Genomic DNA, 189,338 nt, shown 5'->3' with positions numbered 1-189,338 from the left:
TTCAGTTTTCAAGGAACGCCGTTGATTGCCTCTCGCAATCTCGCTTTCGTTCTCCCGCGCTCTCGCGCGGCGACAAGATTTATCTTATCACTTTTGATTCATCTTGTCAACACTTTTTTCGAGATTTTTTTGTTCGCCTCTCTCAAAACCATCATCGCGAAGCGAACGAGATTTAGTATAAAGGGTGATCAAATGATTGTCAACACCTTTTTTATCGATATTTTTCTACCTTATCCTTCCAATAAATAAACACAAACAGACGGCATGGCGAGGGCGTGTATGGTGATCGGATCCGTCACGTCGGACACGCCCTCCACAACTAATAACAAATCGTTTGGCTGATCATTTACTCGTATGTTTCCCCATTGATTTCAAAAGACGTCGTGATCCGGGCATTCAATGACTGAGCGACAGAACAATATTTGTCACGGGATAGCTCTACCGCACGACGCACCTTGTCCACAGGCAAATCCCCGGTCAACCGATAATGAACATGCACATGGGTAAACCGTCTCGGATGGTCTTCCGCCCGTTCTCCTGACACCTCCATATCGAATGTTTTCACATCCAGGCGCATTTTGCGCAAAATCTCCACGATATCGATACCCGAGCACGCTCCCACACCCGCAAGCAATAATTCGGTCGGACGAGGCCCTTTGTTTTCACCACCCACTTCCGGTGCTGCGTCGATGGAAAAAGTATGACCGGACGGAGTATGGGATTCAAAATGCATGTTTTCCTTCCATTCCACATTCACCTTCATCAATAGTCACCTCATTTCGCCACGATGGTAATCAGCGTACTTTCAACAGCTGCCGCCGCCAACAAAAAGAGTAAAATCCCCACAACCACGATCGGTATCCGTTCCAACAACTGTCGCCAACGTTGGGCCACTTCCTTCTGACCACCGATTACCAAGCCCCAGATACCCCATGCGACCATCATTCCCAAACGCATGCCGTAAGCGGCACCGACAATCGCGGCGGGCAGTTCCAGAGTACCGTGCGGTAAAATCGTTGTTATCAACAACCACAATGGATTGGCACCCGTTTTTTGGGCAGTTTTGGCCAATACCACTCCCAGCATCGCCCCGTTGGAAACCAACGCCATCAAGGGAAACACACCGAGAAAAATGCCCAATCCCATCATGGACAGCACCGCTTTAAGGTTGTTCCAATAAATCAACGTCAAAGCCTTCAGAAAGGTAGGATCCGCACGAATCACCGCAACAGCGCGCTCCAATCGATCCCATACCCCGGCTGTTCGCAAAGCTTCATCAAGGGACCGTGCATTGACATATCCCAATATTGCACTGATCAGAAACAACAACCCTGCAGCCGTAATCCACCGTCGTTCCTCTCGCAGCGCATGCATCAATCGTACCATGTCCACTTTCCCCTTTCCCGCCGGGATGAATCTGTCCCATTTTTGATCATATCGCGGCTCGTCCTTCCATACATTTAAGTATGGGACAAAGGACAGGTTTCCCAATCCTTATTGCAAGGAGGTGGAGGGATGGATTTCTTCTGGGTCTTGTCCGGGAAACGGCTGAAACGATATTTCATCGCCGTTGTTGCACTTCTTTTTGCCCTGGGCATTTATTATGCCGACCATCAGAACATCCAAGTGTTCCTGCCGTTCGATACCGGGCCGTCAGCTGTTTACAGTGTGGATACACAGAAGAAGGAAATTGCCTTGACGTTTGACATCAGCTGGGGGGAGGAACGAGCCGGTCCCATTTTGGATGTATTGGAACAAAAAGGGGTGAAAAAGGCGACTTTCTTCCTGTCGTCCCCTTGGGCGGAAAGTCATCCCGATATTGTCAAACGCATCGTGGATGCCGGATATGAAATCGGCTCGCACGGCCATCGTCACGACAACTACAGCCAGTACAGCGAAGCACAGATCCGCACGCAAATCACGAAAGCGCACCAGATTCTCTCCAAAGTGACGGGCAAAGAGCCAAACCTGATTCGGTTTCCCAATGGCGACTTCGATAAACGCGTCCTGCGTATCGCCAACAGCTTGGGATATACGACGATCCAGTGGGATACGGATTCTCTGGACTGGATGAACCCCGGAACGCAAAAAATCGTCAGCCGTGTTTTAAGTAAGGCCCATCCCGGCGATATCATCCTCATGCATGCGAGCGATTCCTGCAAACAAACCCATGAAGCTCTGCCGCAGATCATCGATAAGTTGAGATCCAAAGGGTACAAATTCGTCACGGTCTCTGAATTGATCGCCGGTGCTAAGACGGACACCAAAGCGGTGGAATGAACAACCATGAACGCCTGTCAAACTGCTCCATTTTGCAAAAAGCCGTCTCCCGCCACGCTCCATATCTTTCCCTTCTTCAAGCCGTCAGCGGAGAGATGGCTTTTACTTTTTAAAGGCTTCGAAAGTTGATCCCATTTAGAGCACCATTCTGGGGCCTGACCGTCCTTATCCCTTTTCTCCTGGCCTGCCGCTCGGTGCTACCAACCGGTGCAACTGCAAAATCTGCCAAGCATTGCAAACCATCAACGTGAGAACCATGAAAAACACCATCACAAGGGGCGCTTGTTTCAACGAGGGCCCCGCTTCCATGATAGTGGCAACCACCATGAAAAATAACGTCGGTACGAAGGCAGTCCGATTGGTCATGCGGACTTTGACAAGGGCTACAACCCATGCGAGAACCAGCACAATGATCGGCAGTCCCAACTGTGGCCAAATTCCGCCGACTTCACCGAATTTCACTATGCGCAGATAAGCCAGATCAACCAATACCAAAACGGTCAGCAACACCTGAATCAATCGAAACCAAAACGGATTGCGGAAAAATCCATGCCCCAGCCAGTTGAACATCAGGTAAGCGAAAAACCCCAGTTCTGCCACTGCTGCAAACATCAGACCGGCAAACAGTTGTTTTTTGATGTCCAAACCGAGCGGTCCGGCCACCCCATTGAGCACTCCGCCCACTACGACGGCACCAACCGCCCCCCACACCATCGTCGTCCAAAACAGATAAAACCATTTTCGTAGTGTCATTGTTTCTTCGCACCCCGTTTCGCTCACTGCAACTGGATTGTACCAAATGGAGAACGCCTTTGGCCAGTCAGCATAATTGAGGCTGATTTCATCCATATTAACGGTATGAGCTAACGGAAACGGGGGCGAACCATGCGGTACCTAGCCTTTCTGACCGGTCTGGTGATCTTGGTGACGGCGGGCTGCAGCCCCGCTCAAAAACCCGAAGAATCTCAAGGACCGGACTATCAGCAGATGAAACAAGTGGTGGTCGACGTCCTTCACACCAAAGAAGGAAAGAAAGCACTACAGGAAGTGATGAAGGACCCCGAATTCAAAAAGGATATGGTCTTTACGCAAAAGGATCTGGAAATAGCGGTGGCCAAGTCCTTCACGGATCCCAAAGCGAAGAAGGAAATGGAGTCACTGTTGAAAAAACCGGAAGTGGCCAAAAACCTGTTCAAAACGGTGGAAAATGAGCAGAAGAACCTGATGAAGCAACTGATGAAAGATCCGCAATACCAACAATTGATGATCGATATCATGAAAGATCCGCAGTTTGAGAAAAATGTCCTGCAATTGATGAAAAGCCAGCAATACCGCAAAGAAACCATGAAGGTAATGGAAGATGCCCTGCAAACCCCTAGCTTCAAAGAGAAATTCATGAAACTCCTGCAAGAGGCGGTGAAACAAACCCAGAACAAAAAAGGCGGACAAGGCCAAGGGGGCGGGGGTGGTCAAGGCGGACAACAAGGGAGCAATCAGGGACAAGGTGGTCAGTAGGCAACAAAAACGAACACCCCGACAGGATGATTGTCGGGGTGTGAAACGGTCACCTTACGGAATATACCCGTACAATTGTTTGGCTACTTGATCGGAGACCGAGGCCGGTCCCCCGAAAATATATATTGCGTCGGTATTGCCCTCGTTGACATCCAGATACCGTTGCACCTTTGGATCCAATTTGGTCGACGGTGTCAACAGAATCGGCGCACCCATATAAGCGGCCAGCGGTGCTCCGGAAAGCGCATCGGTAAACAGGTCGCCGCGGGCAAAAGTCAATGTGGACGGTGGCAAGCCGAAGTAATGGATAACATTGACTCCCACTTCATAGCGATCCGCACCGCCGATCCGTTCCACCGACGCACCGGGACGAGCTTGCAGCAATTGAGCTTTCACCTGATCGGAAACGGTGCCCGGTCCGCCGACGATGATGAAGTTTTTGATCTGCGGGTTATTGGCGATAAAGGTTTTGATGGAGGCAGGCAGTTGATCTTTGAGCGTCAGCAGGATGGGTATGCCGCCCCAGCCCGCCACACTGGAACTGCTCATGGCATCGGAAAAAACGGTTCCACTTACAACGATCGTGGTATCTGATCCGATCTCAGCCACTTTGGTCCCTATGGCAGCCGAAACGGCAAACCGATCCGGACCCGAAATTCGCTCCACATCCTGAATTCCCAGTTGTCTCAACTGCTTTTCCACAGAAGTGGAGATGGAACCGGTACCGCCCAGAATCACCGCTCGTTCAGGGGCCAATCGCTTGATCTCCTCTTTGATGGCGGTGGGCAGTCCATTGGTATTGGTCAACAGCATCGGAGCTCCTTCCAATGGCACGGCCAAAGGCACTCCTGACAACGCATCTGTAAACACGTCCCCACGTGCCAGCACAACGGTGGACGCATGGAAGAAACGGGAGCTGATCTCCTTGCTGACGTTGGCCGACACTTCAAACCGGTCTTTTCCACCCAAGCGTTTCAAACCCGGTTTGATCACATGGAAACCCTTCCATAATGCACTGCCGTCATGGTTCAGTGCCATCAATGACATGGTGTTGAATCCCAGTTGCAATTCCACATCCTGTTGAACGTTTTGCGGGTTGATCAGCTCCAAAGGCTCATCGTCATTGACGAACAGCACGGCCATCGGCGCGTCAGTACTTGCTTTCACCGTCAATTTCTGATCCGTTTTGTTCATCCGATAGAAGCTTTTTTCCGGGGTGATTACATTCCATTGGGGCAGCTTTTGGGAGATGTACGTGAAGGGGATGCCGGTCAGCTTCACCGAATAATCGACAGGCGTTTCCTCACCACCGCCGAAGACGACCAAACCGTACGCTCCGGCGGGCAGATTGTCACCGTCGAGGTAGACGTTGTTATCATCGGGATCCATCGGGACTATCATGTACCCCACTGAGTCGTCGGACGGTGACATCTCCACATGTACCGTCCCGCCGTCCGTTTGAAACGCGTGCTGGTGAACTGTGAAGATATCGATTTGCCCTTGGAACAGCGCCTCGTTTTCAACCGTTTGCGATTGGGCGAGATGCTTGTCTACCCTGTTCATCATGGTGCGGAAACGCTGATCCCGCTTGGCTTCCTTCCATTGATGGAGCAACTGTTGCTTTTTGATCATTACCTTACCTTTCTGTGCCTCTCGCTGTTTTCCGACGACCTGCTTCGCCGCATCCGCAGAAGGAGCCGAAAATCCCGTACCGACAAGCGTAACCACCAACACCACCACGATCAAAACCGAAAATCGACGCGCGTTCAACAACGCCACTGAACCCCTCTCCAATTTTCCAGATTTCAACTTCAACTCCATTTTATTGGGTTCAAGGGCATTTGTAATGAGTCAAAAGACCTAAAATAAGACTTTCGGCATAAAACAATCACCGGCCAGTATGGCCGGTGATGAGAGAGTAGTTCGCTCAATTGAGATAGTTGGACAATTGTTGTTCCGTCGTGGACGACACCGATCCGTAACCGCCCAAAATATACATTTGGTCGGTTTCCCCGCGGTGTTCGGAAAGGAACGCATCCACGTTGGACTCCAGCTTGGTCGAGGTGGTCAACATGATGGGCGCACCGGTGAATACCGCCAACGGACCACCGGACAGCGCATCGGCAAAGACATCCCCGCGGGCGAACACCATCGTGGACAGATCCATGCCGTAATGATCCATACCGTATTTGGCGACGTTGATGGCCACCTGATAGCGATTGGCGCCGCTGATGCGTTCCACGGTGCCGTATTTGCTCAATTCGTTTTTGACGTTGTCGGAAACCGTCGCCGGTCCGCCGACGATGATGAAGTGTTTGATGCTCGGGTGGTTTTGAATGAACGAAGCGATGGAAGCCGGCACTTTATCCTGGCCCACTAGCAAAATCGGCATTCCCATCTGACCCGCCAAACTGGACGACGACAGCGCATCCGGGAAGTTCAACCCGCTCGCCACAATGGCGGTGTCTTGGGACGGGCTCACCACTTTAGCTGCCACGGCGGCCGACACGGCGAAACGGTCGCTTCCGGCAATACGCTCAATCTCGCTCACGCCCAGCGACTTCAACTGGCTTTCCACGTTGGTGGAAACGGACCCCGTTCCGCCAAGGATGATGGCTCTGCGCGGATGAAGCCGTTGGACTTCCGATTTGATGGAGCTGGGAAGCGAACTGGTCGCCGTCAGCAAAATCGGAGCTGCTTCCTGAGCCGCCAGCGGACCGCCTGACAACGCGTCCGTGAACAGATCGCCGCGGGCGATCACGATCGTGTCCGGATACAGGCCGATTTGTTCCAGTTCTTTGCTGATGTTGGCCGATACCTCATAACGATCCGCTCCCGCCAAACGCTTCAGGCTGGGCACAATCAAATCGTAATGAGACAGCACTGCGTTGCCGGTGTTGGTGTCCATCGCATAGAAATCGGCGGAATTCCAGCCTCCCCGCAGACTCATGTTGTACGAGAAGGCACCAGGTGCTGTCAGGCTGACCGGATTTTCGTCGTTCGGATATACGTCCAAACTGTCGGCGTCTGTGCTTCCTTTGAACGTATAGCTGGTCGTCCCCTTGGCCAGCCGAGTTTCATGACCGCTCGGATTGGTGATGGAGAGAGAAGGCAATTGGGTCGGGGCGTTGCTGAACGTCACACCGCTCAATTGGTAATGATAGCTGACCGGTGTGTCAGACATGCTGTACACAGCAAACACATAATCCCCCGCAGCCAACTGGTTGCCTTCCACGGGTTCTCCCGTATACGCATCATAAATCTCATAATCCAGCCATTCGCTGGGGGCGAGATCCTTCACTTCCAGTGTACCGCCGTTGCTCACACTGAAAAAGTATTCATGCGACGCGTACACATCCAGCTGGTTTTGGTAGTCCACCGTGGCCACATCCATCGCCCGGACGGTGCCCGAGTCGTTCGACGAAGTGCTCGCAGCCTGCTTCATCTCGGAAGCGTGGTCACGGATGGCCTCCTGCAAACGTTGCTCCCAGACTTGTTTTTTCAACTCCGCTTGAGCGGAAGCCGCGCCGGACCGTCCTTCCGCATGAACCGCAGGCGAAAAGACCATAGTGGATACCAGCGCCAACGACAATACGGAAGAAACCAACTTGATCGATTTGTTCGGCAAACAGACCTCTCCTTTCAACCCCTTAAAAAGTAACAAAAAACAGGACCCGAGCGATACTCATTATAAACCGCTGTTCTTTTGATGTAATGGGTCCAAAGTCCCAGAAAATGAATTTATTTTTGGTGGAAATAATGGGTTTCCAGGATGATATTCACAGGGGCGAGAGAGAACCAAGCTCATCCGCCAAAGGGATGGATCAAACAAATCCAGACCGGACACACCCTATGTCGTGTCCGGTTCACGCCACCCGATCCATTGGTGAGCCGGTGTGAACAATGTCGGATAGACGAGAAATCCCAACAAAATGCTGGTCAACGCAGAAGAGGCCGTGAAGGAAAACATGATCAGCAACTGGTACCGTACAGCTTCGATCGGATTGGTCCCCGCAATGATCAATCCGGTCATCATCCCGGGCAACTGCACCAGACCGACAGTTTTTAATGAGTCGATGATCGGAATCATACCAGAACGAATCGAGCGCTTCAACAAACGCGCACTGGCCTGGCGGCTTGTGGCACCGAGCGACAATGAGACCAAAATTTCCTCGCGCATCGATTCGGACAGTTCTTTCATTCGGTTGAGCAACAGGGACGAAACCACCATACTGTTGCCGATGACCATCCCGCTAACAGGAATCAAAACCTGTGCCTTGACCGGTATCAGTTTCATCCAGACCATCATCAGCAAGGTGAACCCGGTAACCACGGACAATGTAAAGAAAATGCGCAAGAAAATCCAGGGAATGCCCTTCCCGCGGGTCGCCGAATTGCGTGCGGCGACCACGATCATCACTGTCCACATCAACACCATCCAATAGGCACTCTGCCGACTGAAAACGAAATGCAGCACATACCCGACAGCGATCAACTGAATGGCAGCGCGTATCGTACCGATGGCAAGATCGCGTTCCAGCCCCAGCCGCAACCAAAGCGAGAACCCCATCGCCACCAATACAAACGCCAGTGTCCACACGGTTGCGGTCGCAGTCACGTTTTTACCCCCTCCTTCCGCTGCAGTTGGCCGTTTTCCAGAACCCAGATTTCCTCGGCTATTCGCTCGGCCTGTTGCGGATCATGCGTGATCCAGACGATGGTTTTTCCCGCCTTGTGCAACCGACAAATCTCCTGTTCCACCATTGATGCTCCTTCCGGATCGAGTGCGGAAGTGGGCTCATCCAGCAACAGTACCGGTGAGTCCAATGCCAAAGACCGGGCCAAGTTGACCCGCTGTTTTTCTCCACCCGACATCTGTTCCACCCGCCGAGTCAGATACGATGCGGGCAATCCCACCCGCTCCAACAAACGTGCCAATCCCTTCCTGTCAGCTCTCTCTCCCACCAATTTGTAGGGATAGGACAGGTTGTCCTCAACCGTTCCGGGAAACAACACTTGCGTCTGAAACACATAGTGAACCTCTCGTCGAAGCCGAATGGGGTGCCACTCGGTCAAGGGTTTTCCCCGGTAGGTGATGCTTCCCCGATCCGGTTCCTCCAAGCGGTTGAGCAAGCGGAACAATGTGCTTTTCCCCGTACCGGAAGGCCCCATGACGGCGATCATCTGCCCCGCATCAATCGAGGCAGTCACCCCGTCGAGGGGTCGCCACTCCCCATCTGCTGTCCGATATATCTTGACCACATCATATAATTGGATGAGCGGTGCTTGTCCCATCGTCATCCTCCCTTCACAAAAAAAGCACCGGTAAACCCGGTGAAGAGATTGTTCGCCTCAAGCCCTTGAATGCTTGCACGGCTCTTTTCCCTCTTGCTCTAAACCATTCAAAGGATCGCTCGCTGATCATGATTATTTTGTACCCGGATCGTTCATTTATTTCCCCATAGGTTTTCCGTCAGGCAGTGGTGACTTGTGTCAAGCGAATCACCTTTTGCGCCAATTGACGGTACAGTTTCCCTGTTTCCGTTTCCGGTCGGTAAACGGAAGGTGCAAAATCAGGATCGTTTATGTCATTGTCCGGGGCTCCCAGCGGGATCTGAACCAACAATTCCGTGCGCAGTTCCTGCGCCAATTTTTCCCCGCCGCCTTTCCCAAACACGTAATCGCGGTGACCACACTCGGAACACGCATACCACGACATGTTCTCCACCACACCCAGGATTTCGTGTTTGGTGTGCAACGCCATCGCCCCTGCACGGGCGGCGACGAATGCGGCGGTCGCATGCGGCGTCGTGACAATGATTTCCGAGCTTTGCGGGATCAATTGATGCACATCCAAAGCCACATCCCCGGTTCCGGGCGGCAAGTCCAACAGCATGTAGTCCAGTTCTCCCCAGTGCACCTCAGTGAAGAAGTTGCGCAACATCTTGCCCAGCATGGGACCGCGCCAGATGACGGGTGAATTGTCCTGTACGAAAAAGCCCATCGACATCACTTTGACGCCGAAGCGCTCCACCGGCAAAATCGTTTTGTCGATGACGGTGGGTCGCTGTTCGATCCCCATCATATCCGGAACACTGAACCCATAAATATCAGCGTCGATGATCCCTACTTTTTTTCCTTCACGGGCCAAAGCGACGGCGAGGTTAACAGTGACTGTCGATTTGCCGACGCCCCCTTTCCCGCTGGCAACAGCAATAAACCGGGTCGGAGAGTCTTCCGCCAAGAGCGGAGAAATCGGTTGTCCCGGTGCCGGACCGCCCGCGGCCGATGGCCCCTTCCGTTCCGCTTGCAGACGGGCAGACAGGGCAGCACGCTCTTCGTCGGTCATAGAACCGAAACGCACATCTACTTCCTCTGCGCCCAACGCCTCGATAGACCGTACCACATCTTCACGGATTCTTTCTTTGAGCGGACATCCTTGGATGGTCAAAATCACGTCCAGTGACACTTTTTTTCCTTGGATGCGAATATTGCGAATCATATTGAGCTCGACCAAGCTCTTGTTGATCTCGGGGTCTTTCACATCGCGTAAGGCATCCAATACTCTCTCTTCAGTCAACATCGATGACAACACCCCAATGTTCATTCAGATTCTTTCAGGTTGATGAATTGGACTCGCTCAAAATCGCGTATGGCTCAACCACTTTGTCCGTCTCCATTTTCAATGCCATTATATCACACTATCGTTCCTCAGCCGGTAAGCGTTCACCTGAATAGAACCGGAGAATCCCGTAATAGATAGCCGCCGCCAGCTTTTTTTGATATCCTTCGTCTCTCAGCATCGCCGCTTCCTGGGGATTGGACAAAAAACCGACCTCAACCAAAGCGGCCGGCACCGGTGAAGTTTTCAACAGGAAGACCTCACCGTTTTGTTTGGGTAACCGTGTGGTGTTGCCCAGCTTGTGAACCAATTCTTTCTGAATCCAGGTGGCCAATCGTTTGTTAGCCTCCCTGCTGGGATGATAAAACGTCTGTGCCCCCGACCAACGGGGAGAAGGAATCGCATTGAGATGGATACTGATCAACGCGTCCGCCTGACTGTTTCTGATCAACCGCGCACGTGCGAATAAATCCTGCGTTTTACGACGGCTCAATCCTTTGGTGCCTTCCTCGGCCAAATCGCGGTCGGATTCTCGAGTCAACACGACAAGGGCACCTGCTTCCTGTAAATAGTCCCGCAAATAAAAGGTGATCGGCAAGGTCACATCTTTTTCTACCAACCCGTCTGCACTGACGGCTCCGCCATCGGGTCCACCGTGACCCGGGTCGAGCACGATCACCTTTCCTGCCAGCGGCATATTCCATGCTGTCCGGAAACCCGAGTCCGTCCATTGATACAACCCGATCGCCACAACGAAAGACAACACGACAAGTGCCAACCACCTACCTGAGCGCCTGCCGATGATCTGCCGCCTCAGCAGTACCCACCACCAAGATTCCCGCATAAGATCCCGCCCTTTTCGCGATTGATCCTGTCCCATGTATATGGGACGAGCGGGTGGGATATGTTATCGTTTTTCCAGGTGTTGAGACAAGCCGTAATGGACACCGAGCGAAAACCACTCCGGCACCATTGCTTCCATAGCGATCCAGACCGATTCAACTGCCCAGTCGGCCAAGACGACGGACAAGCTGAACTCGTCGGCGATCGACTGCATCAGGGCTTTTCCCTGATGTTCATATGCTTCATCGTAGATCCCCACCCACGACATGGGGCGGTTTGCAAAACGAGGGGGACGACGATCGTGAAAAATGGACCGACTCGCTGTAAGCCCCAGCAAAAACGCTTCATACGCAAGCCGATACAACGCTTCGCAAACCTGAATCTGACGTTCTTCCGGTAAATACACCAACGTGGGAATCATCACTTTATCCATAAAACGGTCCATTTGGTCCCACGGGAAACCTTCCAACGCTTCCTGTCGTAAGCGTTCCTCCCGTGCAGCCTGCAACCGTTCGAATGGAATGACATGTGCCATATTGCCATCTCCGTTTCCAATCTCCAACCAGCCAGTCCCAGCAAACCATCCAGAGTGTATCTCCCTATTGTCTGGTTGTTTCACATCAGCTCATCGGTCGTTCGTGGGAAATAGGCGATTCTTCCTTCAAACCACGCTTAGGGCGTGTCTGGTCGATCCGTGAGGTTCACCAGAAACGCTCTAGCAGCACATGGGCTTAGGTTCCCTCGGTTCACAGCCCTTCATGCGCAAAACAACTGATCATCCCGTGTAGGCAACAAAAAACCCCCGCCTGCATAGGCGAGGGTGTGTGGTCCTGCCGATTACCGTTTGGAGAATTGCGGAGCACGGCGGGCTTTTTTCAAGCCGTATTTCTTCCTTTCTTTCATCCGCGGGTCACGCGTCAGGAAGCCGGCCTTTTTCAGGGTCGGGCGAAGATCCGGATCCACTTTCAACAGCGCACGGGCGATGCCGTGACGGATCGCACCCGCTTGACCGGTGAAGCCGCCCCCATGCACGTTCACCAACACGTCGTAACGGTTCAAGGTATCGGTCAACACCAACGGTTGACGTACGATGGCTTTCAACGTTTCCAAGCCGAAATATTGGTCCAAGTCGCGGCCGTTGACCACGATGCGGCCGTCACCGGGAACCAGCCGAACGCGGGCGACCGATTCCTTGCGGCGACCGGTTCCGTAAAATTGGACTTGTGCCACGATCGGTTCCCTCCTTTAGATTATCCGCGAAGCTCCCACACTTCAGGATTTTGCGCCTGATGGGGATGTTCCGGTCCTGCATAGACTTTCAGTTTTTTGAACTGCTTCCGTCCCAAGCTGTTTTTGGGCAGCATGCCTTTGACAGCCAGTTCGATCATACGTTCCGGACGGTTGTTCCGCATGTCGCCGGCAGTGGTCGCTTTCAATCCACCAGGGTAACCGGAGTGGCGGTAGTAGATTTTCTTGGTCGCTTTTTTACCGGTCAATTCCACTTCGCTCGCGTTGATCACGATGACGAAATCGCCGGTGTCAACGTGAGGGGTGAATTGCGGTTTGTGCTTCCCGCGCAAAATCGCCGCGACTTGGGAAGCAACCCGGCCAAGGGGTTTCCCCTTCGCGTCGACCACATACCATTTCCGCTCCACCTCATTCGGTTTGGCCATATATGTGGTTCGCATCGATGATCCTCCTCGATTGCAGACGATTGATCGTCCGTCACAGTTTGCAGGTGATATATCAAAACGTTCGCGCCGAATTGTTTCCACCGGGGCTATTCAGTGGAAAATACCAACGATCATAATATATCAAATGGAGAGCGATGTCAAGGCAAAGCCCTTGATCATTCTCACGTGTTAGTCCATTTCCTCCCACGGTTCATAGCCCACCTCTACCATCGTCAACCCTTCTGGCGGCATGGTTTTGCCCGCAGCGGAGCGATCCTTGGCGGCCAAGGTACTGGAAATCGATTCCTCGGTTCGTTTCCCCATACCCACTTCCACCAGTGTCCCGGCGATGATGCGGACCATGTTATACAAAAATCCGTTGCCGGTCACTTCGATCAGCAGTTTGTCGCCTTGTTCGCGAACCTCACAACGGTAGATGGTACGCACCCGATCTTCCACTGGTGATTTGGCCGAGGAGAACGAAGTGAAGTCGTGCGTCCCCACCAAACGCTCAGCGGCGAGCTGCATCTGCTGTACATCCAATGATACGGGAAGATGGGTGGCATACCGGCGTGTGAACACGTCCGGCACTGGAGAGCGGTCGATCACGTACCGATAGGTTTTCCAGCAGGCGTCTTTGCGCGCATGGAAGGACAGCGCCACCTCCTCGGCCAAACGGATCACCAAATCCCGAGGAAGAGACTGGTTGAGCACGGTGACCCATCGTTTGACGGGCATAGGATTTCTCGTTTCAAAGTGACACACCTGGCCCCACGCATGAACACCGGCGTCGGTGCGCCCCGCCCCCGTCACATGGGTTTCGGTACCATTCAACCGCGAGATGGCGGCTTCCAAGGTGCCCTGCACCGTCCGCTTGCCGGGTTGGCGCTGGAACCCGTGAAAATCAGTACCGTCGTAAGCGACCGTCAATTTAATCTTGCGCACGTCCACACCCCTTTCAGCGGACTCTAGAGTGTGTCTGTTCTATATGGCCCACATGGTTTTCCCGAAACGCTTCACCTGCTCCCGCAAGGAAGCAGACCATGACCGTTCCGTCCCGGTGAGCGCAGGCCACGGGCTAAGTGCGCTTCGATTAGAGGGCATTGCCCACAATTCCATTCCTGCGATTTTCGGGTCTTCGCTCATCCGGGAAAACATTGCCCCTTTATGGTTTCATCAGACACGCCCTAACACCCATATGCCGATGATCAGTCCACCCATCACCGCCCACAACGCCCAGTCCAGCCGCGAAAAGCGCAATTCCCGCAACCGAGTGCGTCCTTCCCCTCCCCGGTATGCGCGTGCTTCCATCGCCAACGCCAGATCTTCCGCCCGCTTGAGAGCGGAGACAAAGAGGGGAATCAGGACAGGGATGAAACTTTTGGTCCGCTTGAGCATGCCACCCGATTCGAAATCGGCACCCCGGGCCATCTGTGCCCGCATGATTTTCTCCGCCTCTTCCCACAATGTCGGGATAAACCGGAGGGCGATCGACATCATCAGCGCCAGTTCATGAACGGGTACACCGATCCATTTGAGTGGTTTCATCAGCCGTTCCATCCCTTCGGTCAAATCCATGGGCGTCGTGGTCAACGTGAGCAGGGTGGCCATTGTGATCAGCAACAGGAACCGCACAGACATCCAACCCGCCTGTTTGACGCCTTGTTCATGGATGCTGATGGGTCCCCATTGCCACCACAGGTTACCGCCTTTGGTCAGGAAGATGTGCAACAGCGCTGTGACGGCAATCAGCCACAATATCGGCTTCATCCCACGAAGCAGCAGCCGCCAGGACACACCAGACAACCGTACACCTACGAGGTTGACGAGGATGAACAACAAATATGCTGACGGCACTCGCACCCAGAAAACCGCGGTGAGGTAAACGAATACAAACACCAGCTTGGCCCGGGGGTCCATCCGGTGAACAGGGGAATCTCCGGGCACGTACTGCCCGATGATCGGTTTACCGAACGGGTTCATGGGACGTCCCCTCCCCGCGCCGATCCGCCAGTAACCGTGACAACGCCTCTACCGTGAAACAATCCAGGGGAAGCGGCGGGTCCAGTTTGCGGTTCAATCGGTGAATCAATGCGGTGATCTCAGGAATGTCCAACCCCCACTCTTTCAATCGGCCTTCGTCAGCAAAAACGTCAGCGGGCGGCCCCTGCAACACGCATCTGCCCTGGTGCAATACAAAAATCCGTTCGGCATAACGGGCCACCTCTTCCATGCTGTGGGAGACCAGCAGAACGGTCATTCGCCGCTCTCGGCGCAAACAATCAATCTGTTGCAATAAAGCCTCTCTCCCAGCCGGATCGAGACCCGCTGTCGGCTCGTCCAAAATCAAAACTTGCGGGAGCATGGCCAACACACCGGCAATGGCGACCCGTCGCATCTGTCCACCGCTCAACTGAAACGGAGAACGATCAGACAATGATTCGGGCAGTCCCACCCAATGCATCGCCTGTCTCACCCGGTCGCGAATTTCTCCTTCCGGCACGCCCCGGTTGCGGGGGCCGTAGGCGATGTCATGTTCCACGGTATCCGCAAACAACTGATGCTCAGGATATTGAAAGACAATGCCCACATGACGGCGTAATGGGGAGAGAGAGGGACTCCGTTCGTTCACTTCCGTCTCACCGACACGGATGGTGCCCTCCCTCGGTCGGAGCAAACCGCCAATCAGCTGTACCAATGTGGACTTTCCTGATCCCGTCGGCCCGATTACCGCGGCCAGCGTTCCGGCCGGCACATGAAGGTCCAGTTGCTTCAAGGCTTGTTTTTCCTGCTGTGTTCCTTCTCCATAAGTGAAACTGACTCCCCTGAGATCGATCTGCATACCGCTTCCACCCATTTCTCCGTCTCCGTCCACGATACGGGCAATACAAACCCAGACTGGGTCAGCCGATGGTGTAATGCCGCCATTAGCGGGACTTCAAGCCTCCACGCTGACAACCGGTCGACATCCTGGAACACTTCCTCGGGTGTTCCGTCCATCTTCACTTCTCCGTCTGCCATGATCAGCAGGCGTTCGGCGTGTGCCGCCTCTTTGGCCGAGTGCGTAATGTGGATGATGGTCATTCCTTCTCGATGCATCCGGTGCAAGATATTCAATACGCTCTGCCGTCCTGCGGGATCGAGCATCGACGTCGCTTCGTCCAACACAATCGCCTCTGGTCGCATCGCCAGTACGGCGGCGATGGCGAGACGTTGCTTTTGTCCTCCGGACAAAAGATGCGGGGGCCACTCCTCCATGCCGTCCAAGCCCACTTGCGCCAACACTTCGGGTATGCGGCGCACCATCTCCTCTCGCGGCACACCGAGGTTTTCCATCCCGAAGGCGATATCATCCCGCACCGTGGTGGCCACCAGCTGGTTGTCTGGGTTTTGAAACACCATACCGACTCTTTGCCGTACCCGCCAAAGGTGGGTTTCGTCATTGGTGTTGTACCCATCAACCCGCACTTTGCCTTCCTTGGGCAGAAGCAAGCCGTTCATCAAACGGGCCAGGGTTGATTTACCCGACCCGTTGGGGCCCATGATGGCCACGTATTCCCCTCTGGCGATGGTGAGCCGCAACTCTTTCAATACCCACTGGTTTTTCGGCGGCGGGTCCGGTTCATAGTAGAAACCCGCTTCTTCCATCTCGATAAAGGGCCGCATGCCGTCCAAGCCTCCATAAAGAAAAAAGGGCAGATTTCAGGACCAAAGCGATCCTGCCCTCTCCCTTTCATCCAAAAACAACGAGCTGGTTCCACATTACTTGACGAGTTCCAGATAGACCATCGGAGCAGCGTCGCCACGGCGCGGTCCGATCTTGATGATACGGGTGTATCCGCCTTGTCGTTCCGCGTAGCGGGGTGCGATTTCGTCAAACAACTTTTTCACCGCGTCCACTTTTTCGTGCGTCACTTCCGCCCCGTCTTTCACCGTGTGGGAACGATGCTTGCGAACGAAAGCCGCCGCTTGACGACGGGCGTGCAAATCGCCGCGTTTGGCCAGGGTGATCATTTTTTCGACGATGGAGCGCACTTCTTTGGCTTTCGCTTCACTGGTTTCAATCCGTTCATTGATGATCAGGTCGGTGACGAGGTCGCGGAACAACGCTTTGCGTGCCGCGGAATTACGACCCAGTTTCGCGTATGCCATGGGTTATCCCTCCCCCTTGATCCAAGTTGTCAGTTACTCTTCTTTGCGCAAGGAGAGACCCAGTTCGGCCAGTTTCTCCTGCACTTCCTCCAGGGACTTGCGCCCCAGGTTCCGCACTTTCATCATGTCTTCTTCCGTTTTTTGCGTCAGCTCTTGCACGGTGTTGATGCCGGCCCGCTTCAGGCAATTGTAAGACCGGACGGACAGATCCAGCTCTTCGATGGTCATTTCCATGACTTTTTCTTTTTTGTCTTCTTCTTTCTCAACCATGATCTCGGCTTCTTTAGCCTCATCCGTCAGGCCGACAAACAGCATCAGGTGTTCGGTCAGAATCTTGGCGCCCAAGCTGACCGCTTCATCCGGACGCAAGCTGCCGTTGGTCCACACTTCCAGTGTCAGCTTGTCGTAGTTGGTCACTTGACCAACGCGAGTATTCTCTACTTTGTAGTTCACCCGTTCGATCGGGGTGTAAATCGAATCGATCGGAATCACACCGATCGGTTGATCTTCTTTTTTGTTCCGTTCGGCCGGAACATATCCACGTCCGCGGTTGGCAGTCATCCGGATTCGCAAATGGCCGTCATCGGCCAGAGTGGCGATGTGCAAATCCGGGTTTAACACCTCGACATCGCTGTCAGCTCGAATGTCGCCCGCTTTGACTTCTCCGCCGCCTTCCACATCGATCTCCAGCACTTTTTCTTCGTCCGAATGGATCTTCAATGCCAGCTTTTTCAGGTTCAGAATGATCTCCGTAGTATCTTCGACAACACCCGGAATGGTGGAGAACTCATGCAAGACTCCGTCGATCTGGATGGAGGTGACTGCCGCACCCGGAAGGGAGGACAGCAAAATGCGGCGGAGGGAGTTACCCAGCGTGGTACCGTACCCCCGTTCGAGGGGCTCCACCACAAACTTGCCGTACCGGTTATCTTCACTCATTTCCACGGCTTCGATTTTCGGTTTTTCGATTTCAATCATACGGTTAGAAACCCTCCTTCAGAACGTCGCGTTCCGGGTGAGATCGCACCAATAGGCAGATTCTCTCACCCTCTTTCATTCGCCGGAGGGCAAGAGACTACCTCCCGTCCTATCCAGTATACACACATTTTTGGCAAGGTAAACCAAATCAGAGACTGGAAGGTTTCTATCCGCTCAGACACGACGACGTTTCGGCGGACGACATCCGTTGTGCGGAATCGGCGTCACGTCTTTGATCAGACTGACTTCCAATCCGGCCGCCTGCAAGGAACGGATCGCCGCTTCCCGACCCGCACCCGGGCCTTTCACCAACACTTCCACTGTACGCATTCCTTGTTCCATCGCTTGTTTCGCGGCAGATTCGGCAGCCATCTGCGCAGCAAACGGGGTGCTTTTGCGCGAGCCCTTGAAGCCCATCGTGCCGGCGCTCGCCCAAGCCACTGCGTTGCCGCGCGGATCGGTGATGGTGATGATCGTGTTGTTGAACGTCGAACGGATGTGCGCCACACCGGATTCAATGTTTTTACGCACACGACGCTTCACGCGCTGAGTGGTGGTTTTCCGCTTGGCCATGGTATTCCCTCCTTACATTATTTCTTCTTGTTCGCAACCGTCCGGCGCGGACCTTTCCGAGTCCGGGCGTTGGTTTTTGTCCGTTGACCGCGCACCGGCAATCCGCGGCGGTGACGGATTCCACGATAACAACCAATCTCGATCAAGCGTTTGATGTTGAGCGCGACTTCGCGGCGGAGGTCCCCCTCAACGATCAGGTTTTTGTCGATGTAGCTCCGCAGTTTGGACACTTCGTCTTCGGTGAGATCACGCGTGCGGGTGTCCGGGTTGATGCCGGTTTCCGCCAGAATTTTTTTCGCCGTAGAGCGGCCAATGCCGTAGATATAGGTCAGGGCGATTTCGATCCGTTTCTCGCGCGGCAGGTCTACCCCTGCAATCCGTGCCATGTGTCACACCTCCAGTCTTATCCTTGTTTTTGCTTGTGCTTCGGGTTTTCGCAAATGACCATCACAGTACCTTTGCGACGAATCACTTTGCATTTTTCGCAAATCGGTTTTACCGAAGGTCTCACTTTCATTCGGTTTCCCTCCTGTCTTCCCACGTGGTGCCCAGCTAATGTCGATTCCTCACGTGAATCGTCCGATCCAACCTGAAACCGAACCCGCTTGTGCCAGGCACCGCCATCACGCTTACTTGTACCGGTACGTGATGCGGCCGCGGGTTAAGTCGTACGGGGAGAGCTGGACCGTCACCTTGTCGCCGGGCAAGATTCGGATGAAGTGCATGCGAATTTTGCCGGAAACATGCGCGAGCACTTTGTGTCCGTTCTCCAGTTCCACTCGGAACATCGCATTGGGCAACGGCTCGATAACGGTTCCTTCCACCTCGATCACATCTTCTTTGGCCATTGACCTCACTCTCCTTTCTGCTCCTCACCGTGATGAAGCAGGTATTGGTTCAGGGCGTACCGTAACTTCGCGTTCGTGACGCGACCGGTCTCAGCCAACGCATCCGCCACTTCCTGGGCGATATGATTCGTTGGCTGGATATGCCTGATATTCTTTTTCTTCGGGCGGTCGAATTTCCTTTTGTCTCCGTCTGCCAATAAGACAAAACGCGGTTCTTCCACACCGACGATGATCGCATACGACCCCGCCTCCCGACCGCGCAACACGCGGACGATTTGGCCAAGACGTGGTCGACTTTCGGCATCAGTCACGTCCACATCACCCTTCACCCGTTTTCCGCTATGGTCAATATTTCATGGCCGTCTTCCGTGATCGCGATGGTGTGTTCAAAATGGGCACATAAGGAACCATCCTGTGTCACAACCGTCCAATTGTCTGCCAGGGTACGTACAAAACGGCTCCCGGCGTTGACCATCGGTTCAACGGCCAAGGTCATACCCGGTTTTAACCGAGGGCCACGCCCCGGCGTCCCGAAATTGGGAACACTCGGTTCCTCATGCAGGTTTTGACCGATGCCATGCCCCACGTATTCCCGGACGATCGAAAACCCCGCTTGCTCAACATACGACTGGATCGCGTGCGCGATGTCGCCGATCCGTGCCCCGGGCTTGGCCTGCTCCAATCCCTTGTACAGGGATTCCTCCGTCACTTTCAGAAGACGGGCTGCCGTATCAGAAACCTTGCCAACCGGGTATGTCCAAGCCGAATCGCCATGGTATCCTTGGTAACAAGCGCCGATGTCGACACTGATGATGTCTCCCTCCTGGAGCACGCGGTCTCCCGGAATCCCGTGCACGAGCTCGTCGTTGACCGAGGTGCAGACACTCCCGGGAAATCCGTTATACCCCTTAAACGAAGGAGTGGCGCCGTGCTTGCGAATCACCTGTTCGGCTATCCGATCCAGTTCCCGAGTGGTGATTCCAGGACGAATCGCTTCCCTGATCGCCTGATGGGTGAGGTACACAATCCGCCCGGCTTCCCGCATGCGTTCCAGTTCCTTCGCCGACTTCAGGATAATCATGCGTTCGACCCTCTAATCGTCGTCATAATGGAAGCCGTTACTTGTTCGATCGGTTGCTCGCCGTCAATCGTACGCAGAATCCCCGTGGACTCGTAGTACTTCAGCAGGTGATTCGTTTGTTCCAAGTTGACTTGGAGCCTTTTGGCCACGGTTTCCTCGCGATCATCATCTCTTTGATACAATTCCCCGCCACAGCGGTCACACACACCCTCCTGGCGCGGCGGTGCAAACACCACATGATAGGTGGCACCGCAGTCGCGGCAGATGCGACGGCCGGTGAGCCGTTTGACCAATTCCTCTTCGCCGACGCGAATATAGATCACATGATCCAATCCACGTCCCATATCCTTCAACAATTCATCCAACGCTTCCGCTTGCGGGACCGTTCGAGGAAATCCGTCCAACAAAAAGCCTTCCGCACAATCATCTTTGCCCAAGCGGTCCCGAACGATACCGATCGTCACTCGGTCCGGCACCAGTTGCCCTTGATCCATATAGGACTTGGCTTCCAAACCGAGCGACGTACCCTCTTTGACCGCTTGCCGAAACATATCACCTGTCGAGATGTGCGGGACGGAGAATGCTGCGACGATCCGTTCAGCCTGCGTGCCTTTACCTGCTCCGGGCAGTCCCATCAGGACCATATTCAAGGTGCATCCCTCCCGGTTTCCACTCACAATACCTGCGTTCCACATGGACACAATCCATCACACTTGTTCGGCCTTTCACTAGGTGCACTACGGTCCCCGGTTCCGATCAGTCCCGGGGTACCTGTGCTATTTGATGAATCCTTTGTAATGCCGTTTGATCAGCTGACTCTCGATCGTTTTCATCGTTTCCAGTGCGACACCGATCACGATCAGCAGCGATGTCCCACCAATTTGCACCGACGTAGGCAATTTCGCCACGGATGTGAAGAAGACAGGCAGAATCGAAACCGCAGCCAGGAACAGCGCCCCGGCCAAGGTGAGGCGATTCATGACCCTGGTCAGATAGACGGATGTGTTTTTGCCTGGTCGGATCCCTGGGATGTAGCCGCCGTTCTTTTTCATCTGGTCCGCCAACTGTACCGGATTGATCTGCACGAACGTGTAGAAGTAGGTGAACCCGATGATCAACAACACATACAGGGTCATGCCCAACGGTGCGGTATAAGTCAGATTGGTGATGATCCACGCCGCCACCGGGTTGGTCGGCCAGAATTGGGCGATGGTGGTCGGAAACATCAACAACGACAGGGCGAAGATCACCGGAATCACGCCTGCCGCGTTAACCCGCATCGGGATGTGTGTGGATTGGCCTCCAAACATTTTCCGGCCCACCACACGCTTGGCGTATTGTACCGGTATCTTACGAACACCCTGTTGGATGTAAATCACACCGGCCACGATCAACACCAACACGGCCAAGATGATGACCAGCTTCACGATCACGAGGAAGACCTGATCACCGGCATTGGCGAATTGGGACTCGTAAATCCGCGCAATCGCGCTGGGAATCCCCGCCACAATCCCGGCAAAGATCAGGATGGAAATACCGTTCCCGATTCCCTTGTCCGTGATCTGCTCGCCCAGCCACATCAAAAAGGCCGTCCCCGCAGTCAGCGTCAGTGAGATCAGCGCATATGAGGCAAAGCTCTTGTCAGTGATGAACTCCACTCCCGGCATGGCCGTACCCGCCGCACGGTCAAAACCGATCGCCAAGCCGACGGACTGGATCAAGGCCAGCACGATGGTGAGATACCGGGTGACCTGTGCCAATTTGCGCCGACCCACTTCCCCTTCCTTGGCCCATTGCGCAAACTTCGGAATCACATCCATGGTCAACAGCTGGACGATGATTGACGCCGTGATATACGGCATGATCCCCATCGCAAAGATGGAGAACTGACGCAACGCCCCACCGGAAAAGGTGTTCAACAGGCTGAATGCACCGGCTTGTTCCAGCGCCTTCAATGCGTCCACATTGGTGTTGGGGACCGGGATGAAGCTGCCGATCCGGAAGACGACCAGCATCAACAAGGTGAATAAGATACGACGGCGCAGGTCTTCCACTCTGAAAATGTTGCCCAGGGTCTGAAACATCAGAGCACCTCCGTCGCTCCACCGGCGGCTTCGATTTTCTCCACGGCAGTGCGGGAGAATTTGTGGGCTTTCACCGTCAGCTTCACTTTCAGCTCACCGTCGCCCAGTACCTTCAAGCCGTCTTGCAGTTTCTTCACAATACCGGTTTCCATCAACAACTCCGGTGTGACAACCGTACCTTCCTCAAAGCGGTTCAACGTGCTGAGGTTGACCACCGCATACTCCTTCCGGTTCGGGTTGGTGAAACCGCGTTTCGGCAAACGACGGTAAATGGGGTTTTGTCCCCCCTCAAATCCCGGACGAACGCCACCGCCCGAACGCGCTTTTTGACCTTTGGTGCCCCGGCCCGCCGTTTTACCTTGTCCGGCGGCAATTCCGCGGCCCACCCGCTTTTTCGGTTTCCGGGAACCCGGAGCAGGTTGCAGCTCATGGAGCTTCATCACTCGCACCTCCTCTTCGTCGTGTGCTCGTCGATTACTCGTCGATCTCCTTTACTTCCACCAGGTGCTTGACTTGATTGACCATCCCGCGAATAGCCGGATTGTCACTGTGTACCACGGTTTGTTCCCGTTTGCGAAGACCCAACGTGCGAAGGGTGACCCGGTGCTTTTCCGGACGGCCGATCATACTCCGTTTGAGGGTGATAGCCAGTTTCTTTGCCACGGTCATCCCTCCTTATCCTAACAGTTCCTCGACGGTTTTTCCGCGCAGGCGCGCCACTTCCTCCGGCCGTTTCAATCCTTTCAGGCCTTCCAACGTAGCCCGCACCATGTTGATCGGGTTGTTGGAACCGATCGATTTCGTCAGGATGTCGCCTACGCCGGCCACGGTCAACACGTCACGTACCGGACCGCCGGCGATCACACCCGTACCTTCGGAAGCCGGCATCAACAGGACGCGGCCGGCACCGAATTTACCGGTGATTTCATGCGGAATCGTAGTACCCATCAACGGGACACGAATCATATTCTTCTTCGCGTCTTCGATCCCCTTCCGGATCGCTTCCGGTACTTCAGCGGCCTTACCGATCCCGGCACCGACCATGCCTTTGCCGTCACCGACGACGACCAGCGCGCTGAAGCTGAACCGGCGACCCCCCTTCACCACTTTGGCCACCCGGTTGATGCTGACCACTTTTTCAATCAGTTCGGTCGCAGCCGGTTCGTTTTTCATCGGTTTCCCTCCTTTGCTCAAAACTCGAGCCCTCCTTCCCGGGCACCTTCGGCCAGGGCTTTCACCCGTCCGTGATAGAGGTAACCCGCGCGGTCGAAGACCACTTTTTTGTATCCTTTTTCAATCGCCCGTTTCGCGATCAGTTCGCCGACTTTGCGCGCGGCTTCGACATTGCCGCCGTAGATCCCGAGTTCCTTGAATTCCGGATCCAAGGTGGAAGCGGAAGCCACCGTGTGACCGGCAACGTCATCGATCAGTTGCGCGTAGATGTTCTTGGCCGAGCGGAACACGTTCAAACGCGGACGCTCAGCCGTGCCGAACACTTTTTTCCGCACACGCAGATGACGCTTTTTCCGCTTTTGATTGCGGTCCACTTTGGTGATCACGCCGCATTCACTCCCTTCACGTTCCTAAGATTACTTACCGGTTTTACCCTCTTTACGCCGAATCCGTTCGTCAATATATTTGATCCCTTTGCCTTTATACGGCTCGGGTTCGCGAATGGCGCGAATGTTGGCCGCCACGGCACCCACGAGCTGTTTGTCGATCCCTTTGACCACGATTTGGTTTTGTGCCGGGACTTCCAGCTCGATGCCTTCCCGTTGTTCCACCTCAACCGGGTGGGAGTAACCGACATTAATAACGACCGTGTTGCCTTTTTTCTGGGCGCGGTAACCGACACCGACCAGCTCCAGAGTCTTGCTGAATCCGTTCGTTACCCCTTCGACCATGTTGGCCAAAAGGCTGCGGGTGGTTCCGTGCAACGCGCGATGATGGCGCTCATCGCTCGGCCGCTCCACCACCAGTTGGTTGTCTTCCAATTTGATCGTCATATCGGGGTGGAATGTCCGTTCCAACGTGCCTTTCGGTCCTTTGATGACCACGTGGCTTCCATTGATTGTCACTTCCACCCCGTTGGGGATGTCAATCGGTTTCTTGCCGATCCGCGACATACGTGTTCACCTCCATTCATTTCCGCCTATATTACCACACGTAGCAGATAACTTCGCCGCCCACCTTGGCTTGACGCGCTTCTTTGTCCGTCATGACCCCTTTCGAGGTGGACAAGATCGCAATGCCGAGACCGCGCAGTACACGCGGGATTTCGTTGTGCTTCGCGTAGACGCGCAAGCCCGGTTTGCTGATCCGCTTCAGCCCGGTGATGACGCGTTCATTGTTCTTGCCGTACTTCAAGAAGATCCGGATGATCCCTTGTTTTCCGTCCTCGATGTATTCCGCGTCGCGGATAAACCCTTCGCGCTTCAAAATTTCGCAGATCTCGCGCTTGATTTTGGAAGCAGGCACTTCCAAGCTCTCATGGCGAACCAAGTTCGCGTTGCGGATCCGTGTCAGCATGTCAGCAATCGGGTCTGTCATCACCATGCTCTTTCCCTCCTTCCACTTCCATTACCAGCTGGCTTTTTTCACGCCGGGAATCTGCCCTTTGTACGCCAATTCACGGAAGCAAATCCGGCAGAGGCGGAACTTGCGCATGACGGCGTGCGGCCGTCCGCACCGCTCACACCGGGTGTAGGCGCGCACTTTGAATTTCGGTTTGCGCTTCGCCTTGGCGATCATTGATTTCTTGGCCAACGGATCCCCCTCCTTTGCCGTTTAGTCACGTTCCGGTTTATTGTTTGCGAAAGGGCATACCCAATTGCGCGAGCAATTCACGGGCTTCTTCGTCCGTCTCGGCGGTGGTGACGATAATGACGTCCATCCCGCGCACTTTGTCCACTTTATCATAGTCGATTTCCGGGAAGATCAGCTGCTCTTTCAAACCGAGCGTGTAGTTGCCGCGACCGTCGAAGGATTTCGGAGACACGCCGCGGAAGTCACGCACGCGCGGTAGCGCCACGTTGAACAATTTGTCCAGGAAGTAATACATCCGATCGCCACGCAACGTCACTTTGCAACCGATCGGCATGCCTTCCCGCAATTTGAATCCTGCGATCGATTTTTTTGCCCGGGTAATCACCGGTTTCTGACCGGAAATCAAGGTGAGGTCTTCCACGGCGCCATCCAGCACTTTCGGATTTTGCACCGCTTCACCCACACCCATGTTGATCACCACTTTTTCCACTTTCGGCACCTGCATCGGCGAAGCATAGTTGAACTTCTTCATCAGGGCCGGGGTGATCTCTTCACGGTATTTCTGTTTGAGCCTGGGTGTTGCCAACAGAGGTCCCTCCCTTCCTCAATCCGTCCGTCATTTGTCGATAATTTCGCCGGATTTTTTGGCATAGCGTACTTTTCTCGGTTTGCCGTCTTTGCCTTCCACGAATTTGTATCCGATCCGGGTCGGCTCTTTTGTTTTCGGGTCTTCCAACATCAAGTTGGAAATGTGAATCGGCGCTTCTTTTTCAATGATACCGCCTTGCGGGTTATTCGGGGTCGGACGGCTGTGCTTCTTCACCATGTTGACCCCTTCCACCAACGCGCGTTGCTCTTTCGGAAACACTTTCAATACCCGACCTTTGGTGTACACTTTGTTTCCGTTTTTGTCGCGCGTCGGCGCTTCTTTCCCGCGCATCACGATCACGGTGTCTCCCGCTTTGATGTGCAATTTGTTCGGGCGCTTGGCGCTCATCTCGGCACCTCCTCACGTTGCGTTGGTTGGGTTACGCCACGCCGTCAGAGTACTTCCGGCGCCAGCGAGATGATTTTCATGAAGTCTTTTTCGCGCAATTCCCGGGCCACCGGTCCGAAAATCCGGGTACCGCGCGGGCTTTTGTCTTCCCTGATCACCACAGCGGCGTTTTCGTCAAAACGGATATAGGAACCATCGCTACGGCGAGTCGGACGAACCGTACGCACCACAACAGCTTTCACGACGTCCCCTTTCTTGACAACGCCACCGGGTGTTGCCTGTTTCACGGAAGCTACGATGATGTCACCGATCCCAGCGGATTTCCGTTTCGATCCGCCCAGCACTTTGATGCACATCAATTCTTTGGCTCCGGAGTTGTCAGCTACGCGCAGGCGGCTTTGCGGTTGAATCATCGGTTTCCCTCCTTCCCTTCGCTTCCCGAGCGTCAGATGATCACGGCTTCTTCGACGATCTCAACCAAACGCCAACGCTTCTCCTTTGAGAGCGGCCGCGTTTCCATGATTTTCACAATGTCGCCCACTTTGGCTTGGTTTTGCTCATCATGGGCTTTGAACTTTTTGGTGTATTTCACGCGCTTGCCGTACAGAGGATCCCGTTTGTAGGTCTCCACCGCCACGACAATCGTCTTATCCATCTTATCGCTGACCACTTTGCCGACGCGTACTTTCCGACGATTGCGCTCGGTCATGCCTGTTTCCTCCTTTCGATCCCCAGTTCGCGCTCCCGCAAAACGGTTTTCGCGCGGGCGATGTCTTTGCGAACCTGACGGATCCGGGCCGGGTTTTCCAATTGCCCAGTCGCTTTCTGGAACCGGAGGTTAAACAGTTCTTCCTTTAACTCACGCAGTTTTTGTTCGATTTCCGCGGTGGTCATGTCCATCAGCTCTTTCGCTTTCATTCGCTACCACCCGCTTCGTTCCGTTTTACGAATTTCGTTTTGATCGGCAGTTTGTGGGCCGCCAGCCGCATCGCTTCACGTGCGACTTCTTCCGGCACCCCTGCCAATTCAAACAAGATTTTACCCGGTTTGACGACGGCCACCCATTTTTCGGGCGAACCTTTACCGCTACCCATCCGCACCTCAAGCGGTTTTTGGGTTACCGGTTTGTCCGGGAAGATTTTGATCCAGACTTTCCCGCCCCGTTTGATGTAACGGGTCATGGCGACACGAGCTGCTTCGATTTGCCGGTTGGTGATCCATGCCGGCTCCAACGCCTGCAGACCGTATTCACCGAATGCCACTTCGGTACCGCCTTTGGCCCGGCCTTTCATCCGGCCGCGATGCTCTTTGCGGTACTTGGTGCGTTTCGGCATCAGCATCGTTTATTCGCCCCCTTCCGCGTCTCCTTTTTTCTTCTTGGGAAGCACTTCACCGCGATAAATCCACACTTTCACACCAATACGTCCGTAGGTCGTGTGCGCTTCAGCAAAACCGTAGTCGATATCCGCACGCAAGGTGTGAAGCGGCACCGTACCTTCGCTGTACCCTTCCGTACGCGCGATGTCCGCACCGCCCAGACGACCGCTCACTTGGGTGCGAATCCCTTTCGCGCCGGCGCGCAAGGTACGTTGGATCGCTTGTTTCATCGCACGGCGGAACGAAATACGGCGCTCCAGTTGTTGCGCGATATTTTCCGCCACCAGATAAGCGTCCAGTTCCGGATTTTTGATTTCGCTGATGTTGATGTGCACTTTTTTTCCGGTCAATTTGTTCAGCGCTTGACGCAATGCTTCGACTTCCGAACCGCCCTTACCAATCACCATCCCCGGTTTCGCGGTGTGAATGGTGATGTTGACGCGGTTGGCTGCCCGCTCAATCTCGATGCTCGAGACCGCGGCGTCTTTCATCCGTTTGCGAATGAACTCCCGAATCTTGATGTCCTCGTGCAACAGGTCGGCATAATCTTTCCCGGCAAACCATTTGGATTCCCAGTCACGGATGATGCCAACCCGCAAACCTACCGGGCTTACCTTTTGACCCACCGATTCATCCCTCCTTATTTCTCAGATACGACGACCGTGATGTGGCTGGTCCGTTTATTGATCCGGCTGGCACGTCCCTGTGCGCGCGGACGGTACCGTTTCATCGTGGGCCCTTCGTCCACGTACGCTTTTTCCACGACCAACCGCCGTACGTCCATGTTGTGATTGTGCTCAGCGTTCGCGACGGCGGACTTGAGCACTTTCTCGATGATCGGAGAAGCGGCGCGCGGGGTGAAACGCAGGATCGCCAACGCTTCCTCCACCGATTTGCCGCGGATCAAGTCAATTACCAAACGCGCTTTGCGAGGTGCAATCCGTACGTAACGAGCGACGGCTTTCGCTTGCATGTGACGACCTCCTCTCTCGCTAACCTAGCGCCTTCCTTACCGCTTCTTCGTTTTCTTGTCATCTCCCGCATGACCGCGGAAGGTGCGGGTCGGCACGAACTCACCCAGTTTGTGCCCCACCATGTCTTCCGTGATGTACACCGGTACGTGTTTGCGTCCGTCGTGCACGGCAATCGTGTGTCCGACGAATTCCGGGAAAATGGTGGAACGACGGGACCAGGTTTTGATCACGCGCTTCTCGTTCTTTTCGTTCAGCTCCCGCACTTTTTTCAACAGATGCTCATCCGCAAAGGGCCCTTTTTTCAGGCTGCGACCCATGCATCCAACCTCCCTTCCGGTAGGTGCTTATGACACAAAAAGCCGTTACTTCTTGCGACGACGGATGATGTATTTGTCCGAAGGCTTGTTTTTCTTCCGTGTTTTGTAGCCCAACGTCGGTTTACCCCACGGAGTGACCGGAGATTTCCGACCGATCGGAGCCTTACCTTCACCACCGCCGTGCGGGTGGTCACTCGGGTTCATCACGGAACCGCGCACCGTCGGGCGTTTGCCGAGCCAACGAGCACGTCCGGCTTTCCCGATCGTGATCAGCTCGTGATCCAGGTTACCCACTTGGCCGATCGTCGCGCGGCAGTTGATGTGAATCATCCGCATTTCGCCGGAGGTCAAACGCACGATGGCGTATTTGCCTTCTTTCCCCATCAATTGCGCTTGCGCACCAGCAGCACGGACCAATTGTCCGCCGCGTCCCGGCTTCAGCTCGATGTTGTGGATCACCGTACCGACCGGAATGTTGGCCAACGGCAGGGCGTTCCCCACTTTGATGTCCGCATCTGGACCGGACATGATTTCCTGACCCACTTTCAGGCCGTGCGGCGCCAAGATGTACCGTTTTTCACCGTCCGCATAATGAATGAGGGCGATGTTAGCTGAACGGTTCGGATCGTATTCGATCGTGGCAACGCGGCCGGGAATACCGTCTTTGTCGCGTTTGAAGTCGATGATCCGGTATTTCCGCTTGTGACCGCCGCCTTGGTGCCGGACCGTGATTTTCCCTTGGTTGTTACGGCCGGACTTTTTGGGCAAAGTAACAACAAGCGATTTTTCCGGTTTATCCGTCGTAATCTCCTCAAAAGTGGACACCGTCATTTGACGACGACCCGGAGAAGTCGGTTTAAAACGTTTGATGCCCATACCTCATTCCCTCCTTTTCCCTGGGCTTACACTTCGAACAGTTCGATGGGCTTGCTGTCAGCCGTCAGTTTCACGATCGCTTTTTTACGTTCAGGCGTGCGGCCGGTAAAACGACCATAGCGTTTTTTCTTGCCGCGAACACGCATCGTGTTCACTTTTTCCACTTTCACGCCGAAGATTTTTTCGACGGCTTGTTTGATCTCCGTTTTGTTGGCACGCAGATCCACTTCAAAGGCGTATTTCCGCTCTTCGTTCATCTCGGTCGATTTTTCCGTGATGATCGGACGACGGATGATGTCGCGCGGGTCTTTCACCGGCTGAACACCTCCTCCACCCGGGCAATGGCGTCCCGAGTCATGATGAGCTTGTCGTGGCTCAGTACATCCAGCACGTTGATACCATCTGCTTGGATGAACTTCACGCCGGGAATGTTGCGCGCGGACAAGGCCACGTTCTCATCAAATGCACCGCTGACAACCAGCGCTTTGCGGTCAGCGTTCAGGTTGTTGAGCACGCGAACCATTTCACGCGTTTTCGGTTGTTCCATTTTCAGATCGTCCAGCACGATGAGTTCGTTGTCCTTCACTTTCGCGGACAATGCGGATTTGATGGCCAGACGACGTACTTTTTTCGGCAATTTGTAAGCGTAGCTGCGCGGAGTCGGTCCGAACACCACGCCACCGCCCACCCACAGAGGCGAACGAATGCTTCCGTGACGCGCGCGCCCGGTACCTTTTTGCCGCCAGGGTTTCCGTCCACCGCCGCGTACGGCTGCACGGTTTTTCACCGCGTGGGTTCCCCGGCGCAGAGATGCCTGTTGCATCACAACGGCATCATGCAGAACGGCCTTGTTGGGCTCGATGCCGAAGATCGCTTCGGACAGTTCGATTTCCCCCACTTGGCTGCCGTTCATGTCGTATACTGCTACCTTGGGCATGTCGTCTCCCTCCTTCTCTGACATTCATTACCGGCTTTTTACCGCGGATTTCACGATCACATAGCTGTTACGCGGACCCGGAATCGACCCTTTGACCAACAGCAGGTTGTTTTCCGTGTCCACTTTCACGATTTCCAGGTTTTGAATCGTCACACGCTCGCCACCCATGCGTCCCGGGAGCGTTTGCCCCTTGAACACGCGGTTCGGCGCGATCGGACCCAAGGAACCGGGGCCCCGATGATAACGGGAACCGTGGCTCATCGGACCGCGAGCTTGGTTGTGCCGCTTAATGGCACCGGCAAATCCTTTCCCTTTCGACGTGCCGGTGACGTCCACGATTTCCCCTTCCTGAAACAAATCCACTTTGATTTCTTGGCCCAATTCGTATTCAGCCGGATTCATGCCGCGGATTTCGCGCACAAATTTTTTCGGCGTCGTGTTCGCTTTTTTCGCATGGCCGATTTCCGGCTTGTTGGCCCGATGCTCTTTTTTGTCTTCAAAACCCAATTGAACGGCTTCGTATCCGTCGGTGGCCACTTCTTTCTTTTGCAGAACCACGCACGGACCGGCCGCGATCACCGTAACGGGCACCACGGTACCATCGGCAGTGAACACCTGAGTCATCCCCAGTTTTTTGCCGAGAATCCCTTTCACGTCGCACACCTCCTACCACCGTGTTTCCTCTCTGATGCTGTATCACAATTTGATTTCGATATCCACGCCGGACGGCAGATCCAAACGCATCAAGGCATCCACCGTTTGCGGGGTGGGGTTGACGATGTCGATCAACCGTTTATGCGTGCGCATCTCGAATTGCTCGCGCGAGTCTTTGTACTTGTGCACCGCCCGCAGGATCGTGTAGACGGAACGTTCCGTCGGCAGCGGAATCGGACCGGATACGCCGGCACCCGTCCGTTTCGCCGTATCGACGATTTTCTCCGCCGATTGATCCAGAATGCGGTGGTCGTACGCTTTGAGCCGGATGCGAATCTTTTGTTTTGCCATGGATACCCCTCCTTTTCGCCCATTTTGCAAATGGACTTCTCCGCGAAAATTTCCCGCCCCGGCCATGGCAAAGGGGCCGGGTGTGTCGGCAACCTTCCGCATCATCGCTGTCCACGACCAACATTCCCTATTATAATGAATTCATCAGGCCGATGCAAGGAAAACCGTGATTTTTTCTAGGTTCTCCTCTTTCGTGTGATCAGCGACTGGGATATGGCTGTTTTCACGGGAAATCATTGCTGGAAAAGATCTGTGAATGACCGGACACGCCATCGGCAGACCATACTTGGCTGCATCTGATCCATACCGTTTCTTTGTTCCCAACTCGTGTCATCATTGGTGAAACCTTTGCGACCGCATTGAACAAAAAACGCTAAGACACCTACAAATGTGTTTGCTAGAATAATGTCCTTGAATGATTCAAGTTGATGTCAAAGATCATGGGCTCTGATTTCCCGACCAGCATATCAATTCATGAATCACACTTCGTTTCAAGTTTCGCACGTTTCTGCTCACCAGAAATAAAAACCCTCCGGGAATTTCCCCGGAGGGTTTGTCCCATCCCCGCGCTTATTAGCCGAGGATTTTGGACACGGCACCGGCACCCACGGTGCGTCCACCTTCGCGGATCGCGAAACGGGTACCTTCTTCGATCGCGATCGGAGCGATCAGTTCCACTTCCATTTTGATGTTGTCACCAGGCATCACCATTTCGGTGCCTTCCGGCAGTTTGATGACGCCGGTCACGTCCGTGGTCCGGAAGTAGAACTGCGGACGATAACCGTTGAAGAACGGGGTGTGACGGCCGCCCTCTTCTTTGGTCAGAATGTATACTTGGGCTTCGAATTTGGTGTGCGGGTTCACGCTGCCAGGTTTGGCCAACACTTGACCGCGCTCAACTTCTGTCCGGTCAACACCGCGCAGCAGGGCACCGATGTTGTCCCCGGCTTCAGCCACATCCAGCAGCTTGCGGAACATTTCCACGCCGGTAACAACCGTTTTCTTGGTTTCGTCAGCCAGACCCACGATTTCCACTTCGTCGCCAACTTTAATGGTACCGCGTTCCACACGACCGGTGGCCACCGTACCACGACCGGTGATGGAGAACACGTCCTCGACCGGCATCAGGAACGGTTTGTCTTTGTCACGTTCCGGGGTCGGGATGTACTCGTCAACGGCTTTCATCAGTTCGAGAATGGCATCGGCCCACTCGCTGTCCGGGTTTTCCAGCGCTTTCAGAGCGGAACCTTTCACAACCGGGATTTCGTCGCCCGGGAATTCGTACTCGGACAACAGGTCGCGCACTTCCATTTCCACCAGTTCAAGCAGCTCTTCGTCGTCTACCATGTCCACTTTGTTCAAGAACACGACGATGTACGGAACGCCGACCTGACGGGACAGCAGGATGTGCTCCCGGGTTTGCGGCATCGGACCATCCGCAGCGGACACTACGAGGATCGCACCGTCCATTTGGGCCGCACCGGTGATCATGTTTTTCACGTAGTCAGCGTGACCCGGGCAGTCCACGTGCGCATAGTGACGGTTTTCGGTTTCATATTCCACGTGAGCCGTGGAGATCGTGATGCCCCGTTCTTTTTCTTCCGGAGCTTTGTCGATTTGGTCGTAAGCAGTTGCCACAGCGCCACCGGTTTTTGCCAAAACGGTGGTGATAGCGGCGGTCAACGTGGTTTTACCGTGGTCAACGTGACCGATCGTACCAATGTTGACGTGCGGTTTCGTACGCTCGAATTTGGCTTTGGCCATTTTCGTGATCCTCCTTCAAATTTGCCATAAGTTTTTTAGATGTATGTGAGAAAGTCGGAGGCGAAATCATTCACATAAGTTCCGCCACTGACTTTCATGATGATACATCGCAGGCATGTGTGATTGCCGATAACGTTCCGCGGATCGCCGCCCCCCGTCTGTAGCTCCGTCGGCCAAGCCAGCGGATGAATCGCTCATCAGGGGGACGGCTTCCGCCCTATGATGAACGGTTGTCAACAACCGAGTGATTATTTACCTGCGTTTTTCGCGATAATCTCCTCCGCGATGTTTTTCGGCACTTCTTCATAGTGGTCGAATTGCATCGTGAAGGTACCGCGTCCTTGCGTCTTGGACCGCAGGGTGGTCGCATAACCGAACATTTCAGCCAGCGGCACCATACCACGAATCACTTGCGCGTTACCGCGCGCTTCCATGCCCTCGACGCGACCGCGGCGGGAGTTGATGTCACCCATGATGTCACCCATATATTCTTCCGGAACGACCACTTCCACTTTCATGATCGGCTCCAGAAGCACCGGGTCACATTTGTCCTTAGCCGCTTTTAAGGCAAGAGAGCCGGCGATCTTGAAGGCCATTTCCGAGGAGTCGACATCGTGGTACGAACCATCGAAGATGGTCGCTTTGATGTCCACCATCGGATATCCTGCCAACACGCCATTTTGCATGGCTTCTTCGATACCCGCCTGCACGGCCGGGATGTATTCTTTCGGCACCACACCGCCGACGATTTTGTTTTCGAATACGAAACCGGAGCCTTCCGGCAGCGGTTCGAATTCGATCCAGACGTGACCGTATTGACCGCGTCCACCCGTTTGCCGGATGAATTTCCCTTCCACTTTGGCCGATTTGCGGAAGGTTTCTTTGTAAGCCACTTGCGGTTTACCCACTTTGGCTTCCACTTTAAACTCGCGGCGCAGACGGTCCACGATGATGTCGAGGTGCAGCTCGCCCATACCGGAGATGATGGTTTGTCCCGTCTCTTCGTCAGTATGGGTGCGGAACGTCGGATCTTCCTCAGCCAGTTTGGCCAGCGCCATCGCCATCTTGTCTTGGTCCGCTTTGGATTGCGGCTCGATGGCGATCGAGATCACCGGTTCCGGGAAGACCATGGATTCCAGGATAATCGGGTGTTTCTCATCGCACAAGGTGTCCCCGGTCGTCGTGTCTTTCAGGCCGACCGCGGCCGCAATGTCACCGGCATATACGGTGCTGATCTCTTCACGGTGGTTAGCGTGCATTTGCAGAATCCGACCGATCCGCTCACGCTTGCCTTTGGTGGAGTTCAGTACGTAGGAACCGGAGTTAAGTGTACCCGAATACACCCGGAAGAAGGTGAGTTTTCCGACGTAGGGGTCGGACATGATCTTGAACGCCAGTGCAGCGAACGGTTCGTTATCGCCCGATTTCCGGGTCGCTTCCGTTCCGTCCGGCAGTTCGCCGCGAATATCCGGCACGTCCACCGGAGACGGCAGATATGCGACGACTGCATCCAGGAGCATTTGAACCCCTTTGTTTTTGTACGAGGAACCGCACAGTACCGGAGTGATTTTCACTTCACAGGTACCTTTCCGCAAAGCGGCCACGATTTCCTCTTCGGTAATTTCTTCCCCTTCGAGGTATTTCATCATCAGTTCCTCGTCAATCTCCGCGACGGCTTCCAAGAGAGCGGTACGGTATTCTTCCGCTTTCTCCTTGTACTCGTCGGGGATTTCGCGCGCTTCCGTCTGTGTACCCAGATCGTCCAGGTAGTAGTACGCGCAGTTTTTGACGAGGTCGATGATACCTTCGAAGGTATCTTCGGCACCGATCGGCAACTGAATCGGCACGGCGTTGGCTTGCAGGCGTTCCCGCATTTGTTCCACCGCACCGTAGAAGTCAGCGCCAACGATGTCCATTTTGTTCACGTAGGCGATCCGCGGTACGCCATATTTGTCAGCTTGCCGCCACACAGTTTCCGATTGCGGCTCTACGCCACCCTTGGCGCAGAACACCCCAACCGCTCCATCCAATACGCGCAGGGATCGTTCCACTTCGACCGTAAAATCCACGTGACCCGGAGTGTCGATGATGTTGATCCGGTGTCCTTTCCACTGGCAGGTCGTCGCCGCGGAAGTGATAGTGATCCCGCGTTCTTGTTCTTGCTCCATCCAGTCCATGGTGGCCGCGCCTTCGTGTACTTCCCCGATTTTGTGCACGCGGCCGGTGTAGAACAAGATCCGCTCAGTGGTCGTGGTTTTACCGGCGTCGATGTGAGCCATGATCCCGATATTCCGCGTTTTCTCCAAGGAGAACTCACGTGCCATCGGAAATGTCTCCTTTCGTGTTCAAGCAGTCCGCTTACCAGCGGTAGTGAGCAAATGCACGGTTGGCTTCCGCCATCCGGTGCGTGTCTTCTTTCTTCTTCACAGCCGCGCCGGTGTTGTTCGCCGCGTCCATGATTTCGTTGGCCAGACGCTCCTGCATCGTTTTTTCACCACGCAAGCGTGCGTAGCTGACCAACCAACGCAGCCCCAAACTCGTGCGCCGTTCCGGTTTCACTTCCACCGGCACTTGGTAGTTGGCGCCCCCAACCCGGCGGGCTTTCACTTCCAAGACCGGCATCACGTTTTTCAGGGCTTGTTCAAACACTTCCATCGGATCTTTGCCCGTACGCTCGCGAATGATGTCAAACGCTTCGTACAGGATTTTTTGTGCCTTCCCCTTTTTCCCGTCGTACATCAGCCGGTTGATCAAGCGCGTCACCAGTTTGCTGTTGTAAATCGGATCCGGGAGGGCATCACGGCGAGGCACTGGTCCCTTACGAGGCATGCTGATCCCTCCTTTGCATCATGTATCTGCAACCGTTACTTCTTCGGCCGTTTGGCTCCATACTTGGAGCGGCCCTGCATCCGGTTCTGCACGCCAGCCGTATCCAACGCGCCGCGCACGATGTGGTAGCGCACACCCGGCAGGTCTTTCACCCGTCCGCCGCGCACCAACACGACGGAGTGTTCTTGCAGGTTGTGACCGATCCCCGGAATGTAGGCGGTCACTTCAATGCCGTTGGTCAAGCGCACACGGGCGTACTTCCGCAGTGCCGAGTTCGGCTTTTTCGGGGTCATGGTTCCCACACGGGTGCAAACACCCCGTTTTTGCGGAGAGCTTTGCTTGATCAACTCTTTGCGGAAGCTATTGTAGCCGTATTGCAGCGCCGGAGATTTGGATTTGGTCTTTTTCTGCTTCCGACCTTTCCGTACCAGTTGGTTAATCGTGGGCATCCTGGTCCACCTCCTCTTGATTCGGTGTTTCGCAAGACCACAGAGCCGGGCGGCTCATTAAAAAGCAAGGAACACGAACGACTTTCACATGCATGATTGAACCGCGTTCCGTTTCATTGCCGGTACGCGGTCATCTATCTTGTCGTTCCTTATTTACTTCAGGATCGCAACCGCGGCCGCGCCGACTTCGATTCCGCATGCTTTTCCGAGTTCGCGCATGGAATCGACATAATTAACGGCGATACCCCGATCGCGGCACATCGAGATGATGGGTGTTGTCACCTTGGCGTCGGCATCCTTCGCCACGATCACCTCTTGTGCCTTTCCTTGCTCAATCGCTTTTTTGGTCTGCTTGGTACCGATCACCATGTTGGTCGCTTGTTTCACTTTTTCATAAAGCACTATAAAGCCCTCCAAAGTGAAATTTACCAAGCACACGGAGATATATTACCACCTGGATCAGAGGATGTCAATAAGGGATGGGGCGGGCGATTTTCCCACATGTGCCCGCCCGAACCCACCAAGGCGAATCTGGAAAACGTTTGAGTAAGGTCCAGAACAGCCGCCTTCTATCTCCGCTTTGAACCTGAAGCGCACGGAAGGAAAAGTACGCTCCGCATAGAGACGTTGCCCGCAAATGAAATCGGCTCAGGTGAGAGAGGACTTTCGCCCCCCCCTCACTGTTTGCGGGCAACCTGCCCTCTTGCTCCCATTTTCGCAAGGATTAGGTTCGCTCGCAGGATTTCTACCAACGCATAATCGGACATCTCTCAGTCGACCGTGACGGCTTCCTTTGTCCCCGCGTCTTCTTCGGCACCCTGACCTTTTACATTCAATTTCAAGGAACGGTAACGGGCCATACCGGTACCCGCCGGGATCAGCTTCCCGATGATCACGTTCTCCTTCAACCCGAGCAAACGGTCCACTTTGCCCTTGATGGCCGCATCCGTCAACACGCGGGTCGTCTCTTGGAACGAAGCTGCCGACAGGAACGATTCGGTTTCCAGCGACGCTTTCGTGATCCCCAGGAGAACCGGCCGTGCAACAGCAGGTTCACCGCCGTTCAACAGCACTTTTTTGTTCGCTTCTTCGTATTCGTGCAAATCCACGTACGAACCGGGCAATAGGTCGGTGTCGCCGGCATCGGTGATGCGCACCTTGCGCAACATCTGCCTTATCATCACTTCCACGTGCTTATCGTTGATCTCCACACCTTGCATCCGGTATACCTTCTGTACCTCGGCCAGCAGGTATTCCTGCACGCCCCGCACACCACGAATCCGGAGCAGGTCTTTCGGATCAACGGATCCCTCCGTCAGCACATCGCCCGCTTGCACGGTATCGCCGACAGCCACGGAGATGCGGGAACCAAACGGCACTTGATACACTTTGGTCTCCACGTCGCCTTTGATCTCGATTTCGCGGCGATCCTTCACTTCGCGGATGTCCACGACTTCCCCGTCGATCTCGGTAATAACGGCTTGCCCTTTCGGATTGCGCGCTTCAAACAGCTCTTGAATCCGCGGCAAACCTTGGGTGATGTCGTCTCCAGCCACGCCGCCGGTGTGGAAAGTCCGCATGGTCAACTGGGTACCCGGTTCCCCGATCGACTGCGCGGCGATGATTCCGACCGCTTCGCCGATCTCCACCTGCGTGCCCAGTGCCAGGTTGCGTCCGTAACAACGTTTGCAGACGCCATGGTTGGTACGGCAGGTGAGCACCGAACGAATTTCCACTTCCTTGATACCGGCCTCAACAATCTTGTTGGCGATCACTTCGTCGATCATCTGGTTGGGTTCGACGATCACTTCGCCCGTTTCCGGATGGCGGATCGTTTTGAACGCCACCCGGCCGACGATCCGGTCGTACAGTTCCTCGATCACTTCGTTGCCTTCCTGAATCGTGCGCACGGTCAAACCTTTGTCCGTACCGCAATCCTCTTCGCGAACGATGACATCTTGCGCCACGTCGACCAAGCGGCGGGTGAGGTATCCCGAGTCTGCAGTCCGAAGCGCCGTATCCGCCAATCCTTTCCGCGCTCCGTGAGTGGAGATGAAGTACTCCAACACGGTCAATCCTTCACGGAAGTTGGATTTGATGGGCAACTCGATGATCCGACCCGACGGGTTGGCCATCAGACCCCGCATCCCGGCGAGCTGAGTAATCTGAGAGACGTTCCCCCGCGCACCCGAGTTGGCCATCATATAGATCGGGTTAAATTTGCCAAGCTTCTTCATCAAGATATTCGTGATGTCATCCTTGGCTTGGCTCCAGATCGAGATCACCCGGTTATACCGCTCTTCGTCCGTAATCAGACCGCGGCGGTACTGCTTCAACACGGCCTGTACCTTTTCTTCCGCTTCATTCAGGATATCCTGTTTCTCTTCCGGCACCACCACGTCAGACACCGCCATCGTGATCCCGGCTTTGGTCGAATATTTGAAGCCGAGCTCCTTGATATTGTCGAGGATGATCGCGGTTTGCGTGGTACCGAACCGGCGGAAGCACTCGGCGATGAGCGTGCCGAGATACCCTTTTTTCACGGCACCGGGATCCGGCAGTTGCCGGATGAACTCCGGAATGTTGACGCCTTTTTCGAAGATGAAGTACCGATCCGGCGTGCCTTTCAAGTTCGCTTTGGTCGGTTCGTTGATATACGGGAATTCTTTCGGGAAAATCTCGTTGAAAATAATCTTCCCGACCGTCGTCACCAACAAGGCGTTTTGTTGTTTTTCCGTAAAGGATGTTTTGTTCAAGCTCCGTGCCGGAATGACAATCCGCGAGTGCAGGGTGACATACCCTTGTTGATAGGCGTTGATCGCTTCACCCGGCGTGGCGAAGACGCGACCTTCGCCCTTTTCGCCCTCTTTTTCGAGAGTGAGGTAATACGACCCCAACACCATGTCCTGCGACGGCGTGACGACCGGTTTTCCGTCTTTGGGGTTCAGGATGTTCTGCGCCGCCAGCATCAGGATGCGTGCCTCCGCTTGCGCTTCCGCGGACAACGGCACGTGGACGGCCATCTGGTCCCCATCGAAGTCAGCGTTGTACGCCGTACAGACGAGCGGATGCAGTTTGATGGCGCGTCCTTCTACCAAGACCGGCTCAAACGCCTGAATTCCCAACCGGTGCAATGTCGGCGCCCGGTTCAGCAGGACGGGATGTTCTTTGATCACTTCCTCCAGAACATCCCACACTTCCGGATGCACGCGCTCCACTTTTCGTTTCGCGCTTTTGATGTTGTGAGCCAGTCCTTTGGCCACCAACTCTTTCATCACGAACGGTTTGAACAGCTCCAGTGCCATTTCCTTCGGCAGGCCGCACTGATACATTTTCAGGTTAGGCCCCACCACGATCACGGAACGGCCGGAGTAGTCCACCCGTTTACCAAGCAGGTTTTGACGGAACCGCCCTTGTTTCCCTTTCAACATGTGCGAAAGAGATTTGAGCGGCCGGTTACCGGGGCCTGTCACCGGACGACCGCGGCGTCCGTTATCGATCAGCGCATCCACAGCCTCTTGCAACATCCGCTTCTCGTTTTGCACGATGATGTCCGGAGCACCCAGGTCCAACAGCCGTTTCAGCCGGTTGTTCCGGTTGATCACGCGACGGTACAGGTCGTTCAGGTCGGACGTGGCGAAACGTCCGCCGTCCAGCTGGACCATCGGCCGCAATTCCGGCGGAATGACCGGCAACACGTCCAAGATCATCCACTCAGGCCGGTTCCCGGAGTTGCGGAACGCCTCCAGCACTTCCAACCGCTTGATCGCCCGGTTGCGGCGTTGTCCTTGCGCTGTCTGGATTTCTTCCTTCAGTGCTTCGACCTCTTTGTCCAGATCGATCTCCTGCAGGAGGCGCTTGATCGCTTCCGCCCCCATCATCGCCGTGAAGGCGTTGCCGTACTTCTCACGATATGCACGGTACTCTTTTTCGGAAAGCAATTGCTTTTTCTCCAGCGGCGTCGGTCCTGGATCCACCACCACGTAGGAGGCGAAATAGATCACTTCCTCCAGTGCGCGGGGCGACATGTCCAGCACCAACCCCATACGGCTGGGGATCCCCTTAAAGTACCAAATGTGGGAGACGGGTGCGGCGAGCTCAATGTGACCCATCCGCTCACGCCGCACTTTGGACCGCGTCACTTCCACACCGCATCGATCGCAGACGACGCCTTTATACCGGACGCGTTTGTATTTGCCGCAATGACACTCCCAGTCCTTGGTCGGACCGAAGATTTTCTCGCAGAACAACCCTTCCTTCTCGGGTTTCAGCGTCCGGTAGTTGATCGTTTCCGGCTTTTTCACCTCACCACGAGACCAGGAGCGAATTTTATCCGGAGAGGCCAGGCCGATTTTCATGAATTCAAAGTTGTTGACATCGAGCACAGGGCATTCCTCCCTCAGGATCATCCCATATCACGCCGGATTTTCTCCGCTCAAACCCACGGGATTCGGCGCGCTCACGACGACGAAGACTTCTTCTCGTCTTCCCCGCTGTCCAGATCGAATCCCAGCCTGTCGTTCGCTGGCTCGTCTTCCTCATCGATCTCCCGAATCTCGATTTCCTGCTCGTCTCCTGACAGGATCTTCACATCCATGCCGAGACTTTGCAGTTCCTTGATCAACACCTTGAACGATTCAGGCACACCGGGCTCCGGTACGTTCTCTCCCTTGACGATCGATTCGTAGGTTTTGACGCGACCAACCACGTCGTCCGATTTGACCGTCAGTATCTCTTGCAACGTGTAGGCGGCACCGTAAGCTTCGAGCGCCCACACCTCCATCTCTCCAAACCGCTGACCGCCGAACTGCGCTTTCCCGCCCAGCGGTTGTTGCGTGACCAACGAGTACGGACCGGTCGAACGCGCGTGAATCTTGTCGTCCACCATGTGGGCCAGCTTGATCATGTACATCACGCCCACGGTGACACGGTTTTCGAACGGCTCACCCGTGCGCCCGTCGTAAAGGACGGTTTTTCCGTCTTCGGGCAATCCCGCTTCTTTCAGCGTTTCGAACACATCCTGCTCCGTCGCACCGTCGAACACCGGTGTTGCCATGTGCAGGCCCATCGCTTTGGCCGCCATACCCAAGTGCACTTCCAGCACCTGACCGATGTTCATCCGGGACGGCACACCGAGCGGATTCAAAACAACTTCCACCGGGGTTCCGTCCGGCAAGAACGGCATGTCTTCCTCCGGCAGAACGCGAGCGATAACACCCTTGTTTCCGTGACGTCCCGCCATTTTGTCCCCTTCGGAAATCTTCCGCTTCTGCGCAATGTAGACGCGCACCAATTGGTTGACTCCCGGGGGCAGCTCATCGCCGTTTTCGCGAGTGAAGACCTTGACGTCAACGACGATTCCGTCCGTACCGTGCGGCACGCGCAAGGACGTATCCCGCACCTCGCGGGCCTTTTCCCCGAAGATGGCGTGAAGCAGCCGCTCTTCGGCCGTCAGTTCAGTCACACCTTTGGGTGTTACTTTACCGACAAGGATATCCCCCGCTTTGATTTCTGCTCCGATGCGGATGATGCCACGCTCATCCAAATTCTTGAGCGCATCTTCCCCGACGTTGGGGATGTCGCGGGTGATTTCCTCCGGCCCCAATTTGGTATCGCGGGCTTCACACTCGTATTCCTCAATGTGAATGGAGGTATAGACGTCCTCCTTCACTAACTTTTCGCTGAGCAAAATCGCGTCTTCGTAGTTGTACCCTTCCCATGTCATAAAGGCGACCAACACGTTGCGTCCCAACGCCAATTCCCCTTGTTCAGTGGAAGGACCATCAGCCAGCGTATCGCCTTTTTTCACGCGATCGCCCACCTTGACGATCGGGCGCTGGTTGATGCAGGTCCCTTGGTTGGAACGCTGGAACTTGATCAGTTTGTATTTGTCCAGGTCGCCTTTCACTAGCTTGCCGTCTACTTCTTCTTCGTGGCGGACCCAGATTTCGTCCGCGGTGACCCGCTCAACGACACCCGGACGCTTCGCCAGTACCATCACACCCGAGTCACGGGCAGCTTTGTATTCCATCCCCGTACCGATGAACGGCGCTTCCGGCTTCAACAGCGGCACGGCTTGACGCTGCATGTTGGATCCCATCAGCGCCCGGTTGGAGTCATCGTTCTCCAGGAACGGAATGCACGCCGTCGCGACGGAGACCACCTGTTTGGGCGATACGTCCATGAAGTCAACCCGCTCACGGGGAACGATCAAATGCTCGTCCTTGTAACGGACGATGATCTGCTCGTTGACGAAGCGCCCTTCTTCATCCAATTCCTCGTTGGCCTGTGCGATATAGTAGTTGTCCTCTTCGTCAGCCGTCAGATACACGATCTCGTCAGTCACCACGTGCGTATCGGGGTCCACTTTGCGGTAAGGCGTTTCGATAAACCCGTATTCGTTCACCCGTGCATAGGTAGACAACGAGTTGATCAGCCCGATGTTGGGACCCTCCGGCGTTTCAATCGGACACATCCGGCCGTAGTGCGAGTGGTGAACGTCCCGCACCTCGAAACCGGCACGTTCCCGGGTCAGCCCACCCGGTCCCAGCGCGGACAGACGCCGTTTGTGCGTCAGTTCGGCCAACGGGTTGGTCTGGTCCATGAATTGCGACAACTGGCTGCTGCCGAAGAATTCCTTGATCGATGCGATCACCGGACGGATGTTGATCAACGCCTGCGGTGTAATGGCATTGGCATCCTGAATCGACATCCGCTCGCGCACGACCCGTTCCATCCGGGACAAACCGATACGGAATTGGTTTTGCAACAGCTCGCCGACAGAACGCAAACGTCGGTTCCCCAAGTGGTCGATATCGTCCGTACTGCCCACACTGTGGAGCAGGTTGATAAAGTAGTTGATCGAGGCGACGATATCGGCCGGGGTAATGTGTTTCACCGACGAATCGACGTTGCCGTTGGAGATGACCTTGATCACCTTACCGTCTTCTACAGGAGAGAAGATCTTGACCGATTGCAGTCGTACAGTACCATCCTCCGGCACCCCACCGCGAACGGTATGCTCCTCCCAACCGAGACCATCTTCTTTCTCCAAAAGCGGCAGAATTTTGTTGAGCACCCGACGATCGATCACCTGCCCGGCTTCCGCGATGATCTCACCGGTTTCGGGATCGACTATCGGCTCGGCCAACCGTTGGTTGAGGAGGCGATTTTTGATATGCAGTTTCTTGTTCATCTTATAGCGACCCACACTCGCCAAATCATAGCGTTTGGGGTCGAAGAAGCGCGAATACAAGAGGCTCTTTGCGTTGTCCGCTGTCGGCGGTTCACCCGGACGCAAACGTTCGTAGATTTCGATCAGCGCTTTTTCCGTTGAACCCGTGTTGTCTTTGTCCAACGTGTTGCGCACATATTCGTCATCGCCCAAGAGATCCAAAATCTCGGCGTCGGTGCTGAAACCGAGGGCACGCAAAAGCACCGTCACAGGGATCTTCCGGGTACGGTCGATCCGAACATAGAGGATGTCTTTGGCGTCGGTTTCGTACTCGAGCCAAGCACCACGATTTGGAATAACTGTGGCGGTGTATGCAGGTTTTCCGTTTTTATCCACTTTGGTGCTATAGTAGACACTCGGCGAACGGACCAGCTGGCTAACGATGACCCGTTCGGCCCCGTTGATGATGAACGTTCCCGTTTCCGTCATCAGCGGGAAATCACCCATGAACACTTCCTGCTCCTTCACTTCGCCCGTCTCCTTGTTGATGAGACGCACTTTCACACGAAGCGGAGCGGCATAAGTAACATCCCGTTCCTTGCACTCTTCGACCGAATACTTGGGCTCACCCAGACTGTAGTCAATAAACTCCAAGACCAAGTTTCCGGTGAAATCTTCGATCGGCGAGATGTCCTGGAACATTTCGCGCAGTCCCTCTTCCAAGAACCACTGGTACGACCGTTGCTGAATCTCAATCAGGTTGGGCAGTTCCAGAACCTCGTTGATCCTCGCATAACTTCTGCGCTGTCGCCGACCATATTGGACAAGTTTGCCTGCCAAGCAAGTTCCCCCCTCGTACCCAGTCGATTGACGCGCGAATCAAACTGCAAAAAAAGAAAATGGGCGAGGACACCTCATTTTTCCAGCCACCAAGCGTCTATTTACCTATGTTAACCAATTGCTAGCGCCCTTAAACTGCTTGAAGGAAAATTTCCCTCGTACGCCTAAAAAAAGGTATACTACGCCCGACTAGTTTATTAGCATTTTATAACGATATCATAGACGGGATATTGTGTCAACACTCTCTTCCCTGTTCAGCTCGGAGAATCCAATACCCCTTTTTTTGTTTCGCCACATCCACCGATGCGAACAACCGGTTCAACTCGTCGCGCGCGGAAGCCGCCCCCTGTTTCTTGCGGATGACGACCCACAGCGTTCCGCTCGGTTTCAGATGGTCCCTCGCTTCCGCAAACAGCCGGTATACCACCTGTTTGCCAGCACGAATCGGCGGATTGATCAGCACGACATCAAAACGACGTTCCCCCGCCGCCTCGAATCCGTCACTGACGAGCGCCGTAACGCGGTCCGCCACACCGTTGATCTCCGCATTTTTTCGTGCCAGTGTCACAGCGCGGGCGTTGACATCCAACAAAACAGCCTGACTGTTCGGTACGGTCGCGACCACCGCGATGCCTATCGGTCCGTAGCCGCATCCGACGTCAGCAAACACGCTCGCTTCCGGCAACGCTGCCGTCTCAATCAACAAGCGGCTGCCGAAATCAACTCCCTTTTTGGAAAAAACACCAGCATCCGTCAGAAAACGAAATGACTGTCCCCGCAGTTCGGCGTGTATCTCCCGCACATCGTGAGCGGTATCCGGTTGTGAACTATAGTAATGTTCGGCCATGTGACGTTCCTCCTGATGAAAAAACAACCCGCCGGCCCACTTGCCGGCGGGTCAACCGGCGGGTGGTTACTTGAGTTCCACCTTCGCACCGGCTTCTTCCAGTTGGGATTTGATGTTTTCGGCTTCTTCTTTGGAGACGCCTTCTTTGACCGGGCTCGGCGCACCATCGACCAACGCTTTGGCTTCTTTCAGGCCGAGGCCGGTAATGCTGCGTACCACTTTGATAACGTTGATTTTGGAAGCACCCGCATCCGCCAGGATGACATCGAATTCGGTTTTTTCGGCAGCAGCATCCGCAGCAGCACCCGGAGCAGCAACAGCCACGGGAGCGGCAGCGGTCACGCCGAATTCTTCCTCGATCGCTTTCACCAATTCATTCAGTTCGAGCACGCTCATGCCTTTAATCGCTTCAATGATTTGCTCTTTGGTCATGCGAAACAACCTCCTTGTATCAGATCAAATGGAATTTGCAAGTGAAAATGGTTCCGGCTCATTGTGCCGGCAAACAGATTCGGTGCATCAGGCTTCCGCCGCTTCGCCCGCTTCTCCGTTTTTGTCGGCCACCGCTTTGACAGCCAGGGCAAAGTTCCGCATCGGCGCCTGCAATACGCTGAGCAACATGGACAAGAGCCCTTCGCGAGACGGCAGTTCCGCCAGCGCCTTCACTTCATCCAGGCTGACGATGCTGCCTTCTACCACGCCGCCTTTGATTTCCAGCGCTTCGTGGTCTTTGGCGAATTTGTGCAGGATCTTCGCCGGCGCTACCACATCATCGTAGCTGAATGCAATGGCGGTCGGCCCGGTCAGGGATTCGTTCAGCTCAGACAGGCCCACTTCTTCGGTCGCACGGCGGGTCAACGTGTTTTTCAACACCTTAAACTCGACGCCGGCTTCGCGCAACTGCTTCCGCAGCTCGGTCATTTCAGCGACGGTGAGACCGCGGTAATCCGTCAAAATCGTGCTTTTGCTGGTTTTCAGCTTTTCCACGATCTCCGCCACGACTTGTTTCTTCTTTTCGATCGCTTTGGACATCGTCACACCTCCTCGCAGGGATTGCAAACAAAAAAGCCTTCGCAGACACACGAAGGCCGGGAAAATCCTCTATCAATACGAATCGGAATCCCTACCTCGGCAGGATATTAAGCCGGCGGCACCTGCTGTCTACGGTAGAAGCGGGTGTTCAATTGTCAAGCAACCAAACAAACGCTTATAGCATAACCAATGGGTCCGACATTGTCAAGAACAGAACAAGTTTTTATCGGCCCATGAACCGTCCCGGGTTGATCGAGATGCCCGGTCCCATGGTGGAAGAAACGGTCACACTCTTCATGTATTGCCCTTTTGCCGCAGCCGGTTTGGCTTTGATCAGTGCTTCAGCCAGGGTTTGCAGGTTTTCCACCAGTTTCTCGACGTCAAAGGAAACCTTGCCGATCGGTGCATGAACGTTACCGGCTTTGTCGGCGCGGTATTCGATTTTACCGGCTTTGATCTCCTGAACCGCTTTGGCTACATCAAAGGTGACAGTTCCCGTTTTCGGGTTGGGCATCAAGCCTTTGGGACCCAGGATGCGGCCCAGTTTCCCGACTTGACCCATCATATCCGGGGTGGCCACCACCACGTCGAAATCGAACCAGCCTTGGCTCACTTTGTTGATCAGGTCTTCATCGCCCACATAGTCGGCACCGGCTTGTTCCGCCTCTTTGGCTTTCTCCCCTTTGGCGAAAACCAGCACCCGTTTGGTTTTTCCGGTACCATGCGGCAGAACCACGGCTCCGCGCACTTGTTGGTCCGCGCGTTTGGTGTCGATCCCCAGACGGAACGCCGCTTCCACCGTCTCATCGAATTTGGCCGAAGCCAGCTCTTTTACCAGTTGGAGCGCTTCGGTCGGATCGTATTGCTTTTCCCGGTCTACTTTTTTAATTGCTTCGAGATACTTTTTCCCATGCTTAGCCACGGTTGCTTCCTCCTTTCGTGGTCATAACGGATAATCCTCCCACTTGCAGCCATCACCCGTGGCGGCGACAACTGCGACAGATCCTCTATCCGATCAGTCTACGATTTCAATTCCCATGCTGCGGGCGGTACCTTCTACCATGCGCATCGCCGCTTCCACCGAAGCCGCGTTCAGATCAGGCATTTTCAGCTCGGCGATTTCGCGCACTTTGTCCCGCGTCACTTTGGCCACTTTCTTTTTATTCGGCTCACCGGAACCGGACTCTATGCCGGCCGCTTTTTTGAGCAACACGGCCGCCGGCGGGGTTTTGGTGATGAAGGTGAACGAACGGTCTTCATACACCGTGATCTCAACCGGAATGATCAGCCCCGCTTGGTCTGCGGTACGCGCGTTGAACTCTTTGCAGAATCCCATGATGTTGACCCCGGCTTGACCCAGCGCAGGACCGACCGGCGGCGCCGGGTTGGCTTTACCAGCGGGGATTTGCAGCTTGACCACTTTGATGACTTTTTTGGCCACGCCAACCAACCTCCTTACAAAAATGTGGTTCTTTCGGGTCGCACCCTCCCACGGAAAAAAGGTTCGCCCATCAACGGACGACCCCCGAACCCCCGAAGGGGATCCCAAAACATATACACTTTAACACAAACAGGTACCCGAGGGGAAGATGTGATCGCTTCAAATTTTCTCCACTTGGGCAAAGTCCAGCTCCACCGGAGTTTCGCGCCCAAACATGTTGACAAGCACTTTCAGCTTGCCCCGGCTCGCATCCACCTCTTCGATGGTTCCGACAAAATTCGCGAAAGGTCCTTCCTTGACTTTGACGTTATCATGGACGGCAAAGTCCACTTTGGGACGCGCCTCTTCCATCCCCATTTGACGCAGAATCGCATGCACTTCTTCCGGCATAAGGGGAGTGGGCTTGGAACCGGCTCCGGATGATCCGACGAACCCCGTGACTCCCGGCGTGTTGCGCACGACATACCAAGAGTCGTCCGTCATGATCATCTCCACAAGGACATATCCCGGAAAAACCTTGCGCTGGACGGTTTTCTTCTTGCCGTCCTTGTGCTCGATCTCTTCTTCAGTCGGAACGAGAACGCGGAAAATCTTGTCCTCCATATCCATCGAGCGCACGCGCTTTTCCAGGTTGGTTTTCACTTTGTTTTCGTAGCCGGAATAAGTGTGAACAACATACCAATTCTTCTCCATGATTCAGGGCCGAATCGCACCCTGTCCCCCCCTTATGGCGTAATTTCGACGACGCCGTCTCACCTTGTGAGCAATTCCAGCAAATGACCAATCACAAAGTCTACAGCCGCAAAGAAGAGGGTGAGAATCGTCACTGTCACGATGACGACCGTCGTATAGCTGATCAACTCTTGCCGGTTGGGCCAGCGCACCTTTTTCAGCTCGGCGATCCCGCTCCGGAAAAACTGGGCGGTGCCGGATATGCTTTTGGAAATACCGGAGCCGAGGCGACCTAGCAAACCCATGAGCGTCCCCCCAAATGTTTAAGCGATCAATCATTATTTGGTCTCGCGATGCACCTTGTGAGCGTTGCAGCGGGGGCAGTGTTTCCGGAACTCAAGACGATCCGGGTGTTTCCGCTTATTTTTGCTAGTGGTGTAGTTACGCTCCCCACACTCGGTGCAAGCCAACGTGATCGTGACCCGCATGTGACACACCTCCTTGCTTATGCCGACGGCCAAAACGGCCATAATGTACCGGAATATAACATACCCTATCCACTTTAGCACAAGGCCTGACGGGTGTCAAACAGGTCCCACTTGTTTCTCTCATTATAGACAAAATAAGTAAAAGCCAAAACTGGCGCTGTCTATAACCCATCTTCTAGGTTTCGTCTGATATGATCTGTCTCGATTCCCCGCTTGTTGCCTAAAAAAAGACCCCGCGTCTGTCGACGGGGTTTTACAATTTTTTTACACAGTCAAGAGGATTTTGGGGGTTTCTGTCGAATAACTACCACATGACATCGCACTTCCCGCAAGGGGGGCGGGAAGCGGCGGTTCAGCGTTACAGGGTGACTTCGCGTACTTCCAGGTATCGTTCCAGTTTGCGTTTGACGCGTTGCAAGGCATTGTCGATTGACTTGACGTGTCGATTCAAGTCAACCGCGATTTCCTGATACGAGCGGCCGTCCAGGTAGAGCATCAATACCTGCCGTTCCAATTCACTCAGGATTTGTGACATTTTATCCTCTATGTCATCGTATTCTTCCTGGTTGATGTACAACTCCTCCGGATCGGACACCCGGCCGCCGGTCAGGATATCCATGAGCGTTCTGTCCGAGTCTTCGTCATAGATGGGCTTGTCCAACGACACATAAGAGTTCAGCGGAATGTGTTTCTGACGCGTCGCCGTCTTGATGGCCGTGATTATCTGCCGCGTGATGCACAGTTCCGCAAACGCCTTGAACGAGGCAAGCTTGTCCCCGCGAAAGTCGCGAATCGCTTTGTAAAGGCCAATCATCCCTTCCTGCACGATGTCCTCATGATCGGCGCCGATCAAAAAGTATGAGCGCGCCTTGGCACGGACGAAATTTTTATACTTGTGGATCAAATACTCCAACGCCCCACTGTCCCCCATCCGCACACCGTCCACCAGCTGTTCATCGGTCATCGTTTCATAGTTCACCGTGTCCCGTACACTGGTTTGAAGGTTTGCGCTCACTCTCATCCCTCCGACCACGTTTGCTGGAAAGCCCAGGGTAAACTTATTATATCTGACTTGCAACAAAAACGTCAAATTTTCCCCTATTTTTTCCTTCTCCAACCTTCTAATTTGCGCCATATTTCCGCCTTTAGCCCCTGTCCCAGCGTGGGCCTTTTGAGAGGGTGCCGTTCCTGCATTTCCCGGGTCGCCTCCTGCTTGGCACTTCTCATCTCGCGCAACAGTTCACGTGCACTGATTCGATACGCCCCTTGTCCGAAGATCAGGCGTTGTTCCAGGTAGTCGGACGTGGCCACATAGATTCGTCGATGTTCTCCACTCAATTTGCGCACCAGTTTTTCGATACATTCATCCGCCGTCTCATGCTGTTTGGTGTAATGAATGGTGATTTTCTGCTCCAACAGCTTGGCACCCGCTCCCGGAACCCGATGCGCATCAAAAACCAGGACAACTTTTCTCCCCGACAGCGACTGATATTCGGACAACGCACGTACAAGCCTGTCTCGCGCCTCTTCCAGGGAATCGCCCAACCATTCCACGTCGGGCTGGGCGCCAATCACATTGTAACCGTCGACTATCAGCCACTCTTCCATGCTGTTCCCCCGCTATCGGCGCCGTGTGCGAAATACCTCGTACATCATCAAACCGGCAGCGACTGACGCATTGAGAGAAGCCACCCGCCCGGCCATCGGCAACTGCACCAGGTAATCGCATTTCTCTTTCATCAATCGGCTAATCCCTTGTCCCTCATTCCCTATAACGAGCGCGACGGGAACAGTGTAGTCAATCTCGTCGAAAGAATGCGCTGCCGAGGCGTCCGCACCCACAATCCACAATCCTGCTTCCTTCAGCTCTTCCACCATCCGGTTCAGATTGGTGACGCGGGCCACTGGTACATACTCGATCGCGCCGGCAGACGTTTTGGCCACCACCTTCGTAAGCCCGACCGCTCGCCGTTTGGGTATGATCACGCCATGGACGCCGGCCGCATCCGCCGTGCGCAAAATAGAGCCCAGGTTGTGGGGATCTTCGATGCCGTCCAACAACACAAAAAACGGGGGTTCATTACGGGATTGCGCACGCTCGAACAGCTCATCCACCGATGCGTAACGATAAGCGGTTACCAGAGCGAGTACCCCCTGATGATGACCACCGTCCGCCAATTGGTCCAATCGGTTCCGAGGCGCATGCTGAACGGGAATCCCCCGTTCCTTTGCCACGCGGATCAGGGACTGGACACCCTTGCCTGCGCCTTCGGCGATTAGCACTTTTTCTATCTCCCTGCCCGCTTTCAGTGCTTCATGCACGGATTGCCTCCCCATAATCCATTCTGTCTTCATCGTTCTCGCCTTCTTCCGTGTTTTGAAAGAATTGACCAAGGTGAACCATTTTCCCTCGCTCAAGAGAAAACGGTCACCCGGTTCTTGGTTCGTCGAATGACTAAGTGAATGGCCAATGAGTTTTGTCAGTCAGGTTTTCGCTGGCATGATTAACGTTGCAGCTTGATGGATTCACCAGACACGACTAGTCGGATGAACCATCCACATCCGATTGGGACATTTGGAACATCCGCTCCATCATCTCGGTCAACCGACCGATCTGTCCGGTGAGATACCAATAACCGACCAATGCTTCCAGTCCGGTACTCATACGGTATTGGGATACCGATGCCCGTTTGGGCACCCGTCCACTTTTCACATTGCGACCCCTGCGCCATACGGCCAACTCCTCTTCGGTCAGCATCGGTTCCCAATCGTGAAATGCCGCTGCTTGTGCCCCGGCCGATACATATCGTATCGCCGCTTGCTGCAGTTCCTGAGGCTTGACGATACCTTCAGTCAACAAATGATAACGGACATACAACTCATAAACGGCATCGCCCACATAGGCGAGCACCAACGGATTGAGCTGTTCGGGGGAACGGGGGAGCGGACGCCGGGTCATTCCAACCGAAAGTCCGCTCATTTTCTCCGCCACCGGACACCCTGCGGCGTATCTTCCAACAGGATCCCCATCGCAGCCAGCTGGTCGCGAATTGCGTCAGCCCGCGCAAAATCGCGGCGTTTTCTCGCCTTTTGGCGTTCTTCGATCAGGGCTTCGATTTCCCGATCCAATGTGTCTTCCCCCTCCAGCTCGATCAAGCCCAAAATCTCTCCCCCGAACGTGGTCATCCACTCCTTCAATGCTTCCAGTGTTCCCAGCGTCACAACCGGTTGGGCCACCGTCTCGTTCACCAGTTTGACTGCTTCAAACAACACACTTAGCGCATTGGCGGTGTTCATGTCGTCGTCCATAGCCGCCTCAAATTGCGCTGTCAACGTATTCAGCTGTTCCTTCACCGCAGGATCGGCGGACCCTTCCGTCGCCGCGGTCATTCGGTGTCGCAAGTTGAACCAGGCGTTGTCAATCCGTTCCAATCCGTTTTTCAGCTGATCTATCACTTCTTCACTGAACTGGATTGGGTTGCGGTAATGAGCCGAGATCAGGAAATAGCGGATCACCCGTGCCGGATATCGTTTCCGCAAATCATAAACCGTGACGATGTTTCCGAGCGACTTGGACATTTTTTCGCCGCCCATGTTGATAAACTCATTGTGCATCCAATAGCGGGCAAACGGTTTTCCCGTCAGCGCCTCGCTCTGCGCGATTTCGTTTTCGTGGTGCGGAAAACACAAGTCCTTGCCGCCGGCGTGGATATCGAGCGTTTCACCCAAATATTTGCGAGACATGACCGAGCACTCGATATGCCACCCGGGCCGTCCTTCTCCCCATGGACTATCCCATTTGATCTCACCTGGTTTGGCTTTTTTCCACAGGGCAAAATCAAGCGGGTGTTCCTTGCGCTCGTTCACCTCGATCCGCGCGCCCGCTTTCAGGTCGGCGATCGCCTGGTGAGACAATTTGCCGTAATCATCCTTCTTCAGCGCACGATAGTACACATCCCCGTCCCGTTCATAGGCCCAGCCCTTGTCGATCAATTCGCGAATCGCCTCAATCATATCCGGGATGTGTTCTGTCGCACGCGGATGCACATCCGCTCGGCGAACACCCAACGCATCCATATCTTCGAAATAGGCGCGGATGTAGCGCTCAGCAACCTCCGGAACGGTCGTTCCCTCTTCATTGGCCGTTCGAATCAGCTTGTCGTCCACATCGGTGAAGTTTTGCACGTACTTTACGTCATAGCCTTTGTATTGCAGGTAACGCCGTACCACATCGAAAAAAACGAACACCCGGGCGTTGCCGATGTGAATATAGTTGTAAACGGTCGGCCCGCACACGTACATGTTCACTTTGCCGGGCTGGACCGTCTCCAACGGTTCTTTTTTTCTAGTCAGCGTGTTGTATATTTGCACCGACATCGTGTTTATCTCCTCCTTCAGCTTCCCGCCCCTTTTTCAAGGCGTCCAATTCTTGACGCAGACGACGTATTTCCTCCTGCATCGAGCGAATCATATCCGCGACCGGATCAGGCAAATTGACGTGATCCAAATCGTTTGGAACCCGCTTGCCATTTTGGACGACGACGCGTCCGGGGACGCCCACGACGGTGGAATGGGGAGGCACTTCTCGCAACACGACCGAACCCGCTCCGATTTTGGAGCAGCGTCCAATCCGCATGGAACCCAATACTTTGGCTCCGGATGCGATCAACACGTGATCCTCGATCGTGGGATGGCGTTTTCCCTTTTCCTTGCCGGTCCCCCCCAATGTCACCCCTTGATAAATGGTGACGTAATCGCCGATTTCACACGTTTCACCGATCACGACACCCATGCCGTGATCAATGAACAACCCTTTACCGATTTTGGCGCCGGGATGGATTTCGATGCCTGTCAGAAAGCGGTTGAACTGCGAAATGATTCTCGCCAACAAAAACCATTTTCGCTTATAGAGTGCATGCGCGATCCGATGCATCCAAATCGCATGCAAACCGGAGTAAGTCAACACAACCTCCAGTGTGCTGCGCGCAGCCGGATCCCTGTCAAACACGGCTTGGATATCCGCCCGGATGACTTCCCGCATATCTTTCCAACGTTGAATCCAAGACATCTTGTTCCACCCCCTAAATAAAAAAGTCTCCGCAGCATGCGCTGCAGAGACGGTGTTTTTCCGCGGTTCCACTCTGCTTGGACGAATCCCGACCGGGATTCATCCCCCTCTGGTCCGTTAACGGCGGAAAGCCGGTCGCGCCTACTCCTCTCAGATCGAGTTTCAGGCAACAGCTCACGGGTGCATTTCCCGCGCGCTGTTCGCAGGACGCTTCCAGCCTCGGCGTCCCTCTCTGGAGCGAACCAGACATCGCGGTACTCTCCCGTTCATCGCTTTTATTATCATCATTTTCCTGGATGGAACCCTTTTCATATCCTTAAGAAGCTGATGATGGCCTATTCGTGTTTAGTTTAACACAGAGTGGTCCCACTGACGAGTGAAAGAAAACCTGTCCTGCGATCAGAAAAAGCAACCTGCTTTTCATTATCATATCCGATTTTCCATGAAGTGTTGCAGACGGGTGCGAACCGTTTCCGGACCGAGCAGCGACAAGGTTTCTCGCAGATCCGGGCCGTGCACTTCTCCTGTCACCGCGGCACGGATCGGCATGAACAGCTGCTTCCCTTTATAACCCGTCTCTTTTTGCACTTGTTTCAGCATCGCCTTGATGTCGTCCGGCGTCATCGCGTCTACATCCCCCAACTGTTTCAGGAACGCTTCGACCACTTCCGGAACGTGTTCTTGGGCGAGCACTTCTTTGGCCTCATCGGAATACGTTACCTCGGAGCGGAAGAACATCTCCGACAATTCCACGATTTGCGCCACGTAGTCCAACTGTTCCTGATACAATCCGACCAACCGCGTTACCCACGCCCGTTTTTCCTCGTCGAGCGGCAAGGTGATGCGCCCGGCTTTTTCCAGGTGCGGCAGGGCCAGCTCCGTGATTCGTTCAACCGGCGCCTGTTTGATGTAATGATTGTTCATCCATTTTAGTTTGCCGGTATCAAACACAGCTGGCGCTTTGGAGACACGATCCAGGGAAAAGCGCTCAATCAGCTCTTCCTTGCTGAAAATCTCTTCTTCCCCTTCCGGAGCCCAACCGAGCAAAACGATGAAGTTAATCAGGGCTTCGGGCAAATAGCCCAGTTCGCGGTATTGGTCGATAAACTGAATGATCGACTCGTCCCGTTTGCTCATCTTCTTGCCTTCCGGATTGAGGATCAGCGACACGTGAGCGAATTTCGGAGGTGTGAAGCCCATCGCCTCATACAACAAAATCTGCCGTGGCGTGTTGGACAAGTGCTCCTCTCCCCGTACCACATGGGTAATCTCCATCAGCGCGTCATCCACAGTCACGGCGAAGTTGTAGGTTGGCCGCCCGTCAGGACGCACCAGGATAAAATCTCCGATCCCGTCAGATTCAAATTGCACCCTGCCGCGCACTTCATCCTCCACGGTGATCGTGCGCCCTTCGGGTACGCGGAAACGAATACTGGGCTTACGCCCTTCCGCTTCCAGTTTGGCTCGTTCTTCCGGCGTGAGATGACGGCAACGGCCGGAGTATTTGGGTGCGACGCCGCGGGCCAGCTGAGCTTCCCGATCCCGCTCAAGCTCCTCCGGTGTGCAGTAGCAGGGATAGGCGTGCCCTTCCTCCAACAGCTTATCCAGATACCGCTTGTAGATGTCCAACCGTTCCATCGAGCGGTATGGGCCGTAAGGTCCCCCCACGTCGACACTCTCATCCCAGTCAATACCGAGCCATTTCAATCCCGCCAACTGTTTTTCCTCGGCGTCGGCCACGTTCCGTTCCACATCGGTGTCCTCAATGCGAACGATAAAGGAACCACCGTGTTTTTTCGCATATAAATAACTGAACAGAGCCGTTCGCGCCCCACCGATGTGCAAATGGCCCGTCGGGCTGGGCGCGTAACGCGTGCGTACCGTTTTTGCCATCTCGATCCACTCCCTCCTGCTCTCCTATCCCGTTCATCCTTGGCGCGCGATCAGACAGACAACAGCCATTGCCGCGATCCCTTCCCCCCGACCGGTGAAACCGAGCCGTTCGGTGGTGGTCGCTTTGATGTTCACCTGATTCGCGTCCGCCTCCAACAGGGTCGCCACCCGTTCGCGCATGGCCGGGATGTGCGGTGCCATTTTCGGCGCTTGAGCGATGATCGTGGCATCCACGTTTCCCAGCACATACCCTTTTTCCTTGGCCAGTTTCCACACGTCGCGTAGCAACACCGAACTGTCCGCATCCTTGTAAGTCGGGTCTGTGTCCGGGAAATGCTTACCGATATCCCCCTCGCCGAGCGCACCCAACACCGCATCGGTGATGGCGTGCAACAGCACGTCGGCGTCGGAATGGCCCAACAATCCCAGCGGATGTGGAATCCGCACACCCCCGATGATCAACGGACGTCCTTCAACCAATTGATGCACATCAAAACCTTGTCCGATGCGAATCATCTTTCTGTACCCCTCATTTTCCTGATCGCTTCCGCAATCGCCAGATCTTCGGGCGTGGTCAACTTGATGTTCTGATAATCCCCCATCACTACCCGGACGTCGATCCCCAACTCTTCCACCAGCATCGCATCGTCCGTTCCTGTCATCCCCTGTTCCAACGCCCGCTGATGGGCCTGTACCAACAGAGAACGGCGAAAAGCTTGGGGGGTCTGCACCGCCCACAACGATTGGCGATCCGGTGTGCGTTCCACGATGCCGGCGGGGTCCACCTGTTTGATCGTATCCTTGACCGGCACGGCCAAAATGGCCGCTCCGTGCAGGCGAACCACTTTTAGCAGCTCCGTGATGTGCCCGTGCGTGACAAACGGACGAGCGGCATCGTGTACCAGCACCCATTCGGTTTGCAAATGCTCCAGTCCTGATCGTACGCTATCCTGCCGTTCTTGTCCACCGATCGCAACCGCACTGATTTTTTCCAAGCCGTACTGCGCAACCATCTCCTCGACGCGCTGCACTTCTTCGGCACCGACCACCACGACGATCTCATCCACTTCCGGATGGGTTTCAAAGACCATCAACGTATGAATAAGTACGGGCTTGTCCCCCAACGGGAGAAATTGTTTGCTCTCTTTGGTTCCCATCCGCTTTCCCCGTCCGGCAGCCGGGATGATGACGCCTACGCTCAAACCAAAAATCCCCCTTCAGACACAGCATCGCCCGGCGGTTGTTTCACCGCGGGCGATGCGGTCACCCTCCATTGATCCGCTTTTATTATAGCGCACGTTCCAGCAGTTTCGGCTTGGCAAAAATCATCCGACCGGCGGACGTTTGCAAGACACTGGTCACCAGGACGTCAATCCGTTCACCGATGTACTCGCGGCCGCCTTCGATGACGATCATCGTGCCGTCATCCAGATAGGCGACACCTTGTCCATGCTCTTTTCCGTCCTTGATCACCTGAACGTTGATCTCTTCTCCCGGCAAGACAACCGGTTTGACCGCATTGGCCAGATCGTTGATGTTCAACACCTTTACGCCCTGCAATTCGCACACTTTATTCAGATTGAAGTCGTTGGTAACCACTTTCCCCGACAACACCTTGGCCAGCTTGACCAGTTTGCTGTCCACTTCGGACACTTCGTCAAAATCGCCCTCGTAGATCAGCACTTCCATACGAAGTTCCTTTTGGATCTTGTTCAATATGTCCAGACCGCGACGACCGCGGTTCCGCTTCAGCACGTCCGAAGAATCCGCTATATGTTGCAACTCCTCCAGCACGAAGCTGGGGATTACCAATGTTCCTTCCAGAAAACCGGTGCGGCAAATGTCAAAGATGCGACCATCGATGATCACACTGGTATCCAAGATTTTATGTTCAATATCCCGCGATTCTTTTTTCTTTTGATCCTTGCCTTGGCGACCCATCGTAAAAATGGATAAGAGTTCATCGCGCTTCTTGTAACCGACTCGGAACCCCAGATAACCCAACAACCCGGATACTAAAAACGGAAGGATCGACGAAATCCCAGGAATGGGCAGTTTGGACAATGGTGGTTCGATCAAAAATGCGACGATCAGTCCGAAGATGAGACCCAAGGCACCGAACAGGATGTCTGCGGCCGGTATTTTCACCAACCGTTCCTCGCTCCATTTGATCCATTGCACGACATTGGTTGAAAGCCATATCGCCGACAGATACAGGAGGAGCGCCCCCAAAACGGCTCCGATGTAATGTGGTGCGGGTACGTCGCCGAAATTCAGGGGGGATTGGCGAAGCATCGCAAACAGCGCGGGACCCAACGTGTACCCCAACGTTGCGCCGGTCAATGCAAAGGCGAGATGCACAAATCGCTTCAACATGGGGCTTCACCTCCTTCTTATTACCCATTATAGACAATCCTTCGAAATGAAAACCCGGTTCCTGGGATTTTATTGTGAACCTTTCAGCCGGAGGCATTTTCGGTTGAACAAACCAATTCATCAAGCAAAGAGAAAGCTTGTTCTTCACTCATTCCTTTGGCCAAAACCAATTCGCTGATCAATATCTGGCGGGCATTGTCCAACATCTTGCGTTCACCGGTGGATAATCCTTTTTCGTGATCTCTGAGCATCAAGCTTCTGACGACGTCTGCCACTTCGTAGATGTCCCCGCTTTTCATCTTGTCCATATTGGCGCGATATCGGCGATTCCAATTGGCCGTCAAACCCTTGTCCCGATTGCGCAACCGAGCGATGACACGCTCAACGGTCTCCTCATCCACCACTTCGCGCAATCCAATACTTTGCACATTGTTCATCGGGATCATCACTTTCATTTCCCCGATCGGCATACGCATGACATAGTACTTCTTGCGTTCACCGAGAATCTCTTTCTCTTCGATTGATTCGATGACGCCTGCGCCATGCATCGGATATACCACCTTGTCGCCGATGTTGAACAATCAACCCACCTCCAAAGGGCAATATCTATTTCCAAGATATCACATGCCTGGAGATATGTCAACAAATTTAAAATCATTATATTATCATACCTGACAAATTAGCGTCAATAGATTTTTTGACGTAAATGCCTTGTTTGAACAAATTGACACCTCGTTTCCCTGACGGCTATAATGGGCATAGACATTTTCCAAACGTTGCCTGATCCATCCGACATATCCAAGCTCAACGAAAGAGGTGAAAACGATGGGCGACAGCCGCCTGACCTCGTTTCAAATGCAGGTGTCGGACCTATTGTTGCGCCACCGCAGTTTTCTCGATGTGACCTCCAAATTCCAGGATTCCACCTCACGCGTCAACCGCGCGCTGATGAAGGCCGTAACGGAATGCGGATGCATCGAAGTCCACGCCGCTCGACAGCCATTGGACTATGAGGCTTCGATTTCTGAATTGAAGGACAGATTCAAGACACATTTATCCGGCTACTTGTGCGACCATTGTCAAGATGTGGTCAAAGCGGAGATGGGAAAACACCTATTCTATTTCACCGCCCTGTGCAATCTGCTGGAATTGCCCTTGGATGAGATCGTGGACCAGGAGGCGGACAAGCTGTCCACACTGGGGGTGTTCAACCTGCGATAATGTGGCTGGCCCAAAGGGATCCAACTTTTTTCTATTATTCAAAAATATCATAGAGCTGTGTGTATTATAATCAACGCGTTTTCCTCAAAAAAGGTTGCAAAACCATCACAACCGATAAAAAAAAGCCGCCAAGTAATCACTTGGCGGCCAGACAGCTGACGACGTTTCGTGAAGAGAATTCCTTGCAATTTTGGGTCGATCGTTTTCCTGCTAGTTCGCAGGAAAATGGTCACCCTCATTCTGATTCCCTTTGAACTTTTCCCTTTTGTTATTCCTCAACCGGCTCTTCCAAATCCTCTCTTCTCCGCTTCAGGATGGATTTTTTCATCAGTCCGTAAAAAGCATACAGAGCAAGCGGTACAAATACTACTTTGGGAAATTGCTCTGGGTATCGAACGGCGATAATTGCGACTAAAACCAACATCAGCGGAGCCATCCAAACAGAACTCCGCGGGATCCCGATTTTTTTAAAGTTGGGGTACTTGATTTGACTGATCATCAAATACGACAACAGCAACATGCCCAATACCAACATCGGACGCTGAACGAGGTCGCTGTACAGGGCCATCGTCGCCAATACGCCGCCCGCGGCCGTAATCGGCAAACCAATAAAATAGCCGGGAATCCCCGGTTGCACGTTGAATCGGGCTAAACGCAACGCACCGCAAATGGGGAACACCGCGGTGATGATCCATCCCCAGATATCGTATTCCTTCAATACCGCTACATACATGATTAAAGCGGGGGCTACTCCGAAGGAGATGACATCAGACAGCGAATCCAGCTCTTTGCCGAACTCGCTTTGCGTGTTGAGCATGCGGGCCACTCGGCCGTCCAAACCATCCAACAACATACCGATAATGACCATGATCGCAGCATATTGCCACTCGCTCTGAACCGCGAGGATGATCGATATAATTCCTAAAAATAAGTTCCCGATGGTAAAAAAGCTGGGCAATGCTCTGGCAAACATAGAAGGGAACCCCCCAAATCCTTTAAAATGCCGTTTCCGCCAACGATAAAAACGTCATCTCCCTTCATATTGGCAGGTTTTGTTGTGGTTTCATTCTAGGTTATTTAGATATGTCTGTCAATAAAGACCTGCTCCTGAATGCGCTTCAGCCCCTCCTTGATGGCCCGAGCTCGTACGTCCCCGATTCCCTCCACTTCGTCCAGCTCTTCGATCGTCGCCATCATCACGCGCGGCAACGAACCGAATTTGTCGATCAGCTTTTGGATAATGGGGGCGGGAAGACGTGGGATCTTGTTCAGGATTCTGTACCCTCGCGGGGAGACGGCCTCTTCCTGAATATTGATATTCGATGGATATCCCAAAATGCGTACAATGTTGCCGTGTTCCAACAATTCATCCGCAGACAGTTCCTTCAGTTCCTTCAACACGTCTTCCGGCGAGATTTTACGCGGGTCATAACAATAATCCTTGATCAGCCGATACGCTTCGTCTTCAACATTGGCCACCAGCTCTTCCATCTGCATGCTGATCAGACGGCCTTCCGTCCCCAGCTCATTGATGTAGGTCTGGATTTCGCTCTTGATCCGCAAAACCATCTCGATCCGCTGGATTACCATGGCTACTTCGTTTAACGTAACCAACTCTTCAAATTCCAATGCACTTAGGTTGGTCGTCGATTGGTCCAATACGGATTTGTACTTCTCCAGCGTCTGGATGGCTTGATTGGCTTTGGTAAGAATGACGCCGATATCCTTGAGCGCATAACGGAAGTTGCCCTGGTACAGCGTGATCACGTTTCGCCGCTGTGAAATGGCGATGACCAGTTTATTCGTCTGCCGTGCCGTTCGTTGGGCCGTTCGGTGACGGATCCCCGTTTCCGTCGAAGGGATGGACGAGCTGGGCACGAGTTGGGTGTTGGCGTACAAAATGCGTTTCCCATCGTCACTTAAAATGATGGCGCCATCCATTTTGGCCAGCTCATACAGGTAGGCGGCCGAAAACGGGCTGTCGATGTGAAATCCGCCATCCACGATCTCCCGTACGCTGTCGTCGTAACCCACCACGATCAGCGCCCCGGTCTTGGCCCCCAACACATTGTCCAATCCTTCACGAAATTGAGTTCCCGGAGCGACCATACGCAATACACGGCTGACAAATTGATCCCGTTCACTTTTTTCTCTCACTAATCCGACCCTCCCAACGCGACTTCCAATGCCTCTTCAACCGTCGAAACTCCGATCACTTCCAACCCCGCCGGCGGCGTCCAGCCTTTCCGGCTTTTCTCCGGGATAATGACTCGTTGAAAGCCCATCTGATGGGCTTCCGCCACCCGTTGTTCAATTCGGGAAACGCCCCGAACCTCACCGGTCAAACCCACTTCTCCGATGACGACGTCACGCGCTCTCGTCGGACGGTCGCGAAAACTGGAAGCGATGCTGACGGCTACGGCCAGATCGGCGGCCGGTTCATCCAAGCGCACGCCTCCCACCACATTCACATATGCATCTTGATTTTGCAGAAACATGCCCAGCCTTTTTTCCAACACGGCCAAAATCATAGCCACACGATGGTGGTCCACACCGGTCGCCATCCGTTTGGGGGTCGCAAAACTGGTAGGTGCCACCAACGCTTGCAATTCGACCAAAATCGGCCGTGTTCCTTCGACGCTCGCCGTTACGGCCGAACCGGCCACACCGGAAGGACGCTGGGACAAAAACATTTCCGAAGGATTGGATACTTCGGCCAATCCTTCCGACTTCATTTCAAACACGCCGATCTCATTGGTAGAGCCGAACCGGTTTTTCACGGCCCGTAGCACGCGATAAGTGTGATGCCGCTCGCCTTCGAAGTACAGCACCGCGTCCACCATATGCTCCAACAATCGGGGACCTGCGATCGCCCCCGCTTTAGTGACGTGACCAACTATGATGACCGTTACTCCCCGTTCTTTGGCGAGTCGCATCAACTGTCCGGTGCATTCCCGCACTTGCGCGACACTACCGGGGGCCGATCCGACGTCGGGATGGTATATCGTCTGGATGGAGTCGATCACCAGCACTTTCGGTTCTACTTGCTCCACCAGCGACTCCACGGCGGTCAGGTCCGTTTCCGCTGCCACCAGCAAACGCTCATCCAACGCCCCGAGGCGATCAGCACGCATCCGGGTCTGCTCCGCGGATTCTTCCCCTGAGACATAGAGTACCAACACGCCGCGAACAGCCAACTGAAACGATGCCTGCAACAACAACGTAGATTTGCCGATGCCAGGATCGCCTCCAACCAGGATGAGCGATCCCGGCACCACACCGCCGCCCAGTACCCGGTTTAGTTCGCGAATGCCTGTGTCTGCACGGGTTTGTTGCACCTGTTCCACCCGTGTGATTGGAACAGCTTTCTGCCGTTTTTTACTGGATACACCACCCCAGCTTCCTGCTCGGGATCCGGTTGTTTCCCTTTCTTCCACCATGGTGTTCCATTCACCGCATCCGGGGCAGCGTCCCATCCATTTGGCCGATATGTACCCGCATTCCTGACAGGCGAATTTACTTTTTGTCTTTGCCACTGGCGACCCCATCCATTATCGATATTCATTCTCATTATAGCATGATCGTTCGGGTTCGGCACGTTGGTCTAAAAACCGGAAGGCCCCTCTTGCGAGGGGCCTTGGCAACCGTCACTGCGAATGGGACGGACTCAGTGCCGTTTTTTCCACCGTCAACTGACCGTCCTTCACATCGATTTTCACGGTATCACCCCGTTGAATCGTGCCCCGCAACAGCTCTTCGGAAAGCCGATCTTCGATGTGTTTCTGAATGGCGCGGCGCAGCGGACGGGCACCGTATTGTGGGTCGAACCCAATTTTGGCCAAGTGTTTTTTGGCCTCGTCGGTCAGCACGAAGTCGATGTCCTGCTCTTTCAGGCGTTTACGCAGTTCTTCGGACATCAAAGAGACGATTTGTTGCAAATGCTCTTCTTTCAGGGAGTGGAACACGATGACATCGTCGATCCGGTTGAGGAACTCGGGACGGAAACTGCGTTTGAGTTCCTGCATCACATTTTCCTTCATGTCCTCGTAGCCGTCGGCGTCACCCGTTGTGAAACCGAGCCGACTGCTTTTGCGGATCGTGTCCGCTCCAACGTTGGAGGTCATGATAATCACGGTGTTGCGGAAGTCGACCAGACGTCCTTTTCCGTCAGTCAAACGGCCGTCCTCCAACACTTGCAACAGTATATTGAACACTTCGGGATGCGCTTTTTCGATTTCGTCGAACAACACCACCGAATACGGTTTGCGCCGCACTTTTTCCGTCAGTTGACCGCCCTCTTCGTAGCCTACGTATCCCGGAGGCGCTCCGACCAACCGGCTGGTGGAGTGTTTCTCCATATATTCGGACATGTCGATGCGAATCATCGCATTTTCATCACCGAACAGCGCTTCGGCCAGCGCCCGCGCCAATTCGGTTTTCCCCACCCCGGTCGGACCGAGGAATATGAAGGAACCGATCGGACGTTTCGGATCTTTCAATCCCGCGCGTGCCCGGCGGATTGCTCGAGAAACGGCTTTGACCGCTTCTTCCTGCCCGATAACACGCTGGTGCAGGATTTCTTCCATTTTCAACAGGCGCTCCGATTCTTCCTCGGCCAATTTGCGCACCGGAATACCCGTCCAATGCGAGACGATATCCGCGATGTCTTCGGCCGTCACCTCGGAATCGGTTTTGCCTTGATCAGCTTTCCAACGATTGCGTGTTTCTTCCAATTCCTCACGCAGTTTTTGTTCCCGATCGCGGAGGGATGCGGCTTTTTCAAACTCCTGACTTTGCACGGCCGCATCTTTTTCCTTGCGTACTTCCTCCAGTTTTTGCTCCAACTCTTTTAATTCAGGCGGCACCGTGTAGGAACGCAGACGTACACGGGAGGCCGCTTCGTCGATCAGGTCGATCGCTTTGTCCGGCAAGAACCGATCAGTGATGTAACGATCAGACAGTTTCACCGCAGCTTCGATCGCTTCATCGGTGATCTTCACACGGTGATGCGCTTCATAACGGTCGCGCAGACCCTGCAGAATCAGAACGGCTTCTTCCGGCGTCGGCTCATCGACCTGGATCGGTTGGAAACGCCGTTCCAAAGCAGCATCTTTCTCGATGTATTTACGGTACTCATCCAGTGTGGTGGCACCAATGCACTGCAGATCACCGCGTGCCAGTGCCGGTTTCAGGATGTTGGAGGCGTCGATCGCCCCTTCCGCACCACCAGCACCAATCAAGGTGTGCAGCTCGTCGATGAACAGGATGATGTTGCCCGCCTGCCGGATCTCGTCCATGATTTTTTTCAGACGATCCTCAAATTCTCCGCGGTATTTGGTACCGGCAACCACGGTACCCATATCAAGCGTCATTACCCGTTTGCCCCGGAGGGTTTCCGGAATTTCACCGTCGACGATCCGTTGCGCAAGTCCCTCAGCGATTGCCGTTTTCCCGACACCGGGCTCCCCGATCAAGACCGGGTTGTTTTTGGTTCGCCGGGACAACACTTGGATCACCCGTTCAATCTCCTTGCTCCGCCCGATCACCGGGTCCAGGTTCCCTTCCCGGGCCGCTGCGGTCAAATCGCGGGCGAGGCTGTCCAACGTCGGTGTATTGGCACCGGTTCCCCCGCTCTGGTTGGAGGAAACGGCTTCGTTGCTTCCCAACAGCTGCAGCACTTGCTGCCGCGCTTTATTCAGGCTGACGCCCAAATTGTTCAGCACACGGGCAGCCACGCCTTCACCCTCACGGATAAGGCCGAGCAGGATATGCTCCGTACCCACATAGGTATGACCCAGTTTGCGTGCTTCATCCATCGACAGTTCAATCACCTTTTTCGCCCGGGGTGTATAGGCGATGTTGGTCGGTTGGCCCTGTCCCCTGCCAATGAGGGATTCCACTTCGTTTTGGATTTTTTCCAATCCCAAACCCAGTCCGATCAGCGCCTTGGCAGCGATGCCTTCCCCTTCACGCACCAAACCGAGCAAAATATGTTCCGTACCGATATTGCTGTGACCCAAACGAACGGCTTCCTCCTGTGCCAACGCCAACACTTTTTGTGCGCGTTCCGTGAATCGGCCAAACATCATCGTTCATCCACCTCACTTTAGTTTTCGTCGTCGTGTTCAATTGCCAAACGCTCGCGGATCAACACCGCCCGGCGGATGTCCCGTTCGCCAGGGTCCAAACGCTGACCGGCATATTGCTGCAAAAATCCGGGTTGGGTCATTACCATCAATTCATTCAGCACCGTGGCCGAAACACCTTTGATCAACCCCAGGTCGATGCCCAACCGAACATCAGACAGCCGTTGCATTGCCTCCTTGGAATCCATCACCCTGGCATGTGCGAGAATGCCGTAGGACCGGTGCACCCGATCTTCCAGCTGAATCGGGGAAGATTCCAACAACCGCCGGCGAGCCGTCTGCTCCTGGTCGATGATCTGACCAACCACGCTGACCAGATTATCGATGATCTCCTCTTCTTCCTGTCCCAATGTAACCTGGTTGGACACCTGGTACAGGTTACCCAGCGCTTCGCTCCCCTCACCATAGATCCCACGCACAGCCAACCCGACTTGGGCAATCGCCGGGAACAAACGGTTCAGCTGCTGGGTCATAGCCAAGGCGGGCAGATGCAACATCACCGATGCCCGGATGGCCGTCCCCACATTGGTCGGACAGCTGGTCAAAAACCCGCATTGTTCGTCAAATGCGTAAGACAAATGGCGTTCCAGCGTATCATCGATATGATCTGCCAACCGCCAGGCTTGCTTCAGCTGAAATCCGGGGAACAGGCACTGAATCCGCAGATGATCCTCTTCATTGACCATGATGCTTACCGCTTCATTTCCGCTTAAAATTACTGCACCATGGCGGGACTCTTCCGCCAGATGAGGGCTGATCAAATGCTTTTCCACCAACACGCGCTTTTGCAAGTCATCCAACGTGTCCATCCGGATCAATTCCGCGTCGCGAAAATACGGCTGTTCCTTCTCTTCCTGAAATGCTTCTTCAACCCGCCGTACCACTTCTTCTGACTGGGATGCGGTCGCCAGCATCGGGAAGGGAAGACCGGCCAAATTTCGTGCGATGCGGACGCGGGAGCTGATCACGATGTCGGATTGGGGCCCTCCGCCTCGCATCCACTCGCTCATCGCGCTTTGGATAAAGCGTTGAAGCGACAACATTCTCCCTCCCTTTCAGCCTTCCAGTTTCCTCTGCAGGGCGCGGATCCGGTCGCGCAGTCGGGCTGCTTCTTCGAATGCTTCCCGGGCAACGCACTGCTTGAGCTGTTCCTTGAGCTGTTCGATCTCTCGCCGGATCTTTAACCGCCCCCCCGTTCGTTCCGGCACTTTGCCGCGATGGCCTGTACTGCCATGAACCCTGCGAAACAGTGGAATCAGTCGCTCCCCGAATGCTTTGTAACAATCACTGCATCCCAACCGTCCGATCTTGGTGAATTGCGTGTAGGTCAATCCACACGTGGGACAGCGGAGCGCACTGGACTGCACCGTCTGCTTCGCCTGCTCACCTTCTGTATAAGGAGCATCGAAGTTGAGCAGTCCGGACAACAGTTGATGAATGGAAAATCCGTTTTCCATCATGGGGATCTGTTCCCCTTTTTCTTGGGCACAAACTTCGCATAGATGTAATTCCGTTTTCTCGCCGTTGACGATTTTGGTGTAATGAAGTGTCGCCGGCCGTTTTCCGCACTCTTGACAGAGCATCGGCGTCACTCTCCTTTGTCCGCCAGTAGAATCGCGACCCACGCCCGCATCAAACCCGCCCGCACCTGGTCCCGAACGTTGACGGGTAAAGTTAACACTTCGCGGGACACAGATTTCCGCATTAATTTGGCTTCCCGCTCCGTGATAATACCATCATCCCGCAGACGGTCGATCACGTCTTCGGCAGCCGCCTGATGGATCGAACGACCGATCTGCTTGAGCAACACATCGAAATAGGTACGTTTGGAAGCGTGTTTCACTTTGCGAATGCGGATAAACCCCCCACCGCCCCGTTTGCTCTCCACCACGTACCCCTTTTCCAGGGTAAAGCGGGTACTGATCACATAGTTGATCTGTGATGGCACACATTGAAACAGATGAGCCAGTTCGCTCCTTTTTATCTCAATCATCCCCGTCGGGCTTTCATTGAGAATTTTCTTCAGATGATGTTCGATGATGTCCGTGATACATCTCATCGGACAACCTCCTGCTGACTTTGACTAACTTTGACCTTCTGACTTTATTATAATTCATTCCCATTTGTTCGCCAAGAGGGAAACAGCCGTCCTTCTCATTTTTTCTTGATCGCCAGCTTTTCATACAACCCCTCATATACTGGATTACCCGGAGATTACAGCCGTCACACCTTCCACTTGCCTCATTCTTTCAATCAAGTCGCTTTCCGAGAATTTTTCCGGCATCCGAATCGTAAACACGATATCGATCATCTCTTCATCCGGGTCCTCCTCTTCAATGGAGACCTTGCGGATGTTGGCGCCGAACTGCGCCAAGACCGTCGCCAAGTCCCCCAATGTCCCCGGCCTGTCCTTCACTCGGATGCGCAACGTTTTTTGACGTCGGGAGACGAACAACAGATGTTCCACCCGATTCAACAGTTCCAAACTGATCAGCGCCAGTGCGGTGGTCAATATGGCAGGATAATAAAATCCCGCACCCGCCGACAGCCCGATGCCAGAGACCACCCACAAAGAGGCGGCTGTGGTGAGTCCCGTCACCGAAAATCCGTGACGCAAAATCGTACCTGCTCCCAGAAACCCGATCCCGCTGACGACCTGGGCCGCCAACCGCGCCGGATCGGTCCTGACGTTGGGCTCATTTACAAACTCCGAAAAACCGTAGATGGATAACAGCATGATCAACGCCGATCCCAAACTCACCAAAATATGTGTACGAAAACCGGCGGGATGGTTGTTGTGTTCCCGCTCCCACCCGATCAAACCACCCAAAACAACCGCCAAAAATAACCGCAATGTAGCTTCCCCAATGGAAATCGACCATACATTCTCCATCTGCTTCCCTCCACATCCTCCTTAATTCCGTCATCGTTTTAGGGCGTGTGTTTTCAACCTTTGTCAGACACGCCCTTTACCACGTTCAACAAAGATGGGAACGAATCAATGACCACATGCGCCCCATCCAGCTCCCTTTCTCCGCTGAAACTGGGAAAACCGGCGTACCGGCATCCGATGACCGTAAGACCATTGGCCAGACCCGCTTCCACGTCTGAGCTGCGATCACCCACCATGTAACCGCCCGTCACCCCATGTTCGTCCATCAGGATGCGAACCAAGTCCTTTTTTTCACGGGTCTGGTATTCACCCGCAGTATAGATTTCGGAAAACAGCGGATGCAGCTCGAATGCCGTCAATACGCCTTTCACATAGGGTAAAATCCCATTACTGGCGATAAACAAACGCCATCCTTCCTGTGCAAGTCGGTGCAGCGTCTCGTTCACACCGGGATACAACGCTCCCATTCCATTCTGCAAACAGTGCAACTCTTCCTCCAACATCCAGCGATCAGCCGTCTGTTTGGTTTGTTCATCGGCGTCGGGGAGCAATCGGTTCCAGATCTCCACGTGTGTGAGACCAAATACAGACTGGATCTCTTCATCGGTCGGTAAAGGGCCATAATACTGACCCGTACGGCGCAATCGCTCAAATGCACGGCGAAAAGCCGGTACCGCCACTTTCTCCGTTTGAAACAATGTTCCGTCCAAATCAAAAATCATAGTAGTATGTGACATCATTCCCACGACTCCTTCTTTATTTATTTATGTATATTTTGATCAACTTGACGATACCATACCGGACAAACGGAAGATAGACAAGCCCATCATACCGAGGAAAAAAGAACATGGGATGGTTGACTTTTCCTGAAGCGATCGATAGAATGAAAATTGTTGGTCGTCATTTTTCACTGATGGAGGAAAGGGGGTCGCCGACATGAATTTGATCCGGATCACTGCTCCCACCCTCTTTGAATTCAACGGCAAGCGGGACAAATATATTAATTTTCCTCACCGGCGACCTCGGCGGAATATCTGACATTTCCTCCTCGGATCCACGATAAATTGCACCCCCGCCACAGGGCGAGCGGCCTGTGGCTTTTTTTACGTTTGCTTGCACGTACGCCACAGGCCTGCCGGCTTGTGGCATTTTCTATGGAAAGGAGTGAACGCGCTCATGACACAAGCCATTTCAACCCCGGAACATCCTCCCCACCATCAAGCCGTGGATGATTTCGCCATCCATTGTCAGCACGTCAACAAAGTGTTTGTAGAAACAGTGGAAGGCAGCCGACGCTGGTCCAACTGGTTTCGCGGTGAACGACGAGTGGTGAAAGCGGTAAACGACGTATCGTTCACGGTAAAGCGGGGGGAAATCTTCGGTTTATTGGGCCCCAACGGATCGGGTAAATCGACACTGATCCGATTACTGTCGACGCTCCTGCTTCCTGACAGTGGTACGTTGTCCATTTTCGGCAAGGATGTTGTGCGCCATCAGCACGAAATTCGCCGATGGATCAACCGCGTTTCGGTGGAGGCATCCTTTTTCAAAAAGCTGTCGGCGATGGAAAACCTGCGGTATGCCGCCCGCTTGTACGGATTACCCGTCGAGGAGGGAGAAAACCGTGCGATGGAGATTCTTCGGCGGCTGGGAATTCGGAAAAACAAGGTACACACACCGTTGGAGAATCTCTCCCGGGGGATGCAGCAAAAAGTGGCAATCGCCCGGGCACTGATGACTTCCCCGGTGCTGATCTTGCTGGATGAGCCCACGACGGGGCTGGATCCAAAATCAAAACGGGATGTGCAGAAATACGTCAAGGAAGTGATGCAAACTCATGATGCGACCATCTTTTTAACCACACATGATATGGAAGAAGCGGAATCATTGTGCGACCGGATCGCCATCATCGATCAAGGGCGCATCGTCGCCTTGGACACGCCCGACGGTTTGAAACGACTCGTCGGAGCCGACTCAATGGAAACTGTCTTTTTTGAACTGACGGGGAAAGATTGGGAGGAGGCGTTAGCCGATGAAGACATGGACGCGTGAGTGGAATGCCGCTTATGCATTCGTCGAGCGCAGCTTCCGTCTGATCCGGCGCTATTTGGCTTGGGAAGTGGTGTTTCTCTTCTATAATATCGTCAATACCTTGACGATCGGATTGATTGGATTGACGATGCAGGGTGCACCCAACCAGGGGCAAATGGTGCTGTATCTGGTGATCGGCGCGCTTTTCTGGGGATTCATGTCCGTACTGTTTGAAGAGGTGGCCAACTCCATCACGTGGGAACGATGGGAAGGAACGATTGAATACACGTTTATGGCACCGATCCGCCGCATCACGCACTTGGCGGGGATGTGTCTGTTTGCACTGCTGTACGGAACGATTCGTTCCATTATCGTCTTGGCCGTCGTGGCTTTCTTTTTCGATCTACCTTTGGCACAGGCTAATTTCCCTGCCGCATTGGTTGTCCTGACGGTTGCCAGCCCCGCTTTTATGGGTCTGGGCCTGATTGCTGCAGTTCTTCCCCTGTTGTCCCCCGAACGCGGCACCCAGGCGACGCATATCATCCAGGGCATCATCCTGCTCGTCTCCGGTGTGTACTATCCAATCGACGTGTTGCCCAAATGGCTTCATCCCCTGTCCGTTCTCTCTCCCGCGACGTATGCGCTGGATGCGGCACGGGACGCCATCCTGCACGGCACCGGTGTCATCGCACTATTGCCGAAGTTGGGTATCCTGTTGTTGATCGGCGTCGTACTGGTTCCGCTGGGCTTGTGGATTTTCCTGCAGGCGGAACGTTATGCGATGCGTACGGGTAAGCTGAAACGCAGCGGATGATCGCATGGAAACCATCATCTATCGCGCGAATTCGGATATGCCGTTTTTCCTCCCGCTCCTGATTGCCAGCACTAAATTAACTTGAGGGAAGACGGCCACCCTCTTTTCAGGGAGCGGGGCCGAATTCCCCGTCACGTCCCCAACTACTTTTGTCTGCAGACTATCCGCCTTGGGAGATAAAATTGGGAAATTTCTCTCAACAAAGATCGGATGTTTTGGTAGAATACCATCAGGAACATGTGAAAGTCATCACAAAAGAGGTGACTGTATGAGTCCAACCGTAGTCATCCCCGGAGGGTCCGGCTTTTTGGGACAAGCATTGGCGAAGGAACTGGTTTCCGATGGTTATCAAGTCACGATCCTGACGCGAGGCCGGCAGAAAACCGACAGAGGAGTTCGTTTTGTAACGTGGGATGGCCGAAATATGGGCGATTGGGTCCGCGAAATCGATGGGGCACACGCCATCGTGAACTTCACCGGACGGAGTGTCAACTGTCTGTATACGCCCAAAAACCGGGAAGAGATCCTGGGTTCGCGCTTGGATTCCGTCAGGGTACTCCACCAAGCCGTACGCAATTGCCAAACACCTCCCAAGGTGTTCATTCAGGCGGGCTCCTTGGCGTATTTCGGAAACACCCGGGCGGAATGCGACGAAGACGCTCCTCCGGGAACGGGCTTTTCCGCCGAAGTCTGCCAGCGATGGGAAGAAGCCTTTTTCTCCGAATCTCTCCCACAAACACGCCAAGTGCTGCTTCGAATCGGCTTCGTCCTGGGACGGGGAGGCGGTGCATTGGAGCCGTTGAAAAAACTGGCAAAATACGGCTTGGGGGGCACGATCGGATCGGGGAAACAGTACATCAGTTGGATTCATGTGGACGATTTCAACGCGATGATCCGCCATGTGATGGATCGTGAAGTGGAGGGGATCTACAACGCTACCGGTCCCCAACCGGTAACCAACCGCACCTTCATGGCCACGCTGCGAAAAGCTATGGGAAAAGGTTGGGCGCCGCCCGCCCCCACTCCCTTGGTCTGGTTGGGAGCGATCTTCGTGATGCGTTCCGATCCCGGTCTCGCCCTGACTGGTCGCAATTGCATACCGAAACGATTGTTGGAAGAAGGCTTCCGTTTCCGTCATACGGAACTGGAAGAAACGCTGCGGGAATTGACCCGTCTGGTGTGACTCCATGCATTGAGAACGAATCATCAGCATTCCCCAAGACCGTTTCGTATCCATGATGCCCTTCGTTGTTTTGTAGCGGGAGACAGCTTTTCGTTTTTCACGCCCTTTTACCCGAGTCTCTAGAGATTATTTCAAAAATCGTCAACCCTTAGATTCGTGTGTTTTGCGTTTGTTTTTCGGCTCGGTTCGCCAGTCACCCTGCAAGGAAGAAAAAGTGTCCGCTTTGAAACGGACCACGAGCGCGGGCCAAACTCGCTATCGCTCAAACATCTAGCCCTCGTTTCTCCTCGTGGTCCGTTCCTCCGCTTTGCCGGGCTCTTGAAGTTCCTCACACGGAAAAACATCGCTCCCAGCATATCCTCGCAATGAGATTCCATTCTTTTTGAAATGGCTTCTACGTACCAAAACCGGATATTATCACATGCGTCACGCCCATCAACAATACCAACACCAGAATCAGACCGAAATACATCGTTCCGTATATGAAACGCGTACGGCCCGGGACTTGATAGTATTCCGCGCTCTTTTTCAGAGTGGGGTCTTCCTCTGGGGACGGTATATATTGGGCTTCCAGTCGCAGACGGACAAGGGATTGACCGGTATCATCATCCGTGACGCGGTCGGCCCCGGTCATCCGCACTTCCTCAAACCGCCCCTTCATCCCCTCGAATTGAAAAATTTTCCCAACACCCGGGTAAATGACAGAACACACATGCTCCCGGTCATCCACCCGACAATACTGCACATGGGGTAAGACCCGTTGATGGGACTCAGCAGGTATCCAGACATGCGCCTCCTCCCAGCGGCTTTCCGGCACAAACGCCTCCACATAGATATTTCTAGGCTTATTACGCCTGTCGGAGAAAAACGCCGACCACAATTCCCATGCAAACAGCAACCAGATCACCAACAGCAACGGGCTGAACGTGACGATCACCAGGACGAGGCCTACAACGAGCCCTACCACCCACAACCAACGGGAGATGGCGGTGACGATCCGCCCACCGTCCAGGGGGTGAATCGGCAACAGGTTAAACAGATTGAGTAAAAACCCCACCTGCGCAATCGAGTAGAGCGGTTCGTATCCGGTCACCACACCAATCGCCAAGCACAATGCCGCGCCGATGGTACCCACGAATGGACCGCCGTAGGCAATATAAGCCTCCGTCACGGCATCAGCGGGCATTTTCCGCATCATGATCAACGCTCCCAGAAATGGGATGAATGACGGCGCTGACACAGGCAATCCTCTCCTGCGTGCCGCCCACACATGCCCCATCTCGTGGATGAGCATCATCACCACCAACCCAATAGCAAAGGTCCACGGATAAAACAGCGCATACGCGCCGATGGACAAAAGCATGGTCCAGATAGTTCCGCCCGCTTTGCCCAGTTTGAGAATCGGGAGCAAGAACTTGAGTTTCCCGCCAAATCCGATCAAAAGCGCAATCAATCCGCCCCACCATGTTTTTTTCATGCCGCCGTTCCTGGTCTCATGGTTTGCCAAACGCTTACTCCTCCTTATCCGTCACACAATCGCCTCTCTTTTTCATGTTATCACAAGTTTCGACTTTTCACGCAGACAATCCGTAAAACGTTAATAGTTTGAAAGATGGAGATCTTATTCGCTCTTAATTGGGAGGAGGTAGATTTGCGGACATTGTTCAACAAAGTGGAGAAACTGCTTCGTCTGTCCTTCCCAATCGCTACCAAAGGTGTGTTTCTAAAAAAAGATCTGGCAACAGCGCCAGATCTCATACACACAACTATAGAAACTGCGGACAAGCGATCGATCCGCACATGTCAATTTCCCGTTGCCGATTTCCTTCCTTTCTCAGCAAATTCGTCAACTCCTCTATTGTTTCATAACGAGAACACCCGTCATACCCCATCCTGCCTCACGCCGCAATGTTGCCGACCGATTCACGTGCCCACTCACGGCGCCAACGCCGGCTGACCACCCACATTGAGATGAACGCCAATGCCACCACAGCCGCAATCGCCCACAAACCAGCTGCATAGGTCCCAGTCATGTCCTTAAGCGCACCCAAACCAAATGGTAGATAAAATCCACCGATGCCACCAGCTGCCCCAACCATCCCGGTGATCACGCCGATCTCCTTGGCAAACCGCTGGGGCACCAACTGGAATACGGCACCGTTGCCCATACCCAGCCCCATCATCATCATGATCAACAGCCCCATCATCCAGCTAAACGGTGGCAATTGAGCAGCATAGGCCACCAGGCAGGTAATGACGGAAAAGAGAATCAGCAACATGCGAATTCCGCCGACGCGATCAGCCAGCCAACCGCCGATCGGACGGACAAAGCTACCCGCAAACACGCAAGCCGTCACAAAACTGGACGCCTCTATCTGATTCAGCCCATACTGATCATGAATCAGAATCGGCAAAAAGCTGGAAAACCCGACAAATCCACCAAACGTGACACTGTAAAAAAAGCAAAATAGCCACGCATCTTTTTCTTTCCATACAGCAAAATACGAATGAAGCGGTTGTGCCGGAAGTTGATCAGGCGAGTCCTTGGCAAAAAGAGCAAAAATGACCATAACCAGTCCGATCGGAATCATCGCCAATCCAAACACGGCATGCCAACTGCCGAACACCTCCGCCAGCCGGGGAGCAAACCACACAGCAAATACGGTACCGCTATTACCAGCTCCGGCAATCCCCATCGCCAACCCCCGGTACTTCGGCGGGTACCAACGACTGGCTAACGGAATGGCTGAGGCGAAACTGGCACCGGCAATCCCCAGCAGAAAACCGGCGGCAATCACCTGTGGTAAATTGGTGCCCGTCAACCACAGCAAACAAAGTGGCACCATTGTGGCAGTCATTCCGATCAGACCGGTGCGCTTGGCACCGATCCGGTCGGTCAAAAGTCCCATGATGATGCGGAAAATGGAACCGCCCAGGATCGGCACCGCCACCATCAGTCCTTTTTGTGTGGCATTCAAATTGAGGTCTTGGGCCACCATCACACCCAAAGCACCTAACAACACCCACACCATGAAACTGACATCAAAATACAAAAATGCTGACAACAAACTAGGCAAATGTCCAGCTCTCAAAAACGAGCGCACTATTTTTTCCCCCACTCCGTTGTAAGGTTTAATTCCATTTGCCCGAACCAGCTCGTATGGTACGGGTCGTGGAACCTGCAAAAATGGGTTGTCGTTTCGCTGACAACACTTCATAGGCGACTTGCTGCATCGTCTTCCTCTCGTTCATCGCCGTTTGCCGCAAATAATGGTAGGCTCGCTCCTCCGTCCATCTCCGCTCGTCCATCAGCTTCCCCTTGGCCCGATCAATCACGGCACGTTGGGCCAAACGGCGTTCCAACTGTTGGATGCGCTTTTGCCAAGCGGCTCGTTCCTTCGCTTGGTACACGCCTTGCTGGATTGCCCAAACGGCATGACGAATGTCCATCGTCGTCGCAATAACAGCGGACGGATGGCGGATTTCCTCCCATTCATCCGCTTGTGGCAGACCTCCTCGATCCAACATCAACACCCATGGGCATTTTTCCGAAACCGCTGTGGCCCGACGTTTCCATCCTTCCGATGGATAGACCAACATGACCGCATCGGGAACACCTGTTTCCAACATCTTTTCATCCACGGCGGTGATGGAAAGCCCCGCCCGGCGCAGACTGTCCACATAAGCACCTGCCGACATCGTAAACGGCTGCTCATGCAACACCCAGATATTCAACGGGAGGGCACACTCCTTTATGTCAGTTTCATTTACACGAAAATTCGGTATGGCCTTATTGTAACGAATCCCCTCCCTATTCCGCAAGATCTTTATGTAAGGTTTTTTTACATAATTAATTCAAAACAGACGAATCCTTTTATTCCCCGGTTTATTATGTAATGTTCTCTGACGTAAATCTACACATAAAACAAAAAAACACCTCGTTGAATCATCAACGAGGTGTTCGTGCCTGGTGGAGCTGAGCGGGATCGAACCGCTGACCTCCTGCGTGCAAGGCAGGCGCTCTCCCAGCTGAGCTACAGCCCCACGTAGTAGATCAATCGGCGACAGGAATTATTGTACACGGGTCCACGGAGAAAGTCAAGCACCTTTTTCAGGTGATGTAGCTTCAACTCAATGGTCGCCCGCGGGGAATCTTCCCCTAAAAGAAGGTGACTGTTTTGGCTACGAGCGACACCTTTGAGCGCAGGCGTTACAGGAGCGAGAGGTGCTCTTGGTCACGGTCGAACTGCTCGGCCGCTTTTTTAGCCAGTTCCTTTATTTCTTTTTGTTGACCTCCGCCGCCATCGTTTTGATCCCGCGCGACCCGCCCCCGTTTTTGTTTTTGCATCACAAGGTAATGTCACACGAATTCCGGCTTTCCGGCTTGGTCACGGTGACCTGCTTCACACATCTGAAGTCACTCTAGAGGCACCCCGTTGGTCGCCGTGGGCTTCTCGCTTCATCTGGCGTGGTAACCTACATCCATCCGCGATGGCTTCGTCCAAGCCTGGGCGATCTCGTTTCACAAGTTTTCGCTCGCTTTCACCGAAAGGCTGGGTTTTCCCGCTCACTCTTTATAACAGCATGCGTTCCCATCCGAATAAACCTTCTGATCCTCCTTCGATCTTGGCCGTCACTCTATGAAAAAAACGGGCCATCTCCTCGATCGTGGGACGTTGCTCCGGATTGAAGGACAGGGTTCGCATGATCCAATCTTCCAGCTCTTCCGGCACGTCCTCCCGAAACTGGCGGATGGGAGCAGGGTTGAGCGAAAATGCTGTCGGACTGTTGCCAGTAAACATCGTGTATGCCAAAGCACCGACCGTAAACGCATCATACGGATCTTCCCGTCGCTGGCCATCCGCAGACGGTTGCGGATGAAGTCCCCCTTTGGGCAACAACCCGGCAGGCCCCCCGTAGATGAAACGCACCGCCCCGCCTGGGGCCAAAAGTACGTTTTGCGGATGGACCATGGTAAATTGATCTTGGTCATACAAGCGCAACAGATGACCGGTGATCCGCCGCAAAATCCACATCGCCCGATCCAGCGGCAACGGTAATGTATGGTACAAATAGTGCGCGAGCAGCGTCCCCTCCAACTTTCTGTAAACTTGGTACAAAACACCGTCTTCAATGAACACTTCCTGCACGGGGAAAAACGCATCTTCATCCCGCATGAGCAGTTTTTCAAAATCACGTCCGCTTTCCCCGTGAAAAGCCCGGGCATCCAGTGCATGAACAAAACGTGTACGAACCGGTTCTCCTTCAGATCCTGCCTCATTCCGGTTCCGATATGCCGTGTAATAAAGAACCCCCTGCACAAAGGGGAATGCATGGATCACTTCATACGACTCCCGTATCCACTCACCTTTCTCTTTCATCCGCATGTTGTTTCAATCACCTTTCTTGCCGGGGTCGTGTGAATGAAAAGGAAAACATCTCAAAATATGTAAGCTCAATCAACAACTGCACTTAACCGATGCAGACTTTCGCTTTTCTTATTTTATCATGAACGGGTATTTCTGGACAGACGAAACCCTTTCTTTTCATCTCCTCTTCCTTCACGCATTATGATTTTTTCTTTGCGTTTTCCATGATTTTCTTTCTCATCCATCTCTGTGATATACTGGGGTGGAAAGAGTATTTTCTGAATAGGCAGAATTGGATGCATTGCAAAGGAGGCTTGTACTATGGATGATCGCACCGTCCGTGCGTGGGTGATGTATGACTGGGCCAATTCCGCGTTTGCCACCACCGTCATGGCAACCGTGATGCCCATCTTTTTTTTCGACGTCGCCGCCCGCAATCTCGGCGCCACCAAAGCGACGGCATATTGGGGATATACTCAATCCCTCGCTTTGGTCCTGATCGTCCTGCTCTCTCCGGTTTTGGGTGCGATCGCTGACGCTGGTCGGTTCAAACGGAGATTTCTCCTTTGGTTCACGTGGATCGGGATTGCTTCGTCCCTGCTGATGGCCACGATTGAATCGGGTGAGTGGTTGTGGGCGTCGATCTTGGTCATCTTCGGCACATTGGGCTTTTCCGGCGGCAACGTGTTCTATGACGCATTTCTCAGCGATGTGGTGCCCGAAAACGAACGTGACCGTATCTCCGCGCGCGGTTACGCCTTTGGTTACATCGGCGGCGGCATACTACTCGCCCTCAACCTGGCCATTATCACATTCCACGATATGCTGGGCATCACCACTCTCGCTGCCACACAAGCATCCTTATTCAGCGTCGGAATCTGGTGGTGGCTGTTTTCCCTTCCCCTGTTCCACCATGTGCATGATCGACCGCTGTCCGGGCGCCCCCCAACGCCGGCAAAACGGCTCGCGATGGAAGGATTCCGTACTGTCTGGCAGACCCTGCGCTCCCTGCACCGATATCCGGAAATGCTCAAGTTTCTCATCGCCTTCTGGTTTTTCAGCGACGGGATCAATACGATCATCAAAATGGCCACCATCTATGGTCGGGAAATCGGGATCGGCCAGACGGATCTGATCGCCGCTCTGCTGATCACCCAGTTCGTGGGCATCCCCTTCACTCTGCTGTTCGGCCGTTTGGCCGACCGATTCGGCCCGATGCCATCGCTGATCGGATCACTGGTCATCTATTTGATCATCGTGATGCTGGGTTATTTCATGTCCACCGCACTTCATTTCTATATACTCGCCATCCTTGTCGGGTGCGTGCAGGGTGGCAGTCAGGCGCTGTCCCGTTCCATCTTCAGCCGTCTCGTCCCCATTCACAGGAACGCGGAATTCTTTGGCTTCTTCGGTTTATCCGGGAAGTTTGCCGCTGTTTTCGGTCCAGCTGTTTTCGGCTTGGTGGGGCAGTGGTTCGGCTCCAGCCGGATGGGCATCTTATCCATCGCGATGTTTTTCTTGGTGGGCATCTTGTTGCTGTTTGCGGTGGACCTGGAAAAAGGAAAAACCGAAGCGCAAACCGCCGAACGGGAAGCACCCGCTATTCCCACGACCGAAAGCCCTTCAGCTCCCATTTAAAACAACGAAAGCCACCCCCTTTTATCTGGGGGTGGCCCTGGTTATTGAAACAAAAGTGCGGGCACTGATTTCCATTCCCATATCGGCATCGCAATTCGACGGGAAAATCAACCCTGCTCCCGAAATCATGCCCCTGATGGAATTACCAGCCCTACTCCATGCCCGGCACAACGTCATCCCATTATCGACCGCCGCTTGGCTCCGTTTCCTCCATTTTTCAAGAAGAAGGCCAATACGATGGTGGCGATGGTGATCCACATCGTCACCCAAAACACGTCATCCATTGCCTGTACCATGGCGTGGGCATGAATCTGTCCCATTAACAAGCCCAAAGCGGATGCCTTGGCCTGGAACAGCGGCTGGCCCATCGCGCTAAACATATTTTGGAGTTGCTGCAACGTCTCATTCGCCTGCGGCGAAAACAGCGAAAACTGCTCAGCCCCAACTGCCGCATGATACGCCTGGCGATGGGACAACAGCAACGTCGCCCACGCAATCCCGAACGAGGCGCTCACTTGACGGAACGTATTGTTGATAGCGGTGGCCTGCCCCACTTTTTCGCTGGGCACCGCGTTCATCCCGGACGTGGTCACCGGCATCATCAACAAGGAGACGCCGATGCCCCGAAGTACCATCCACCAGACAAGCGTCGAATGAGACGTGTTCACATCGAGAAAATGGGTCAAATAGAGCGAGTACGCCGTCAGGCACAAACCGATCACTGCTGGCCAGCGCGCCCCGATCCGGTCGAACAGAAAGCCGGCGATCGGCATCATCAGACCGGTCACCAACGCTTGAGGCAGCAGCAGCAATCCGGTGTCAATCGGGGACAATCCCGAGATATTCTGCAAAAACAACGGGATCATGAACAGCGGCACAAACAGGGCGATGCTGGTGATGCTGACAATCGCGAGCGATACGAAGAAAGCACCGTTGCGGATCAATTTCAAGTCCAGCATCGGCTGATCGATGTTCCACTCAATCAGGACGAACACGACCAGCGAAACGATGGCCACCGACAAAAATCCGATCACTTCCGGGTCGGTCCATCCTTTGTCCGGCACGATCCCCAATCCGTACAGCAACGTGGAAAATCCCAGCGTCGAGGTGAGAAATCCCCACAGATCAAACCGTTGCCGGCTGCCGTGGGCCAACTCCTTCAACAGAAACATCGCCAGGAAAAGGTCCAAGATGCCGATCGGTACGTTGATGTAGAAGATCAGCCGCCAATTAAGGTATTCTGTCAGATATCCGCTCAGCGTCGGCCCCACCGCGGGTGCGAACATGATGGCGATCCCGAAAAAGCCCATTGCCGTCCCGCGCCGTTCCGGCGGGAACATCCGGAAAATCATCGCCATCGAAACCGGCATCAACGCCCCGCCGCCAAGCCCTTGAATAATGCGAAACAGGATCATTGAGGCGTTATTCCAAGCCAATCCGCAAAGAAACGATCCGACGGTAAACAGGACCAACGCCAGCATAAAGACCCGCTTGTATCCGAACCGATCGCTGACAAATCCGGTGATGGGCACGAGCGTCCCCACCACCAGCGTATAGGCGGTAATTACCCACTGAATATCGGACGTATCCACGCCAAACTCCGTCATCATACTGGGCAACGCCACGTTGACGATACTCATGTCCAATACAGCCATGAAAACGGCGATGATCAGCACAACGGTTGCCGCTAATCGGTTTTCCACACCACCGTTTTCACGTTGCTCTGTCGGCGGGGTCGGGATGTGGTCAGCCATGGCAAACCCTCCTTTCCATCAAAGATGAAGCCCAGATCATTTCTCGATTTTGACGTCCGCGTTTAACCCCGGGACCAATCGGGCACCAGCGTATCCGTCCAACGAGATTTTGACCGGAATACGTTGCACTACTTCCGTATAATTGCCCCCGGTGTTGATGTTGGGTACCATCGAGAAAGTGGACTCGGTTCCCAGACCGATCTGCTCCACTTTGCCCGTAAAGGTTTGATCCGGGAAGGCATCGATCGAGATTTTCACCGCATTCCCCTGTTTCACGTCCTGAATTTTGGTCTCATCCACCTCAGCGACCACATACAGTTGATTCAGATCCGTGGTCATCGCGAGCGGCGTGCCCGGTGACACCAAATCACCCGTTTCGGATTTGGACTGGATCACCGTACCAGACTGGGGTGCAGTGACATTCACGGTTTGCGGCGCTTCGCCCGGTTGCGTCGGCGATGTCTGAATCCGGGCCACCACATCCCCCTTGTCCACATACTGACCCTCTTTCACTTTCCACTCCGTGATCTTCCCGGCAACGGGCGCGGTGATCATGGTCAAGTTTCCTTGTACTTTGGCGTCATCCACCAGAACGTAATTTTGCACTTCATTCATGTAGTACAATGCAGCGGCGCCGCCGCCGAGGACGACGATAACAAACACAATCATAATAGCGATCATCTTTTTCACCCAAAATCCCTCCTTGCTCATAATTGGTTGACCATTTTTTCCAGGAGGCGAAAGAACTCCTGTTCTTCCTCTGGGGTCAATGCGCTCAACATCTTCTCCCATACCCGATGCCGCTTCTCCACCAGCCTGAGGATAAGCGACCGCCCCTCCTCGCTCAACTCCACCCACACGATGCGCCGATCTTCCTCATCCCGCGAACGCAGGATGAGCCCCTCTTTCTCCAAACGGTTCAACGCGAGGGTGGTCGCACCCGAGGAGAGTTTCACTTCCTGGGCCAAATCATTCACCTTGCACTTCTTCATCCGCAACAAATTGTTTAACAGCAAAAATTTCTGCGGCGTGATCTCATCCTCCAATGCGGCATCGAAGGAACGGGCCATACGCAGCAACATTTTGCTCAACCGCTCCATACTCGGTCTTTCTGTTGAACCCATTCGCCCGCATCACCCCGTAAATCTCTTTCCACAAAAACATCTTTATTATAAAGAGATTAATCAGATAAAACAATACCTTTTTTTGCTTCTACATTTTTCCCAACCAGCTGCATCCCGATGAATGGGATTGATCGAAATGGAGATGAAAAAATGGTAACCACGCGTCGCAGCATGATGACGCATGGTTACCAATCCGTCCCCTTTTTTATCGGCGTTTCTTGATAATGTCCCAGATTTTCTTCAGTTCTTCCCGACATTCCTGTGGAGCTCGGAGCAGCTCCTCAAACCAACGACATATTTTCGGATCCCCCACCCCAACCGCCGTCGCGGCAATTGTTCTATCCGGGGCATCCGTCCGACCGAGCAGATAATCGACCGATACTTCCAGAACGTCGGCAATTTTGGTGATCGTTTCCAAGTCTGGGTTTCGTCGCCCGCTCTCATATAGAGAAATGGACACCTTCGTTACGCCCACTTGTTGTCCCAACTGTTCCTGAGTCAGATTTTTTTGCCGCCGCAATTGTTTCAGACGCGAAGGGAAGTCCATTCATCTCCCTCCTACTCTTTCCATTCCGCTTTTTTCTATTATAGGTTAACCCAATGTTAACGACAATGATTCAGGGATGATCTGTTGCCCCTGATGGCATGACAAGACACACCCGAACGGACCTCCCTTTCCTCAAAGATCAGGGTTAACCTGACGCGAAACTGGGCAGGTTGACAATTAACTATAGGTTAACTTATGATGGGACCGTACAACCTGCACGAAAGAGGTGATCCCATGAGCCAATACCCTGCCTCCCCGCGCGTCCTGATCACAGGTGCTTCTGGCGGAATCGGTTATGAGCTGGCCAAACGCTTCGCCCGAGACGGCCACGATTTGATCTTGGTTGCACGAAGTGAGGACAAGTTGCGGCAGTTGGCGGAAGATTTGTCCCGAACACATGGGGTAAAAGCCGACGTGATTCCCCAAGATCTGGCCAATCCGTCCGGACCGGATGCAGTTTTACGGTCAGTGAGGGAACAAGGCTGGAACGTGGAAATTCTGGCCAACAACGCCGGCTTTGGTTTGTACGGGTTTTTCGCGGAAACCGATTGGCAAAAAGAAATGGACATGATTCAGGTCAACATCATGGCACTGACCCATTTGACCAAACATTTCCTTCCGGATATGATCCAACGAGGGCGGGGTAAAATCCTGAATGTCGCCTCCACCGCCTCCTTCCAACCGGGTCCGTTGATGGCCGTCTATTACGCGACCAAAGCGTATGTACTCTCCTTCTCCGAAGCGATCGCCAACGAGTTGAAAGGGACCGGCGTCACCGTCACTACACTTTGTCCGGGACCGACCGAGACCGGATTCGTTGCCCGCGCCAATCTGGAGCAGTCCAAGCTGTTCCGCATTAACAAAGTGATGGATGCCGCCACCGTTGCCGAGATCGGCTACCGCGGATTAATGCGGGGTGATCGAGTCGTCATTCCCGGTCTGCATAACTGGTTGCTGGCCCAATCCGTTCGCTTCCTGCCGCGAAAAGCCGTCACAGCCGTTGTGCGCAAAATCTCCGAACGTGCAGAGTAGAATGAACGCCATATGAAGCAAAAAGACGCTGATTATTCCACTTTTGCCCGCTGGCTAAAGTCAGCTTTACTATAGTAGGAATGATCAGCGTCCGCTTAACTGGTAAAACCGTTTTGATCGGGTGTACTTTTTCCCTATTTCCCGAAAAAGAAATCCACTACTTCCGCCAGGGTAGAGGAAGTTTTCCGGTAAAACTCGGAGTACCCACACCCTACACAGGAAACGACCAAAAACTCGCGGTTCTGCACATCAAAAAACCGACTCAATCCAGAACCCGTCACGGCAATTCGGTCCGTCTTTACTTCCCGGCACCCGCATTTGGGACAACCGTTGGGGCGTGTTTGTTTCTCTTCTTCCATTGGCGCTTCCCCCACTTCGTTACTGGGACTGTTTTTGCAATACCCTGTCTTGCTCTTTATTTTGCTTCTCCAAAATGGCATCCTGCATCTCATCTTGATGTTTCAGGACCTGGTCCTGCAATTGGTCACTCGTATCCAAAATATATTTACCCAACGTCAAATCACGCTGTATAATCATATCCCCCACATCCGGATTGAATCCCCGTTTGCTATCCAAATAATTCTTTGCGTCCCACAATCGATTGATCTCTTGATCCTTCAAATCATAAAATTCATTCGCGATCTTGCACAGCTCGTCATATTTCCGGTTTCCTTCCTTAGAAACCTTGTCGTAGTTTTCGTTTCCCCACCGGCTCCACTCATCATACAACCGGTTATACTCCGCATCAAACGCCTCTTCCAACTCCGTTTGGTTGTCCACCGTGGCAAACGTACCGCCGCCTGCGTCCGATACCGCCTTCAACGCGCGTTGCCCCGCATCATCCACATCAAACCCGATGATATTGACCACCGCCTGGATGTTGGATGCGTGCAACGCCTGTGCCGCCGCCACAGGATCCCCACCGCAGGTTTCCACACCGTCGCTCACCACATAGACGATGTTGGTCGCCCCTTTACCGCCGCGGCTCGCCAAATCCCGCTGGGCATCCTGAATCGCCTTGGCAAGCGGGGTCCAACCACCCGGTTTCAACCTGTTTAGCGCCTGTTGCATACGACCCCCCTCATACCGGCTGGAAGAATAAATCACCTCGCTTCTTTGGCAGGAAAGCGCCTTGTCCTTGGGCTGATTGGTCCCTTTATGTCCGTAGACGCGAAGTGAGACGTTCGCCCCTTCCGGGAATTTGGCGGCAAACTCCTTGACCGCCTTTTTGGCCAAATCCAATTTGACGCCACCCGGCACCTTCCCCGCCATGCTACTGCTGTCGTCCAACAGGATGACCACATTCATCCTTTTTCCCTCAGGCAGGGCCGCCAGCTTTGCCTCTTTGGGCATGGGCGTCGTTTTTGTCTCGATATAGGCTTTGAAGTTGTCGTATTTCTTCACATAAGGACGGTAATCATTGGCCAAGAGGGCGATGAGTTTGTCATAGATCTCCTCCGGCGACGCGTTGGAAGGGATTTTGTTCAGCTCTTTTTCCACCTTGACCCGGTCATAACGGTCGTCACCGTATTTCCCCGGGCCCACCAGCGCCATGGCGTGGGCATCCCCTCTTTTTAACAGCTCCGACGGTTTCACCGACAGATCCATCATCGGCTGCGCTTTCGGCTTCGGCGTTTGTGCCTGTTTGAGCGCCGGTTTGTCCGCCCCCAGTGGGAGCGCACATCCACCCACTAGTAGTAGCACCACGATCCAGGACCACCATTTACCGAACCGCACAGTTTCCTCACTCCCTTGGTCAAGCTCCCCTATCACAACAAAAACTTCCATAGTTCGACAACCATGATTGTATACTTTTACTACTTTATAAGAAAACCCTCGTTTCTGGTTGAAAAACTACATTTATCGACAGGATAGCCCAAAAGAAGTAGAAAACTTGGACAAAAATAGTTCCCGAACCTTGTCGAAAAGGGTTGACGGATGGCGGAAAATATTGATAAAAATAGAACGATTGATACAGTTACCGAGGTGATGGCATTCAGTGAAACGTTTGTGGCTCGTCCTTATTATTTCTGTCATGGCGATCTTCTCCACCGGTTGCTCCATCGTTATCTCTATGGCACAACAGGCGATTCAGACCCAACAACAAACCAAGCAACAGCCGGTAGCCAAAAAAGAGCAGGACAAGCCCAAAAAAGAGCAGGAACAACAGCAAAATGACGACGACTTGTCCGACATCGCCCAGGCGCCCAACAACCAAGACGACGATTCCTCTCTTAACTCGGATGATTCTTCTGATCAAGAGAACCCGGAAGATAAAAACATCCATGTTGATGGGCGTACTTGGACACCGGTCGATGTTCACGCACAAAATGACGGCAACGTGCGGGTCCTGTACGTGCCGGAAGGGCAATCGGCGGACGACTGGACGGAAGCGATCACCATCGACGTTCACAAAGGTCTCCAAAACCAAGCGACCGTCAACGACTACGCAAAGGAAATGCGCAAGTCCATCAACGAACAAGTCCGCAACGGCGGAAAGGTCACTTGGCGTACACTGTCCAAACAACAAGATGATCTGATGTACGAATTTATCATTGAAAACGACGGCTACCAGGACAACCAGCATGAAATCAGCCGTGTAGTGGCCACGGATGAAGGGATCGTGGCTCTCCACTATACCAACAAACTGAGTGTGCCGATGTCGGAGGACGAACGGCAAAAATGGATCCAGATCCTGCAGGCAGAAGATCCGAGCGATAATTCGTCCGACGGCTCGTCCGGCGACTTCTCGGACGGTTCGACCACAGATGATTCGTCCGATTCTAATAGTAGCGATACGTTGTAAGTCATATGAAAAAACCCGTTGCCCATGGGTAACGGGTTTTTTGCCAGTGACGCTAGTCCCCTTAAATTTATATAGTTTTTTATCTTGGGTTTCTTCAATGATCAATCCTGTCCGGATAACCAGGGAAAACTTTAATATTCCGATACTGATTAGATGTTACTGATTAAGGTTATTGCCATGTTAAATCAGGATTAAGCTTACCATGATGATAAAAAAATTCAAATGCAGCTACTACATCTGAAAATAACACACAAAAATCTTCTGGGGGATCTATATCCGCGCCCTGAACGGAAAGGAATATATACTCCTCAGGATCACCCATTGGATTTTTCACCGCTACTGAAGTGCCGTCAAATGGTTCTTCAAAAAACTCTACTAAATAATAGCGTATATTGCCCTTTTCTTCTTGTATATCTCCACCACCTGCGATCATTTTCCCCACTCCTGATATTTGCAATGCAACATACGTTACTGTTTCACCATCGAGTTTTCGTAAGAATTCAAAGACCTGATCCCAGGTAGGATTATAGATCACATTATCAGAACTTTCAATTATCAACTTTCTCTCCATTTGTTGTCACCTACCAAGAGGTTCTTTTCTCTTCTGGTCTTGGTTTAATAATCTCCTTACCACTTGGTGTTATCACTTCAAGTTCATCTAGACCAACCTCCTCTACCAATGACCTTACACCGCCATCAGGACCACACGCATCAAAAAAGGACGGTCGACAACAAGTCGAGCTTTTCCGCCAATTATTTTATGCTGTTTTCTATAAAGATAAAGGTGGAAAAATACATCTCCTTCTGCATGGTACCTAGTTTGATTGTTAACAGCGTCTTTTCCTCTGATTCCTCCATTTCTTCCTAAAGTTCCTTTCATCCACTCATTACGTAACTGTGTATAGCCACCAACATCGGCTCCCCACCCGTTTCTCCCCCAAATTTGAACGCCATCTGATTCCAAAACTGCTACGGTTTGCTCATTCTTTAATACACCGTATTGTTTGAGTTTTAAATCGTCACCAAGAGCCGGTATTCCCAATTGTTTCCTTACCTTTGCGACATATTCTAAATCTATATTTCCAGTGGCAGGACGATATTTAGGTACACTATTGACTTTTACAATCCTTCCCCCTTTAATAATCGCCCCATCCTTGGTTTCATACACTTTCCCTCTGGCTGGAACTCTTTTAACAAGACCCTCTATTTCGGGTTCTGCTAAGTTAGCATCCCCTTTCCCTTCAAATTTTTGTAACCATTGGCCAAATGCCGTATCACCAATTGTTTTTGGGGTAGATGATACAGATCCGTCCACAAAAACCTGATAGACTGGTGAAGGGAGAGGAATTTTGTTGAATGCTGAAACTAACTGAGGCGTTGAGTGAACACCGAATAATACCGCAAAGCCAAGAAGAGCACTCTTACCCGCTTTTCCCCAGTCGATCTTCCGGTTTTTCAACCAATCATACAATGCACTATCCGTAAAAGCAGATACACTACCACTCAATAAATTAGGAATAGCTTTACCAAACCATGAACCAAATGTGTCTACAGCCCAAACACCGAATCTGGAACGAGCTAGCATACCCGCGACCAATCTAAAAATCCCCGCTGATGCAGCCCCTGATATACCTCCTGTAAAAACATCTCCGGTGAAAAGCGTTCCCAGCAGTCCTCCAATTCCCAATTCCCCAGCTCCGGCACCAATCCCGCCTGCAGCCAATCCTACTTCGCCCACACCGGTCATAAATGCCGCTATAACCCCGATGGCAATCAGGATTGAAAGAATGGGATGCTCTTTTATCGATTCCCAAAGCTTGGTTCCATATTCTTCAACTTTTCCCCATATGTTACTTGCTACCTGAGAGACACCATCCCAAAGCTCCCCTAACCCGTGTTTTAATTTTTCTAATCCGCCTATTAACCGATCCGACAGCTCTCCCCCTTTTTTCTCATCTACCTTAGTCTCTTTAGGATTGATAGTTGGCGGTTGAATGGAAGGAGCTTTGGGGGGAGAAGGTGGTGTAAAACTTGGCGGCTTAATTTCCGGTGGATGAATATCAGGAGGATTGATATTTGCATAGGCTACACTATGTAACGAGAAAACACCTAGTAGAACGAATAAAAGAGCAATTATGTAAATTTTAATCCCTTTTTTCATTGCCATCCTTCATTATTGTATTGCATTATAATTTTATTAGACTATTTCAATAAATGGTCATCACAAATACTTTCATCATAAAGATGGGTTAACTATTGATCAATATACTAGGGGAATGTTTAATCGGCTTCTTGGGTGACCCTTTTCATCTTGAAAAGGGTCACCCTTTTACAGACCAGACTTACTGAAATTACTTGTTATGAAACCTCATTCACATAAAAATACGTTATCGTGAATGCCATAAAGGGAATGAACAATATATTAATTATATTTTGTATCATCGAAACTGCGGGTAAACTAAATGACAAATAAATTGACCCGTACAAGGCACCGATACTGATTACCCACTCAGCCAATCCAAATAAGAAAATAATTCCTAACAGTCCCCAAAAATGCTGTTTCCCAAAATGGTACGCTTCCCTAAAAGCATCTATCCATTTTCTATTTTCAATCACTACAGCATATGGGAAGCAGAAGAACAATATGGCTAAAATCACACCAGGGATTACAAGCAAAAGCATCCCAAATATAATGAGCAATCCGTAGAGAATACCCTTCACATAAACAGGAAATGCATTTTCAAGTGTATGACCATATATTTCTCCAAATTTAGCATCATAATGGTTCGCTTCTTGGTAAGCCATATAGATAAAGGGTATTTGAGAGAGTGGGATCAATATTAAAGTAAAAAAAGTGTTAAACAAATTAGCCATCGGGTAAAATCGATCTCCTGCTATACTAAAATAGATATAAAAATAATTTGCTACTACATTATGAAAAACTTGAAGCGGTAGAATGAACGTAATACCCAATAATAGAATCACAAAAAAACGCCTTCTATATAGATAGAATGCATCCTTATATACCCCTATCATCTAAAGCACCTCTTATCTCGGGTTTCTTGCTACCTTCTCAATTTCTTTTTCATAATCCTCAAAGTCAAGTAATGTATTATTTCTTTCCATCATTTCAGTAAGGATCCTCATGCTTTCCCTATCCTCAGAATCCATCTTGTCCTCATTCAACATGCGTTTGTGGTGGTAATATAGTAACATTAATTTTACCCAAGCATAGAGGTTGAAAGGATGAATATTGCTTGCTAGAAATCTAAGCAACTTTACCCTGCAAGGGTAGCTTTGGATTTGGGATTGATTTTGAAAATAACTTGCCTTTAACATAATATCTGTATACATGGTTGTTTTATGGTACATCTGCTCATCTACTATCTCTGACTCAAGTAATTCTTTCCTGATTTTTTTTCCAACCAAATAAGCTTCCTTTATTTGATATTGCTTTTCAATGTTCAATTTAGCTACTTCTAAAAACTGATTGAAGCAATCCTCAATTTCACGATCCATTTTTTCACCTAATTTTGTTTTGAAGTATTCCAATATCTTGATAACACTCTTAAAACCCCAAATCGTTAAGCCTTTGGACCATTTCCATCCAACATTTACTAGAGTTTGGACTTGGTTATTTACCCTATTCCCCAATATAAAAGCATATTCAACTTCTTGAAACCTAGGTACCTTACCATCCTTCGTTATTATAATTTGTCCAGATGGCAAATATTCTACCAAATAATACTTTTGGCCATTTAAGACTATCATAGCAGGAAATACTTCGATTGACTCATTTCCTTTTTTATATTTGTGTATGGCATCTAGCACATTTTGAGGCAAATCTTTCACTTCAATCATATAACATCCATCCTTTGAACCAGGGCTGTAACAGCCCTGGTTTTTTATCCGAATAGACCTTTAAGAAAACTTTTCCCTCTATTCCACAATTCTTTCCCTTTATTCAACAATTTTTTCGCTCCTTTTTTGAAGTTGGTAGCATTCGCTTTATACGTACCAACAGCCCATAACACTGTCCCTCCGATGGCCAACGCTGCACCTGCTGGAGGACAAGCTACAGCTACCCAAGGGGCTGCAGGGGTTAAAACATCCCCAAAATTGGCCATCGCCGACCATCCTTTACTTGCATCCCCCGTATGCCCCCATTGATATAAGTTTTTAACCATATCAACAGTTGCAACCCCGCCATTTATTATACTTAAAGCAGGCGTGAACTTTGCCAGGGGCTTAGGTACTTTAGTGATTGTATTAAGAAACTTCATCATTCCCCCATTTTTAAGATTGCCAAAACCACCTACACTTTTAAGATTTTTGATGGCCTGAAGTATTTCTTTTGGTGATTTAAAATACGAACTGATATTCCAAATCTTTTTTCCGGCCTCAGTTAAGTTTGAGAGCAAAAATTCATACGAGTCTTTTGGGGGAGGTACTACAGTGCTTGTACCACTATACAGACTATACCCATACGTAAGGGTCCCCCATATTACATCCTTGGGTTGGGGGTTTCCTCCATTTTTTTCAAAAATACTATCCATAGTTTCAAGAAAACCACCCAAAGCTATTTTGAGGGTATACTTCATAGCATCCCATGGATGCACATTTGGTGGTTGTCCCTCTGTACCCGAAGTCGGATTCGATCCATTTCCATGGTTCGGATCTTGTGAATTAACTTCTGGATTCGTTACTTCCGGTGGTGTAAACGTTGGGGCCTTAATGTCCGGTGGCGTAATTTCAGGTGGATGAATTTCGGGTCCTGCTGCTAATGCCGTTAACGGAAATAAATTCATCAATAATATAATAGACAACATTAATACTGCCAAGTTTCTCCGATAATATCGTCCCATAAGTTCACCAACCCGTCAATTATTGTGGGCTCAATCGATCACCGGAGCCTATATTAAGTTTATATAGCTGCCAGTCTATTTAACTGGCAGCTATAGCATTTGGATCAGGGATCAGACAGAAGAGCTGAATAAAATGACTTCGTATAGAATCCATACGGAAACCGCTGCACCGAATAACCACGCAATCATCTTGCTCCTGGAAATCATTACTTCAAATGAATGTGTAACACGATCCTTCAACAAATACAGCAGAAGCAAACCCACTATCAATATATAAAACAGACTGATATCCACACTGGTGGAGGGCCGGAATAAAGCGTCAATCACATTCCCTACCTCGGATAATAATAGATAGGATAGGTATCCTGTACTCATCCACCAACCCCAAGTTTTTTTTAACAACATACCGAAACCACCTATTACCGGAATCAAGCCGATTACAATAACCACAAACAAAAGATATTGATAAGTAACCGTTATTCCACCACAGCCTCTAATCGGTGTACAAATGGATTCCTGCAAACCGATGTTTCCGTTCAATCCTTGTACCAGTGCTACAACTGATCCGTAAATGATCTGTATAACAGCTAAAATACGTACACCCAACGGAGTCTTCATATATCTCCCCTCGTGTTCTACCTACCGTCCTCTATTTTTTTCATTTGCCAAGTCTCATCCATCACTTTCTCATAATCTTTTCGTTTCGCCAAGATTGCCTTCCTGATTTCCTCTGGTGTAATCTCTCCTGGATTATCTTTATGTTTATCATACAAGTCGTAACCGATCTGAACGGATATATCATCTCCCGGGTCTTTTCTTCCCACCCCTGGAAGATGCGCATTTGCCGCTTTTGTTAACAGCCACTCCGGCATACCTATAGCTCTTCCGATATATGCATAGTGGATATTAGAATACAAATCATATGCGTATTCATGTTCGTTATCTCCTCGAATCGGGTAATGATAATTACCCCCCTGTTCTTTTAAGCCCAACAATTTTTGCAACTGCGGTTTGTGATCCCAAGGTCCGTTGGTTTTGACCATTTGGTAAAATCGGTACAGTGCAATGGGACGTGTATACCAGTGACTCCAATCTTCTTTCATTTTCTTAAATTCTTCACTTTTTAGATTGCGGATTATTTCTTGGTGGATGAAGTTAATCGATCGGTCGCCATTTGTAAAATCCAGCTGTACTCGATTATTATGAGTTATATTTTCCTGGAATCCTGAAGGCTCGCTAAAGTTTCCGTTCTTTCCTTTCAATTGGGGAGGATTGACCTCCGGTGAATTTATTTCAGGCGGATGAATCTCCGGTGGGTGAATTTCCGGAGGGGCCGCAAAAACAAATTCCACGCGATGAATAACAATGAACAATAAAGGAAGTAAAATAGCAATAAGAATGAAACGAAATCGTTTTGAGGTCATAACCTTTCCCCCGGATATTCAGTTTTCAAGAGAAAGAAACCTCCCCGAAATCCTCTGCGAGGTCATTAACAGGGTTATCTCCAATCCAGTCAAGGTATTGAAAAGTAATCCCAAAAACAAAAACAGGTAGTGTCAAAATGGTTCCAAGCGTTAACGACAGGTTAACAACTAAAAATGAATTCGCTGCATAAATCGCAATGAAAGAAAGAATAAAGCTCAGAACAAAGTCAAAAAGGACAAACAATAATAGCCATCCCATCAGCTGAATAAAGTGTGTTTTTGCAAAGGCAAACGATTGTTTAACCCCTCGCCACCCTGTCATATCATCAACGACTGCAACAAAGGGTATCCCCATAAAGAAAATCATCAACACAAGACCGGGAATTAACAGCAGTAAAGAACCGATTGTAATCAGTACACTGGATAAAATACTGATCACATATATGGAAAAGCCATATTTGAGAATATCTCCATAAACCCTGGAAACCTTCACATCCCCGATTCGGGCATACTGTAGAGCCATACTAACAAATGGAATCTGTATAAAGGGGAACACGATCATGGTGAAAAACAACTTGACCATGTCTGGCCAGATAGGGATAAAGAAAACTCTTAAAGGAAATGTTGTATAGTTGACAACAAACGTATAAAGAAAGAGAGTCGGGATAATGATTGTCAAACCAATCAAGAGAATCGTTAAAAACTTACTTTTGTACAGATCCATGGATTCTCTAATAACTGACACAGAGATCACCTTCTTCAAGGGTTACGTAGTAATCGGATAACTTATCTTGGATTGCGGAATTTACTTAACATCTCCTCCGCATTAGGTTGCTCTTCCAAAGGGACATCTTCATTAAATATCATGTTTTTCAACTCGTTCATGGTTTGAACTTTCTCAGTTTCTTTAGCGGATAACATCCTAATATCATGAAACTTGGCGTACAAATATATAGGCCAATATTTAGGTTTCTTAGCTAAAAACTGCAAGACAATTCTGCGATCCCTTTCTGTGTTTAGCTGTATTTCATTTTGTAAATAAGCATTTCTAACCATATCTAAGTTATATTTCCTCATTTTTTTGTAATCTTCTTCTGTTACTACCTCTTGATTATTTGTCTTGATACCTTGTTGAAAACCTTTATGAACCGATTCCTCAATTAGCACCTGGTATTCTATCATTTTTTTTATAGTATCAATAAATGAATCGAAGGAATTTAGAATTTCATCCGATAAACTTTTTTCGATATATTTTTTTATACTCATGAGTCTTTTACATAATTTATCCAACCCTTTTTTATCATATTGTTTTACCCATTTTACCCCTATATCTGAAAAGTGGATCATAGATGTATTATATGCCGTCATTATTAATGCTACTTTCTTTATCTTCTCAAGAGGTAAAACTGCCCCATCATCTCTGACTATTAATTTTTCGTTAGATGGACGGAAATTAAAGGCATAATAATTATCTCCATCTATTAAAAATTTAGATGGAAATACCTCGAAATCAAAATCTTCATCCGATTTAAAGTCATTTACCGCTTTTTTGATATGCTTTGGTAACTGATCCTCCGTAAGCATAGCAACCCTCCTATTCCTATTCCCATCGGACCACAAAGTGGTCCGATGGTGGTATAAATTACATTAACTAAACAATCCCTTAACTGTATCAATTGTTTTGGCCGCTACATTTTTGATCCCCTCTGATACGGCAGTTTTCACTGCATTGGTGACTTGACCTATCGGTGTCATGTTATAAACAGCTTTCGCTATCTTTCCTATGAATTCCCGATGTTGATAGATTTTTGCTCCTGCCCACAAAACACCACCTACAATTGCTACTCCAGCTGCAACAGGAGCACCAACACCTGTAGCACTTAAAACAGCCGATCCGGCCATCAGAGCTTCCCCTACATTGGCTATACCCTCACTATAATTTCCATTGGAAAAGTTGCTGAATGCATCAAGACTGCTGGAGACGGTATCCCAAGCCGCAAAGAAAGGAGTAGCTTTACCTAAAAACTTTGCAGCATATTTAGCCGGTTTACCAAATGCTCCTGTTGTATACGCATCAAGCAAATCAACTTCTTTAGTGATTCCTTTCCAGAATTCCTTTCCTTTTCCAAGTAAATTCTTGTATTTTTCTTCAAAATTCTTCGCACTTCCAAAACCACCATTCATCATCGCCTGCCAAGCTTTTTTTATCTCTGCTGGATCCTTGAAGTGTAGCTTTAAGTACTTATAATACCTGATTGCATCTTTTGCATCTCCATAAAATTCAATGCCTTGAATTGTGGTTATTGCTGCACCTATATAGCCATTAATATCTTCAATTTTTCCCCAAGTGTCTTTAAGGGCTTCACCTGATATATCCTGGATCTTGGGATTGTTGGGATCAATCCCTGTTCCTTCTTTTATCATATCATTGAAAGTATCTTTTGCTAAATCTAAAGCAGGGGAATCAACATTGGGTGAATCCCCATTTTGTGGCTCCTTGGGAGAATCAGGAACTGCAACTTCTGGTTTATGAATTACAGGGGGTTTTACTGGTTCCGGCGGATGAATCTCCGGTGGATGAATCTCCGGTGGATGAATCTCCGGGCCTGCTGCTAAAGCCGTTAGCGGGAATAAATACATTATGAATATCAAGGACAATATCAATACTGCCAAGTTTCTCCGAGAAGATCTTCTCATAAGCTCACCAACCCACCAATTGTTGTAAGCTCAATCGATCACCGGAGCCCGAGCTGAATCCGTATAGGAGATCGACTGTGATTTCAAAAACAACAGATGGATTTCCGTAGTAGCGGTCGCCACAGCTTGATCATCATTGATACTCACATTAACTTTACTGAGGTTATAGTTTGCCGAACTACCAAAGGATGAATAGGCTTGCTGTCTTGCTTTATTCACATCCCCGGTAACCGCCGCCACCCTGACAGCATCCCTTAATGCAGATTCAGTCTGAATGACTGCCAAACCTGCCAATGCCACCTGCCAAAGGAATAGTGCCATAAAGATAAAGAGAGGGATCAAAAAGACAAACTCTATGGTTACCGATCCTTTTCTTGCTTTGAGAGCTTTGAAAAGCACATTCGCTTTCACTTAACTTCCCTCCGTTAGAAGTTAATCACGCGTTTGGGAAGCAGTTTTAAAAACTCACGTTTTGGCCCCATCCCTGATCCTTGAATATAGGTGTCTTGAAAAAAGTCCTGGAAAATTAATGGTCTGTACCTGACCCTGGCTTGGACTTCGATTCTCCCTCCTTCCACAGGATAGATGATCTTCCCATGAACATCCCCGCCATTTTTTTGAACATAGTAGCGAACAGCTTCTACCATCTCTTGCTCCTTTTGTTTCAATATCTGATCCGCTATATTTGCCAACAGCTGTTGATCCACCTTGGACAGCATTTCTTGAATCTTCTCGTTTCCCAATCTATCTGTTGAGCCAGGTATGGTGACAGGTCCTTGTGTCGGCAAGGGGAGTTTGGGAAGTATCCATTCATCCAGTTTCTTGGTAGCAGCAATGCTTCCCGCATCCGCTGCTACTTCGGCTGATGAATGCGATATTTTCACCATAAACATACTGCCAAAAAACAACCCAATCATTAGGAAGGCAGGCAACAACATCAACCACATCGTTGTTGCCCCACCTTTTTGATTTCCAAGTACCTTAAACATGGTACTCCCCCACTTAAATCATTTTAATTTATTTCTCTCCTCTTGTTCTTTTTTATTTATATCCTCTATCGTCTTTGCTTCATTGCTGTTTATAGCAGTTTCGATGTTCTTGTTCCTATCTACAATGTATTTTTTGATCAATTCAAACCGCTGAACAATCATGGTTTTTAATGCATCTTCATTTTCTATTTTTCCATTTTCCACTAGAATATCTTTTAGTGAGTGCAAATGATCATTTTCCCGAGAGTTCATATCATGAAAACTAAATACAATGTTTTTAAGATTATTCCATTTAGAGATTGATTTGTCCGTAACATCTTTCCAACTATTAAGTGACCACTCGCGCCATTCTTCATCCAATCGAGCTTTTTCCCTCTCAAAATAGGATTTCAGATCCTCTTGATTATTCACCGTTTGATAGGAACCCCCACCCGCTTCGGCGACTGCTTTTAATGCTTTCTGTCCTGCATCATCCACATCAAAACCAATAATATTGACCACTGCCTTGATGTTGGAATTATGCAGGTTTTTGGCCTCCTGAACAGGGTTTCCCCCACACGTTTCCACCCCGTCACTTACAACATAGATAATGTTTTGGATTCCTTCTCCATGTTGTTTGGCCAAATCATTTTGTGCGGATTTGATCGAAGCTGCCAACGGCGTCCAACCGGCCGGTTTCAGACTGGCGATTGCAGATTGAAATCGACTGGAATCATATGTTTGAAGTGGGTAAAGGATTTCGCTGCTGCTACAGGAAATGGCCTTATCTTTCTCGCTGCTTGTCCCTTTATTGCCATAGACACGAATGGAAACATTGGCCCCTTTGGGCAAATTGGCAGCAAATTGTTGGACCGCTTGTTTGGCCAGATCCATTTTGGTTTGCCCCTGAATCTTGCCAGCCATGCTCCCGCTGCTATCGATGAGGATCTCTACATTCATCTTGGTGAGCGGTTGTCCGTTGGGCGCTTTGAGGCTGCCCGGTTGTTTGATGTTGGATTGCACCGTCGGGTCCAGATTATCCAGCTTTTTTACCAGTGAGCCGTAATCTTCCGCCACCAAAGGAACGATGCGGTTATATGCCTCTTGAGCCGACATATTGTTCGGCCATGATTGGATGATCTTTTTCAGTTGGTTTTCATCAAAGTGGTCCCCGGAAAATTTTCCTGGTTTTTGCTTGAGAATATCCTGGATATCTGTCGCAACAGCAGGGGGGTTATTGGATTCTTTGGATTGGGTGTTTTCTTTATGTACATTATTCGTTTGGGAGCAGCCACTAAACAGGAGCGAAGTAAAAATCACCCCAATAAAAAGTTTCTTCCATGTGCACTTCATGATTTGTTTCCTCCTAAAAGAACTGTTTTGGGATTGTTGTTCAACAATCCCAAAACAGTTGTTAAGTGGGGTCTTATATAATTAAGAGTTTTTAACAAACTCCTCGATCTTTTTTCGGAGTGCTTCCGCCAAATCATTAGTTGCAACTTGTTTCAACAAAGCCGCAATGGCAATAACACCAGCTACCAGGAACACATACTCTACTGTTTGGGAACCTTTGCGATTCGAAAAGGCTTTTTTGTACGCGAGATAGCCTTTGATGACTCCCCTGTTGATGGCTTCCACCATCTTGTTCATCCACAATACCTCCCTTAATGAATGAATAAATGACGAATATGACAAGTTGCTAAGATATAAAACCTATCCTTCCAGTCATCACCTCCTTATCATCACATCTTCAGCGGGCTGTTGGGGCTGATCACATACTGGAGGATGATCACACCAAGGATCAGGATCATTACGGAAGGAGCAATAAGAGCACCACCGACGATCGTGATTTTGGGTCCTGCTTTCCCTGCTGCTTCTTTCGCCCTTTCCGCCCGCATACGACGCATTTCATCAGCCTGTTCCATAAAGGTGCTGGCGATGGGTGTCCCCAGGTTATGAGCTTGAATCAATGATTGAATCAGCCCTTCCAACTCCGGAGAAGCCGTTCGGCGTAAAAGGGAACGGTAAGCCACTTCCCTTTGCACACCAAACTTGATCTCATGATTGAGTCGGGCAAACTCCTCACTCAAAGGACCTTTGGTAGTCTCCACGTAGTAGGCTAAAGCGGAGTCCAAGCTCATCCCTGCTTGGAGCGTAATACTCATCATATCCAAGAAATCGGGTAGGTCCATCCGAGTTTGCTCTTGACGACGTTTTGCCAGTTGTCTAATCCCCAAAACGGGGATCAAATACCCGACCAAAGGCAGTGCAGCAATCAATACAACGGCTAAAGGTAAACCCAACAAATAATATGGCAATGCAATGAGTAATCCTGCCAACAGTCCTACAATCTTTGCGCCCTGCAACCGTTCCACTGTTAAATCAAAGGGATATCCCGCTTTGATGAGGGCATCTTCCAACACAAGCGGATCACTCAAAAATTGAATTTTTTCCCCCATCGCAGAAAACCGATCAAACCATTGATTCAAACTGTCTATCCACGATTTTTTTTTCGTAAAAACCGTGTTGGGCAAGTGATAAGATTCTAAGTGGTCCAATACTTCTTGTTGCTTCTTTCGATATGAATAGTAATGATAGCTTGCCGCTACCCAACATACCCATGATGTAAAGACTAGCAACACCAACGTGCTATCCATGTCAGCACCTTCTTATACTCGTATATCCGCAATCTTCCTTACCACCAAAACCCCGATGACTTGAAGAAGCACAAAAATCACCAATACGACGATTCCAAAGGGGTGTGTAAACAGCTGATCAAATCCTTCCATCATCTTGCTCAGTACAAACACAACCAATAGAGAGACAACGGGCAACATATAAGCGGAGTAACGCGATTGTGCAGTCGCCGCTTGAATAGTTTGGTGAATAATTTTTCTTTCTTCCATCGTTCTCGCCATTTCACTTAAAACCCGAGCCAAATCTCCGCCAGCTCTCCTTTGAATAATGAGAGCATTGACAAAAACTTGCATATCCTTGCTGTTAACCCGATTCAATAGATCTTTTAAAGCCCCTTCGAGATCTCTCCCCAATTGAACTTCTTTCACCACAGTGTAAAGTTCGTTTTTAATCGGCGGCGGTAACTCCCTTACTACCAATTCCAAACCTTGAGGGATGGAAAGTCCAGCTCTGGCAGCACTGCTCAGCAATCGACAAGCCTCTGACAATTGTCCATCGATTCTCTGGACGTAAATTTTTCTTCTGGATCGGAGAAAAAGTTTTGATCCAAAAGGCGCCGCGGCCATTGCTAAGGAGATACTGATGAAGGTGGGTGCACCCAATACCATGTTCAATGCAATTGCAACAATCCCCGCACCCAAAAGTACGACTAAACCGTATTCCGCGGGACGCAAGGGAATACTGGCCTTCTCCAGTTCAGGTTCCAATTTCTTCATCATCTCAAGCCGGTCCAGTTTATCCACCAATTCATCGGACCAACTTTTCGTTACCGTTTGTTGGGACAGCCATTTAGAAATCCGGTTCGATATTTCTCCCCGTTCGCCGCGGAGTGTGATAAACGAATACAATGCTAATAGAGCAAAAAATACGGAACCCCCTCCGAGCAAAGCGACTATCATCGAATGTCACCCCTGACAGGGCGGAAAATCTTCGGATCAACTGGTACGCCATATGCTTTCAGACGGGGTAAACACTTGGGAAGAATCCCTGTTGGTGAGAAATATCCTACCACAGTTCCATCTTCCTTCACCCCGGTTTGGTTAAATCGGAAGATTTCCTTCATCTCAAAGTGACCCTGATCGTCTTTTTGAATTTCAGCAATGGACAACATTTTCCGTTGTCCGTCAGGCAGACGTCCGATTTGAATAATAAAATCAACTGCACCCACGATATATTCACGAATGATAGCGGCAGGTAGATCAATGCTGGACATCATCACCATACCTTCCAACCGCCTCATGGCATCATCGGGTGAGTTGGCATGGATTGTAGTAAGCGAACCTTCATGCCCTGTGTTCATGGCTTGAAGCATATCAAATGCCTCCGCCCCCCGTACCTCACCGACGATGATCCGGTCGGGACGCATCCGGAGAGCATTTCGAACCAATTGACGAATGGTGATTTCCCCTTTTCCCTCCACGTTGGCAGGGCGGGCTTCCATCCCGGCCACATGTCCATGGGGGATGCGGAGCTCAGCCATATCCTCAATGGTAATGATCCGCTCATTCTCAGGGATGAAACAGGCCAACGCGTTCAACAAAGTCGTTTTCCCGCTACCTGTTCCCCCCGAAATAATCAAATTCAGTTTTGCCCGTACCAGACTCGTCAGAAATTGGGCCATATCCGGTGTTAAACTTCCAAACCGAATGAGGTCGTCAATCCTGATCGGGTCTTTTCGGAATTTCCGGATCGATAATAGTGAACCCTTCAGTGCGATAGGTGGAATAACAGCATTCACACGTGAACCGTCAGGTAAACGGGCATCCACCATGGGTGAGCTCACGTCTATACGGCGCCCAATCGGTGCCACAATCCGGTCAATCACATGTCGAAGTGCTTCTTCATCCCGGAATTTGATGTCCGTTTTGTGCAGCTTCCCGTTTTTCTCGTAGTAAACTTCCTCCGGTCCATTCACCACGATTTCCGTGATCTCTTCGTCCATCAATAATGGTTCCAGCGGACCATAACCCACTGATTCATCAATGATTTTGCTGATTAAACGGTCACGTTCTTGCCGGGTGATCACCACTTGTTCATCCGCAAGGTAGCGACCAACAATTCTGTCTAAAGTGATCCTCAGCTCATTGGAGGGTAATTGCGTTAATTTTTCAAGATCTGTCTCCCTTAACAAACGGGCTTTAAAATGCTGGGCCAATTTATCAATCCGGTTTTGATTGATTGAAGACACTGAATGTGATTGATTGGAGCGGCGACGTGATTTTTGAGGGCGGCTTTGAATCCGATCGAACAACGCCAACCGTTACACCCCCTTTTTTAGGCTGTTTTTCCGGCTTGTTGAGAAAGTAATTTCTTGGCTATCTTCTGAATGTCTCTGGCGAAAACCGAAAGCCCCCGCTCTCTTCTGGAAGTGCGCAACGGTGTTCCGCGGTTAATCATTTGTTGCAGCTTTTTCGTATCTTCATGAATTTCACCAATAACTGGATAGGGGAAATGTTGTTGGACAGTTTTTATATCAAGCTCATAATCCCTGCTTACCCGGTTGAGAATCACTTCCAGTCGATCGCTTGTATCCACCCCAATTTTCCCAAATAGATCAAGCACCCTCCCAAAAATTCTCATAGAAACCGAGTCAGGATTCATTACATAAAACAATTTATCCGACTCTTCCAATGCGGTGAAGGTGAGGGTACTCATTTCCGTAGGTAAATCCACCAGAATATAGTCGTAGTAAAGGCGAGCGGCACGCAACAACCGCTCAACATGATCTTCCGTCACTTGATCAGCTATCTCAGCATCAGCGGGACTGGCTAAAACCTCTACTTGTGAATACGGCTCTACCACTGTAACGTTCCGGATATGGTTATCATTCAGCTCTTCCAATACCGGTGTTAGATCATAGATTGACCGATCGCTCTCGATGTTGAGATAACTCTCCAATCCTCCGTACTGCAAATTCAAATCGACCAACAACACACCTGAGGTGGAATCGAGTTGCAATGTTTGGGCCAATGTGGAGGATATCAAACTCCGTCCACATCCCCCTTTACCACTGTAAAAAGAAATGATTTGCCCACGTCCCCAGGTGAAACTCGCACTGGCCTCCGATCGATACTCCTTCGCCTGATGGGCTTTTACCGCTCTGCTTAAAACATCCTCCAAGGCGGTAATTTCATCCGGTAAAAACAGTACATCAAATGCCCCTGCTCTACCCACATCACGGGTCCGAACCGGGTCACGACGTTCCGTTAAATAAATGATAAATACATCCGATACTTCCCTGGAAATATAGGGAATCAACTGTATTCCTGAACCATCCTTCATCTCATGCAGTAAAACGATATCCGGTTGTAAACGGGCAATCTCACGTCTTACTTCATTGGGATGAATATGTAAAAACTGCGGGAACTGATTTCCGACTCGTGATTGGATATCTTCTGCTTGTGCCGGTTCTTCCGTCACGACCAACAGCTTAATTTCCGCACTCATTGTAAACTTTGCCTCCAAAGGGATAGTCTATTATTGCGTCTCTTTCTTAGAGGGCTTTTTATTATTCCGAACATCATTAGAGGGTGCACCCTTTTTATTGGATGCTAAATTTTGACCCTTCGATTTGTCCTTTTCATTATCATCGTAAGTTTGCTTGTTGTCCGACCCTGAGCCTCCTACCTGGGGAGCCTTCAATACACGTATGGACTGAGCAAAATTCTCGTATTTAATCAGATTGACAGCATCGTTGAATTCCAGTTCCAACCATATTGCCTTACCATCGGAGGATACCATGACAACCGGCTTGTCAAGTAGCAAAGGTTTTGTATCCACCTCATCTTGTCCATTTTTCTGAGTCGTAACTATCACATCTACACGATCATTTACCGAGAGTGGTTGATCAAAGAAAACTCGCTCCGAGGTTGTTAATGCTACTAAACGCTTATCTCCCGATGACGTATCATTTATTGGTTTCAAGATGTTGGTTGTAAGTGGTTCACCCTTTTTCATCGGTACAACGGCGACCAGATGATCGATTGGATATTGGTAGCCACCATTGATTGGAATGGCGTTCAAGTTATTGACTATTGATCCCATAGCATACTTTCTTGGAACTGGAACTTGCGTGAAATCACTCGGTTTCAAAGGTTGACGGGCTGTGATCGGTTTAGCGGCCACATACATCGGTATCGTCTGACCGTAATCAGCCTCCAATTCATTTTGTTTTTCCAAAAACATAAAACCTGCAATGGCAGCCAAAACCACGGAAATAACGGTAAAAATGATGGCTCTGCGTTTTGCATCTTGCATGTTGGGTCAACACCTGCTTATTGTGGAATAGGAAAATTGTTGGTGGTTCAGGATAGAATTATTACAATATGCTATTGCTAGACAATATAATAGCAACCCTTTCCACCTATGACAATACACATTTTTTCATAACTCTCTTTTTTTCGACATCGTTTGCCTTTTCCATCGGGAGAAAACGACATCTAACCATCTTTTCACAGGGTAGTTATGGTAGAGATTGTACAATGTCGCCGCCAACATCACCCACGGCATGAAGTAGATACCAAGGATGATGAATACGATGACCGATCCGGTACGACGGATCCGTTTGCTCAGCCATTCATCCGCTAAAGCCAAATCAGAATGCGGGGTACCGCGACGAATCAGGCGCTGGTACACCTTGTATTTGGGTGTCAACGCTGAGGCGATTTACAAAGCCGGTAGAAGAAAGAGAAACACGCGTGCGCCGACGGTGGCGTCGACAAACAAGCTGTAGACCGCAATGCCCAGACAATGCCGATGGACAGCTTGCTGCCGGTGAAAAGGCGCGCCCCCTCTTTCTCCACCTTTTTCAGCGTCTCGCGCAGGGTCTGCCGCAGCTGGGGGTTGTCGAACCGCAAAGCCAAAGCTTTGCTCAGGTAGCGCACGGCAGTGCGATACTGCTGATAGGTGGTGGGGTATCGTCCTTCTGCCATCATCGGATGTCCGGCGGGCACTTTGGTCGAGCTGTAGTAGGCTTTGGCTTGGTAACCAATCGCCAGGCTCTCCTGGTAAACCGGGTTGTCCGGTTCGGCTTGCGCACACTGTTCCAGCAGAGCCACCCCGTCATCGAATCGCTCTGCCCGGATCAGCGCCATGCCGAGAGCGACCCGGTACTGATGGTTGTCCGGGTCCGTTTTGCAGGTACGCCGGTACTGGGTAACTGCTTCCTCCCAGCGGTTCAGCTGTTCGTAAGTTTGGCCGAGACCGTAGTAGTACCGCCCGTCATTGGGTTTCAGCTCGATCGCCCGCCGGAATGCTTCCACTGCCTGTTCCGGTTCGCCCCACTCCAATTTGGCGTGGGCCAGCAGTGCCCATGCGTCGGGGTTGGCCTGGCGCGCGAGGACAATCGTGTCCGCCACCCGGTTTTGCTCCAACAGTTCTGTTCCCCGGGAAATGATGGTTTCCACCGGAGTGACCGTACCAGTTCCCGTACGGGTGACATCGAATGCCGCGGCCTGCTCCCGGCGCACAGATGTCTGGAGCCGGGAAGCGGCGGTCAACTGCCGGTCATAGGCCGCCCGCTTGTCAGGGTCGAGCAGGATTTCCTCCGCTTCCTCCAGCAGCTGCACCATTCGCTCCGCCTCCTGGCGGCGCTCCATCTGCGGGGCATTGGTCCGGTTGCTCCATTTGCGCAGTTCCTGGTGGATCCGTTTGCGGATCCCCCCCTTATCTGCTTCGCGGGGAATCCCGAAGAGTTCATAGTAGTTTTCCATCGCCAACAACCCTTTTCCGTTTCAAAATGCGAAGGATACGCCTCAGCCGATGGCCAGTTTGCCGAGGCGTTGTTGTTTTTCCGCCACTTCTTCTTCAGTCAGGTTGGAGACGCGCTCGATCTTCAGCTCACCCAACCGCTGGCCGGAGGTCAAATCGACGACGGAGACGTGGATGATCCCATCGCGGTCGTACTCGAAGATCACTTCCAGCGGTGATCCTTTCGGACGCGGCGGCAGATCCATCACGCCTTCGCCCACGATCTTCACGTAGTTGAGGTCGGTGTCCTCTCCTTCCGTCACCTGCACGTGAAGCTGGTCTGGTTGTCCACGCTGGTAACGTAGCGACCGCTCGCCTTACACGGGATGGGGGTATCCTTTTTCAACACGATGGAGTTAACTTCCCGATCGTGTTCGTCTAGGGCGACGACACCCAAACTGTGGGAGTTGACATCCTGCACCTCCACGATCGGGAAATCCGCCGCTTCGTGCAGTTGGGCCGTGCCCCGTTGCACTTGGATCAGCGTACCCTGAATGGCCGCCCCCATCGCCACTACTTCGTCCGGGTTGACATCCATCGACGGTTTGATACCCGTCACGCGCTCGATCATGGCCGGGACAGCCTTCATACGGGTGGACCCGCCGACGAGCAGGATCTTGTCAATATCCTTCCACTGTATGCCTGCGTCTTCCAGCACAAACTCCATGATGCTCTGCGTCTGGCGCAACAGATGGCGCGTGATCGTCTCGAACGTTCCCCGTGTCAACGTGATGGAAGCGTTCACCCCGCCGGCGGAGAGAAAGGCGCTGGTCTTTTCGCGTGAGTAAAGGGTGCGCTTGGCCATTTCCGCTTTGTCGCGTAGATCCTGTTCCATCACCGGGTCGTCGAACAGATTGGGGCCGCCTTGTTTTTGAAACTCTTCATTCAGGTATTTCATGATTTCGTTGTCCCAGTCGAAGCCGCCCAGGTTTTTTGCCCCGCCAGTGGCGACCACCTCGATGCGCTCTCCGTTTAGACGCATGATGGTAACGTCGAACGTGCCGCCACCCAGGTCATAGACGAGGATGGTCTGCTCCTCCCCCACCTTGTTCAGCCCGTAGGCGAGAGCGGCCGCGGTCGGCTCGTTAATGATGCGCAACACATTGAGCCCCGCAATCCGTCCGGCGTCCAGCGTCGCTTTTCGCTGTGCGTCATCGAAATAGGCGGGAACGGTGATGACAGCATCCCGGATCTCCTCGCCCAGGAGCATTTCCGCATCTTCCTTGAGCCGTTTCAAAATGATGGCGGAGATGTCCACCGCATTGTAAATCTCGCCGGTCTCCGTGCGGAACTTCCATGATTTTACGCCTATCTGCCGTTTGGCAAACTGCACGACGTTGAGCGGTGACATCACCGCCGACCGCTTGGCGATGCTGCCGACGATCGGCTCGTTCCCCTCAAACAACACAACGGAGGGGGTGATGCGTTCCCCCTCGCAGTTGACCAGAATCTCCGGCTTCCCGTAAGGGTTGACGACAGCGATCGCCGAGTTGGTCGTACCGAGATCGATGCCCACAACCTTGCTCATCGCTTGTCCACTCCTTCATCCGGTTCCATCCAATCAGGTTCTCTCTGTTTACAACCTGACTGAATCCAGCAGTTGTTTCCGCTCTTCCAATACGTCTTCGGACAAGATGTTCGTTTTCTGCATGACGACTTCGCGGGTCTTCTACCCGCTCTTCAGCTCTTTGGCCACCACTTCGATCACGCCGTCTGCATCATTGCGGAGCGTTATCTCGATTACCAATTCCCCGGCCTTATGCGGCGGCAGGTTACGCAAGCCCGCTTTGCCGATCAGCTGTACGTTGGGGGAGTTGGGATCTTCGTCCTCTCCCTGCAGCACCTCGATCTCCACCCGCGGTTGGTTATCCTCGCCGGTGACGTAGGTACGGGTCCGTTCGCAGGGGATCGGCGTTGCTCGGGAATGATGATGCTGTTGACATAACGCGTTTTGTCCGAGGACAGCGCCTTGACACCCAAACTGTGAGACGCCACGTCCTGGACGACGATGTCAGCGGCCCCTTCCAGCGGCGGTGCGGATTCCTGCTCCCCTTTTTCCATCATGGAGACGACCGCTTGAATCGCTGCTCCCATCGCCACACATTCGTCCGGGTTCATATTACGTGCCGCATCCTTGCCGGTGACGCGCTTGATCATCTCCTTCACAGCGGGAATCCGGCTGGAACCGCCGGCGAGCAGCACCGTGTCAATCTGGTCCCACGTCAAACCTGCCGACTGATCACCCGTTGTATACAGGCTTCCGTCCGAGCGATCAGATCGTGGGTGAGCTCGTCAAACAACTCTCGGTCGATGTCTACCCGCAGCGCCTTGTCCCCGGTGGCCAGTGTAACGGCCAATTGGTTGCGGAAGGAGAGATCCTTTTTGGCGATCTCCGCCTTGTCCCACAAATCCTGCAATGTGTGCGGTTCCTGGCGGAGATCCATCCAGTAGGCACGCATGAATTCCTCGGCGAAATAATCGACCAGCCGCTCGTCGATGTCCTTGCCGCCCAAGTGGGAATCCCCGTCGGTGGCTAGGATGGTGAATCGTTGCCCCTCCACGCGCATCACCGTCACGTCAAACGTCCCACCGCCGAAGTCGTACACCAAAATGGTCTGATTGCCCTCGGCCTTGTCCAATCCGTAGGCGAGCGCGGCCGCGGTCGGCTCGTTGATGATGCGGATCACGTCGAGGCCGGCGATTTTGCCCGCTTGGCGGGTGCATTCCCGTTGGGCGTCCTTGAAGTAGGCCGGTACGCTGATGACGGCTTTGTTCACCGGCTTGCCAAGGTAGGCTTCCGCGTCCGCCTTCAATTTTTTCAGGATCAATACGGACAGATCCTCAGAGAAATAGTCCTGCCCGTTCACATTGAAACGATACGAGGGATTCCCCATCTCACGCTTGATGAAACGAACCGCCCGGCGCGGGTCCACCAACGCCTGATGGCGCGCTTCCTTGCCTACGATCGGGGTACCATCCGGCTCAAAAAAGATGACGGACGGGGTGGTCCGATCCCCTTCGCGGTTGGGAATCACCTCTGGCTTCCCGTATGCGTTGACATAGGCAATCGCGGAAAACGTCGTCCCCAGATCGATCCCGACAATCACTTCTTCACTCAAGATGAGTACGCTCCTTTCTCATATCTTGAAACTGGCATTATCCTCTTTCCACCAACGACGTGGACGACGCCGACCGATACCGCTTCACGATCACTTCTTCCGGTCGCAGCACCGTATCCCGATAGAGAATCCCGTGCCGGACCACCCTGGCCACTCGGTTGTTATCCGCAGGATCATCGGTGTGCTCCACTCCGATCGCATGCTGTACGCGCGGGTCGAAGGCGTCGGAGCCCGTTCGCATCAGCTGTATCTCCCGGCGGTAAAGAATCTCCAGCACCTCGTCCTTGAGCGTCTCCAACAGAAGGGCAAACGTGCGTCCGATCTCCGAGTCGGTATCGATCTCCCGACTCATGTTATCCACCCGGTCAAACAATAAGATCAGATCTATGTATAATGGCTTGTTTTGGCGAAATGCTGATCCTGTTTTAGTTCTTCCAGCTCGGCATACAGTCGGTCAAACGCTTCTTCTTTGGTTTTGTCGTAGCGGATCCGGTTTTCGATGATATGATTGAGTGAGGAGAATTCCTTGTTCAAATGGGTCAGAGAAGCGAGGAGTTGTTGAAGCGTGTGTTGGTCGGATTCGGTCTTGCCCGTGGCACGGATCTCCTGCCAAAACCAATGTTTCCCGGTTCGTTGTTTGTCCTTCACGCGCGGCTTCCTCCCGGCTCAAAATAGATACAACCCGTAAGTGACGAGAGTCCCAGTAAAAATGAAGGGCGCCATCGGCAGCGTCGATTTCCAGTCTGCCTTTTGGCTGAACAGTTTCATCGGAATCGCCACCAAAGCCGCCAACACGTGGGAGATGAGGAATATGGCGAAAAATTTCTCCCAGCCGACACATAAACCAATCATTGCAAACAGTTTGATATCTCCCCCGCCAATGGCGGTCGCCCCGGTCAACGCCCCGATCGTCGCCAGCACGAACAATACGCCGAAACCGGTGAGCAGGTAGTCCCACCACGGCTCCACCCGATACCAGAGACGAAACACGATGGCAAACGCCGCTCCGGCCAATACGACGCGGTCATAGATGAGCCGCTCTCGCAGGTCGGTGACGCTCGCAATCCCGGTCAAGATCAACAGTACGATAAAGACAAAATGTTCCCCCACGTTTTGATTTCACCCTATTCTTCAAGCATCAGTAACCGATCCTTCCCATTTGGAATGCTCACTGTTCAAGAAATTCTACGGATTGAGCCATGGCGAATCTCAAATCACATTATACTCGTAAACTTCCAAACCGGACAACGAGAAAAATACGAATCTGGTAGACTTTCGTCCCTTTTTGATAGAATCAGATACACTGGAGTGACTGATGGAGTGAGGTGGATTTCGTAATCGGTCTCGGCTTACGAAAATAGAACTATATACAATGGAAGAAACACTACGATAAAGGTTATAGACAGCTGGATGATATTGAGTTAATACTGCACGGTTGATGTATCAAAGACTCTCCAAAGAAGGCGAAACGCCGCATATAAACGACCACGACCATTCCCAGATCGCTTCAAATGATTCCCACATTCCCTCTTACAAACCAAACCGCCTCTCCATACCGTCGAGCGGTACGAAGAGGCGGTGGTTGACACTGGTTGAAAGAGCTTAATCGTGCCTATCCATTCTACCAAACGACTCCTAGTTCAAGCCAACCGCCCAACCTTCACGGGACGAGTCAGCCGCGCCGGTATAGGCGCCCGTGACGGGGTCAATCACGATGCTCTGCACGTTACCGATACTTTGCGGACTGCTTTCAAACTGATGCCCCATCTGCGTCATTCGTTCGCGGGCGGCATCCGGTACACCGGCCTCCCAAAGGATCATGGGGTATTTGTTGCTGTAGATACGTGGCTCTTCGATCGCCGATTTGATGTCCAGTCCATCCACCAGTTTGTACATCAGTACTTGGAACACCGACGCGATGATCGTCGGACCACCTGGTGAACCGACGGTCATCACCGGTTTGCCGTCTTTGAACACGATCGTCGGACTCATGCTGGACATCGGGCGTTTGTTGGGCTCCGCTTGGTTGGGTCCGCCCGGTACGGCGTCAAAGTCAGTCATTTCGTTGTTCAACATGAAGCCATAACCCGGTACCATGATCCCCGTACCGAACTCCTGTTCAATGGTAGTAGTGTAAGAGACAAGGTTGCCCCAACGATCGGCCACGGTGAAATGCGTCGTTTGTCCGATGTGATTGTCGTCCGGCTGCCTCACCGTCTGGTGCGGGGCACCCGATTGCTGGTATTTCCATGGATCACCGGGTCGGACGTCAGAGTTGGCCTTGTTGGGATCGATCAACGCAGCACGTTCCTTGATGTAGCGCGGGTCCAACATTCCCTGAACCGGTACGTCCACGAATTCCGGGTCACCGATGTACGCCCCGCGGTCTGCATAGGCGAGATGCATCGCTTCCGTCATCAGGTGATATCTCTCCGGCGAACGGATCGCGGTTTGCCAAGCGTTTTTCTCTTCCAGCAGTTTCAGGATGTACATGATGGTCACTCCGCCAGAGCTGGGCGGTGGCATCGTCGCCAGGTGATACCCATGAAAATCCGCTTCCAACGGCTTGTCCACCGTCACATTGTACCGCTTCAGATCATTCATCGATATATGGCCACCGTACGCATTCACCGTTTGGACGAGGGCTTGGCCGATTTTCCCGTGGTAAAACACGTCGGGTCCGAAAGCTTGGATCAGGCGGAATGTCTTGGCCAGATCCTTTTGTACCAGGAGGTCACCTTCTTTCAGCGGCTCGCCGTTCGGGAGGAACACGTCTTTGGCCGCGGATCGGGAAAGCCTCTCCTTGCACGCCGCGATATCTCTGGCCAATACCCAGTTTACCTTCACCCCGCGTTCCGCCAGGAGAATCGCCGGCTGGATCAACTCGGCCATCGGTTTGGTGCCCCATTTGTCCAGAGCCGTCTGTAATCCTTTCAGCGTTCCGGGAATACCGACGGCGTAACCTTGCGTGGAGCGTACCGGAAACGGGATCTCCTGACCGTTTTTATCGAGGAACATGTCCGGCCGTGCCGATTGCGGCGCCCGTTCGCGACTGTCGATGATGGAGACTTTTTTCGTTTTGGCATCGTACACCATCATAAATCCGCCGCCGCCGATCCCGGACATCTGCGGCTCGACGACGTTTAAGACAAATTGAATGGCAACAGCCGCGTCCACCGCATTGCCTCCGTGTTTGAGCACTTCGGCCCCCACCTTGGAAGCCAAGGGATGCGCAGTCGCCACCATGCCGTATTTCCCATGAGCCACCTGTCCTTCGTCCGTTGACCAACCAGGATGAACCGATGTCGGTACTTTGGCGGCCGTTTGCGCCCACACTCCCGTAGGCAGGGACAACATCAACACCAACAGCAAACTGAGTAGAATTCCTCGCCACACTCGCCGCTTTCTCATCTCCCGATTTCCCCTCCTTATTTGGCTGAAATATATCGAATTATCTACACAATAACGGTAGCACAATTGTACACAAGTTTAAAAATATTTGACAAGCCCGTTGACAGGGGTTTACGACAGATTTACATGGGGTTCACATCATTCCGTTACGATATTCAGTGGAGACGAGAGAGCGGATCCGGTGATTCTGTACCAGGGCGTGTCTGATCATCCCGTAAGGGGGCAATCTACCCCATGTGAGTGACATAACCAAGCCCAGTTGAGCGAAACGGCCATGATCTGCTGTAGAGCAGGTGGAGCGATCCGGAAAAATATGCGAACGATACGGATCAGATACACCCTAAAGACAATCCCAGTATAGAGGAGTGAGACACATGAAACATTGGATGCATCGACTGCTGGCCGTCGTCGGCGTATGGACGATGGTGGCGGCATTGGCGATTCCGACCGTATTGGCCGCCGACCTCACGCAAGTGAAACAAACGGGGTTGCTCTCCCCCGACCGCATCCTGAATGTCGGTCACCGGGGCGCATCCGGTCATGCACCGGAGCACACAATCCCGTCCTATGAACTGGCGCAAAAGATGAAAGCCGATTACATTGAACTGGATTTGCAAATGACCAAAGATGGTCACCTGATCTGCATGCACGATGAAACGCTGGACCGGACCACGAACGGCACCGGGTACGTCAAAGACCACACGCTGTCCGAGATCAAACAACTGGATGCCGGTTCCTGGTTCAACGAAGCCTATCCACAGTACGCTAAGCCAGAGTACAAAGGTTTGAAGGTGCCCACCCTGGAAGAGGTGTTGGATCATTTCGGACACAGCGCTAACTATTATATCGAGACCAAATCGCCGGAAACGTATCCGGGTATGGAAGAGAAGCTGCTGGAAGCACTGAATCGGCACCATCTGATCGGACCGAACGCCAAACCAGGACAAGTCATCATCCAATCCTTCAGCCCCGAAAGCCTGAAATTGAACCCCAGCATCCCGTTGGTGCAACTGTTGTGGCACGAGCAACCGGCGCGAATCACCGATCAGGAGCTGAACCACATTCACACCTACGCCATCGGTGTGGGCCCCAACTTCGACAAAATCGACCGTGCGTACATACAAAAAGTTCGTCAACACGGCCTGCTGATCCATCCGTACACAGTCAACGAGCAAACGGATATGAACCGCCTGATCGACTGGGGTGTAACGGGCATGTTCACCAACTTTCCGGACCGGTTGCATGAAGTGTTGAAGGATCGGGAAGGAAAATGACTTACCACCACACGGCTGCAGCACCAGAGGCACTCCCTTCGGTCACAGTGGACTTATCGTTTCATCTGCCGTGTCAACCCACATCCATCCACGATGGCTACGTACAATCCTGGATAATCAGTTTGTGAGCGATACCCGTTTTCTCAAAAACGAGGCCAGTGCCTCTTGGACACTGGCCTTTCACTATTTACCTAGCTTGAGAGGGAGGATTGGCAAAGGAGGAAGATGTTGAATCTTGACCCCATTTCAGCTTCAATCAAAGAAAACGATCAATGGTGATACACATGATGGTATACATGATGGTGGTATACATGGTAATGGGGAACATGACGCGTAACATAATAGGGACCGTAATGGGCGTGATAATAACGCCCGCATCCCGTTAGCGCCAAAAAGGAGCCGATCAGGAGATACCATATCCACGCTCTTCGTTTCATGGTTTTCTCCCCCTTTTCCAGTGGCAGTGGGACCAAGGACACCATATCGGATGAGGATTAGAGTTAACTTAATATTGTATTGGAATTTCCTTATAGGATTGCAACAAATTTATAACATCCGAAGGGTGAGCAGTAACTGGAATGAAGAGACCCATATTTTGGTCTGGAAATCTCCCTGTTCGCTTGTTACCCTCTAAGTGTAGAGCGGATCTGAAAAAGAGGTGTTCACCTTGTTGATCGTTCATATCCTGTTGGGTATCCTCTTCGCTTTCGTCATTTGGAAATTGTTGAAGATTACCTTGAAAACTGCTTTCTGGCTGTTTCTCATCGGCCTGGTGGTGGCCGTCGTATCCCCTGCCCATTTGCATATGGTCAAAGGCGTGGGATTTATCATCCTCTCCTTTTTGGGCGGATTGCTGTTGATGAGCATCGCCGGTTTTTTCTTCTTCGAGGATCATTGACATCTGTGTTGTTGAACAGCCACCACCAGATCTGCTTCTTCTTATCCGTCATCTGCCGGGGGCTCGTCTTCTCCTCAGGCACCGGCTTCACGGGGTCCGCCACATCGATTTTCGCCGAGCCAATCTGCATTCCCCAATCAAAAAACGTTTGTGGGTGTTCGACCAGATGGCGGAGATCTGAAGGCGTACTCCTTAAGGGTCTTGGGACTTATCCTCTTTTGCCCCCATATTGGTAACAAAACGATCGATCCACCCCTGTGCCTGTTTTCTGATGTATCCTGGGAGGACAATTATTTTCTCTGTATTCTTACAAAGTATGTACAGAACAGATTTAATAATAGATGTAGATTAGAGCTACACCAAAAAGAACCACTACTCCATAAATAACACTTAACAACAAGACAGTTTTCCCTCTATTTTGATTATACTTCTCATTCTGTGCTGGGTTTTGTGCCACTCCTAATTTAAATGTAAGTACGAAAGAAATAGCTATACATAATATACAAAAGATAAAGATTACGTAATTAAGCATGTAATCCCCTTCTTCCTATTACATTGTTTTTAGTGTATCAGCGTATCGTGATCACGAATAGCTCTTAATCCATGTATGTGTAGATTCATTGGATTTGTAGCCACGGCCCCCTGGTCCGACCTCTTCTTCCATAACATCTTGGACACATCCTGCACATGGCAAAATTAAACGATCCGCCCGGTTGCACCGAGCGGATTGAGTGACCGAATACCTCTCTCACATCTCATCCCTGGACGGACCGTACACGCCGGGCAAGCGGAGTCCGGCCTGACGCATCAGAACGGTCATCTGACCGCGATGGTGAATCTCATGTCGGATAAGGATGGACAATGTGAAGGCATTGGTCCACTGCATGCCGTACATATCATTCGTTTCTTGCAACGTCTCATCGGTCCATTGCTGTCGGATCGCCTCTGCCATCGCTTCACTCGCTTGCCGATAACGTTCGGCGATGGTTTGGGCAGACGACGGCACGGGCGCATCCTCTTTCGGCGCATCAAACACCAGCCCGGTTCGGGACATCATTTCATGAAGGGTGGTCACGATGTGCCAGGCAATCTCGCCCAGTGTCCGGTCTTGCGGAGAAACGGCTTGTCCCAACGATTCGTCGTTCAATGCCCGCAACACCTTATACGTGGAATCACTTTCCATTTCCCAATCGGTCAAGAACTCGTCAATCGTGCGGTACATCAAAATAACCTCCTTTTGGATCATCCAAAAAGGCAAACATATGTTTGTTCTTCTATGTTCTATACCCATCATTCCTGTTCCTGCCGATGACTACATTTTTTATGTATGTTCATAAGAAAATAGGACGCCCCCCATCCATAAACAGGGGAAACGTCCTGTCCTGCCTCAACGATCGCGCATCAACGGGAACAACAGAACATCCCGGATCGAGGCGCTGTCTGTGAGCAGCATGACCAGTCGGTCGATCCCGATGCCGAGACCCCCGGTCGGCGGCATGCCGTATTCCAGCGCTTCGAGGAAATCTTCGTCCATCGGGTGGGCCTCGTCGTTACCCGCGGCCCGTTCAGCCAATTGCGCTTCGAAACGCTGACGCTGATCGATCGGGTCGTTCAGCTCGGAGAAGGCGTTGGCGTGTTCGCGCCCGACGATGAACAACTCAAACCGATCGGTGAAGCGCGGATCTTCCTCGTTTTTCTTGGCCAGAGGTGAAATGGCCACCGGATGGCCGTAGACGAAGGTGGGCTGAATCAGCTTGTCCTCCACTTTTTGCTCAAAGAATTCGTTGACGATGTGCCCAAAGGTCATGTTAGGCTCGATTTCAACACCATGTTCCTTGGCCAAACGACGGGCTTCCTCGTCGCTCATCTCCTGTTTGAAGTCGATGCCGACGTGTTCCTTGATCAACTCGACCATCGATTTGCGGTCCCACGGCGGGGTCAAGTCGATCTCATGCCCTTGGTACGTGATTTTGGTTGTACCCAACACTTCCTGCGCCACATGGGCGATCAGGTTTTCCGTCAGGTCCATGATATCGTGGAAGTCGGCATAAGCCTGGTAGAGCTCCATCATCGTGAATTCCGGATTGTGCTTGGTGGAGATCCCTTCATTCCGGTAGACGCGGCCGATCTCGTACACTTTTTCCAATCCGCCGACGATCAGCCGTTTCAAGTGCAGCTCGATGGCGATCCGCATGTACAAATCCATGTCCAACGCATTGTGATGCGTGATGAACGGACGTGCTGCTGCGCCGCCGGCGATGGTGTGCATGGTCGGCGTCTCCACTTCAAGGAATCCGCGTTCGTCCAAGTACCGACGAATCGCTGCGATGATCCGGCTCCGCAGGATGAATGTCTCCTTCACTTCCGGATTCATGATGAGATCCAGGTACCGTTTGCGGTAACGCAATTCCACGTCTTTGAGACCATGGAATTTTTCCGGCAGGGGGCGCAGCGATTTGGTCAGGAACGTGACGGTATCGGATTTGACACTGGTTTCGCCGCGGTTGGTTTTGAACACGATCCCCGAGATGCCCAGCCAGTCACCGATATCGGCCGTGCTGAAAATCTCGTACTGTTCTTCCCCTACCCGATCCAGCCGCACATAGATCTGAATCCGACCGGTCACATCCTGCAAATGGGCGAACGACGCTTTTCCCTGTTTCCGCTTGGACATAAGGCGACCGGCGATGGTGACGGTAACCGCCTTCTCCTCCAGTTCCTCTTTGCTCAAATCGCCATAGGTGTCCAGGATTTCCTGCGCAGTGTGTGTCCGTTCGAACTTGCCGCCGAACGGGTCCACTCCTTTTTCCCTGAGCGCTTCCATTTTGTCACGGCGCACCTGTAACAGTTCGTTCCGCTCCAGTTCATTGCGTTCTTCTTCTGCCATGCCTCGTTTCACTCCTCCGGTACCCAGCCGCCTTCCGCCGCGAGATGGGGCGGCTGCTCGGGTGTCAGTCTCCAACTCTTTTGTTCAGTTGGTCCAGAGATGTCCGGCAAATCGGTTTTCATCTGGGTGAGCCGAGCGGGCAATTCCCTTTAAACAATGTGTCTTTGCTCGTGATTTGCGCTTCGAATCACTGCCCTCATCAAGTCGCTCGATTCAGCGTGTTACCGGACACATCTGATTGATCAAGCGGTTTGTACCATCTGTTCAGCTTCCAGTTGCTCCACGAATTGGAGCAGGACACGTTCCATCCCTTCCCGTGTCTCCTGCTCATTTATTTGATCTTTCACCTTGGCTGCGCCGCGCATTCCCTTCAAGTACCAGGATGCGTGTTTGCGCATTTCGCGGACAGCCACTTTTTCACCCTTCAGCTTGATCAGCCGGTCCATGTGCAACAACGCAATCTCTACCTTTTCACGCGGCGTCGGTTCGGGAAGCAATTCTCCCGTGGTCAGGTAGTGTACTGTCCGGTAGAGCATCCACGGATTCCCCAAAGCGGCGCGACCGATCATGACCGCGTCGCAACCCGTTTCATCCAGCATGCGACGAGCATCTTCGGGCGTGAAAACGTCCCCGTTGCCGATGACGGGAATCTTCACGGTTTCCTTCACCTGCCGGATGTACTCCCAACGCGCGCGGCCAGTGTACATTTGTGCTCGCGTCCGTCCGTGAACGGCCACTGCCTGCGCGCCGCCACGTTCTGCTGCCAGCGCGTTGTCCACGACGTAGATGTGCTCTTCGTCCCAACCGATCCGCATCTTCACGGTGACCGGCTTTTTCACTACCGCCACCACCGCGGACACCATTTCCTCGATTTTGTTTGGATCGAGCAACCATTTGGCCCCGGCGTCACATTTGATGATTTTAGGAGCCGGACATCCCATGTTGATGTCGATAATATCGGCGTTGGTGTATTGATCCACGTATTTGGCGGCTTCCACCAGTGTTTCCTTGCTGCCGCCGAAAATCTGCAGACTGAGCGGTTTTTCCCGTTCATCCACGTACAGCATCTGTTTCGTCCGCTCGTTTCCGTGCAGAATCGCCTTGTCGCTCACCATCTCCGCGCAGACCAGCCCGGCACCGAACTCTTTGGCGATCAGGCGGAACGCCGGGTTGCACACGCCAGCCATCGGCGCCAGTACGACTTGGTTTGCCAATTCCACCGGTCCAATCCGAAACTTCGTCATGATGCCATTCCTCCTTTCTTCATACGGTATCCGGTTCTATTTTCAGTTCGGGAAGTGAAATCCGTCCATCATACAGCCGAATGCCTTCTTCTGCCGGCAACCGGGCGATCCATTCGCCCACCGTCGCGTCCGTTCCGGGAATCCGGTGATTCCCCGCCAGTTCCCCGAGCGGAACTAACACAAAAGCACGTTCCGTCATCCGGGGATGAGGAACGGTCAACGAAGGGAGGTTGATCGTTTCTTCCCCGTACAGGAGCAAATCCAGGTCAATCGTGCGCGGCCCCCACCGCACCAGGCGGACCCGGTGGAGTGAGCGCTCCACTGAGAGAAGCACATCCAGTATAGCTTCCGGTGACAGTGTGGTCCGTAGTTCGGCGACCAGATTGAGAAAGTCCGGTTGTTCCGTCACCCCAACCGGTGCCGTCTCATAGACGCGGGATACCCGTGTAACGTGAATCCCAGCCGTTTCGTGCAATCGGTCAACCGCCGACTGCAGGTAACCGAGCCGGTCGCCCAGATTGGAGCCCAGTCCGATGTATGCCGTTACTTCTCGTTTCATCGGCGTTTCCGGCGGATTTCCACACCCACCGCATCATAATGTCCCGGAATTGGGGGATCAGGCTTGGTGACACGCACCCACACTTCTTCGATCGGGAAGGCGGCGAGCAACGCTTGTGCGATCGATTCGGCCAATGTCTCAATCAAGCGGTACGTGCGCCCCTCCACCAGCTCCCGGACCGTTTCATACACTTTCGCATAATCCACCGTCCGGTTTAGATCATCCGTCTCCGCCGGTGCGGACAAGTCCAGCATCAACTCCAGATCAACGTAAAAGCGTTGACCCAGTTTGTTTTCTTCGGAATACACACCATGATAGCCGTAAAATTGCATCCGGCGGAAAAAGATCTTGTCCACGCCTTCACCCCCTCAGCGCGTCGGGCCCATACAACATCACGTCCATCATCCGGGCGACGCGGACCATCGGCTGAACGTCGTGGACGCGAATGATGCTGCATCCTTTGGCAATGCCCAGCGCCACGGTCGCCGCCGTGCCTTCCACCCGCTCGTTCACCGGCAGATCCAGCGTTTTCCCGATCATGGATTTGCGCGACGTGCCGAGCAAAACGGGGTATCCCAATGACGTGATCGTTTCCAGATGCCGCATAACCATGAGGTTTTCCTCATAGGTTTTGGCAAACCCTATGCCGGGATCCAAAATGATCTGCTCCTCCCGAACTCCCTGGGCACGTCCGATCTGGATACTCTCCTGCAAATCGGCGACAATGTCGTCCAGAAGCGAATCGTACGTCGCTTGTTCGCGGTTGTGCATGAGGATCGCCGGCACGCTGAATTCAGCCACCACCCGTGCCATGTCAGGGTCCCGTTTGAACCCCCACACATCGTTGACAATGTGGGCACCTGCTTTCAGTGCTTGCCGAGCAGTCTCCGCTTTATACGTGTCGATGGAAATCGGTACATTTACTTCTCGGGACACCCGCTCGATCACCGGGATCACGCGCTTCAATTCTTCCTCAACAGGGACCGGTTTGTGACCGGGGCGGGTCGATTCTCCGCCAATGTCGATGATGTCCGCTCCGTCGGCCACCATTTGCCGCGCGTGTGCAACGGCGCGATCCAGGTCGATATATCGTCCGCCGTCAGAAAACGAATCCGGCGTGACGTTGAGGATGCCCATCACCACCGTGCGCCGATGGACCGGTATTTCATGACCACCGACGATGATCGGGCGTTCCGGCCGTTTCAAAGCCACAACCGAAACCGGTGTCGCCGTCATCGATGACATGTTCGCTTGCCTCCTCTATCGTGATCACCCTCACAAATACGGGTCCGATGCCACTTCCAACTCACGGACGCTCCACAACCGACCGGTCCATTGCCGGTAGGCATCCAACAATCCGGCGGCTACTGGTCCGGCACCTTTGTCGAACCAACCCGGTATCGCTCGGACCGGTACGATTTCCTGCAAGGAGTTGGTGAGAAATATCTCATCTGCTTCTTTCAATACCGATAAGGGATACCGGCCTTCTTCCAACGGTAAATCCAACTGCCGGGCGAGTGCCAGTACGAATTGTCTTGTTACGCCGGGTAAAATCCCGAGATCCGTCGACGGAGTGCAAATCGTGCCATCCCGCACAAAAAACAGGTTGGTGACGATTCCTTCGGCAATCCAACCTTCGGGACTGAGTTGCAATCCCTCATGCGCGGGAAACCGCCCCCCCATCTCCAGGCGGGCCAACACGGAATTGAGATAGTTATGCGATTTGAGTGATGCCGTCCCACCCGGCACTTGACGGGAGATGTCCAACACTTCCACCGTTTTGCCTTCCGTATACATCTGTTCGGGCCATTTCGGCAACGGACGGGCAAAGATCACCGTCGTCGGCTCATCGTATTGCCGGGCGGACAATCCCGGCCCGACCGCACCTCCGGTAACGCTGATCCGAACATACGCGTCACGCAATCCGTTGGCATCCAACAGTTGTCGGATCGCCTCCGCCCACTCATGCGAAGAAAGCAGCGGACGAATGCGCAACAATTGCAACCCTCTGGACAAACGATCCACATGATCCTTCAACAGAAACGGATGACCCGCATACACCCGGAGGGTTTCAAAGACGCCCACCCCGTATAAAAAGCCGTGATCCATCACAGAAACAACGGCTTTGTTTTCCGGCACCAGTTTCCCGTTCAACCAAACGCAGTTCATAGCCGTATCCCCCGTTTCTGCGGCGCCGGTCGCTGGAGATACGTATCCAGAAACTGCAACAGCAGGGATAAACCATGTTCCGTCAAGATTGATTCTGGATGAAACTGCACACCTTCGACAGGGTACTGCCGATGGCGGATGGCCATCACTTCTCCCTCCGCCGTCCACGCGCTGATCCCAAATTGTGGCGGCAAACTATCCCGTTCCACCACCAGCGAATGATAGCGCATGGCTGGAAACGGCGAAGGCAACCCGCGAAACAGGGTTTGACCGTCGTGGTAAACGGGTGATGTCTTGCCGTGCATCAACCGACGGGCATGTACCACACGACCGCCAAAAGCTTGGGCGATGGTCTGATGCCCCAGGCAGACGCCCAAAATCGGGATGCGGCCGGCAAACCGTCGGACCACATCCAGGCAAATACCCGCCGAATCGGGTGTTCCCGGTCCCGGAGAGAGGATCAACGCGGACGGTTGCGCTGTTTCGATGTCCGAAAGAGTAATCTCATCATTGCGGTACACTTCCAGCGCCTTGCCCGATGAAAGCAGATATTGCACCAAATTATAGGTAAACGAGTCGTAATTGTCGATCAACCAAATCATGCCCGGGAACTCCTTGGATTTTCACCCATGATCTCTTCATCAGTTTACAACAAAACCCCGTCGGATAAAAGCGATGAAAAACAGGAAAAAAGCTACCTTGCCTTAGAACTGCCGCTACTACCATGGTGTGTCTGATAAATCCGTGAAGGAGATAATGCTTTTTCGAGTGAGCGACTGACCAAGCCCGGTAGATCGAAGACCCGGAAAGCGCAGGAATGCAATCTCGGGCAACTACTTTAGCGAAGCGTACTTTGCTCGCGTCTTGCGCTCCGGGTGGAGCGGCCATGACCTGCTTCCTTGCAGGGGCAGGTGAAATGAGTAGGGAAAGGAATTGGCAGTATTAACCAGACATACTTTACTAACTATAAGCGAATACGGCGGTCCATCCACAAACAAAAGCCCGCCTCCCCATACGCGGGAAGACGGACTTCGCTTTTGAACGAGACCAACCATTTGATCTTTACTCTTCAAATTGGAACAGCGGGGTGGTCAGATAACGTTCGCCGTTGCTCGGCACGACGGCCACCACTTTTTTGCCTTGACCCAAACGACGGGCCACTTTGATCGCTGCCGCAACGGCCGCACCGGAAGAGATTCCTCCCAGGATACCCTCTTCCCGTGCCATCCGACGAGCCCACTCGAATGCTTCTTCATTTTCCACGGTGATCACTTCATCATAAATCTCCGTATCCAGAATATCCGGAACGAAACCGGCACCGATTCCCTGAATTTTGTGCGGTCCCGGTTTACCACCGGAAAGCACCGGAGATGCCGCCGGTTCAACAGCAGCGATGTGAACACCGGGGATTTTCTCCTTGATCACCTTACCAACACCCGTGATCGTACCGCCCGTACCGATCCCGGCCACGAATGCATCGAAGTGGCCGTCCATTTGCTCCAACAACTCCTGTGCCGTCGTTTCCATGTGGATTTTGACGTTGGCCGGGTTTTTGAATTGTTGCGGAACAAAATATTCCGGATGTTCTTTGGCGATCTCTTCCGCTTTGGCGATCGCTCCTTTCATGCCTTGCGCACCCGGCGTGAGTACCAGTTCTGCACCAAACGCACGCAACAAGTTGCGCCGCTCCAAGCTCATCGTATCCGGCATGACCAACAGTGCGCGGTATCCTTTGGCCGCCGCCACCATCGCCAGACCGATCCCGGTGTTGCCGCTGGTCGGCTCCAGAATCGTGTCACCAGGTTTCAAAATACCCCGCTTTTCCGCGTCTTCAATCATGGAAAGGGCTATCCGGTCTTTCACACTGCCGCCCGGGTTGAAGAATTCGAGCTTCAGATACACGTCCGCGTCCGTTTTCCCGACAATCCGATTCAATTTCACAACCGGAGTTTGACCGATGAGTTCCAAAATATTGTTGCCAACTCGCATTGCTGTGAAGGCCTCCTAATCCCATTAATTTGGTCGGTTTTTCCGCTTTTATTTATCTTAACAATCGGACCAATCAGATGTCAATGCAAAATCAAACCTATGAAGAAAAACCCGGAGAACTGATTCCCCGGGCCTTGACTCACAAACTTTGGATCATCGTGGTCAATTCATCACGATCAAACACGTACCGTTCATTGCAAAAATGACAGTGTACTTCCGCTTGTCCCTGTTCCTCCAATAATTTTTGCAGATCCTCCTTGCCCAAACTGCGCAGCACATTGGCAATCCGCTCACGGGAGCAACGGCAGGCAAACGAGAGCGGCTGACGTTGGTGGACCTGCATATCAGTTTCACCCAGCACGGCTTGAAGCAAATCCTCGGGACTGGCTCCCTGTTGGATCAGGTCGGTGACCGATGTAACTTTGGAAAGCTGTTGTTCAACAGCGGAGATAACCGCATCGTCGGCACCGGGCATGACTTGGACGATAAAACCGCCGGAGGCGAGAATGGAAGCATCTCGGTCTACCAGCACGCCCACGCCGACCGCGGATGGGATCTGCTCCGAACTGGTGAAATAATAGGTGAAGTCGTCGCCCAGCTCACCGGAGACGATCGGAGATGCCCCCCGATACGGCTCCTTGAGCCCCAGATCCTTGATCACGTAAAGCATTCCTTTCCCAACTGCACCCGCCACATCCAGCTTCCCGGCGGCATTGGGCGGCAAATCAACGACGGGATTATCCACATACCCCCGGACATGTCCTTGAGCATCGGCTTCCACGACGATCTGCCCCAACGGGCCATCCCCTTTGATCTGGATCGTCAACCGGTCCTGTTCGCTTTTCAGCATCAGTCCCATCATAGCCCCAACCGTGACCGTACGGCCCAAAGCGGCACTTGCCACCGGCCAGGTATGATGCCGTCTCTGCAATTCTCCCACCAATCCGGTGGTCAATGCGGCAAATCCGCGCAATTGGCCATTGGCCGCTGTGACTCGAATGGCATAATCGCTCATGATGACCTCCCAGTTCCAACACGACAATATAAAAGACACGCAATGTGTTTGTTTCGTTGCTCATAAACCTGGGGTGTATCCGGTCATTCCAAAAGGGTGATTGAAATGAACAGACACACCCCGTCGGAGAAAGGCGACCTTTTCGGATCCGATTCAGTCACCTGTTTCGGTTGCGTTCGTAGATCAACCGCAATCCTTCCAGAGTGAGGAACGGATCGACCACATCGATCGTCTCCGCATCGCCGCAGATCAGTTCCGCCAAGCCTCCGGTGGCCACAACAGTGGGCCGCTTGTGGAGCAGTTGTTTCATACGGGTGACGATTCCATCCACCACACCGACATAGCCATAAAAAATCCCCGACTGAATCGCCTGCACCGTATTGCGCCCCACCACGCTTTCCGGCTTGACGATTTCCACCCGTGTCAGTTTGGCCGTCCGTTGGTACAATGCCTCACTGGAAACCGTAACACCCGGTGTGATCGCCCCACCTACATAATGCCCTTGTTCGTTGACAAAGCAGAAGGTGGTTGCCGTGCCAAAATCGACGATAATCACGGGAGCACCGTATTGCTCGATGGCCGCTACCGCATTGGCGATTCGGTCGGCCCCAACTTCCCGCGGGTTTTCGTACAGGATGTTAAGTCCCGTTTTAACACCAGGACCAACGACCAGCGGGGTCAGTCCCAAATATTTTTTGACCAAGTTGCGTAACACATGGGTGATCGGCGGGACGACAGAAGAGATGATCGCACCGTCCACTTGTTCAAAACGCAAACCGGCGTGCTCAAACAAATTTTTGAGGAGCATGCCGTATTCGTCTTCAGTGGAATTTCGATCCGTATGAATCCGCCAATGATGCACCAATTCCTTGCCCTGGTACAGCCCGGCTACGATGTTGGTATTGCCGACGTCCATTACCATTAACATGCCCATCCACCTGCTTTTTCAAAAAAAGTTCACATTCATCATAGCAAGGCACCCTTGCAAATTCAACGGAAAAGACCTGCAACGCCAAACATAATAAACCCGTCCCGAACGAGGCGGGTCATATCTTTCCTTCACAAAACCAAATAGCCTCTTGTTCCATCACTAAGTATTCATAGTATTCATAAAGTATATGAACGCAAGTTTTTGCAAGGGGAAGTTATAAGATCCAAATATCCCAAAAATATCCTCCGTCAGAGGCGTGTTTTAGATCATAAACGGTTAGGAGTGTGAAGGAAAATGAGGCAAGAACGTATTAAAATCATGTCTATCTTCGGCACCCGACCGGAAGCAGTCAAAATGGCTCCGCTTATTTTGGAAATGCAAAAGAACCCTTTGATCCAGTCCATTGTAACTGTTTCGGCACAACATCGTGAGATGCTGGATAAGATATTGAATACTTTTGGGATAGTACCTGATTTTGATCTGGATATAATGAAAAACAATCAGACATTGCCCTACGTTACCAAGGAAATTATGAGTCGGTTAGAGCCAATATTGATACAAGTGAAACCGGATCTTGTATTGATTCATGGCGATACGACTACAGCCCTGATATCGGCACTCATCGCTTTTTACAATAAAATCCCTATCGGCCACGTTGAAGCAGGACTTCGGACGAGAAATAAATATTCCCCGTTTCCTGAAGAGTTGAACCGACGACTGATCGGGGTTATAGCGGACTTACACTTCGCACCCACCGCTCAAGCAGCGGAAAACCTTCTTTCAGAAAACATCCATCCTCATGCAATATTTGTCACGGGAAATACAGTGATAGATGCCCTAAAAACCACGGTTCGACCTTCATTTCGCCACGAAATTTTAGACAAAATAGGCAATCATCGATTAATCCTTCTCACTACACACAGACGTGAAAACATAGGCAATCCCATGCGCAATATTTTTCGTGCCATAAAGCGGATCGTAAACGAAAATGATCATGTCCAAGTCGTTTATCCAGTACATCCGAATCCAGCGGTTATGGAAGCCGCTCACCATGAGCTCGGAAACAACTCCCGCATTCACTTGATCCACCCTTTAAATGTGGAGGACTTCCACAATATAGCCGCGCGGTCTTATTTAATATTAACTGATTCGGGAGGAATTCAGGAAGAAGCACCTTCATTGGGGATCCCCGTTTTAGTGCTGCGTGATACGACGGAACGACCAGAAGGTGTCAAAGCCGGTACATTGAAAGTTGCTGGGACCAGTGAAGAATCTGTTTATGAATCCATTAAGGAATTGTTAAACAACAGGCAACTATATGATCGCATGGCAAATGCACCAAACCCCTACGGAGATGGGACGGCGTCACAGAAAATTATTCGCCACATCATCGAATACTTCAAAGGGGAAAATAGACCATAACCCGATAATCGTTTTAGCATACCTTCGGCCCGAGCGGTGAAACGTCATCTGGTCCGCCGGGCGGTCCGGCTGGGGTCAGATCGGCTGTATGGGGCAGGGTTGGTGCAGATAGTACAACAAAATGAAGATTCAGTTCCATTAAACAAAAACAGCCCAGTAAAAAACGGGCTGCTTTCGTTTGATTAAAAAACTGAATGATGATGATCAGGCTCGACGTGCGATTTCCTCTATAATAATATTTGCTTTTCGAGCGCGAACTTCCCAAGTATTCCTTGCGGCGAAATTGATCCGGGCCTGTTTTGACTCCAGTGAATCTTTTTGTTTCAGCATGATTCCCAATTTATTGATAAAATCAGAGTGTGTTGTTGCGGTTTGGATGTATGGTTCCATAGCAATACATTCCGGCAGTGCCGTGGATAACACTCTTGCACCCCCAGCCAAGTATTCATAGGCTTTTACAGGATTTGTCGCTAAAGTGATTTGATTATAAAGGAAAGGAATAATAGCAACGTCAAAGTGTTGGATATAACTTAAAAGCTCATGGTGCTGTTTATGTCCCAGTAAATGCAAATTGCCTCTGCGGATATTTGGAATTGCAGGGGAGCGCAACGGTAACTTTGCACCTATAACCACAAAATTTACATTTGGATACTTTTTGCATAGAGAATCCATCAAAGGAAAATCGATCCATTTTGCCCAAGAGCCTATATACCCGACAATCGGGCCTTTCGGCAGATCTACTGGTCGTTTGTGTTTTATCTTGCTGAAGAAACTGAGATCGGCGCCATTACGAATCAGAGATACGGGTTTATTCGGATACTGTTCCTTCAGACGATCATAAATGGGCTTTGCTGTACAAACCACATGCTTTGATAAACCAACCATGCGATGCTCAAAGATGAGATGCTTTGTAAATTCATCAATGCAATCGAAGACGATGCCATCAGGTTGATAATTCTGCAAAGTATGCCAAATACGTGGGATATGGGTCCAAACAATTATTTTGTCTCTTTTCTTTAAAAGGGGAATTCGTTTGGTTATGAAGTGACCGTGATCAGAAACCAAAGTAACATTTTTGCTTACTTCCATGTATTTTTTTCCTATATTCGACTTCTGTATAACAAAGACTTTGTGGCCCAGTTTGCCGAATTGTGTCATCAGTTGTTGTGGGCGCTGTTTCATAAAACTCCAAGCGAATGGAATCCGCGGGCAAATGATGAATGCCATGGTAAACAAAGCCCCTTTCCTTTGTACGGATATCAAAACGTATGGTTTATACGGAATATGGAGTTTACACGCCATGCTTGATGTTGGCGGCCAGTTCTGAATGGTCGAGATCATTCCCCGTGTTGACCACACTGATCCGGATTCCTTTCGCACGGGCCAGAGGAACCCCTCTCCACACCCGCCGGATGTTCCAGGTGGACCGCCGAGGATATCCTCCCTTTCAATGTCGGGCTCCGGGACAGGAAAGTATTGTAGACGGGAAGAGTGGTCTCATGCCCTCTCATCACCACATACGATAAGGTATGAAAGCATTTCCGCCCCTGCTTGGACCCTTATCAGGAGGGCGATATTTTTTAGATGGTCGAATGGTGACGACCGAGTTTACGCCCAACGGCTCGTGCTGTCGACCAGCCAAACCCGTACAGCATGTCTGGTTGACCATGTTCAAATGTGTTAAGGTGAAAGTACCCATGTTTGATTCCCCTATGTAACTGGGGTGTGGTAACTTCCATTACACGAATCAAACATGGGCCATTTACCCACAAAAAAAGTGAGGCTTTCGTCTCACTTCACTGGATGGAGCCTCAGTCGGTGGTCAGGACCACATCGTCGATCTGGATCCCTTGGAAGAAGTTAGTTGTGCCAACCGTGTCACCCTGGAGGATGAAGCGGAGACGGGCGTAGACGGCCCCGGTCGGTTTCGGTCCGGAAACGGCGACATAGGTCAGCCAGTCGTTGGCGTCCCTGGTTGCCATGCCGGCTTGCCGTTGGATCAGGGTTTCTTCCAACAAGACCGGCGTACCACCGCTCCCCAACCACTGGATGGTGACCCGCCAGGGGGCAGTGAGGGTGGGAGTTACATTAATCAGGGCCGCTTGAACGGCAAAGCTGACATGCAGATGCGTGGTGCCGGAGGGCAACAAAACCCGTTGGCTGATGATGGCCACTTCCCCATCAGCGGTGACGGGCCCCAATTGGGCCACATTTTCCCCCTCAAAAGCCTGAGGATTCCCCGGATTGCTCGTGACGCCACTGGTATCCCAGAATGCCAGCGTCGACGCATCTTCGAAGAAAGGGTTTTTTAACAGATTGACACTCATTCAATATTTCACCACCTTCATACAACCTATGAAACTACTTCTCTCATTGACAGCGACGACAGACCAACTTTCAGGAGAAAAGGCGCCGATCACGTTCTCTATACCATGGTTCGGCGGTATTTGCCCTTGGATTCCTCTGGATCCGATACACGCCTCCGGCTCTATGAAACCAGTCTCAGCTCAGCAGCCGGTATGGCCGGACTTTTTTATCGCCGCCTTGAAAGGCGGTGATAGATCCTGATCTCCCGGAACAGCTTTTGAAAACGCCGGGTCCAGGTGTGCTCTCTCCAGCAGCGGTCCCTGCCGGCGCGGGCGATTTTTTTAGCTTCCTTCGGGTGGTCCAGGTAATACCGGATCTTGTTTATCAGGTCTTCCGGCGAGGAATACCCCACAATCTCCTTGTTGTACCGGAAAAACCTCCCAATCTCTGGAAAGTATTGGGTGAATACCAATCTTCCCGTGGCTGTGGCTTCAAATATGCCGACCTTGACGTTGGTATAACCTTTGACCGTGCGCGGGAAGTTGATCAGCATCTTCGCCGAATAGGCCGCTCTGAACCAATCCTCGCCGCGGACCGGTCCGGGGCTGTTTTTGGGGAAGGGCCAGGAATTGCCGTACAATTTGGTGTCGAAGTTTTTCACCAGCTTCCGGGCCAAGGGGTACCGGTCCCGCCGGCCGTGGGCGATCACCGCGACATCGGATTTGAAACGGGCATGGACCGGCCTTTGCCGAAAGAACCGTTCATCGATGCCAAAGGGAAAATAATAGACGTTCCGATGACCCCGCTGCTTATACCTCCGATAGGCGAGCAACGAATTGGTGGCGTGCCAGGTGAAATGGCGGGAATAACGGGATACCGTCGGGAATACATCGGGGTCGCTCAGCGTGATCCCCAAGACCGGGATCCCCCTTTTCTTCAGCCACAGGAAATCCTTTTTAGAAAAGGTGTAGCCGCCTGCATTACAGATGATCAGATGGGGACGAAACCGCATCAGCCTACTTCTGATCCGGCTCAGACGGATATAGACGGGTCCGTTTCCGCCCAAACGTCTGTGCGGGTTGTATACCCATTCGGGGTGGGCCCCCAGATTCCATTCTTGGACGACGTGTCCCGATTTTTTAAGGGAAAGAAACATGCTGCGGACGATGTCGGTTTCTCCTTGGGCGTAACGTCCGAAATGGGCGATTCTCATTTTTTTATACCTCCTGAAACAGAAATGGGATATTTTGTTTTTCCCTGATTTTGAGACGCAACACATGGCTACGGTAATTCCTCCGCCAGGATTGCTGCGATTTCATCAGTTGCAGGGCTTGTCGGGTCATTTTCGGGGCAGGAAGACGGTGAAGTGGGTGGCAGTATGGGGACATGCGGACCGATCTAAAAAACAATGCCACCTTGGGATCGTAAGAGATCCCTATGACCGGCACTCCCATGGCAGCGGACAGGATCAGAGAGTGCAGACGCATACCGATCATCAGGGAAAGCCGGCCGCAGATCCCTTTCATCGCTTTAGGGGGATAATGTTTCCTCATCATCGTATAACTGCCGGCCGGCAGGCGTTGGGCGAGTTCATTCAAGACAGCGGCGTCACCATTACGGCTGAAAGGGAGGAGGACCAGGTGGGCCTTGCTGTTGCGGACGATGCCGGAAGCGACCTTCGCCATTGCCTCGATTAATGCTTTCCGATCCCCCCCTTTGAATTTCCAGGGTCGCATGGAGATTCCGACCAATGTCTTGTGTACGGGCACTCCTTCGCTACGCAGATACTTCAGGGCTGTTTTAGGCGGTTCGTGCTTCAAATTTAAGGCCGGATCCGCGGTTAGCCTGATGTTTCCTACGGAACGGACCATTTTCAGCGAATCGGCATCCCGTACCGTAGCTCTTTTGGCTACGGCCAGCAAACGGAGGGCATACTGCTTCGCATGTTGGGAGAAAAAAGGACCTGCACCGATCCCGTAGAAATAGACCGGCTTACCTAACTTCTTCGCCAAATCGACCACCTGACCGTAATAATTCACTCCTCTCGCTTTACTTCCGAAGTTGTAGTGAGGCTCCCAACCGTTATAATCCTGTAGGATCCCTCCGCCCCCTAGAACGACAAAGCTGGCTTGCTGAACTGCGTTTTTGACGGCAGCGTAGGAATCGATGCGGACCGTTTTCACATGGCGGGGTCCCCTGTATGCCGGGCAAAGCCCTTTGGAAACAACGGTAAAGGAAGCTTTCGGGAACTTCAGGGCGAAGCTATCAATGATCGATTCCAATATGGCGTCATCCCCTAGATTGCCGGCACCATAATAGCCGTGAAGCAAAATTTGCATCGTGGTAATTCTCCTTCGTGAATAATGTTTATTGATATATTTATTATTTGGTCTATTAATTGGCGCCGGCTAATCACCATCCCGCAGAACCTAACCAGATATTATTTATATATCGACGCTCTATACTGGCGAGAATCCCGATGTCCAAAATTAGTAGTCTGAAATTAATAGTATAGATCTTCGTCTAATTGTTGCTTTCGACTGCATTACTATCACCGTCCCCACTGTTATGTCTCTGTCAAATCCACTAAATAAGGTCGACAGCGACAGCTGTCGACCTATATATCTCCGACCCATATTCGGGTTCGTCAGATACCCCTTTTTCTTCCCGCCCCGACTAGGGCACCTCAATCCTTCCGTTTGTCCACTTGACACTTCACGGCTAAAGCCGTGGGATTCTTGAGTGGTTAACGCCCTCAGTCCATTTCTGTTTCGGGCAACCCTCAAGCTAGCGGTTAGCACGTACCCGAATGGGCGGACACCTGTCACCAGATCTCTTTCAGTTGACGATTTGACGGATGATCTTGTGATTGTGATCTTTCATCCACCAGGCTTCTTTCGGAGGGCAACAAAACCCGTTTTTCGTCATCAAACTGAAATAGGGGATGCCCGATCAGGCATCCCCAGAAAAGGCGCGTTTATCATTGATCAATCTTCCGGATCCTTCGGTTTTTCGTCAGAAGGCGATTCCGATACGGATCGGTCGTCGTCCGGTTCAGTCGGTTCCCCGGATGCCGTTTTTCCATCCGCTTGTGCCTGCTCTTTGCCCTGGATGTTGATCCGGATTTTCTCATTCACTTCCGGATCATTCAGTTTGCCGGTTTCCAGCAACTGTTTGATCTCATCGGCATCCAACGTCTCTTTGACCAGCAGGGTCTGCGCTACGAGCTCCAACTCCTTGCGTTTTTCCAGCAACAGCTTTTTCGCCCGCTCGTAGCAGCTGCGAATCATTTCCTGCATCTCCTGGTCGATTTCGTACGCGATCGCATCGGAGTAGTTTTGTTCGTGACCCAGATCGCGTCCCAGGAAGACGTGTCCCTGCGGACGGCCAAACTGCATCGGCGCCAGCTTGTCGCTCATGCCGTACTCCGTAATCATCCGGCGCACGATCGAGGTGGCCTTCTCAAAGTCGTTGTGCGCACCGGTGCTGATTTCCCCGAACACGATCTCCTCAGCGACGCGGCCGGCCAACAATCCGGTCACTTTATCCAGCAACTCGTTTTTGGTGAGCAGGAAACGATCTTCTTTAGGCAGCATGACGACATATCCGCCCGCTTGGCCACGCGGAACGACTGTCACCTTGTGCACAGTATCGGCGTGCTCCAGGTAGTACCCCACGATCGTGTGACCAGCTTCGTGATAGGCGATCGTCTTTTTCTCCTTTTCGCTGATGACACGGCTTTTCTTTTGCGGTCCCGCGATCACGCGATCGATCGCCTCGTCGATCTCTTCCATGCTGATCGTTTTCTTGTTCCGCCGCGCCGCCAACAGCGCTGCCTCGTTCAACAAGTTCTCCAGATCAGCGCCCGTGAATCCAGTTGTCCGCTGCGCAATTACTTCCAAATTGACATCATTGGCCAACGGTTTGTTACGGGCATGCACCTTCAGAATCTCTTCACGCCCTTTGACGTCGGGTCGGTTTACCGTGATCTGGCGGTCAAAACGACCCGGACGAAGCAACGCGGGGTCAAGGATGTCCGGACGGTTGGTCGCTGCCATGATGATGATGCCTTCGTTGGCACCGAAACCATCCATCTCCACGAGCAATTGGTTCAGGGTTTGCTCACGCTCGTCATGGCCACCACCCAATCCGGCCCCCCGCTGGCGACCGACAGCATCGATCTCATCGATAAAGATGATACACGGGTGGTTTTTCTTGGCCTGCTCAAACAAATCCCGAACACGGGAGGCCCCCACACCGACAAACATCTCCACAAAGTCAGAACCGCTGATACTGAAAAACGGCACACCTGCTTCCCCTGCAACAGCACGAGCCAACAGCGTTTTCCCGGTTCCGGGCGGCCCCACGAGCAATACGCCCTTGGGAATGCGTGCACCTACAGCCGCAAATTTCCTCGGGTCTTTGAGAAACTCGACGATTTCCACCAATTCCGCTTTTTCTTCGTCCGCGCCCGCTACATCGTTAAACGTGACTTTTTTCTTCTCCTCGTTATATAGCTTGGCGCGGCTTTTGCCGAAGTTCATTACCCGACTGCCGCCGCCCTGCGCTTGGTTCAACAAAAAGAAAAAGAGCAGCAAAATAATCACGAAAGGAATGATGGACGTAAAAAAGGTCAGCCAGACAGAGTCGCTTTTCGCCTTTTCATAGGAGTGCCGAACTTTGTACTTCACCAAGTCTTGCACGACGGTGCTGCCGTTCAGCATCGGCGCCTCGACAACGAACGTTTTACCCGGCTTCCCTTTCAGCTTCCCTTCGATATGGTAGGTCGTATTTCCTTCCGGTTGAACGGTTACGTTCTCGATCTGGCCCGCTGCCAGTTTGGCTCGGTATTGATCGTACGTAAGCGTTACGGTGTCGGTTCCTTGGTTTGCGATAATGTTCACAATCCCGACGACGACAAGGATGAGAATAATATATAATCCGGGAATCCGGAAGACGTTTTTCATCCTTGACCTCCTCTCAATGCCACTTACATCATTTTACCACAGGGCAACGACCTGTCACAACCTTACTGTTGCTGATACACCTGTTCCTTCAGAATCCCGATATACGGCAGATTCCGATATTTCTCTGCATAGTCCAGGCCGTATCCCACCACAAAGGCGTCGGGAATCGTGAACCCGCAATAATCGGGTTTCAAATCCACCGTTCTGCGCCCCGGTTTGTCGAGCAGGGTGACCACCTTGATCGAGGCGGCGTTGCGATGACGCAACAAATCGATCAGATGACTCAAGGTTAATCCGCTGTCGATAATGTCTTCCACAATGATGACGTGCCGTCCTTCAACGGAAGCGTCCAAATCCTTGATGATGCGAACCACGCCTGACGATTTCGTCGATGCGCCGTAGCTGGAGACCGCCATAAAGTCCATCTCCAGCGGAATGTCCATGCTGCGGACCAGATCGGTCATAAACGGGGCCGCACCCTTGAGCACACAGATACAAAGCGGATTCAGATCCTTGTAGTCCTCGGACAGGCGACATCCCAATTCTTTCACTTTTGTTTTGATCTGTTCTTCGGTATACAAGATCTCTTGAATATCCTCGTGCATGGTAACCTCCCAATCATCCTATGTATGCTGCTGATGAGGCAACCGTTCGGGCATTCCGTCCGTCAACCATTCCAGATACAAAAAATGACGGGTATTGGCAGTCACCGGTGCCCAATCCGAACGGCGAACGCCCGGAATCCAAACGATCGTCTCCCCGTGCAGTACCACGGGCAGGCGGTCACGCTCTCTCCGCGGAATTTTGGCGGAAATCAACAGGTCCTTCACTTTGGTCGTGCCGTTCAATCCGATCGGTCGGATGCGATCGCCGGGTCTGCGTGTGCGAACCCAAAGCGGAAATGTAAGCGCATCCGCATCAAATACTGCCCAAATTCCGCGTAGATGTTCAGCATCGAGGCGTTCGGTCGTCACACGGCAGACAAACCGTCCGCCCAGATCGGGGATCATTGTTTCACCCGGAATATGGAGTCGTACAGGTGCCAACGGTTCGACCGGCGCATCATCCCCAACCGCGATCAGGAGCAGGTCGTATTGACGTTCCGCCCGGAAACGGCCGGGCAGGTCGATCCGTGCCGACGGTTCGGGATGGGCCGCCAGATGACGAATCTGTTCCACTGTATCCATCGTTGCCTCGTTTGCTTCTTCTCCCAGAAGACAATTTAATATTAGTTTAATCACCCTCCTTTGTAAAGCAACGTGAAGATCCAACAAACGGTTTCGATCCAAAACGATTTCATTTTTTCCTTTTTTCCTCACAACCCGTCTCCAAGCCCGATCCACCTGTTGGCGCCACCAGTCTTCCTCTTCTCCCACCACACGGGACAGTTGGAGCAACGCTTCCTTCACGCGTGGGTTATACTGCTGGAGCTCGGGAATGAGTTTCAAACGGATGCGGTTGCGGGTGTATACGTCGGAACGATTGCTTTCGTCCAGACGGGGAGATAAAGCGTGATCTTCACAATACTTTTCAATCTCCTTCCGATACACGTCAAGCAGCGGCCGGATCAATCGTCTCCCTTCCCATGAGCGGATATACGGCATACCGGCCAATCCACTGACACCGGTTCCCCTCAACAAACGCATCAAAAGGGTCTCCACCTGGTCGTCGGCGTGATGTGCCAGAGCCAACGCATCCACATCCCACTGATCAGCCGCCTGCCGATACGCCTGATATCGCAACCGCCGCGCCACGTCCTGTTTATTGCCGCCATACAGGCGCAAATGCCCTGCCACATCCACCCGACTCACCCGGCACGGGATTCCCCACGCCACGCAAATTTGCTCAACAAATTCGGCATCCTCGGCGCTAGCTTTTCCCCGGAGCTGATGATCCACGTGCACGGCGTATACCTGCCACCCAAACTCCGGTGCCAACCGATGAAGTGCATGTAACAATGCGAGCGAATCCGGCCCGCCCGACACACCGACCAGCACACGATCCCCTTGGTGGAGTAGTTGGTGATTTCGGACCGTTGTTTTTAGTGTTTCCAACAACATCCTTCTTGCATCCTTCCTGGGGCTCCTAAATCAATCCGATTTCACAAGGCCAACCTTCTTTCGCAAGCCAAAGGTCGCTCGCAGGCTCCAGACCACCTGTTACAGTTTACGGCCAGGACGTGTCTGGTCATACTGTCCAAATGCTTTCCCTCTCGTATCACGCGCCCTGCAAAGAAGCAGATCCTGACCATTCCGACCTTGAGCAAGAACGCGGGCAAAATACGCCCCGTATCTTCGCTCGACCGAGGCTTCGGTTTTGGCTCGCCAATGACCAGACACACCCTAGACAAAAACCCGGGGCACTCCCCGGGCATCACGTTTACGATTGTCCGTTCCCTTTTATTGTACTCGCATCCCACAGCGGAATCAAACGGCCGATCCCCCCAGTTTCGGCCATTCAGAATGCCGCTACTTGCGGGCGTTCCACCCGAGACACCCCGGACAGACGGATTGTCGCCCATTCGGGTGTGTAATGATCCACCTTGGACACCACCACCGTCATATCGTCGTCAATGCTCCCCCCATTTCCGCGTACAACCCGTTCCAGCAGGCAGTCCGCAAAAGATTGCGGGTCTTTGGTATCGATCTCGGCGATCAGACGTTTGAGGTGCATCTCTTTGTTGTGCGCTTGACGCGGCGCATCCAATACACCATCCGTCACCATGATCAACAGATCACCCGGTTGGAGTCGCTTTTCCAAAGGCTCCACATCGATATTGCGCAAAATCCCGATCGGCGGATTGCCGGCAGACAGGGTGATCACTTCTTTGCCCCGTTTGATGAAACCGGGTGTGGAACCGATTTTCAAAAACCGAGTGTTCGCGTCTTTCAAATCGATCATCGCCAGATCGATCGTGGCAAACATCTCGTCTGTCGATCGCAAACCCAAGATGGCGTTGACCGTCTCCACCGCTTTTTTCTCGTTCATCCCCGCCTGCAGAAGTCGTCGGAGCAATCCGAGGGCTGCATGGCTCTCTTCCTGGGCACGCTGTCCGTTGCCCATGCCGTCGCTCAAGGCCACCGCATATTTTCCCGTCCCCAGATTCATGTAGCAATAGCTGTCGCCGGACAACCAGTGCCCCCCTTTGGCGGCGCTCGCCACACCGGTTTTGATCTCGTAGTGTTGGGCCGATCCCAACGTGACGACAGCTCCCGATGTCCTGCCCTGGATGACCTTTCGATGAACGGCGATGGGTTCGCCGATGATTTCCGTCAACAACGGCGCGATCAGCTTCCGGCACTCATCCAATGCATCGCCGTGCGGCAGAGTGACCTCGACTTCCACCTTCCCCTCCTCCAAATTGATCACTTCCACCCGCTGGATGGACAGACCCAATTCTTCCAGTGCCAGCTGTATCTGCTCCTCCTGTGCGGCGAGCACTTGCGCTTCCTTCCGGATGTCTTCAGCCAAATCGCGCATCACACCAGCCACGCCCTCCAACTGTTCAGAAACCAGCCGGCGCGCTTCCCGAACCTGCTCTCGCCAATACAGGTCGTGCTCATACAAATCGTATCGCTCCTGGATCAAAGCCAACACCTTATCCGCTTTGACGCAATGCTCGGACCACGACCGCGGTGTCCTGAGCGGGCGATCTTTAGGATGCATTTCCACCATCGCCATCAGATCGGTCATTCCCTGATACGTCTTCATCATGTCACGCTCCCAGCATTGCCGGTACCGATGACATGATTTGCAGGTCTTTTCGGTCACATCCCCGAGAAAACGGCTGAAGTGGGCAGTCTCCTGTTGCCGCTGCAAACTGGGATCCTCCCGAAAACTGTGGGCCAACTCCACGAAGAGCTCGGTAAACTGATCCACTTTGGCGGCCGTCACATCACGCAATCGGCGCACATACTCCTGTTGGGAGTGCTGGTACTCGTCCGTCCCCGGGATATGACGGGAAATCACCTTGAAAAAGGCGGACGGCGTCAGCCACAACAATACAATCGCGCTCGCCGACTCAGCCAGCGAAATCCAGGCATGCCACTTTCCACCTGCATACAGTGACAAAATGGCGGTACCCAGTATGAACCCCACCGTCACACCCAATCGCTTGCCCTCCCGGAAAAGTCCGGCCAACAATCCGGCGAATGCCAGCAAACTGATCTCTCCAAGCGAATGGGGATCGGATAGGCTGAGAATCATCCCGGTTACCACTCCGACAGCCGCACCCGTCATGCCGCCGCCCACCAGCGCCAGCACGAGAATAACATACCGAGACAACACATGGACCGCCGACACGCCTGATACCGCCCATCCCATCGCCCCCGTCATCACCGAGCCGATCAATATGACGAGGCAGATCATCTCCTCTTGGCGAAGGGCCATCCTTTTTCGGCGTACGGTGAAGAAGGGCAGCGACTGGACGAAGATAAACGAGAGAATGAAGCTCAACAATACGTCGATTCCGGCCATCATTGCTTGGTACGGTGTCCATCCGCTCCACCAAAAGCGTATCAGGTGGACCCCTGCGCTCGTAGTCAGCACGACAAAAGGGACGTAATTGATCTGCCCCCTTTTCACCCATGCAAAGATCTTTTGAATCACCAAAAACAGAATAAGTCCCGCGACTGTTTGTGCCGTGTGTATCGGTTCCTTAGTTGCCGCTCCCGCCAACAGTGCCACAGCCACGGCCGGCCACTGCCTGCGAGACAGTTGGTAGACAACAGCAAGATAGGCGACAGAAAACGGTGATACGGCATCCAACATCACTGCCCGTCCGAACAGAAACCCCATCAGCATGAGCGGAAGGTTCCACACACGCGACCATCTTTGCAGCTTTCGCTTGGTATCGGGGCTTAAGCGAAACGCTTTTCCGATCGGCCGCATCCAGGTCATCCCCACATCCATCCATCGCATTTGCATCCATCCCACACCTTTCTTCGCTCGTGTGCCACCCATTATAGCGGGGCTTGGATGGGAAAGTTTGTCACAATGCGAAGGTTGTCCAAAAAAATGTTACGACAACATTTGAAAACGGTATGTTGCCCATAGCTGTGGTTGAAAACGCCGATTCTTTTTTTCCTGTGAAAAAACAATCCCCCGCCATTTGTCGGCGGAGGGCGGTATTTTTATGTATCACCTTGTCGATATAGTGGTCGAATGTCGTGACTTTGACAAAACTTCTCATTTCATACCAAAACCGAAGCGGCTGCGGGACCGGTGTTGTCGAGCAGAAGCGATGGGCTTATCCTTCTTCCAAGGGGAACATTGTGGCTTCAGCCAGGTACGGCGGAATAAACTTCCGTTGGGTCTGCAGACGGATCATCTTATCCAAGGTACGCAGCGCATGCACTTGCTGGCGTCGTTTCAGCTGTCCTTTTTCGATCGCCGTTGCAAATTCGTCAATATCGATCACATGGTAGCGACCGTCAGGATAAACGATCATGTCCAACAACAGGTCGACCATGACGTACCGCGTGCGTCCAACCTGCCGCATATCCATCACGTCACAGTAATAGTACATGAATTCCCCGTTACGGTGAAACACCTTGGAGATGGTGTACCCCTTGCGGACAAAATAGTACGTCAAAAATATCCGTTTGCCGTCGGGGTTAGGATATTGGGTCGCAAAACAGTGACGTCCCCGCCAGTCCCTAACCTTTTCCGTATAGGTTTTGTTGATTGTGGTGAATTTAATTTTCTTGATAGAGACATTCACAATACCACTCCCACCAGCCGCTGTTTGACGGCCCCGGATTCCCGGCGGACACGCTTCGAAACGGACCGGCTTTCTGGATAAATAAAAAAAGGCGAATGGCGCCCTTATCGATGAAGGGCCGTTCCCTCGCCTTCCCCTCTCCACATTTGGTAGCGGCGGAGGGCCTCGAACCCCCGACCTCACGGGTATGAACCGTACGCTCTAGCCAACTGAGCTACGCCGCCACATGATCAGTAAGAGGATCCCCCTTACCGGGATATGTTTGGTTGCGGGGGCAGGACTCGAACCTGCGACCTTCGGGTTATGAGCCCGACGAGCTACCAACTGCTCCACCCCGCGTCGGTTGCGAACAGCTTCTATTATATAAACCGCTCGCAACCTTGTCAAGCATGAAATCCCGGTATTTCTTCAGTCAATTTTTGGATCATATGGCGGATACAGTAAATACTTACTCCGTATATGTCGGAAGGATTCCAGTCCCTCATTCCACTGGGCGGCGATTTCTTTAGCGGGAACGCCCGCGTCGATCTGCTTGCGAACCCGATCCGTCCCCGTCAGTTTGTCAATCCAGTACGGCTCCTCGGTTTCCCGCCAAGCAAACTGGTCGGGATATAGTTGCTTCACTGTTTGGATGATGGTCAATCCGGTCAGCACTGGGTCAAACGATTGGCGATCCTCCACATATACCTGCACGCCCCCGACCGTCTTCCCTGTATATTTGGAAAACGTGGGAGTGAAATACGCTTCCCTGAACGACACCCCCGGTAACTTTGCCCGATTCAGTGCCTCCGCCAATTTCCATCCTTCGATATATGGTGCGCCGATCAACTCGAACGGACGAGTCGTACCCCGGCCCTCCGACAGATTGGTTCCTTCGATCAATCCCATGCCCGGATACACCGTAGCCGTATCCAGTGTCGGCATGTTGGGTGACGGCGGAACCCAAGGCATCCCCGTCTGATCATACCATTGATTGCGCGTCCATCCTTTCATCCGAACCACTGTTAATCGGGCACGTTTTCCTCCCGTTTCCTCAGGCAGGAATTCCCCATTGAACAACTGGGCTAATTCCCCCACCGTCATCCCGTGACGGAGCGGAATCGGAAACAACCCGACAAAGGAGCGGTACGCGGGATCCAACACCGGTCCTTCCACCTTTTCCCCGCCGATCGGATTGGGACGGTCCAGCACAATAAACGGGATATCAGCCTTGGCCGCCGCCTCCATGGCATATGCCATCGTGTAGATATAGGTGTAAAAGCGGGTTCCTACATCCTGTATATCAAACACCAGCACATCGACACCATCAAACAACGGCACCATCTCATCAGGCTTCTTACCGTACAGATTAACGAACGGCAATCCAGTACGCGGGTCCACATAGGACCCCGGTGTATCACCTGCCTGCTCCGTCCCGCGGACGCCGTGCTCCGGTCCATACACCTTCACAACATGAATCCCCTTGGCCAACATGGCATCCAATCCGTGTTGGTAATCTCTGGTCATTCCCGTCGGGTTGGTGATCAGCCCGACGCGTTTCCCGGCGAGGGATTCCGGGTGTTCCAACAATATTTCCAACCCCGTTTTCACTTGACCGTGGTGATGATCGGTCAAGGGTTCTGCCCCGTCGGCCACTTCAGAGCCCATCATACCCAATGAAAGCAAACCGATCATGACCATGCCCAGCCAACGTCTGACGTGCATCCCACGGCTCCCCCTTTCGATCCAGACGGCGGTGTGGTTTTAGCTTATTCCGTCCGGCGATTCCCCGAAACATTTCTCCGTTCCATCTGGGGAATCCTGCCTATACAGCCAAAACCGGTCTATGATCGGTGTAGAAGGACGGTTCACTCCTTATTCATTCTCCCCGATCCACTCCATAAAAAAACCCGCCCCAGTTGGTGGCGGGACGGATGGTGAAGCCTCTGCAACCCCATTTTGAGGTAAATCCCATTTACCCGGGGAATCTGGGTTCCCTCCGTTTGATGACAAAGTGCATGCGGGCTCCGATTTCCGACTTTGTCCTATAAAAGAATGCGACCGTTTTCTTAAGAGCAAGTCTTCGCTCGCCTGGGAAAGCATTTGCTACCCTCACAGATTTACCATACACACCCTTTTGTGGATAAGATTCCAATACCAGATCTGACGGGACGGGATTGCCTTCGCTCATTTTGGTATGAGATAGAATTCCTCTTGATCATCTTTGGTATAGCCCAATTTTCTGGCCATCTCATCCATGTACGTATCCGTCTGCATCCGCTGGATTTGCTCCCGCAGTTGTTTCTGGCGCGCTTGTAGTTCGGAGATTTGTGCACGCTTCTGTGCCAATGCGGCTTCGGCCTCCGAAATTCTCCCCGTCTGGATGATCAGTTCGACGAGAAACCAGACGAGAAAAGCGCACATGATCGCCAGCCACACCAATCGACGCCGTCGCGCTTTCGTGGAAATCGGCCGGTGGTCAAGGCGATCGGCCGATGAAGCCTGCGCCGTTCGCTGCGGTCGAAACGTCACAACATTGTTTGCGGCAGGTTTTCGGATCATGAGCATCATCCTCATTTCTCTCTGTTTCTGGAAAACAGGCGAGTTATCCGGTGCCATGCCGAACGGACCCAATGCAGACAGGGAATGATACGGGGCCGGACATACCGAATCCAAGGACGGATCAGCCAGACATCGGCGATCGTGATTCGCCGGATGACCCGTAGTAGGACGAGGAGTAAACGAATCGTTCCAGCCCCTATGAAGCCCAAGGCCGTCCATGCGTATGTGAGCGGCACCCAGAAGGTGACATACAACGTGCGGAACACCATGCGGATCATCCACTCCGCCAAGCGGATCATCCAGGAGATCAGCCGGATCATCGTCCGGCTCATCCAGAAATAGTAGAACGCAATCCCGAGTACGACAGCGAGGAAGACATAAAAGCGGAGCACACCCCAATTGCTCCACATCAGCAAGCCGAATACCAATCCTGCGGCCACTGTCCAATATAACAGGTCGATGAGCGAGACCACCCATCCTCTGAACCGGAACCGACCTTTCATCACTCGATAGATGTCCAACAAGACACCGAGGATGATCCCGGAAGCGGTCATCCAGCCCATCGTCAGCCATTGCGCTTCGAGACTCACCGGAACAACCTGCCCAGCAACCCTTTCGTTCTTTCCATGCGAGAAGTACCGTCATCCAAGTAGCTCATTTCGTAAAAGCTGCCTTCGATCGACACTTTACCCTGTTCCAAGTCCAAGCTTTTGATGTGCAGGTTTTGTCCGCGGATGCCCAAGTAGCCGCACTCGGTATTTAACAGGAATTCCTCGCTGTCAAAACTTTCCAAACTGACCACACCCGACACGTCCAAAGTGTTTCTCCCGCTCAGCACCACTTCGTGACGGGTGCTTGTATACAATTCGTCGACCATGGCATGTACCTCCTCTCGGTACATGATATGGACGACGTCCAGACGTTAGAACCAAGGTGATTCTTCCTCTTGATTTGGGGGTGCCTCGTTCCCTCCGCTCCTGAGAATGGCTGGGATTCAAGATCGCCCGCAATGGAGACCGCCTTCTTGCCTCTGCAAGGAAGCAAATCATGGCCGCTCCGACCGCTGAACGCGGGCAAAGTACCTTCGCTTAGAGGGAATTTCCCGTAATGAGGTTCCTGTGCTTATCGAATGACTTCGTTCTGTCGCTCACCTGGAAAAACATTAGGCCCCTTACCGAATTACCAGACGCGCCTTAAGACACCTCTTCCGTCTCGCCTGAAGACGATTCCGACAGTGTTTCCTCTGATACGATCGTGTACATCTGGCTTGCTTCCGATTTCCGGGAGGTTTCCGCAATGGAGTCAACGCGAACTGTGAGCAGTTTCTTGCCGAAGCGAATGGTGAGTTGGTCGCCGACGGAGACGTTGGTGCCCGCTTTGGCGGGGCGGCCGTTGACCTGTACGCGGCCTTGGTCGCACACTTCTTTGGCCAACGTCCGCCGCTTCACCAAACGGGACACCTTGAGGAACTTGTCCAACCGCATCTTACTTCACGGCTTCTTTCAGCCGGCTGCCCGCACGGAAGGCAGGCACTTGGGATTCCGGAATTTCGATCGTCGCCCCCGTCTGCGGATTCCGTCCCACTCGGCCGGAACGTGTGCGCGTTTCAAATGTCCCGAAGCCGATCAGTTGGACCTTCTCACCTTCGCTGAGCGCTTGCGTAATTTCATTTAAAAAATGGTTGATGACCGCTTCGACGTCTTTTTTGGTCATCCCGCTGTTTTGGGCGATGCGGGCGATCAAATCCTGCTTGTTCACTCCACGCTACCTCCTTTTGTCGGTACTCACTGGTTTACCATTCTGTGTGAAGAAACAAAATCCTGCCCCAGAATTGGAAAAATCCATCTATTTTACCGACAGTTTCGCGCAAACGTACTCCGGCGGATCATTGTTCATCACGCATGTTCTCTTTGGCTTCCTCCCACCAAGCGTCCAGTTGTGCCATCGGAATCTCGGACAGCGGTCGCCCGTCCTCTCTTGCCCGTTTTTCTACCCACTGAAAACGTTTTATAAACTTGTGGCATGCCCCGAGCAGCGCCTGTTCAGGGTCCACATCGAAAAAGCGCGCCAGTGCCGAGACGACAAACAGCAGATCTCCAAGTTCTTCTTCCCGGTGAGCGGGATCTTCCGCCCGGAACAGTTCGTCCAGCTCTTCCATCACCTTGTCGCGAACGTCTTCGGATGTTTCCCAATCAAAGCCCACCTTGGCCGCCCGTTTCTGCAATTCCATCGAACGAAGGAGCGCGGGGAATTGTGAAGAAACACCGTCCAGCAGGGAGCGAGGTTCGGGTTGATCCGCCCGCTCCAGCTGCTTGATTTCGTCCCATTTCCGCTTGACGTCCTCAGCCGTTTCAGCCGATCCGTTTCCGAATACATGCGGATGGCGACGGATCAGCTTCTCTGAGAGATTCCCTATCACGTCCCGGATATCAAATGTTCCTTCCTCACGTGCAATCTGAGCGTGAAGGACGACCTGCAACAGCACATCCCCCAGTTCGTCCGCCATCTCGTCAGGGTTCCCCTCCGCCAATGCGTCCAAAAACTCATACGCTTCTTCCAGTAAATATTTGCGTAGACTTTGATGTGTCTGTTTGCGGTCCCACGGACATCCCCCCGGGCCGCGCAAGCGTTCGATGATACCGGTCAAGGTGTCGAAACGGCGGTTGAGCACCCGTTCCTCATCCGTGGGTGGAATGTACAACAGGGTAAGGTTGTCGAACCGTTCCTCGTGGTCCAACTGATACAGCGGAACCGTTTCGATCCGCTCCCTCTCCTCAACTCCCAGTGCGCTCGCCACAGTGACCGGAAAGTCGTCCGGGTAGACTTCCATCAACGTCAGCTTGATGTCGGAAGCGACCATCCGATCGTATACCTGCGCGATCAGCTGGTGCACCCGCGGATCGAGGCGATCGGCGGACAGATCGGTCCCGTCCAGAAGGAGGAAACCGTCAATCGGATCAATACCCAACCGAGCAAACGCCGCGTCGAGAAAACTACCGCCCCCGCGTACATCCACCTGGATACCGTGTCGATTGCCTTCCTCCCGTAACAGACGCACCGTCCGTTCCGCCACCATCGGGTGTCCCGGCACCGCATACACAACCGGACGGCCCGCTTTGGCCTCGGCCAGCAACCGATCGACGATTTCCCGATAGACCGATTCAAAATCGGCATGTGCTTCATAGACGGAATCGAAAGTAGCGAAACCGAGCCCACGTTCTCTCAACCAATCGACTACCGGATGATCTTCTGTTCGGAGCCACAATGCATCCGCACGCTCCAACGTCTCCAACGTCCCCATCGGCAAAGCGGATATATCACCGAAACCCAAACCAACGATAGTGATGGTTCCTTGCAATGGAACTCCCCCTTTACCCGTCAGACCGGCGCCACCGCTCCACTAGCGGAATCAGTTTGGGACCGATCTTCGGCATATTTTCGAGATCCGCCCTGCTTACAGCACCGAAGCGGATCAAGGCAAATCCGTACACGGCCACACCGACTGACACCGACACCAGCGCAACGACCGTCATCATCAGACGTTCCGGCAACCAACCCGCCAACAACCACTCCAGTCCCCACATCGCGGACCACACCGCCAAACTCATCATGGCCGTCGATCCAGCAAAGGGGAGTAATGCATCCCGCCATCTCCATCCGTATCCCATCCGTCTCAGCGTTCGCAGGTTCAACTGGGCTGCCACGCCGTAACCCAACACTGTGGCCAAAGCAGCGCCCCGAATATCCCAGACAGGAATCAATAGCAAGTTGGCCGCTACCTTCACCGCCACACCAATCAACAAATTGCGTGCGGGCACATATACGTTGCCCAATCCCTGCAACACGCCGGCCGCCGTCATTTTCACCATGGAAAACAAAGCGGCAAAAGCCAGAATGGACAGTGCGACCGTCCCCGCCGCATCTTCATACAACATCACATTGGTCGGCCCAGCAACGATCGCCAACCCGACGGATGCAGGCAAACCCAACATCATCGTCAGCCGCAGAGCCATATGGGTGAGCCGAAGTACTTCATTCTCATCCCGGTGAGCACGCGCGGAGGCGATGGCTGGCACCAGTGACAAGGACAATGCGCCGGCAAAAAAGGAAGCAAACTGAATCAATGGTTGTCCACGATCAAAAATGCCCTTAGCCGCAACAGCTTCTGTCGGTTGCCACCCCTGTTGCAACAAAATGTTGGTGACAGTAAAGGAATCCGTCAGAGACAACAACGGCAATACCAGGGATCCCAAACAGATCGGCAATGACAATACCAACAGTTGACGTGCAATTTGCCATTCACTCTCTCGTTGACCACGAGCGGTACCTCGGCGTACGGCTTGCGCACGAAGATGTCGATTCCATGTAATCAGCAGAAACACCAATGCAGCCGCCGCACCCGTAAACGCCCCGAACATCGCCCCAGCACCCGCCATCACGACACCCGCGCCAGTGGACATAAACCACCAAGCGGCAATCAGAATGGTGGCGACGCGGACCAACTGCTCCATCACTTGGGAAACCGCCGTAGGCATCATGTCCTGATGTCCTTGAAAATAGCCGCGGATGACAGATACAACCGGTACGACCAGCAAAGCAAACGACACAGTCCGAATCGGGAGCGTGAGCAGTCGTTGACTTCCCATCCACGTGGCGATCATCTCTGCCCCGGCAAACAGCAGGATAAACAAACACAGTCCAGTCATACTTAGGATGACCGTTGCCACACGGAAAATCCGTCCGGCTGCATCACGATCCCCTTCAGCCAGACGTTCTGATACCATCTTGGATATCGCCGTGGGGAATCCGGCGGTGGCAAGCAACAACAAGGTACTGTACAACGGATATACCTGCTGGTAAACAAACAGCCCCTCATTGCCCGTGATGTTTTGGTAGGGCACTTTGTACAATGCCCCCAGCAGCTTGGACACAAACGCGGCGGCACTAAGAATGGCCGCCCCTCGGACGAAGGAATAACCCCGCGACATGATGATCTCCTTTCCCGTCCGCCTCCAGGTACCCAACAAAACGAAACTGCCGACAACGGGATTGTCAGCAGTCCGATCGGATCTTTGATATTGTAGCATGAAACCAACCACCTGACTACCGAACGGAGAACCGGATTAGTTTGGGATCCCGGGCAATTTCTTTTACGTCGTGTATGGTCATTCCATCATGGGGCAATGTTTTCCCAGGTGGGCGACAAGACCTTGGCCCGACCGATCGAAAATGCGATACGAACGATATGAATCAGATCCGCCCTCATCAGATCAGCATAACTTGATCAAATCGTCCCCTGGCAAAGAAAAAGCAGGCTGTAGCCCGCTCAGATTGTCGATCCTCCGCATAACCGTTCCCATGAGTCACTGCTCCATCTGTTTTCCCAAAAATCCTGCGGCTGTCCCCGCCAGCTTCACTTCCAGTTCTCCCATATGCACGCCTTCTTTTTTGGTCAAGAGAATCACGGCGCCGATCGGGTCTCCACCTGCGATGATCGGTGCCACCACGAACGATTGATATTGTTCTGGCATGTCACGGATCAGTTCCGCCCGAGTGGGATTGGCTTCCAAAAGGGTGCGTCGTTGATCCATGCAGGATTCCACCAGGCTACCCACCGGTTTTTCCAGATACTCTTTTTTGGGACCGCCGGCAACGGCAATGACGCTGTCCCGATCACAGATCAACGCGATATGTTGAAGATTTTCAAACAAGGATTCCGCATACTCTTGAGCAAAATCCCCCAACTCACCGATGGGAGAATATTTTTTCAAGATCACTTCTCCGTCACGATCCACAAAGATTTCCAACGGATCCCCTTCCCGAATACGAAGCGTCCGGCGAATTTCCTTCGGAATGACTACACGTCCCAAATCGTCGATACGCCGGACGATGCCGGTTGCTTTCATCTTATGTGATGCCTCACTTTCGTCGATGATTTTTCCTGATCAGGCCTTGTTGTTGTCTGATACGTCCTATCCGCCCATAGTATTCATCTGCTTCCAATTAATTATGCGGATAGGCCCCTTCGAAACAAAACAGGAGGGATTTTCCAATACGGTTAGGAATCATTCGACTTTTTCAATCGTAAAATAGCCCAGCTCTCACGCCGGGTTAAACGACTGACAAAGTGGCCAAGGTTGTATCTGATGGGTCGGTTCGCTTCGCTTACAGGCTGCCTGCGCATGGATTCCCGCGCTTTCCGAATCGAATCTCAGTAGGGCTTAGTCAGTCGCTTACTTGAGAAAACATTGCCCTTAGGGAAAGGCCAGAAACGCCCTAGAGTCAGGAGATGGGACATTCGGGACTCTCCTATCATCGGTGGGTGGTTCCATGGCAACAAAAAAGCCCGCAGGTTGTTAACAAAGTCCTGCGGGCTCCCTTTGAGAGCAAGTCAGCTCATTACATTTTCCTGTTTTCAAATACCATCATAGAAACCAGCAACTCCAGGCGACAGCCTGCGCTCCTCATTGGCTGGGAGCAGCGGGTTGTCCTTGTCCACCGGTCATTCCCGATCCCGGAAGGGGCGGTTGCGGTTCTTTCGGCAGGTTCCACTTGGACACCTTCACGTTTTTAGCCAGGTACTCCTTGTAGATCTTTTCGAGCAGCATTTGTTTCACTTCGTCTTTGACCTGGTCAAACGGTTGCTTTTTCCGCTCCGTCACTTTGATGATGTGATAACCGTACATCGTTTTGACCGGGTCGCTGATTTTATTTAACGGCAGAGTTTTCACCGCATTGGCGAATTCCGGGGCGAAATCCCCAGGTTTACCTTCGATAAGGCCTCCCGTATTTTTGGAGCCGGGATCATCCGAGTACTGCTTCGCCAACTGGGCGAAATCCCCGCCCTTCTCCAATTTCTGCTTAACTTCCAGCGCTCGTTTCTTGGCATCGGCATCAGATCGCTTGCCGTCTTGAACGGAGATCAATATGTGATTGGCCTTGACGGTGTAAAACTGATCCGATTTGTCGTATTCGGCTTTCAACTGCTCGGGTTTGATTTGCTTCTCAAAGTAGGCGGACACCTTTTCACCGCGAATGATGAAGTCTTTTAGCTGGGGCTTGGTAATCCCCGCTTTCCGCAAAATCTGATCGAAGGATTCCTTGGGATTGCCCAAGGATTGTTTGGCCTGTTCCTCCAACTTTTTCATTGTTTCATCCGCTTTTTTCTGGAACTCCGCACTGTCCCCCACTTGACGGGCAACCATCATTTCCCCAATGTATTGCTTGGCGATTTCCTGCTTCATGCCGGGCATTTGGATCATCATCGAGACTTGCGGCTGAAAAAAGCCGAGAATGTTCAGATACAGGTTAAATTCACCCTCGGTCACTTTACCGCCGTTGTATTCCGCGATCACCTTTTTGCTGTCCGTCTTCAGCGGGAAGGCGGCTTGTCCGACCGGATTTTGTTTTTGTCCGGAGGTCGTTTGGTCTTTATCAGCTCCACATGCCGTGGCAAAGATCGACACCATCAGTAGAAGCGCCAACAAGGCCGCAAGGCCTTTATTCATTCGCCGCATTTTGAATTGCTCCTTTCGTTTTGGGAACCGCTTCATATTTTATCAGAAAACGCTCAACCATTTCCAGCGCGTCAGCCGGAGACAGGCCTGCGGTCTTGAAGATGATGCCGATTCGCTGGCCGGATGACAGGCGGACGCGTCCCGGAAACTCCTGCGCCAGCCGGAACAGGCGTTGCCCATCCACTACCTGGTTTTGATCCGGATGCAAACGGATGGTGATTTCCTGACCCTTCTGTTGAATCTCCTCGATCCCGTATTTCAACGCGTAAGCCCGTATCCGGGCAATGCGCAACAGGGTTTGCACCGGTTGAGGCAAATCCCCGAACCTGTCTTCGATCTCTTCTTCGAGATCGCGTGCTTCTTCCAACGTGTGTATGGCGCGGATCTTTTTATACAGCTCGATCTTTTGTTTCTCGTCCGGAATGTAATCCGAAGGCAGATAGGCGTCGGCATTCAGTTCGATTTGCGGCTCCAGCGGCTGTTCCTGCTGTTCCGTGCCTTGCAATTCGGCGATCGCTTCTTTTAGCATCTGAGAATACAATTCAAATCCGACACTGGCGATATGCCCGTGCTGTTCGGCTCCCAGAAGATTCCCCGCGCCGCGGATCGCCAAATCCCGCATGGCGATTTTGAAACCAGAACCCAGTTCGGTAAACTCCTTGATCGCTTGCAGTCGCTTTTCCGCTGTCTCAGTCAGCACCTTATCCCGCTGATAAGTGAAATAGGCATAGGCGATCCGGTTGGACCGACCGACACGACCGCGCAACTGGTACAGCTGCGACAAGCCCATCTTGTCCGCATCGTAGATGATCAGCGTGTTGACGTTGGGGATGTCCACTCCTGTCTCGATGATCGTGGTGCTGACGAGCACGTCGTATTCTCCGTCCAGGAAATCCAGCATGACACGCTCCAGTTCGGTTTCGGGCATCTGCCCGTGTGCGACGGCCACACGTGCTTCCGGCACCAATGACCGGATTTGTTCCGCCATTTGCTCGATTCCCTGCACTTGGTTGTAGAGGAAGTACACCTGCCCGTCACGCGCCAGCTCCCGCTCGATCGCTTCCCGCACCAATGCGGCGGAATACTCGAGCACATACGTCTGCACGGGGAAACGGTTTTCAGGCGGCGTTTCAATGACGGACAAATCGCGTACCCCCATCATTGCCATGTGCAGGGTGCGCGGAATCGGGGTGGCCGTCAGCGTGAGCACGTCGATGTTGTGCTTCATCTGTTTGATCCGCTCTTTGTGTTTGACGCCGAACCGCTGTTCCTCGTCGATGATCAAAAGTCCCAGATCCTTGAACTGCACGTCCTTGGACAACAACCGGTGCGTACCGATCACGATGTCAACCGTGCCGTTCTTGACGCCCTCGATCGTCTCCTTTTGCTCCTTTCGCGAGCGAAACCGGCTCAGGACGCGGATTTCCACCGGGTAGCCGGCAAAGCGCTCCCGGAACGTCTCATAGTGCTGTTGCGCCAATATGGTGGTGGGCACCAGAACCGCCACCTGTTTGCCGTCCATCGTCGCTTTGAACGCAGCACGAATGGCCACTTCCGTCTTCCCGTAACCCACATCGCCGCACAGCAGTCGGTCCATCGGCTGGGGTTTCTCCATATCTGCCTTGATCTCGCGGATCGACCGCTCTTGATCGGGTGTCTCCTCATACGGGAACATCGCATCGAATTCCCGCTGATAGGGAGTGTCCGGGGAAAAGGCGAAGCCCTTGGCCGCTTGCCGTTTGGCATACAGTTTGATTAAATCTTGAGCAATATCTTGTACGGACGAGCGTACTTTATTTTTGACCTTGCTCCACTCGCTGCCACCCAAACTGTACACCTTGGGCGTTTTTTCCTCTGCGCCGACATATTTCTGTACCTGATCGATCTGATCGATCGGTACGTACAGTTTGTCGTTGCCGGCGTATTGGATCAAGAGATAATCCTTGTGCATCCCGCCCACGTTGAGCGTCTCGATCCCTGCATACCGCCCGATGCCGTGGTTGACGTGAACCACGTAATCGCCGGGTTGGAGCTCTTGGTAATCCTTGATCTTTTCAGCGTGGCTCATTTTGGAGGGGCGGCGCATCCTACGCTGTTTCTGGGTAAAAACCTCGCCTTCGGTCACCACCGCCAGCTTGATCGCACTCAGCTCAAATCCGTTTTGCAAAGAGGTGACACGAACGACGGGTCGACCAGCAAACGGAGGGGCATCTCCGTTGTCATGCTCCAACTCCATCCCGTAATCGGCCAGCACCCGCTTCAATCGTTCTGCCCGCTCCTCACTGCTTGCCGTGAAAATGACGCGGAACTTCGCCTTTTGCCAACGCTCCCACTCCGTTTTGAGCACATGCATCTGTCCGTGGAACTGTTGCATGCTCCGACAGATGAACTGTACGATGTTTTGCGGTTGGAATCCCGACACCTGCCGCATAAACAACGACAGCGCGATCCGCGGATGTTTCACGCGAAACAGGCATTCCTCGTAAGAGTGGGAAATTTTTAGCTGAGGCAGAAACTCTCCCTGCTGCAACAGTGCGGTCTGCCATTCCCCTTCTTCCCGCTCCATCTGACGAGCGGTCTCCGTGATCCGGGCCGGTTCGTCCAACACCAGCACAGTGTCTGTGGGCATGTAGTCCAGTAAACTCTGACAATCCGGATAGATGAGGGTGATATATTTATAGATGCCGGTAAACCATTGTCCCGATTTCAGCTGTTCGATTTCCCAGCCGATCCCTTCAGTGAGTTTCTTTTTGAGCGAGGGGTCCTTGATAGTAGAAAGACGCTCCTCCAATAATCCCGCCGCTTTTTCACCCGCCTGATACAGTCTTTCGGCATCGGCGAACAATTCGCGGGCAGGCGGGATCAATACCTCTTCCCATTTGTCGTAGGAGCGTTGATCCGTTGCGGAAAACGGTCGGATCGAATCCAGTTCGTCTCCAAACCACTCCATGCGGACAGGGTCCTGGAATGTAACCGGATACACATCCAAAATGCCGCCACGAACACTGAATTCACCGGGTTTCTCCACCATTTCCACCCGTTCGTAACCGATCTTCACCAGTCGGTCGACCAACGGGTCCATCGGCCGTTCCTCTCCCACTTTCAATCGGATGTGATTGGCTTTTACCGTGGTTTGGGGCGGAAACAACTTGCGCAGTCCAGCGAACGGCACGACAAAAACGCCGGTAAATCCGCGCGAGAGACGGGACAACACATCTACCCGTTCCCCGAGCGTCTCGTGTCCGGCGAGCGCGATTTCCGTCGTGACCAATTCATTGGCCGGATACAACATCACTTCTTCCTTCGGCAACAGTTCGTACAAATCTTCCGCCGCTTTTTGCGCTTGGTTCAAGTTGTGCGTGACCAGCATCACCGGCCGTCCGATATCACGGTATAGGGAAGCCACATACAACATCCGCGCGGTTCCCGTCAGTCCCGCGACCATCTGCTCGGACAGCCCCATTCTCAGTCCTTCCACTGTGGACTGAAAATCCTTATCCTCCCGAAACAGCTGTATCAAGGGCTTCACGTCGTCTCGGCCTCCTCTCTGCGACCGCCTTTTTTACGCCAATACAAAAGAAGCCTTAGCTGGGGCAGCCAAGGCCGTTCGTTCCTTTCTATCCGGCTGATTTGGCACCGTTCTCCCCCCGCGCCAAAACCATTATTTTCCAGATGCGCTGACGTTCCAAGCCGACAAATGAAACTTCTCACTGCAATGGCCGGGGCAATAGAGACAGTTCCGGTGAACGGTTCAGCATCTCCTGGCATGTTTCACAGACTACCTTCACCAGGGTGCCGCCATCCATATCATCAGATATTATATCCTTCCGTTCCTCGGGGGTCAACCAATGAAACCCTAACTGCCATTCTGTAATATTTTCTGTTGACAGTTGACCGAGCGTCTGATCGCAAATTCTGCAAACATATCTGATTCCCATCATATTCCTCCTGATCCGAAGATATTCTGGTATAGTATCGCCGGATCGGGAGGGATTCATAAGTGGATCACTGATTGAATTCGTTCATCGCAATCAGGAAGGAATCCGTCTCCACCCAACGCATCACAGCATCCGCCGCACGGTGTACGGCTGATACGATGGCGTCCTGTTCATCAGGGGCAAACGGAGACAACACGTAATCAGGAATCGGTTGCGGTGTCACCGGACGGCCGATCCCGATCTTGATCCGCTTGATAGATTGCGTTCCCAGGTGCTGAATGACGGACTTCACTCCGTTGTGCCCTCCGGAACTGCCCTTGAGACGGAGGCGGAGATGACCAAGCGGCAAATCCAGATCATCGTAAATAATCAGCACGTCGTCCACGGTGCATTTCAGCCAATCCATCGCCGGGCGCACCGACTCCCCGGACAGGTTCATGAATGTCATCGGCTTAAGCAATGTGACGGTTTCCGTCCCCACCCGTCCTGTACCGCTCAACCCTTTCCATTTCTCCTTGTTGACCGGAATCCCCCATTGCTCACTCAGCCGGTCAATCACCCAAAATCCGACGTTGTGTCTCGTATTCTCGTAACGGGGGCCGGGATTCCCCAAACCGACAATCAACTTCACAAACCATCCCTGCCTTTTCGTCAGATCCTCCATCAATGAGACAGGCGCAACCCTCAGGCTGCGCCTGTCGTTTTCATTCCGGCACATGCACGCGGTGTGGTCACACCCATTTTATTAACCGTTGACAGTTTCTGTTTCCGTAGTCGTCTCCGCTTCGCTTTCTCCTTCGTCTGTACCCGCCACTTGCGGTCGGGTCACGGCGGCCACGACCTCATCCGGGTCAGACATCAGTTTCACACCGTCCGGCAATTTGACGGCTTGCAGGGTGACAGTATCACCGATCTCCAGTCCGCTGACGTCCAAGGTCAAAACTTCGGGAATCCTATCAGGCAAGGCGCGGATTTCCACCTCATGCAACTGATGTTGCAACACCCCGCCTTCCTTCACCCCTTTCGGCTCCCCTTTGAGCACCAGAGGCACTTCCGTGTCGATCGGCTCGTCCATTTCCACGGCATAGAAGTCCACGTGCAACAATTTATTTTTCAACTCATCCCGTTGCCATTCGCGTATGATGACCGGGTAAGTTTGATTATCCAATTGAAGTTGAATCACAGAGGTCGCGGCACCTTGTTGCAAGCAGCGCGCCAATTGCAATTCGTCCACATGCAGCAGTTGAGGGTCTTTTCCTTTTCCGTAGAATACCCCCGGTACGCGACCTTGCTTACGCAACTTCGTTTTCAGCGCTTTCGGACGTGCTTCTCGGCGTTGTGCTTGAATCGTCAGTGCCATTTTCATCCCTCCGTCGAAAAAAATCTTACATAATCATCATTTAACCGGATAACGGGGGATTTAAACATGCAACTGACAGCAACACACCGAAAACTCGTTCCAAGCGTTCCAGAATCGGTCTTCCCGTCTGAGGCCCACAGCAGGACTCACTTGCCTGATGACAAACACAGGTGAATCATGTGGCTCGTCAGTCAAACAATTTGCTGACAGACAACTCCTCGTGCACACGGATAATCGCTTCCCCGATCAGGGATGCCACAGACAACACCTTGATTTTGTCCAGCTGTTTTTCCTCCGGCAAAGGAATGGTGTTGGTGACGACCATTTCCTTTATATTAGCCTGCTGAATCCGATCAATCGCCGGACCGGAAAAGACCGGGTGCGTGCAGCAGGCGTAGACTTCTTTGGCTCCTTGCTCCAGCAAAGCATTGGCAGCCAGCGTGATCGTCCCGGCAGTGTCGATGATATCATCGATGATGATTGCATTTTTGCCCCTTACATCCCCGACGATGTTCATCACTTCGGCGACATTGGGTTCTGGACGCCGTTTGTCGATGATGGCGATTGGCGCTTCCAATCGCTCGGCCAGTTTCCGCGCCCGGATCACACCACCGTGATCGGGGGAGACAACCACGACGTCATCCAATTGCTTTTTGATGAAGTAGTCGGCCAAAATGGGCACACCCAACAAATGGTCCACTGGAATGTCAAAAAAGCCCTGGATCTGGTTGGCATGCAGATCCATGGTGATCACCCGGTCCGCGCCCGCCGTCTCAATCAGGTTGGCGACCAGCTTGGCCGTGATCGGATCACGTGCCCGCGTTTTCCGATCCTGACGCGCATATCCGTAGTATGGGATCACAACGTTGATGGTACGTGCAGATGCTCGTTTGAGCGCGTCCACCATCACCAGCAGTTCCATCAAATGCTGGTTGACCGGGTGACAGGTGGATTGGATGACATAGACATCCGACCCGCGAACGCTCTCGTCCAGTTTGACGTGAATCTCTCCGTCACTGAATTTGCCCACTTCGGCGTCCCCCAGCGGTACGCCTATGTGATCGGCGATTTCCCGGGCTAAACCGGGGTTGGAATTACAGGTAAACAATTGCAGACGTGTTTGACGAAGTTGAGACATGGGTGAACGATCCTCCACTTTAGATGGTAGGCCTGGTTACTTGCCTTTGGCTTTTAGTTTTTTCGCATATTCCGGCTTGTTAGTCTGCCGTTCGCGTGCAATGGCCAAGGCATCGCCCGGCACGTCGTTCGTGATGGTCGAACCGGCAGCCACGTATGCCCCTTTGCCTACGGTCACCGGAGCGACCAAGTTAACATTGCAGCCGATGAACGCACCATTCTCGATAATGGTTTTGTGTTTGTTCACACCGTCATAGTTGACGGTCACCGCACCGCAACCGATGTTGACGCCCTCGCCCACATCGGCGTCACCAACATAGCCCAGGTGCGATACCTTCGATCCCTTCCCGAGTCGAGCATTCTTGATGTCGACGAAACACCCGACTTTCGTGAACGATTCGAGATGGGAACCGGGTCTTATATAGGCGAACGGACCGACGGTGGCTCCTTCGTCGACCCGGGCGTCCTTCAGTACTGAATATTGAATGTGTGCACCGTCCCCGACGACGACGTTGGTCAGATCGGCCTGCGGGCCGATGACGCATCCTTCCCCGATCACCGTGCCAGCTCGCAGATGCGAACCGGGATGAATCACAGTGTCGGCTCCGATTTGTACATCTGCTTCGATGTACGTGTTGGCCGGATCGATCACAGTGACCCCATTCATCATATGCGCCTTCAACAGCCGGCGTCGCATAATCGCTTCCGCTTCCGCCAACTGTACCCGGTTGTTCACCCCATGGGCTTCATCCGGGTCGTCGATGGTTTCCGCTCCGATATGCTTCCCTTTTTTCTGTAAAATGGTGATCACATCGGGCAGATAGTATTCGCCTTGCTGGTTGTCGTTGTTCACTTCTTTTAGCGATTCGAACAGCAGGCGATTGTCGAAGCAGAACGTGCCGGTATTGACCTCACGAATACGCCGTTCTTCCTCAGTGGCATCCTTATGCTCCACGATCCGAACCACGCGGCCGTCTTCGCCACGAACTATACGTCCGTACCCCGTCGGATCGGCCAGTTCGGCTGTCAACACGGTCGCAGCCGATTGTCGTTCCCGATGGCTGCGAACCAGTCGCTCCAACGTGTCCACCGTGAAGAGCGGGTGGTCACCGTTAAGTACGAGCGTCGTACCTTCCTTGTCCGCCAAGATCTCTTCCGCCTGACGTACTGCATGCGCCGTTCCCAATTGCTCTTCCTGCAATACGAAGGTGGCGCGATCACCGACATGGGCTTGCACTGATTCGGCGTGATGCCCAACCACCACGATGGTTTGAGCTGTTCCCAGACGCTCCAATTGATCCAAAATATGATCGATGATCGCTTTGCCGCATACCGGGTGCAAAACCTTGTGCTTGCGCGATTTCATCCGCGTTCCCTGTCCAGCGGCCAGAACGATGGCAAAAAGATCACTCATGTGGGTCGCACCCCCGTTTTTTCCTACAAAAACTCCATTCTGACTATATCCCAAAGCACACGGGAATGCAACAAGGCTGAGGGGTGAAGAGTTTGCCAATTCGACGACGATAAAAAATCATCCCGCATGGCGCGGGATGAACTATGGGGCTGAGGAATCTGATCTGTCTGTCCGCTCGCTATCCCGGATCTCTCCACATGCGCCCTGCAAGGAAGCCAGCAGTCTTGACCGCTCCGAACCGGGGAGCACTGGACGCGGGCAAAGCACGCTTCGCTTAGAAAAAATGGCCCGCGAATGAATCCCTGTGCTATCCGAAACGAAGCTCGGTAGGGCTTGGTCAGCCACCCCCCTGGTAAATGTTACCTCACGATCAATTTGCCAGAGACAGTGACCGCGGACGTCAGGATCGAAGTCCGTTTAGCTTGGGTGAATTTCGTGAACAAGAAACCGTTTCCACTCCATGTCTCTGCCTGCGTTACCTCCATCAAAGTCCGCCACTGCCACATCCAATATGATATGGACGAGCATCTCCCTATATGTAAGGGTGACAACGGACTTTGATTCAGGCGTCTAAAGGATAAACGTCTGCTTTCATTTCCAATTCGCCGGCGCGTTCATATTCCGCGAGTACGGCGGCTTCGATTTTTTCCCGTGTCGAGGGTGAAATGGGGTGGGCAATGTCGCGGAACTCGCCGTCCGGCGTACGCTTGCTGGGCATCGCCACAAACATGCCGTTGTTTCCGTCAATGACGCGGATGTCATGGACGACAAATTCTCCGTCAATCGTTATGGAAGCGATCGCGCGCATGCGTCCTTCACGGTTGACACGGCGTAGACGTACGTTTGTAATTTCCAATCGGATTCACCACCCATTTCCAGAAAGATGTCCACTCACCTATTCTTCACGGGTGATGAAAATCCTTCAATTTCACACAAAGAAAATGGATTTTTTGTTGAATTCAATCGACAATTGCCACTGCCTCAATCTCCACCCGTACATCTTTGGGGAGACGCGCTGCCTGCACGCATGAGCGAGCCGGGTGTGGTTCCTCGAAATACTGCGCATAGACTTCATTCACTTGTTGAAAATCTTCCATATCAGCCAAAAAGATCGTTGTCTTTACCACTTTGTTCAGATCGGTTCCGGCAGCTTTCAGCACGGCCTGCAGGTTCTTCATCACCTGATGGGTTTGCTCCACGATGCCACCTTCGACCAGTTTGCCTTCCGGTGTCAGCGGAATCTGACCCGACGTATACACCATGTTCCCAGCCTGAATCGCTTGCGAATACGGCCCGATCGCTTGCGGAGCCGCAGAAGTTTGGATTCGCTTCATTCGATCCCCCACCCTTTCTCAAACAGGTTGCCCAACTGGACATCCACCGTCCGTTGTTTTTCATCAATCGACTTAATTTTGGCCAGCGACACCACATTCTCCACCAGACGCTCTTGGGCAGCAGATTCCACCAGTACACCGGCACCGATCACATCCGCCTGAAACTCGGAAAGCAAATCGATCATCCCGCGAATGGTGCCACCCGCTTTCATGAAATCGTCGATGATCAATACGCGTGATCCTTCCTTCAACGAGCGGCGCGACAAAGAAAGGGTGCGAATGCGCCTGCTGGAGCCAGACACCGTATTGACTGTCACCACCGAGCCTTCCGTTACCCGGTTTCCTTGACGCACGATCGCCACCGGTACACCCAGATGCGTGGCGGCCGCCAAAGCCAGGGGAATCCCCTTCGTTTCCACCGTGACGACAGCATTCACCTGTTCCTTGGCAAACACGGATGCCCAAATCTGTCCAATATCGCGCAGGAGGGCCGGTTGCCCCAACAGATCGGACATGTACAAAAAGCCACCCGGCAAGATACGGTCAGGATTAGACAACTCACGGCAGAGTGACCGCATCACTTCCTCCGCTGTTTCCATGTCCATCCCCGGGATATAGCGGACGCCGCCTGCCGCCCCGGCCAATGTCTCCAAACCGCCTTGCCCCGTCGTGCTCAGCACCTCATGGATGATGGTCAGATCCTCGCTGATGGACGATTTCGCTGTATCGTACCGCTCAGCAAACGTGCTGAGCGGGATGAGACGATGCGGATGCTGAATGAGCCGACGCGTCATGTCGACGATGCGTGCGCTCCGCTTCCATTTGTTCATTCCCTAACCCCCATGAAAACCGAATATATCCTTATGGAATATATCATATTGTTCGGGTTTTATCAAGCAATAGAGGTTGGTTTGATCCCAACATACGGACAGCATATACTTGACGGCAAAATCCCCGCAAACCGTTGACAATGCGACGCGCCCGTGATTCGCGATCGACCAGCCCAAACACGGTGGGACCGCTCCCGGACATCAACACACCGTCGGCACCGAACTGCTGCATCTTCTCTTTGAGTCGCCGCACTTCAGGATACATCTGCATCGTCACTTCTTCCAATACGTTACCCAAATGCCGACAGATGCCCCGATAATCTCCCTGTTCCAACGCCCGAATCATCGCCTCCGTATTCGGCCTGCGATCGATCTGATCCACGCGCAGAGCTTGAAACACTTCGGCCGTAGAAACCCCGTGCCGGGGCTTGGCCAACACAACCCAACAAGGGGGCGGCGGTGCCACAGGTGTCAGGATTTCCCCCCGGCCTTTGGCCAACGCCGTTCCGGACCAAACACAAAACGGGACATCCGATCCGATCTCCGCTCCCATCTCGGCCAGTTCCTCCAGTGACAATCCCAACTGCCACAATCGGTTGAGACCGCGCAATGTAGCAGCTGCATCACTACTACCGCCCGCCAATCCGGCGGCCACCGGAATCCGTTTGTGAATCGTGATTTTAACGCCACGAGTAATGCCCATTCGTTGACGGAGCAAATCGGCCGCCCGATAAGCCAAATTGCGTTCGTCCTGCGGAATGAGGCCGGAGGAATTCTCCAACACGATGTCGTCACCATAAATGTCCGCCAACTCAATGCGATCGGACAGATCGATCGTGGTCATGATCATTTCCAATTCATGATACCCATCTTCTCGTTTATGTAAGGCGTCCAAAGTCAAATTGATTTTCGCCGGTGCCTTTTCCGACACTTCCATCTACCCTACCTCCCCTCTTGCCGCCACTTTGGACCCGCCGTACCGAAAGTGTCACTCGCTCACGCCCGCATTCTCCGCAAGTGTTCTTATTGTATCACGTTTCGAGAAAGTGTAGGTAACCAGTGCGGAAAATCCCACGCGAGACGAAAAAGGTTGGGGAGAAGTCCCCCAACCTGATCCGCGGCTATTTTTTGGCCAAGCTCGCTTCCGCGATCTCAATCGCCCGTTTCACCATGTTGCCTGCGTCACGAGCTTTGATCCCGCCCCAACCTTCCTTCTGGACCACGTCGTAAAAGCCCAGTTCTTTCGCGATTTCGACCTTCAAGGCCTCCGACATGACGCTACCTCTACGTGCCATGCAGATACCCCCTTTGATCGTTGGCCGCGGACTTCGCTTAGTATCTGCAATTGGGCTTGATTTTTTGCGAAGAAAAAATAAAATAGAACACGTCACCGTGTTCTATTAGCTTTTGACGTATTTGACACGAACTTGCTGATCGTCTTCATAGACGGTCAGCTCCACCGATTCTGTCAAGATGTCCGCGTAACTGTACGAAACGCGTTTGAAAGCGTGTTGGTCTTCGTCCAACTTCACAATAAAAACGGAGGGATACGTTTCCTCCAACACGCCAGTACGCTCGATGGTTTTGCGTCGACCACTGTTCGCTTTGAGGCGAATGCGGTGTCCGATATAACCATCCAGCGTTTGTTTGATTTCTGTCAGCGCGTTTTTGCCCACGAGACGACCACCTCACTTGACTTTATTATAGCAAGCGAGGCCTCATTTGTCAAACGAACACACGATTATAGCAGTGGGACAAAGATTTTGTCAACGCCTTTTGCGAAACTTTTTTTCAAAACTGGAAAAAACCATTTATAACCAATGGTTTATTTGGTAAATCGGTCCGCCACCGCACTGGCCGCAAACGCATCCGGTTTGATTTTGGCCGTATAACCGACGGACGTCACCCAGCCCACGACCTCCTGAATCAGCGTCCGCGTCTCCCCATGTCTCCCCACATCCAAGTGAATCTCTACTGGGATGTCAGCCGAGACTTCCAACAAACCGTGCTGTTTCAACTGCTCCATGCAGTCCAGGCTATACTCCGTCTCCTTGTAGATCCGATACCGCAAGTCAAAAATCGGGCGGGAGCGCTTGCGTGCATAGTAAAACAAGGCTCCCTTGCCGACGCGTTGCACGATGATGGCTGTGACAAACAAGGTTTCCTGTTGGTTGGTCTGTGAATCGGTTCCGATGACAACTTTGTATCGGGCAGAGCGATCCGCTTCCAAGTACTGGCGCATATCGGCAATGACTTCTTCGATGGTAAACCGCCCTTTTCGAGGATGGTAGAAGTCCAATGGCCTTTCCTCCATATACCGCCGAGCTTACGCCCGGGTCAATGAGACTGCTGACAAAGTAACATGAAAAGTCTTCACGATCATTTGTCAACAACCTGATCCATTCGGTTTGGTTCCCACATGAGCAGCCAGACCATCCGCCAAACGAGCGAATTCCTCCAAACTCAAGGTTTCTCCCCTGCGACGAGGGTCAATCCCCGCTTCCTCCAACCATCGATTGAGTGCTTCTTTGTTTTTCCCGTCCGACAACAATGTCGAAAGTGCATTGGATAGTGTCTTTCTCCGTTGATTGAACGCTGCTCGTACCACACGGAAGAACAGCGCTTCGTCACGGACTTGCACGGCCGGTTCCGGTCGAACGGAAAGACGAATGACGGCCGAATCGACATTGGGACGCGGCACAAACACATGCCGTGGCACGGTTGCCACCCAGGAGACTTCCGCAAAGTATTGAACCGCAACCGTCAGAGAACCATAATCCTTGGTTCCCGGTTTGGCACGCAACCGCTCTGCCACTTCTTTCTGGATCATGACCACAATATGGCTGAGCGGCAAACGCTCTTCCAATAAACGCATCAGGATCGGAGACGTGATGTAGTACGGCAGATTGGCTACGACGGCGTATTTGGTCAACCCGTTCAAATGTTCTCCGATCAACCTGCGGAAATCCACCTTCATGGCATCGCCGTGAACGATGGACACCCGGCTTTGTCCTAGAAATTGTTCACGAAGGATCGGAACCAAGCGGTCATCCAGCTCCACCGCCACCACTCCGCCGGCGGATTCGGCCAGTCGCTCGGTCAACGCGCCGATCCCCGGCCCAATTTCGATAACGCCGGTTTCTTCGTCCAGTTCCGCCGCACGAATGATTTTCCCGATGACATGGGCATCTGTTAGAAAGTTTTGCCCCAAGCTCTTTTTTAATGCAATTTGATGCCGTGACAATAATTCACGGGTTCGGGCGGTGATGGGTTGTCGTTCCACCTTGTTCCTCCTTCTCTGCTTGGATCAGCGCTTGCCGAAACTCCGATCGGGTGATGCGAAACATTTGGATGCGGCGGAAAAATTGCCGGGCATTGGCATAGCCAATCCCCAAATACCGACCCATCAATTCCCTGAGGCGACGAGCGCGGACGCCGCCGGCCAATCCCGCATCCAGGTATTCTCCCCACGTCACCTCATCGTTACCTTCGGATTCCGTTCCGCATCGCACCTCGGACAATGCTCGCCGGATCGCTTCAGGGGAGGCATGCTCCACTCCGATGCCGTCTTTGCCGGTGGCTTCCTCCCGTGTCAGAAATGCGTGCTTGCAACCCTCCACCCTTTGCGAGATGATTCGGCGAATGCGTTCGCCCGCACCATCCGGATCGGTCATGATGATCACACCGCGCCTGTCTTGGGCCTGTTTGATCGCCGCCAACACCGTTTCATCCACTGCATCGCCGCCCGTTTCCAGCGTGTCCGCTGAAACGGCGCGTCGCACGGCCGCGGTGTCGTTTTTACCTTCCACTACGATGATTTCTTTCAACTTGCCTGTAAACACCCAACGTAACCTTCTTTCCCATAACAACCGGTGTCCACGGGATACTGGGACATGTCTGGTGAATACTGTCCCATTGCTTTCTCGACTCGCTCCACCTGCGCCCTGCAAAGAAGCAGATATGGCCGGGCTTAGGTCTTCCTCCCTGGGAAAACTTCGCTTCTTTACCAGACATCCTAGCACCAGATACCCCTTTGTTTTTCTTAGTGTAGACCGTCCGGCTTTGCTCTTATGCTTCAATGCCGAACAGCCGACACGCATTGGCAGTCGTATGTTCCGCCAATGCCTCCAGCGTCATGCCCCTCAGTTCTGCGATGGCCTGCGCCACCAACCGCACATAGCCCGTTTCGTTCCGTTTTCCTCGATGGGGATGGGGAGTCAAATACGGGCAGTCCGTTTCAATCAGCAAACGGTCGATGGGCACTTTTTGGGCAATTTCCTTGGGCAGCTTCGCATTTTTAAACGTAACCGGTCCGCCCAGACCAATGTAAAAATTCAGGTCCAGACAGTGCTGCGCAAATGCCCAATCCCCGCTGAAGCAATGCATGACGCCGCCGACTTCCTCCGCTTTTTCTTCGCGCAAAATCTGGAGAACATCCTCATGAGCGTCCCGATCATGAATAATGATCGGCAATCCAACCTTCCGCGCCAGCCGGATTTGTCGGCGAAACACCTCTTGCTGGACATCGCGAGGCGAATTGTCCCAGTAGTAGTCCAAGCCCATCTCGCCGAGCGCCACCACTTTGGGATGGTCTGTCAGTGATTCGATCCAGGTCAGATCATCGTCAGTCATCTCCTTTGCATCATGCGGGTGCCAGCCGATGGCGGCGTAGATGAAATCATACCGATCGGCCAACGCCAACGCGGTACGAATCGTCTCCCGGTTGTAGCCGATGTTCACCACACGGGACACACCGTGTTCTTCCTGTGCGCGACGAATCACTTCTTCCCTGTCTTTGTCAAATTGGGCGTCGTTCAAGTGGGCATGGCTGTCAAACAACATGATGGCACGCCTCCTGATCCGATTCTTGGCTGGTTTTTTACGGGATTTCAATGAACGGACAGCAAAGCGAAGCGCCGGAAGGGAAAGACAATGACCTCTGCACGCCCAACAACATCATGCATGTCGATCGCCCCGAGCTCGCGGCTGTCCTTGCTGTTATTGCGGTTGTCCCCCATGACAAAAAGATGACCGGGGGGAACACGCGTCGGCTCCAGATACGAATCGGTCGGTTCGTCGATGTAGGGTTCCTTCAATTGTCGTCCATTCCGGTATACGTGGCCGTTGTGGATCGCGATGACGTCTCCCGGCAAACCGATGACTCGTTTGATGAAATCCCTTTTTTCCTCTGTATGAAAAATCACGATATCTCCGTACGACGGTTTGGTGATACTGTAAATCCACTTGTTGACGATCAACAGTTCCCGGCCATGAAATGTGGGATACATGGACATTCCCTGCACCTCGTAAGGCTGAAAGAAGAACAACCGGATTACGATCGCCAACAACAAAGCAGTCACGACGGCCTTCCACCAGTCACCGGCGTTGCGCGCTTCTCCACTCATCTTGAACCCCTATCCCCCTCTCTGTAATTACAATACTGGATGTTCTTCCAATTTTCCACCCGTATTTACAGTAAATGACGTCTAAAAGCCCACGGCGCCCATCGGAAGGACCCGTGGGGTATATCCATCCTGGGTTGAAAGGGGGCGTTAGTTAACGACATGTTGTACATGCGGATGTTTGAGTGGTGCTCACATCCCACTAGAGCATGTCTGATCAATATAGTCCGCTTCACTTAGAGGAAAGTACCCGCGATTCGATCCTCACGCTTTTCCGGCTCTCCGCCCGGTAGGACATGAGAAACTCATCCACTCGGGAATACTTCCCTCCGATGAAATGACCAGACACACCTGCGTAGTGGGTTTGCTAAGTCAGGGTATAAGGTTCCAGTGGCAAACCAATCTCTCCCATTGAATCGATCGCCACCGGGTCTATTGATCCGGTGGCGATTAACGACTCCCCATATACCCTCTGAATCCACCGGTAACCTATTCGCTTCGGGTGACTGCTTTTTCCTCACTCGCTCCCGTTCACGTCCCCGAATTCGCTTTTACCTGGAGACAGGCAACCATTCTTTGTGTTGTTCAGACCGATCCTTCCGTCTTTGATCTCTGATATTACTTCACCCGTGTGCCGTTGGGGATGTCACCCGACACCGTGGACAAAACCAACCGATCCCCGTCCTTGGCCGCGAGTACCATGCCTTCGGAGAGGACACCACGCAATTTGGCCGGTTTCAAGTTGGCTACCATGATCACTTTTTGCCCGGTAAGTTCCTCAGGCTGATAGTACTGTGCGATTCCGGCAACCACCTGACGCTGTTCACTTCCCAATTCCAATCGCAATTTCAACAAGCGGTCCGCCCCTTCGATCCGCTCGGCTGCCACGATTTCCGCCACACGCATATCCACTTTGGCGAAATCATCGATACTGATGAGATTCATCTCTTCGACCGACGGCTCGTCTTTCCCTTTTTTCTTGGGTTCAGCTTCGCCGCTTGTTTTTGTACCCCCGATCATCGCATTGATCGCCTCCACTTCCTTTTCTACGTCCAGGCGCGGGAACAGCGGTTTCCCTTTTTTCACCCGGAGACCTTGCGGCAGAGTTCCGAACCGATGCGCGCTTTCCCACTCCGTCTGATCACCCGCGGACATGCCCAAGTGCTCCCACATTTTTCGCGGAACACGCGTCATGAACGGTTGCACCAGTACGCTGACAATGCGCAATACCTCCAGCAGATGATACAGCACTGAGCCCAGCGTGTCCCTTTTGGCCGGATCCTTGGCCAATTCCCAGGGTTGCGTGTTCTCGATATACTTGTTGCCCGCACGCACCAGATCCCAAATCGCCGTCAGTGCGATAGAAAACTGCATGTTGTCCATCGCCTTTTCCACTCGGTTGACGGTTTCTTCGGCCAGCCGGACCAGCGCCGCATCATGTTCGGTGGCATTTTCCACATATGCTGGTACGAAACCGTCGAAGTATTTCTCCACCATGGTTAGCGTCCGGTGGAGCAAGTTGCCCAGATCGTTGGCCAAATCAGCGTTGATCCGTTCCACGAACCCTTCCGGCGTAAACACGCCGTCCGCTCCGAACGGGACCTCACGCAACAGGTAATAGCGGAGCGCATCCAGACTGTACCGTTCGATCAATGGGACCGGGTCCACCACATTGCCCTTGGATTTGGACATTTTCTCGTTTTTGACGGTGAAGAAACCGTGGGCGACCACTTTTTTAGGTAACGGGAGATCGAGCGCCATCAGAATGATCGGCCAATAAATCGTGTGGAAACGGACAATGTCCTTGCCTACAATATGCACGTCGGCGGGCCAATGCTTCTCAAACTGCTTTTGTTTCTCAGGATCGTCGGACAGATACCCGATGGCTGTAATGTAGTTGGTCAGAGCGTCCAGCCAAACGTACATGACGTGCTTCGGATCTCCCGGCACCGGAATTCCCCAATCAAAAGTCGTCCGAGATACGCACAGGTCCTCCAGTCCCGGTTTGATGAAGTTCTGGATCATCTCATTCTTGCGGGATTCCGGCTGGATGAACTCCGGGTTTTCCTCGTAGTATTGAAGCAGACGGTCCACATATTTGCTCATCCGGAAGAAGTAGCTTTTCTCCCGCACCTTGTCCACCGGCCGGCCACAGTCCGGACAATTGCCATCTTTGAGTTGTCGCTCGGTCCAGAACGATTCACAAGGGGTGCAGTACCAACCCTCGTACTCACCAAGGTAAATGTCCCCTTGATCCAGTAGGCGTTGGAAGATCTTCTGCACGACCTTCTTGTGCCGTTCCTGCGTGGTCCGGATAAAATCATCATACGAGATGTCCAGCTTCTCCCACAGCTCCTGAATCCCGGCCACGATTTCATCGACGAACTCCTGCGGTGATTTCCCGGCTTCCTTGGCACGGCGCTGGATTTTCTGACCATGCTCGTCCGTTCCGGTAAGATACATGACATCATAGCCGCGAAGCCGCTTATAACGAGCCATCGCGTCTGCCGCCACAGTGGTATATGCATGCCCGATATGCAACTTGTCGTTGGGATAATAGATCGGTGTTGTAATGTAGAAGGAACGCTTTTCGCTCATGTGATTTTCTCTCCTTTCACCCTAGGGCGTGTCTGGTAAATGGAATGCGGATGACCGGACAAACCCTGGTTGTTCTCAAAAAAGCAAAACCCCTCACCCTTCAGCATGGGGCGAGAGGTTGTTCTCACGCGGTACCACCCATATTCAGCACGTCCTCGCGGCACGTGCCCTCGATCAGTGTTACACTGCGCCGTTAACGCCGGCCACGGCCGCCCCTACTCACCCAGAAGGGTTTCGTTGCGGCTTCTCCGGGGACATGTTCACCTCAGCGCCTATGCCGGCTTTCACCCATCCCGGCTCTCTGGTGATAGACGACAGTCGGTTACTCCTCCCCATCATGGAAGTTCGGAGTGTTCATCTGTTGCAAAAACCATGTCGTTATTATTATATCAACCGCACAAAGGGGATTCAATGTGCGGGAGGGCTTATCCGCCATTGTTGACGAAACGGAGGGAGTGCAAACGCCATCACACCCGATTCTGTCCTGGTTCCCTTTCATTCCTTTGCTTTACGGGGCGTCGCATCTCCCGCCAAATCGCCGGAACCACCCGTGTCAGATATGTCCATCCCCTGATGAAGGATTCCCCCGTTTCCCGTACCTTGTAGGTGATTGGAACTTCCATCATCCGGTAACCTTGCCGCACAATATTGAGGGTCATCACTTGGGCATAGTTGTAGTCATGGATGATCTCCATATCTCTCAGCACATCCCGGCTGAACGCCCGGAACCCGGACTGTCCGTCGTAAATCCAGCGACCGAGCAACAGCGACTGCAACAGGGTAAACACGTAATTCCCCAAGCGCCGGTGCAAACGCATTCCACGGATCGTTCCCTTGAACCGTGAACCCATCACATAATCGGCATCCCCGTTCAGAATCGGCTCCACCACTTGCGGGATCTCATCGGCGGGATATTCGTCGTCGGCGTCGATCATCACCGCCACGTCGGCACCCCGCCGCCACGCCTCCTTCAATCCTTCCCGAACAGCGGCACCTAATCCCCGATTTCGAGGAAAGGAGAGGATTTCGTCCGCCCCTGCTCCCTTGGCCGCTGCCACCGTCCCGTCCGTCGAACCGTCGTCGACAAGCAGCACCCTCACCTCCACATCCGGGCGAAAATGGCGCGGTACCTTCCGTATCACGGTTCCCACAGATTCTTCCTCATTCCACGCCGGGATCACCACATACAAGAGCACCACCACTTCCCTCCTTTCGTCCTGTTTCATCTATGAGGCAACGCCGCGACTTCCAGAGATTCCGCCCTAAAGTGCGTCTGATCAATACTGTCCACATTGCCCCTTTACGTAATGACCAGACATACTAGAACCAGTCCAGTTCAAGAACGACTGTCCGTTTCCGATTTGGACACACATGCTTCCGGTTTCCACGCTTCCATCAAAACGGGCCCACGCGACCGGTTAGGATAGGATGCCCCCAATGCATAGCAGATGGTCGGCGTGACCGAAGTCAGGTTGCAAAGTGCTTCAACGCGGTGTCCTTCACGCACCATCGAGCCGTGCAGGATGAACGGCACGAAACGTTCCCCCTCATCCAGATGGGCATGTCCACCAATTCCGTCGGATTGTCCATGATCGGCGCACACGATGAACAGGGTGTCTTCCAGATAGTTTTTCTCTTTCAACCACTGGTAAAACGACTGAATATGTCGGTCGGCTTCCTCAATTTTTTCCCGATATTCCTCATACAGCGGACCGCGGCTGTGCCCCGTCTGGTCAGTGGCGATCAGCTGCACGGCTAATAGATCAGGCTGCTTTTCCTCTATTATTTGACGCGCCCGAGCCATGATGTGCGCGTCGGCTTCATCGTTCTTCATCACCGCAGTCACCGTATCCACATCATCGCCGAAAGCGTCCACCAGATGGGCGATCCCCAACAAGCGTCCCGTTTTGCCCACTTCCCGAAGTTTGTCAAAGACACTTTCACATCGAACACCCAATTTCCACACCATGTTGCTCGTGATGCCATGATCACGCGGATACGCCCCTGTGAACATCGTGGAAAAACAGACTACCGTCCGCGCGGGATAAATGGTCTCCATGCGTGTATACTCCGTACCCGTCCGCTTCAACCAGTCCAAAAACGGCGTGTCCGCCTCTTCCAACCGGTCCTTACGGCAACCGTCGATTACCACGAGAATGACGCGGCGAGCCGGGGGATGCTTCGGAAGCGGGGTGGATGTGAACTGCTCCGGTTCTTCGGGACGCCAGTCGAAAAATGCACGATGCACTGCGTATGCATATAGCGCAAACCCTGCGGTGAATCCCAGCAGACCGAGCGCAGCCTGCCAATTCCCCGGTGATTGCGCAGCAGAGTGCAAGTACGCCAACAGCAACACGATTTTCGGGATTTGCTCCTGTGCGTTTCCACTGGTGGAATCGCTGTTTTTCAACACCAACCGCCAGAACCGCTTGTAATTGTCCAGCGGGATTCCGATACGCAGATGATAGTAAATGGTTCCCCAAAAGATCACGGTAAAGAAAAAGTACCAGCCCATTCCCCACAATTGCAATCCAAGGGAGAATCCGCCCAGCCAGCCAATATACAGAACAACCGGGGGCCAAAGATACCAGCGCAAATGAAGTGGGAAATCGTATCGGTATATCACGGCGAACAGCGGTACCGCCAACAAGAGCGCCCATCCGACCGCACGTGCGTCGAAGGTCCCCCACAAAGCTTGATACAGCACAAATCCCCCGACAACAAACACGGGAGTAAACGGTTTTCCCTCATTCAGCACATTCCAGCAGCGGGCTGCGATCTTTTCGATACGGGAGGCCTTTTTCACATGCGTTCCTCCTTTCGGAACCAGTCGACGAAACGCCGGATTCCCTCCTCAAACGAAACGGACGGCTCATATCCCAACTCCCGTTTTGCCCGGGAAATGTCCGCCCATGTATGGGATACGTCCCCGGTCTGCGCACCCAGCATGTGGATCCTTGGTTCCACTCCCATCGTACGAGCCAGCGTTTCCACCATTTCCATCAGCCGGATCGGGCGGCCCGAGCCGATATTGTACACCCGGTATGTCTCAGACGGGGATGTAAGCGACCGGATCACTCCATCCACCGCATCGTCGATGTACGTGTAATCTCGGCACGAGTCCGGCTGATACACCGGCAACGGTTCTCCTGCCGCCAGCAATGAGGCAAATCGGTGAATCGCCATGTCGGGCCGCTGAGATGGACCATATACGGTAAAAAAGCGGAGCGATGTCACGGCCATCCCATAAAGCCGCTGAAAGGTGCGGGCAAACGCTTCGCCGGCCCATTTGGCAGCAGCATATGGGGATTCGGGTGTCTCACGTACGTCTTCTTCTTTCAAAGGACGTAACGGTTGCTCCCCGTACACGGAAGAGGAGGAGGCAAATACCAACCGTCGGATATTGGCACGAGCCGCTTCCTGTAGAACGGTGACCGTCCCTGTCACGTCCACATCGGCGTAAAGAGCCGGGTTCTCCAATGACGGACGGACTCCGGGGATCGCCGCCAAATGAACGACAGCATCCCATACCTGGCGTTCCATGACTTCCTGCATCGCTTCCCGATCCCGAATATCGGCGTGTACCCAAGAAAAACGCGGGTCAGTCATCAACCCCGCCAATCGTTTGCGTTTGATAACCGGATCGTAGTAATCGTCGAGATTGTCCACCGCGCAAATCGCTTCCGTTTCATCGCGGGTCAACAGCCGGGCACACAAAGCAGCACCGATAAAACCGGCCCCGCCCGTCACCAATACCTTCATTTTCGTCACCCCGATCCATCAAAAAGGGCGGAAGCCGCTTCGCCTCCGCTCCGTATCGTTTCTCTTTCCATGATTGGTTTCTGTTTTTTCATTACCGCATGGATCACACTGACTTGTATCATGATTTTCTTCCACCTTGCACCCCATTAACCGCTCCGTTGAAAAATCCTTTCACGTCAATTTCATACAAACGAATGGTATGATAAACCGGATCGATCAGCAGGTGACTCTCAAAACGGGCCACTTCCCGCAAGTATGGGCGGAGTAAGTCTTTCCGGGGACCAAATCCGTCCACGACCGCTCCGGTGATCAGCACTTCTTTCTCGCCGTGACGGTAGGGTGTCAACGCACCCGTAAAGACCGGCCAACTGTGCAAAAGGATCGTCTCATACCGCGGATCGCGCGCATACAACACACGTTCCTCTTCCCACGTGATCAACACCACGTGATCCGGATCATAATGCTTTTTGACATAATCGGCCATCTCTACTACCGCCGGTTTTTCGTCATGATGGATACGAACGAGAGATGCGCCTTGGCATGTTTGCAAGGTGAGAATCAACGCTAGCAATCCGAATGCGGCCGACCTCCTCCGCTGGGCCAGCCGACGGATTCCCCACATCGCCACTAGAATCATGGCAGGAATCAGTGGCAGGATATGACGCCATTTCTCCACATTTTGCCCGAAAAAGATCCACAATCCATACGGGATTATCCACAAAGCAACCAATCGGACACGATGATCGCCCCATCGCCGCCCGAAGCAAACGGCCGCCAACAGCGCCGCCGCCACGGCCCCCCCGGTTATCCATTGCCAAGCGGGTGCCGTCGGATACCAGCCACCCATGGCCGCCATCCAAATTTGCCTTCGGAAAAACTCAATCATCCGATCAACCCACGACGGTGCTCCGGTGAAAGCGGTATCTCCCCATTGCGTGAAATGACCTTCGGTAAAGGCGGATCCCAACCGAAAAAACCGTGTCACGCCTCCTTCACTGTTGCTGACGGCCAGTACCCAGGCACCGGTCAAGCCGACCCCCAAACCAGCAGCCAAAATGAGGAAACGCACCCGTTCGGCGGTAAGCTGCCACCTCCCCTTCACAACAAGCAAACGGATTGCCGGGTAAAATAATACGGCAGTCAGGGGCCAATAGGAAAGTCGAACCCCCAGCAGCACCGCCGCCACGACTGCCCCGGAAACCAACACCCATCCATGCCGTTGGTCTCCGTCCGGCCAACGCAAGCTGAAACTAACCGTCCACCAGAGCAATATAGCCGTCGCCAATCCCATCGCGTCCGACATCGGCTGTTCCGAGGCCAGCCACGTCATCGGGTGAACAGTAAGCCAAACCGCGGCCCAAAACGCCCAGATCTCCGGCAAAAAACGGCGTGCCAACCCGTAGAAAAAACCGACGCCGATCCCGCCTGAAACGGCACTAACCCAAGATAAGGAAAGATATTCATTCTGAATGAAAGGCAGAAAAAAATGCCCCGCCAAGATGAAAAACGGGTATCCCGGAAAATGGGGCTGCATCGCAAAGAGATCATAACGCCGCAGGGCCAGTGCAAAATCAACGGCATCCCAGCTTTCCGGCCAGTCGGTTGTCCAAAACAGACGCACCAGCACGGCGGCCAACACCAGCCCCGCAGCCTTCATCCACACTCTCATGAATGCCGTTTCCGGCGTCCCAACCATGTAAACAGCGCGACAGCCCCCACGACCACGATGACGATCGCGGCCAACGGCCCCCATTTTTCAAGCGGGGTTTCCTCCCCATCTTCCAACGTTTCCTCGGAGGGGCCTTTTCCGATGTGCCCCTCTCCGCCGCTGGCCACTTTTTCACCGGTGGGAATATACTGCTTTTCCAGTTCGGAGAGAATGATTTTTTTGGACGCCTCAAATTGTTTCCGATCGGCCGGCTTTTTGCCCACGCCGAACAATCCCGGATTGCCGAGCGCATTCAGCGCCTTTTGGAATTCCTCGTCCAGTTTGCTGGACAATGAAGGATTGTCCTGTTTCAGATGCAATGTGTTCAGCACTTTGAACGTCCCGTACGCTTTGGCCAGCAAGACCTTGGCTTTGGCGTAGTCGTTGAAATCCTGCGACAGGTTGTCCAACCGGCGCTGAATATTGCGAACCAACGCCTCTCGCCAATAAAACAATGCCTGATCGGCTTTTTTCGCTTGCAGGTTTTGTTCAATAGCCTTGGTCAGTTGCGGTCCGATCTCCGCGTGCTCGGCCATTTCCGCGCGCACTTCCTTGAACTCCCGTTCGGCAGTTGCAAAATCAGCCGGTTTCTTGTTCAAGGCGACATATGCTTTTTGATACGCGTCCGCTACCGGATCTTCATCCGGTTTTCCGTACGAATAGGCCCATGCCGTGGAGGTCTGCGCAACCCCGATCACGAGCAGAGCCATCAACATAACCAACCACTTTCGCATCGTCTTTCCTCCCCAAGGGGTGTCCAATCAACCGAATTGTCTTAGGTGGGCTCTCCCGCCCTGGTTACAGAACCACCTAGGGCTTGTCTGATCAACCTCACATGCATCACCTTCCCGGCTCGTTCCACCTGGGCATGGGAAAATAATGCTGCCCTTAATGGCATGAACGGAAATACCCAATCTCAGTTTGCCCTTCTCACGACAGCCGCAGACTGTCTGTATTGCCGGGACGCTTTAGCTGAATCGGAAGCATCTCTCAGTTCCCCATTGCGAGCGGCAACCGGCTGTTCGGTGCGAATGGTCGTTGACGGCGCAACGGCACGTCTTTTGAACCGAACCCAGCTGAATACGACGGCAAAATAACCGAGATAGGCGAGAATTTGCTCGATAGAGGGGCTGTGGCTGTAACCGAGCAGTGTTTTGAAGAAAATCCCGACATTGCCACTGATCAGCGGATGTGTGCCGTGCTCCCGGACGTAATGCGCCTCATCCACCGGATGTTCCGGCATAAACCAGTCGAGATTGTACACATGCGGCATCGCACTTTTCATCAAGCCGATGTCCTGCATCATGCCGATCGCCTGTACCAGCAGGCCGGCAGCAATCAGTACGATCATCGCACCTGTCACACGGAAAAAGGTCTGCAGGGAAAATTTCATCGTCCCACGGAAAAACAGATAGGAAACCACACCGGCGACCACCACACCAAACAACGCTCCCCAGCTCGTGATGGCTTTGTCAATCTGTCCGCCCGAAATGCCGACGAAGAAAAAGACGGTTTCCACGCCTTCGCGCACGACCACCAAAAACGCGTGAATGATCATGCCGATAACACTACCGGTGGTAAGGATGTCACTCAACCTGCTCTCCAGACGTCCCTTCATCCCTTTGCTCTGGTCGGCCATCCACAACACCATTTGTGTTAAGAGGACGGATGAGATCAGCATGATGGTGATCTTCAGATAAATCTCGCTTCCCATTACTTGAAAACCGGTCAGCACCACTTGGAAAATGAGTGCAACGAAAAAGCTGGCCACTACGGCGGCAGCTGCTCCCGTCCACACCCATTTGTTGAAGTGGCTCGCTCCTACTCGTTTGAGATAGGAAGTGATCAATCCGACAATCAACAGTGCTTCCAATACTTCGCGAAACGTGATCAAGAACGCCTGCACATCCAACGACCCGGCCAATGTGTCCACTCCCCTCCGCCTGTTTCCGTGCGGTCATCTATGATAATGATAACTGTTATCAATTTCATTGTCGCTTTTATTATATGACGGGTGAAACCGAAGGTCAACCGAACTGGAAAAGCTTGCACAAGGGAAAAAGTGAAAAAATAAACACAGACCGTGGTTAACGGTCTGTGAGACTGCTGACAAAGTAGTATCTGATGAGTCGGTCTAGGGGAGTCGCTTTCCTGGGAATCATTGCGTCCGGATCGATTCGCCAGCCATAGACAGGAATTTGGAACCGCTACCCTAAAAAAGGGTGACCGTTTCCCCACGAGCGACCTTTGCACTACGAGAAAACAGGAGCGAGAGGGAAATCGGCGCACCCGAAATGACGAATCGCTAAATCGTATCTGGTAATACTGTCCAATTGTTTTCCCGTTTGTCAGATCAATCCCGTGATCTTTTTACCGCACCGCATCATACCGCGTAACGAACGGGGACTCCTTTTTCGCGATACGCCCCTCAGCCGCCAATCGGTCCAGCTCCTGCTTCAATCGGGGCACGTCCCATGTCAGGCCGCACTCCCGGTTCACATGTGCCACCGCATCCAGCAGGTCGGTGTCAAACAGCGGCAATAGCGCCAGCAACACGTTCAGTACGTTTTCGTCCTGTTCCTGTCGGATCGACTGCAATTCCTCAAACGGATTGGTGACATGCGGACTCCGGGTGTAGGCCGCCCGCACCCTCATGAACACGGTACGGCCGAACACGGCGGAGGAAACGAACGTATCGCCGGAGCGCAAGTACGGCAACCGCTTCCCCTCTTCTGGTGTCAAGTCGGTCTCTTCCCGCAACGTGGCGATGTCGGTGCCGCGTACAGTACGGAAGACGAATTTGGTGTTCAACTGCGCCGTGATCGTCTCGTCCAAGAGGGTGGGACGTTGGGTGGCAAATACCAGGAAAACACCATATTTTCGGCCTTCTTGGGCAATTTCCTTTAAAATTGCCTTGGCCGGTGAGTCCACCCCTTTCGGGGCGAAATTGTGCGCTTCGTCCGTTACGATGAGAAACGGCGGGAAAAACCGACCGTCCTCCCCGTTCATCCGGGCATCTTTGTACTCCCGCCTTTTGCGGTACAACGCACCGATCACATATGTGGCAAACACCTGCAACAACCAGGCCGAACCCTGTACCACCACCAACCTGCCTTGTTCCAACGCCCGCTCGATCGGCCGGATGTCCTGCTGGAACAATCCCGCCTTTTCCAGCCGATTAAGCCGCCATTGAACCCCTTTGAGCGAAGCGAGCGGCAAACTGTTGTACTGTTGATACAATGCCAGCAAGTCTTTGATCTTCTCCGCTTCCACTGGGTCGATGTCACCGCCGTGCAACCGGCGCTCCAGCCCCTGTTTGCCTTCTTCCAAAGCCTGGGCCACATTGTTCAGCCGGTCGCTGAACGTGCGAAACGAATCCTTTTTCTTGTGCAACATTTGCACCACATTCACCATCGATTCCGTCACACTGCCACCGGCGGCACCGAGCAATCCCTGCAAATCACGGGTGGACAACGAGGAAAAATCAATCCCCACATGCTGTCCGATCTGCACGGCCAACCAGCGATTGGTGAAATCCGGGGCATAGTCTGCCAACTCCGGTACCGTCTCGCTGAAATCCATCTCAAAGTGCGGATCGAACACTACCGTGGGAATCCCCAGTTTCATCAGCTCTTCCAGCATCACCCGCAAACCGAACGATTTCCCGGAACCCGACCCGCCAAAAATCCCGATATGCGGATACTGCTGCATCGCACGGATGTCGAACAAAAAAGGTACGCCCGCCTGCGGTCGCATGACCCCGTCTTCGACGATGTGCACCTGGTCCCTCAGATCTTCATCCAACGTATCCGCCAACGCTTCCGTCCCGCGGATTTCCCCCAAGACCATCCCTTCTGCCGGCGTTGTCTTCACCAACAAGCCGCGTACTTCGTCAAACCGGGGTTCCCGTACAGGGCATCCGGTCCGAACCGGATGAGGCGCCTCGGAAAACAAACGTAATTTGGCCAGGTTCAACTCATCCGAACCGATATCATAACCGATCTGTTCCAACGAACGGATCACCTGTGTGTCTACCAGCGAACGATCGAGACCCATGGGTATCAGACGGTTGTAAGAAAGGGTTTCGACCACTTCCCCGCGCGGGTAGTTCAGCGCCGGATCCTCGATCACCAGAATCTCGTTGATGCGGAATTTGCGTTCCCTCGATACCACGTACACTTCCTGCTGTGTCGTTACGCCGACCACTTGCATGGCCATTCCCCCCTTCTGGAGCTGATCCGTCACAACACGCGTTCGCTGCGTTTGGGCAAAAACAATCGATGGCGCAAGTCAGGATCTATATACTCCTCTACCATCGCCTCCACCAAACGGTCCGTCACCCGCACCTCGGCATCGACGATATCGAGCCACAACGGGATTCCCCGCCCCTGCTCCGGTGTCAACGTTCGGACCAGTCGAACCAGATCCCATTTGTGCGCCTCTTGCGACAACAACCCATCGATCCCAATCGGTTGCGGACTCCGCGACGAACGGAGAGTCACTTTCCACAACCCACTGCCCGCAGGGCTCCAACCCTCCCACTCGAACGCTTCTCCAGGTTTCAGCGTCCCATAAAGCACCTCTCGATCCGTCCATGCGGGATAATCGGGGAACACCTCACGTGCCAAACTCTTGGTGCCAATTTCTTCCGAAACCCCCACCAACAATACGTCCGCCGATTCCGCAACCTGAGCCAAACGCGTCCATTCTTTTGCATCATCGATCAAAAAATGAAGCAGGGAACCGTCCATCATCACGACCTTGGGCTGCCAGTTCTCCACGGCATACATAGCAGTCTGCATCTCCAGCCGAGACAGAAGTGCACCCCGGTGGCGCGCTTCCCGCGCTGCATCCGCTTCGTCTTCACCGTTCGTCAAGAGCGGTGTATAGACTTCCCCCGCCCAGTACTCCTCCCCTTTGGTACCTTTGGCCAAAGCCTGAAACACCGACAATGTCCGGGGATGACTGCCCGGCGTGGAGTTGACGGAACCATCCACTCCCACCAGTGTACGATCCCCAAGCCACTGGACGAATTCCGTATCCTCCAACCTGGAGACGGAGATAAAATCCCCCACGTTCTGCAAACGGCGTCGAATGGCCGTATATTCAAACGCTTCACTCGGATAAGCCTTGCGAAGTTCCCGGTTCGTTTCCTGCAGTTTGCGCTTCAACACGTCCGATACGGGGAGCATGTCCGTTCCTCCTTTGCGTTCCCCAGCCTGTATTTTCAGTCTACCGGAAAACCGCCACGCCTTCATCTGCTAATCTACCGTTTTTATAACTTGCATGGATGCTTGTAATCACAGTGAATAAATCCCTCTCCCTAACATATTAATTTTTTTGTAAAACTACCAAATTGTCTTGTTGACTGTTATGGGAATCGCTGGTATGATGAAGTTGACGCCGTTCCTGTCGAAATTTGGCGTTACCAAAAAGACCAAGACCAAAGACCAATGAGAGAGGAGAATTGGACATGCTCAAATCTACGGGTATCGTACGCAAGGTGGACGAGCTGGGACGTGTGGTGATTCCGATTGAACTTCGTCGAACTCTGGGAATCGGCGAAAAAGACGCTTTGGAAATTTACGTGGACGGCGAGCGTATTGTACTCAAAAAATATGAACCGGCCTGCATCTTTACTGGTGAAGTAGACAACACAGTTCGTTACAGAAACAAAGTGGTCAGCAAGAAATGCATCGAAGAAATGTACCAACTGTTGCAAAAAGAGAGAGAAGGTGTTACTGCTGAATAATTTGGCCTACAGCTCCTGAATAAGGTCGGTTCCGGATACATAGAAAAAAATGCGAAGGAACCGGAAAAATTTTTCCTTCCATGGTTTCGCGCGTTCATTAAAGTCAATCCATTCTTTAAAAAATGGATTGTTTTTCAGCGTGAATCGGATGGATTCACTTATTGACTTTTTCCTGGATATATTTTCTGCACACCGTATAAACTGAATATTCTTTAAAACCTTATGTTTATACCTACTACCAATGGCCTAGGTAATAGCTGCACTCATCATGAAAAGCGCCCCCGTATCAACGGGGGCTTATTCTTGCCCAACCATGCGGTTAACGTCGCTTCGCCATTCGCCGATACGTATGCCGTTTTCCCTTGAGCGCGATTGCGTAGGCCATGATGTTTTCCGGAGGCGCCATGCCCGAAAAGCCTGCATCGCCGATATGGTATAAATCCGCTCCGCATTCTTTGCCTGTTACCGCCAGCGTCTCCAGCAGTGAAGGTGTCGCCCCTTCCTGCGATGTGCCGACGGTGAGCATCACCAGCATTCCCGCTTCATGCGCAGCGTCAATCCAGCGGATCAGCTGACGGTGGTTCACTCCCGGAACCGTACCGGCATGCGGCAGCAACAAGACATCACATCCCGCTTCGGCGACACGGGCGATTTGTTCTTCAGACAGCCAATGGTCAGTGCCCGTACCCGCCCCGTGCATTTTGCCGGCCATGAGGATGAGATCTTCTCCTACAGCCGCACGTATTGTACGCAAGACGTCTATGATCGCCTCCATTGTCACCCCGGTTTCGGGATTCCCGGTCAACGCGAGGAAATCCACTCCTTGTTCTCGGGCTTTGACCGCATTGTCCGCCGTGGCCAACCTTCCTGGCGATACTGTATGCCTGGTGGCAGGTTCCAAATTGATTCCCACCGGCCTGCCGGTTACCCGTTTCACTTGTTCCGCCGTTACTCCCCAGCCCAGGTGGTTTTCCCACCCCTTCAAGGGCTCAGGCAGATCATGTACTGGGGTACGAGAGGGGAATCCTGTCACCATAGGCCTCTTCACATCATACAAATTCAACAGCAACAGATCAGCACCGAAGGCAGCCGCCACTTCGGGGTTGCTGCAGCCATCGACCAACGGTGGTACGGTTACCACCGTTTCAGCCACCACTGTCCGTCCCTCCGCTGCCCGGATGGACTCCAGCAGTTGACGACCGGAGTATCGGGTCAATTCTTCTTGTGTGGCGTCTAAAATCCGTTTCACCTGGGTCATCCTTCATCCTCGCGTTCCATCCATTTCAAGATCCTATCCTTCAACAGTTCGGACCGTGTGCCGAATACAGCCTGATAGTTGCCCTTACCTAATCTGACCACACCGGACGCACCCAACCGTTTCAGCGCCTCGGTATCCAGTTTTCCCTCATCTTTGACAGTCAACCGCAACCGCGTAATACAGGCATCCAGCTGCTCAATATTCTCCTTGCCACCGAGCGCCCGCAATACGGCGAGTGCCTCCTCATCTTCACCATCTTTGCCGACGGCAACCGGTAATTCAGTGTCTTCACCCTCTTCCAACCTGCCGGGCGTGGGCAGATTCCATTTTTCGATAGCAAACCGGAAAATCATATAGTACAAAACGGCATAGACCAATCCGATGGGAATGATCCAAAAGGCGTTATGTGCCAACGGATAGTTGATAACGTAGTCGATAAACCCTGCTGAGAAACCAAAGCCGTGCCGGATATCCAATAAATACAAGAGGGCCATCGAAGTCCCGGTCAACAATGCGTGAATCCCGTACAATACCGGAGCCAAAAACATGAACATATATTCGATCGGCTCCGTAATCCCAGTCAAAAAGGCGGTCAACGCCACACTCAACAGTACGCCGCGCACCGCGGCACGCTTTTCCGGCTTGGCGGCCCGGATCATGGCCAAGGCGGCAGCTGGCAAAGCAAACATCATAATGGGATAAAAACCGGCCATAAACGATCCCGCCGTTGGGTCGCCGGCGAAAAAGCGCGTCAAATCCCCCGTATAGGTGTGTCCCCCTTTTGTAAATGTTCCGACAGTATACCAGACCAATGTGTTCAAGATGTGGTGCAATCCAAAGGGGATCAATAACCGGTTAAGCAGACCGTAGGCGAACAACCCAACCGCACCAACCCCGATCAACCAATCTCCGGCCGCTTGGATTCCCTTTTGCACCTCGGGCCACACAAACAGAAACACGACGCCGATTCCGATCATCACCACAGACGTCACTATGGGGACAAACCGTTTTCCTCCAAAAAACTGCAACCAATCAGGCAGACGTATATTGTGATATTTGCGGTACAGATAAGCAGTGACCAATCCGGTGATAATGCCGCCCAGCACTCCCGTGTCCAACTTGTTGTCTTCCGTGTCGTGCACACCGACAACCGCTTTGAGTACCATGTACCCTACCACTGCCGCCAGTGCGGCCGCACCGGCTCCACCGGTCATGCCCACGGTTACGCCGACGGCGAACAAGATGGGAAGGTTGTCGAAAATGGCGCCCGCCCCTTTGCTCAACACTTCCCCGACTTGAAACCAGATACTTCCCTTGGCAACGAGATTCGGATCGCTCAACAATGCACCCAGCCTGAGGAGGATGGCTGCCGCCGGCATCACCGCAATCGGCAGCATGAACGCTTTTCCCACCTGCTGCAGTTTTCCCAAGATATTCATCCTTACCACCTCCGAGAGGTTGCTGGTACCAGCTTATGATGCTTGTTCGTCAAATAGGCACTGATGTGTAATGCGAGTCGAGTTTTTCCCTCTCGCAATAAACATGTTTTCCTTCATTTCGATATTTCTCTTTTTTCTAATATGTTTCCTGTTTCTCCTCCCGAATCAAGGGAATATGTCACAACCACATGGATGTCTTGAAAAAGAAAAAGGCTTACTGAGGCTTCTCCGCAAAAGCCGCCAAAAAAACGACTTTAGATCCGAGAATTGAGGTGAAAGTGGCCGTTTTAAAGAGGAAAGTTTGTTTTCAAAAAAGCCACCGAATCAATCCAGTTTCCCAGATGATCCGATGGCAATGTAAGGAGAGGTGAAGGTATTCGAGGAAGAATGCAGCTGTGGCTCGATCGAGCCGAACGCTTCGTCCAGGTACCCGTTAGATGTCGATTTTCTCAAACTTGCGATACTTCCCGAATGTCCCGGTCACGCCGGATCTCTTGGCACACTTCCCATCCATCCTTCTCCGGAAGCATGATGTCCAAGAAGATGAGATCGATGGGGTGAGAGTCCATTTCCTCCAGCGCTTCCAGCCCATCATCTGCCTCATGCACGACAAAACCTTCTTTTTTCAGATAAGAGCAAATCACGTTGCGAATGTTGGCATCATCTTCGACCACGAGGATTTGCACCATCCTGGCTTTCCTCCATCATACCTATATGCTTTGTGGTCAATGGCAGCCAGAGGTATTCTCCCCTCAATCCTGCTCACGATGATACAGGTTGTACACTTCCCGTTTGGGCAAACCACGATCTTGTGCTGTTCGCTGAATCGCCGCCTTTTTGGTTTCCCCTTGTGCGAGATAATGTTTCACATGTTCTATGACAGTCAATGACTGCCACCAAGCGGTTTCCTCCGGATCCTCCATGGAAGGCCCCTCCCCTTCGCAACCGGCGATGACCACGGTATACTCTCCACGAGGTGGGTGATCCTCCAACCATTGAAGGCACTCGCTCACCGTGCCGCGTAACCACTCCTCATGTCGTTTCGTCAGCTCACGAGCCAAGGCCACACGTCTGTCACCCATCACTTCCCGAACCGTTTGCAACATGGCCTTCAGCCGGTGCGGGGCTTCGTAACAGACCAATGTGGCCTCCACCCTTCTCCATCGGCGGCAAACCTCTTCTCGTTCACGGGCGTTCCGAGGTAAAAAACCCAAAAAGAGGAACGGTTGGGGAGGCAGGCCCGAAGCGACGAGAGCTGTCACTGCCGCATTGGGACCCGGAACAGGAATGACGGGGATGTCGCATGCGATCGCTGACTGGATCAATTCCTCCCCCGGATCAGAAATACCGGGCATGCCGGCATCGCTGACCAGGGCTACCGTTTCTCCTTGTTTCAAACGATCGATCAATTCCTTTTCCCGGTTGTGACGATTATGTTCATGATAACTGATGAGCGGTTTTCGAATACCAAATCGGTTCAGCAGTTTTTGCGTGTGTCGTGTGTCCTCGGCGGCGATGACATCGGCCGTTTCAAATACGTTTTTTGCTCTCGGAGTCCAATCGTCCAAGTTGCCGATCGGCGTGCCCACAATGTACAATACACCGCCCGTGTGATCAAAACTCTTTTGCACCTGCACCACTCACACCTCCATTCCATATATGAGCCGTTCTTTTTGCTGACGGCTCATTCGTTTGATCTCCCTCTCTCGCTTGAGCGCCCATGACCGATCCGGGCCCGTTTCCACCCATCTGACAATAAACGGTCCCCTGCCGCGGGTATACTTGGCGCCTTCACCCGATTCGTGCTGACGAAGGCGACGATTCAAATCTGTGGTAATTCCCGTGTACAATTTGCCATCGACACATTCCAACACATATACCACATACGGTTTCGCGCTCAATTTGCACAACCTCCCCTAGAAAAAAACACCGGCTGTTCCGACGAGACTCCTGACAAAAGTCCCGCGGAAAGCCGTCCCTCACTGAAGTCCATATTCCCCCGTTAAGACGTGTCTGGTCAATCCTGACGTCAACACTAACGCGAAAGCCCATACCTGCTCATGGAAAATCGGGCACCCTATTTGAGGGGAAGCGGGTCTGATCCCGTCGATCGATTCTAGCACGTGTCTGGTGAACACTGTCCAATTACTATCCCGGATCGCTCCACCTGTACCCTGCAAGGAAGCAGATCAAGGCCGCTCCTATCCGGAGCGCGAGACGCGGGGAAGGTACGCTTCGCTTGGAGGAAGTTGCCCGCGATTTGATTTCTCCCAGGTCTTCACTCATATGGGAATTATTTACTTCCTCGCAGATTTACCAGTCACGCCCTAGCCGCAAGGAAACGGAGCATCGGACGGGAAATCAGAGCCCTCAGACTTTGTCAACAACCTGACCATGCGTAGATCGGTCACTCATTTGTTCAAAAAGGACAGACAGAACAAACAATCTCCGTCAGTACGCAAACTGCCGTAATGCACATTGCAGATGTGAAACCCTTCGTTATAGAGGCGGGTTAGGTTGTCATACCCCTCTCCTCCCGCTTCTTCGGAACGTTTTCGCACATGTTTTCCTTCTTCCGTCTGGCTCAATTTCTCCAATTGTTCCCGTAAGTTCTGATTTTCCATCACCAGACGTGTATTTTCTTCGATCAGCTGGACAATCTGTTCCTTGAGGCCTCCCAATTCGGTATATAGATCGCCGATGCGTTCTTCGATTTGGGACACTTGGGTAAAAATCGCCTGTTTGTCCACGCCCCCCACCTCAATCACCCGAACTCTGTGGCGTAACCATCCGTCGGTGGTTTCAATACCGATACACCGAAGATTCTGTCATGACGATGATCGTAACGGCGCCTGTTTCTCATCTGACAACGGTGACTTCCTCCGCAGGATGTTCCACTTTGCGGCCGGATTCTGTCAATTCCACTTGGACTTTACGTTCCAACATGTTGAGAACAACCACTTTTCCTTCGCCTTCGGGGGTTTTTACCCGCACCCCGATGTCGGGCATATTGCGTTTGGCCATTTCATAATGTTCATTTTCGAACTTGAGACAACACATTAACCTGCCGCACAACCCGGATATCTTTGCTGGATTGAGAGACAGATTCTGATCCTTGGCCATTTTGATCGAAACGGGTTCAAAATCACCGAGAAAGGAAGAGCAGCATAAAATACGGCCGCAAGGTCCGATTCCGCCCAACATTTTGGCTTCGTCACGAACCCCGATTTGACGCAATTCAATCCGTGTGCGAAAAACAGCGGCCAAATCGCGGACCAACTCCCGGAAATCAACTCGTCCGTCGGCCGTGAAATAAAAAATCACCTTATTGCGGTCAAAGGTGTATTCCGCATCCACCAACTTCATTTCCAACCCGTGCTGGCGGATTTTCTCCGCACAAATGGCCATCGCTTCCTTAGCTGATTCACGATTGGCCTTCATCACTTCAGCATCCTGATCGTCGGCGATGCGAATCACCTTTTTCAACGGCAATACCACTTCATCTTCCGACACAAACCGCTTTCCGACGACCACCTTGCCGTATTCGATACCGCGAACGGTTTCCACGATAACGTGGTCACCGCGGCGGATCGGGTGGTCGCCGGGATCAAAGTAGTATATTTTACCCGCTTGTCTGAAGCGGACTCCTACGACTGCCAACATGGACAGATCCCTCCTGCACGACCAGGACCATTTGGTCCAACACCGCTTGGGGTTGCATGGGCCCAGTCAACTGCCGTCGGGCGTGAAGAATGGACTCCATCGCATGTATCAGATGAGATGTGGTCCATTTAGCGGTTTGACGCTCCCGAACGGCACTCCAATCGACAAAGACCGGCTCGCCTGCGCTCCCCAACTTGACACGGAGCAGATCCCGCAACCAGAGCAGCATCAGATCAAGGATCGTTTCCAGCGTTTCTTTCGACGTTTCCCGATCCATCCACTCTGTCTGCAAGGTGACAAGCGCTGCCGACCCTTTCGATAACAGTTCCTCATTCCATTTTATCACCCGCTCACAAAGCTGGGCAAATCCATCTCCAGAAGCCAACTCCCGTGCCTGTCCCAAACCTTGGCTCAAATGACCGGCAATGCGGGCCAGTGTGGGGGGAATCCCTTCCCGCTCCAATGATTGTGCGATGACATGGGGAGGGAGAGGAGCGAATCGGAGCAACTGGCAACGTGAGCGTATCGTCGGCAACAGTGCATGTACATTTTCTGCAATCAGAACGACTACCATGGGCAGAGAGGGTTCCTCCAAAAACTTCAACAAACTGTTGGCCGCCTGCACCGTCAGTTTGTCCGCCTGCTCCAGTATGGCTACACGTGTAGCCCCTTTTTCTGCGCTGTATAGAAATGCCCGTTGCAACTGGCGAACTTGTTCGATCTTGATCGATTGGCCATCAGGCGCAATCACTGTTACATCGGGATGATTGCCGTGATCGATCCGGCGGCAATTCCGGCACTCACCACAAGCGTCATCGGACAACCGCTCACAATGAAGCGCCTTGGCCAGCTCCATCGCCATCTGTTTGCGTCCTGTACCGGACGGGCCGACGAAGGCATAGGCATGGGCCAAACGGCCGGTGCGCAATCCATTTTGCAGAAAGCGAACCACTTGTTCCTGCCCGACAACGTCCCCAAACGCCATATGTCATCCCTCCGTCAGTATTGTTCAAACCGTTCCACCGGCAAGACGAATACCGTTGCGCCCCCCACTTGTACCTCCACCGGCGGCGAAGGGGACAGATCGGCACTATCGACCATCGGTGACATCAGGCGTTTTCGGGATTGACAATTGTGTCGGATGATATTGAGCACCCGGTTCACGTGTTCATCATCCACACCGATGAGAAACGTCGTGTTGCCCGATTTTAAAAACCCGCCGGTAGTCGCCAATTTGGTCACCCGTATTTCTTCTTCGATCAGCGCCTGGGCAAGACGATGGCTGTCTTTGTCCTGCACGACGGCAATAATCAGCTTCACCGGTCAACCCCCTTCTCTTCGATGCCCAAAAATGCTGCAAGATCAGCCCGGATCCGCTCAAACACCCGATCCTCCGAATCGGTGGCATCCACCACCACATATCGTTGAGGTTCGGCTGCCGCCAGCCGGAGAAAGCCTTCCCGTACTCGCTCATGGTATGCTTGCCCTTTTTGTTCGATCCGATCCACAAGCTTTCCTCTTTTTTTCAATCGCCGATCGCTTTCATCCACAGGCAAATCCAGCAGATACGTTCGGTGGGGGCGCAGGCCACCGGTGGCCATGCGATTGATGATCTTCACTTCGTCCAGATCCCAATCCGGTGCATATCCTTGATACACCAAACTGGAGTCGACAAATCGATCGCACAGCACCACATCACCCCGTTTGAGAGCGGGCAAGATACGCTCCTCCACCAATTGTGCACGCGAGGCGGCATACAGCAGGATTTCCGTTCGTTGCGTCATTTCCCCTAGGCTAGGGTCCAGCAAAATCTGGCGAATCCTGTCCCCGATTGGGGTTCCTCCCGGTTCTCGCAGTAATATGCAGGGCATGTTCACCGAGCGTAAATAAGCGGCCAAACGTTGTACCTGTGTCGATTTTCCGCCGCCTTCCGGTCCTTCAAATGTAATCAACCAACCGTTCAACATCCGTTCCTCCATCATCGTTTCAGTTTGATTACTTATGACTACGTTCACTGTAACACGGATAGCGTTAAGGGGAAACGTCCGGAAAGCCCCCGTATTTTTCCACCCCGTTCCACCACACGTTCCATATACGACACCTTTTCTTCTGTTACGGGTTCACCCGGTAACAACAACGGAATTCCCGGTGGATACGGAACCACCATCGTAGCGGAAATTCTGCCGACGGCAGAGTGGAGCGGCACTGACATTTTATCCGCACCCATTAATTCGTGAAGCGGTCCATCGGCTAGCGTCCACGATCGCAAATCCGGGACCGACCAGGGGCTTTCTTCGGCCATATCGGGAATTTCCTGGTCTAATTGCCGCAAGGTCTCACACAGCAATGTCCAATCCCTTTCTCTCGTTCCCATCGTAAAGACAAACAAAACTGATTGATGATCGGCCAGTTCCGCATAGATCCCACGCCGCTCCAACCACTCCAGCATTCGGTAGCCCGATATCCGTTTTCTGGCCCGAATCGCCAGCTTCAGTGGATCTTGACACGCAGCGGACAACGGCTCCAGATGGGCCAGATTGGACACGCACTCCCGTAGGCGAAGAGCAGCCTCGATGACACGGGAAAGTTCTTCCCTACCACGAGTCATCATGTAGCGCCTGGCCAGATCCAATGAGGCCATCAATGGATAGGACGGACTGCTGGATTGAATGACTCGCAGCCATGTGACGAGATCCTCCAGATCAATCGCATCTCCCTGCACATGCAACATGGACGACATGGTCATCGCCGGTAACATTTTGTGTGTGGACTGCGCTGCCACATCGGCACCAGCCTGCATGGCCGACAGTGGCAATCGATCTGAAAAAGTCAAATGCGCTCCGTGGGCTTCGTCCACCACAAGCGGCACACCGTGTTCATGACAGATTGCCGCGATGGTTTTTACGGGTTGTACCACGCCGAAATAAGAGGGGCTGGTGATCACCACCCCTTTGATCTGCGGGAATCGATGGAGCACTTCTTCTAGCTGCCGAAGATCGATTCCGGTATCCAAATCGGTGTCCGGGTCGAGACAGGAGCCGAGATACACCGGTTGAACACCTGCCAAACGACAGGCGTGAAACACGGATTGGTGCGAATGGCGCTGAACAGCAAGCAGATCTCCGTGTCGGCAGATGCTCAGGATCGTCGCCAAAATACCTGCTGTGGTGCCCCCTACCAGAAAAAACGTCCGATCCGCACCGAATGCGTCGGCCGCTAACGCCTGTGCCTCTGCTATCACTCCTTGGGCATCATGCAGATCATCCAACTCGCCTACCTCGGTCAGGTCGATCTCCAATATGGAACGAAAATACCGGAGGCCCTTCTCATCAAACGCACGACCTTGTTTGTGTCCCGGTACATGATAATTTCCACGGGAATGGGAACAATGTGAGCAAAGCGCTTCATACAGCGGCACCCGAAAATGGTCGAGCAAATCCATCCCCCCAAACACAAAGAAACAGGGACACCAAGGGTCCCCGTTTCCATTTGTCTTATGCCTGCTCTCTCAGCCAAATCTTTCGCATCTGAACGACGAAAAACGGATATTTTTCGTGTTCAACGGGTGTGCGAACCATTTCACGTTCACATCGTCCGCAAATGAACTCTTCCATTACCGTAATCCCATCCCAATCACGCTGGTCACACACAATACATCGTAATGGCATTGCTCGCTCCCGCAATCCCGACCCACCTTTTCACCGTTTTCACCCATTATCACCAGGGGGCTGGTGGATCATACCTTCTTTTACAAGACACATCCACACTTCGCTTCTATTTTATTTTATGCTGAAACCCAGTCCATGTCACTCTCTGTTCAATCAGAATCACGATATCCAATTCTAAATGACCATCTATTTCCCTTCAGTATAAAAAACAGCCCACCCAAGAGGTTCTTCCCCTCCGGGTAGGGTTTTCTCCGCGAACCCTTTCATCACGTCCCGGTGCAGTTCCTTCAATATCTTATATCCCATCCACACTTAAACAAAAAACAGCTCACCATAACGGTGAGCTGTTCGTCTGACCTGCCTGGCAGCGTCCTA

Annotated in this window: 202 protein-coding genes, 3 tRNA genes, 2 pseudogenes and 2 other annotated features; of the genes and pseudogenes, 15 read left to right on the top strand and 192 right to left on the bottom strand. The window is 52.6% G+C overall.

Annotated features, from left to right (window positions below; all coding sequences use genetic code 11):
- Nucleotides 1–249, top strand: a 249-nt coding sequence (locus NWF35_RS06905) for a hypothetical protein (protein ID WP_301238324.1), incomplete at its 5' end; no start/stop codon positions are given.
- A 97-nt stretch (nucleotides 250–346) separates the two neighbouring features.
- On the opposite strand, the gene NWF35_RS06900 is transcribed toward NWF35_RS06905, so the two are convergent.
- Together NWF35_RS06900 and NWF35_RS06895 are read right to left on the bottom strand one after the other, a co-directional pair.
- A complete protein-coding gene (locus tag NWF35_RS06900; RefSeq protein ID WP_435873843.1) occupies nucleotides 347–763 on the bottom strand; it encodes an OsmC family protein in 417 nt (138 codons plus the stop codon).
- A gap of 11 nt (nucleotides 764–774) precedes the next feature.
- A complete protein-coding gene (locus NWF35_RS06895) occupies nucleotides 775–1,386 on the bottom strand; it encodes a stage II sporulation protein M (protein WP_301238323.1) in 612 nt (203 codons plus the stop codon).
- Between the two features lie 129 nt (nucleotides 1,387–1,515).
- Here NWF35_RS06895 and pdaB point away from each other — a divergent pair, with 129 nt between their 5' ends.
- Complete coding sequence (pdaB, locus tag NWF35_RS06890; RefSeq protein ID WP_301238322.1) at nucleotides 1,516–2,280, top strand: polysaccharide deacetylase family sporulation protein PdaB; 765 nt, start codon at nucleotides 1,516–1,518, stop codon at nucleotides 2,278–2,280.
- A 165-nt stretch (nucleotides 2,281–2,445) separates the two neighbouring features.
- Here the strand turns inward: pdaB and NWF35_RS06885 are convergent, their stop codons facing one another.
- On the bottom strand, nucleotides 2,446–3,033 hold the full coding sequence (locus tag NWF35_RS06885; protein WP_301238321.1) for a KinB-signaling pathway activation protein: 588 nt from the start codon (nucleotides 3,031–3,033) through the stop codon (nucleotides 2,446–2,448).
- Nucleotides 3,034–3,165: 132 nt separating this feature from the next.
- Between NWF35_RS06885 and gerD the strand changes: the two genes are divergently transcribed.
- Nucleotides 3,166–3,795 carry a spore germination lipoprotein GerD gene (gene gerD, locus NWF35_RS06880; protein ID WP_301238320.1) on the top strand — a complete coding sequence of 210 codons (630 nt, stop codon included), beginning with the start codon at nucleotides 3,166–3,168 and terminating at the stop codon, nucleotides 3,793–3,795.
- A gap of 54 nt (nucleotides 3,796–3,849) precedes the next feature.
- On the opposite strand, the gene NWF35_RS06875 is transcribed toward gerD, so the two are convergent.
- The 70 genes from NWF35_RS06875 to NWF35_RS06530 all read right to left on the bottom strand — a co-directional run bounded on the left by NWF35_RS06875 (nucleotide 3,850) and on the right by NWF35_RS06530 (nucleotide 59,352).
- Entirely contained in the window at nucleotides 3,850–5,574 is a 1,725-nt protein-coding gene (locus tag NWF35_RS06875) for a cell wall-binding repeat-containing protein (RefSeq protein WP_301238319.1), read from the bottom strand.
- A 148-nt stretch (nucleotides 5,575–5,722) separates the two neighbouring features.
- A complete protein-coding gene (locus NWF35_RS06870; RefSeq protein WP_301238318.1) occupies nucleotides 5,723–7,423 on the bottom strand; it encodes a cell wall-binding repeat-containing protein in 1,701 nt (566 codons plus the stop codon).
- 222 nt (nucleotides 7,424–7,645) lie between these two features.
- The gene (locus NWF35_RS06865) at nucleotides 7,646–8,413 is read right to left on the bottom strand and encodes an ABC transporter permease (protein ID WP_301238317.1); all 768 of its coding nucleotides are present in this window, start codon (nucleotides 8,411–8,413) and stop codon (nucleotides 7,646–7,648) included.
- Complete coding sequence (locus NWF35_RS06860; protein ID WP_301238316.1) at nucleotides 8,410–9,090, bottom strand: ABC transporter ATP-binding protein; 681 nt, start codon at nucleotides 9,088–9,090, stop codon at nucleotides 8,410–8,412. The genes NWF35_RS06865 and NWF35_RS06860 overlap by 4 nt, the downstream gene beginning before the upstream one ends.
- 178 nt (nucleotides 9,091–9,268) lie before the next feature.
- Nucleotides 9,269–10,378: an iron-sulfur carrier protein/transcriptional regulator SalA gene (locus NWF35_RS06855; RefSeq protein ID WP_301238315.1), complete on the bottom strand. Its 1,110-nt coding sequence runs from the start codon at nucleotides 10,376–10,378 to the stop codon at nucleotides 9,269–9,271.
- 118 nt (nucleotides 10,379–10,496) lie between these two features.
- Complete coding sequence (gene cwlD, locus NWF35_RS06850) at nucleotides 10,497–11,261, bottom strand: N-acetylmuramoyl-L-alanine amidase CwlD (protein WP_301238314.1); 765 nt, start codon at nucleotides 11,259–11,261, stop codon at nucleotides 10,497–10,499.
- A gap of 63 nt (nucleotides 11,262–11,324) precedes the next feature.
- Nucleotides 11,325–11,795, bottom strand: a complete 471-nt coding sequence (locus NWF35_RS06845; RefSeq protein ID WP_301238313.1) for a hypothetical protein — start codon at nucleotides 11,793–11,795, stop codon at nucleotides 11,325–11,327.
- A gap of 302 nt (nucleotides 11,796–12,097) precedes the next feature.
- Nucleotides 12,098–12,490, bottom strand: coding sequence for a 30S ribosomal protein S9 (rpsI, locus tag NWF35_RS06840; RefSeq protein WP_205494233.1), 393 nt, complete (start codon nucleotides 12,488–12,490; stop codon nucleotides 12,098–12,100).
- Nucleotides 12,491–12,510: 20 nt separating this feature from the next.
- Nucleotides 12,511–12,948 (bottom strand): 50S ribosomal protein L13, encoded by a 438-nt coding sequence (gene rplM, locus NWF35_RS06835; protein ID WP_205494232.1) that lies wholly within the window; start codon nucleotides 12,946–12,948, stop codon nucleotides 12,511–12,513.
- Nucleotides 12,949–13,122: 174 nt separating this feature from the next.
- Nucleotides 13,123–13,878: a tRNA pseudouridine(38-40) synthase TruA gene (gene truA, locus NWF35_RS06830; RefSeq protein ID WP_301238312.1), complete on the bottom strand. Its 756-nt coding sequence runs from the start codon at nucleotides 13,876–13,878 to the stop codon at nucleotides 13,123–13,125.
- Nucleotides 13,879–14,109: 231 nt separating this feature from the next.
- Entirely contained in the window at nucleotides 14,110–14,916 is an 807-nt protein-coding gene (locus NWF35_RS06825; protein ID WP_301238311.1) for an energy-coupling factor transporter transmembrane component T family protein, read from the bottom strand.
- Nucleotides 14,900–15,709 carry an energy-coupling factor transporter ATPase gene (locus tag NWF35_RS06820; RefSeq protein WP_301238310.1) on the bottom strand — a complete coding sequence of 270 codons (810 nt, stop codon included), beginning with the start codon at nucleotides 15,707–15,709 and terminating at the stop codon, nucleotides 14,900–14,902. The genes NWF35_RS06825 and NWF35_RS06820 overlap by 17 nt, the downstream gene beginning before the upstream one ends.
- Nucleotides 15,706–16,599: an energy-coupling factor transporter ATPase gene (locus NWF35_RS06815; RefSeq protein ID WP_301238309.1), complete on the bottom strand. Its 894-nt coding sequence runs from the start codon at nucleotides 16,597–16,599 to the stop codon at nucleotides 15,706–15,708. The genes NWF35_RS06820 and NWF35_RS06815 overlap by 4 nt, the downstream gene beginning before the upstream one ends.
- Before the next feature lie 96 nt (nucleotides 16,600–16,695).
- Complete coding sequence (gene rplQ / locus NWF35_RS06810) at nucleotides 16,696–17,085, bottom strand: 50S ribosomal protein L17 (RefSeq protein WP_205494223.1); 390 nt, start codon at nucleotides 17,083–17,085, stop codon at nucleotides 16,696–16,698.
- A 33-nt stretch (nucleotides 17,086–17,118) separates the two neighbouring features.
- The gene (locus NWF35_RS06805) at nucleotides 17,119–18,063 is read right to left on the bottom strand and encodes a DNA-directed RNA polymerase subunit alpha (protein ID WP_212773803.1); all 945 of its coding nucleotides are present in this window, start codon (nucleotides 18,061–18,063) and stop codon (nucleotides 17,119–17,121) included.
- A 174-nt stretch (nucleotides 18,064–18,237) separates the two neighbouring features.
- Nucleotides 18,238–18,636 carry a 30S ribosomal protein S11 gene (rpsK, locus tag NWF35_RS06800; protein WP_205494219.1) on the bottom strand — a complete coding sequence of 133 codons (399 nt, stop codon included), beginning with the start codon at nucleotides 18,634–18,636 and terminating at the stop codon, nucleotides 18,238–18,240.
- Nucleotides 18,637–18,653: 17 nt separating this feature from the next.
- Nucleotides 18,654–19,022: a 30S ribosomal protein S13 gene (gene rpsM / locus NWF35_RS06795; protein ID WP_205494217.1), complete on the bottom strand. Its 369-nt coding sequence runs from the start codon at nucleotides 19,020–19,022 to the stop codon at nucleotides 18,654–18,656.
- Between the two features lie 17 nt (nucleotides 19,023–19,039).
- Nucleotides 19,040–19,153: a 50S ribosomal protein L36 gene (gene rpmJ / locus NWF35_RS06790; RefSeq protein WP_003322638.1), complete on the bottom strand. Its 114-nt coding sequence runs from the start codon at nucleotides 19,151–19,153 to the stop codon at nucleotides 19,040–19,042.
- Between the two features lie 112 nt (nucleotides 19,154–19,265).
- Nucleotides 19,266–19,484 (bottom strand): translation initiation factor IF-1, encoded by a 219-nt coding sequence (infA, locus tag NWF35_RS06785; protein ID WP_173224352.1) that lies wholly within the window; start codon nucleotides 19,482–19,484, stop codon nucleotides 19,266–19,268.
- A gap of 5 nt (nucleotides 19,485–19,489) precedes the next feature.
- Entirely contained in the window at nucleotides 19,490–19,795 is a 306-nt protein-coding gene (locus tag NWF35_RS06780; RefSeq protein WP_363321564.1) for a KOW domain-containing RNA-binding protein, read from the bottom strand.
- 14 nt (nucleotides 19,796–19,809) lie between these two features.
- Entirely contained in the window at nucleotides 19,810–20,565 is a 756-nt protein-coding gene (map, locus tag NWF35_RS06775; protein WP_301238308.1) for a type I methionyl aminopeptidase, read from the bottom strand.
- Nucleotides 20,562–21,215: an adenylate kinase gene (locus NWF35_RS06770; protein WP_301238307.1), complete on the bottom strand. Its 654-nt coding sequence runs from the start codon at nucleotides 21,213–21,215 to the stop codon at nucleotides 20,562–20,564. The genes map and NWF35_RS06770 overlap by 4 nt, the downstream gene beginning before the upstream one ends.
- 126 nt (nucleotides 21,216–21,341) lie before the next feature.
- The gene (gene secY, locus NWF35_RS06765) at nucleotides 21,342–22,649 is read right to left on the bottom strand and encodes a preprotein translocase subunit SecY (RefSeq protein ID WP_301238306.1); all 1,308 of its coding nucleotides are present in this window, start codon (nucleotides 22,647–22,649) and stop codon (nucleotides 21,342–21,344) included.
- On the bottom strand, nucleotides 22,649–23,089 hold the full coding sequence (rplO, locus tag NWF35_RS06760; protein WP_301238305.1) for a 50S ribosomal protein L15: 441 nt from the start codon (nucleotides 23,087–23,089) through the stop codon (nucleotides 22,649–22,651). Before rplO ends, secY begins: the two co-directional genes overlap by 1 nt.
- A 34-nt stretch (nucleotides 23,090–23,123) precedes the next feature.
- Nucleotides 23,124–23,312: a 50S ribosomal protein L30 gene (gene rpmD, locus NWF35_RS06755; protein WP_212773797.1), complete on the bottom strand. Its 189-nt coding sequence runs from the start codon at nucleotides 23,310–23,312 to the stop codon at nucleotides 23,124–23,126.
- Between the two features lie 12 nt (nucleotides 23,313–23,324).
- Entirely contained in the window at nucleotides 23,325–23,822 is a 498-nt protein-coding gene (rpsE, locus tag NWF35_RS06750; protein WP_301238304.1) for a 30S ribosomal protein S5, read from the bottom strand.
- 17 nt (nucleotides 23,823–23,839) lie between these two features.
- The gene (rplR, locus tag NWF35_RS06745) at nucleotides 23,840–24,208 is read right to left on the bottom strand and encodes a 50S ribosomal protein L18 (protein WP_301238303.1); all 369 of its coding nucleotides are present in this window, start codon (nucleotides 24,206–24,208) and stop codon (nucleotides 23,840–23,842) included.
- Nucleotides 24,209–24,238: 30 nt separating this feature from the next.
- Nucleotides 24,239–24,775: a 50S ribosomal protein L6 gene (rplF, locus tag NWF35_RS06740; protein WP_301238302.1), complete on the bottom strand. Its 537-nt coding sequence runs from the start codon at nucleotides 24,773–24,775 to the stop codon at nucleotides 24,239–24,241.
- Between the two features lie 31 nt (nucleotides 24,776–24,806).
- Complete coding sequence (rpsH, locus tag NWF35_RS06735) at nucleotides 24,807–25,205, bottom strand: 30S ribosomal protein S8 (protein ID WP_205494190.1); 399 nt, start codon at nucleotides 25,203–25,205, stop codon at nucleotides 24,807–24,809.
- Nucleotides 25,206–25,229: 24 nt separating this feature from the next.
- Nucleotides 25,230–25,415, bottom strand: coding sequence for a type Z 30S ribosomal protein S14 (locus tag NWF35_RS06730; protein ID WP_205494188.1), 186 nt, complete (start codon nucleotides 25,413–25,415; stop codon nucleotides 25,230–25,232).
- A 37-nt stretch (nucleotides 25,416–25,452) separates the two neighbouring features.
- On the bottom strand, nucleotides 25,453–26,001 hold the full coding sequence (rplE, locus tag NWF35_RS06725) for a 50S ribosomal protein L5 (protein ID WP_301238301.1): 549 nt from the start codon (nucleotides 25,999–26,001) through the stop codon (nucleotides 25,453–25,455).
- A gap of 30 nt (nucleotides 26,002–26,031) precedes the next feature.
- The gene (gene rplX / locus NWF35_RS06720; protein WP_301238332.1) at nucleotides 26,032–26,388 is read right to left on the bottom strand and encodes a 50S ribosomal protein L24; all 357 of its coding nucleotides are present in this window, start codon (nucleotides 26,386–26,388) and stop codon (nucleotides 26,032–26,034) included.
- Between the two features lie 68 nt (nucleotides 26,389–26,456).
- On the bottom strand, nucleotides 26,457–26,825 hold the full coding sequence (gene rplN, locus NWF35_RS06715) for a 50S ribosomal protein L14 (RefSeq protein ID WP_205494184.1): 369 nt from the start codon (nucleotides 26,823–26,825) through the stop codon (nucleotides 26,457–26,459).
- Nucleotides 26,826–26,857: 32 nt separating this feature from the next.
- A complete protein-coding gene (gene rpsQ, locus NWF35_RS06710; RefSeq protein ID WP_212773791.1) occupies nucleotides 26,858–27,121 on the bottom strand; it encodes a 30S ribosomal protein S17 in 264 nt (87 codons plus the stop codon).
- Nucleotides 27,118–27,330 carry a 50S ribosomal protein L29 gene (gene rpmC, locus NWF35_RS06705; RefSeq protein WP_205494174.1) on the bottom strand — a complete coding sequence of 71 codons (213 nt, stop codon included), beginning with the start codon at nucleotides 27,328–27,330 and terminating at the stop codon, nucleotides 27,118–27,120. The genes rpsQ and rpmC overlap by 4 nt, the downstream gene beginning before the upstream one ends.
- Nucleotides 27,327–27,752 (bottom strand): 50S ribosomal protein L16, encoded by a 426-nt coding sequence (gene rplP, locus NWF35_RS06700; RefSeq protein ID WP_301238300.1) that lies wholly within the window; start codon nucleotides 27,750–27,752, stop codon nucleotides 27,327–27,329. Before rplP ends, rpmC begins: the two co-directional genes overlap by 4 nt.
- A 3-nt stretch (nucleotides 27,753–27,755) precedes the next feature.
- Nucleotides 27,756–28,415 carry a 30S ribosomal protein S3 gene (gene rpsC, locus NWF35_RS06695; protein ID WP_301238299.1) on the bottom strand — a complete coding sequence of 220 codons (660 nt, stop codon included), beginning with the start codon at nucleotides 28,413–28,415 and terminating at the stop codon, nucleotides 27,756–27,758.
- Nucleotides 28,416–28,429: 14 nt separating this feature from the next.
- Nucleotides 28,430–28,762 (bottom strand): 50S ribosomal protein L22, encoded by a 333-nt coding sequence (rplV, locus tag NWF35_RS06690; protein WP_301238298.1) that lies wholly within the window; start codon nucleotides 28,760–28,762, stop codon nucleotides 28,430–28,432.
- Between the two features lie 36 nt (nucleotides 28,763–28,798).
- Nucleotides 28,799–29,080 carry a 30S ribosomal protein S19 gene (gene rpsS / locus NWF35_RS06685; protein ID WP_205494156.1) on the bottom strand — a complete coding sequence of 94 codons (282 nt, stop codon included), beginning with the start codon at nucleotides 29,078–29,080 and terminating at the stop codon, nucleotides 28,799–28,801.
- Nucleotides 29,081–29,125: 45 nt separating this feature from the next.
- Nucleotides 29,126–29,956, bottom strand: a complete 831-nt coding sequence (gene rplB, locus NWF35_RS06680; protein WP_205494154.1) for a 50S ribosomal protein L2 — start codon at nucleotides 29,954–29,956, stop codon at nucleotides 29,126–29,128.
- A 26-nt stretch (nucleotides 29,957–29,982) separates the two neighbouring features.
- Nucleotides 29,983–30,270, bottom strand: coding sequence for a 50S ribosomal protein L23 (gene rplW, locus NWF35_RS06675; RefSeq protein ID WP_301238297.1), 288 nt, complete (start codon nucleotides 30,268–30,270; stop codon nucleotides 29,983–29,985).
- The gene (rplD, locus tag NWF35_RS06670) at nucleotides 30,267–30,893 is read right to left on the bottom strand and encodes a 50S ribosomal protein L4 (protein WP_212773789.1); all 627 of its coding nucleotides are present in this window, start codon (nucleotides 30,891–30,893) and stop codon (nucleotides 30,267–30,269) included. Before rplD ends, rplW begins: the two co-directional genes overlap by 4 nt.
- A gap of 27 nt (nucleotides 30,894–30,920) precedes the next feature.
- Nucleotides 30,921–31,547: a 50S ribosomal protein L3 gene (rplC, locus tag NWF35_RS06665; RefSeq protein WP_301238296.1), complete on the bottom strand. Its 627-nt coding sequence runs from the start codon at nucleotides 31,545–31,547 to the stop codon at nucleotides 30,921–30,923.
- Nucleotides 31,548–31,589: 42 nt separating this feature from the next.
- Complete coding sequence (gene rpsJ, locus NWF35_RS06660) at nucleotides 31,590–31,898, bottom strand: 30S ribosomal protein S10 (RefSeq protein ID WP_205494146.1); 309 nt, start codon at nucleotides 31,896–31,898, stop codon at nucleotides 31,590–31,592.
- 573 nt (nucleotides 31,899–32,471) lie between these two features.
- Complete coding sequence (gene tuf / locus NWF35_RS06655) at nucleotides 32,472–33,662, bottom strand: elongation factor Tu (protein WP_301238295.1); 1,191 nt, start codon at nucleotides 33,660–33,662, stop codon at nucleotides 32,472–32,474.
- A gap of 248 nt (nucleotides 33,663–33,910) precedes the next feature.
- A complete protein-coding gene (gene fusA, locus NWF35_RS06650) occupies nucleotides 33,911–35,986 on the bottom strand; it encodes an elongation factor G (protein ID WP_301238294.1) in 2,076 nt (691 codons plus the stop codon).
- Between the two features lie 34 nt (nucleotides 35,987–36,020).
- Entirely contained in the window at nucleotides 36,021–36,491 is a 471-nt protein-coding gene (gene rpsG, locus NWF35_RS06645; RefSeq protein WP_205494143.1) for a 30S ribosomal protein S7, read from the bottom strand.
- A gap of 35 nt (nucleotides 36,492–36,526) precedes the next feature.
- Nucleotides 36,527–36,940 (bottom strand): 30S ribosomal protein S12, encoded by a 414-nt coding sequence (gene rpsL, locus NWF35_RS06640; protein ID WP_205494130.1) that lies wholly within the window; start codon nucleotides 36,938–36,940, stop codon nucleotides 36,527–36,529.
- Between the two features lie 153 nt (nucleotides 36,941–37,093).
- Nucleotides 37,094–37,342, bottom strand: a complete 249-nt coding sequence (locus NWF35_RS06635) for a 50S ribosomal protein L7ae-like protein (protein WP_301238293.1) — start codon at nucleotides 37,340–37,342, stop codon at nucleotides 37,094–37,096.
- Nucleotides 37,343–37,710: 368 nt separating this feature from the next.
- Nucleotides 37,711–41,325, bottom strand: a complete 3,615-nt coding sequence (gene rpoC / locus NWF35_RS06630; RefSeq protein ID WP_301238292.1) for a DNA-directed RNA polymerase subunit beta' — start codon at nucleotides 41,323–41,325, stop codon at nucleotides 37,711–37,713.
- Between the two features lie 74 nt (nucleotides 41,326–41,399).
- Complete coding sequence (gene rpoB / locus NWF35_RS06625) at nucleotides 41,400–44,954, bottom strand: DNA-directed RNA polymerase subunit beta (protein WP_301238291.1); 3,555 nt, start codon at nucleotides 44,952–44,954, stop codon at nucleotides 41,400–41,402.
- Between the two features lie 235 nt (nucleotides 44,955–45,189).
- Nucleotides 45,190–45,801: a class I SAM-dependent methyltransferase gene (locus NWF35_RS06620; protein ID WP_301238290.1), complete on the bottom strand. Its 612-nt coding sequence runs from the start codon at nucleotides 45,799–45,801 to the stop codon at nucleotides 45,190–45,192.
- A gap of 66 nt (nucleotides 45,802–45,867) precedes the next feature.
- On the bottom strand, nucleotides 45,868–46,233 hold the full coding sequence (gene rplL / locus NWF35_RS06615; RefSeq protein WP_301238289.1) for a 50S ribosomal protein L7/L12: 366 nt from the start codon (nucleotides 46,231–46,233) through the stop codon (nucleotides 45,868–45,870).
- A gap of 87 nt (nucleotides 46,234–46,320) precedes the next feature.
- Entirely contained in the window at nucleotides 46,321–46,833 is a 513-nt protein-coding gene (gene rplJ, locus NWF35_RS06610; RefSeq protein ID WP_301238288.1) for a 50S ribosomal protein L10, read from the bottom strand.
- A 20-nt stretch (nucleotides 46,834–46,853) separates the two neighbouring features.
- Nucleotides 46,854–46,986: a sequence feature (ribosomal protein L10 leader region), on the bottom strand.
- A 70-nt stretch (nucleotides 46,987–47,056) separates the two neighbouring features.
- Nucleotides 47,057–47,755: a 50S ribosomal protein L1 gene (gene rplA, locus NWF35_RS06605; RefSeq protein WP_301238287.1), complete on the bottom strand. Its 699-nt coding sequence runs from the start codon at nucleotides 47,753–47,755 to the stop codon at nucleotides 47,057–47,059.
- Between the two features lie 93 nt (nucleotides 47,756–47,848).
- The gene (gene rplK, locus NWF35_RS06600) at nucleotides 47,849–48,274 is read right to left on the bottom strand and encodes a 50S ribosomal protein L11 (RefSeq protein WP_205494106.1); all 426 of its coding nucleotides are present in this window, start codon (nucleotides 48,272–48,274) and stop codon (nucleotides 47,849–47,851) included.
- A gap of 159 nt (nucleotides 48,275–48,433) precedes the next feature.
- Nucleotides 48,434–48,967, bottom strand: a complete 534-nt coding sequence (gene nusG / locus NWF35_RS06595) for a transcription termination/antitermination protein NusG (protein WP_301238286.1) — start codon at nucleotides 48,965–48,967, stop codon at nucleotides 48,434–48,436.
- A gap of 59 nt (nucleotides 48,968–49,026) precedes the next feature.
- Nucleotides 49,027–49,251, bottom strand: coding sequence for a preprotein translocase subunit SecE (secE, locus tag NWF35_RS06590; RefSeq protein WP_301238285.1), 225 nt, complete (start codon nucleotides 49,249–49,251; stop codon nucleotides 49,027–49,029).
- 33 nt (nucleotides 49,252–49,284) lie between these two features.
- Nucleotides 49,285–49,434, bottom strand: coding sequence for a 50S ribosomal protein L33 (gene rpmG, locus NWF35_RS06585; protein ID WP_301238284.1), 150 nt, complete (start codon nucleotides 49,432–49,434; stop codon nucleotides 49,285–49,287).
- 358 nt (nucleotides 49,435–49,792) lie between these two features.
- Nucleotides 49,793–50,455, bottom strand: a complete 663-nt coding sequence (gene sigH / locus NWF35_RS06580; protein WP_212773773.1) for an RNA polymerase sporulation sigma factor SigH — start codon at nucleotides 50,453–50,455, stop codon at nucleotides 49,793–49,795.
- Nucleotides 50,456–50,532: 77 nt separating this feature from the next.
- The gene (locus NWF35_RS06575) at nucleotides 50,533–51,042 is read right to left on the bottom strand and encodes an NYN domain-containing protein (protein WP_301238283.1); all 510 of its coding nucleotides are present in this window, start codon (nucleotides 51,040–51,042) and stop codon (nucleotides 50,533–50,535) included.
- Nucleotides 51,043–51,054: 12 nt separating this feature from the next.
- Nucleotides 51,055–51,789 (bottom strand): 23S rRNA (guanosine(2251)-2'-O)-methyltransferase RlmB, encoded by a 735-nt coding sequence (rlmB, locus tag NWF35_RS06570; RefSeq protein ID WP_301238282.1) that lies wholly within the window; start codon nucleotides 51,787–51,789, stop codon nucleotides 51,055–51,057.
- A gap of 184 nt (nucleotides 51,790–51,973) precedes the next feature.
- Nucleotides 51,974–52,414 carry a Mini-ribonuclease 3 gene (locus tag NWF35_RS06565; protein WP_301238281.1) on the bottom strand — a complete coding sequence of 147 codons (441 nt, stop codon included), beginning with the start codon at nucleotides 52,412–52,414 and terminating at the stop codon, nucleotides 51,974–51,976.
- Nucleotides 52,411–53,811, bottom strand: a complete 1,401-nt coding sequence (gene cysS / locus NWF35_RS06560; RefSeq protein ID WP_301238280.1) for a cysteine--tRNA ligase — start codon at nucleotides 53,809–53,811, stop codon at nucleotides 52,411–52,413. The genes NWF35_RS06565 and cysS overlap by 4 nt, the downstream gene beginning before the upstream one ends.
- Nucleotides 53,780–54,502, bottom strand: a complete 723-nt coding sequence (gene cysE, locus NWF35_RS06555; RefSeq protein WP_301238279.1) for a serine O-acetyltransferase — start codon at nucleotides 54,500–54,502, stop codon at nucleotides 53,780–53,782. The genes cysS and cysE overlap by 32 nt, the downstream gene beginning before the upstream one ends.
- A 42-nt stretch (nucleotides 54,503–54,544) precedes the next feature.
- Nucleotides 54,545–54,781, bottom strand: a binding site (T-box leader).
- Nucleotides 54,782–54,928: 147 nt separating this feature from the next.
- Nucleotides 54,929–56,395 (bottom strand): glutamate--tRNA ligase, encoded by a 1,467-nt coding sequence (gltX, locus tag NWF35_RS06550; RefSeq protein WP_301238278.1) that lies wholly within the window; start codon nucleotides 56,393–56,395, stop codon nucleotides 54,929–54,931.
- Nucleotides 56,396–56,428: 33 nt separating this feature from the next.
- The gene (gene ispF / locus NWF35_RS06545; RefSeq protein WP_301238277.1) at nucleotides 56,429–56,911 is read right to left on the bottom strand and encodes a 2-C-methyl-D-erythritol 2,4-cyclodiphosphate synthase; all 483 of its coding nucleotides are present in this window, start codon (nucleotides 56,909–56,911) and stop codon (nucleotides 56,429–56,431) included.
- Nucleotides 56,908–57,552 carry a 2-C-methyl-D-erythritol 4-phosphate cytidylyltransferase gene (gene ispD, locus NWF35_RS06540; RefSeq protein ID WP_301238331.1) on the bottom strand — a complete coding sequence of 215 codons (645 nt, stop codon included), beginning with the start codon at nucleotides 57,550–57,552 and terminating at the stop codon, nucleotides 56,908–56,910. Before ispD ends, ispF begins: the two co-directional genes overlap by 4 nt.
- 130 nt (nucleotides 57,553–57,682) lie before the next feature.
- Complete coding sequence (locus NWF35_RS06535) at nucleotides 57,683–58,771, bottom strand: PIN/TRAM domain-containing protein (RefSeq protein ID WP_212773766.1); 1,089 nt, start codon at nucleotides 58,769–58,771, stop codon at nucleotides 57,683–57,685.
- A gap of 83 nt (nucleotides 58,772–58,854) precedes the next feature.
- On the bottom strand, nucleotides 58,855–59,352 hold the full coding sequence (locus NWF35_RS06530; RefSeq protein WP_301238276.1) for a CarD family transcriptional regulator: 498 nt from the start codon (nucleotides 59,350–59,352) through the stop codon (nucleotides 58,855–58,857).
- 244 nt (nucleotides 59,353–59,596) lie between these two features.
- On the opposite strand from NWF35_RS06530, the gene NWF35_RS06525 reads away from it, so the two are divergent.
- Nucleotides 59,597–59,992, top strand: a complete 396-nt coding sequence (locus NWF35_RS06525) for a nucleoside triphosphate pyrophosphohydrolase family protein (protein WP_301238275.1) — start codon at nucleotides 59,597–59,599, stop codon at nucleotides 59,990–59,992.
- Between the two features lie 268 nt (nucleotides 59,993–60,260).
- Here NWF35_RS06525 and pssA read toward each other — a convergent pair whose 3' ends face one another.
- The 9 genes from pssA to NWF35_RS06480 form a co-directional block, all read right to left on the bottom strand.
- Nucleotides 60,261–60,965 (bottom strand): CDP-diacylglycerol--serine O-phosphatidyltransferase, encoded by a 705-nt coding sequence (gene pssA, locus NWF35_RS06520; RefSeq protein WP_301238274.1) that lies wholly within the window; start codon nucleotides 60,963–60,965, stop codon nucleotides 60,261–60,263.
- Nucleotides 60,966–61,069: 104 nt separating this feature from the next.
- Nucleotides 61,070–62,149, bottom strand: coding sequence for a DNA integrity scanning diadenylate cyclase DisA (gene disA, locus NWF35_RS06515; protein ID WP_301238273.1), 1,080 nt, complete (start codon nucleotides 62,147–62,149; stop codon nucleotides 61,070–61,072).
- Nucleotides 62,149–63,528, bottom strand: coding sequence for a DNA repair protein RadA (gene radA, locus NWF35_RS06510; protein WP_301238272.1), 1,380 nt, complete (start codon nucleotides 63,526–63,528; stop codon nucleotides 62,149–62,151). Before radA ends, disA begins: the two co-directional genes overlap by 1 nt.
- Before the next feature lie 111 nt (nucleotides 63,529–63,639).
- Entirely contained in the window at nucleotides 63,640–66,081 is a 2,442-nt protein-coding gene (gene clpC / locus NWF35_RS06505; RefSeq protein ID WP_301238271.1) for an ATP-dependent protease ATP-binding subunit ClpC, read from the bottom strand.
- A 17-nt stretch (nucleotides 66,082–66,098) separates the two neighbouring features.
- Nucleotides 66,099–67,181: a protein-arginine kinase McsB gene (mcsB, locus tag NWF35_RS06500; protein ID WP_435873842.1), complete on the bottom strand. Its 1,083-nt coding sequence runs from the start codon at nucleotides 67,179–67,181 to the stop codon at nucleotides 66,099–66,101.
- A gap of 12 nt (nucleotides 67,182–67,193) precedes the next feature.
- On the bottom strand, nucleotides 67,194–67,721 hold the full coding sequence (gene mcsA / locus NWF35_RS06495) for a protein-arginine kinase activator protein McsA (RefSeq protein WP_301238269.1): 528 nt from the start codon (nucleotides 67,719–67,721) through the stop codon (nucleotides 67,194–67,196).
- Between the two features lie 5 nt (nucleotides 67,722–67,726).
- On the bottom strand, nucleotides 67,727–68,197 hold the full coding sequence (locus NWF35_RS06490) for a CtsR family transcriptional regulator (RefSeq protein ID WP_301238268.1): 471 nt from the start codon (nucleotides 68,195–68,197) through the stop codon (nucleotides 67,727–67,729).
- Between the two features lie 144 nt (nucleotides 68,198–68,341).
- Entirely contained in the window at nucleotides 68,342–69,031 is a 690-nt protein-coding gene (locus tag NWF35_RS06485) for an MgtC/SapB family protein (RefSeq protein WP_301238267.1), read from the bottom strand.
- Nucleotides 69,032–69,084: 53 nt separating this feature from the next.
- Nucleotides 69,085–69,768, bottom strand: coding sequence for an HAD family hydrolase (locus NWF35_RS06480; protein ID WP_301238266.1), 684 nt, complete (start codon nucleotides 69,766–69,768; stop codon nucleotides 69,085–69,087).
- Between the two features lie 439 nt (nucleotides 69,769–70,207).
- Here NWF35_RS06480 and NWF35_RS06475 point away from each other — a divergent pair, with 439 nt between their 5' ends.
- The 3 genes from NWF35_RS06475 (at nucleotide 70,208) to NWF35_RS06465 (ending at nucleotide 73,059) form a co-directional block, all read left to right on the top strand.
- Nucleotides 70,208–71,083, top strand: coding sequence for an ABC transporter ATP-binding protein (locus tag NWF35_RS06475; RefSeq protein ID WP_301238265.1), 876 nt, complete (start codon nucleotides 70,208–70,210; stop codon nucleotides 71,081–71,083).
- On the top strand, nucleotides 71,064–71,876 hold the full coding sequence (locus NWF35_RS06470) for an ABC transporter permease (RefSeq protein WP_301238264.1): 813 nt from the start codon (nucleotides 71,064–71,066) through the stop codon (nucleotides 71,874–71,876). The genes NWF35_RS06475 and NWF35_RS06470 overlap by 20 nt, the downstream gene beginning before the upstream one ends.
- A 268-nt stretch (nucleotides 71,877–72,144) precedes the next feature.
- Nucleotides 72,145–73,059 (top strand): TIGR01777 family oxidoreductase, encoded by a 915-nt coding sequence (locus tag NWF35_RS06465; RefSeq protein ID WP_301238263.1) that lies wholly within the window; start codon nucleotides 72,145–72,147, stop codon nucleotides 73,057–73,059.
- 394 nt (nucleotides 73,060–73,453) lie between these two features.
- Here the strand turns inward: NWF35_RS06465 and NWF35_RS06460 are convergent, their stop codons facing one another.
- The 4 genes from NWF35_RS06460 to NWF35_RS06445 form a co-directional block, all read right to left on the bottom strand.
- A complete protein-coding gene (locus NWF35_RS06460) occupies nucleotides 73,454–74,566 on the bottom strand; it encodes a site-2 protease family protein (protein ID WP_301238262.1) in 1,113 nt (370 codons plus the stop codon).
- A gap of 391 nt (nucleotides 74,567–74,957) precedes the next feature.
- Complete coding sequence (locus NWF35_RS06455) at nucleotides 74,958–76,163, bottom strand: nitrate/nitrite transporter (protein ID WP_301238261.1); 1,206 nt, start codon at nucleotides 76,161–76,163, stop codon at nucleotides 74,958–74,960.
- A gap of 28 nt (nucleotides 76,164–76,191) precedes the next feature.
- Complete coding sequence (locus NWF35_RS06450; RefSeq protein ID WP_301238260.1) at nucleotides 76,192–76,794, bottom strand: ANTAR domain-containing response regulator; 603 nt, start codon at nucleotides 76,792–76,794, stop codon at nucleotides 76,192–76,194.
- A 233-nt stretch (nucleotides 76,795–77,027) separates the two neighbouring features.
- Nucleotides 77,028–77,103 (bottom strand) — tRNA-Ala (locus NWF35_RS06445).
- Between the two features lie 181 nt (nucleotides 77,104–77,284).
- Here NWF35_RS06445 and NWF35_RS06440 point away from each other — a divergent pair.
- On the top strand, nucleotides 77,285–77,485 hold the full coding sequence (locus NWF35_RS06440) for a hypothetical protein (RefSeq protein ID WP_301238259.1): 201 nt from the start codon (nucleotides 77,285–77,287) through the stop codon (nucleotides 77,483–77,485).
- Nucleotides 77,486–77,633: 148 nt separating this feature from the next.
- Here the strand turns inward: NWF35_RS06440 and NWF35_RS06435 are convergent, their stop codons facing one another.
- Complete coding sequence (locus NWF35_RS06435) at nucleotides 77,634–78,446, bottom strand: serine/threonine-protein kinase (RefSeq protein ID WP_301238258.1); 813 nt, start codon at nucleotides 78,444–78,446, stop codon at nucleotides 77,634–77,636.
- A 303-nt stretch (nucleotides 78,447–78,749) separates the two neighbouring features.
- On the opposite strand from NWF35_RS06435, the gene NWF35_RS06430 reads away from it, so the two are divergent.
- Complete coding sequence (locus NWF35_RS06430) at nucleotides 78,750–80,066, top strand: MFS transporter (RefSeq protein WP_301238257.1); 1,317 nt, start codon at nucleotides 78,750–78,752, stop codon at nucleotides 80,064–80,066.
- A 173-nt stretch (nucleotides 80,067–80,239) separates the two neighbouring features.
- Here the strand turns inward: NWF35_RS06430 and NWF35_RS06425 are convergent, their stop codons facing one another.
- The 4 genes from NWF35_RS06425 to NWF35_RS06410 all read right to left on the bottom strand — a co-directional run bounded on the left by NWF35_RS06425 (nucleotide 80,240) and on the right by NWF35_RS06410 (nucleotide 83,491).
- Nucleotides 80,240–81,820, bottom strand: coding sequence for a DHA2 family efflux MFS transporter permease subunit (locus tag NWF35_RS06425; RefSeq protein ID WP_301238256.1), 1,581 nt, complete (start codon nucleotides 81,818–81,820; stop codon nucleotides 80,240–80,242).
- A gap of 36 nt (nucleotides 81,821–81,856) precedes the next feature.
- The gene (locus tag NWF35_RS06420; RefSeq protein WP_301238330.1) at nucleotides 81,857–82,501 is read right to left on the bottom strand and encodes an HlyD family secretion protein; all 645 of its coding nucleotides are present in this window, start codon (nucleotides 82,499–82,501) and stop codon (nucleotides 81,857–81,859) included.
- A gap of 26 nt (nucleotides 82,502–82,527) precedes the next feature.
- Complete coding sequence (locus NWF35_RS06415) at nucleotides 82,528–82,944, bottom strand: MarR family winged helix-turn-helix transcriptional regulator (RefSeq protein ID WP_301238255.1); 417 nt, start codon at nucleotides 82,942–82,944, stop codon at nucleotides 82,528–82,530.
- A 205-nt stretch (nucleotides 82,945–83,149) separates the two neighbouring features.
- Nucleotides 83,150–83,491, bottom strand: a complete 342-nt coding sequence (locus NWF35_RS06410; RefSeq protein WP_301238254.1) for a helix-turn-helix domain-containing protein — start codon at nucleotides 83,489–83,491, stop codon at nucleotides 83,150–83,152.
- 234 nt (nucleotides 83,492–83,725) lie between these two features.
- On the opposite strand from NWF35_RS06410, the gene NWF35_RS06405 reads away from it, so the two are divergent.
- Entirely contained in the window at nucleotides 83,726–84,523 is a 798-nt protein-coding gene (locus NWF35_RS06405; RefSeq protein ID WP_301238253.1) for an SDR family NAD(P)-dependent oxidoreductase, read from the top strand.
- Nucleotides 84,524–84,657: 134 nt separating this feature from the next.
- Here the strand turns inward: NWF35_RS06405 and NWF35_RS06400 are convergent, their stop codons facing one another.
- Together NWF35_RS06400 and NWF35_RS06395 are read right to left on the bottom strand one after the other, a co-directional pair.
- On the bottom strand, nucleotides 84,658–84,882 hold the full coding sequence (locus tag NWF35_RS06400; protein WP_301238252.1) for a zinc ribbon domain-containing protein: 225 nt from the start codon (nucleotides 84,880–84,882) through the stop codon (nucleotides 84,658–84,660).
- 19 nt (nucleotides 84,883–84,901) lie between these two features.
- On the bottom strand, nucleotides 84,902–86,260 hold the full coding sequence (locus NWF35_RS06395) for a vWA domain-containing protein (protein WP_301238251.1): 1,359 nt from the start codon (nucleotides 86,258–86,260) through the stop codon (nucleotides 84,902–84,904).
- Between the two features lie 262 nt (nucleotides 86,261–86,522).
- On the opposite strand from NWF35_RS06395, the gene NWF35_RS06390 reads away from it, so the two are divergent.
- Complete coding sequence (locus NWF35_RS06390) at nucleotides 86,523–87,329, top strand: HI_0983 family protein (RefSeq protein ID WP_301238250.1); 807 nt, start codon at nucleotides 86,523–86,525, stop codon at nucleotides 87,327–87,329.
- A gap of 169 nt (nucleotides 87,330–87,498) precedes the next feature.
- Here NWF35_RS06390 and NWF35_RS06385 read toward each other — a convergent pair whose 3' ends face one another.
- From NWF35_RS06385 to ggt, 28 genes and pseudogenes are all read right to left on the bottom strand, one after another.
- Complete coding sequence (locus NWF35_RS06385) at nucleotides 87,499–87,900, bottom strand: Imm1 family immunity protein (RefSeq protein ID WP_301238249.1); 402 nt, start codon at nucleotides 87,898–87,900, stop codon at nucleotides 87,499–87,501.
- Between the two features lie 114 nt (nucleotides 87,901–88,014).
- Entirely contained in the window at nucleotides 88,015–89,490 is a 1,476-nt protein-coding gene (locus NWF35_RS06380; RefSeq protein ID WP_301238248.1) for a hypothetical protein, read from the bottom strand.
- 197 nt (nucleotides 89,491–89,687) lie between these two features.
- Nucleotides 89,688–90,314, bottom strand: coding sequence for a DUF7847 domain-containing protein (locus NWF35_RS06375; protein WP_301238247.1), 627 nt, complete (start codon nucleotides 90,312–90,314; stop codon nucleotides 89,688–89,690).
- Between the two features lie 63 nt (nucleotides 90,315–90,377).
- Nucleotides 90,378–91,190 (bottom strand): hypothetical protein, encoded by an 813-nt coding sequence (locus tag NWF35_RS06370; protein WP_301238246.1) that lies wholly within the window; start codon nucleotides 91,188–91,190, stop codon nucleotides 90,378–90,380.
- A gap of 44 nt (nucleotides 91,191–91,234) precedes the next feature.
- Entirely contained in the window at nucleotides 91,235–92,170 is a 936-nt protein-coding gene (locus NWF35_RS06365) for a hypothetical protein (RefSeq protein WP_301238245.1), read from the bottom strand.
- A 135-nt stretch (nucleotides 92,171–92,305) separates the two neighbouring features.
- Entirely contained in the window at nucleotides 92,306–92,812 is a 507-nt protein-coding gene (locus tag NWF35_RS06360; RefSeq protein ID WP_301238244.1) for a hypothetical protein, read from the bottom strand.
- A gap of 17 nt (nucleotides 92,813–92,829) precedes the next feature.
- Nucleotides 92,830–93,618 (bottom strand): polymorphic toxin type 44 domain-containing protein, encoded by a 789-nt coding sequence (locus NWF35_RS06355; RefSeq protein ID WP_301238243.1) that lies wholly within the window; start codon nucleotides 93,616–93,618, stop codon nucleotides 92,830–92,832.
- A 25-nt stretch (nucleotides 93,619–93,643) separates the two neighbouring features.
- Nucleotides 93,644–94,363 (bottom strand): hypothetical protein, encoded by a 720-nt coding sequence (locus NWF35_RS06350; RefSeq protein ID WP_301238242.1) that lies wholly within the window; start codon nucleotides 94,361–94,363, stop codon nucleotides 93,644–93,646.
- A 41-nt stretch (nucleotides 94,364–94,404) separates the two neighbouring features.
- The gene (locus NWF35_RS06345) at nucleotides 94,405–95,202 is read right to left on the bottom strand and encodes a hypothetical protein (protein ID WP_301238241.1); all 798 of its coding nucleotides are present in this window, start codon (nucleotides 95,200–95,202) and stop codon (nucleotides 94,405–94,407) included.
- A 63-nt stretch (nucleotides 95,203–95,265) separates the two neighbouring features.
- Nucleotides 95,266–96,291, bottom strand: a complete 1,026-nt coding sequence (locus NWF35_RS06340; RefSeq protein WP_301238240.1) for a hypothetical protein — start codon at nucleotides 96,289–96,291, stop codon at nucleotides 95,266–95,268.
- A 54-nt stretch (nucleotides 96,292–96,345) separates the two neighbouring features.
- Nucleotides 96,346–96,726, bottom strand: a complete 381-nt coding sequence (locus tag NWF35_RS06335; RefSeq protein WP_301238239.1) for a TadE/TadG family type IV pilus assembly protein — start codon at nucleotides 96,724–96,726, stop codon at nucleotides 96,346–96,348.
- A 14-nt stretch (nucleotides 96,727–96,740) separates the two neighbouring features.
- Nucleotides 96,741–97,304, bottom strand: a complete 564-nt coding sequence (locus NWF35_RS06330) for a Tad domain-containing protein (protein ID WP_301238238.1) — start codon at nucleotides 97,302–97,304, stop codon at nucleotides 96,741–96,743.
- Between the two features lie 18 nt (nucleotides 97,305–97,322).
- Nucleotides 97,323–98,636 (bottom strand): vWA domain-containing protein, encoded by a 1,314-nt coding sequence (locus tag NWF35_RS06325; RefSeq protein ID WP_301238237.1) that lies wholly within the window; start codon nucleotides 98,634–98,636, stop codon nucleotides 97,323–97,325.
- 81 nt (nucleotides 98,637–98,717) lie between these two features.
- Nucleotides 98,718–98,933, bottom strand: a complete 216-nt coding sequence (locus NWF35_RS06320; protein WP_301238236.1) for a hypothetical protein — start codon at nucleotides 98,931–98,933, stop codon at nucleotides 98,718–98,720.
- 92 nt (nucleotides 98,934–99,025) lie between these two features.
- Entirely contained in the window at nucleotides 99,026–99,940 is a 915-nt protein-coding gene (locus NWF35_RS06315; protein WP_301238235.1) for a type II secretion system F family protein, read from the bottom strand.
- Between the two features lie 12 nt (nucleotides 99,941–99,952).
- A complete protein-coding gene (locus NWF35_RS06310; protein ID WP_301238234.1) occupies nucleotides 99,953–100,879 on the bottom strand; it encodes a type II secretion system F family protein in 927 nt (308 codons plus the stop codon).
- Nucleotides 100,876–102,237 carry a TadA family conjugal transfer-associated ATPase gene (locus NWF35_RS06305; RefSeq protein WP_301238233.1) on the bottom strand — a complete coding sequence of 454 codons (1,362 nt, stop codon included), beginning with the start codon at nucleotides 102,235–102,237 and terminating at the stop codon, nucleotides 100,876–100,878. The genes NWF35_RS06310 and NWF35_RS06305 overlap by 4 nt, the downstream gene beginning before the upstream one ends.
- Nucleotides 102,238–102,254: 17 nt before the next feature.
- Nucleotides 102,255–103,427 (bottom strand): CpaE/TadZ family protein, encoded by a 1,173-nt coding sequence (locus tag NWF35_RS06300; protein ID WP_301238232.1) that lies wholly within the window; start codon nucleotides 103,425–103,427, stop codon nucleotides 102,255–102,257.
- Between the two features lie 30 nt (nucleotides 103,428–103,457).
- On the bottom strand, nucleotides 103,458–104,237 hold the full coding sequence (locus NWF35_RS06295) for a CpaB family protein (RefSeq protein ID WP_301238231.1): 780 nt from the start codon (nucleotides 104,235–104,237) through the stop codon (nucleotides 103,458–103,460).
- A gap of 126 nt (nucleotides 104,238–104,363) precedes the next feature.
- A complete protein-coding gene (locus NWF35_RS06290) occupies nucleotides 104,364–104,633 on the bottom strand; it encodes a hypothetical protein (RefSeq protein WP_301238230.1) in 270 nt (89 codons plus the stop codon).
- The gene (locus tag NWF35_RS06285; protein WP_301238229.1) at nucleotides 104,630–105,691 is read right to left on the bottom strand and encodes a tetratricopeptide repeat protein; all 1,062 of its coding nucleotides are present in this window, start codon (nucleotides 105,689–105,691) and stop codon (nucleotides 104,630–104,632) included. Before NWF35_RS06285 ends, NWF35_RS06290 begins: the two co-directional genes overlap by 4 nt.
- A gap of 42 nt (nucleotides 105,692–105,733) precedes the next feature.
- Nucleotides 105,734–107,256, bottom strand: a pseudogene (locus NWF35_RS06280) (Hsp70 family protein).
- Nucleotides 107,257–107,397: 141 nt separating this feature from the next.
- The gene (locus NWF35_RS06275) at nucleotides 107,398–107,637 is read right to left on the bottom strand and encodes an Hsp70 family protein (RefSeq protein WP_301238329.1); all 240 of its coding nucleotides are present in this window, start codon (nucleotides 107,635–107,637) and stop codon (nucleotides 107,398–107,400) included.
- Nucleotides 107,523–108,835: pseudogene (locus NWF35_RS06270) on the bottom strand (Hsp70 family protein). Before NWF35_RS06270 ends, NWF35_RS06275 begins: the two are co-directional and overlap by 115 nt.
- Before the next feature lie 49 nt (nucleotides 108,836–108,884).
- Nucleotides 108,885–109,208 (bottom strand): nucleotide exchange factor GrpE, encoded by a 324-nt coding sequence (gene grpE, locus NWF35_RS06265; RefSeq protein ID WP_301238328.1) that lies wholly within the window; start codon nucleotides 109,206–109,208, stop codon nucleotides 108,885–108,887.
- A gap of 23 nt (nucleotides 109,209–109,231) precedes the next feature.
- Entirely contained in the window at nucleotides 109,232–109,495 is a 264-nt protein-coding gene (locus NWF35_RS06260; RefSeq protein ID WP_301238228.1) for a hypothetical protein, read from the bottom strand.
- A gap of 18 nt (nucleotides 109,496–109,513) precedes the next feature.
- Nucleotides 109,514–109,957 (bottom strand): prepilin peptidase, encoded by a 444-nt coding sequence (locus NWF35_RS06255; protein WP_301238227.1) that lies wholly within the window; start codon nucleotides 109,955–109,957, stop codon nucleotides 109,514–109,516.
- 525 nt (nucleotides 109,958–110,482) lie between these two features.
- Entirely contained in the window at nucleotides 110,483–112,258 is a 1,776-nt protein-coding gene (gene ggt, locus NWF35_RS06250) for a gamma-glutamyltransferase (protein WP_301238226.1), read from the bottom strand.
- Between the two features lie 374 nt (nucleotides 112,259–112,632).
- Here ggt and NWF35_RS06245 point away from each other — a divergent pair, with 374 nt between their 5' ends.
- Nucleotides 112,633–113,532, top strand: coding sequence for a glycerophosphodiester phosphodiesterase (locus NWF35_RS06245; RefSeq protein WP_301238225.1), 900 nt, complete (start codon nucleotides 112,633–112,635; stop codon nucleotides 113,530–113,532).
- Between the two features lie 269 nt (nucleotides 113,533–113,801).
- Here NWF35_RS06245 and NWF35_RS06240 read toward each other — a convergent pair whose 3' ends face one another.
- Nucleotides 113,802–113,969 (bottom strand): hypothetical protein, encoded by a 168-nt coding sequence (locus NWF35_RS06240; RefSeq protein WP_301238224.1) that lies wholly within the window; start codon nucleotides 113,967–113,969, stop codon nucleotides 113,802–113,804.
- A 230-nt stretch (nucleotides 113,970–114,199) separates the two neighbouring features.
- Between NWF35_RS06240 and NWF35_RS06235 the strand changes: the two genes are divergently transcribed.
- Nucleotides 114,200–114,430 carry a hypothetical protein gene (locus NWF35_RS06235; protein ID WP_301238223.1) on the top strand — a complete coding sequence of 77 codons (231 nt, stop codon included), beginning with the start codon at nucleotides 114,200–114,202 and terminating at the stop codon, nucleotides 114,428–114,430.
- A gap of 748 nt (nucleotides 114,431–115,178) precedes the next feature.
- Here the strand turns inward: NWF35_RS06235 and NWF35_RS06230 are convergent.
- From NWF35_RS06230 to NWF35_RS06180, 11 genes are all read right to left on the bottom strand, one after another.
- On the bottom strand, nucleotides 115,179–115,652 hold the full coding sequence (locus NWF35_RS06230) for a DinB family protein (RefSeq protein WP_301238222.1): 474 nt from the start codon (nucleotides 115,650–115,652) through the stop codon (nucleotides 115,179–115,181).
- A gap of 165 nt (nucleotides 115,653–115,817) precedes the next feature.
- Nucleotides 115,818–117,317 (bottom strand): lysine--tRNA ligase, encoded by a 1,500-nt coding sequence (lysS, locus tag NWF35_RS06225; protein ID WP_301238221.1) that lies wholly within the window; start codon nucleotides 117,315–117,317, stop codon nucleotides 115,818–115,820.
- 242 nt (nucleotides 117,318–117,559) lie between these two features.
- The gene (gene dusB, locus NWF35_RS06220) at nucleotides 117,560–118,561 is read right to left on the bottom strand and encodes a tRNA dihydrouridine synthase DusB (RefSeq protein ID WP_301238220.1); all 1,002 of its coding nucleotides are present in this window, start codon (nucleotides 118,559–118,561) and stop codon (nucleotides 117,560–117,562) included.
- Between the two features lie 19 nt (nucleotides 118,562–118,580).
- Entirely contained in the window at nucleotides 118,581–119,120 is a 540-nt protein-coding gene (gene folK / locus NWF35_RS06215; protein WP_301238219.1) for a 2-amino-4-hydroxy-6-hydroxymethyldihydropteridine diphosphokinase, read from the bottom strand.
- A complete protein-coding gene (folB, locus tag NWF35_RS06210) occupies nucleotides 119,117–119,476 on the bottom strand; it encodes a dihydroneopterin aldolase (RefSeq protein WP_301238218.1) in 360 nt (119 codons plus the stop codon). The genes folK and folB overlap by 4 nt, the downstream gene beginning before the upstream one ends.
- A 4-nt stretch (nucleotides 119,477–119,480) precedes the next feature.
- A complete protein-coding gene (gene folP / locus NWF35_RS06205) occupies nucleotides 119,481–120,257 on the bottom strand; it encodes a dihydropteroate synthase (RefSeq protein WP_301238327.1) in 777 nt (258 codons plus the stop codon).
- Nucleotides 120,258–120,395: 138 nt separating this feature from the next.
- Entirely contained in the window at nucleotides 120,396–121,289 is an 894-nt protein-coding gene (locus NWF35_RS06200) for an aminotransferase class IV (RefSeq protein ID WP_301238217.1), read from the bottom strand.
- Entirely contained in the window at nucleotides 121,286–121,891 is a 606-nt protein-coding gene (locus NWF35_RS06195; RefSeq protein WP_301238216.1) for an anthranilate synthase component II, read from the bottom strand. Before NWF35_RS06195 ends, NWF35_RS06200 begins: the two co-directional genes overlap by 4 nt.
- A gap of 460 nt (nucleotides 121,892–122,351) precedes the next feature.
- Nucleotides 122,352–123,278, bottom strand: coding sequence for a cysteine synthase A (cysK, locus tag NWF35_RS06190; protein ID WP_205496745.1), 927 nt, complete (start codon nucleotides 123,276–123,278; stop codon nucleotides 122,352–122,354).
- Between the two features lie 139 nt (nucleotides 123,279–123,417).
- Complete coding sequence (gene hslO, locus NWF35_RS06185; protein WP_301238215.1) at nucleotides 123,418–124,293, bottom strand: Hsp33 family molecular chaperone HslO; 876 nt, start codon at nucleotides 124,291–124,293, stop codon at nucleotides 123,418–123,420.
- Nucleotides 124,294–124,450: 157 nt separating this feature from the next.
- Entirely contained in the window at nucleotides 124,451–125,221 is a 771-nt protein-coding gene (locus NWF35_RS06180; RefSeq protein WP_301238214.1) for a type III pantothenate kinase, read from the bottom strand.
- A gap of 297 nt (nucleotides 125,222–125,518) precedes the next feature.
- Here NWF35_RS06180 and wecB point away from each other — a divergent pair, with 297 nt between their 5' ends.
- Nucleotides 125,519–126,646 carry a non-hydrolyzing UDP-N-acetylglucosamine 2-epimerase gene (gene wecB / locus NWF35_RS06175; RefSeq protein ID WP_301238213.1) on the top strand — a complete coding sequence of 376 codons (1,128 nt, stop codon included), beginning with the start codon at nucleotides 125,519–125,521 and terminating at the stop codon, nucleotides 126,644–126,646.
- 204 nt (nucleotides 126,647–126,850) lie between these two features.
- Here the strand turns inward: wecB and NWF35_RS06170 are convergent, their stop codons facing one another.
- The 47 genes from NWF35_RS06170 to NWF35_RS05940 all read right to left on the bottom strand — a co-directional run bounded on the left by NWF35_RS06170 (nucleotide 126,851) and on the right by NWF35_RS05940 (nucleotide 178,375).
- Entirely contained in the window at nucleotides 126,851–127,873 is a 1,023-nt protein-coding gene (locus tag NWF35_RS06170) for a glycosyltransferase family protein (RefSeq protein WP_301238212.1), read from the bottom strand.
- A gap of 584 nt (nucleotides 127,874–128,457) precedes the next feature.
- Nucleotides 128,458–128,973, bottom strand: coding sequence for a hypothetical protein (locus tag NWF35_RS06165; protein WP_301238211.1), 516 nt, complete (start codon nucleotides 128,971–128,973; stop codon nucleotides 128,458–128,460).
- A gap of 206 nt (nucleotides 128,974–129,179) precedes the next feature.
- On the bottom strand, nucleotides 129,180–130,166 hold the full coding sequence (locus tag NWF35_RS06160) for a CgeB family protein (protein WP_301238210.1): 987 nt from the start codon (nucleotides 130,164–130,166) through the stop codon (nucleotides 129,180–129,182).
- A 4-nt stretch (nucleotides 130,167–130,170) separates the two neighbouring features.
- Entirely contained in the window at nucleotides 130,171–131,292 is a 1,122-nt protein-coding gene (locus NWF35_RS06155; protein WP_301238209.1) for a polysaccharide pyruvyl transferase family protein, read from the bottom strand.
- 648 nt (nucleotides 131,293–131,940) lie between these two features.
- Entirely contained in the window at nucleotides 131,941–133,920 is a 1,980-nt protein-coding gene (gene ftsH / locus NWF35_RS06150) for an ATP-dependent zinc metalloprotease FtsH (protein WP_301238208.1), read from the bottom strand.
- Nucleotides 133,921–133,982: 62 nt separating this feature from the next.
- On the bottom strand, nucleotides 133,983–134,525 hold the full coding sequence (gene hpt / locus NWF35_RS06145) for a hypoxanthine phosphoribosyltransferase (RefSeq protein WP_301238207.1): 543 nt from the start codon (nucleotides 134,523–134,525) through the stop codon (nucleotides 133,983–133,985).
- A gap of 18 nt (nucleotides 134,526–134,543) precedes the next feature.
- Complete coding sequence (gene tilS / locus NWF35_RS06140; protein WP_301238206.1) at nucleotides 134,544–135,980, bottom strand: tRNA lysidine(34) synthetase TilS; 1,437 nt, start codon at nucleotides 135,978–135,980, stop codon at nucleotides 134,544–134,546.
- A 397-nt stretch (nucleotides 135,981–136,377) separates the two neighbouring features.
- Nucleotides 136,378–138,846, bottom strand: coding sequence for a stage II sporulation protein E (spoIIE, locus tag NWF35_RS06135; protein WP_301238205.1), 2,469 nt, complete (start codon nucleotides 138,844–138,846; stop codon nucleotides 136,378–136,380).
- A 322-nt stretch (nucleotides 138,847–139,168) separates the two neighbouring features.
- Nucleotides 139,169–139,642, bottom strand: a complete 474-nt coding sequence (locus NWF35_RS06130) for a ribonuclease FAU-1 family protein (protein WP_301238204.1) — start codon at nucleotides 139,640–139,642, stop codon at nucleotides 139,169–139,171.
- Nucleotides 139,643–139,789: 147 nt separating this feature from the next.
- Nucleotides 139,790–139,866, bottom strand: a tRNA-Met gene (locus tag NWF35_RS06125).
- A gap of 39 nt (nucleotides 139,867–139,905) precedes the next feature.
- Nucleotides 139,906–139,981: transfer RNA gene (locus NWF35_RS06120), tRNA-Met, on the bottom strand.
- A 69-nt stretch (nucleotides 139,982–140,050) separates the two neighbouring features.
- Nucleotides 140,051–141,346 (bottom strand): exo-beta-N-acetylmuramidase NamZ family protein, encoded by a 1,296-nt coding sequence (locus tag NWF35_RS06115; protein ID WP_301238203.1) that lies wholly within the window; start codon nucleotides 141,344–141,346, stop codon nucleotides 140,051–140,053.
- A gap of 462 nt (nucleotides 141,347–141,808) precedes the next feature.
- Nucleotides 141,809–142,183, bottom strand: a complete 375-nt coding sequence (locus NWF35_RS06110; protein ID WP_301238202.1) for an FtsB family cell division protein — start codon at nucleotides 142,181–142,183, stop codon at nucleotides 141,809–141,811.
- A gap of 11 nt (nucleotides 142,184–142,194) precedes the next feature.
- Nucleotides 142,195–142,773, bottom strand: coding sequence for a spore cortex biosynthesis protein YabQ (gene yabQ, locus NWF35_RS06105; protein ID WP_301238201.1), 579 nt, complete (start codon nucleotides 142,771–142,773; stop codon nucleotides 142,195–142,197).
- The gene (gene yabP / locus NWF35_RS06100; protein WP_301238200.1) at nucleotides 142,770–143,060 is read right to left on the bottom strand and encodes a sporulation protein YabP; all 291 of its coding nucleotides are present in this window, start codon (nucleotides 143,058–143,060) and stop codon (nucleotides 142,770–142,772) included. Before yabP ends, yabQ begins: the two co-directional genes overlap by 4 nt.
- Before the next feature lie 316 nt (nucleotides 143,061–143,376).
- Entirely contained in the window at nucleotides 143,377–143,667 is a 291-nt protein-coding gene (locus tag NWF35_RS06095; protein ID WP_301238199.1) for an RNA-binding S4 domain-containing protein, read from the bottom strand.
- Between the two features lies 1 nt (nucleotide 143,668).
- Entirely contained in the window at nucleotides 143,669–143,941 is a 273-nt protein-coding gene (locus NWF35_RS06090) for an HU family DNA-binding protein (protein WP_301238198.1), read from the bottom strand.
- Nucleotides 143,942–144,068: 127 nt separating this feature from the next.
- On the bottom strand, nucleotides 144,069–145,541 hold the full coding sequence (gene yabN, locus NWF35_RS06085) for a bifunctional methyltransferase/pyrophosphohydrolase YabN (RefSeq protein WP_301238197.1): 1,473 nt from the start codon (nucleotides 145,539–145,541) through the stop codon (nucleotides 144,069–144,071).
- Nucleotides 145,542–145,554: 13 nt separating this feature from the next.
- On the bottom strand, nucleotides 145,555–147,270 hold the full coding sequence (locus tag NWF35_RS06080) for a putative polysaccharide biosynthesis protein (RefSeq protein WP_301238196.1): 1,716 nt from the start codon (nucleotides 147,268–147,270) through the stop codon (nucleotides 145,555–145,557).
- 276 nt (nucleotides 147,271–147,546) lie between these two features.
- Nucleotides 147,547–148,089, bottom strand: coding sequence for a stage V sporulation protein T (gene spoVT, locus NWF35_RS06075; protein WP_301238195.1), 543 nt, complete (start codon nucleotides 148,087–148,089; stop codon nucleotides 147,547–147,549).
- A 558-nt stretch (nucleotides 148,090–148,647) separates the two neighbouring features.
- Nucleotides 148,648–149,700 (bottom strand): peptidylprolyl isomerase, encoded by a 1,053-nt coding sequence (locus NWF35_RS06070; protein ID WP_301238194.1) that lies wholly within the window; start codon nucleotides 149,698–149,700, stop codon nucleotides 148,648–148,650.
- On the bottom strand, nucleotides 149,684–153,229 hold the full coding sequence (mfd, locus tag NWF35_RS06065) for a transcription-repair coupling factor (RefSeq protein WP_301238193.1): 3,546 nt from the start codon (nucleotides 153,227–153,229) through the stop codon (nucleotides 149,684–149,686). The genes NWF35_RS06070 and mfd overlap by 17 nt, the downstream gene beginning before the upstream one ends.
- A 178-nt stretch (nucleotides 153,230–153,407) precedes the next feature.
- Nucleotides 153,408–153,638: an anti-sigma-F factor Fin gene (locus NWF35_RS06060; protein WP_301238192.1), complete on the bottom strand. Its 231-nt coding sequence runs from the start codon at nucleotides 153,636–153,638 to the stop codon at nucleotides 153,408–153,410.
- Nucleotides 153,639–153,705: 67 nt separating this feature from the next.
- Nucleotides 153,706–154,269 carry an aminoacyl-tRNA hydrolase gene (gene pth / locus NWF35_RS06055; RefSeq protein ID WP_301238191.1) on the bottom strand — a complete coding sequence of 188 codons (564 nt, stop codon included), beginning with the start codon at nucleotides 154,267–154,269 and terminating at the stop codon, nucleotides 153,706–153,708.
- A 114-nt stretch (nucleotides 154,270–154,383) separates the two neighbouring features.
- Nucleotides 154,384–154,998 (bottom strand): 50S ribosomal protein L25/general stress protein Ctc, encoded by a 615-nt coding sequence (locus tag NWF35_RS06050; protein WP_301238190.1) that lies wholly within the window; start codon nucleotides 154,996–154,998, stop codon nucleotides 154,384–154,386.
- A gap of 187 nt (nucleotides 154,999–155,185) precedes the next feature.
- Complete coding sequence (locus NWF35_RS06045) at nucleotides 155,186–156,136, bottom strand: ribose-phosphate diphosphokinase (RefSeq protein WP_301238189.1); 951 nt, start codon at nucleotides 156,134–156,136, stop codon at nucleotides 155,186–155,188.
- Nucleotides 156,137–156,172: 36 nt separating this feature from the next.
- Nucleotides 156,173–157,549 (bottom strand): bifunctional UDP-N-acetylglucosamine diphosphorylase/glucosamine-1-phosphate N-acetyltransferase GlmU, encoded by a 1,377-nt coding sequence (glmU, locus tag NWF35_RS06040; RefSeq protein ID WP_301238188.1) that lies wholly within the window; start codon nucleotides 157,547–157,549, stop codon nucleotides 156,173–156,175.
- A 562-nt stretch (nucleotides 157,550–158,111) separates the two neighbouring features.
- Nucleotides 158,112–158,405: a septation regulator SpoVG gene (spoVG, locus tag NWF35_RS06035; protein ID WP_205496806.1), complete on the bottom strand. Its 294-nt coding sequence runs from the start codon at nucleotides 158,403–158,405 to the stop codon at nucleotides 158,112–158,114.
- Nucleotides 158,406–158,508: 103 nt separating this feature from the next.
- The gene (locus tag NWF35_RS06030; protein ID WP_301238187.1) at nucleotides 158,509–158,883 is read right to left on the bottom strand and encodes a RidA family protein; all 375 of its coding nucleotides are present in this window, start codon (nucleotides 158,881–158,883) and stop codon (nucleotides 158,509–158,511) included.
- A complete protein-coding gene (purR, locus tag NWF35_RS06025) occupies nucleotides 158,880–159,713 on the bottom strand; it encodes a pur operon repressor (RefSeq protein WP_301238186.1) in 834 nt (277 codons plus the stop codon). The genes NWF35_RS06030 and purR overlap by 4 nt, the downstream gene beginning before the upstream one ends.
- Before the next feature lie 43 nt (nucleotides 159,714–159,756).
- The gene (gene ispE, locus NWF35_RS06020) at nucleotides 159,757–160,650 is read right to left on the bottom strand and encodes a 4-(cytidine 5'-diphospho)-2-C-methyl-D-erythritol kinase (protein WP_301238185.1); all 894 of its coding nucleotides are present in this window, start codon (nucleotides 160,648–160,650) and stop codon (nucleotides 159,757–159,759) included.
- Nucleotides 160,651–160,834: 184 nt separating this feature from the next.
- On the bottom strand, nucleotides 160,835–161,008 hold the full coding sequence (locus tag NWF35_RS06015) for a small, acid-soluble spore protein, alpha/beta type (RefSeq protein WP_301238184.1): 174 nt from the start codon (nucleotides 161,006–161,008) through the stop codon (nucleotides 160,835–160,837).
- Between the two features lie 105 nt (nucleotides 161,009–161,113).
- Nucleotides 161,114–161,389, bottom strand: coding sequence for a biofilm formation stimulator Veg (gene veg, locus NWF35_RS06010; RefSeq protein ID WP_205496816.1), 276 nt, complete (start codon nucleotides 161,387–161,389; stop codon nucleotides 161,114–161,116).
- Between the two features lie 149 nt (nucleotides 161,390–161,538).
- Nucleotides 161,539–162,012 carry a ribonuclease H-like YkuK family protein gene (locus NWF35_RS06005; RefSeq protein ID WP_301238183.1) on the bottom strand — a complete coding sequence of 158 codons (474 nt, stop codon included), beginning with the start codon at nucleotides 162,010–162,012 and terminating at the stop codon, nucleotides 161,539–161,541.
- An 87-nt stretch (nucleotides 162,013–162,099) separates the two neighbouring features.
- On the bottom strand, nucleotides 162,100–162,996 hold the full coding sequence (rsmA, locus tag NWF35_RS06000) for a 16S rRNA (adenine(1518)-N(6)/adenine(1519)-N(6))-dimethyltransferase RsmA (protein ID WP_301238182.1): 897 nt from the start codon (nucleotides 162,994–162,996) through the stop codon (nucleotides 162,100–162,102).
- Nucleotides 162,962–163,555, bottom strand: coding sequence for a ribonuclease M5 (rnmV, locus tag NWF35_RS05995; protein WP_301238181.1), 594 nt, complete (start codon nucleotides 163,553–163,555; stop codon nucleotides 162,962–162,964). Before rnmV ends, rsmA begins: the two co-directional genes overlap by 35 nt.
- Nucleotides 163,556–163,781: 226 nt before the next feature.
- Nucleotides 163,782–164,555, bottom strand: coding sequence for a TatD family hydrolase (locus tag NWF35_RS05990; RefSeq protein ID WP_301238180.1), 774 nt, complete (start codon nucleotides 164,553–164,555; stop codon nucleotides 163,782–163,784).
- Between the two features lie 47 nt (nucleotides 164,556–164,602).
- Entirely contained in the window at nucleotides 164,603–165,118 is a 516-nt protein-coding gene (gene lepB / locus NWF35_RS05985) for a signal peptidase I (RefSeq protein WP_301238179.1), read from the bottom strand.
- A gap of 615 nt (nucleotides 165,119–165,733) precedes the next feature.
- A complete protein-coding gene (metG, locus tag NWF35_RS05980; protein WP_301238178.1) occupies nucleotides 165,734–167,713 on the bottom strand; it encodes a methionine--tRNA ligase in 1,980 nt (659 codons plus the stop codon).
- A 467-nt stretch (nucleotides 167,714–168,180) separates the two neighbouring features.
- On the bottom strand, nucleotides 168,181–168,903 hold the full coding sequence (locus tag NWF35_RS05975) for a glycosyltransferase family 2 protein (protein ID WP_435873844.1): 723 nt from the start codon (nucleotides 168,901–168,903) through the stop codon (nucleotides 168,181–168,183).
- 146 nt (nucleotides 168,904–169,049) lie between these two features.
- On the bottom strand, nucleotides 169,050–170,519 hold the full coding sequence (locus NWF35_RS05970; protein WP_301238176.1) for an alkaline phosphatase family protein: 1,470 nt from the start codon (nucleotides 170,517–170,519) through the stop codon (nucleotides 169,050–169,052).
- Nucleotides 170,516–171,475 (bottom strand): GDP-mannose 4,6-dehydratase, encoded by a 960-nt coding sequence (locus tag NWF35_RS05965; RefSeq protein WP_301238175.1) that lies wholly within the window; start codon nucleotides 171,473–171,475, stop codon nucleotides 170,516–170,518. The genes NWF35_RS05970 and NWF35_RS05965 overlap by 4 nt, the downstream gene beginning before the upstream one ends.
- Before the next feature lie 118 nt (nucleotides 171,476–171,593).
- Nucleotides 171,594–173,144, bottom strand: coding sequence for a hypothetical protein (locus NWF35_RS05960; RefSeq protein ID WP_301238174.1), 1,551 nt, complete (start codon nucleotides 173,142–173,144; stop codon nucleotides 171,594–171,596).
- Nucleotides 173,141–173,917, bottom strand: a complete 777-nt coding sequence (locus tag NWF35_RS05955) for a hypothetical protein (RefSeq protein WP_301238173.1) — start codon at nucleotides 173,915–173,917, stop codon at nucleotides 173,141–173,143. The genes NWF35_RS05960 and NWF35_RS05955 overlap by 4 nt, the downstream gene beginning before the upstream one ends.
- Before the next feature lie 182 nt (nucleotides 173,918–174,099).
- Nucleotides 174,100–175,095, bottom strand: a complete 996-nt coding sequence (locus NWF35_RS05950; RefSeq protein ID WP_301238326.1) for an FTR1 family iron permease — start codon at nucleotides 175,093–175,095, stop codon at nucleotides 174,100–174,102.
- A gap of 458 nt (nucleotides 175,096–175,553) precedes the next feature.
- Nucleotides 175,554–177,395 (bottom strand): ATP-binding protein, encoded by a 1,842-nt coding sequence (locus NWF35_RS05945; RefSeq protein ID WP_301238172.1) that lies wholly within the window; start codon nucleotides 177,393–177,395, stop codon nucleotides 175,554–175,556.
- Between the two features lie 29 nt (nucleotides 177,396–177,424).
- Nucleotides 177,425–178,375, bottom strand: coding sequence for a DNA double-strand break repair nuclease NurA (locus NWF35_RS05940; protein ID WP_301238171.1), 951 nt, complete (start codon nucleotides 178,373–178,375; stop codon nucleotides 177,425–177,427).
- 281 nt (nucleotides 178,376–178,656) lie between these two features.
- Between NWF35_RS05940 and NWF35_RS05935 the strand changes: the two genes are divergently transcribed.
- Nucleotides 178,657–178,935, top strand: coding sequence for an AbrB/MazE/SpoVT family DNA-binding domain-containing protein (locus NWF35_RS05935; RefSeq protein ID WP_205496835.1), 279 nt, complete (start codon nucleotides 178,657–178,659; stop codon nucleotides 178,933–178,935).
- A gap of 319 nt (nucleotides 178,936–179,254) precedes the next feature.
- On the opposite strand, the gene NWF35_RS05930 is transcribed toward NWF35_RS05935, so the two are convergent.
- The 12 genes from NWF35_RS05930 to NWF35_RS05875 form a co-directional block, all read right to left on the bottom strand.
- A complete protein-coding gene (locus tag NWF35_RS05930; protein WP_301238170.1) occupies nucleotides 179,255–180,184 on the bottom strand; it encodes a DUF7916 family protein in 930 nt (309 codons plus the stop codon).
- A 5-nt stretch (nucleotides 180,185–180,189) separates the two neighbouring features.
- Nucleotides 180,190–181,626 (bottom strand): PTS transporter subunit EIIC, encoded by a 1,437-nt coding sequence (locus NWF35_RS05925; protein ID WP_301238325.1) that lies wholly within the window; start codon nucleotides 181,624–181,626, stop codon nucleotides 180,190–180,192.
- A 455-nt stretch (nucleotides 181,627–182,081) separates the two neighbouring features.
- Nucleotides 182,082–182,321, bottom strand: coding sequence for a response regulator (locus NWF35_RS05920; RefSeq protein ID WP_301238169.1), 240 nt, complete (start codon nucleotides 182,319–182,321; stop codon nucleotides 182,082–182,084).
- 63 nt (nucleotides 182,322–182,384) lie between these two features.
- Nucleotides 182,385–183,269 carry a 16S rRNA (cytidine(1402)-2'-O)-methyltransferase gene (gene rsmI / locus NWF35_RS05915; protein ID WP_301238168.1) on the bottom strand — a complete coding sequence of 295 codons (885 nt, stop codon included), beginning with the start codon at nucleotides 183,267–183,269 and terminating at the stop codon, nucleotides 182,385–182,387.
- A 3-nt stretch (nucleotides 183,270–183,272) separates the two neighbouring features.
- Nucleotides 183,273–183,533 (bottom strand): GIY-YIG nuclease family protein, encoded by a 261-nt coding sequence (locus NWF35_RS05910; protein ID WP_301238167.1) that lies wholly within the window; start codon nucleotides 183,531–183,533, stop codon nucleotides 183,273–183,275.
- Nucleotides 183,534–184,043: 510 nt separating this feature from the next.
- On the bottom strand, nucleotides 184,044–184,382 hold the full coding sequence (yabA, locus tag NWF35_RS05905; RefSeq protein WP_301238166.1) for a DNA replication initiation control protein YabA: 339 nt from the start codon (nucleotides 184,380–184,382) through the stop codon (nucleotides 184,044–184,046).
- Nucleotides 184,383–184,491: 109 nt separating this feature from the next.
- Nucleotides 184,492–185,295, bottom strand: coding sequence for a PSP1 domain-containing protein (locus tag NWF35_RS05900; RefSeq protein WP_301238165.1), 804 nt, complete (start codon nucleotides 185,293–185,295; stop codon nucleotides 184,492–184,494).
- Entirely contained in the window at nucleotides 185,255–186,280 is a 1,026-nt protein-coding gene (gene holB / locus NWF35_RS05895) for a DNA polymerase III subunit delta' (RefSeq protein WP_301238164.1), read from the bottom strand. The genes NWF35_RS05900 and holB overlap by 41 nt, the downstream gene beginning before the upstream one ends.
- Before the next feature lie 14 nt (nucleotides 186,281–186,294).
- Nucleotides 186,295–186,615, bottom strand: coding sequence for a cyclic di-AMP receptor DarA (gene darA, locus NWF35_RS05890; RefSeq protein ID WP_301238163.1), 321 nt, complete (start codon nucleotides 186,613–186,615; stop codon nucleotides 186,295–186,297).
- Nucleotides 186,612–187,259, bottom strand: a complete 648-nt coding sequence (gene tmk / locus NWF35_RS05885) for a dTMP kinase (protein WP_301238162.1) — start codon at nucleotides 187,257–187,259, stop codon at nucleotides 186,612–186,614. The genes darA and tmk overlap by 4 nt, the downstream gene beginning before the upstream one ends.
- A gap of 47 nt (nucleotides 187,260–187,306) precedes the next feature.
- Nucleotides 187,307–188,731 carry an aminotransferase class I/II-fold pyridoxal phosphate-dependent enzyme gene (locus NWF35_RS05880; protein ID WP_301238161.1) on the bottom strand — a complete coding sequence of 475 codons (1,425 nt, stop codon included), beginning with the start codon at nucleotides 188,729–188,731 and terminating at the stop codon, nucleotides 187,307–187,309.
- Nucleotides 188,732–188,789: 58 nt separating this feature from the next.
- On the bottom strand, nucleotides 188,790–188,963 hold the full coding sequence (locus NWF35_RS05875; RefSeq protein ID WP_301238160.1) for a sigma factor G inhibitor Gin: 174 nt from the start codon (nucleotides 188,961–188,963) through the stop codon (nucleotides 188,790–188,792).
- Between the last annotated feature and the right edge of the window lie 375 nt (nucleotides 188,964–189,338).

The sequence above is a fragment of the Polycladomyces subterraneus genome (assembly GCF_030433435.1).
GTDB lineage: Bacteria > Bacillota > Bacilli > Thermoactinomycetales > JIR-001 > Polycladomyces > Polycladomyces subterraneus.
This window is presented reverse-complemented; position numbering and strand designations above follow the sequence as displayed.

Bases quoted from the DNA above. Each gene is read 5' to 3' on its own strand.
- NWF35_RS06240 (WP_301238224.1), bottom strand. From the start codon at position 113,969: ATGAAACGAAGAGCGTGGATATGGTATCTCCTGATCGGCTCCTTTTTG.
- NWF35_RS06470 (WP_301238264.1), top strand. From the start codon at position 71,064: ATGAAGACATGGACGCGTGAGTGGAATGCCGCTTATGCATTCGTCGAG.
- pssA (WP_301238274.1), bottom strand. From the start codon at position 60,965: ATGTTTGCCAGAGCATTGCCCAGCTTTTTTACCATCGGGAACTTATTT.
- fusA (WP_301238294.1), bottom strand. From the start codon at position 35,986: ATGGCACGTGAGTTCTCCTTGGAGAAAACGCGGAATATCGGGATCATG.
- rpsH (WP_205494190.1), bottom strand. From the start codon at position 25,205: ATGGTGATGACAGACCCGATTGCTGACATGCTGACACGGATCCGCAAC.
- NWF35_RS06300 (WP_301238232.1), bottom strand. From the start codon at position 103,427: ATGAGTGCGGAAATTAAGCTGTTGGTCGTGACGGAAGAACCGGCACAA.
- spoIIE (WP_301238205.1), bottom strand. From the start codon at position 138,846: ATGCAAATGCGATGGATGGATGTGGGGATGACCTGGATGCGGCCGATC.
- glmU (WP_301238188.1), bottom strand. From the start codon at position 157,549: ATGAGTGATCTTTTTGCCATCGTTCTGGCCGCTGGACAGGGAACGCGG.
- infA (WP_173224352.1), bottom strand. From the start codon at position 19,484: ATGGCCAAAGAAGATGTGATCGAGGTGGAAGGAACCGTTATCGAGCCG.
- NWF35_RS06405 (WP_301238253.1), top strand. From the start codon at position 83,726: ATGAGCCAATACCCTGCCTCCCCGCGCGTCCTGATCACAGGTGCTTCT.
- ispE (WP_301238185.1), bottom strand. From the start codon at position 160,650: ATGGAAGTGTCGGAAAAGGCACCGGCGAAAATCAATTTGACTTTGGAC.
- NWF35_RS06895 (WP_301238323.1), bottom strand. From the start codon at position 1,386: ATGGTACGATTGATGCATGCGCTGCGAGAGGAACGACGGTGGATTACG.
- NWF35_RS06845 (WP_301238313.1), bottom strand. From the start codon at position 11,795: ATGGCACATGTCATTCCATTCGAACGGTTGCAGGCTGCACGGGAGGAA.
- rpsG (WP_205494143.1), bottom strand. From the start codon at position 36,491: ATGCCTCGTAAGGGACCAGTGCCTCGCCGTGATGCCCTCCCGGATCCG.
- rplB (WP_205494154.1), bottom strand. From the start codon at position 29,956: ATGGGCATCAAACGTTTTAAACCGACTTCTCCGGGTCGTCGTCAAATG.
- NWF35_RS06200 (WP_301238217.1), bottom strand. From the start codon at position 121,289: ATGAACTGCGTTTGGTTGAACGGGAAACTGGTGCCGGAAAACAAAGCC.
- NWF35_RS06370 (WP_301238246.1), bottom strand. From the start codon at position 91,190: ATGATTGAAGTGAAAGATTTGCCTCAAAATGTGCTAGATGCCATACAC.
- ispF (WP_301238277.1), bottom strand. From the start codon at position 56,911: ATGATTCGCATCGGACAAGGTTTTGATGTGCATCAATTGGTTGAAGGA.
- NWF35_RS06380 (WP_301238248.1), bottom strand. From the start codon at position 89,490: ATGAAAAAAGGGATTAAAATTTACATAATTGCTCTTTTATTCGTTCTA.
- NWF35_RS06475 (WP_301238265.1), top strand. From the start codon at position 70,208: ATGACACAAGCCATTTCAACCCCGGAACATCCTCCCCACCATCAAGCC.
- folK (WP_301238219.1), bottom strand. From the start codon at position 119,120: ATGAAACGAGAAGTAACGGCATACATCGGACTGGGCTCCAATCTGGGC.
- rpsL (WP_205494130.1), bottom strand. From the start codon at position 36,940: ATGCCCACGATTAACCAACTGGTACGGAAAGGTCGGAAGCAGAAAAAG.
- rplM (WP_205494232.1), bottom strand. From the start codon at position 12,948: ATGCGAACCACATATATGGCCAAACCGAATGAGGTGGAGCGGAAATGG.
- holB (WP_301238164.1), bottom strand. From the start codon at position 186,280: ATGGCGTTTGGGGACGTTGTCGGGCAGGAACAAGTGGTTCGCTTTCTG.
- NWF35_RS06060 (WP_301238192.1), bottom strand. From the start codon at position 153,638: ATGGGAATCAGATATGTTTGCAGAATTTGCGATCAGACGCTCGGTCAA.
- NWF35_RS06050 (WP_301238190.1), bottom strand. From the start codon at position 154,998: ATGGCACTGACGATTCAAGCACAACGCCGAGAAGCACGTCCGAAAGCG.
- NWF35_RS05935 (WP_205496835.1), top strand. From the start codon at position 178,657: ATGCTCAAATCTACGGGTATCGTACGCAAGGTGGACGAGCTGGGACGT.
- rpmC (WP_205494174.1), bottom strand. From the start codon at position 27,330: ATGAAAGCGAAAGAGCTGATGGACATGACCACCGCGGAAATCGAACAA.
- NWF35_RS06245 (WP_301238225.1), top strand. From the start codon at position 112,633: ATGAAACATTGGATGCATCGACTGCTGGCCGTCGTCGGCGTATGGACG.
- NWF35_RS06420 (WP_301238330.1), bottom strand. From the start codon at position 82,501: ATGATCGCTATTATGATTGTGTTTGTTATCGTCGTCCTCGGCGGCGGC.
- rpsJ (WP_205494146.1), bottom strand. From the start codon at position 31,898: ATGGCAAAACAAAAGATTCGCATCCGGCTCAAAGCGTACGACCACCGC.
- NWF35_RS06480 (WP_301238266.1), bottom strand. From the start codon at position 69,768: ATGTCACATACTACTATGATTTTTGATTTGGACGGAACATTGTTTCAA.
- NWF35_RS06165 (WP_301238211.1), bottom strand. From the start codon at position 128,973: ATGAGTGTCAATCTGTTAAAAAACCCTTTCTTCGAAGATGCGTCGACG.
- NWF35_RS06620 (WP_301238290.1), bottom strand. From the start codon at position 45,801: ATGGCCGAACATTACTATAGTTCACAACCGGATACCGCTCACGATGTG.
- map (WP_301238308.1), bottom strand. From the start codon at position 20,565: ATGATTATCCTGAAGTCGGCGAAGGAACTGGAACGCATGCGGGAAGCC.
- NWF35_RS06345 (WP_301238241.1), bottom strand. From the start codon at position 95,202: ATGCTTACGGAGGATCAGTTACCAAAGCATATCAAAAAAGCGGTAAAT.
- NWF35_RS05900 (WP_301238165.1), bottom strand. From the start codon at position 185,295: ATGTTGGCAGTCGTAGGAGTCCGCTTCAGACAAGCGGGTAAAATATAC.
- gerD (WP_301238320.1), top strand. From the start codon at position 3,166: ATGCGGTACCTAGCCTTTCTGACCGGTCTGGTGATCTTGGTGACGGCG.
- ggt (WP_301238226.1), bottom strand. From the start codon at position 112,258: ATGAGAAAGCGGCGAGTGTGGCGAGGAATTCTACTCAGTTTGCTGTTG.
- NWF35_RS05945 (WP_301238172.1), bottom strand. From the start codon at position 177,395: ATGCAAGTGGTCGGCGTAACGACACAGCAGGAAGTGTACGTGGTATCG.
- NWF35_RS06385 (WP_301238249.1), bottom strand. From the start codon at position 87,900: ATGGAGAGAAAGTTGATAATTGAAAGTTCTGATAATGTGATCTATAAT.
- NWF35_RS06070 (WP_301238194.1), bottom strand. From the start codon at position 149,700: ATGCGGCGAATGAATAAAGGCCTTGCGGCCTTGTTGGCGCTTCTACTG.
- NWF35_RS06160 (WP_301238210.1), bottom strand. From the start codon at position 130,166: ATGAGAATCGCCCATTTCGGACGTTACGCCCAAGGAGAAACCGACATC.
- tuf (WP_301238295.1), bottom strand. From the start codon at position 33,662: ATGGCCAAAGCCAAATTCGAGCGTACGAAACCGCACGTCAACATTGGT.
- NWF35_RS06430 (WP_301238257.1), top strand. From the start codon at position 78,750: ATGGATGATCGCACCGTCCGTGCGTGGGTGATGTATGACTGGGCCAAT.
- NWF35_RS06415 (WP_301238255.1), bottom strand. From the start codon at position 82,944: ATGGGTTCAACAGAAAGACCGAGTATGGAGCGGTTGAGCAAAATGTTG.
- metG (WP_301238178.1), bottom strand. From the start codon at position 167,713: ATGAGCGAAAAGCGTTCCTTCTACATTACAACACCGATCTATTATCCC.
- NWF35_RS06080 (WP_301238196.1), bottom strand. From the start codon at position 147,270: ATGCTACAATATCAAAGATCCGATCGGACTGCTGACAATCCCGTTGTC.
- NWF35_RS06860 (WP_301238316.1), bottom strand. From the start codon at position 9,090: ATGGGACAAGCACCGCTCATCCAATTATATGATGTGGTCAAGATATAT.
- rpmJ (WP_003322638.1), bottom strand. From the start codon at position 19,153: ATGAAAGTGAGACCTTCGGTAAAACCGATTTGCGAAAAATGCAAAGTG.
- rplO (WP_301238305.1), bottom strand. From the start codon at position 23,089: ATGAAGCTCCATGAGCTGCAACCTGCTCCGGGTTCCCGGAAACCGAAA.
- rlmB (WP_301238282.1), bottom strand. From the start codon at position 51,789: ATGAAGACAGAATGGATTATGGGGAGGCAATCCGTGCATGAAGCACTG.
- rplJ (WP_301238288.1), bottom strand. From the start codon at position 46,833: ATGTCCAAAGCGATCGAAAAGAAGAAACAAGTCGTGGCGGAGATCGTG.
- nusG (WP_301238286.1), bottom strand. From the start codon at position 48,967: ATGGAGAAGAATTGGTATGTTGTTCACACTTATTCCGGCTACGAAAAC.
- rplQ (WP_205494223.1), bottom strand. From the start codon at position 17,085: ATGGCATACGCGAAACTGGGTCGTAATTCCGCGGCACGCAAAGCGTTG.
- NWF35_RS06465 (WP_301238263.1), top strand. From the start codon at position 72,145: ATGAGTCCAACCGTAGTCATCCCCGGAGGGTCCGGCTTTTTGGGACAA.
- NWF35_RS06155 (WP_301238209.1), bottom strand. From the start codon at position 131,292: ATGCAAATTTTGCTTCACGGCTATTATGGTGCCGGCAATCTAGGGGAT.
- NWF35_RS06310 (WP_301238234.1), bottom strand. From the start codon at position 100,879: ATGATAGTCGCTTTGCTCGGAGGGGGTTCCGTATTTTTTGCTCTATTA.
- NWF35_RS06825 (WP_301238311.1), bottom strand. From the start codon at position 14,916: ATGAACCCGTTCGGTAAACCGATCATCGGGCAGTACGTGCCCGGAGAT.
- rpmG (WP_301238284.1), bottom strand. From the start codon at position 49,434: ATGCGGGTCACGATCACGTTGGCTTGCACCGAGTGTGGGGAGCGTAAC.
- rplP (WP_301238300.1), bottom strand. From the start codon at position 27,752: ATGCTGATGCCGAAACGCACCAAGTACCGCAAAGAGCATCGCGGCCGG.
- wecB (WP_301238213.1), top strand. From the start codon at position 125,519: ATGAGGCAAGAACGTATTAAAATCATGTCTATCTTCGGCACCCGACCG.
- NWF35_RS05955 (WP_301238173.1), bottom strand. From the start codon at position 173,917: ATGCGAAAGTGGTTGGTTATGTTGATGGCTCTGCTCGTGATCGGGGTT.
- NWF35_RS05960 (WP_301238174.1), bottom strand. From the start codon at position 173,144: ATGAGAGTGTGGATGAAGGCTGCGGGGCTGGTGTTGGCCGCCGTGCTG.
- rplN (WP_205494184.1), bottom strand. From the start codon at position 26,825: ATGATTCAACCGCAAAGCCGCCTGCGCGTAGCTGACAACTCCGGAGCC.
- NWF35_RS06425 (WP_301238256.1), bottom strand. From the start codon at position 81,820: ATGGCTGACCACATCCCGACCCCGCCGACAGAGCAACGTGAAAACGGT.
- rpsK (WP_205494219.1), bottom strand. From the start codon at position 18,636: ATGGCCAAGCGGAAAACCACCACTCAGCGCGTGAAGCGTCGTGTGCGT.
- NWF35_RS06885 (WP_301238321.1), bottom strand. From the start codon at position 3,033: ATGACACTACGAAAATGGTTTTATCTGTTTTGGACGACGATGGTGTGG.
- NWF35_RS06400 (WP_301238252.1), bottom strand. From the start codon at position 84,882: ATGGAAGAAGAGAAACAAACACGCCCCAACGGTTGTCCCAAATGCGGG.
- NWF35_RS06900 (WP_435873843.1), bottom strand. From the start codon at position 763: ATGAAGGTGAATGTGGAATGGAAGGAAAACATGCATTTTGAATCCCAT.
- rplF (WP_301238302.1), bottom strand. From the start codon at position 24,775: ATGTCGCGGATCGGCAAGAAACCGATTGACATCCCCAACGGGGTGGAA.
- NWF35_RS06330 (WP_301238238.1), bottom strand. From the start codon at position 97,304: ATGTTTAAGGTACTTGGAAATCAAAAAGGTGGGGCAACAACGATGTGG.
- NWF35_RS06525 (WP_301238275.1), top strand. From the start codon at position 59,597: ATGGGCGACAGCCGCCTGACCTCGTTTCAAATGCAGGTGTCGGACCTA.
- NWF35_RS05965 (WP_301238175.1), bottom strand. From the start codon at position 171,475: ATGAAGGTATTGGTGACGGGCGGGGCCGGTTTTATCGGTGCTGCTTTG.
- clpC (WP_301238271.1), bottom strand. From the start codon at position 66,081: ATGATGTTTGGCCGATTCACGGAACGCGCACAAAAAGTGTTGGCGTTG.
- cysE (WP_301238279.1), bottom strand. From the start codon at position 54,502: ATGTCTTGGATTCAACGTTGGAAAGATATGCGGGAAGTCATCCGGGCG.
- lepB (WP_301238179.1), bottom strand. From the start codon at position 165,118: ATGAGTGGAGAAGCGCGCAACGCCGGTGACTGGTGGAAGGCCGTCGTG.
- sigH (WP_212773773.1), bottom strand. From the start codon at position 50,455: ATGAGAGTGAGCGCAAACCTTCAAACCAGTGTACGGGACACGGTGAAC.
- NWF35_RS06815 (WP_301238309.1), bottom strand. From the start codon at position 16,599: ATGCGGCCCTTTATCGAGATGGAAGAAGCGGGTTTCTACTATGAACCG.
- NWF35_RS06045 (WP_301238189.1), bottom strand. From the start codon at position 156,136: ATGTCTCAACTTCGTCAAACACGTCTGCAATTGTTTACCTGTAATTCC.
- cysK (WP_205496745.1), bottom strand. From the start codon at position 123,278: ATGCGAGTTGGCAACAATATTTTGGAACTCATCGGTCAAACTCCGGTT.
- rpsM (WP_205494217.1), bottom strand. From the start codon at position 19,022: ATGGCACGGATTGCAGGGGTAGACCTGCCGCGCGAGAAACGGATCGAA.
- NWF35_RS06195 (WP_301238216.1), bottom strand. From the start codon at position 121,891: ATGATTTGGTTGATCGACAATTACGACTCGTTTACCTATAATTTGGTG.
- pdaB (WP_301238322.1), top strand. From the start codon at position 1,516: ATGGATTTCTTCTGGGTCTTGTCCGGGAAACGGCTGAAACGATATTTC.
- secY (WP_301238306.1), bottom strand. From the start codon at position 22,649: ATGTTTCAGACCCTGGGCAACATTTTCAGAGTGGAAGACCTGCGCCGT.
- NWF35_RS06805 (WP_212773803.1), bottom strand. From the start codon at position 18,063: ATGATTGAAATCGAAAAACCGAAAATCGAAGCCGTGGAAATGAGTGAA.
- tilS (WP_301238206.1), bottom strand. From the start codon at position 135,980: ATGTTGTTGGAAACACTAAAAACAACGGTCCGAAATCACCAACTACTC.
- rpsE (WP_301238304.1), bottom strand. From the start codon at position 23,822: ATGAAAAACGAACCGGCTGCGACCGAACTGATTGAAAAAGTGGTCAGC.
- NWF35_RS05940 (WP_301238171.1), bottom strand. From the start codon at position 178,375: ATGCTCCCCGTATCGGACGTGTTGAAGCGCAAACTGCAGGAAACGAAC.
- rplV (WP_301238298.1), bottom strand. From the start codon at position 28,762: ATGCAAGCGAAAGCCGTCGCTCGTTACGTACGGATTGCACCTCGCAAA.
- NWF35_RS06115 (WP_301238203.1), bottom strand. From the start codon at position 141,346: ATGCACGTCAGACGTTGGCTGGGCATGGTCATGATCGGTTTGCTTTCA.
- yabP (WP_301238200.1), bottom strand. From the start codon at position 143,060: ATGGTCGACGAATTGTATACAAGCACCCGTCACGAAGTGGTGCTGAGC.
- NWF35_RS06015 (WP_301238184.1), bottom strand. From the start codon at position 161,008: ATGGCACGTAGAGGTAGCGTCATGTCGGAGGCCTTGAAGGTCGAAATC.
- cwlD (WP_301238314.1), bottom strand. From the start codon at position 11,261: ATGCGGGAATCTTGGTGGTGGGTACTGCTGAGGCGGCAGATCATCGGC.
- hpt (WP_301238207.1), bottom strand. From the start codon at position 134,525: ATGCACGAGGATATTCAAGAGATCTTGTATACCGAAGAACAGATCAAA.
- rpsQ (WP_212773791.1), bottom strand. From the start codon at position 27,121: ATGACCGAGCGCAATCGTCGGAAAGTACGCGTCGGCAAAGTGGTCAGC.
- NWF35_RS06030 (WP_301238187.1), bottom strand. From the start codon at position 158,883: ATGAAGCGAATCCAAACTTCTGCGGCTCCGCAAGCGATCGGGCCGTAT.
- rplL (WP_301238289.1), bottom strand. From the start codon at position 46,233: ATGACCAAAGAGCAAATCATTGAAGCGATTAAAGGCATGAGCGTGCTC.
- NWF35_RS06855 (WP_301238315.1), bottom strand. From the start codon at position 10,378: ATGTTGACTGAAGAGAGAGTATTGGATGCCTTACGCGATGTGAAAGAC.
- NWF35_RS06295 (WP_301238231.1), bottom strand. From the start codon at position 104,237: ATGCAAGATGCAAAACGCAGAGCCATCATTTTTACCGTTATTTCCGTG.
- NWF35_RS06565 (WP_301238281.1), bottom strand. From the start codon at position 52,414: ATGAGCGGACTTTCGGTTGGAATGACCCGGCGTCCGCTCCCCCGTTCC.
- spoVT (WP_301238195.1), bottom strand. From the start codon at position 148,089: ATGAAAGCAACCGGCATCGTCCGGCGTATCGACGATTTGGGACGTGTA.
- NWF35_RS06170 (WP_301238212.1), bottom strand. From the start codon at position 127,873: ATGGCATTCATCATTTGCCCGCGGATTCCATTCGCTTGGAGTTTTATG.
- dusB (WP_301238220.1), bottom strand. From the start codon at position 118,561: ATGACGAAGTTTCGGATTGGACCGGTGGAATTGGCAAACCAAGTCGTA.
- rplD (WP_212773789.1), bottom strand. From the start codon at position 30,893: ATGCCCAAGGTAGCAGTATACGACATGAACGGCAGCCAAGTGGGGGAA.
- gltX (WP_301238278.1), bottom strand. From the start codon at position 56,395: ATGGCAAAAACGGTACGCACGCGTTACGCGCCCAGCCCGACGGGCCAT.
- NWF35_RS06575 (WP_301238283.1), bottom strand. From the start codon at position 51,042: ATGGAAGAGTGGCTGATAGTCGACGGTTACAATGTGATTGGCGCCCAG.
- lysS (WP_301238221.1), bottom strand. From the start codon at position 117,317: ATGGCAGAAGAAGAACGCAATGAACTGGAGCGGAACGAACTGTTACAG.
- purR (WP_301238186.1), bottom strand. From the start codon at position 159,713: ATGAACAAATGGAAGCGGAGCGCACGCATCGTCGACATGACGCGTCGG.
- NWF35_RS06315 (WP_301238235.1), bottom strand. From the start codon at position 99,940: ATGGATAGCACGTTGGTGTTGCTAGTCTTTACATCATGGGTATGTTGG.
- NWF35_RS06435 (WP_301238258.1), bottom strand. From the start codon at position 78,446: ATGCGGATGAAAGAGAAAGGTGAGTGGATACGGGAGTCGTATGAAGTG.
- NWF35_RS06110 (WP_301238202.1), bottom strand. From the start codon at position 142,183: ATGATCCGAAAACCTGCCGCAAACAATGTTGTGACGTTTCGACCGCAG.
- NWF35_RS06485 (WP_301238267.1), bottom strand. From the start codon at position 69,031: ATGGAGAATGTATGGTCGATTTCCATTGGGGAAGCTACATTGCGGTTA.
- NWF35_RS06180 (WP_301238214.1), bottom strand. From the start codon at position 125,221: ATGTTAATGGTAATGGACGTCGGCAATACCAACATCGTAGCCGGGCTG.
- NWF35_RS06490 (WP_301238268.1), bottom strand. From the start codon at position 68,197: ATGAGATGTATCACGGACATCATCGAACATCATCTGAAGAAAATTCTC.
- NWF35_RS06360 (WP_301238244.1), bottom strand. From the start codon at position 92,812: ATGAAGACTCCGTTGGGTGTACGTATTTTAGCTGTTATACAGATCATT.
- secE (WP_301238285.1), bottom strand. From the start codon at position 49,251: ATGGGTTTGCTAGGTCGCCTCGGCTCCGGTATTTCCAAAAGCATATCC.
- NWF35_RS06355 (WP_301238243.1), bottom strand. From the start codon at position 93,618: ATGACCTCAAAACGATTTCGTTTCATTCTTATTGCTATTTTACTTCCT.
- NWF35_RS06325 (WP_301238237.1), bottom strand. From the start codon at position 98,636: ATGAAGTGCACATGGAAGAAACTTTTTATTGGGGTGATTTTTACTTCG.
- mcsB (WP_435873842.1), bottom strand. From the start codon at position 67,181: ATGTTGTCGCTTCAACGCTTTATCCAAAGCGCGATGAGCGAGTGGATG.
- NWF35_RS06230 (WP_301238222.1), bottom strand. From the start codon at position 115,652: ATGTACCGCACGATTGACGAGTTCTTGACCGATTGGGAAATGGAAAGT.
- NWF35_RS06535 (WP_212773766.1), bottom strand. From the start codon at position 58,771: ATGTTGAAGCGATTTGTGCATCTCGCCTTTGCATTGACCGGCGCAACG.
- NWF35_RS05920 (WP_301238169.1), bottom strand. From the start codon at position 182,321: ATGGTGCAAATCCTCGTGGTCGAAGATGATGCCAACATTCGCAACGTG.
- cysS (WP_301238280.1), bottom strand. From the start codon at position 53,811: ATGTCGGTGCAAATATACAACACGCTGACTAGAAAAAAAGAACCGTTG.
- NWF35_RS05990 (WP_301238180.1), bottom strand. From the start codon at position 164,555: ATGTTGTTTGACAGCCATGCCCACTTGAACGACGCCCAATTTGACAAA.
- NWF35_RS06285 (WP_301238229.1), bottom strand. From the start codon at position 105,691: ATGGAAAACTACTATGAACTCTTCGGGATTCCCCGCGAAGCAGATAAG.
- mcsA (WP_301238269.1), bottom strand. From the start codon at position 67,721: ATGCTCTGTCAAGAGTGCGGAAAACGGCCGGCGACACTTCATTACACC.
- NWF35_RS05875 (WP_301238160.1), bottom strand. From the start codon at position 188,963: ATGCCATTACGATGTATTGTGTGTGACCAGCGTGATTGGGATGGGATT.
- folP (WP_301238327.1), bottom strand. From the start codon at position 120,257: ATGGGCATCCTCAACGTCACGCCGGATTCGTTTTCTGACGGCGGACGA.
- ftsH (WP_301238208.1), bottom strand. From the start codon at position 133,920: ATGAAAAACGTCTTCCGGATTCCCGGATTATATATTATTCTCATCCTT.
- rpsS (WP_205494156.1), bottom strand. From the start codon at position 29,080: ATGGGTCGCAGCCTGAAAAAAGGGCCCTTTGCGGATGAGCATCTGTTG.
- NWF35_RS06095 (WP_301238199.1), bottom strand. From the start codon at position 143,667: ATGCGGTTGGACAAGTTCCTCAAGGTGTCCCGTTTGGTGAAGCGGCGG.
- NWF35_RS06410 (WP_301238254.1), bottom strand. From the start codon at position 83,491: ATGGACTTCCCTTCGCGTCTGAAACAATTGCGGCGGCAAAAAAATCTG.
- NWF35_RS06320 (WP_301238236.1), bottom strand. From the start codon at position 98,933: ATGAACAAGATGGTGGAAGCCATCAACAGGGGAGTCATCAAAGGCTAT.
- ispD (WP_301238331.1), bottom strand. From the start codon at position 57,552: ATGGGAACCAAAGAGAGCAAACAATTTCTCCCGTTGGGGGACAAGCCC.
- hslO (WP_301238215.1), bottom strand. From the start codon at position 124,293: ATGAGCGATTATGCCATTCGAGTCACAGCGGCCAATGGCCAATTGCGC.